Origin of the sequence: Bradyrhizobium sp. HKCCYLRH1034 (genome assembly GCF_051168375.1) — a bacterium.
Classification (GTDB): Bacteria; Pseudomonadota; Alphaproteobacteria; order Rhizobiales; family Xanthobacteraceae; genus Bradyrhizobium.
In genome coordinates this window covers 1-218,794 of the sequence record NZ_JBNPUW010000011.1, presented here as the reverse complement: position 1 = coordinate 218,794, position 218,794 = coordinate 1, and the positions used below count along the sequence as shown (strand labels likewise).

The window sequence follows — 218,794 nt, the reverse complement described above, 5'->3', positions numbered from 1 at the left end:
GACCCCAAAACTGTCAACTATGTCCCCGAACAGGTGTAAGCTATGTCTCCGGGCTGAACACTGCGCTCGCAATGACGTGGTGAGAGCGGGGCGTGCCATGAGCAGATCGACCTGCTGAATCGGACTACACGATCAGCCGGCCCTGTCGCTCCGCGATCCCGATCACCGCTTCTGTCCCCGCATTGAAATCGAGGTGATCCGCCTCGATGCCGTCGGAGAAAATGACGCCGTTCTCGGGCATCAGCGAGCGCAGGCGCAGTGTTTCGGCGCCGTTCAGCCCTCCGCAGACCAGGGATGTCTGTGACGTCTTGCTCGGGAACGGCTCGCGCACGGCAAAGCGCAAGCTCCGGGCGTCCCAGGGCAGGGCGGTGTAGTCGCCGCCCGTCGTGGGGCTGCCGAAGTTGCCGGCGATCGCCAGCGCGCCGGTGACGATGCTCTTGAACCACGCAGTCGAGCCGAGTCCGGTCGCGACGATCAGGCCGCTGGAGGACTGCCGCTCCTGATGCTCGCGGGTCGCGATCTCGTAGCGGGCCGAGACATGCGTGCGCGCGCCGATGAAGAGGTCGTTGACCGCATGGAGCACCTGGCCGTCGGCGAGGCTCGCGCGCGCCATGGTCACCGCCTTGGCCGCGCGCCGGTCGGCAGCAACCTCCGGCAGCAGGCTCGCGAGATCGGCCGGCGCGAACGGCAGCAGCACGCCGTCATGCCGGGCCGCGTCCGGGTTCAGGCCGAGCAGCGGCTGGCCGTCGAGATATTTCATGGTGTTGGCGACGAGCCCGTCGGGGCCGAGCGCCGCGACGATGTCGGCGGGGCCGAAGATGAAGTTCGGCAGGAAGCCGCGGTCGACGATCTGGTAGCGGCCCCAGCGCTCCAGCGTCTGGACGCTGGTCAAGCGCGCGGCCTGGTAGGCCGCGTGCTCGCGTTCGTAGTCGGAGAAGTCGGCGCCGAGATGCTCGACATAGAAGCGGGCCTGGTCCGCGGTGAGGAATCTGGTGATCAGCTCCTCGAGCCGCGTTCTCCTGACAACCAGCACCACCTTGCGGTCATTGCCGGACACGGGCGGCCTCCGCGGGCTTCTGCATCAGGCTGTTCAGGAGCTCCGGCGAGACGTTCAGCTGCCCGATCTTCTCGGCCTTTTCGGCGAGGCCCGAAAACGCCTGCGCGATCAACTGGCCGGGTTGCATGCCGGTGGCGGCGAGCGCCTGGATCACGCGGGTGTCGACGCCCTCGAAGATCTTCATCAGCGCGCCGACGCGATAGGCTTCGGCATCCGCCAAAGTGCGGGTGTTCGCCGCATTCAGCGACACGAAATCCTTCCGCTTGGCCTCCAGCCCGATATCGGCGACCATGCCGGCCTCGCGCAGCTCGTTCTTCTTCGCGGCGACGCTGGCCTCCGCATCCATCTGCGTCTCGCGGATCGAGCGCTTCTTCTGCTCGACCGCGATCTCCGTGTCGAGCTCGCTCTCGCGGATCGCCCGCTCGCGCTCGACGGCGAAATTGCGCCGCGCGAAGATGGCTTCGTCCGCGGTCCTCAGGATCGCCTCGCGCGCCTCGGCCTCCAGCGCCTTGGCGGTCTCCGGCGTCGGCTTCACCGCGCGCACGGCGACGCCAAGGATCTCCAGTCCCAGCGCCTCGATGTCGGCGCGCCGCTTCAATCCGGCCGCAATCGTCTCGGCGATGCGGTCGGAGGCGCGCAGCGCTTCCTTCAGGGTCATGTCCTTGACGGCCTGCTGCGCCAGCACCTCGACCGCGCCGAGCACGCGCTGCGGCAGCTCCTCCGGGTCATCAGACTCGTAGGTCTTGCCGTCGCGCTTGAGCGTGAAGTTGAGCATCGCCGCCGCCTTCCTCGGCTCGCCGATGCGGTAGGTCACCTGGCCCTGGATCGTCAGCGTCTGAAAGTCGCGGGCGATCTGCTGGAAGATGAAGGCGGCGTCGCGGCTGCCGATGGGGATCGCGACCAGGGAAGTGGCGGGCCCGTAATAGAAGGTGGAGAGCCCGGCACCCTCCTCGACCACGCTGCCGGCGCGGTACTTGAGGAGATAGGTGGTGGGTTGGGCCTTGATGAAGCGTAAGCCGAACATGGCGGCCTCCTGACGTTCAATGGATAAGTGTGTCACACCAACTTAGTAAGTTGGACAGTACAACTAAGTATGCTAGTGTCAAGGGACAAATTCGGGGGCGGACGGTATGGCAGCACGGCAGGGGCAGGGCGGCGGAGCGGCTGCGAGGGCGGGCGGACTGGATTTTCCGCGGCCGCTGACCACGGTGGACATCGTCATCTTCGCGATCCGGCTGGGGGCGCTGCACGTGCTGCTGGTGCGGCGCGGCCACGGCGAGGGAGAGCCGTTCCCGGACGCGTTTGCGCTCCCGGGCGGCTTCGTCGATGTCGACAAGGATCGCGATCTCGAAGCCTGCGCGCGGCGCAAGCTTGCCGAGAAGACCGGCGTGATCAGCACCTATCTGGAGCAGCTCGGCAGCTGGGGCAGTGCGCACCGTGATCCGCGCGGCTGGTCGGCGACGCACGCGTATTTTGCGCTGATCCCGGCGTCAGCGGCGGAGGCCGCGCTCGCGGCCGATGCGCAATGGTTTCCGCTCGCGGGCATGAGCGTGAAGCCGAATCTCGCGTTCGATCATGCCGAGATCCTGCAGGCCGCCGTGCAGCGGCTGCGCAACAAGGTCGAGTACACCTCGCTGCCGGCCTATCTGATGCCGGAGGAGTTCACACTGCCCGAGCTGCAGCGGACTTACGAGATCGTGCTCGATCGTCCGCTGGAAAAGAGCGCCTTTCGCACCCGCATGCTCTCGGCCGACCTCATCGAGCCGATCGCCAAGATGCGCAAGGGGCCGAACCGTCCGGCGCAGCTCTATCGGCTGAAGGCGGCGGCGGCGCCGGTGTATTTCGCCAGAACGTTCAACGCGCCGGATTGACGGCGTGGTCGCCTCTTCCAGCCCCGCATGAGCGAAGCAACATGCGGGTCTCACGCGGAGTCTCGGAGAACCCGGATGTCGCTGCGCTCATCCGGGCCAAACGGCTCCATCTCTCGCCGGTCAGGCCGAGAAGTCCACCACCAGCGACTTGCTGGTCGAGCTCGACGAACTCGTGCCGCTGGCGCTGTAGGATGAGGTCTTGCTGTTGTTCGAGCTCTGCAGCGCCTCGAGCAGCTTCTTCAACAGCTCCTCGACCTGGGACGAGGACGATGAAGACGACGAGGAGGAGGTGCTCGACGTGGTGTCGGTGCTGGAGTCATCGCTCGGCGGGGCCGGCGGCGGACCGCCGGCGCCACCTGCGCCGCCCGGACCGCCGGAGAAGGCGTTGGCAAATACGTTCTTCAGCTCGGTCGCCTGGTCCGAGGTCAGCTTGCCGCTGTCGACCTCGCTCTGGATGAGGTCGTCGATCTTCGACTGCATCTCCTTGGGCGACGGCGGCGCGCTGGAGCTCGACGATGACGACGAGCTGCCGCTCTGCAATGCGGAATCGATGTCGTCGAGCGCCGACGACAGCGCAGTCTGGTCGGCGGAGCTGACCTTGCCGGCCGAGACTTCCTTGGTGAGTTCCTGCTTGAGCAGGTCGAGCGGCGAATATCCGCTCATGGAGGATGCAGAGATCGACGTCATGGCGTGCTCCGGGGTGCGACATCAAACCTGCGTCCAGGTGCGACCGGAACGCTTAACAGCTCCTTGTTCCGTGTTTCTGGATGTGTCCCGCCGCAGGCTGCACACAAAACGAAGCAAGAAAGTCAGCATGGCTGCGTAGCCCGGATGAGCGCAGCGACATCCGGGTTCGGCACGAGCGCCGGTGGAGACTCCGGATGTCGCTGCGCGCATCCGGGCGACGGTCCGCGGCAAGGCGGCATGCCGCCAGCGCAATGCTCCGGCGCGGGAAATGGTGTATCCGCGGTGACAGGCGGGGCTCTCGCTCGGGATGTCCGCCACAAGGAATAAAGCTCCCGGAGGAACTCCATGTCGGCCCTGCCGCTTTCTGGCATCAAGATTCTCGATCTGACCCGCGTGCTGGCCGGACCGCTGTCCGCGCAGATGCTGGCCGATCTCGGCGCCGAGGTGATCAAGATCGAGCGGCCCGGCACCGGCGACGATGCGCGCGCGTTCGGTCCGCCCTACCTCAGGGACCCCGATGGCAAGGCCAACAACAACAATTCCTTCTACATCTGCGCCAACCGCAACAAGAAGTCCGTCACGGTCAACATCGCCTCTCCGGAGGGGCAGGAGATCATCCGCGCGCTCGCCAAGGACTGCGACGTGTTCATGGAGAACTACAAGGTCGGCGATCTCAAGCGCTATGGCCTGGACTATGAGGCGATCCGCGCCGTCAATCCCGAGGTGATCTATTGCTCGGTCACCGGCTTCGGCCAGACCGGGCCGTATGCACCGCGGGCGGGCTACGATGCGATCTTCCAGGCCATGGGCGGGCTGATGAGCGTGACCGGCCACATGGACGGCGAACCGGGGGCGGGGCCGATGAAGGTCGGTCCCTCGATCGTCGACTACATGACCGGCATGAACACCTCGATCGGCATCCTCTCCGCGCTGTATCACCGCGACGTCAATGGCGGTGGTGGCCAGCACATCGACGTCTGCCTGTTCGACACCGTGATCGCCTCGCTGTCGCACTACGCCCAGATCTTCCTGATCAACGGCAAGTCGCCGCCGCGCCGCGGCACCTGGGGCAATGGCGGCATGCCGGCCGGCGTGTTCCGCTGCACCGACGGCGAATTGATGCTGGTGGTCGGCAACGACGCGCAGTTCGCGCGCACCTGCGCGGTGTTAGGGGCGCCAGAACTGGCGACCGACCCGAAATTCGTCAGGAACAACGACCGCGTCGTCAACGGCAAGGAGATCATGGCGATCTTTGCCGGCCTGTTCCTGAAGAACTCGGTGGCGCATTGGCTGGAGGAACTGGAGAAGGCGGGCGTGCCGTGCGGGCCGGTCAACGACTTCGCCCACGTGTTCGCCGATCCGCATGTCCGCTCGCGCGGCATGGAGGTGAAGGTCGAACACCCGTTCGAGCCGCATCTGTCCCTGATCCGCAACGCGCTGACCTTCTCCGGTACCCCGATCACCGAGTATCGCGCGCCGCCGCTGCTCGGCGAGCATACGCAGGACGTGCTGTCGGGGCTCGGCTATGATGAAGCGAAGATCGCGGCGCTCAAGCAACAGGGCGTGTTGTAACCGGGGCCAACGCGCCGTAGCTCGGCCGAGCGCAGCGACATCCGGGATCGCCAGGACCGCCGGTGAAGAACCCGGATGCCGCTGCGCTCAATTGGGCTACGGGCGTTACGTTCGCGGCGAGTTCACGGTCTCAATGGACGTGATGATGCCGTCGGTGCTTCACACGAGGCTTGACGGGGGTGGGCGCTTGCGCCGTCGGCGCGCCAAGCTGCTGCCGCGATTCCTGCAGGCGGCGCTGATAGCCGGGTGAATTCATGATGCTGGCGGCGGCGCCGCGGGCCAGCACCGGCTCGCTGGCGGTCACCATCACGAGCGCCGACGTGACGAAGGCGAGCAGCAGGTTCGGTCGGTGCGTCACGAGTGGACTCCGTGGTGGATGGTGGGATCTCGTCGCCCGGATGAGCGCAGCGATATCCGGGGTTCCACAAGCTGCCGCGATGAACCCGGATGTCGCTGCGCTCATCCGGGCTACGGGCTGCGCGCTGCAATCCTGGCCTTCGACTTTGCCGTCTGATCGCGCGTGGTCAAGCCGAGCACGGCGCCGCGCACCACCCGCGCGATCACATCCTCGACATCGTCGAGGTCGCATCGGCCGTCGGAGAGCTTGGTGAGGCGCTCGCTCTCGCGGATGGTGTGATGCGCCATGGCGAGCGCAAAATGCAGGCCCCAGAACAGATCGACCTCGGAGCTGTCGGGCAGGGCGCGCTGCATCGCGCCGGCGAATTTGCGCAAATGGTCGATTTCCTTGGTCTTGATGCGGCGAATTGGCGGCACCGATTCGATCGAGGCGCGGATCATGAACTGCGCCACCGCCGAGCGTTGGTTCTCAGGGCCAAGGCAGCCGCGCAGGATCGGGCCCACGAGGGCGCGCAGGATGTCGGAGATGTCGGCGCGACCGCCGCCCGCATCCTCGGCTTCACGCAATTCGCGCAGGCGCTCGCGGTTGAGCGCGATCGAGCGGGTCACGAACAGTTCGGCGATCAGCTCGTCCTTGGAGCCGAAATGATAGTTCACCGCGGCGAGATTGACGTTCGCCTCCGCCACGATGTCGCGCAAGGTCACGTCGGAGAAGCCGCGTTCGGCATAGAGCCGCTCGGCGGCGATCAGGATCGCAGTCCGGGTCTGGTCGGTCGCCATGCTCGTCCTCCCGAACGATGAAGCGGGGTGGGGAGTTGCGTTTCAAACAATTGTATGAAACTATTGTTTGAGACGGCCGCAATGTCAATCACGGTTCTTCCGTGGGGCGACATTTCGGCGCTGCAGCGACGGTTCGCGCGGTCGTGTCGCGCAAGATCACACTTGCACGGACGCCGTGGGCGGGCCGACACTGCGGCCAAAGTTTCAGAGGAAACACCCAAGGAGAGTCCCATGGACTTCACGATGTCGGCGAAGCAGCAGGAATGGCTGGAGCGCGTGCGCAGCTTCATGACCAAGCATGTCCGCCCGGCGGTGCCGATCTACAAGCAGCAGGACGCCGAGGGCGACCGCTGGAAGGTGATCCCGATCCTGGAGGACCTCAAGGCCAAGGCGAAGGCGGAAGGCCTGTGGAACATGTTCATGCCGCCGTCGCCGCATGAGGACGACGAGTTCCGCGGCGCCGGCCTCACCAATCTCGAATATGCGCTGCTGTCCGAGGAGATGGGCCGCATCTCCTGGGCGTCCGAGGTGTTCAACTGCTCGGCGCCCGACACCGGCAACATGGAAGTGTTCATCCGCTACGGCACCAAGGAGCAGAAGCGCAAATGGTTGCGCCCGCTGATGGACGGCGAGATCCGCTCGGCCTTCCTGATGACGGAGCCGGCCGTGGCCTCGTCGGATGCCACCAACATCGAGACGCGGATCGTGCGTGACGGCGATCATTACGTCATCAACGGCCGCAAATGGTGGTCGTCGGGCGTCGGCGATCCCCGCTGCAAGATTGCGATCCTGATGGGCAAGACCGATCCGTCGGCCGCCAAGCATCAGCAGCAGTCGCAGATCCTGGTGCCGCTCGACACCCCCGGCATCAAGGTCGAGAAGATGCTGCCGGTGTTCGGCTTCGACGACGCGCCGCACGGCCACGCCCAGGTGCTGCTCGAGAACGTCCGCGTTCCTGCGGAAAACATTCTGCTCGGCGAGGGCCGCGGCTTCGAGATCGCGCAGGGCCGTCTCGGTCCGGGCCGCATCCATCACTGCATGCGCACCATCGGCAAGGCCGAGGAGTCGCTGGAGAAGATGGTGCGCCGGCTGATGACGCGCCAGGCCTTCGGCAAGAAGATCATCGAGCATTCGGTGTGGGAGCAGCGCATCGGCGAGGCCCGGACCAACATCGAGATGTGCCGGCTGTTGTGCCTCAAGGCGGCCGACATGATGGACAAGGTCGGCAACAAGACCGCCCAGGGCGAGATCGCGATGATCAAGGTCGCTGCCCCCAACATGGCGCTGAAGATCATCGACGACGCCATCCAGGCGTTCGGCGGCGCCGGCGTGTCGGATGATGCGGGTCTCGCCAAGGACTACGCCAACATCCGCACGCTCCGTCTTGCCGACGGCCCGGACGAGGTGCACAACCGCGCCATTGCCCGGCTCGAGATGAAGAAATACGCCAACGAGCCGCGGCATTGAGCGTCGACTTCTAGGGTGGGCAAAGCGTCCGTCGCCGCGCAGAGCGCGGGGGCGGATGCGTGCCCACCCACTTTCGAGTTCAAGCCAACAGGGTGGGCACGCTTCGCTTTGCCCACCCTACGAATTCTAATGCCGAGCGGTGACTCACCACTTGCGTCATTCCGGGGCGACGCGCAGCGTCGAACCCGGAATCCAGAGATGGGTCCGCCAAGATAGAGATTCCGGGTTCAGCCCTGCGGGCTGCCCCGGAATGACGAACACGTGAGAAGGGAGCCTCGTCGTGGCCGACGGCGTCAAGAAGGACGAAGAATTCTCCGGCACCAAGCCGGTCGAGGAGCGGCATCGTTTCGACGAGGCCAAGCTCGCGGCCTGGATGGCCGAGCATGTCGAAGGCTATCAGGGCCCGCTGACCGTGCTGCAGTTCAAGGGCGGCCAGTCGAACCCGACCTATCGTCTGAACACGCCGGCGCGTTCCTACGTGCTCAGGCGAAAGCCGTTCGGCAAGCTGCTGCCGTCGGCGCACGCAGTCGATCGCGAATTCCGCGTCATCGCCGCGCTCGGCAAGCAGGGCTTTCCGGTCGCCAAGGCCTATGCACTGTGCAACGACGACAGCGTCATCGGCGCTGCCTTCTACATCATGTCGATGGAGGAGGGCCGGGTGTTCTGGGATCCGACCCTGCCGCATGTCGCAGCGCCCGAGCGGCGCGCGATCTTCACCAGCAAGATCGAGACCTTGGCCAGGCTGCACAGTTATGATCCGGCGGCGATCGGCCTCGCCGACTTCGGCAAGCCCGGCAACTACTTTGCTCGCCAGGTCGACCGCTGGACCAAGCAATATCGCGCCTCCGAGACCGAGCATCTGCCGGAAATGGAGAAGCTGATCGAGTGGCTGCCGCGCACCTTGCCGGCGCAGCAGCGCGTCTCGATCGTGCATGGCGACTACCGGCTCGACAACATGATCTTCCACGCGACCGAGCCGCGCGTCATCGCGGTGCTCGACTGGGAGCTGTCGACGCTTGGTGATCCCATGGCGGACTTCACCTATCTGCTGATGCAGTGGATCATGCCGGGCCTCGACGGCGTCGACCTGAAAGCGCTGAACATCCCGACCATGGAAGAGGCGGCGGAGATCTATCGTGGGGTCACCGGCACCGAGCTGCCCGATCTCAACTGGTACTTCGCCTACAATCTGTTCCGGCTCGCCGGCATCCTGCAGGGCATCATCGGCCGCATCCGCGACGGCACCGCCGCCAACGACAAGGCGATCGAGTCGGTCAAGCGCATGGTGCCCATGACCAAGCAGGCCTGGTCCTATGCGCAGAAGGCGGGGGCGGTGTAGTCTCCTGTAGCCCCGGATGAGCGAAGCGACATCCGGGGTCACACGCGCTGCGGCGATGAACCAGGATGTCGTTTCCGCCCATCCGGGCTACGAATTCCGCGCGCCGGCTAGGCCAATCACCGCCCACCGCCGCCGCCGCCACCACCTCCACCGCCGCCACCGGCCGTGGTCATCGCGCCGCTGTAGCGCGGATCGGTCTGCTTCATGTAGATCGGCGAGGTGTCGCGGCTCTGACGGCGCATGGCTTGCTGCACCTGGACCTCGGTGCCGCAGGCTGTCCAGGAGACGAGCTCACAGCCCGGCCACTGGAATTCACGGGCGCTTGCGTTCGTCACCAGCGAGCCAGCCGCCGTGGCGGCCATCAGGGTGAGCAGCGCGAGTTTCGATAGTCTCGACATGTTAACCATCCTTCGTTTCGGCGAGGCCGGAATGGTCCGCTTGCGAGGTTCGACGGCGGCTCGGAGAAGGGGGTTCGAGGACGTGGGCGTAAAAAATCGCCGGTCATTAGGGGGGCATGCTTGAACCCGAGCGTGGCTCATGGCGACGCGATGGTCTTGCCGCCACGCTCCATCGACACGGGTTGGTCCGCGCGGCGCATTGACCTGACTGCCGGGAGCTTGACCACGACGGGCGCGCGCAGCTAGGCACTGTCGTCGCTTGCCATCTCGCAAGAATGTCCCGCGAGCGGAGCTTTGCTGCCATGTCGCCGGTGTCCATTCGCCCGGATCTCGAGGTCGATCCCGCAACCGCCGATGCGATGCTTGCGCGCGCGGAGATCGACGCGCGGGTCGCTTCGGTGTCGCTGTTGCATGGTGGGGAGATCAGTGCCGTGTATGCGCTGGCTCTGCAAGGCAGCCAGCCGTCGCTGGTGCTGAAGATCTATCCTGACAGCATGAGCTGGAAGATGCGCAAGGAGGCGCGCCTGCTCGATCTGGTCCGGAACCGCCTGCCGGTGCCGGCGCCGCGGCTGCGCGCGGCGGACGCCTCGCGCGAGCTGATCGGCCTGGACTACGTGATCATGAGCCGGCTCGACGGCGATCCGCTCGGTCCTCTCGAACAAGCGCTGTCCGCGCCGGAGCGGCGTGAGGCTTTCGAGCAGGTCGGTCGATTGTCGCGTGCCTTTCACGACATCGCGATGGATGCGTTTGGCTACATCGGCGCCGACGGCATCATGTCGGGCCATGCCGACAATCGTAGCTATCTCACCTCTCAGTTCGAACGCAAACTGGGCGAATTCCGCAGCCGCGGCGGGCCGGCTGATCTCGCCGCGCGCATCGCGCGCCAGGTGGCCGACGCGAGTGATCTGTTCGCCGCCTGCGGCGCGCCGGTGCTGTGTCACAATGATCTTCATCCCGGGAACGTGCTTGCGCGCGTCACCGGGGGCCGGGTCGAGCTCACCGGTGTGGTCGATTTCGAGGGCGCGCTGGCCGGCGACCCGCTCAAGGATGTCGCCAAGGCGATCTACTATCTCTCGCCGGAGCAGCGCGAGGCGTTTCTGGGCGGCTATGGTCCGATGAGCCGAACGGAGATCGAGCCGACGCTCGCGATCTATCGTCTGCTGTTCTCGCTGGAGCTGTGGTGCTGGTATCGGCAGTTTGGGGCGGCCGAAAAGCTCGCGCCGCTCATCGAGGACCTCGACCGCCTTGTGAGCGGCTAGAGCATGATCCGGAAAAGTGGAAACCGGTTTTCCGAAAGGATCATGCTCAAACAAAGAGATCCGATCATGATGCGTTTCCTTGGAAACGCATCATGATCCAGGTCCGTTCGGCCAACGCTTGCCCGTCGGGCAAATCGGCATGTGAGCGTGGCGTTGTCGGCCCCGCGCAGGCTGCGGTTATGACTGCAATCATCGTCGCCGATGAAGAAAGTTCGCGAGCGCGGTCAATGTGATGGTCTCGTCCAGTCCGGAAGGCTAAAAGATTTCGCTTTCGCTTTTTCGGAATTTGTGATCTGATGCGCTCATCCCGTCCCACCGAAGGGGCGTTGCGCGCGATCGTCACGACACGCGGGGCGGGGAGCGGTGGCCGCGATCATGTCGCAGCGTGTCCGGAGGGATGCGCGGACGAACGGCATGGCGCGGACGTGAAGTCGCAGCGTGCTGGCACCCCGATGCTGGTGCTACGTCGCGACGGCGCTCGCGCGCCGCGCGGACAATGGTGGCCAGAAAGCCCGGCGCACCAGGCAGACTGCGTATAAGCGTGAAGACCATCGCGCAGGGAAGGCCGGGCGTTGTCCGGCTGCACCTGTGGTACCTGCCGCCTGCATTTTTTACGCAGGCGGGCCGCAGGCGTCAGCCGACGCCTGGCCTTCCCTGCGCCCTTCGATGGAAGGGCGGTGAAATTCAGGATCACTCGCGCGCGGGGGCGTCGCGAGATCGCTCACGCATGTCGATGAGTTCGACAGCGAGCGATTTGTGGGGCGCGATGCCGGCAGTCCCAAGCTCGTCATGCCCGGGCTTGTCCCGCCTGCGCGGCCGAAGCCGCTTCGGCGCGGCGAAGGCCCGGGCATCCACGTCGCTCCTCGCGTGCCGACCGACGTGGATGGCCGGGACAGGCCCGGCCATGACGGATGACAGAGGAGAGGCGATGTCGACACCAGTGCGAGGGGCGACAGCGCTAGATCGGTTTTCCCGCGTACGGCATCGACGCCGTGAGGCCGCCGTCGACCGGGAAAGCCTGGCCGTTGACGTAGGAGGCCTCGTCGCTGGCGAGGAACAGGGCCATGGCGGCGATCTCATGCGGCTGGCCGGCGCGCTTCAGCGGATTGAGCTGGCCGATCTTGCCCTCGGTGCCGCGCTCCTTGGCGCCGTCGAAGATCGGCTTGGTCATGCCGGTCTCGATCAGGCCGGGACACACCGCGTTGATGCGCACGCCAGTGCCGGAGAGGGAGTACGCCGTGGTCTGCACCAGGCTGATGACGCCGGCCTTGCTCGCCGCGTAGGGATGGCCCGAGGCGCCGGATTTCAGGCCCGCGACGGAGGCCGTGCAGACGATGGCGCCGCGCTGCTGCCGCACCATGTGCGGCATCGCGTATTTCACCGCGAGGAACGGGCCGATCAGGTTGATGCGCAGGATCTCCTGCCAGTGCTCGACGGTCTGCTCGGCGATCGGGATCAAGCCGCCGGAGATGCCGGCATTGGCCCAGATCACGTCGAGCTTGCCGTAGGTCGCCACGGCGCGGTCGATGAAGCCCGAGACATCGGCCTCGGAGCCGGCGTCGGCGAGCACGGCTTCGGCAATGCCGCCCTGCTGCTTGACCATCTCGACCGTCTCCTTGACGGCCTCGCTGCGATCGACCGCGATCAGTCGCGCGCCTTCTTTCGTGAACATCAAGGATGCGGCGCGGCCGATGCCGCTGCCGGCGCCGGTGATGATGACGGATTTGCCTTCGAGGCGGCCCATGTTTCCTCCTGCTTCAATTGTGATCAGTTGCGTGCCGCGCAACGGAATTCAAACGCCGTTTCAAACGTGCTGAGATCGCCAAGCGGCTTGAGACGATCTGGGCCTTCACGTACAGCGGGAGACGAGCGGAGGGAAGGGTTTGAGCGATGTCGGCTGATGGAACGAAACCTTCTGTCGTCACCACGCGCTGGTGGTGGGTGCGTCACGCGCCGGTGCGCAGCGACGGCGGCAACATCTACGGCCAGTCGGACATCGCCTGCGATACCTCCGATCGCGAGGTGTTCGAGGCGGTCGCGAAAATCCTGCCGCGCAGCGCGGTGTGGTATGCGAGCAATCTGATGCGTACGCATCAGACGGCGGAGGCGATCTGGGCCGCCGGATTCCCGCGTCCCGCAGCTATGATCAGGGAGGCTGCTTTTGCCGAGCAGCATCTCGGGCAATGGCAGGGCATGAACCGCGCCGCGTTCCTGGCCAGCCGTCCCGCGGGCAGCCACTGGTTCGCCGACATCGATGAGCCGGCGCCGGGCGGCGAGAGCTACATGGATCTGTACACCCGCGTGACAGCGGCGATTGCGCGCATCACGGTTTCGGAAGCCGGCCGCGACGTCGTCGCCGTCGGCCATGGCGGCACCATCAAGGCGGCAGTTGGCCTGGCGCTCGGCGGCCTGGTCGAGAAAGGGCTCGCCTTCGACATCGACAACTGCTCGGTGACCCGGCTCGACCACATCGTGGCCGGCGAGACGAGTACTTGGCGGCTGCCGATGGTCAATCAGCAGCCCTGGATCGCGGACGCCGCGCACCGCGCGATGCACCAGCCGGCCGGGCCGGAGGTGACGACGAGCAAGCTGGCGTGAAACGAGATAGTGAGTTGCTATGCGCGTCGTTCAAAAATCTCGCCCGCCACACGGGCAGTGCACCCTCTTCCCTTGTGGGAGAGGGCGCAGTCACTGGCACCGCGGAAAAGTCTCGTGGACGTCGCCGTGCCAATTTCGAAACCGACAACAGCCAAATAAGTAGGAGGAACTCCCCATGACCCTGTTCGACATGACCGGCAAGGTCGCCGTCATCACCGGATCCACGCGTGGCATCGGGCTCGCCATTGCCGAGCGCATGGCCGAGCACGGCGCCAAGGTGGTGATCTCCTCGCGCAAGGCCGATGTCTGCGACCAGGTGGCGCGCGAGATCAATGACCGCTTCGGTGCAGGCACGGCGGCGGCAGTCGCCGCCAACATCTCCAGCAAGGAGAACCTGCAGAACCTCGTCGACGAGGCCAACCGCATCTACGGCAAGATCGACGTGCTGGTCTGCAACGCGGCGTCGAATCCTTACTACGGGCCGCTCGCCGGCATCTCCGACGATCAGTTCCGCAAGATCCTCGACAACAACATCGTCGCCAACAACTGGCTGATCAGCATGGTCGTGCCGCAGATGATCGCGCGCAAGGACGGCTCGATCATCATCGTGTCGTCGATCGGCGGTCTGAAGGGCTCGACCATCCTCGGTGCCTACGCGATCTCCAAGGCTGCCGACATGCAGCTCGCGCGCAACCTCGCCTGCGAATACGGCCCGCACAATGTGCGCGTGAACTGCATCGCGCCCGGCCTGATCAAGACCGATTTCGCCAAAGCGCTGTGGGACAATCCGGAGAACCTCAAGGCCTCGACCGCGCGCTCGCCGCTGCTCCGCATCGGCATCCCCGACGAGATCGCCGGCGCCGCGGTCTTCCTGGGCTCCGCCGCGGGCAACTTCATGACCGGCCAGACCATGGTGATCGACGGCGGCGCGACGATCAGTTGAGGGGGACATACGGGTGTGGTGCGCGATGATGCCGCCACACTCTCAACTGTCGTCCGCCGGGACGACAGCATTTGCTGCGCGCCGCCCTCATTCCACCGCCGCGTACACCACGTCGCGCACCAGCGTGCGCAGATAGTCGCGCTGCCCAGGGGCCTGCGCCATGAACACGCAGAACAGCTCCTCCTTCGGATCGATCCAGAAGAATGTGCCGGCGATGCCGCTCCAGAAGAAGGTGCCGGGCGAGCCGGGGAAGGGGGCGATGCCGGCCTCGCGGCGCACCGCGAAGCCGAGGCCGAAGCCGTGACCGGGCGACAGCAGCGTGCCCTGCGTCTTCACATGGGGACCGAGATGGTCCGACGCCATCAGCTCCAGCGTCTTGCGGCCGACCAGCCGGGTGCCGTCGAGGCTGCCCTTGCCGAGCAGCATCGCGCAGAACCGGGCGTAGTCCATCGTGGTCGCCACCAACCCGCCGCCGCCGGATTCCATCAGCGGCTGCTCGGTCATCTTGAACAGGTTGACCGCCTCGCCGGTCCACGGGTCCTTGGCGAACGGCTCGGCCAGCCGGCCAGCATTCGCCTCGGCGGTGGAGAAGCCGGTCTCCTTCATGCCGAGCGGCTCGAGGATGCGCTCGGAGAGGAAGGGGCCGAGCGTTTGGCCCGAGACGACCTCGATGATGCGCCCGAGGATGTCGGTCGAGCGGCTATAGTTGAACTCGGCGCCCGGCTGGCAGATCAGCGGCAGGCCGGCGACGATCGTCGCGTGCTCGGCATTGGTGATCTTGCGGCTGCGCACCCGCGATTGCTGGTAGAGCTGGTGCACCGACCCGGTGCCGGTGTGCTCATACGCCAAGCCCGAGGTGTGGCGCAGCAGGTCCTGGACCGTCATCGGCTGGGCGACCGGGACAAGCTCCAGCTTGCCGCCGGTCTCGACGCCCACTTTCTGCTCGCCGAATTCCGGGATGAACTTGGCGACCGGGTCGGACAGCAACAGCTCGCCGTCCTCGACCAGCATCATGATCCCGAGCGAGACGATCGGCTTGGTCATCGAGAAGATGCGGAAGATCGAATCCGGCCGCATCGGCGTGTCGGCGTCGGGCGCTTGCCGGCCGATGGCGTCGAACCAGCCGATCCGGCCGCGGCGGCCGACCAGCAGGGTGGCTCCGGGGATGGTTCCCTTGTCGGCCTCGCGCTTGAACGCATCCGAAGCTCGCTGCAGCCGCGCCTGGGACAGGCCCAGCGCCTCGGGGCGGTCATCCGGCAGCGGCGGCGTCAGCGAGCGGAGCGCGGAAAGGTGCGCGCTGGATGCGGCAGTCGGCGGGGTCATGGGCTCTCCCTGAAGTCCTGTTGTCGGTTTGCATCAAGTCTGGCGCGGAAGTTGTGGTCTGACCAGTCGATTTGCCCCATTGCACCCTTGCATTCGGGGGGAGGTCTATGCTTCAAAGCGCGCGAACCGGCGACACTGTCCCGGCTCGCTAGGAGTGTAGCTCAATTGGTAGAGCACCGGTCTCCAAAACCGGGGGTTGGGAGTTCGAGCCTCTCCACTCCTGCCAGCGAGATCAAGCACTTAAGCCAAAAATGGACGAGACAGGTGAGGTCGGGGCCCGCAGCGCGCGAGCCCCGAATGCATTTCGGCGACCTCTTATTGTTTCACATAAGGGCAGTTGCCGTCCTTCAGCGGCCGGAACACCTGGTCGCCGGGCACCTCCGCCAGCACCTTGTAATAGTCCCACGGGCCCTTCGACTCTTCGGGCTTCTTCACCTCGAACAGGAACATCGAGTGCACCATGCGGCCGTCCTCGCGCAGGATGCCGTTGTCGGTGAAGGCGTCACGCACCGGGGTCTCGCGCATCTTCGCGAGCACCGGCTTGGTGTCGCGGGTGCCGGCGGCCTTGACGGCATTAAGATAGTGCAGGGTGGCGCTGTAGGTCGCGGCCTGGTTCATGGTCGGCATCCGCTTCATGCGCTCGAAGAACTTCTTGCCGAAGGCGCGGGTGCGGTCGTTGAGGTCCCAGTAATAGGCCTCGGTGATGATCAGCCCCTGCGCCAGCTTCAGGCCGAGGCTGTGGATGTCGGAGATGAACATCACGATGCCGGCGAGGTTCTGGCCGCCGGCGACGATGCCGAACTCGGCGGCCTGCTTGATGGTGTTGATGGTGTCGCCACCGCCGTTGGCCATGCCGATGATCTTGGCCTTACTGGCCTGCGCCTGCAGCAGGAAGGACGAGAAGTCCTGGTTGTTGAGAGGATGCCGGGCGCTGCCGACCACCGTGCCGCCGGCGGCGCGCACGACGTCGCCGGTGTCGCGTTCGATCGAATGGCCGAACAGATAATCGGCGGTGATGAAGAACCAGGTATTGCCGCCGTTCTTGACGATCGCGCTGCCGACCGTGTGCGCGTTTCCATAAGTGTCGTAGGTCCAGTGCACGGTGTAGGGCGAGCAGGACTTGCCGGTGATGTCGGAGCTCGCGGCATCCGTCACGATCATCAGCTTCTCGAACTGCTTCGACATCTCCATGCCGGCCAGCGCGGTGGCCGAGGTCGGCATGTCGATCACCATGTCGACGGCCTCGTTCTCGTACCATTTGCGCACGATCGCGGCGGCGATGTCGGCCTTGTTCTGCGGGGCGGCGCTGATGACCTCGATCGGCTTGCCGAACATGCTGCCGCCGAACGCCTCGACCGCGAGCTTGGTCGCCTCGAGATTGCCCTGGCCGCCAATGTCCGAATAGACCGACGAGAAGTCGCCGAGCACGCCGATCTTGAGCGGGGCTTGGGCCTGGGCACAGGCAGGGACGGCGGTGAGGGCGAGAGCGGCAAGACCGAGAGCAGCAAGGCTGACGGCGGCAAGGCGCGTCCGTCCCTTGCGCGGGGCAAAGGTCATGGGTTTCCTCCGGATTGTTCTCGTGCGGACGAGAATGAGCGGGCGCCGCAGGCCCGGCAAGAGCAGGAACCGCTCCACCGCGGGCATTTCGTCGCGGCAACTGCTCAACCTGCCGTGGTGCGGAAATGGCCTGCCGCGACACGAAAAACCGCGTTGTTGCGAGCCTGGCGGGGGCCTGCCACGGGAATGACCGCCGACGCCCGGCATGCCCATATCTTGACCTTTGGCCGGCCGGACAGTAGATATCTTGGCAACCTGCAGCCGGCCCGCGACAAAAGCGGATATCCGGCGCGGCTTTTCACTCCCCGAACAAGCGAGCCCGTGGATTCGGCTCATCTCTCCGACAAGAGGGTGGGCCACGGACGGCTGTTCGGTTTTCCCAGTCAACTCTTCAATCGTCCGATGACGGACGCGGACCCCTGACGATGGCTACCAGCCCGTTCAAATTCCTGCAGGAAGTGCGCTCGGAGACCGCCAAGGTCTCGTGGCCGAGCCGTCGCGAGGTCACCATCACCACGATCATGGTGTTCGTGATGGTGGCGCTGGCCTCGGTGTTCTTCTTCGCCGCCGATCAGATCATCCGTTATCTCATCACCCTCGTGCTGGGCATCCACTGATGGCAACCGCAACGCAAAGCTCCGACAAGCGCTGGTACATCGTCCACGCCTATTCGAACTTCGAGAAGAAGGTCGCGGAATCGATCCGCGAGCAGGCCAAGCAGCGCAATCTCGAGGACCTGTTCGAGCAGGTGCTGGTGCCGATCGAGAAGGTCACCGAGGTGCGCCGCGGCCGCAAGATCGACGCCGAGCGCAAGTTCTTCCCTGGCTACGTGCTGGTGAAGATGAAGCTGACCGACGAGGCGTTCCACCTGATCAAGAACACGCCCAAGGTGACCGGCTTCCTCGGCGCCGAGAACAAGCCGATGCCGATCTCCGAAGGCGAGGCGATGCGCATCCTGAACCAGATGCAGGAAGGCGTGGAGCGGCCGAAATCCTCGGTGTCGTTCGAGATCGGCGAGAACGTCCGCGTCGCCGACGGCCCGTTCGCCTCGTTCTCCGGCGTGGTCGAGGAAATCGACGAGGCCCGCTCGCGCGTCAAGGTCGCGGTGTCGATCTTCGGCCGTGCGACGCCGGTCGAACTGGAATTCAACCAGGTCGAGAAGATCGTCGGTTAAGGGCCGGGCTGCCGGCTCTCTCGGCGTCCCGGGCTTTCCTTTTCGTCCGATCTCGTGTATCGGGCGCGCTTCGCTCCCCGAACGGGGGGCGATTTCGTTCGTGGGAGGCGTGACCGGCTTTGCCAGCCGGGCCAAGCGCGCCGGACCACGGTCCCAAACCTCGCCTGACGGGTTTTGTCGCCCCAAGGCGTTGCGTTCGCATCAGGCAGAATCGCGAACGCATTGGAGAGTCATAATGGCAAAGAAAGTAACCGGTTACCTGAAGCTTCAGGTTCCGGCCGGCGCGGCCAATCCGTCGCCGCCGATCGGTCCGGCGCTCGGTCAGCGCGGTCTCAACATCATGGAGTTCTGCAAGGCGTTCAACGCCCAGACCCAGAAGGAAGAGAAGAACACCCCGATCCCGGTGGTCATCACCATCTATGCGGACCGGTCCTTCACCTTCGAGATGAAGACCCCGCCGATGTCCTACTTCCTCAAGCAGGCCGCCAAGATCCAGTCGGGCTCCAAGGCCCCGGGTCGCGACAAGGCCGGCAAGGTGACCAAGGCGCAGGTGCGCGAGATCGCCGAGAAGAAGATGAAGGACCTGAATTGCGACTCGATCGAGTCGGCCATGAAGATGGTCGAGGGCTCCGCCCGCTCGATGGGTCTGGAAGTTGCGGGGTAAGGCGCCATGGCACTCGGAAAGCGTTTGAAGAAGGCCCGCGAGGGCATCGATCGCACCAAGCTCTACCCGCTTGCTGACGCGATCAAGATGATCAAGGAGCGGGCCGTGTCGAAGTTCGACGAGACCATCGAGGTCTCGATCAACCTCGGCGTCGATCCGCGCCACGCCGACCAGATGGTCCGTGGCGTCGTCACGCTGCCGAACGGCACCGGCCGTACGCTCCGCGTCGGCGTGTTCGCCCGCGGCGCGAAGGCCGAGGAAGCCAAGGCCGCCGGCGCCGACGTGGTCGGCGCGGAGGACCTGGTCGAGAAGGTGCAGAACGGCAATATCGACTTCGACCGCTGTATCGCCACCCCCGACATGATGCCGCTGGTCGGCCGTCTCGGTAAGGTGCTCGGTCCGCGCGGCATGATGCCGAATCCGAAGATCGGCACCGTGACCATGGACGTCACTGGCGCCGTCAAGGGCGCCAAGGGCGGCTCGGTCGAGTTCCGCGTCGAGAAGGCCGGCATCATCCAGGCCGGCGTCGGCAAGGCCTCGTTCGCCGAGGACAAGCTGGTCGAGAACATCAAGGCGCTGGCGGATGCGGTGGTGAAGGCCAAGCCGGCCGGCGCCAAGGGCACCTACGTCCAGCGCGTCGCGGTGTCGTCGACCATGGGCCCGGGCGTCAAGGTCGAGCCGGGCACCTTGCTCGCGTAACACCTTCGGACATCGTCAGCATTCAGTGGGGCGGGATCGGCAATCGATCCCGCCCTTCGCATTTCCGCACCCCAAGTGAGCGGCACGCCCGCTGCAAAATTGCAGCCGGGCCGGCGCAAACACAACGAGGCTCAGCCCCGGGCGCCTTCGGATGTCCGGGCCTCGGATCGCATGCTGGGCCTCGCAGCCGCCAGCAGCTTGCCGATCTCGGGCTTGCAGGCGCCGCAATTGGTCCCGGCCTTCAGACGTTGGCCGACGGCCTCGACGCTCCCTGCGCCGTTCTGGATCGCCGACGAGATCTGGTTACGACCAATGCCGAAACAGGAGCAGATGACCGCACCGATGTCGTCGGCGGCCGCCAATGGCTGGCCCGCGAGCAGGGCGTTGCGGGCGTTCGGTGACAGCCGCTGCTCGGCAAACAGGCCGATCAGCCACGACCGCGATCCCAGCCGCTGGTCGGGCGCGACGAAGACGCAGCCCTGCAGCCGGCCATCCGATACGCCTGCGTAGCGGAACCGGCCGGCGGCCGGGTCGCGATACGCAATCCAATCGATCTCCGTTCCAGCGATCCCAAGCTGTTCGGCGGCCCACTCGCGCCAACTCGCAGGCCGCTGGTCGAAGGCAAGCTCGAGCCGGAAACACGCTCCGACCTTGCCCTGCACCCAGTACTCGCATGGCGGACGGCGGATCTCCTGCCGGCTCAGGATGAAGACGTGCCAGTTCGGCGCATAGGGCTCCGCCTTCACCGGCGTATGCTTGGACTCGGGCTGACCCGACAGCGGATCAGTCGCGGGATTGACCAGCGCGTTGACACGGCCAGCGCCGGCGAACTCCTCGTTCCAATGCATCGGAACGAACACGCAGCCCCGCCGCTGCTCGGTCGAGATCGCGACGCGCGCCACCATCTTGCCCCAGGGGCTCGTAAGCCGCACCAGCGCCTCGTTCTCCAGACCGGCCAGGCGCGCATCCTCCGGGTGGAATTCGGCGCAAGGCTCGAAGACGTGCGCGAGCAGCCGCGCGGATTTTCCCGTCCGCGTCATAGTGTGCCACTGGTCGCGAATGCGCCCGGTGTTCAGGACCAGCGGATAGTCACGGCTGGTGGCGTTCCGCGCCGGTCGCGGCGTGACGGCCACGAAACGGGCTCTGCGATCCCCGGTGAAGAATTGCCGATTCTCGAACATCCGCGCCGTGCCGGTCGGAAAGTCCCGCGTCACGGGCCACTGGATCGGCGCCAGCGCCTCATAGGCGCGGCCGTCGAGCGTGCTCAGGGCCGAGATGTCGAAATCGCGCGTGCCATTGTTCTCGAAGCCGGACAGTGCCGCGTGCTCGCGAAAGATCTCGGCGGCGCTGCCATAGTCGAAACCGGCAAACCCCATCCGCTGCGCGACGTCGCAGATGATGCGCCAATCGGCACGCGCCGAGCCTGGTGCGGGCAGGAACGCCCGCTGCCGTGAGATCCGGCGCTCCGAATTGGTCACGGTGCCGTCCTTCTCGCCCCAGGCGAGCGCGGGCAACAGGACGTCGGCATGCCGGTTGGTGTCGGTGTCGTGCATGCAATCGGACGCCACCACGAACGCGCAGCGATCCAGCGCGGCACGAACCCGATCGGCGTCGGGAAGACTGACCACGGGGTTGGTCGACATGATCCAAACTGCCTTGATGCGGCCATCGGCAATCGCATCGAACATCTCGACCGCCTTCAGCCCCGCTTTTGGCGCGACCACCGGTGACCGCCAGAATCGCTTCACCAGCTCGCGGTGCTCGGCATTCTCGATATCGAGATGCGCGGCGAGCTGGTTGGCCAGGCCGCCCACCTCGCGGCCCCCCATCGCGTTGGGCTGGCCGGTCAGCGAGAACGGTCCCATGCCGGGACGGCCGATACGGCCAGTCAGGAGATGGCAGTTGATGATCGCATTGACCTTGTCGACCCCGCTGCTCGACTGATTGACGCCCTGGGAATAGAGCGTGACAACGCGCTCCGTCTTCGCGAACCATGAAAAGAACAGCTCGACCGCGCCCTCGCTCAGCCCGCAGGCCGCCGCGGTCTCGGCGACTGTCTGCCGGCCGGCGACCTGCAGCGCCGATTCAACGCCGCTGGTGACCTCACTGACAAAGCCGTCGTCCGCATAGCCGCCGCGTGCGAGATAGGCGAGCAGGCCGTTGAACAACACCGCGTCACTTCCGGAACGCAGCGGCAAATGCAGGTCGGCGCCTTCGCAGGTCGCGGTCCTCCGCGGATCGACAACGACGATACGGCAGCCGGGATTGTGCTCCTTGGCCGCCAGCATGCGCTGGTGCAGCACCGGATGGCACCACGCGGCGTTGGAGCCGACCAGGACCAGCAGGCCGGCCTGCTCAAGGTCCTCGTAGCAGCCCGGAACGGTGTCGCTGCCGAACGCGCGCTTGTGGCCCGCGACGCTCGACGCCATGCACAGGCGCGAATTGGTGTCGATGTTCGCGGTCCCGACGAAGCCCTTGGCGAGCTTGTTGACGACGTAATAGTCCTCGGTCAGCAACTGCCCCGAAACATAGAATGCGACGGCATCCGGTCCATGGTCGCGGATGATTTCGGTGAAACGGCTCGCGACGAGGTCGAGCGCCTCATCCCAGCCGGCTGCCCGTCCGTTCACGACCGGCTCGAGCAGACGTCCCCCGAGATCGATCGTTTCCGCCAGCGCCGATCCCTTGCCACACAGCCGGCCGAGATTGGCGGGATGCTGCGGATCGCCTCGGACGCTGATGGTCCCTGAGCCGTCCCGATCGGCGACGACGCCGCAACCGACGCCGCAATAGGGGCATGTCGTCCTGACGCTCATGCGATACCGTTCAGGCCGCGGCCGTCTGCTGCAGGGACAGCCATACCACGCCATCCTCGACTTTCGCGGGATAGGATGGCGTGCAGCCCTGGTCGGGTGCCACGGCCTGTCCGGTCGCGAGCTCGATGACGAAATTGTGCAGCGGGCAGGTCACACGGCGGTTGTGGACGATGCCCTGCGACAAGGGGCCTTGCTTGTGCGGACAGCGATCGTCCAGCGCAAAGACTTCGTCACCATCGGTGCGGAAGACCGCGATGTTGCCGCGCGGCGTGCGCACGACGCGCGAGCCGAGCGGGGGAATGTCGTCGAGCGGGCCGACTTGAAACCAGGTGGTCATGCGAGCTCCAATTCGGCCATCGGCGTAAACTCGTTGCGATCGACGCCGCGACGGGCGCGCGCCGCCCATGGATCGCTCTGCGAGAATTGCTGCGAATAAGCGAAGCGTTCAAACAGCGCCTTGCGGTTCTTGACGTCCTCGACCACCTGCTTGTGGATGTTGTCGAAGCCGACGCGGTCGCACCATTTGTACATCCGTTCCAGGTACCAGCCCTGCTCGCGATAGAGCTGGGTCAGCGCGACGATGATCTCGAGCGCCTCGTCCTCGGTCGCGGTCTTGGTCAGGAATTCCGTGCCCTTGATGTGCAGGCCGGCGGCGCCCGCAAAATGGATCTCGTAGCCTGAATCGACGCAGATCACTCCGACATCTTTGCAGGTCGATTCCGCGCAGTTGCGCGGGCAACCGGAGACGGCGAGCTTCACCTTCGCGGGCGTCCATGATCCCCACATGAACTTCTCGATCTTGATGCCGAGGCCGGTGGAGTCCTGGGTGCCGAAGCGGCACCATTCCGACCCGACGCAGGTCTTCACGGTGCGCAGACCCTTGGCATAGGCGTGGCCGGAGACCATACCCGCGTCGTTGAGATCGGCCCATACCGCCGGCAAATCTTCCTTCTTCACCCCGAGCAGATCGATACGCTGTCCGCCGGTCACCTTGACGGTCGGGATGTTGAACTTGTCGGCGACGTCGGCGATCGCGCGCAATTCGCCGGGCGTGGTCACGCCGCCCCACATCCGCGGCACCACGGAGTAGGTGCCGTCCTTCTGGATGTTGGCGTGAACGCGCTCGTTGATGAAGCGGGATTGCTGGTCGTCGCGATACTCGCCGGGCCAGGTCGCGAGCAGATAGTAGTTCAAGGCGGGCCGGCAGGAATGGCAGCCGTTCGGCGTCTTCCAGTCCATGAATCGCATGACAGCGGGGATCGACTTCAGTTGCTGTTCGATGATGACGCGCCGGACGTCGTCATGGCTGTGGTCGGTGCAGGCGCAGACCGGCTTCACCTTGGGCGCCGCCGAGTAGTCGCCGCCGAGCGTGAACGCCAGCACCTGCTCGACCAGGCCGGTGCACGAGCCGCATGAGGACGACGCCTTGGTATGGGCGCGCACGTCGTCGAGCGTGAACAGCTTCTTTTCGCTGATCGCCTTGACGATCGCGCCCTTGCAGACTCCGTTGCAGCCGCAGATTTCGGCCTCGTCGCTCATGGCGGCAACCGAGTTCTGTCCGCCGTGGCCACCGTCGCCGAGATGCGCCGAGCCGAACACCAGACGTTCGCGCATGTGGGAGACATCGGTGCCGTCGCGCATGTGCTGGAAATACCAGGGCCCGTCGATGGTGTCGCCGTACAGCACGGTGCCCACGATCTTCTTGTCGCGCAGGATGATCCGCTTGTAGACGCCGCGATTGGCATCCTGCAGGACGATCTCCTCCTTGTCGGGTCCCGGCGCGAAGTCGCCGGCCGAGAACAGGTCGATGCCCGTGACTTTCAGCTTGGTCGAGACCACTGATCCGTCATAGGTGGCGAATCCCTTCATTGCCAGATGATTGGCGCAGACCTTCGCCTGGTCGAACAGCGGCGCCACCAGACCATAGGTCTGACGGCGGTGCTGCACGCATTCGCCGACGGCGTAGATGCGACCGTCATAGGTCTGCATCGTATCGGAGACCACGATGCCTCGCTCGCAGTACAGCCCGGCCTTCTTTGCCAGTTCGATATTGGGACGGATGCCCACGGCCATCACCACGAGATCGGCCGCGGCCTCGGTGCCGTCGGTGAAGCGGACGCCGGTGACGTGCGTTTCGCCGAGGATGGCCTGCGTCTGCGCCGGCATCTTGAACTCCAGCCCGCGCTCCTCCAGCGATTTGCGCAGCATGCCGCCGGCGACCGGGTCGAGCTGGCGCTCCATCAGCGTGTCGAGAAGATGCACGACCGTGACCTTCATGCCGCGCTTCATCAGACCATTGGCGGCTTCGAGGCCGAGCAGGCCGCCGCCGATCACGACCGCGTGGCGATGTCGCGTCGAGGCTTCGACCATGTGCTCGACGTCCTTGATGTCGCGGAAGCCGATGACGCCGGGCAGGGCGGCGCCGGGGACCGGAAGAACGATCGGGCTCGAGCCGGTCGCGATCAGCAACCGATCATAAGGATAGCGTTCGCCAGTTTCGGTGACCACCTCGCAGCTCCGGCGGTCGATCATCGTGACCGTCTCGCCCTTGCGCAGGGTGATCTGGTTGTCCTCGTACCACTGCTCCGTGTTCAGCATGATGTCGTCGACGGTCTTCTCGCCCGCGAGCACCGGCGACAGCAGGATGCGGTTGTAGTTGCCGTAGGGCTCGGCGCCGAAGACGCTGATGTCGTAGAGATCAGGCGCCCGTTCCAGCAGTGCCTCCACCGTGCGAATGCCGGCCATGCCGTTGCCGATCACCACCAGTTTCTGCTTGATCGTCTTGTCGAGCATGGTCTGCCTTTCGAATGCCAGCGACATCCAGCGGCGACGCGAACGGGCATCGGCCCATCGGTCGCTGTGGTCATGTTTGAATTTTGGGGGAGGCCCAACTGCGGGCAGAGCTGATCGTCGCCAATGACGGTCGCGAGCCAACTAATTCAAATCTCGTGCCATTCGGGTCGTCGCCGGAAATCGCGGTAATTCAAGGGTTGAGCCGCCGCTTGCGCGCGCCGCTGGCGACACCTGCGCTCAAATAGTAGCCGCGGCAGATCAGATTATGTGCATCCTCGATGGAGGCCCTGCCGTTCGAGTACCGATCGCGTCGGCTTCGGCGGGCGCTCAAAAAGCCATCACTGTGCGCGCGGTGCAGGCGGGCTCTGCGTTCATGTTGAGCATCAGCGATCCGTAGAACTGCGGCTTCGAAGTCCCAAGCGCCGGTACGGGTTGAGAAAAACGTGAATCACCAAAGTTGGTGCGAAACTTGCTGAAAGGCGGGCAGGACCAGGCGTATCTCAACGACGAGACCGCCGCTCAACTCACCCGACAATTTGTCCCCTTTACGCAGCTCCTGCCGAGCCTGCTCGCGCGCGCCTGCGTCACGAGGTTTGAGACCATGAAGCTCGACGACTTCAAGAAGGCCGGTCATTGGCCGACACTGCTGGCTGCTTTCCTCTATTTCGACATCAGCTTCATGGCCTGGGTCGCACTCGGACCGCTGATCGTCTATGTCGCCCGCGACATGAATCTTGCGGTCAACGAAAAGTTCACGCTGGTCGCGATCCCCGTGCTGGCAGGCGCGCTGCTGCGTGTTCCCATGGGCATTCTGGCCGACATCATCGGCGCCAAGCGCACGGGCGTGATCGCGCAGCTGGTGGTCATGACGGCGACCGCCTGCGTTGCCTATTTCGGACTCCCCAGCAAGCTGGCCGTCGAGCTGTTCGGCGTCGTGCTCGGCATCGGCGGCGCCTCGTTCGCCGTCGCGCTGCCTCAGGCCAGCCGCTGGTATCCGCCGCAGTATCAGGGCATCGTGATGGGGATCGCAGGGGCCGGAAACATGGGCGTCGTGCTCGACACGCTGCTCGCGCCGACCATCGCCGAACATTGGGGCTGGCAGGCCGTTTTCGGGGTGCTGCTCATCCCGATGGTCATGGTCCTGATCTACTACATCGTCGCCGCGAAGGATGCGCCCGGTGAACGCAAGCCGGTCTCGCTCAAGGCCTATGGCGGCCTGCTGCGCGATCCCGACAGCCGCTGGTTCATGTTCTTCTACTTCATCACCTTCGGCGGCTTCGTCGGCCTCGCCAACGCCCTGCCGCTGTACTTCTCGGTGCAGTATCATGTCTCCGGAGTGGCGGCCGGATTGCTGGTGGCGCTGATCGTCGCTTTCGGCTCCGGCTTCCGGCCGGTGGGCGGTCTCATTGCGGACCGGATCGGTGGCATCCGGTCGCTCTCGATCCTGTTTGGCATTGTGGTCGCCGCCTATGTCGTGATCGCCTTCATGCCGGAAGGGCCGGCTGCGCCGACCCAGGCGGGCTGGGAGCTCATGAACATGCCACGCATTGCGTGGATTTCGGTGCTGTTGTTCTCGGTCGGCGTGCTCGCGCTCGGGATGGGCAACGGCGCGGTGTTCCAGCTCATTCCGCTGCGCTTCCGCCACGAGATCGGCCTGATGACCGGTCTCGTCGGCTGCGCAGGCGGCATCGGCGGATTCTTCCTCGCCCAGGCGCTCGGCACGGCCAAGGGAATGACCGGCGGATTCGGGGCCGGCTTCCTGTTCTTTGGTTTGCTGGCATTGCTCGGTTTCGTCGGACTTGCCATGGTCAAGGTCCGTTGGCGCACCACGTGGGGCGCCGTTTCCGGCGCGCGCGTCTGACCCGACGCGCCGTCGCTCCATAGGCAAGGTGTTCAGGCGTGGCCGGCGCGCATCGCAATCTTCAGGTTCGCGTCGGCTTCGCTAGCGAGACCGGCAAGCGACCGAACAATGAGGATTACGTCGGCGCCCGCCTTGGCCTGCAGGGGGCGACGGATCGCGATATCGTCGCCGCCGTCGCCGACGGCGTCGGCGGCCACAAGGGTGGGCGCGAGGCGGCGGAGCTCGCCGTCCGCGGCTTCATCGATGCCTATCATTCTCTGCCCGAGACGGCGGGCGTGCGAAGCCGAGCCGCGCGTGCGCTGGAAGCCATCAACAGCTGGATCCATGCGCAGGGCCGCGTCGACCCCGAGTTGCATGGAATGAGCTGCGCCTTCTCCGCGGTGGTGCTGTCGCGGCGAACCTGCCACGTCGTCCACGTCGGGGACACTCGCGTCTACCGCCTGAGCGAAGGGCGCCTCGAGCGTCTGACGACCGACCATGTCGCGGGCCGCGCTGACCTTGCCCACGTCCTCAACCGGGGCATCGGTTTCGAGCAGTTCGCCCGCTTCGACTACACGACGCTCGGCATGCGTCAGCACGACCGGTTTCTGATCTGCAGCGACGGCATCCACGGCATCCTGCCGGATTCGCGCCTTCAGGAGATCCTCGCCGAGCGCACGCCCCCGGACGATTCCGCGCGCGGGATCGTCGCCGCCGCGCTCGCGGCCGGCAGCAATGACAATTCGACGGCGCTGGTGCTCGACGTCGTCGATCTTCCGCCCGCTGACCGCGACGAGCTCACCGGTTCGATCTCGTCCCTGCCGATCGGCGAGCTGCCTTCGCCCGGTGACGTGATCGACGGATTCCGGCTTGGCGAACTCCTGTCCGATGGCCGCTACTCCCGGCTGTTCAAGGCGATCGACGCGGGGCAGGGTGACAGGGAGGTCGTCCTGAAATTTCCGCATCCGCGCGTCGCGAGCGAAGGTTCGTTCCGCCTGGCGTTCATTCGCGAAGCCTGGGTCGCTGCACGTGTGCGCAGCATCTGGATCGGCGAGATCATCGAGCTTCCCGTCGAGCGCCAGACCCGGCTCTATTCGGCAATGCCATTCTACGCGGGGGAGACGCTCGAGCAGCGTCTGAACCGGCCGCCCCGATTGTCGCTTGCGGAGGGCACCGCGATCGCGACCAAGCTCGTGCGCGCGGTGGTGGCGTTGCACCGGGCCGGCATCATCCATCGCGACATCAAGCCGGACAACGTGATCCTGCTCGAGAACGGCGGCTTGCGCCTGATCGATCTCGGGGTCGCGCGCGTGCCGCGGTTCGAGGACTTTCCGGCCGAGGATATTCCGGGGACCCCGAGCTACATGGCGCCGGAGCTGTTCGCCGGTAAGCCGGGTGACGAAGCGTCCGACCTGTTCGCCCTCGGCGTCACCGTCTACCGCATGTTCACGCGCTCTTATCCGTTCGGCGAGATCGAGCCGTTCTCGCGCCCGCGCTTCGGCAAACCGGTGCCGATTTCACGCTACCGGCCGGAACTGCCGGCCTGGCTCGACGCCGTGATCGGAAAGGCGTTGAACGTCGATCCTGCACAGCGTTACGGTGATGCCATCGAATTCGCCCACGAGTTGGAGAACGGTGCGTCATGGGCGGGTCCGGCGATCGCCAAGCGTCGCTCGCTTCACGACCGCAATCCGCTGTTGTTCTGGAGGATGCTCTGCGCGCTTCAATTCATCATCATCATCATTCTGCTGAGCCTGCTGACGCGACACTGAGTGGCGACGTGCGACCGCCCGAATAGGTAATCCCGATGCCCGAGAAGGTCCTGATCTATTCCCGCCTGCCGAAGTCGCTGACCCAGCGCTTCGCCGATCGCTTCGAGCTGCTCGACAGCGGCGGCAAGCCGGCGCACGAGGTGTTTCCGGCGGACGAGGTCGCGCGGATCCGGGCGCTGATCACGGCCGGCGGCACGCCGCTGGGGGCTGCCGACATGGACAGGCTCCCGGCGCTCGGGGCCATCGTCTGCTATGGCACCGGTTACGACGGCGTCGACCTGAAGGCGGCCGCGGCGCGTAACGTCGCCGTCGGCCACAGCCCGGGCGCCAATGCCGCGGCGGTCGCGGACGTCGCTGTGATGCTGATGCTGGCGAGCACGCGGCGGCTGACGGTGGCAGACGCCTATGTCCGCGACGGGGGCTGGGCGTCCGCAAAACCGTCGCCGCTGATGAAGCCGCCGCCGAGCCTCGTCGGCTGCAAGGTCGGCGTCTACGGCATGGGCGAGATCGGCCGCAAGATCGCCGCCCGGGTCGCGGCGTTCGAGACTGAGGTCGGCTATTTCAACCGCACCCGCTACGACGATCTGCCGTATCAGTACCTCCCGAGCCTCGATGCGCTCGCCGAATGGTGCACCGTGCTGATGATCGCGGTCCGTGCCAGCGCCGAGACCACGCACGTCATCAACGCTGAGCTGCTGAAGAAGCTCGGTCCCGACGGCCATGTCGTCAACATCTCGCGCGGTTCCGTCATCGACGAGCGGGCGCTGCTGGCGGCGCTGAAGGACGGCACCATCGCTGGCGCCGGTCTCGACGTGTTCGAGACCGAGCCGCATGCGCCGGATGAGCTGACCACGCTGCCAAACGTGGCGGTGACCCCGCATATCGGTGGCAACGCCAGGGAGTCGCACGTCGCCATGCAGGCCTGCGTGGTCGCCAACCTCGCGGCGTTCTTTGCAGGCGAGACGTTGCCTTATCAGGTGAAGTAGCTGTCTCGCCTTGCGGGACCGCGGTAGCGTAATCGTGAGCGATTTTGCATCGGCTATAGAACGTTCCGTCCCCGCGCAGAAATTTTTCGATGCACTGCACATCTCTGTGAGTTGCGAACCATTATCGAATGCTTCTAACTCTTGCTCTTCGAACGATGGATAGCGAGGGCGGCAATGGCGGCGTTCACATTGAAGATCAACGGGCGCGAGCATCAGGTCGATGTCGATCCCGGAACTCCCTTGCTCTGGGCCATCCGTGACAATGTCGGGCTGACCGGTACGAAGTATGGCTGCGGCGTCGCGCAGTGTGGCGCCTGCACCGTCCATGTCGATGGCCAGACCGTGCGCTCCTGCTCGTTGCCCGTCTCGGCGGTCGGAAAAAGCGAGGTGACCACGATCGAGGGGCTGACCAGCAAGGAAGCCGTCGCCGTGCAGAAGGCCTGGGCGGCGCACGATGTGCCGCAATGCGGCTACTGCCAATCGGGGCAGGTCATGAGCGCTGCTGCGCTGCTCGGTCTTAACCCCAAGCCGACCGATCAGGACATCGACCTGGCAATGAACGGCAACATCTGCCGCTGTGCGACCTATGTCCGCATCCGCGCCGCGATCCATTCCGCGGCCAAGTCGCTGGAGGGTTGACCATGAATGCACATGTGAAGCCCGCTGCCTCAACCGCATTGTCCCGGCGTTCGCTGCTGAAAGCAGGCGCAGGTTTGGTGCTTGCCACGTATCTCGCCCGCAGCGGTGTCGCTTACGCGCAGGATGGCGCCGCGGCCAAGTCCGTCAACATCGCGCCGAACACGTTTCTGGTGATCGGCCAGGACGACACTGTCACCGTTCTCTGCAAGCACATCGAGTTCGGGCAGGGCCCGTTCACCGGCATGGCCACGCTGGTGGCCGAGGAGCTCGATGCCGATTGGTCGCAGATGCGCGCCGATCATGCGCCCTCGAATCCGGTGCTCTACAAAAACCTGCTGTTCGGGGTGCAGGGTACCGGCGGCTCCAGCGCAATCGCCAATTCCTACGAGCAGATGCGCAAGGTCGGCGCCGCCGCGCGCGCGATGCTGGTGGCCGCGGCCGCCGACGAATGGAAGGTCCCGGCCGAGGAGATCACGGTCGAGAAGGGCCTCATCAAGCATCCGTCCGGCAAGCAGAGCGGCTTCGGCGCGCTGGCCGCCAAGGCGATGCAGCAGCCGGTGCCGGCGAACCCGCAGCTCAAGGATCCCTCCGCCTTCAAGCTGATCGGCAAGGAAGGCGCGGTGACCCGGCTCGACAGCGTGGCGAAGTCGAACGGCTCGGCCGAGTACACGCTCGACATCAAGGATCCGGGGACGTTGACCGTTCTGGTGGCGCGCTCGCCGCGGTTCGGCGGCACGGTGGCGTCGTTCGACGCGTCGGCGGCCAAGGCCGTGTCGGGAGTGGTCGACGTCAAGGAGGTGCCGAACGGTGTAGCCGTCTATGCCGAGGGGTTCTGGCCGGCGAAGACGGCACGTGACCTTCTCAAGATCACCTGGGACGACAGCAAGGCGGAGACGCGCGGCACGGCGCAACTGCTGGAGGAGTTTCGCGCCCGTGCGAAGAAGCAGGGCGCCCTGGTGAAGCAGGAGGGCGACGTTGACGCCGAGATCGCCAAGGGCGGCAAGCTGATCGAGACCGAGTTCGTCTTTCCCTATCTGGCCCATGCGCCGATGGAGCCAATCAACGCCTTCATTCACTGGAAGGGCGATACCGCCTCGGCGCGCTATGGCAGCCAGTTTCCGACGCCTGATCACGCCGTGATCGCGCAGGTGCTTGGGCTCGACATCGCCAAAGTCGATCTCAAGACGATTCTCGCCGGCGGCAGCTTCGGCCGGCGGGCGCAGCAGTCGACCCACGTCGCCATGGAGCTGGCGCAGGTCGCCAAGGCGATCGGGCCGGGACGTCCGGTCAAGCTGGTGTGGACCCGTGAGGATGACATGCGCGGCGGCTACTACCGACCATTCAGCCTGCACCGAATGCGCGGTGTGGTCCGCGACGGCAAGATCGTGGCGTGGTCGGATACGATCGTCGGGCAGTCGATCATGAAGGGCTCGCCGTTTGAGGCGATGACCATGAAGAACGGCCTCGATTCGACGGCCTATGAGGGCTCCAACGAGATCCCTTACCAGGTGCCGAATTTCCGCTGCGACCTGCATCAGGTCGATGTCGGCGTGCCCGTGCTGTGGTGGCGCTCGGTCGGCCACACCCATACTGGCTACGCCGTCGAGGCGTTCGTCGATCAGTTGCTCGAAGCCGCCGGCCAGGATCCTGTGGAGGGACGACTGGCGATGATGGCCGACAAGCCGCGTCACGCCGGTGTGCTCAAGGCGGTCGCCGAGCTCGCGGACTGGAAGGGCGCCAAGCTCGAGGCGGGCCGCGCCCGCGGCGTTGCCGTGGTCGAGAGCTTCAACACCTACGTCGCCCAGGTGGTCGAGCTGTCGATGGGGGCCGACGGACCGGTCGTGCACAAGGTGTGGTGCGCTGTCGACTGCGGCGTCGCAGTCAATCCCGACATCATCCGCGCCCAGATGGAGGGCGGCATCGGCTTTGCGCTCGGCCACATCCTCTATGCGCAGCAGCCGCTCGACGAGGGACGACCGGTGTCGGGCAATTTCGACACCTACCGCTCGCTGCGCATCCACGAGATGCCGCAGATCGAGGTTGCGATCGTGCCGTCGACCGAGAAACCCTCGGGAGTCGGCGAGCCCGGCGTGCCGCCGCTGGGACCTGCCGTCGCCAACGCCATGGCCAGGCTGGGTCTGCCGCGCCCGACCCAACTGCCGATCCGGCCGGGAGACACCGCATGAGCCCGTTCAGAACGGCGACGATGGCGCTGCTCGCTGGCAGCCTGGCTGCGGTTGCGATCGTAGCCCTGCCGGCACTGCGGCGCGCCGATGCGGCGCCCGAGGCCACGCACGTCGCCGGCGGGCTCAAGCCGGTGGCGGACTTCGCCAGGATCAAGAGCAAGGACGAGCGCGCCGTGGCGCTGTTCGAAGAGGCCGGCAAGGTGCTGCAGTCGCCGCGATGCATGAACTGCCACCCGGCCGGCGACCGGCCGACCCAGACCGACAGGATGATTCCGCATCAGCCGCTGGTGGTCCGCGGCGAGGCTGGCATGGGTGCGCCCGGCGGGCTCGCCTGCACGACCTGCCACCACGAGGCCAATTTCGACGCGGCGCGCGTGCCCGGTAATCCCAAGTGGCAGCTGGCCCCGATCGAGATGGCTTGGCAGGGCAAGTCGCTCGGCCAGATCTGCGCACAGATCAAGGATCCAAATCGCAACGGCGGCAAGACCATGGCGCAGCTGATTCACCATATGGCTGAGGATGAGCTGGTCGGCTGGGGCTGGAATCCGGGAGCTGGGCGGACCCCGGCCCCGGGAACCCAGAAGCAGTTCGGCGAGCTGATCAAGGCCTGGGCCGACGCCGGAGCGGCCTGTCCGAAGGGCTGAGGCGGGATTGTGCCCCTGCGCGTGCAATGCCCCGTGGCCCTGATGAGCGCTGCCGACATCCGGGGTTTCCGGCAGAGCACGTGAGACCCCGCATGTCGCTATCGCCGACGCGCGTCCCGCGCGCCGGCTGTCGCTCATCCGGGCGACGGGGCTCCCACCCGGCTCCACGGCATGGCCCAACTGGTGCGATTTTTGCTCTTGGGGTCTTGGCAAGTCGCAATGGACTCGTTAAAGAACCGGCTTCCAGGCGGGCCGGCTGTTGCTGGCGCGCCTGTGCGCGCATTCCGAAAGTTGAGAGGAGCCAGCATTCCTTTTGAGGATATCCGTTTGGATTTCTCGGAAGGAAGAAGGATCTTTCTGCTCTCGAATGCCGCAGGGGAGGTCGGTTCGCCGATCACTCCGAATCCTGTCCGAGACTGCAGGCGCCGGCGCGGAAATCCAGTTTCCTCAATGGCTTAATCATCCAGCCTGCATAGACGGGTGAAGACCGGATTTCGGCATGTCCACTGCCTTTGTCGTGGTGGCATGCAGGTTTGGTTCGAACCTCGACACTCCGCGGGCTCTCAGGGCTTTCGGAAGGGCAGGCTATTCATCGCCGTTTTGCCTTTCGTGTCCTCGGGTTCTTCCGTCCGGAGGTCAGGTTTGGTGGGACGGCGGGTGCAACCCGGCGGTCCCGCTTTCGGGCGAAGGCCGCCAACCGGAGAGAGCTTGCTGTGGAACGAGCGGCAAAAAAAGAGGCGGTCGAGCAGCTGCACGAGGTCTTCAAGACCACGGGCGTTGCCGTCGTCGCTCACTATTCCGGCCTCACCGTGGCTCAGATGCAGAACCTGCGCAAGCAGATGAAGCAGGCTGGCGCATCGGTGAAGGTCTCGAAGAACCGTCTCGCCAAAATTGCTCTTGAAGGCACGGACGTCGTCGGCATCGGTCCCCTGTTGAAGGGGCCGACCGTGATCGCAACTTCGAACGATCCTGTCGCGGCGCCCAAGGTTGCCATCGAATTCGCCAAGGCGAACGAAAAGTTCGTCATTCTCGGCGGCTCGATGGGCTCAACCGTCCTGAATGTCGACAGCGTGAAGGCTCTGGCCTCGCTGCCGTCGCTGGACGAACTGCGCGGCAAGCTCGTCGGCCTGATCCAGGCTCCGGCGACCAAGCTGGCCCAGCTCGCCAACGCTCCCGCGGCCAAGGTCGCGCGCGTCATTCAGGCTCATGCCTCAAAGGGCGAAGCGGCCTGACGCCCTTCGCAAACACTCACAACCTGGTTTCGAACCGAACCACACTAAAGGACTACATCAATGGCTGACCTGCAGAAGATCGTCGACGACCTCTCGGCCCTCACCGTTCTCGAGGCTGCTGAGCTCGCGAAGCTCCTGGAAGAGAAGTGGGGCGTGTCCGCCGCGGCCGCCGTGGCCGTCGCCGCTCCGGGCGCTGGTGGCGCCGCTGCCGCTCCGGCGGAAGAGAAGACCGAGTTCACCGTTGTCCTGGCTTCGGCCGGCGACAAGAAGATCGAGGTCATCAAGGAAGTCCGCGCCATCACCGGCCTGGGCCTGAAGGAAGCCAAGGACCTGGTCGAGGGCGCTCCGAAGCCGGTCAAGGAAGGCGTCAACAAGGACGAGGCCGAGAAGATCAAGGCTCAGCTCGAGAAGGCCGGCGCCAAGATCGAGCTCAAGTAATCGCTTCGATTGCGCGAACGAAATCCCCGGGCTGCCATGGGCGGGTCCGGGGCTTTCGACAGATTATGATGACCGGGTGGTAACATCGCCCGGTCATCATGTGGACAAGGAGTTTTGCAGGGGTATTGGGCGCGGCTCGGAATCACTGCAAAAGGCGTGCAACGGAACCGTCCGTTGTGGGCCGAACACGGAAAAGTGTGGAGATTTGGGGGCTTCGCTCTCGAATCTCGATTATTGTCAACCCATATTGGGTCGGCAGCACGAAAAGCCGGTTGATCGGTGGAGTGGCGTCTCCGTCCGTAAGCCGTTGGGAGATAGGCAATTTCGGGCTTTTGCAGTCCGTGACGAGATGGTTGTGACGAGCGGGTGCGTCCTCGCGCCTCGCGCGTCGTTTTGCGTTTTGCTGGTCTGAAGAACAGATCTGGGACATTTCCGTTCCGGCTCTGGGCCTCAGATCCTCGAAATGGATCGAAATTCAACCCGAAGGGGCGGTGGCAGCCGCTGTTTCGGAAGGTTCGCCCCTCCGGGCGACGAAATGAGAGGCCACGATGGCGCAGCAGACATTCACCGGTCGCAAACGCGTTCGCAAGTTCTTTGGACACATCAAGGAAGTCGCGGAGATGCCGAACCTCATCGAGGTTCAGAAGGCGTCCTACGACCAGTTCCTGATGGTGGACGAGCCCACGGGTGGCCGGCCGGATGAGGGCCTGCAGGCGGTGTTCCGCTCGGTATTCCCGATCTCCGACTTCTCCGGCACCTCGATGCTGGAGTTCGTCCGCTACGAGTTCGAGCCGCCGAAATATGACGTCGACGAGTGCCGTCAGCGCGGCATGACCTTCGCTGCGCCGCTCAAGGTGACCTTGCGCCTCATCGTGTTCGATATCGACGAGGAGACCGGTGCCAAGTCGGTCAAGGACATCAAGGAGCAGGACGTGTACATGGGCGACATTCCGCTCATGACCATGAACGGCACCTTCATCGTCAACGGCACTGAGCGCGTCATCGTCTCGCAGATGCACCGTTCGCCGGGCGTGTTCTTCGACCACGACAAGGGCAAGACCCACTCGTCGGGCAAGCTGCTGTTCGCCGCCCGCGTCATCCCGTATCGCGGCTCCTGGCTCGACATCGAGTTCGACGCCAAGGACATCGTGTTCGCGCGCATCGACCGTCGCCGCAAGCTGCCGGTGACCTCGCTGATGTTCGCGCTCGGCCTCGATGGCGAGCAGATTCTGTCGACCTTCTACAAGAAGCTGATCTACAAGCGCATCAAGGAAGGCTGGCGCGTTCCGTTCGACGCCAACCGCTTCCGCGGCTATTCGACCGTCAACGACCTGATCGACGCCGACACCGGCAAGGTCGTGCTCGAGGCCGGCAAGAAGCTCACCGTCCGCGCCGCCCGCCAGCTCCAGGAGAAGGGGCTGAAGGCGCTGCGCATGTCGGACGAGGAGCTGCTCGGCAACTACATCGCCGAGGATCTCGTCAATCCGAAGACCGGCGAGATCTACGCCGAGGCCGGCGAGGAGATCACCGACAAGCTGTTCAAGGTGCTGAACGAGCAGGGCTACAAGGACCTGCCGCTGCTCGACATCGACCACGTCAATGTCGGCCCCTACATCCGCAACACGCTGTCGGCCGACAAGAACATGACGCGTGAGGACGCGCTGTTCGACATCTACCGCGTGATGCGTCCGGGCGAGCCGCCGACGCTCGATTCGGCGCAGGCGATGTTCCAGTCGCTGTTCTTCGATGCCGAGCGCTACGACCTCTCCGCGGTCGGCCGCGTCAAGATGAACATGCGCCTCGAGCTCGATGCGCCGGACACCCAGCGCACTCTGCGCAAGGAAGACATCCTGGCGGTCATCAAGACCCTGGTCGACCTGCGCGACGGCAAGGGCGAGATCGACGACATCGACCATCTCGGCAATCGCCGCGTCCGCTCGGTCGGCGAGCTGATGGAGAACCAGTACCGCATCGGTCTCTTGCGCATGGAGCGCGCCATCAAGGAGCGCATGTCGAGCGTCGACATCGACACCGTGATGCCGCAGGACCTGATCAACGCCAAGCCTGCCGCGGCCGCGGTGCGCGAGTTCTTCGGCTCGTCGCAGCTGTCGCAGTTCATGGACCAGACCAACCCGCTGTCGGAGATCACCCACAAGCGCCGCCTGTCGGCGCTTGGACCGGGCGGTCTGACGCGCGAGCGCGCCGGCTTCGAGGTGCGCGACGTGCATCCGACGCATTACGGCCGCATCTGCCCGATCGAGACGCCGGAAGGTCCGAACATCGGCCTGATCAATTCGCTGGCGACGTTCGCCCGCGTCAACAAGTATGGCTTCGTCGAGACGCCGTACCGCAAGGTCAAGGACGGCCGCGTCACCGACGAGGTAGTGTATCTGTCCGCCATGGAGGAGGGGCGCTACCGCGTCGCGCAGGCCAACGTGCCGCTCGATGCCAAGGGCCGCTTCACCGAGGACCTCGTGGTCTGCCGTCATGCCGGCGAAGTCGTGCCGATGACGCCCGACAAGGTCGACTACATGGACGTGTCGCCGAAGCAGCTGGTTTCGGTTGCCGCGGCCTTGATCCCGTTCCTCGAGAACGACGACGCCAACCGCGCGCTGATGGGCTCGAACATGCAGCGCCAGGCGGTGCCGCTGGTTCGCGCCGAGGCGCCGTTCGTCGGCACCGGCATGGAAGGCGTGGTTGCCCGTGACTCGGGCGCCGCGATCGCGGCGCGCCGCTCGGGCGTGATCGACCAGATCGACGCCACCCGCGTCGTCATCCGCGCCACGGAAGATCTCGATCCGACCAAGTCGGGCGTCGATATCTACCGGCTGATGAAGTACCAGCGCTCGAACCAGTCGACCTGCATCAACCAGCGTCCGCTGGTGAAGGTCGGCGACATCGTCAAGAAGGGCGACATCATCGCTGACGGTCCGTCGACCGATCTCGGCGAGCTCGCGCTCGGCCGCAACGTGCTGGTCGCGTTCATGCCGTGGAACGGCTACAACTTCGAGGACTCCATCCTGCTCTCCGAGCGGATCGTGAAGGAGGACGTCTTCACCTCGATCCACATCGAGGAATTCGAGGTGATGGCCCGCGACACCAAGCTGGGTCCGGAGGAAATCACGCGCGACATTCCGAACGTGTCGGAAGAGGCGCTGAAGAACCTCGACGAAGCCGGCATCGTCTATATCGGCGCGGAGGTGCGCGCCGGCGACATCCTGGTCGGCAAGATCACGCCGAAGGGCGAGAGCCCGATGACGCCGGAAGAAAAGCTCTTGCGCGCCATCTTCGGCGAGAAGGCCTCCGACGTTCGCGACACCTCGCTGCGGGTGCCGCCGGGCGTGCAGGGCACAATCGTCGAGGTCCGCGTCTTCAACCGTCACGGCGTCGACAAGGACGAGCGTGCGCTGGCGATCGAGCGGGAAGAGATCGAGCGTCTGGCCAAGGACCGTGACGACGAGCAGGCGATCCTGGACCGCAACGTCTACAGCCGTCTCGCCGACATGCTGGACGGCCGCCAGGGCATCTCGGGGCCGAAGGGCTTCAAGAAGGATACCAAGATCACGCGTGCGGTGCTCGACGAGTATCCGAAGTCGCAGTGGTGGCTGTTCGCCTCGCCGAACGACAAGCTGATGGCCGAGATCGAGGCCATGCGGAAGCAGTACGACGAGTCGAAGAAGGGGCTGGAACAGCGCTTCCTCGACAAGGTCGAGAAGCTGCAGCGTGGCGACGAGCTGCCGCCCGGCGTGATGAAGATGGTCAAGGTCTTCGTCGCCGTGAAGCGCAAGATCCAGCCGGGCGACAAGATGGCGGGCCGTCACGGCAACAAGGGCGTCGTGTCCAAGATCGTGCCGATCGAGGACATGCCGTTCCTCGAGGACGGCACCCATGCGGACATCGTGCTGAACCCGCTCGGCGTGCCCTCGCGCATGAACGTCGGGCAGATCCTCGAGACCCATCTCGGCTGGGCCTGCGCCGGCCTCGGCAAGCGCATCGCCCAGACGGTCGATGCCTACCTGTCGAAGCAGGACGTCAAGCCGCTGAAGGAGACCTTGAAGCGGATCTACGGCGATGACGAGACCATCAAGTCGCTCAACGACAACGAGTTGATCGAGCTTGGTCACAATCTGAGCCGCGGCGTGCCGATCGCCACGCCGGTGTTCGACGGCGCCAAGGAGGCCGACATCGAGGAGATGTTGAAGCTCGCCGGCCTCGACGCATCCGGTCAGTCGACGGTCTATGACGGCCGCACCGGCGATGCGTTCGATCGCAAGGTGACGGTCGGCTACATCTACATGCTGAAGCTGCACCATCTGGTCGACGACAAGATCCATGCGCGTTCGATCGGCCCGTACTCGTTGGTCACCCAGCAGCCGCTGGGCGGCAAGGCCCAGTTCGGCGGCCAGCGTTTCGGCGAAATGGAGGTGTGGGCGCTCGAAGCCTACGGCGCGGCCTACACGCTGCAGGAGATGCTGACGGTGAAGTCGGACGACGTCGCCGGCCGCACCAAGGTCTACGAGGCGATCGTGCGCGGCGACGACACGTTCGAGGCCGGTATTCCGGAATCGTTCAACGTGCTGGTCAAGGAAATGCGCTCGCTCGGCCTCAACGTCGACCTGCACAACTCCAAGCTCGGACCGGCGCCGACGTCGGAAGCCGCCGAGTAGTTCAAGAGGTCATGCCCGGCCGTCTCGGACGGCCGGGTGCCGGCGCCTTCCCCCGCGGGTCAGGACAAGGCGCCCGTTGAGAGATTTTCGAATTTGCGGCCGACCCCCGATCGGCCCGCGAGGAGAATACGATGAACCAAGAAATTATGAATCTCTTCAATCCGACGACGCCGGCTCAGGTCTTCGACCAGATCCGGATCTCGATTGCGTCTCCGGAGAAGATTCTGTCCTGGTCCTACGGCGAGATCAAGAAGCCGGAAACGATCAACTACCGTACCTTCAAGCCCGAGCGCGACGGCCTGTTCTGCGCCCGCATCTTCGGGCCGATCAAGGACTACGAGTGCCTGTGCGGCAAGTACAAGCGGATGAAGTACAAGGGCATCATCTGCGAGAAGTGCTCGGTCGAGGTGACCCTGTCGCGCGTCCGGCGCGAGCGCATGGGCCATATCGAGCTCGCCGCTCCCGTCGCGCACATCTGGTTCCTGAAGTCGCTGCCCTCGCGCATCGGCCTGCTGCTCGACATGACGCTGAAGGATCTCGAGCGGATTCTGTACTTCGAATATTACGTCGTCCTCGAGCCGGGTCTGACCGCGCTCAAGGACCGTCAGCTGCTGTCCGAGGACGAGTATCTCAAGGCGCAGGACGAATACGGCCAGGACAGCTTCACCGCCATGATCGGCGCCGAGGCCATCCGTGAGCTCTTGCGCGGCCTCGAGCTGGAGAAGCTCGAGCAGACGCTGCGTGCCGAGATGCAGGAGACCGACTCCGACATCAAGCACAAGAAGCTCGCGAAGCGCCTGAAGATCGTCGAGGCGTTCCGCCACTCCGGCAACAAGCCGGAATGGATGATCATGACCGTGGTTCCGGTGATCCCGCCGGACCTCCGCCCGCTGGTGCCGCTCGACGGCGGCCGTTTCGCGACCTCCGACCTCAACGACCTCTATCGCCGCGTCATCAACCGCAACAACCGCCTGAAGCGGCTGATGGAGCTGCGCGCGCCCGACATCATCATCCGCAACGAGAAGCGCATGCTTCAGGAGGCGGTGGATGCGCTGTTCGACAACGGCCGCCGCGGCCGCGTCATCACCGGCGCCAACAAGCGTCCGCTGAAGTCGCTCGCCGACATGCTCAAGGGCAAGCAGGGTCGCTTCCGTCAGAACCTGCTCGGCAAGCGCGTCGACTACTCCGGCCGTTCGGTCATCGTGGTCGGTCCCGAGCTGCGCCTGCACCAGTGCGGCCTGCCGAAGAAGATGGCGCTCGAGCTGTTCAAGCCGTTCATCTATTCGCGGCTCGACGCCAAGGGCCTGTCGACGACGGTCAAGCAGGCCAAGAAGCTGGTCGAGAAGGAGCGTCCGGAGGTCTGGGACATCCTGGACGAGGTCATCCGCGAGCATCCGGTGCTCCTGAACCGCGCGCCGACGCTGCATCGCCTCGGCATCCAGGCGTTCGAGCCGGTGCTGATCGAGGGCAAGGCGATCCAGCTGCATCCGCTGGTCTGCTCGGCCTTCAACGCCGACTTCGACGGCGACCAGATGGCCGTGCACGTTCCGCTGTCGCTCGAAGCGCAGCTGGAAGCGCGCGTCCTGATGATGTCGACCAACAACATCCTGCATCCGGCCAATGGTCAGCCGATCATCGTGCCGTCGCAGGACATCGTGCTCGGCCTCTACTACGTCTCGATCATGCGCGAGGGCATGCCCGGCCAGGGCATGGCGTTCGGCAACATGGCCGAGCTCGAGCATGCGCTGCACGCCAAGGCCATCCATCTCCACAGCAAGATCAAGTACCGCTGGGAGGGGATGGACGAGACCGGCAAGATCGCCAAGCGCTGGATCGAAACCACCGCGGGTCGCGTGATGCTCGGCAATCTCCTGCCGAAGCATCCGCGCGTCACGTTCGAGGTCATCAACAAGCTGATGACCAAGCGCGAAATCTCGGGCGTGATCGATCAGGTCTATCGTCACTGCGGCCAGAAGGAGACGGTGATCTTCTGCGACCGCATCATGGCGCTCGGCTTCTACAACGCCTTCAAGGCGGGCATCTCGTTCGGCAAGGACGACATGGTCGTGCCGGCGGGCAAGTGGAAGATCGTCGACACCACCCGTACGCTGGCGAAGGATTTCGAGCAGCAATACAATGACGGTCTGATCACCCACGGCGAGAAGTACAACAAGGTCGTCGACGCCTGGTCGAAGGCCAGCGAAGAGATCGCCAAGGAGATGATGAAGGAGATCTCCGTCACCAAGAAGACGGCGACGGGGGCGGATGCCGACATCAACTCGATCTACATGATGTCGCATTCCGGTGCCCGCGGTTCGCCGGCCCAGATGCGTCAGCTCGCCGGCATGCGCGGCCTGATGGCCAAGCCGTCGGGTGAGATCATCGAGACGCCGATCATCTCGAACTTCAAGGAAGGTCTCTCGGTTCTCGAGTACTTCAACTCGACCCACGGCGCCCGCAAGGGTCTCGCGGACACCGCGTTGAAGACCGCGAACTCGGGCTACCTGACCCGTCGTCTGGTCGACGTCGCGCAGGACTGCATCATCACGCAGGACGATTGCGGCACCCATCTCGGCATCAAGATGCGCGCCATCGTCGATGCCGGCACGGTCGTGGCCTCGCTCGGCTCGCGCATCCTGGGCCGCGTGCCCTGCGACGACGTGCGCGATCCCGCGACCAACGCGGTGCTGGTCAAGGCCGGCACCTTGATGGAGGAGAGCCACATCGACGCCATCCAGCAGGCTGGCGTGCAGGAGGTGAAGATCCGCTCGGCGCTGACCTGCGAGCTGGTCAACGGCATCTGCAAGATGTGCTACGGCCGCGATCTGGCGCGCGGCACGCCGGTCAACCACGGTGAGGCCGTCGGCGTCATCGCCGCGCAGTCGATCGGTGAGCCCGGCACCCAGCTGACGATGCGCACTTTCCACATCGGTGGTGCGGCGCAGCTGAACGAGCAGTCCTTCGTGGAATCGAACTTCGAAGGCAAGGTGGTCATCAAGAACAAGGCGATCGCCCGCAACAGCGAGGGTCATCTGATCGCGATGGTCCGCAACATGGTCGTGACGATCGTCGACCCCGACGGCACCGAGCGTGCGACGCACCGCATCCAGTACGGCGCGCGCATGCATGTCGACGACGGCGACATGATCAAGCGCGGCCAGCGCATCGCCGAGTGGGACCCTTACACCCGTCCGATCCTCACGGAAGCCGAGGGTACGATCGGGTTCGAGGATCTGACCGAGGGTCTGTCGATCTCGGAAACGCTCGACGAGTCCACCGGTATCGCCAAGCGCGTGGTCATCGACTGGCGTGGAACGCGCGGTGGCGCGGATCTGCGTCCGGCCATCGTGATCAAGGGCAAGGACGGCAAGGTGCTCAAGCTCGCTCGCGGCGGCGATGCCCGCTACATGCTGTCGGTGGACGCGATTCTGTCGGTCGACGTCGGCTCGACGGTGAAGCCGGGCGACATCCTCGCGCGTATCTCGACGGAAAGCGCCAAGACGCGCGACATCACCGGCGGTCTGCCGAGGGTGGCCGAGCTGTTCGAAGCGCGCAAGCCGAAGGATGCCGCGATCATCGCCGAGATCGCCGGCACCATCCGGTTCGGTCGCGACTACAAGAACAAGCGTCGCATCTCGATCGAGCCGGTCGACAAGACCGAGGAGCCGCGCGAGTACCTGATCCCGAAGGGCAAGCACATCCATCTGCAGGATGGCGACATCGTCGAGAAGGGCGACTTCATCGTCGAAGGCAACCCGGCGCCGCACGACATCCTGGCGATCAAGGGCATCGAGGAGCTCGCGGCCTATCTGGTCAACGAGATCCAGGAGGTCTACCGGCTGCAGGGCGTGCTCATCAACGACAAGCACATCGAGGTGATTGTCCGCCAGATGCTGCAGAAGGTGGAGATCACCGACCAGGGCGATACCGACATGATCTCGGGCGAACAGGTCGACAAGATCGAGTTCGACCTGCTCAACGCGAAGGCCGTGGAGGAGGCGAAGAAGCCGGCCACAGGCACTCCGGTTCTGCTCGGCATCACCAAGGCGAGCCTGCAGACCCGGTCGTTCTTCTCGGCGGCCTCGTTCCAGGAGACCACCCGCGTTCTCACCGAGGCGGCGGTCAACGGCAAGATCGATCCACTCGAGGGTCTCAAGGAGAACGTCATCGTAGGACGCCTGATCCCGGCCGGCACCGGCGCCTCGATGGCCCGCATCCGCGAAGTCGCTTTGAAGCGCGACAAGCTGATTCTCGACGAGCGCGAGAAGCAGGCGGCGATCGTGCCGGCGCAGCCCGAGCCTCAGCCGCTCGCGCTGCCGCCGGCGGAGTAAACGGACGGTTGCGGCATGACCCCGACGGTGTCGGGGTCTGCCGTGCGTTCATCGCGTGTAGAAAAGGCCGGCGTTTGCCGGCCTTTTTTTGACATTTTCTTCTCCTGTTGCCGCGCTGCTGCCCCGTTGTTCATCTTCCCTTCAGGGACAGAGGCGCTTTTGGAAGCATCAGATCCGCTGAGCTGATTTCCGTCGATTCCCGTGGCGATGCGCCGATTTGCTCCGGCGCAAATCTTTTGCGGGCCGGTTACGCTATGGCCGATCGAGCCCCGAGGGTGGCAGGACCCCTGTATGGACGACCGGCAACGTCGCTGACAGCCGGAGATGGCGGAACTTCGATGCTTGACCTTGCGATTGTTGGTGGCGGTCCGGGTGGCCTGATGAGCGCCTGGTATCTGAGGCGCAAACTCGGCGATCTCTGCAAGGTGACGATCTACGAGGCATCCGACCGGCTCGGCGGCAAGATCGTGACGCGCAAGTTCGATACCGCACCGGCGATGTATGAGGCTGGTGTCGCGGAAATCTACGACTACTCGATGACCGGCCCTGATCCGCTGCGCGAGCTGATCCAGCATTTCGGGCTGCAGACGATTCCGATGGATGCGCTGCAGGTGCAACTCGACGGCGAGCTGCTCGACGACGTGCCGGGGCTGCGCCGCAAATACGGCCCGAAGACGGCCGCTGCGGTCGAGGCGTTCCGCAAGCGTTGTACCGACGTGATGTCGCCGGTCGAATATTACGAGGGCGTCGGCGCCCACGATAACGAGCACCCCTGGGCCTACAAGACCTGCGAAGAGCTGCTCGACGAGGAGGTCGAGGATCCCACGGCCAAGCGCTTCTTCAAGGTGATGTCGCGCTCCGACCTCGCGACCGAGGCCCACAACACCAACGGCCTCAATGCGCTCAAGAACTTCGTCATGGATATCGACGACTATATCGGCCTGTACTCGATTCAGAACGGCAACGAGCAACTGATCGAGTGCCTGCGCTCCGAGGTCGATGCCGACATCCAGCTCAATCATCGCGTGCTCCGCATCGGCAAGACCGAGGCGGGTCGCTACCGGCTCAACATGATGAACGGCAAGGGGCCGGAGACGCGCGAGTTCGATCTCGTCCTGGTGTGCCTGCCGCATTCCTGGCTGTCGACGGTCGGCTGGGAGGGCGAGAAGCTGCGCCAGTCCATGGTCAAGCACATCGCCTATTTCGATCGTCCCGCGCATTATCTGCGCGTCTCGATCCTGTTCGACGAGCCGTTCTGGGGCGAGAAGATTCCGGGCTCCTGGTTCATGTCGGAGGCGTTCGGCGGCTGCTGCATCTACAACGAGGGCTCGCGCCACGATGTCGGCAAGCACGGCGTGCTCAACTGGCTGATCGCGGGCTCGGATGCGCTCGCCTTCGCCAACCTCTCGGACCAGGAGCTGATCGATGCCGCGCTGAAGTCGCTCCCTGCTGCGCTCGGCGACGCGCGCGCACACTTCATGGAAGGCAAGATCCACCGCTGGCTGTCGTCCGTCAACGCGCTGCCCGGCGGTCTGCCGGTACGCGACGTCATGACCAATCACCGGCCTGAGCCGAAGGAGCACCCCGGCATCGTCGTGGTCGGGGACTACCTGTTCGACTCGACCCTGAACGGGCTGCTCGATTCGTCGGACGCCGCCACCGACATCATCCTGACCGAAATGATGCGGCTGCGCCGCGCCCGCTCGCAGGCCGAAACGCCACTGTCGGACAAGATCGACCGTGACTATTTCGACAATTATCGCGGGCAGGGGCCGTACAGCGAAGCGTGGTCGCAGTTCACCGATCCGGACTATCTGACCAGCCTGATCAAGATCGTTTGGAACCGGGCCGGCAAGGGCAAGGGCTACAAGCTCCTGGTCGCCGGCTCCGCGAGCGGTGAACTGGTGGGAGCGCTCCGTGAGCGCGGCATCGATGCCTGGGGCATCGAGAACAACCGCTACATCCATGGCAAGACGCCGAAGGCGCTGAGGAAATACAACAAGCTCGGCTCGATCACCGATATGCCATTCAAGACCGGTGAGTTCGATTTCGTGTTCGAGACCAGCCTCTGCCATCTCGGCGACAAGCAGGTTGCGCGCGCGATCCGCGAGCTCAACCGCGTCGTCAAGACCGGCCTCGTGTTCGGCTCGATCACCTCGGACATGGCTCCGGCGCTGGTCGACCGCTACGACCTGCTGCGTGGGGTCAAGAAGCTCGGCACCTGGTGGGAGTGGTCGGAGCTGTTCTTCGGCAACGGGTTCGATCTGGCCATGCACCGCCGCGATTGCACCGACGAGGTGTGGGCAGCGACGCTCGCGGCCAACAAGGGGCCCGGTCAGTGGTACGCCGACGCCGACAGCCTGCGCTATTCGTTCTTCGACAAGGTCGAGGACGAAGACTAGGCTCGCGGCACAGCCGCCGGCATTTCGAGGCAGGGCCGCGGGCGTTGACCCGGCATCTCGATGCTGTCTTGCGTCCGCGGCGCTTGTGACCGTGCTGGTTGCGTGACAGGGCCGCGTCTTGGTCGCGGCGGGTGCGGCACCGTATGGCGAGAATGCTGGCGGCAGGCGGACGCAGGTGGTAAAGCCGAGCCGCTTTAATCCGTTACGGTCATACTGGCCGTGCAGGATCGGTTCGTTGAATGGCGCCCAAATCTTCACCGCCGCGAAATCAGACGTCCGCAACGGCAGCTGATCCTGCCGATGATTTGGACAAGCGGGGGCCGGCGGCGGCCGTGCCTGCCGTTCCAAAACCCGGAACAGCGAAGACGTCGGCGACAGAGAAGGCTGACGTCGTCGGCGACGATGGGGACGATGACGAGGAGGACGGTGAAGAGGCCGGCCTCGACCTCGACGATGATGACGACGACGAGGATCTCGTCGTCTACACGGCCCGCGAGGCCGCCGGTGCGCTTGCGACCATCTACGGCTTCGTCTCGCCGCTGCTCGCCAGATACAAGAAGATGCTGGCCTTCGTGTCGATCGGTGTCCTGATCGAGACGCTGTTCAACGTCATCATGCCACTCAGCCTCAAGTTCCTGATCGACGATGCGCTCGGCGAAGAGGATTTCGAGGCGCTCTATCGCATCCTCGGCGTGCTGGCCGCTGCGGGCATCTTCACTTCGATCATCGCCGTGCTCTACGAGCGCTGGGATGCGCGGCTCGCGGCCTGCGTCATCTCGGACGTCCGCACCCGTCTGTTCGATCACGTGCAGAACCTGCCGGCCGCCTATTTCCAGCGCACCAAGCGCGGCGAGATCCTGTCGCGCTTCTCGGTCGACATGTCGGCGTTCGAGAACGTCGTGAAGAGTTTCGCCAACAGCGCTGTGCTGCCGTTCCTCGAGCTGATTGCGGGCATCATTCTGATGCTGTTCCTGAACTGGCAGCTGGCTGCGATCGCGCTGCTGGTGTTTCCGATCACCCTGATCGGCCCGCGTATCCTGACGCCGAAGGCGGTTCAGGCCAATTACGAGCAGAAACTGAACGAAGCGTCGCTGCTCGGCGTGATCCAGGAGAACATCGCGGCGCAAGCCGTCATCAAGGCCTTCAGCCTCCACCGCAAGGTATTCGGCTGGTTCAGCTTCCGCAACGACGCGGCGCGGCGCAAGATGGCCGATGCGATGTTCCTGTCGACCATGGTCGAGCGCACCGTCACGATCTCCGTGCTGCTGCTGCATCTCGTCGTGCTCGCTCTCGGCGCCTATCTCGCCACCAAGGGTCAGATCACGATCGGCACCTTCGTCACCTTCGAGAGCGCATTCTGGGAGGTGTCCTACAACATCGCCCATGTCATGCATTTCGTGCCGGTGTCGATCTCCTCGGCGGCCGCGATCCGGCACATGCAGGAGCTGTTGGACGAGCCGACCCGCGGCGCCGACCGGCCGGGCGCGCCGGATCTGCCCCGCATCAGCCACGACATCACCTTCGAGCGCGTGACCTTCCAGTACGAGGGCAGCGAGACGCCGGTGCTCGACAATCTGAGCCTCAAGCTCGACGTCGGCAAGCGGATCGCGATCGTCGGTCCGTCGGGCTCGGGCAAGAGCACGCTGCTCAACCTGATCCTGCGGCTCTACGTACCCGATGAAGGCCGCGTCACCATCGACGGCGTCGACATCCGCAAGGTGACGCGCGATTCGCTTCGCGGCAGCATGGCCGTGGTGTTCCAGGACAACATGCTGTTCAACATGTCGCTGCGGGAGAACATCCGGCTCGGCAAGGAGGGCGCCACCGACGCGGAGGTGGAGGAGGCGGCCAAGAAGGCCGAGATCCACCGCTACATCATGAGCTTGCCGCAGAAATACGACACCATCGTCGGCGAGCGCGGCGACACGCTGTCCGGTGGACAGCGCCAGCGCATCGCGATCGCCCGCGCCATCATCCGCAACCCGTCCGTGCTGCTGCTCGACGAGGCCACTTCGGCGCTGGACCAGACCACGGAAGCCGCGATCAACCGCACCCTGCTCAAGGTCGCCAAGGGCCGTACCATGATCTGGTCGACCCACCGCCTGACCTCGGTGGTCGAGATGGACGAGATCATCGTCATCTCCGGCGGCCGGGCGATCGAGCGCGGCAGCCACGCCGAGCTCTTGGCGAAGAATGGGACCTATCGCAAGCTCTGGGATGACCAGGGCCATCAGCCGAGCCGGCAGGATCAGGCCGACGACGACAGCGATGACGAGGAGGACGACGACGAGGAGGATGACGACGAGGAGGATGATGACGAGGAATAGACGTTGAGGGGCGCATTGGTCTTCGTCAGCCGCTGCCGAACCCCACGGCCGAGCGAGACGGCAAAGCGCGCCCAGCGTTGCGCCTGCCAATAGGGGCTGGCCCCGATCGAGACCGATCGGAAATTCCATGCCTTCTCGAGCGACCACGCATCGCAGGCCATCTTGACCGGGTCCGCATAGAAGGCCGCGATCTTGGCCTCGCCCATGCCGTCAGTCGCCAGCCAGCGCGGAATGTGGACGTTGCAGAGGCGCTCGACATCGGTGAACACCTTGTCGGAACCGGTGCCGGTGACGGGGCAGGTGGTGCAGAAGGCGTCGCCGACGAGCACGACACCCGGCATGCGGTACCCGCTGTTGATGGTGAGATCGGCGGGCCGGACCCGCACCTCGCCGCTCACGGCGTACTCGCCGGTGATCCGCCGCAGGCCGGGCAGGGCGGCGGCCAGCGTTTCGACCGGGTTGCGGCGGATCGCCCGAAGCCAGGGATCATCGACCTCGCGGTAGGCGAACAGGTTCGCCCGCATGCGCTCGCCGATCGGGAACAGGGTGATGTAGGGCACCCGCGCCATGGCCCGTTCCTGGAAATAGGTCATGGCCGGGAATGGGAAGGCGGAACGGCCGACCGGCGTCAGGTCGAACCCGATCGAGATCGAATGGGCGGGGCTGGTGATCGTGCGGGTGATTCCCAGCATGTGCCGCAGCCCGACGTTCAGCCCGTTGGCGAGCACGACGAGGCGGGCGGAGATCGTCTGCCCGTTGGACAGCACGACCGACTGGCGATCCTCGGTTGGCGTGATCGCTACGGCCTTGGCGACGATTCGCGTCACAGCGCCTGGGATCTGGTCGCGCACCGCCGTCACGAGCGCATCATACGGAATGCCGTATTGCTGCACCTGAGCCCGTTCGAGCACGTAGCCGAATCGGGCGATCCAGTTCTCCGGGGCCAGGGTGGCTTGGGTCAACGCCTTGTCGGCGATCCCGGTGCGACGGAATCGGCCGATCTGCTCGGCACCGGAGATCTTCTCGATTCGAAAGTCGGGCGGGGATACCGCGTGGGGATCGACGAGAATCGCGGGGATGCCGGCCATTCCGAGCATGGCGGCCGTGATCGAGCCGCTCAGGCCGCCGCCAATGATCGCAATGTCGGTATATTCTGTCACCAGGCGCCTCGTCGCGGCGCCATCCTTGTCGGCCAAAGCCGAAAAAAGCCTTATCTTCGATGTTTCTGGACATGTCCCGGGCTGGAGAGGCGCCTGCACTCGCAGGGCTGTGCGGTCTGCAGATACCTCGGACGGCGGGGGCCCTGTCGGGACCGGAAACCGCAGCGGCCAGAAGCGCTTCTTTGCGCGTCCTGCGGCGTCGTTTTGCTTGACTTGGATATTTACCGCTTATAAAAGGCCGGCACTCAACGACAGGCGGTGAGCTTCGCCAGCGTCGGTACGGATCACCCAGACCACCCGAAACAGGGCGGGACGGGCACCACCCTCGACGAATGCCGCTCAAACGCTGTCGATCATAGCTAGGCAATGCCAAAACGATATTAGATCTCTCGAGCTCGTTCTCCTGAGACCAATTTCGGATGCATGACCTCGGTAGGCCGCCCGCCAGCGCAAGCTGACTGGTGGTGATCGCGGTCCTCTGTGGCGTCAAGCGCTTTCCGTTCAGCGATGGACGGTTGGCGCGATTTCGTTTTGCGTGGGTTTTAATCGCGCGAAACGGCCCGGTGAGGCGGGGAACCTCGAACAGAATTTGCGGAAGCCGGTCGCGGTCTCCGTGCGAACGTTGAGAAGGGTGAAGGCCAAGATGCCGACGATCAACCAGCTGATCGCAAATCCGCGCGAAGTGCAGAAGTCGCGCAAGAAGGTGCCGGCGCTGCAGCAGTCGCCGCAGAAGCGTGGCGTTTGCACGCGCGTCTACACCACGACCCCGAAGAAGCCGAACTCGGCGCTTCGTAAGGTCGCCAAGGTGCGCCTGACCAACGGCTTCGAGGTGATCGGCTACATTCCGGGTGAAGGCCATAACCTGCAGGAGCACTCGGTGGTCATGATCCGCGGCGGCCGCGTCAAGGACTTGCCGGGCGTGCGCTATCACATCCTCCGCGGCGTGCTGGATACCCAGGGCGTCAAGAACCGTAAGCAGCGCCGTTCGAAGTATGGCGCGAAGCGTCCGAAGTAAGACGTTCGAGAGAAGCGGGAACAAGATCACATGTCGCGTCGCCATTCAGCCGAAAAGCGTGAAGTGCTTCCGGATCCGAAGTTCGGGAACATCATTGTCACCAAGTTCATGAACTCGGTGATGTACGCCGGCAAGAAGTCGGTCGCCGAAGGTATCGTCTACGGCGCGTTCGGCATCATCGAGGCCAAGACCAAGCAGAGCCCGCTGACGGTGTTCGAGCAGGCCCTCGAAAACGTCATGCCGACCATCGAGGTTCGCTCCCGCCGCGTCGGTGGTGCGACCTATCAGGTGCCGGTCGAAGTTCGTTCGACCCGCCGGCAGGCGCTGGGCATCCGCTGGCTGATCTCGGCCGCGCGCGACCGCAACGAGAAGACGATGACCGAGCGGCTTTCGGCGGAGCTGCTCGACGCCTCGAACAATCGGGGTAACGCCGTGAAGAAGCGTGAAGACGTGCACCGGATGGCGGAAGCCAACCGCGCCTTCTCGCACTATCGCTGGTAACGGCGACCCGAACGGAAATCAGGGAACACACCCATGCCCCGCCAACACGCCATCGAAGACTATCGCAACTTCGGCATCATGGCGCATATCGACGCCGGCAAGACCACGACGACCGAGCGCATCCTCTATTATACCGGCAAGAGCCACAAGATCGGCGAAGTGCACGAAGGTGCCGCGACGATGGACTGGATGGAGCAGGAGCAGGAGCGTGGCATCACGATCACCTCGGCTGCGACCACCGCGTTTTGGAACGGCAAGCGCCTGAACATCATCGACACCCCCGGCCACGTCGACTTCACCATTGAGGTCGAGCGCAGCTTGCGCGTGCTCGACGGCGCCGTGTGCGTGCTCGACTCCAACCAGGGCGTCGAGCCGCAGACCGAGACCGTCTGGCGCCAGGGCGACAAGTACAAGGTTCCGCGCATCGTCTTCGCCAACAAGATGGACAAGACCGGTGCCGACTTCTTCAAGTGCCTGGCCGACATCGTCGATCGCCTGGGTGCGAAGCCTGTTGCGATCCAGCTGCCGATCGGCGCCGAGAACAATTTCAAGGGCTGCATCGATCTCGTGACGATGAAGGCGATCGTCTGGAACGACGAGGCGCTCGGCGCGAAGTTCGACTACGTCGAGATCCCGGCTGATCTCGCCGACCAGGCCAAGGAATATCGCGAGAAGCTGGTGGAGGCCGCCGTCGAGCTCGACGACGACGCGCTCACCGCGTTCCTGGACGGCAAGGAGCCGGACGAGGCGACTCTGAAGCGCCTGATCCGCAAGGCCGTGCTGACCGGCGCGTTCTATCCGGTGCTGTGCGGCTCGGCCTTCAAGAACAAGGGCGTGCAGCCGTTGCTCGACGCCGTCGTCGACTATCTGCCGTCGCCGCTCGACGTGCCTGCGATCAAGGGCACCGACGACAAGGGCAACGAGGTCGTGCGCAAGGCGGACGACAAGGAGCCGCTGGCGCTGCTCGCGTTCAAGATCATGGACGACCCCTTCGTCGGCACGATCACGTTCTGCCGCATCTATTCGGGCATCCTGACCTCGGGCACCGGCGTCGTGAACTCGACCCGCGAGAAGAAGGAGCGCATCGGCCGCATGCTGCTGATGCATGCGAACAACCGCGAGGACATCAAGGAAGCCTATGCCGGCGACATCGTCGCCCTCGCAGGCCTCAAGGAAGCCCGCACCGGTGACACGCTGTGCGATCCGTCCAACCAGGTGATCCTGGAAAAGATGGAATTCCCGGAGCCGGTCATCGAGATTGCGATCGAGCCGAAGTCGAAGGCCGACCAGGAGAAGCTCGGCGTCGCGCTGGCGAAGCTGGCCGCGGAGGATCCGTCCTTCCGCGTGTCGACCGATCACGAGTCGGGCCAGACCATCCTCAAGGGGATGGGCGAGCTCCATCTCGACATCAAGGTCGACATCCTCAAGCGCACCTACAAGGTCGATGCGAACATCGGCGCGCCGCAGGTGGCGTTCCGTGAGCGTATCACCAAGCCGGCCAACGTGGACTACACCCACAAGAAGCAGACCGGTGGTACCGGCCAGTTCGCGGCCGTGAGCCTCGTGGTCGAGCCGAATGAGCCCGGTGGCGGCTACGTGTTCGAGTCCAAGATCGTCGGCGGTGCGGTTCCGAAGGAATACATCCCGGGCGTCGAGAAGGGCATCGAGAGCGTGCTCGGCGCGGGCGTCGTCGCCGGCTTCCCGGTGGTCGACGTCAAGGTGGCGCTGGTCGACGGCAAGTACCACGATGTCGACTCGTCGGCGCTGGCCTTCGAAATCGCCTCTCGTGCGGCTTTCCGCGAGGCGCTGCAGAAGGGCAAGTCGGTTCTGCTCGAGCCGATCATGAAGGTCGAGGTGGTGACCCCGGAAGACTACACCGGCTCGGTCATCGGCGACCTGAACTCGCGTCGTGGCCAGATCCAGGGCCAGGACATGCGCGGCAATGCCAACGTCATCAACGCGATGGTGCCGCTCATGAACATGTTCGGTTACGTGAACAACCTGCGCTCCATGAGCCAGGGGCGCGCGACCTTCACGATGCAGTTCTCGCACTACGCTGAAGCGCCGGCCAACGTGTCGGCCGAAGTCCAGAAGAAGTTTGCCTGATTGTCGTTAGCTCAAGTTAGCGACTGAACGGAGAGTCAAATGGCCAAAGCTAAGTTTGAACGTAACAAGCCCCACTGCAACATCGGCACCATCGGTCACGTCGACCACGGCAAGACCTCGCTGACGGCTGCAATCACCAAGATCCTGGCCGAGACGGGCGGTGCGACGTTCACTGCCTACGACCAGATCGACAAGGCCCCGGAAGAGAAGGCGCGCGGCATCACCATCTCGACCGCGCACGTCGAGTACGAGACCAAGAACCGCCACTACGCCCACGTCGATTGCCCCGGCCACGCCGACTACGTGAAGAACATGATCACCGGCGCTGCCCAGATGGACGGCGCGATCCTGGTCGTGTCGGCCGCTGACGGCCCGATGCCGCAGACCCGTGAGCACATCCTGCTCGCCCGCCAGGTCGGCGTGCCGGCGCTGGTCGTGTTCCTCAACAAGTGCGACATGGTCGACGATCCGGAGCTGCTGGAGCTCGTCGAGCTCGAGGTCCGCGAGCTGCTCTCGAAGTACGAATTCCCGGGCGACAAGATCCCGATCATCAAGGGTTCGGCGCTCGCCGCTCTGGAAGATTCGGACAAGAAGCTCGGCCACGACGCCATCCTCGAGCTGATGCGCAATGTCGACGAGTACATTCCGCAGCCGGAGCGTCCGATCGACCAGCCCTTCCTGATGCCGGTCGAAGACGTGTTCTCGATCTCGGGCCGCGGCACCGTGGTGACCGGCCGTGTCGAGCGCGGCATCATCAAGGTCGGTGAGGAAATCGAGATCGTCGGCATCCGTCCGACCCAGAAGACCACCGTCACTGGCGTTGAAATGTTCCGCAAGCTGCTCGATCAGGGCCAGGCCGGTGACAACATCGGCGCGCTGCTCCGCGGCACCAAGCGCGAGGACGTCGAGCGCGGCCAGGTTCTGTGCAAGCCGGGTTCGGTCAAGCCGCACACCAAGTTCAAGGCTGAGGCCTACATCCTTACCAAGGAAGAGGGTGGCCGTCACACGCCGTTCTTCACCAACTATCGTCCGCAGTTCTACTTCCGCACGACCGACGTGACCGGCGTCGTTCACCTGCCGGAAGGCACCGAGATGGTGATGCCGGGCGACAACATTGCGATGGAAGTGCACCTGATCGTGCCGATCGCGATGGAGGAGAAGCTGCGCTTCGCCATCCGCGAGGGCGGCCGCACCGTCGGCGCCGGCGTCGTCGCCTCGATCATCGAGTAACAACAGCGAATAGGGAATGGCGGGTGGCGAATGGAGATTATCCATTCGCCGTTCGCTACTCGCCACTCACTACTCACAGAAAGATACGGCAATGAACGGCCAAAATATCCGCATCCGTCTCAAGGCGTTTGACCATCGTATCCTCGATACGTCGACGCGCGAGATCGTCAACACGGCGAAACGGACCGGCGCGCAGGTTCGCGGACCCATTCCGCTGCCGACCCGCATCGAGAAGTTCACCGTGAACCGTTCGCCGCACGTCGACAAGAAGAGCCGCGAGCAGTTCGAGATGCGCACTCACAAGCGCCTGCTCGACATCGTCGATCCGACCCCGCAGACCGTCGATGCTCTCATGAAGCTCGATCTGGCCGCCGGCGTCGACGTCGAGATCAAGCTCTAAGTTTTTGGATTCACGTTCGCACCTCACGCGGACATAGAGAAGAACAGGAAGCACGCCGATGCGCTCCGGAGTGATCGCACAAAAGGTCGGGATGACGCGGGTCTTCACGGAGACCGGCGAACATATCCCCGTGACCGTGCTGAAGCTCGGCAATTGCCAGGTGGTCGGTCACCGCACCACCGAGAAGAACGGCTACGTCGCGCTGCAGCTCGGCAGCGGCAGCCGCAAGACGGTCTACATGCCGAAGGCGGAGCGCGGCCAGTTCGCGGTCGCCAAGGTCGAGCCGAAGCGCAAGCTCGCCGAGTTCCGTGTCAGCGAGGATTCGCTGATCCCGGTCGGCGCCGAGATCCAGGCCGACCATTTCGTCGTCGGCCAGTTCGTCGACGTCACCGGCACCTCGGTCGGCAAGGGCTTCGCCGGCGGCATGAAGCGCTGGAACTTCGGCGGTCTGCGCGCCACGCACGGTGTGTCGATCTCGCATCGTTCGATCGGTTCGACCGGTGGCCGTCAGGACCCCGGCAAGACCTGGAAGAACAAGAAGATGCCCGGTCACATGGGCGTCGATCGCATCACCACGCTGAACCTGCGTGTGGTGCAGACGGACGTCGAGCGCGGCCTGATCCTGGTGGAAGGCGCGGTGCCCGGCTCCAAGGGGGGCTGGATCTCGGTGCGCGACGCCGTCAAGAAGCCGCTGCCGAAGGAAGCGCCGAAGCCCGGCAAGTTCAAGGTCGCGGGTGAGCAGGCTGCCGAAGCGCCGGCCGTGCAGGAGGGCGCATAAATGGAACTGAAAGTCACCACGCTCGAGGGCAAGGAAGCCGGCTCCGTCCAGCTGTCCGACGCCATCTTCGGTCTGGAGCCGCGTGCCGACATCATCGCGCGCTGCGTCCAGTGGCAGCTCAACAAGCGTCAGGCCGGCACCCACAAGGCCAAGGGCCGCGCCGAGATCTGGCGCACCGGCAAGAAGATGTACAAGCAGAAGGGCACCGGCGGTGCTCGTCATGGCTCGGCTCGTGTGCCGCAGTTCCGTGGCGGCGGCCGCGCCTTCGGTCCGGTCGTGCGCTCGCATGCGACCGACCTGCCGAAGAAGGTCCGTGCGCTGGCGCTGAAGCATGCGCTGTCGGCCAAGGCCAAAGACGGTGATCTGGTCGTGCTGGAGAACGCCACCCTGGAGGCGGCGAAGACCAAGGCGCTGATCGGTCACTTCTCGGGTCTCGGCCTGACCAACGCCCTGATCATCGACGGCGCCGAGCTGCATACCGGCTTCACCAATGCCGCCCGCAACATTCCGAACATGGACGTGCTGCCGATCCAGGGCATCAACGTCTACGACATCCTGCGCCGTCAGAAGCTCGTGCTGACCAAGGCGGCGATCGATGCGCTGGAGGCGCGCTTCAAATGAAGACCATCGATCCGCGCCACTACGACATCATCATCGCGCCGGTCGTGACCGAGAAGGCGACCTTCGCCTCGGAGCACAACAAGGTTCTGTTCAAGGTGGCCGCCAAGGCGACCAAGCCGCAGATCAAGGAAGCGATCGAGAAGCTGTTCGACGTCAAGGTCAAGAGCGTCAACACGCTCGTCCGCAAGGGCAAGACCAAGGTGTTCCGCGGCAATTTCGGTTCGCAATCGGACAGCAAGCGCGCGATCGTGACCCTCGAAGAGGGCCACCGTATCGACGTGACCACCGGACTGTAAGGCTGAGCTGCCATGGCACTGAAGACATTCAATCCCACGACGCCCGGCCAGCGCCAGCTGGTGATGGTCGATCGTTCGGCCCTCTACAAGGGCAAGCCGGTCAAGGCGCTGACCGAAGGCAAGCAGTCGAGCGGCGGTCGCAACAACACCGGCCGCATCACCGTTCGCTTCCTCGGCGGCGGTCACAAGCAGTCGTACCGCACGGTCGACTTCAAGCGCGACAAGGTCGATGTTCCCGCGACCGTCGAGCGCCTGGAGTATGATCCGAACCGGACCGCCTTCATCGCACTGGTCAAGTATCAGGACGGCGAGCTCGCCTACATCCTGGCGCCGCAGCGCCTGGCGGTCGGCGACACCATCATCGCCGGCAACTATGTCGACGTGAAGCCGGGCAACGTCATGCCGCTGGGCAACATGCCGGTCGGCACGATCGTGCACAACATCGAGGTCAAGATCGGGAAGGGCGGCCAGCTCGCGCGTTCGGCCGGCACCTACGCCCAGATCGTCGGCCGCGACCAGGACTACGTGATCGTCCGCCTGAACTCGGGCGAGCAGCGCCTGGTGCACGGCCGCTGCCGCGGCACCATCGGTGCGGTGTCGAACCCGGACCACATGAACACCTCGATCGGCAAGGCCGGCCGCAAGCGTTGGATGGGCCGCAGGCCTCACAACCGCGGTGTCGCGATGAACCCGATCGACCATCCGCACGGCGGCGGCGAAGGCCGTACCTCGGGCGGTCGTCACCCGGTCACTCCGTGGGGCAAGCCTACCAAGGGCAAGAAGACCCGCACCAACAAGTCGACCGATAAATTCATTCTCTTGAGCCGCCACAAGCGGAAGAAGTAAGGAACGACGGACATGGTTCGTTCAGTCTGGAAAGGCCCGTTCGTCGAGGCGTCGCTGCTCAAGAAGGCAGATGCGGCGCGCGCGTCCGGCCGTCACGACGTCATCAAGATCTGGAGCCGCCGCTCGACCATCCTGCCGCAGTTCGTCGGCCTGACGTTCGGCGTCTACAACGGCCAGAAGCACGTGCCGGTGGCGATCAACGAAGAGATGGTCGGCCACAAGTTCGGCGAGTTCTCGCCGACCCGCACCTTCCACGGCCATTCGGGCGATAAGAAAGCCAAGAAGGCTTGAGGATTAAGCGATGAGCAAACCAAAGCGCGAACGGAGCCTCCCCGAAAACGAGGCCAAGGCTGTGGCCCGGATGCTTCGGGTGAGCCCGCAGAAGCTGAACCTGGTGGCGCAGATGATCCGCGGCCGCAAGGCGTCGGCCGCCCTCGCCGACCTGCAGTTCTCGCGCAAGCGGATTGCGGTCGACGTCAAGAAGTGCCTGGAATCGGCGATCGCCAATGCCGAGAACAATCACGAGCTCGAGGTCGACGATCTCGTCGTCTCGCAGGCTTTCGTCGGCAAGGGAATCGTGATGAAGCGTTTCTCGCCGCGCGGTCGTGGCCGTTCGGGCCGAGTTTTCAAACCGTTTTCGCAGCTGACGATCATTGTGCGTCAGGTCGAGGCGAGCGCTTAAAGCAGGCGCTGGGAGAATACGATGGGTCAAAAGATCAATCCGATCGGTCTGCGTCTCGGCATCAACCGGACCTGGGATTCGCGCTGGTTCGCTGGCAAGGCCGAGTACGGCAAGCTGCTGCATGAAGACGTCAAGATCCGCGAGATCCTGCACAAGGAGCTCAAGCAGGCGGCCGTCGCCCGCATCGTGATCGAGCGTCCGCACAAGAAGTGCCGCGTCACGATCCACTCGGCACGTCCGGGCGTCGTGATCGGCAAGAAGGGCGCGGACATCGACAAGCTGCGCAAGCGCGTCGCCGACATCACCTCGTCGGACGTCGTCATCAACATCGTCGAGATCCGCAAGCCGGAGCTCGATGCGACCCTGGTCGCCGAGTCGATCGCCCAGCAGCTCGAGCGCCGCGTCGCGTTCCGCCGCGCCATGAAGCGCGCCGTGCAGTCGGCGATGCGTCTCGGTGCCGAGGGCATCCGCATCAACTGCTCGGGTCGTCTGGGCGGCGCGGAAATCGCCCGCATGGAGTGGTATCGCGAGGGCCGGGTGCCGCTGCACACGCTGCGCGCCGACATCGACTACGGTGTGGCCACCGCGTTCACCACCTTCGGCACTTGCGGCGTGAAGGTCTGGATCTTCAAGGGCGAGATCCTCGAGCACGATCCGATGGCACAGGACAAGCGGATGAACGAAGGCGGCGGCGAGAGCTCGCAGCCCCGGTCGCGCCGCGACGCGGCCTGATCGATCAGCCGCGACAAGACAGGTTTGAGGGCTCAAAGCCATGATGCAACCAAAGAAGACCAAGTTCCGAAAGGCGCATAAGGGCCGTATTCACGGCGTTGCGTCCTCGGGCGCGACGCTGGCCTTCGGCCAGTTCGGGCTGAAGGCGATGGAGCCGGATCGCGTCACCGCGCGCCAGATCGAGGCCGCCCGTCGTGCCTTGACCCGTCACATGAAGCGCGCCGGCCGCGTCTGGATCCGCGTGTTCCCGGATCTCCCGGTGTCGAAGAAGCCGGCTGAAGTCCGCATGGGCTCCGGCAAGGGCTCGCCTGAATTGTGGGTGGCCCGCGTCAAGCCGGGCCGGGTGATGTTCGAGATCGACGGCGTGAGCAACCAGATCGCGCGCGAGGCGCTGCTGCTGGCGGCCGCCAAGCTGCCGATCAAGACGCGCTTCGTCGAGCGCATTGCGGAGTAATGGTCATGGCCGAGATGAAGATTGCCGACATTCGCGCGATGAGCCCCGATCAGATGGACGATGCGATCGTCAACCTGAAGAAGGAGCGCTTCAACCTGCGCTTCCAGCGTGCCACCGGGCAGCTGGAGAACACCGCGCGGCTGCGTGAGGCGCGCCGCGACATCGCCCGTATCAAGACCATCGCCGCGCAGCAGCGCGCCAAGACGAAGTAAGAGGCTCGACATGCCGAAACGGACCCTTCAGGGCGTCGTCGTCAGCGACAAGCAGGCCAAGACGATCGTTGTGCGCGTCGACCGGCGCTTCACCCACCCGATCTACAAGAAGACCATCCGCCGCTCGAAGAACTACCACGCCCACGACGAGAACAACGAGTTCAAGCCGGGCGACATGGTGTGGATCGAGGAGAGCAAGCCGATCTCGAAGCTCAAGCGCTGGACCGTGGTCCGGGGCGAGCACAAGAAAACCGCCTGAGGCGCGGACCGCGGCCCTCGTCGAAGAGGGCCCGTTTCGCTTTCGGGATCAAACAAGGCGCAGCTTTCCTGCGCAGCAGATGAAGAGGACGAGGTGCATCAATGATTCAGATGCAGACCAACCTCGACGTGGCCGATAATTCCGGCGCACGCCGTGTCATGTGTATCAAGGTGCTGGGCGGCTCGAAGCGCCGCTATGCCACCGTCGGCGACATCATCGTGGTGTCGATCAAGGAAGCCATTCCGCGTGGCAAGGTGAAGAAGGGCGACGTCATGAAGGCCGTCGTGGTGCGCGTCCGCAAGGACATCCGCCGCGCCGACGGCTCGGTGATCCGCTTCGACCGCAACGCGGCCGTCCTGATCAACAACCAGTCGGAGCCGGTCGGCACCCGTATCTTCGGGCCGGTGCCGCGCGAGCTGCGCGCCAAGAACCACATGAAGATCATTTCGCTTGCGCCGGAGGTGCTGTGATGGCTGCCAAGATCCGCAAGGGCGACAAGGTGATCGTCCTGACCGGTCGCGACAAGGGTCGCACCGGCGAGGTGTTCGAGGTGCGTCCCGACGAGGGGACAGCGCTGGTGCGGGGCATCAACCTGGTGAAGCGTCACCAGAAGCAGACCCAGAACCAGGAGGGCGGCATCATCAGCAAGGAGTCGCCGATCCAGCTGTCGAACGTCGCTTATGTCGGCAAGGACGGCAAGCCGACGCGCATCGGATTCAAGATTCAGGCGGACGGCAAGAAGGTCCGCGTTGCCAAGAGCTCGGGAGTTGAGATCGATGGCTGAGACTGCTTACACCCCGCGCCTCCGCACGGAATACGACCGCACGATCAAGAGCCAGCTGACCGAGAAGTTCGGCTACGCCAACGTCATGCAGGTGCCGCGGCTCGACAAGGTCGTGCTGAACATGGGCATCGGCGAGGCCGTGAACGACCGCAAGAAGGCGGAAACCGCCGCGGCCGACCTGTCGCTGATCGCCGGCCAGAAGGCGGTCGTGACCTATTCGCGCGTCGCCATCGCGACCTTCAAGCTGCGCGAGAACCAGCCGATCGGCTGCAAGGTCACCTTGCGCAAGACGAAGATGTACGAGTTCATCGACCGCCTGATCAACGTCGCGCTGCCGCGCGTCCGCGACTTCCGCGGCCTGAACCCGAAGAGCTTCGACGGCCGCGGCAACTATTCGCTCGGCATCAAGGAGCACATCATTTTCCCCGAGATCGACTTCGACAAGGCCGGGGAGAGCTGGGGCATGGACATCACGGTGTGCACCACCGCGACGACCGACGACGAGGCCCGTGCCCTTCTGACCGCATTCAATTTCCCGTTCCGGCAGTGAGCAGCTGACTTCAAGCTTCTCAAACGCGGATACCCAGGAGCCAAGCATGGCAAAGAAGAGTTCAATCGAGAAGAACAACCGGCGCAAGCGGATGGCGAAGAACGCCGCCCCGAAGCGCGCCCGGTTGAAGGCGATCATCGCCGACAAGTCCAAGCCGATGGAGGAGCGCTTTGCCGCGACCCTGAAGCTGGCCGAGATGCCGCGCAATTCGTCGGCGACTCGCATCCGCAACCGGTGCGAGCTGACGGGCCGGCCGCGGTCGAACTACCGCAAGAACAAGCTGAGCCGCATCGCGCTGCGCGAGCTCGGGTCCAAGGGCCTGGTTCCGGGCCTCGTGAAGTCGAGCTGGTAAGGAGGGTCGCACCATGTCAACGCACGATCCCATCAGCGATCTGATCACCCGCATCCGCAACGCGCAGATGCGCTCGAAGTCGAAGGTCTCGACGCCTGGCTCGAAGATGCGCGCCAGCGTGCTTGAGGTGCTGAAGTCCGAAGGCTACATCCGTGGCTATGCCACGCTGGAGCATCCGTCGGGCCGCAGCGAGATCGAGATCGAGCTGAAATATTTTGACGGCGAGCCCGTGATCCGCGAGATCGAGCGCGTCTCCAAGCCCGGCCGCCGCGTCTACACCTCGGTGAAGAACCTGCCGCGTGTGAACAACGGGCTCGGAATTTCTGTTTTGTCGACACCGAAGGGAATCATGGCCGACCACAGCGCGCGTGACGCGAATGTCGGCGGTGAAGTTCTCTTCACGGTGTTCTAAGAAGGATTGAGCCATGTCACGTATTGGCAAGAAGCCTGTGGCGGTGCCGTCCGGAGTGACGGCCTCCGTCGACGGACAGACCGTCAAGATGAAGGGGCCGAAGGGCCAGCTTCAGTTCATCGTTCATGACGACGTGGACGTGAAGTTCGAGAACGGCCAGGTCAAGGTTGCCCCGCGTTCCGAGACCAAGCGCGCCCGGTCGCTGTACGGCACCGCGCGCGCCCAGATCGCCAACCTGGTCGAAGGCGTGACCAAGGGCTTCGAGAAGAAGCTCGAGATCACCGGCGTCGGTTACCGCGCCGCGATGCAGGGCAAGAACCTGCAGCTCGCGCTCGGCTACAGCCACGATGTCGTCTACCAGATCCCGGAGGGCATCACCATCGCGGTGCCGAAGCCGACCGAGATCACGGTCACGGGCATCGACCCGCAGCGCGTCGGCCAGGTGGCCGCTGAAATCCGCGCCTACCGGCCGCCGGAGCCCTATAAGGGCAAGGGCGTGAAGTACGCGGGTGAATTCATCTTCCGCAAGGAAGGCAAGAAGAAGTAACGGAGCCGGACATGTCGAGAGCCAAGGTTACGAATGCCCGGCGCAAGCAGCGCGTGAGGCTGTCGCTGCGCCGCTCCGCCGGCGGCCGTCCGCGTCTGTCGGTGTTCCGCTCGTCGAAGCACATCTACGCTCAGGTCATCGACGATCAGAAGGGCGAGACGCTCGCCTCCGCGTCGTCGATGGAGAAGGAGATGCGCTCGGCCGGCAACACCGGTGCCGACATCGACGCGGCGAAGGCGGTGGGCAAGCTGCTCGCCGAGCGCGCGGTGAAGGCGGGGATCAAGGAAGTCGTGTTCGATCGCGGCGGCTATCTCTATCACGGGCGCGTCAAGGCGCTGGCCGACGCGGCGCGCGAGAGCGGGCTGAGCTTCTAACATCAATGGATATGGGCGTCAGAGCCCCTCAGAAGATTGGATAGCACCATGGCAGGTGAACGGGAACGAGGCGGTCGCGATCGCAAGGAGCGCGAGGAGCGCGACAGCGAGTTCGTCGACAAGCTCGTCCACATCAACCGAGTCGCGAAGGTCGTGAAGGGCGGTAAGCGCTTTGGCTTTGCGGCGCTCGTCGTGATCGGCGATCAGAAGGGCCGGGTCGGGTTCGGCCACGGCAAGGCACGTGAGGTTCCGGAGGCGATCCGCAAGGCGACCGACTCCGCCAAGCGCAACCTGACCCGGGTCGCGCTGCGCGAGGGCCGCACCCTGCACCACGACATCTTCGGTCGTCACGGCGCAGGTCGCGTCTATCTGCGTGCGGCTCCGGCCGGTACCGGCATCATCGCCGGCGGCCCGATGCGCGCCGTGTTCGAGACGCTGGGCATCCAGGACGTGGTGGCGAAGTCGATCGGCTCGTCCAACCCGTACAACATGGTGCGCGCGACCTTCAACGCGCTGAAGCACCAGGATAGTCCGCGCTCGGTCGCCGCGCGCCGCAACATCAAGGTGTCGACCCTGCAGGCCCGCCGCGTCGGTGGCGATGCCGAAGCCGCCGCCGACTAAGGTTGGGCCGACTAACGAACGCGCGCCGTCCACTGGATGGCGCAACTCGGAGTGAACACGATGGCTAGCGCCAAGACGATCAAGATCGAGCAGATCGGCAGCCCGATCCGCCGGCATCACTCGCAGCGCGAGACGCTGATCGGGTTGAAGCTCAACAAGATCGGCCGCGTGACCGAGCTGCCGGATACGCCGGCGGTCCGCGGCATGATCACCAAGGTTCATCATCTCGTCCGCATCGTCGACGAGAAGTAAGGAGAAGGGCGATGAAGCTCAGCGATATCGCCGACAACGCCGGCGCGCGCAAGAAGCGCATGCGCGTCGGCCGCGGCATCGGCTCCGGCAAGGGCAAGACCTCGGGCCGTGGCGGCAAGGGCCAGACGGCGCGCTCCGGCGTGCGCATCAAGGGCTTCGAAGGCGGTCAGATGCCGATGCATCGCCGTCTGCCGAAGCGCGGCTTCAACAACATCTTCGCGCTCGATTTCGTCGAGATCAATCTCGACCGGATCCAGCAGGCGATCGATGCCAAGAAGCTGGACGCCGGCAGCGTGATCAACGCCGAGTCCCTCGTGAAGTCCGGTGCGCTGCGCCGCGCCAAGGACGGCGTGCGCCTGCTCGGCCGCGGCGAGCTCAAGGCCAAGATCAACATCGAGGTGCATGGCGCCTCGAAGTCGGCGATTGCGGCGGTCGAGAAGGCCGGCGGCACCGTCAAGCTCCTGGCGCCAGCCAAGGACGAAGGCGAGGCGGCGTAACATCTGCGTCATTGCCCTGCCGCCGGCGCATGCCGGAGAGGGCAGGGCAATGGACAGAACGCGCCCGCGCACCAGATAATATCCGGCGTCTGCCCAGCCCTGCGAGCCCTCGCGGGGCCCAGTGCGGTGAAGAAGGGCGGCGGGAGAAAGCTAGATATGGCCTCAGCAGCGGAACAACTGGCGGCAAACCTCAATTTCGGCGCGCTTGCGAAGGCCGATGAGCTGAAGAAGCGCATCTGGTTCACCCTCGGCGCGCTGCTGGTCTACCGCCTCGGCACCTACATTCCGCTGCCGGGCATCGACCCGAACATCTGGGACTCGGTGTTCCGCACGCAGGCCGGCGGCATTCTCGGCATGTTCAACATGTTCGCCGGCGGCGGCATCCACCGCATGGCGATCTTCGCGCTGAATATCATGCCGTACATCTCGGCATCGATCATCATTCAGTTGCTCACCACCGTCTCGCCCCAGCTCGAAGCCCTCAAGAAAGAGGGTGAGGCTGGCCGCAAGATGTTGAATCAATACACCCGCTATCTGACGGTGATTCTTGCTGCCGTGCAGTCCTACGGCATCGCCGTCGGCCTCGAAGGCGCGGGCAACGTCGTCGCCGATCCCGGCCTGTTCTTCCGCCTCTCCACCGCGATCACGCTGACCGGCGGCACCATGTTCCTGATGTGGCTCGGTGAGCAGATCACCTCGCGCGGCATCGGCAACGGCATCTCGCTGATCATCCTGTCCGGCATCGTGGCCGAGCTGCCCTCGGCGCTTGCCAACATGCTCGAGCTCGGCCGCCAGGGCGCGCTGTCGACCGGCCTGATCCTGATCGTCATCGTGATGGCCGTCGCCGTGATCGCCTTCATCGTGTTCGTGGAGCGCGCCCAGCGCCGGCTCCTGATCCAGTATCCGAAGCGCCAGGTCGGCAATAAGATGTTCGAGGGCCAGTCCTCGCATCTGCCGCTGAAGCTGAACACCTCGGGCGTGATCCCGCCGATCTTTGCCTCGTCGCTGCTGCTGCTGCCGACCACGGTCGCCAATTTCAACGCCGGCAAGGGACCCGAGTGGTTCCAGTGGATCACGACGCAGCTCGGTCATGGCCGGCCGCTGTTCCTGGTGCTGTATCTGGCGCTGATTCTGTTCTTTGCCTTCTTCTACACCGCGATCGTGTTCAACCCGACCGAGACCGCCGACAACCTGAAGAAGCATGGCGGATTCATCCCCGGCATCAGGCCGGGCGAGCGCACCGCGGAATATATCGATTACGTGCTGTCGCGGATCACCGTGCTCGGCGCCATCTATCTGGCGATCGTGTGTCTGATCCCGGAAATTCTGATTTCCTACGCTTCCGTCCCGTTCTACTTTGGTGGCACTTCGCTTCTGATCGTGGTCAGCGTTACGATGGATACCGTGGCGCAGGTTCAGGGTTATCTGCTCGCCCATCAGTATGAGGGGCTGATCAGGAAGTCGAAGCTGCGGGGGCGCCGCCGCGGATAGCGGCGGATCGCGGCCCGGGAACCACCAAGCCAAGAACAAGGTGTGCGGGAGGGTCGCTCACCGTGTGCCGGGGGGCGAAATTCGATGAGACTCATTCTTCTGGGGCCGCCCGGTTCGGGCAAGGGAACGCAGGCGCAGCGCCTGGTGCAGCAATATGGCATCGTTCAGCTGTCGACCGGCGACATGCTGCGTGCCGCGGTGGCGGCGCAGACGCCGATCGGGCTGAAGGCCAAGGACATCATGGCGGCGGGTGGCCTTGTCCCGGACGAGGTCGTGGTCGGCATCATTGCCGACCGGATCGAGCAGCCGGACGCCGCCAATGGTTTCATCCTCGATGGCTTCCCGCGCACGGTGCCGCAGGCGGAGGCGCTGGATGCGCTGCTGAAGCAGAAGCAGATGAAGCTCGACGCGGTGATCGAACTCCGGGTCAATGAAGGCGTGCTGCTTGAGCGCGTCGAGCGCCGGGCCGCCGAGACCCGCGCGCGCGGCGAGGCTGTGCGGGCCGATGATACGCCGGAGGTCCTGACCAAGCGCCTAGCCAGCTACCGCGACCAGACCGAGCCCCTGATCCACTATTATTCGGACCATCGGATGCTGGCGACCGTCGACGGCATGATGCCGATCGAGCAGGTCACCGAGGAGATCGGACGGATCCTGGCCGCCGTTGGCAAGTCCAGCGGGAGCCGGGCGGCCAAAAAGGCGAACCCGGCCAAGCGCAGTGCCAAGGCTCGGAGCAAGACCGCGCCGGCAAAATCGGCCAAAAAGGCTCCGAGGGCGCCTGCACCGGCGAAAAAGGCCGCAAAGACAGCAAAAAAGGCCGCAAAGACTGCGAAAAAGGGAGCAAAAGCGGCCCCCAAGAAAGCCTCCAAGGCTGCGAAGAAGGCCCCCAAGCCCGCTGCCAAGGCGACCCGGGGAACCCGGAAAACCTCTGCAAAGGCTGCAAAAAAGCGCGCCAAGAGGTGACCGAATCTTGTAGGGGCGGTTGACGACCGCCGTGTGAATCCATTAATAAGCCCGCATCCAAGTCGGATGGTTTTCCAAAGATGCCGGGCCCCACGAATCGAGGGGTGGGCGTCTTGTTCGCGTTTGCGGACACCTGCCCGAGATAGCGAGAACGAAGGCCGGTCCATCCTGGGATCGGTGACAGGAGAGAAGTCCGTGGCCCGTATTGCCGGTGTCAACATCCCGACCAACAAGCGCGTCCTGATCGCGCTCCAGTATATCCATGGCATCGGCCCGAAGATCGCGGGCGAGATCATTGACAAGGTCAAGATCGCCGAGGATCGCCGCGTCAACCAGCTGAGCGACCAGGAAGTCCTGCAGATCCGCGAAATCATCGACCGCGACTATGTTGTCGAGGGCGACCTGCGGCGCGAGACCGGCATCAACATCAAGCGTCTGATGGACCTCGGCTGCTATCGCGGCCTGCGCCATCGTCGTGGCCTGCCGGTGCGCGGCCAGCGCACCCACACCAATGCGCGCACGCGCAAGGGGCCGGCCAAGGCGATCGCCGGCAAGAAGAAGTAATTTGGCGAATTGCTGATAGCGGGTGGCGAGTAGGGGCAATCCCTATTCGCTACTCGCTATTCACCATTCGCCTTTCTGGTGTAGCCGCTGGCACTACGGCGGCGTTGAGATCTCGAGAAAGGTACTTATATGGCCAAGGAAGCCGCACGTGTCCGCCGTCGTGAGCGCAAGAACATCGCCTCCGGCGTCGCCCACGTGAATTCGTCGTTCAACAACACCACCATCACCATCACCGACGCGCAGGGCAACACCATTGCCTGGTCGTCGGCGGGCACGATGGGGTTCAAGGGATCGCGCAAGTCGACCCCGTATGCCGCGCAGGTCGCGGCGGAGGACGTGTCCAAGAAGGCTCAGGAACACGGCATGCGCACCCTCGAGGTCGAGGTTGCCGGCCCGGGTTCCGGCCGTGAATCGGCGCTCCGTGCGCTGCAGGCTGCGGGTTTCACCGTCACCTCGATCCGCGACGTGACGACGATCCCGCACAATGGTTGCCGCCCACGCAAGCGTCGGCGCGTCTAATCTGAAAGAGGCGGACAGCATGTCCGCCTCGTCGTGCTTTTGAGACATTTCGACTGCCGCGATCTGAAGCGCGGTTCTCCAACGCCAGTCAGTCAGATCCCATGACTGGCCCATGGGTGAAACAGTGACGATCCAGAAGAATTGGCAAGAATTGATTCGGCCGAACAAGCTCCAGGTCACGCCGGGCTCCGACGCGACCCGTTTCGCCACCGTGGTTGCCGAGCCGCTGGAGCGCGGTTTCGGGCAGACGCTCGGCAATGCGCTGCGCCGCATCCTGCTGTCGTCGCTGCAGGGCGCCGCCGTGCAGTCGGTGCATATCGACGGCGTGCTGCACGAGTTCTCCTCGATCGCTGGTGTCCGCGAGGACGTCACCGACATCGTGCTGAACATCAAGGACATCGCGATCAAGATGCAGGGCGAAGGCCCGAAGCGGATGGTCGTGAAGAAGCAGGGCCCGGGCGCCGTCACCGCCGGCGATATCCAGACCGTCGGCGACATCGTGGTGCTCAACCCTGACCTGCAGCTCTGCACGCTGGACGAGGGCGCAGAGATCCGCATGGAGTTCACGGTCGCCACCGGCAAGGGCTACGTCGCCGCCGATCGCAACCGCCCCGAGGACGCCCCGATCGGCCTGATCCCGGTCGACAGCCTGTTCTCTCCGGTCCGCAAGGTCTCCTACAAGGTCGAGAACACCCGCGAGGGCCAGATACTCGACTACGACAAGCTGACCATGACGATCGAGACCAACGGCGCGATCACGCCGGAGGACGCGGTGGCCTATGCCGCCCGCATCCTGCAGGACCAGCTCAACGTCTTCGTCAACTTCGAAGAGCCGCGCAAGGAAGTCGCCCAGGAGATCATCCCGGACCTCGCCTTCAACCCAGCCTTCCTCAAGAAGGTGGACGAGCTCGAGCTGTCGGTACGTTCGGCGAACTGCCTGAAGAACGACAACATCGTCTACATCGGCGACCTCGTGCAGAAGTCGGAAGCGGAAATGCTGCGCACCCCGAACTTCGGCCGCAAGTCGCTGAACGAGATCAAGGAAGTGCTGGCCCAGATGGGTCTGCATCTCGGCATGGAAGTGCCGGGCTGGCCGCCGGAGAACATCGACGAGCTGGCCAAGCGCTTCGAGGATCATTACTGAGCATTCGTCATTCCGGGGCGCCTCGAAGAGGCGAACCCGGAATCTCGAGATTCCGGGTTCGATGCTGCGCATCGCCCCGGAATGACGTCCACCACTCGGGCGAACGCAGGCAGCCCACCTGAGCAACATGTCCGACGAACCGTCGCGGCAGATAGAAATGAAGGACTAAGACAATGCGTCACGGCAAGGTTCATCGGAAGCTCAACCGCACCGCCGAGCATCGCAAGGCGATGTTCGCCAACATGTGCGCCGCGCTGATCAAGCACGAGCAGATCGTCACCACGCTGCCGAAGGCCAAGGAGCTGCGGCCGATCGTCGAGAAGCTCGTCACCCTCGGCAAGAAGGGCGGTCTCGCTTTGCGTCGCCAGGCGATCGCCGAGATGCGCGATGTCGACCAGGTCAAGAAGCTGTTCGACGTCCTGGCACCCCGCTACAAGGACCGCAACGGCGGCTACACCCGCATCATCAAGGCCGGCTTCCGCTACGGCGACAACGCCGCGATGGCCGTGATCGAGTTCGTCGATCGCGACGTCGATGCCAAGGGCCAGGATTCCGGCCCGGTGCAGGAGACCTCGGAAGCGGCGTAAGCGCAGCTCCGACCCGACGTTCAAAACGGCGCCTTCGGGCGCCGTTTTCATTTTGAGGTTCTGTAGCCCGGATGAGCGAAGCGACATGTGGGGTCGCCTGCACAGCTCGTGTGACTTTAACAGCATAGACCGGAGCGCCGCGCATGAGCGCCGCAGAACTGCACATCGTCTACGAGGCGGATGAGGACCGCACCGGCAAGATCATAGCGACGGCCAGGGCCGGAGTGTTTGCCGCGCGCGGCGAGGCGTGGTTCGGCTGCGACCTGAATGCCTTCGTGAAGGGTCTGCGCTCCTATCCGCTATCGTGGGACAAGCCGCCGATGATCGAAGGCGGTTACTTCGATGGACAAGGCGGCCTCGCGCAATGCCTCGTCCGGATCGTCATCAGGCCATACGACTTCCGTGGACATTTGCTCGTGCATGCGGATCTGGCTACGCTCGTTCAGAGCACAGCGGATGCCGACGTGCAGAACAGCGCTTCGATCCGCTTCCTGACCGAATATGCACTCGTCGAACGTTTCGCGACCGAGCTGGCGCAGGTCCTGAACGGCAAGCGCGAAGCGGCTATCCTGATAGGGACCACGAGCTGACAACCACGGCGCCTTCGGGCGCCGTCTTATTTCGAGGATCAGCTCTGCGCGCGGCGCGTTGAGTGTCGGCGCGCGACGCCCCACATCCGTTCCTTCAGCACAACGGAGAGCTGCTCATGCACATCGACCTTTCAGGAAAAACTGCGCTCGTCACCGGGTCCACCGCCGGCATCGGCTTCGCGATTGCCAAGGGATTGGCCGCCTCGGGCGCCGAGGTCGTTCTGAACGGCCGGACCACCGACCGTGTCGATGCGGCCGTCGCGAAGCTGAAGCAGGCGGTTCCCGCGGCCAAGCTGCGCGGCGTCGCCGGCGACGTCGCTCAGATCGGCGGCTGCAACGCCATCGTCACCGCGCTGCCCGAGGTCGACATTCTCGTCAACAATGCCGGCATCTTCGAGCCGAAGGAGTTCTTCGACATTCCCGACGAGGACTGGAGCCGCTTCTTCGAGATCAACGTCATGTCCGGCGTGCGCATGGCGCGCGCCTACATGCAGGGCATGCTGAAGCGCAACTGGGGTCGCATCATCTTCATCTCCTCGGAGTCGGCGGTCAACATCCCGACCGAGATGATCCATTACGGCATGACCAAGACCGCGCAGCTCGCGGTCTCCCGCGGCCTTGCCAAACTGACCCGCGGCACCGGCGTCACCGTCAATGCAGTGCTGCCGGGACCGACGATGTCGGAAGGCGTCGAGACCTTCGTCAAGGATCTCGCCCGCCAGAACGGGCAGTCGGAGGAGGAGGCGGCCTCGTCCTTCGTCAAGCAGCACAGGCCGGCCTCGCTGCTGCAGCGCTTCGCCAGCGTCGACGAGATCGCCAACATGGTCGTCTACGCCGCCTCCAAGCAGGCATCCGCCACGAATGGCGCCGCGCTGCGCGCCGAGGGCGGCATCCTCGACACCATCGCCTGAGGCCGGCCATGGCGGCTTACGTCATCTCCGAGGTCGAGGTGCGCGACATCGAGGCGATGGAACGCTATCGCACCCGCGCGGCGCACTCGATCGCGCAATATGGCGGGCGCTATCTGGTCCGCGGCGGGACCTCCGAGACGGTCGAAGGCGGCCCGCCGGCCAAGACCCTCATTATCGTCGAGTTCCCGTCGATGGCCCGGCTGCGAGAATGGTATGCGTCGGCCGAATACGCCGACGCCCTGGGCGAGCGCTGGAAGGCGCTGGACCGCCGGCTGATTTTCGTCGAGGGTGCTGCACCTGCGTAGAGAACGGACTCTGTTGCGCCCATGCTGACCATCACCCCCCGCCGCAGGCGTTGGCTCAAGCTGACCTCGGCGCGGTGGCAGCGGCGGGTGCTGTTCGTGGCCGGCGGCCTGGTGGTGGGCGCGGCGGCGGTGGCGCTGGCGGAGCTCGCCGACCTGGCCCAGCTCGCCTTCAACTGGCTGCTGTCGAAATCACGCTACGCCTCACTGATCGTGACGCCCGCCGGCTTCGCGCTGTCGGTCTATCTGACCCAGCGCTTCTTCCCGAACGCGCAAGGCAGCGGCATCCCGCAGGCCATCGCCGCGCGCCACCTGACGGACACGAGCGCGCGCAGCCCGCTGGTGTCGATCCGCATCGCCATCGGCAAGGTGCTGCTGACCCTGCTCGGGCTGCTGTGCGGCGGCTCGGTCGGCCGCGAGGGGCCGACCGTGCAGGTCGGCGCCTCCATCATGTTCGCGCTCGGCCGGCTGTCGCCGCGGCGGCAGCCGGGCTTGATCCTGGCCGGCGCCGCCGCCGGGGTCGCGGCCGCCTTCAACACGCCGCTGGCCGGCATCGTGTTCGGCATCGAGGAGATGAGCCGTGCCTTCGAGACACGGACCTCGAGCCTCGTCATCGCCACCGTGATCGCCGCTGGCCTGACCTCGCTGGCCCTGATGGGCAACTACGCCTATTTCGGCACGACGCCGATCGCGCTCGGCAAGGGCATCGACTGGCTGGCGGTGCCCGTCTGCGGGGTCTTGGGCGGCGCCGCCGGCGGCCTGTTCAGCCGCATCCTGATCACGATGGCGCGCGGGCTGCCCGGGGCATCCGGCCGGCTCATCAAGCGCCACCCGCTGCCGTTCGCGCTCGCCTGCGGCTTTGCCGTCGCGCTGTGCGGGCTGGCGTCAGGCGATACCATCTACGGCACCGGCTATGCCCAGGTGAAAGGGGCGCTGGAGACCGGCACGCCGCTGCCGGGCGATTTCGGCGTGCTGAAATTCCTCGCCACCACCTTTGCCGCGATCAGCGGCATTCCTGGCGGCATCTTCGCGCCGTCGCTCGCAGTCGGGGCGGGTATCGGCGCCAACGTCGCCAGCCTGTTCCAGCAGTCGCTACTGGCGCCGATCATGCTGCTCGGCATGGTCGCCTATTTCGCCGGCGTCGTGCAGGCGCCGATCACCGCCTTCGTCATCGTCACCGAGATGACCGACAACCACGCCATGGTGGTGCCGCTGATGATGGCCTCGCTGATCGCCTACGGCACCTCGCGTCTGATCTGCGAGGAGGGGCTCTATCACGCTCTCGCCAAGGGCTTCGTCGCCCGAGCTGAGACCAAGGCTGAGGCCGCGCAGGAGTCGAAGCAGGCCACAGCGCCGTCCTGACCAAGCGCTCATCCACCATGTTCGGAGCGCGCCGATAACGGCTGTGGGTTCAATCGCTTGATGGCAGATCCTGAGATCTGCCATCGGCTCGAAAGGGCTGCCGGCGGCCCCGTTGCCGGCGCCGCCGCGCAAGGTTCGTCGGCCTACTTCCTGAACGGATCCGGCCGCATCAGGAGCCGGCCGGAGATCGAGTTCGGCACCTCGTAGGGCGAGCCGATCGACAGCACGTGGCTCAGCGCGATCAGCCGGTTCGGCAGCTTGGCCGGCGGCGGTGTCTGGAACGAATAGGACGTCGGGTTGTGGCACAGGAAGCAGTTCAGCACGTTCTTGATCGGCGTGTTGTCGGCGTTCTGCACGAAGGTCTCGGCGGTGGCGTTGGCGAGATTGACCGAGCCGACCGCGCTGGTCTGGTTGCTGTTCAGGTTGTACGAGTTGGGGAGCATCCAGACGGTGCCGTCGAGGCTGTAGCTCGCGAACGTCGATTGCGGGCCCTTCAGGCCGGAGAGAAAGCCCTGGGCTTGCGCCGTGATCGCGAAGATGTTGCCGACGCCGTTGGGCTGGTTCTCGCCGCCGGTCTGGTTCTCGAGCACGACGTTGGTCACCGGCGTCAGCTTCTGGGTCGCCGGATCGAGCCGCAACTGCGGCCGGTTGGCGCCGGGCAGCGCCGCGATGTTGACCTGCGAGAACGGCGTACCGCCCTTGTAGAGCGTGTAGCTCTTCGGATCCGAGCGGCTTGCCGATGGCGCAAAGGTGTTGTCCGGCGTCTGCGGCGAGTTGTTCTTCAGCTCGAACGTGCCCCACAGGAATTCGGGGTGGTTCTCGGTGTAGCCGACCACGTGCAAGCCGATCAGCGCCACGGTCACCGTGACGAACTTGCCGGGCGTCGGGCGGATCGTGATCAGGCCGGGGGTGACGTTGTTCTCCAGCACCGGCACCTGTGCCTGGGTCGTATAGGCGCCCGCAGGCGGTGCCTGCCCGGGGTCGAGCCGCAGCCACGTCGCCTTGAACACCGCATCGCCCACGGCGAAGGAGGAATCTGCCGGCTGGCTCTGGTAGCCGCCGGTCGCGATCAGGTTCTTGCGCGCCGTGTTGAAATAGCCCTGGTTCATGTGGACCGAGGCGTAGACGGGATAGCCGTTCTGCGCGACCAGCATGTTGCCGTCGGCTTCGACGATGGCGCCGGCACCTTCGGTGAAGCCGGCCGTGCCGTGGAAGACCTGGGCGCGGGCCGCCAGCGTCAGCGGGCGCTGCCGTGGTGCGCCGGCATTCTCGGCGTTGCCGAGCAGCTCGTCGGGCGTCGCCAAGGTCATGAACCGCGGCACGGCGGCGCCGGAGCCCGAGTCCTTCACCAGCGCTGTCGCCCAGACGAACGCCTCCCACGACCATTGATGGAAATTGCAGTCCGGCGTCGGGATGGTCTTGGTGTCGGAGGTGGGGAAGGCGGCGTCCGGCTTGAGATAATTGCCCAGTCCCTCCGACCAGCCGAAGGCCGGGCAGTTCTTCGCCGGCGGCGGCGGAGCAGCGCTGGCGGGGTTGAGAGCGCCGGCAAGGCCGCTCGCGGTGACGGTCGTCGCGAAAGTGAGCATGAGCCACTGAATCGTCTTCATGGCCGGTCTCCATTGATGTGCGCGCTGGGATGGGCCGATGAATCTCGCCGCCATGCGTCGCAAATGATTGTTAAAAATGATTCATTCAAAAGTAGTGCGCGGCAAACATGCACCCAAAGGTGAGATTTGCAAGACCGGCAGCTCACGCAGTCCGCAATTTTTTTCGGACGCCCCTCGCGGCAGCATTCGTCTTCACCGGCCGACACGGGCTGCAGTGTGAGCGCAGGCACGGTTGACACCACGGATCGCGTGCATCCTGGCGGCCGTTCGCTGGAGAAGTGCGGACAATGAGGTCTTCACGCCGGTGGACAGCAACCACAGGAGAGTGAAATGAAGTCCATCATGGCCGCTGCGTTGCTGCTCGCGTTGACGTCGGGCGCAAGCCTTGCGGGCACACCGCTGATCGATGCACGGCAGCACAACCAGTCACATCGCATCTACAATGGCATCGCGAGCGGACGGCTGACCTATCCGGAGGCGCAGCAGCTCGTCCGCGGTCAGATCCACGTCCAGAAGCTGGAAAACAAGGCCAAGGCGGACGGCGTGGTGACGCCGTTCGAGCGTGCCCGCATCAACGTCGCGCAATCCGTGCAGGGCGCGCGCATCTTCTGGAAGAAGCACAATTAGCCGCGCACGGCAGCTCGCTGTGGCAAAGCGCCGCTTCGGCGGCGCTTTGCCACCATGTGATGCGGCGGCCGCGCCGCTCACACCAGCGCGGCTGCGACGCCGGCTAGGGCGCTGAACGTGACCACGACGAGCGGCGGCGCCCGCCAGGCGACCAAGAGGACAAAACCGACCAGCGCGATGCCAAAATCCGCGGCGTTGTGGACGGTGGTCGTCCAGACCGGGTCGTACAGGGCCGCTCCCAGCACACCGACGACCGCAGCGTTGACACCCCGCATCATCGCCTGGGCGCCGGCGCGTTTGCGGAACGAGTCCCAGAACGGTAGCGCGGCGAGCAGGACCAGCATGCCCGGCAGGAAGATGCCGAGGAGACCGAGCGCGGCCCCGACGATCCCATGCGGCTCCGGAGCGACGACGGTGCCGAGATAGGCGGCGAAGGTGAAGAGCGGGCCCGGGACGGCCTGCGCCGCACCGTAGCCGGCGAGAAAGGCGTCGTCGCTCAGCCAGCCAGGTCCGACGAAGGCCTCGCGCAGCAGCGGCAGCACGACATGTCCACCGCCGAACACGAGCGCGCCGGAGCGATAGAAGGCATCGAACAAGGCGACGCCGGTCGATCCCGTCACGCCGCGCAGCAGCGGAAGTCCCGCCAACAGGACAACGAACAGCGCGAGCGCGATCAGCCCCACGCTCCGCGAGACGGGGATCGCGACGTGTCCCGACGGCGCCGCCTCGCCGCGGCAGAGCCAGAGGCCGGCGAGCCCGCCGAGGACGATCGCTCCGATCTGCGCGACCGAGGCCGTACTCGACAGGATCATGAGCGTTGCGGCGACCGCGATCGAGGCGCGCGCACGATCCGGACACAGCGAGCGCGCCATGCCCCAGACCGCCTGCGCGACGATGGCGACCGCGGTCAGCTTCAGCCCGTGCAGCAGGCCGCTGCCGATCGGTCCGCTCAATCGGCCCGCACCGTAGGCGAACAGGACGAGCACGGCGGCCGACTGCAGGGTGAAGCCGGTCCAGGCGGCGAGCGCGCCGAGATAGCCGGCCCGCATCAGCCCGATGGAGAAGCCGACCTGGCTGCTGGCGGGGCCGGGCAGGAACTGGCACAGCCCGACCAGATCGGCATAGGCATGCTCGTCGATCCATTTCCGTCTGACGACGAACTCGTCGCGGAAATAGCCGATATGAGCGACCGGACCGCCGAAGCAGGTCAGGCCGAGCGTGAGGAAGATCCGCAGAACCTCGAGTGGAGATCCGGAGCGGCGGCCGTGATCGGCGGGCGGGTTGGTCGCGGACTTCAGGCTGCTCACCGACGTTCGTTCCAGTCGCGAGGAGGTTCTTATCGGCTTTCGTTAAGGGGAAACGGGACCGTCGGCCAGTCTCAATCGCTCCTGGCCGCTGATCGGACCGCGCGTCGGCTGCCGGCCATCTTATGCTTTCGATCGGCAGGATGGTGGGCACGGCGCCACCGCGATCTCGCGCGCGGGGAGACCGCGCGTGCGCCTTTGCCCACTGTTGGCCTGTTAGTTAGCTCCATCCCTCCAGCACGATCTTGCCGCGGGAGGTGTTGCTCTCGATCAACGCGTGCGCGCGCTTGAGGTTGGCCGCGTTGATGGTGCCGTAATTGTCGCCAAGGGTGGTGCGGATCACGCCCTTGTCGATCAGGTCGGACACGTCGTTGAGCAGATGGTGCTGCGCGATCATGTCGGCTGTCGTGAAAGATGAGCGCGTGAACATCGACTCCCAGTGGATCGAGATCGCCTTGCCCTTGAAGGCGGCGAGCGAGAACTCGGCGGGATCGTCGATCAGGCCGAACTTGCCCTGCGGCGTCATGAAGTCGGCGATCGCCTTGTAGTGCTGCTCGGTGTGGGTGAGGCTGGCGATGAGGCTGACCGGCGGCAGCTTCAGCGCGTCGATCTGCTCTTTCATCGGCTTGCCATGATCGATCACGGCATGGGCGCCGAGCTTCAGGCACCAGTCGCGCGACTCCGGTCGCGTCGCGGTGGCGAGCACGGTCAGCCCGGTGAGCCGGCGCGCGAGCTGAATCAGGATCGAGCCGACGCCGCCGGCCGCGCCGGTGATCAGCAAAGTGCGGTCGTCGAGGCTCCTGCCGGGGATTGCGCCGAGCCTGTCGAACAAGAGCTCCCAGGCCGTGATCGAGGTCAGGGGCAGGGCGGCGGCTTCGGCGAACGACAGGCTCTTCGGTTTGCGGCCGACGATGCGCTCGTCGACCAGATGGAATTCGGCATTGGTGCCCTGGCGCAGGATCGAGCCAGCGTAGAACACCTCGTCACCGGGCTTGAACAGGCTCACGTCCGGGCCGATAGCCTCGACCACGCCAGCGGCGTCATAGCCCAGGATCTTGGTTTCGCCGGCGGGCGGTGCGGCGCGCTTGCGCACCTTGGTGTCGACCGGATTGACCGACACCGCTTTCACGGCGACGCGGATGTCGCGTCCCTTCGGCTCGGGTTTGGCGGTCTCGAGATCGAACAGCGCGCGGTCCTCGGTGATGGGCAGCGACTGCTGGTATCCGACGGCCTTCATGAACAGCCTCCTGGTTGGCTTGGCGATAGGATCTGTTTGTCCTGCTGGCGCCAGTTCAGCAAGTACTGTAAAAATGGGGAACTAGTCCCCGTTTGGATACTATTGGGCCAACACGCCATGAAACGGAAGAATTTCACCCGCCGTCCCGGCTGCGCGGTCGAAGCCACGCTCGATCTGATCGACGGCAAGTGGAAGGGCGTGATCCTCTACCACCTGCAGGGTGGCAGCCAGCGCTTCGGCGAGCTGCGCCGGCTGATGCCCGGCATCACCCAGCGCATGTTGACAAAGCAGCTGCGTGCGCTGGAGGAGGACGGGCTGGTCGTCCGCAAGGTCTATGCCGAGGTGCCGCCGCGCGTCGAATACAGCCTGTCCGAGGTCGGCGAGAGCCTGCGGCCGGTGATCGAGGTTCTCAGAAGCTGGGGCGAGCGGCACCAGGAACGGCTGTCCTGCGCGCCCGTTGCAGAGACCATCAAAACGCCGCATCAGGCCGCCTGAGCTTGGCCGCACCGGCCGTTCCGCTTATATCGAAACCGTCATTTCCCAGGATTGTTCGCATGTCGTTGATTCGCTCCACACTGGTCCTGCTGCTGTCTCTGCTGGCCGCGTCTCCGCTGGCGGCGCAGGACCGGCGCGTGCCGCAGTCCCAGGCCGAGCTGCGGCTGTCGTATGCGCCGATCGTGCAGCGCGTGCAGCCGGCGGTCGTCAACGTCTACGCCGCCAAGGTGGTGCAGAACCGCAATCCCTTTCTCGACGATCCGATCTTCCGCCGCTTCTTCGGTCTGCAGGGCGGGCCGCAGGAGCAGATGCAGCGCTCGCTCGGCTCGGGCGTGATGATCGATGCGTCGGGTCTCGTCGTCACCAACGTGCATGTGATCGAGGGCGCCGACGAGGTGAAGGTTTCGCTCGCCGACAAGCGCGAGTTCGAGGCCGAGATCGTGCTGAAGGACAGCCGTACCGATCTCGCCGTGCTCAAGCTGAAGGGGACCAAGGAGCAGTTTCCGACGCTCGACCTCGCCAATTCCGACGATCTGCTGGTCGGCGACATCGTGCTGGCGATCGGCAATCCGTTCGGCGTCGGCCAGACCGTGACGCACGGCATCGTCTCGGCGCTGGCGCGCACGCAGGTCGGCATCACCGACTATCAGTTCTTCATCCAGACCGATGCCGCGATCAATCCCGGTAATTCGGGCGGTGCGTTGGTCGATATCAACGGCCGTCTGGTCGGCATCAACACCGCGATCTATTCCAAGTCCGGCGGCTCGCAGGGCATCGGCTTTGCCATTCCCGCGAACATGGTGCGCGTCGTCGTGGCCTCGGCCAAGAGCGGCGGCAAGGCGGTCAAGCGCCCCTGGCTCGGCGCGCGGCTGCAGGCGGTGACGCCCGAGATCGCCGAGAGCCTGGGCCTGCGCTCGCCGACCGGCGCGCTGGTCGCCTCGGTGGTCGCGAACAGCCCGGCGGCGAAGGCGGGCATCAAGTCGTCGGACCTGATCGTGTCGATCGACGGCCAGCCCGTCGATGATCCCAACGCGTTCGACTACCGTTTTGCGACCCGTCCGCTCGGCGGCACTGCGCAGATCGAGGTGCAACGCGGCGGCAAGCCGGTGAAGGTCGCGGTCGCGCTGGAGACCGCACCGGACACCGGGCGCAACGAGATGGTCATCAACGGCCGCTCGCCATTCCAGGGCGCGAAGGTCGCCAACATCTCGCCGGCGGTCGCCGACGAGCTGCACCTCGATGCCGACACCGAGGGCGTGGTGGTGCTCGAGCCGGGCGACGGCACCACCGCCGCCAATGTCGGCTTCCAGAAGGGCGACGTCATCATGGCCGTGAACAACCAGAAGATCGCCAAGACCGCCGATCTCGACAAGGCCTCGCGCGAGGCCGCCCGCATCTGGCGCATCACCGTGCTGCGCGGCGGCCAGCAAATCAACGTCACGCTCGGCGGATGAGCCCGAAGCGTCCCCAGCAGGGAGGCCCGAGCCTCTTCGCTGCGGCGGGGATGGAGCAGGATGCGCCACGGCCGCTGCCGGAGCGGCTGCGCCCGCACAAGCTGTCCGACGTCGTCGGGCAGGATCACATCCTCGGGCCCGATGGCGCGCTGACGCGCATGCTGGAGACGCGCACGCTGGGCTCGCTGATCTTCTGGGGCCCGCCCGGCACCGGCAAGACCACCGTGGCGCGGCTGTTGGCCGACGCCACGGAGTTGCATTTCGAGCAGCTCTCGGCGGTGTTCTCCGGCGTCGCCGATTTGAAGAAGGTGTTCGACGCGGCGCGCGCGAGACGCGAGACCGGGCAGGGCACACTGCTGTTCGTCGACGAGGTGCATCGCTTCAATCGCGCCCAGCAGGATTCCTTCCTGCCGGTGATGGAGGACGGCACCGTCGTGCTGGTCGGCGCGACCACGGAGAACCCGTCCTTCGAGCTCAACGCCGCTCTGCTGTCGCGTTCGCGCGTGCTGGTGTTCCACTCGCTCGATGCCGCCGCGATCGAGAAGCTCTACAGCAACGCAGAGGCGGTCGAGGGCCGCAAGCTGCCGCTCGATGACGAGGCGCGCGCCGTGCTGATCCGCATGGCCGACGGCGACGGCCGCGCCGCGCTGACGCTCGCCGAGGAGGTCTGGCGCTCGGCGCGCAAGGACGAGATCTTCAACGCGGTGCAGCTGCAGGACATCCTGCAGCGCCGCGCGCCGATCTACGACAAGTCCGCCGACGGCCACTACAACCTGATCTCGGCCATGCACAAATCGGTGCGCGGCTCGGATCCCGATGCCGCGCTGTACTACTTCGCCCGCATGCTCGACGCCGGCGAGGATCCGCTGTTCCTCGCCCGTCGCATCGTGCGCATGGCCGTGGAGGACATCGGCCTCGCCGATCCGCAGGCGCTGGTGATCGCCAACGCCGCCAAGGACGCCTATGATTTCCTGGGCTCACCCGAAGGCGAGCTCGCGATCGCGCAGGCCGTGATCTATGTGGCGACCGCGCCGAAATCCAACGCCGCCTACAAGGCGTTCGGCGCAGCCAAGCGCGTGGCGAAGGAGGGCGGCTCGCTGCTGCCGCCCAAGCACATCTTGAATGCCCCGACCAAGCTGATGCAGAGCGAAGGCTACGGCACCGGCTATCAGTACGACCACGACACGCCCGACGCGTTTTCGGGACAGGACTACTTTCCCGACGCCCTCGGCCGCCAGCAGTTCTACGATCCCCCGGAGCGCGGCTTCGAGCGCGAGATCAGGAAACGGCTGGATTATTGGGCGAAGCTGCGGAAGGAGCGGGGCGGGTAGGATCGCTGACCTTGCGGCTTGCTCGGTTCACCTCGGCCCGCTTGCTGGGAAACACCGAGCTCTCCTGCGGACGCCTGACTCGGAGACCGCTATGCCAAGTGACCATCAACTACTTCCCGCTCTGTACGAACTCCGCGATCTCCCGCGTCAGTCGGTCGTCCTCGGTATTGATCGCATACACCTCGGACATGTGGCTGTGCTGCGGCAGCATCACCGCGCGGGCGCAGCCGGATGGCCGTTTGCAGGCGGCCTGCTTCAACAGGTCGAACTGCTCGACGAAGCGCGGCGGGTCGAGCTCGGCGGAGACGATCATCAGCGGCAGACTTGAGGCTTGCAGGCCTGATAGCGACGAGCGCTCTTTGAAGCGCGAGGGATCGGTGCCGAAATAGGCCATCTCCTGGTCGCCGAGCGGCGTCGCGGTGAGGTCGTAGACGCCCGAGGCCATGATCGCGCCCGCAAGGCCGCCGCCGGCGACCTTGTGGAATTCGGGATGCGCGACATAGGTCGCGACGTGCACCGCGCCGGCCGAATGGCCCATCAGATAGATGCGCGCGGGATCGCCGCCGTTCTCGGCGGCGTGGGCGACCACCCATTGCACCGCGCTGGCGACGTCCTCGACGCCGGCAGGCCAGGGGAATTTCGGCGCGAGGCGGTAGGTGATGTCGACGCCGACGAAGCCGCTCTTCACCGCCCATAGCATGATGTTGTCGTAGAACGGGCCGTCCGGCGTGGTGCGCTTGTTGCCGCCGATGAAGGCGCCGCCATGCACGAAGATCAGCACGGGCCGGGGCGGGGCCGCGGCATCCGGTGTGAAGACGTCGAGCAGATTGCGTTCGGCCGTGCCGTATCTCACATCGCGCTGCACCTTGACGCCGGTGTAGGGTTCCTTGGCCTGCAGCGGCGCGTAGATCGCGGCGGTCTTCGGCGGGGCGATGACCCGGCCGATCTCGATCAGCTTCCAGGCGATGTCGTCGGGCATCGGGCTCTGCTGCGCCTGCGTGGCGGTCGTCGCCAGCGTGGCTGCCAGGATCGCCAGGCCCAGTCGCGTGAGCGTCATTCGATTCGCTCCGATCAGTATCGATGGCCCAAGGGGCCGACTCACAAGCGGATTTATCGCGATTTCGCCGTGACTGGCAGTGGCTTTTGAGATACGCAACCTGCCATGAGCCGCCGTATCAAGCGAACCCAGACCCGATCCGATCGCCCGACCGATCGCCGCAGCGAGCGGCCGAAGGCGGAGGCGGCCCGCAGCGCAGGCGCCGCGGCCAAGCGTGAGTCTGCGAAGCGTCCCGATGCCGAGCGGCCGCGGCGCGACCGTTTTGCCGGTGACCGCGAGGCGGCACCGCGCGGCGATTTCGGGCGCGGCAAAGCCGAGCGCAGCCGTGCGCCGCGCGCCGAGGGAGAGGATCGCCGCGACAGCTTCGCGCCGCGCAAACAGCCGCCGGCCAAGCGCGCCGGCGGCGGCAAGCCGGCGCGGTTCAGCTCGGAGCATGCCGAGCGCAGGCCTGCGGCGCCGCCGCCGAAGAAGGTCGAGCCGGAGACGCCGCTGCTGCCGACGAAGGTGCAGACCGTGGTGGTCACGGCCGACGAGAACAACATGCGCGTCGACCGCTTCCTCGAGGCGCGCTTCCCCGGTCTGTCGTTCTCCCACATCCAGCGCATCGTCCGCAAAGGCGAGCTGCGCGTCGATGGCAAGCGCGCCGACTCCAAGGACCGCCTGAAGGAAGGCCAGAGCGTCCGCATTCCGCCGCTCAAGTTGGACGCGCCGAAGGAGCGCGCCGGCCTCTCCGAGGGCGAGCGAAAGACGCTGGAGAGCCTCAAGGCGATGACGCTGTATGAGGATGACGACGTGCTCGTCCTCAACAAGCCCGCGGGACTCGCGGTGCAGGGCGGCTCCGGCATGACCCGCCACATCGACCAGATGCTGGAGGTGATGCGCGACGCCAAGGGCCAGAAGCCGCGGCTCGTGCACCGCATCGACCGCGAGACCTCCGGCTGCCTCCTGATCGCCAAGACCCGTTTCGCCGCCACGCATCTGACTGGCGCCTTCCGCAGCCGTTCCGCGCGCAAGATCTACTGGGCGCTGGTGGCGGGCGTGCCCAAGCCCAAGCAGGGCCGCATCTCCACGTATCTTGCCAAGGAGGAGAGCGAGGACGACACCATCATGCGCGTCGCCGCCCATGGCGACGAGGGCGCCAGCCACGCCGTGACCTACTACGCCGTGGTCGAGGCCTCGGCCAACAAGCTCGCCTGGGTGTCCTTGAAGCCGGTGACGGGGCGCACCCATCAGTTGCGCGCGCACATGGCCCATATCGGCCACCCCATCGTCGGCGACCCCAAATATTTCAACATCGAGAACTGGGCGCTGCCCGGCGGCCTGCAGAACCGGCTGCATCTCTTGGCGCGCCGCATCGTCATCCCGCATCCGCGCGGCGGGTTCATCGACGCCACCGCGCCGCTGCCGCCGCACATGCTGCAGTCGTGGAACCTGCTCGGCCTCGAGCATGACCGCTTCGACCCGATCGAGAACGCGCCGGAGGAGTGAGCGGCTCCGGAGCGCTCAACCTCTCTGTTCGACGAGTTGAATGCCCGCGTCCCGCAGCGCGCAGAAGATGTTTTCGATATCCTCGGGCGGCATGTCCCATCCGCACAGCGCGTTCAACTCGTCGAAGGTGATCTCGCCATCCTGCTCGCTCATCGCGATCAGCCGGCGAACGATCTCCGGCATGTTCATGGTCGTCCTCCTCTTTGCAGCCTCTGCTTAAGGGGAGGAGAATCGGTTTCCGCTGCGGCCTTCAGTTCCGGAACTGCTCCAGGAACAGTGTGAGCGAATCGTGCGGGGTTTCGACATCGAGGATGACCCAGCCGTCCGGCCCCTTGACCACGATGAAGTTCATCGTCACGCGGTGGCCCTGGTTGTCGAAGCTGGCGGCGACATAGGTCTTGTCGAACTGCCTGCGCAAAATCGAGATCGCGACCGGGCCGAGCTTCCAGCGCGGGCTCTGCACCAGGAAATCGTAGGGCTCACGCCGCGGCGCCGTCCAGGCCCTGGCGAGGCTCGGATCGAAGAACTGCCGCGCGACCTCGGCCGTCCGCGGCAGCCCGGCGGAGAGCTCCGGCGCGCCCCGGCCGTAATGCGCATAGACGTTGCGCACCAGCGATTCCGGCGTGCGGAAGCCGGCCGCGGCCGGGACGGTGCTGCCGAGCAGGACGAGAGCGGAGAGCAGGGGACGCATCGGCAGCTCGCATTTCGGGCGGACACGGCTTATCTACCGCGAAAACAACGGATCCCGTGTGATCATCCCGCGAGAGGGCTGGAATTCTGATGCGTGAACTGTTTGACGACGTCGTCGGCCGGTCGCCGCTCGATCCGCAGGAATCGGCGCGCCAGGCGATGCGGATGCCGCTGCGCAAGCGCTTCTACAAGGAGGCCGGGACCGCCGCCGCCGAGGGCGGCTTCAACGTGACCCTCGACGGCCGGCCGATCCGCACGCCGTCGGGGCGCGTCGTCATCGTTCCCGCCGGGGAGCTGGCGGCGGCCGTGGCCGCCGAGTGGCAGGCCCAGGGTGAGAACATCGATCCCGCCACGATGCCGCTGACGCGGTTCGCCAACAGCGTCGTGCAGTCGGTGGTCGACCGCACCGATGACGTGCGCGAGGACATTGCCAAATATCTCCAATCGGACCTGTTGTTCTACCGGGCCGGCCATCCTGAGGGGCTGGTCGCGCGCGAGGCCGAGCATTGGGACCCGGTGCTGGACTGGGCCCGCGATAGTCTCGGCGCGCATTTCATCCTGTCCGAAGGCATCATGCATGTGACCCAGCCGGAGGCTGCGGTTCAGGCGGCGCGCGGTGCGCTGCCGACCGGCCCGTGGACGGTGGCGGCGGCGCATATCGTCACCACACTGACCGGCTCGGCGCTGCTGGCGCTGGCGCTGGTTCATGGGGTGCGCGACCCCGGCCAGGTCTGGGCGGCAGCCCATGTCGACGAGGACTGGAACGTCGCGCAATGGGGGGCCGACGAGGAGGCGATGAGCCGCCGCGCCGCCAAGCAGATCGACTACGAGGCCGCCGTCCGCATCCTCCGGGCGGTCGACGCCGCGCTCTGAGGCCGGTTAACGCCGGGTTTAGGGGCAACCGCTAGGCTGTGCGCGTAACCCGAGTACGCGCATGGTCCAGAGTGTCACCCCGTCGCCTTCCGTGAGCGCCGTCCGCGGCGTCGGCAGCTCGCCGGCCGGATCCACGGTGGCGGCAGCAACCACGCTGCAGGCCGGCGCACTGGTCAGCGCCAGGGTGCAGCAGGTGCTCGCCGAGAACCTGGTCCAAGTCGCGATCGGAAACCTGTCGATGGAGCTCGCGAGCGAGCTGCCGCTGCAGGCCGGCCAGACGGTGCAGGTCGCCGTGTCGCAGACCGCGCAAGGGCTGCAACTCGCCATCGTCGGGCAGGGCGGCAGCGCTGCCTCTGGCACCACCGGCACCCCGACGCCAGCCGCCACCGTCGTCGACGTCACCGGCCGGCTGGCGCCGGCGTTGCCTCCGCCGCCGGATCCGCTGACCGGGCTGGAGCGGCTCGCATTGTCGATTGCCAGCGAGGAGGCGGCGACCCGCCAGGGCAGCCAGGGCCAATTGTTCGCCGATCTCCAGGCCGTCGCCGACTCGCCGAACCTTCCACCGGCCTTGCGCGCCGCCGTGGCCCAGGTGCTGGCGCAACAGACCCAGCTATCGCCGGCGCTGACCGCGGAGGATGTGCAGAACGCCGTACAGCATTCCGGCCTGTTCCTGGAATCCTCGCTCGCCAATGGCGCCGCCGGCGCCGGCACGCCCGACCTGAAGGCGGCGCTGATCGTGCTGCGCCAGACGCTGGCGACGGTGCTGCAGACCGCCGAGCCCGGCATGGCGGCGTCGACGCAGCCATCGCCCGGTGGCTCCTACGCCTCGGTGCTGTCCGAGGCCGGCCGCGCCGCCGCCGCGCAGCAACAGAGCGGCGCACCCTCGCTGGTGCCCGACATCGAGATCGAGCTGCCGCCCCAGCCCTGGGCCACGGGAATGGGGCGGCCCGACGCCGCGTCTGCCGGCTTCACCGGCTCGGCGCTGATCGAGGCCCTGACGGGCGCCAAGGCGCAGTCGCTCACGCCCGGCACGGTGCTGGCCGTGCTGCAGGAGGCGCAGCAGCAGATTCCGCGCGCCGCCGGCCTCATTCCCGGACGCAACGCCAGCGGCCGCGCCGATATGGTCGTGCGCACCAACACGCCGCCGCCGCCGTTCCGCGGGGCTGCACCGATGCCGCAGGCCGTGGCGGCGCCGACGCTCGGCCCGGACACGCCGCTGCCGGCGATCGCCCACCGCCTGCTCGACGAGACCGACCAGGCGCTGTCGCGCCAGACCCTGCTGCAGGTCGCCTCGCTGCCGGATCGTCCGGACGCCTCGACCGCGCGCACCGATCCCGCGCCGCCGCGCTGGAACTTCGAGATTCCCTTCGCTACCCCGCAGGGCACGGCCATGGCGCAGTTCGAGATCTCGCGCGACGGCGGCACGCAATCGCCGGACGCCGCCAAGCGCGTCTGGCGGGCGCGCTTCTCGCTTGACGTCGAGCCGGCCGGCCCGGTGCATGCGATGATCAGCTTCAGCGCCGAGCGCACCTCCGTGCGGATGTGGGCCGAGCGTCCGGTCACCGCCGCGCGCTTGCGCGCCGGTCTCTCCGAACTGAGCCAGGCCCTCAGCCGTGCCGAGCTCTCGCCGGGCGATCTCGTGGTGCAGGACGGCGCGCCGCCGGCGACGATGCCGCCCAGGGCCGGCCATTTCCTGGATCGCGCGCTATGAGCATCGAGGTGAAGGCCGCCAACAAGACCCAGCTCGCCGTCGCCTTGCACTATGACAAGGGCCAGGGCGCGCCGCGCGTCGTCGCCAAGGGCAAGGGCACGATCGGCGCCAAGATCATCGAGGTCGCGAAGGCGCACGACATCCCGATCGAGGAGAACGAGGTGCTGGCCGGCGCGCTCTCCAACGTCGAACTCGGCGACGAGATCCCGGAGGAGCTCTACAAGGCCGTCGCCGAGGTGCTGGTGTTCGTGCTCAACCTGTCGCGGCCGATGCGCTGAGCGCGCCGCATTTGTGATCTCCGTCATGCGTCGGTCGTCACCGCCCTGTGATAGGGAGGAGCCGACGACGACGGAGAAATTCGCGATGCCCATGATGAGCCGCCGCCACGTGCTCGCCCTGATGACCGGCGCCAGCCTGCTGCCCGGACGTTCATTCGCGCATGTCGCGCCGCCGCGCAACGAGATCCGCAGCGATCTCGCCAAGCGCTTCACCGACGAAGGCACCAAGGGGACTTTCCTGGCCTACAAGGTCGAGGAATATCTCGTCATCGCCAGCGACACCGATCGCTCCGGCGAGGCAAGGCTGCCGGCCTCGACCTTCAAGATCGCGAACTCGCTGATCGCGCTGGAGACGGGCGTTGTCGAGGATCCCGACAAGGATGTGTTCAAATGGGATGGCGTCACGAGATCGATCGAGGCCTGGAACAAGGATCACACCTTGCGCAGCGCGATCGCGGTCTCCGCCGTGCCGGTCTATCAGGAGATCGCGCGCCGCATCGGCGCTGAGCGGATGCAGAAATATCTCGAGGAGCTCGACTACGGCAATCACGACATCGGCGGCGGCATCGACCAGTTCTGGCTGACAGGCGCGCTTCGCATCGATCCCGTCGAGCAGGTCGATTTCATCGATCGCCTCAGGCGTGGCGCGCTTCAGGTCTCCAAGCGCAGCCAGGATCTGACCCGCGACATCATCCCCGTGACCAAGGTCGGCGATGCCGTCATTCACTTCAAGTCCGGACTGCTCGGCAAGGAGCAGGGGGCGCTCGGCTGGATGGTCGGCTGGGTCGACAAGGGCGATCAGCCGACCGTGTTCGCGCTCAACATGGACTGTCCGGAGCCGCGCCACGTCGAGGCTCGGATGACGCTGGCGCAGGCGTGCCTGAAGGACATCGGCGCGGTGTGAATCGAACTGCCGTCGTGTCGTGGCTGTAGCCCGGATGAGCGCAGCGATATCCGGGACCAGCGAACGTGAGTTCCTCGAAGACCAAGACACTGTCGTCATTGCGTGAAGCGAAGCGACGAAGCAATCCAGAGTCATCGAGGGACTCGGGATCGCTTCGCTTCGCCGCTTCGCGCGCAATGACGCGGAAATGTTGGTGGCCTATCTCCGCGCCAGCTCCAGGTCGACGCCCCTGATCTCCGTGCCCGCCGGGCGGATCGACACGGTCTGCCGGCGTCCCTGCGTCGTCAGCGACAGCCCGGCGGAAAACGTCTGCCCACGCGCCTGGGCTTCGATGCGGTTGCCGACCGCGCGGCCCTCGATCGTGCCGGATGCGTTGTGGCTCGATTCGCTCCATTGCCCCGAGATCTCGCCGCCGCGATAGGCGACGTCGCTGGAGAGGTCGATGTTGTAGCTGTCGCTCGCGCAGCGGATGTTGAGCCGGAGCTGCTCGCCGGCGCCGCCGACGTCATAGGCCGCGCGGCAGCGCAGCCGCTCCTGGTTGCCGTCGGACATGCTGATCACGCCGCCGCCGGTCCAGGAGCCCTCCAGCCCCCGGAACGGCGCGGCAGGCGCCGCATGGGCCGCGCCGCCCAAGGCGAGGGCGGTCAGCAAAGTTGGGATCGCAAGGCGAGAGGCGCGCATCATCGGGCTCCGTTTCATCGTCGAAAAGTGAGCGACAACGCAGCAAGACCCGATGCGTTCGACCTGTCACCTCAAGAATTGATCCAAATCGTTCTATTTTTGCTCACGACAGTTTGAACAGTGCGCGCAGGAAATCCGTCACCGCCTGGCGGGCCGCCTCGGCCGTGGCCGGATTGCCGCCGACATGCGGATCGAACTCGACGCAGGCGTCCTGATAGGTGAAGGGCTGCTGCGTGTCGGCATTGATCAGCATCCCGCCATCGCTCTCCTTGATGCGGCAGTTGCGCACGGTCTGCGCCTTCGGCGCGACGGCGAGCATGTTGGCGCCGAGCAGGCCGAGATCGAAGCCGTGCGGCGAGTCCGGATATTCGGTCAGCGCGACGTCGCGGCCCGCTGCCTTCAGCCGCTCGACATAGGCCTTGCAGGTCCGCACCGGATTGTAGTCGTCCGGTCCGCCGTGAAAGATCCGGATCGGCCGCGCCACGACGTCGGTCTCACCGAGATAGGTCGTCGAGCAGTCCGGATAGAACGGGATGTAGGCGGCAAATTGCAGCCCGGAATTGTTCCAGCGCTTGTGGAAGCGCTGGAGGCTCGCATACAGCGCCGCCTGTCCGCCGCGTGAAAAGCCCATCAGCACGATGCGCTCGGGATCGACGCGCGGATGCTTCGCCAGCACGTCCAGCGCACGATAGATGTCCATGATCAGGTTCAGCCGGCCGAGCTGGGCCTGGTTGGTGCTGGTCGCGGTGATGCCGCGCCCGGTGAAGCCGTCGATCGCGAAGGTCGAGATCCCCATTGCATTGAAGGTGCGGCTCCAGGCTGCGATGTTGGCGCCGACGCCGCCCGAGCCGTGCATCAGCACCACCACCGGCAGCCTGCCGCTGCCCTGCGCCACGCGCATTTCGCCGACGACGGTGACCGGCTTGCCGCCGTCGTCGCCGGAGAGGAACTGCCGGTCGGACAGGGTCAGCGAGGGGATCGGGTACATCTCGACCCGGGCGGGCACGTCCTTGGTGATGCCTTGCGCGCTCGCGCTGCCGCCGAGCCCAGGACCGAGTGCAGCGAGCAGCATCATGACCACCGCCGTTGCTGCCGAACGCCGCGCTGGTCCAGTGGTGGTGCGCGATACGCGTCTGAGACCGAAACAGGCGCGCGCGGCAAGCGCCAACGGCGCGCTACCATGGTGTCGCTCCATGACCGTCCTCCTGGCTCGCCGCTTGTGGCGCGGCTTTGCAACCAAGTAGAACGAGCGATCATGGCGCTGTCAAACCATCCCGTGAGATGCATGGTGGACAACGGATCGAGGGGGCATGTGCGTTGCTCGGGCGGGCAGCCCGGCGGAGAGCGGTATGCTGATCACGCGGCGCTCGTGCGACCGTTTGGCGATCGCGGCCTCTGCGCCCGGTAACGTGATCAGGACGAGACGATCATCGACCGTCAGCGTCGCGTGATCCAAATTGTGGGTGATCCATTATCCTTTCGGTGTCGTTGCGGATTCTTCGTGCCTTTCGGACTCCGCATCAACGCCCGGGAAGCAAAGCGCGACATATCGCCCAGCATCCTTGCAGACTTCTGCGATGATACATGGTGCGCAGTTGTCGCAGTCGCCGCATGTTGCGGAAAAATTCTGGATTGCAGCTATCAGTTCGCCTATGAGGAGCGCACGAACGTTCGCCGGCTCGCGACGGTGGCATACGACGCGCCGAGTTGGTGAGCGACGATCTGGAAGACGGGCGGCGGATCCTCGGCGATCCGATGTCCTCGATAATCGTCCAGCATCCATGCGCGCCGGCGACGTAACAAGATGAACTTCATGCTGAGAGAGCAATTGATCCGTTCGGCCGGCGCGACGATCTGTGCGGTCTCGTTTCTCACGCTTGCAGCGTGCAGCGACCGTGACGGCTCCGGTGCCTCCCAAGCGTCGAGCCCGCCCGAGGTCGGCGTGATCACGGTCGAAGCGGCGCCGGTGACGTTGACCAAGAACCTGCCGGGGCGGATCACGTCGATGCGGATCGCCGAGGTGCGGCCGCGCGTCAGCGGCATCGTGGTCGAGCGCAGCTTCCAGCAGGGCGCGCTCGTCGAGGCAGGCGCCGTGCTATACCGGATCGATCCGGCGCCGTTCCAGGTCGAGCTCGACAAGGCTCGCGCTGCGCTCGCCAAGGCGGAGGCCGTGCTCTATCAGGCCGATCGCCAGGAAGACCGCCTCAAGACCTTGTTGACCGGCCAGGCCACGTCCCAGGCGCAGTACGAGCTCGCGGTTGCCTCCGAGCGCCAGGCCGAGGCCGACGTTGCGGCCCAGAAGGCCGCGGTCGCGCAGGCGCAGCTCAATCTTGATTGGGCGACGGTGCGCGCGCCGATCAGCGGCCGCATCGGCCGTGCGCTGGTCACCGAAGGCGCGCTGGTCAATCCCAACGAGACGACTCATCTCGCCACCATCCAGCAGCTCGATCCGGTCTATGCCGACTTCACCCAGTCGGTTGCCGAGCTGAACGAACTGCGGCGCGATCTCGCGGAAGGGCGGCTGAAGAGCGTTGCGCCCGACGCGGCGCGCGTCCGCCTCGTGTTGGACGACGGCTCAATCTACAAGCATGCAGGGCGCCTGCTGTTCTCCGACGTCAGCGTCGATCCGGGCACCGCCAAGGTGACGTTGCGCGGCGAGTTTCCGAATCCCGAAGGCGAGCTGCTGCCCGGTATGTATGTCCGGGTGCAGATCGAGGAGGCGATCGATACCAACGGCATCGTGGTCCCGGCGCAGGCTGTGCAGCGCACGACGTCGGGCAGCAGCGCCGTCTATGTCGTCAATGACGAAGGCCGCGCCACCCTTCAGCCGGTACGTGCCGGGCGCACGCTCGCCTCCGGCGTCCTGATCGAGGATGGCCTCAAGCCCGGCTGGCGCGTCGTCGTCGACGGCGTCCAGAAGGTGGCGCCCGGTAGTGCCGTCACAGCCGTGCCCTGGAAGGTTTCCGGCTCCGACAAGCCGTCCGCCTCGAACTGACGCAGTCACGGCCCGGAGGTTGTCATGTCGCGCTTCTTCATCGCACGTCCGATCTTTGCCTGGGTCGTGGCGATCTTCATCTGCCTGGCCGGCGTGCTGTCGATTCCGTTCCTGCCCGTCGCGCAGTATCCGATCATCGCGCCGCCCTCGATCTCGATTTCGACCGCCTATCCCGGCGCGTCGACCGAGAACCTGTATTACAGTGTCACGCGCCTGATCGAGGAGGAGTTGAACGGCGCCGCCGGCATCCTGAACTACGAATCGACCAGCGACACCACCGGCGAGGTCGAGATCCTCGCTTCGTTCAAGCCGGGCACCGACATCGACCTCGCCTCCGTCGACGTCCAGAACCGCATCAAGCGCATCGAGCCGCGCCTGCCCGAGGCGGTGCGGCAGCAGGGCATCGTCATTCTCGAGGCGAGCAGCGCCATCCTGCAATTCGTCACCTTGACCTCGACCGACGGCAGTCTCGACGAGATCGGGCTCGGCGACGTCGCGACGCGCTACGTGCTGCCCGAGCTGCGCCGGCTGCCCGGCGTCGGCCGTGCGCGGCTGTTCGCCACCGAGCGCGCGATGCGCATCTGGCTCGATCCCGACAAGCTGCTCGGCCTCGGCCTCACGCCGCAGGACGTCGATCAGGCGATCGCGGCGCAGAACGCGCAGGTCGCCTCCGGCCAGCTCGGCGTGCAGCCGTCGCCGACCCGCCAGCGGGTGCAGAACACCGTGCTGGTAAAGGGCCAGCTCGAGTCGCCGGAGGAGTTCGGCAACATTGTGCTGCGCGCCAACCTGAATGGCTCGGCCGTGCGGCTTGCGGACGTCGCGCGCATCGAGGTCGGCGGTCTCTCCTATGCGTTCTCGTCCTGGCTCAACGGGAAGCCCGCCGCCTCGGTCGCGGTGCAACTGGCGCCGGCCGGCAATGCGCTCGCCACCTCCAAGGCGGTCAAGGCGCGGATGGAGGAGCTTGCCGCGTTCTTTCCCCCGGGCGTGAAGTACGAAGTCTCCTACGACGTGACCCCGGTGATCGCGGCCTCCGTCAAGAAGGTGCTGATGACGCTGGGCGAGGCCGTCGTGCTGGTTTTCCTGGTGATGTTCCTGTTCCTGCAGAACATCCGCTACACGTTGATCCCGACCATCGTGGTGCCGATCGCGCTGCTCGGCACCTGCGGCGTGCTGCTCGCGCTCGGCTTCTCCATCAACGTGCTGACGATGTTCGGCATGGTGCTCGCGATCGGCATCCTCGTGGACGACGCCATCGTCGTGGTCGAGAACGTCGAACGCATCATGGCGGAAGAGGGGCTGCCGCCGCGCGAGGCGACCGACAAGGCGATGGATCAGATCACCGGCGCGGTGATCGGCATCACGCTGGTGCTGATGGCCGTGTTCGTGCCGATGGCCTTCTTCCCGGGCTCGGTCGGCATCATGTATCAGCAGTTCTCCGCCGCCATGGTGGTGTCAATCGGCTTTTCGGCGTTCCTCGCGCTGTCGCTGACGCCCGCGCTGTGCGCGACCCTGCTGAAGCCGATCGAGAAGGGGCACGGCCACGCCGCACGCGGCTTCTTCGGCTGGTTCAACCGCCGCTTTGCCGCGGCGACCAACCGCTACAGCCAGGCGACGCGCTGGATCGTGGCGCGCGCCGGACGCTTCATGATCGTTTATGCACTGATCCTGGCGGGGCTCGGCTATTCGTTCTGGCGCATGCCCGGCGGCTTCCTGCCGGTGGACGACCAGGGCTTCGTCATGGTCGACGTGCTGGCGCCCGCCGATGCCAGCGCCAACCGGACCCTCGACATCTTGCAGGAGGTCAACGAGAAGCTGGTCGCGACGCCCGGCATCGACACGGTGTCGTTCGTCGCCGGCTTCAGCTTCTACGGCCAGGGCGCCAACACCGCGCAGGCCTTCGTGACGCTGAAGGACTGGTCAGAGCGCAACAAGGCCCAGAGCGCGGACGCCCTGATCGCCAAGCTCAATCCGGAGTTCGCGAAAATCCGTGATGCCGAGGTGTCGGTGCTGGCGCCGCCGCCGATCGACAATCTCGGCAACACCTCCGGCTTCAGTTTCCGCCTGCAGGATCGCTCGCAGCGCGGCTATGATGCGCTGATGGCGGCCAAGGATACGCTGTTTGCGGCCGCGGCGAACTCGCCCGTGCTCGGCAAGCTGAGCGTCGAGGGGCTGCCGCCGGCGCCCTCGGTCCGTCTCGAGATCGACCGTGCCAAGGCGGCCGCGCTCGGCGTCACCTTCGCGGCCATCAACGGCGCGCTGTCGACGAGCCTCGGCTCGAGCTACATCAACGACTTCCTCAATCTCGGCCGCATGCAGCGCGTGATCGTGCAAGCCAATGAGGACAAGCGCCTCAAGCCGGAGGACCTGCTGACCTACAGCGTGCGCAACACGGCCGGCGAGATGGTGCCGTTCTCCTCCTTCGCCCGCCTGTCATGGGTGGTCGGGCCGACCCAGGTCGTCGGCTTCGACGGCTACCCGTCGGTCCGCATCACCGGCAATCCCAAGCCGGGCTACACCTCCGGCGACGCGATCGCCGAGATGGAGCGGCTGATGGGCACCTTGCCGAAGGGCTTCGGCTACGCCTGGACCGGCCAGTCGCTGCAGGAGAAGCTTGCGGGATCGCAGGCCGCGTTCCTGCTCGGGCTGTCGATCCTGTTCGTCTTCCTCTGCCTCGCCGCGCTGTACGAGAGCTGGGCGATCCCGTTCGCGGTCATGCTCGCCGTGCCGCTCGGCCTGATCGGCTCGGTCGCCGCGGCCTGGCTGCGCGGCCTGCCGAACGACGTCTATTTCACCGTCGGCGTCATCACCATCATCGGCCTGTCGGCGAAGAACGCGATCCTGATCATCGAGTTCGCCAAGGACCTGCGGGCGCGCGGGATGCCGCTGATCGAGGCCACCGTCACCGCCTGCGAGCTGCGTTTCCGGCCGATCATCATGACGTCGCTGGCCTTCATCCTCGGTGTCGTGCCGCTGGTGATCGCCACGGGGGCGAGTGGCGCGAGCCAGCAGGCGCTGGGCACGGGCGTGCTCGGCGGCATGATCACGGCGACCTTCCTCGCGGTGCTCTGGGTACCGGTGTTCTTCGTCGTGGTGATCCGGTTCTTCACCCGCGACAAGCCGGCCGCGGCGACGCCGAACCGGGAGCTGCCGTCGGCCGCGCACTGATCCGGGGCGTGCAGGGGACGCGCCGTCCGATCAGGCCGCGGCCCGGCCGATCCGGCCGAGATGGGTGAAGCCGAAGCCGTCGGCGTATTTCAAACCGTAGCCGGCGAGGCGGTCGACGCCGACATGGGCAAGCCAGACGGTCGCGATCGCCGTGACCAGCGGTTGTCCGGCCAGGAGTCCGAGGGCGAGCAGGGCGGCGGGCGCCAGCGTGCTGTGGACGGCATTGTAGACGACCGCGCCGACGCGCGGTCCGCCGAGATAGGCCGCGAAGCTGGTGTCCGGGGCCAGAAACAGCGCCGCGAACAGCCACCACGACCCGCCCTGGTGGGCATAGAAGGCGGCTGCGCCGGCGGCCAGCGCCAGCCCTTCGAGCCGCAGCAGCAGGCGCGGGCCGCCATGGACGGCGCCATGGGATGTGCCGGCGGGCTCAGTGACCAGATCCGGTTGAGCGGCCATATCCATGATTCTGCTTCCAATTCCGAACTGTGGGAGGAGGGGTGGCGCGGCCGAAAGCGGCTTTCCGGCTCCGAAATAGCCGTGATAGAAGGCCGCCAACAGTCACGACATCGGGAACGGGCGGGAAGCGCATGAAGGACATCCTGGACACCCTCGAGGAGCGGCGCAAAGGCGCCAAGCTCGGCGGCGGCGAGAAGCGCATCGAGGCGCAGCACGCACGCGGCAAGCTGACGGCGCGGGAGCGCATCGAGCTGCTGCTCGACAAGGGCTCGTTCGAGGAGTTCGACATGTTCGTCGAGCACCGTTCGACCGAGTTCGGCATGGAGAAGACCAAGGTCCCGGGCGATGGCGTCGTCACCGGCTGGGGCACCGTCAACGGCCGCAAGACTTTTGTGTTCGCCAAGGACTTCACCGTGTTCGGCGGCTCTTTGTCCGAGACCCACGCGCTGAAGATCACCAAGCTGCAGGACATGGCGATGAAGGCGAGGGCGCCGATCATCGGCCTCTATGACGCCGGCGGCGCCCGCATCCAGGAGGGCGTCGCGGCGCTCGCGGGCTATTCCTACGTGTTCCGCCGCAACGTGCTGGCGTCCGGCGTGATCCCGCAGATCTCGGTGATCATGGGCCCGTGCGCCGGGGGCGACGTGTATTCGCCGGCGATGACCGACTTCATCTTCATGGTGAAGAACACCAGCTACATGTTCGTGACCGGCCCGGATGTCGTGAAGACCGTCACCAACGAGGTCGTGACCGCGGAGGAGCTCGGCGGCGCCTCGGTGCATGCGACGCGCTCCTCGATCGCCGACGGCGCCTTCGACAACGACGTCGAGACCCTGCTGCAAATGCGGCGCCTCATCGACTTCCTGCCGTCGAACAACTCCGACGGCGTGCCGGAATGGCCGAGCTTCGACGACATCGAGCGCGTCGACATGTCGCTCGACACGCTGATCCCGGACAATCCGAACAAGCCCTACGACATGAAGGAGCTGATCCTGAAGGTCGTCGACGAGGGCGACTTCTTCGAGATCGCGGAAGGCTTCGCCAAGAACATCGTCACCGGCTTCGGCCGCATTGCCGGCCGCACCGTGGGCTTCGTCGCCAACCAGCCGATGGTGCTGGCCGGCGTGCTCGACAGCGACGCCTCGCGCAAGGCCGCGCGCTTCGTCCGCTTCTGCGACGCCTTCAACATCCCGATCGTCACCTTCGTCGACGTGCCGGGCTTCCTGCCGGGCACCGCGCAGGAATATGGCGGCCTGATCAAGCATGGCGCCAAGCTGTTGTTCGCGTACTCGCAATGCACGGTGCCGCTCGTCACCGTGATCACCCGCAAGGCCTATGGCGGCGCCTTCGACGTCATGGCCTCGAAGGAGATCGGCGCCGACATGAACTACGCCTGGCCGACTGCGCAGATTGCGGTGATGGGCGCCAAGGGCGCCGTCGAGATCATCTTCCGCGCCGACATGGCGGATCCGGAGAAGATCGCCGCGCGCACCAAGGAATACGAGGACCGCTTCCTGTCGCCGTTCATCGCTGCCGAGCGCGGATACATCGACGACGTCATCATGCCGCACTCCACCCGCCGCCGCATCGCCCGTGCGCTCGCCATGCTGCGTGACAAGAAGATGGAGATGCCGGCCAAGAAGCACGACAATCTGCCGTTGTGAGCGGCGGTTGAAGAGCAGGGAGGGCGGCGCACCGGCGGGTCGCCGTCGTATTTGACGAAGTCTGGCGGCCGCCGCGCGCTGCCGCTGGATCGGCGCGGCAATCTGCGCCGTTTTCGCCCCTGGCGTTAAGCTTACGGCTTAACTAACCTTTAACGAAGGGTTTGCGGGAACTGGGCCGCTGGCCTAGCCTTTGTCGATCGCTGATGGGTCAGAAGAGTAGGGTCGCGTATCATGGCTGTTAGAACATCGGCATATCGGAATTCCAGAGTTCTGGTCGTCTGCGCGGCCGCCGCCGCGCTGGTGTTCTCCTCCGAGGCCGCGTCGGCCCGGTCTGGCGTTGCCGTGGCTGCGCCCGTGGCCGCCGGTCAGGCGGGGGCAAGCCAAGTCGTCCCGCCGGCGCCTGGCGTGCGGCCCTTCGTCCGTCACCACCACCGCGGCTATCGTTCCTATCTGCCGGCTGCCGGCGCGTTCGCCTATGGCGGCTATGGCGAGCCCGTGCCGCAGCAGATCCCCGAGCACACATCGGCCGATGTGCGCTACACCTATACCTACGACGTCCCGTGGGACTGGGTCCACCGCTTTCCGCCGAACGTCGTGCCGTCGGATCGCCCCTATGTGTCGAGCTGCCCGATGCAGACCGTGACGGTGCCGGGACGCCGCGGCGGCGATCACTCCGTCACGATCACCCGCTGCTACTGACGTTTTGAGCCAGCTCAATGCGACCCGTGTGAACCGGCGCTAGATTTCATCAAATACCGACCGGCCTCGCTCGCGCGAGGTCGCGAGGTGACGAGGCCCGGACTCCTAGGCACTCCGGGCCTCGTTGATTCTGATAGTCTCCCGTCATCGCGCGAGTCGGCGCGGGGGAGGCTCCAATGATCGAGACGACGGCGAGGTCGCGTTTTTTGATCGTGCGCATCTGCATGGCGCTGATGATATCGGCCGCCGCCGCTCAAGCCGCCGGCGCCGATGAGACCGTGACGATCGGCGGCTCCCGCGTCGCCCTGATCAGGCCGGCCTTGGTGCGCGCCAGCGTGATCCTGCTGCCCGGCGGCGACGGCGCCATCAATGTCGGCGATCGCGGCGACATTCACGGCCTGCTCGGCAACCAGCTGGTGCGCACGCGCAACGCCTATGCCGCCCGCGGGCTCGCCGTCATGGTCGCGGACGCCAGCACCGATTTGAAGGCCGCGGTGGACTACATGGCCGCGATCAAGCGGCCGGTGACGGTGATCGGGACCAGCCGCGGCACGTTGCGCGCCGCGGAAGGCATTGCCCGCGGTGCCCGGCCGGATGCGCTGGTGCTGACTTCGGGCTTCCTCAGCTCGGAGTCCGGCAGCTCCTCGAACGTGATGTCGATCCTGGGCTCGCCCTCCGCCTTGCCGCGGACGCTGGTCATTCATCACACCAGCGACGGCTGCAAGTTCACGCTGCCGGCGGGCGTCGATCCATTCATCAGATGGTCGGGCGGCCGCGCGCGGGTGAAGTGGCTGTCGGGCGGCGCGGAGGCGGGGGATCCCTGTCAGGCGCGCGGCCATCACGGCTTCAACGGGCTCGACGGGCAGGTGGTCGGCCTGGCCGCAGGGTTTCGCTGAGCGGCCGATTGCAGGTAGACTCCGCGGCAACACCAACATGGTCCGGAGGAAACTCGATGCCGTCAGCCATCTTCGTCGTTCGCGCGACCCTGCCTGATCCCGCCCGGCGCGATGAGTTCGATCGCTGGTATCGCGACGTTCATCTGCCCGACGCGATCAGGAGTTTTGGCGTGCGCAAGGCGTGGCGGGTCTGGAGCCTCGCTGATCCGGCGGTGCATCAGGCGGTGTATCAGTTCGATGCCATCGACGCGATGGAGCGCGCCGTCGGCGGCGACGAGATGAAGCGCCTGATCGCCGACTTCAATCGCGACTGGCCCGACGTGACGCGGACGCGTGAGAGCTTCGTACTGGCGGACGGATTTCCAGTTGATTCTTGACTTTGGGTGCATTCTCATCGAGCTGCGGTAGCCATCAATTCGCAAGTGGCCACCAAATGCTCGCAATCGGAGATGAATTTTCTTCAGCATCCGCACAATGGCCGACCAGGTGTTCAACAATCTAGCAATTGTCTCGCTCGTACGGCGTCACTTTGGCTGAGGCCAGAAGAGCAGCTAAGCACAATTCAGCCAAGACGAAGAAACGCATTTTGCGCAGTTCGTAAGCAATCGGACAATGCGCACTTGGACAATAGCGTATTTCACCCAACTCGTAAGGCCGGTGCTGGATGCTCTCGGCGCTTTCGGAAATGATGGTCTCACGCGGTCGAGGCCCGCCAGCAAAATCGTCAACCGGTCTATATCTCCTTCAGGATTGCTTCTATTTCGGGTATCAAGTTCCGCCCGGGACAGTCGGTAGGGGCATGAAGTTTGTGGATGGTGACGCTGGACGTTGGAAGATTCCAACGAATTAAGAGCCACTTCAATAGGCCTCGCAATGCTTCTCTTTGCCCTGGGCGTACCACTTCATGTTCGAAGTCACCCTCGACAGCAATCTGAATGTAACCTCTAGGATCGTAGCCCGTATTAGTGTCACCGGCGAACCTTACATCCCGTCCCTCAGCGATGGAGCCCCTTGCGTCGATGTAGAAATGATAAGGTACATCGGGCCAGGATGGTTTTGACTTTGATGGTGAGACTCGACCTGGCGATTGCGAGAATGCCTGCAAGCCGCGCATCTTCGCCTCGATGCTCGTCGAGTTGTTACTGCGAACCCCCGTATGATGTATAATTATGCCAATGACAGTCTGGGCTGTCATTCCACCATTTGCCGGTTTCGCTCCCCATTGTTCGCGCGACACGATCTCCGGCTGCACGCCCTGAACATCGGGGTTTCGGTCAGCAAAGGACCGCTCGGTACCGGTCGCGCTGCAATTCGAAAGGGTTGCAGCGAGGGCGAGTAACAAAACGAGCTGCTTCCCCATGGCCATTCCTTCGGGTCTGAAGTCGAATAGAGCGTATCCGGGTGCTATTAGGAATGCCTGGACAATGGTCAGGGCGGCCCAAGCTGGACGATCGGCACCAAAGTTAGGCGCGCTTCAGCAGCTATTCTTAAAGTATGCTGTTGGATAGCCGCGCTGCTTGTATCCTTGTGCGGCGCTCTGGGCTGTGTCCCTGTTCAGCGGGCCGACTCCGACACAGTACCAGCCGGCGCGGAAGTTAGGATAGTAATTACGAGCATTTGTGTCGATGAGTTGTGCTTGAAGCGCACCGCTGATTCCGCGGGCGACACTCAGATCTTCGGAACAATATGCTATCGCGTAGTAGCCGCACCTGCGGCCCCCTTCTGAGGGCGGGTTCGGCTGCGTAGGGCTGGGTGCTAAAGCTGCGTTGGGCGCCTGAAGAGCAGCGGGTGCCATCGCCGTTGCAGGTCGGGCACTCGAGTTGGCCTTCTCATTTTCAGAGTCGGCCCTTTCAAAGACGGCATTTGCGAAGCAAGGGCTTGAGCCACTCTTCAACTCCCATACCATCTTGGCTTGAGCATTCGTAGTAAGAATGAGGTAGTAACAGGTAAATCCAGCGCCAGCGATCTGATAGTTCGATCCGCTCTCGCCCCTTGAACTCGTGATGGAGGCCTGACCGAGATTGGGTAAGCTAGCTTCGCGCGTCTGACCAATCTTGTTGAAGACGATGTGCGGTCCAGGCGGACTGATCGAAACCCACACGCCATCGAACATTTGTAAGGCATCGTCGGCGAGCGCATTTGTCGAGAAAGCCAATGATACGCTCGTCACCCCGGCAACGAGAAAGACGGGAACGCGCATCGCTCACTGCTCCGCGCTAGGGAGGATCTTTCTTGAAATGCGCAGATGGGAAACACACCGAGGAGCCGCCTTTGAGTTCCCAGGTCATCTCGCTATTGTTTATCTTGCCGACGAAGTATTGACACGAAAAGCCCTCGCCGGAGACTAGGAAGTTCGACCCGTTCTCGCCGTTTGAAACTCGGATGGCCGCCTGTCCTAAGACAGGAAGGCTGGCTTCACGAGAGTTGAGGCCCACCTTGTTGAAGATGAAGTGCGGACCGGGCGGATTGACCGAAACCCAAACGCCGTTGAAAATGTCCAGCGCGTCCGCCCGAGCGTTAGCGGTTGCAAAAACAAGGAGGTACCCAAGAGCTATCAAAAAACAGCGCATTGCGCTTCCCCTTCAGGTTAATATACTAAGGTCAAAAAGCCGTATGCGCGGCATTGCCAAGGCTACAACCACTGCATTAGGATTTCCAGTGTTTTGACGAGGCCCGGACTGAGCACGGAATAAGGGCAGAGGGGGATAGTATGTTGATAGTTAGGGTATGGAAGAGTGATTTCTCTTCGAAGCTTCTGGTGGCCGGCCTCTGCGCAGCCTTTTTCCTGCCTCAAGCCCAAGCGCAAACTCAAGGCCTTCTCGATGGTCGGTTGCTCGGCAACTGGCTCAAGAGTGGATCCGGAGACAATATTCGCTTTCTGTCAAATGGTGATTTGAACATTTCGTTTTCCGGGGCGGCAACCGTTTTCAACGGAGTCGGATCGGTCGAGAGGTGTGCCGATGGCGGCGCGAATATTTGCCTGGTCGGGCCACGCTTTAGGTGTGCCTACCGGTATGCTTTTGCCGGTGAAGGACTAAATCTCTCGTTCCGTACAGGTGGGCCGGACGTGGCCTGTAGAGCCGCGGCAGGCGATTACCGGCGGGTGGAGCCCTAAGCGACTGGGGCTACTTCCGTTCTGAATCGTGTCCATCGAGCAGTCCCGGCGGGGCTTTTGATCCATTGGTCCCGCAAAAACGTCTGCTGACGGTTTGAGTGATTGCTTGCGCTATTTGAGCCTGCATTGTCTCCGTTTGAAGATTGATTTCGTCCGCTCGGTTGACGATCACGCCCGCCTCAAGGAGCAGAGCCGGATAGAAAGCTTCCTTCAGCACGGCTAACCGATCATTCAGATAGATCCCGCGCTGCCGATCAATGAGTTTTCGCCCTTCACCGGGAATCTTCATCGCATGGTGCAACGAAGGCCGCAGTCCTTGCCTGATCAGTTCATCTGCCAAAATCTGGGCAGCCGCTAAGCTTTCGGCAAACTTGGGAGTGAGCTCAGACAGGAAGATCGAAAAGCCGGAAAATTCGTCGCTGTAATGGTTTGCTCGTCCGGCGAAGCTCCATTCATGGATGAATAGCGGCTGAACTGAATCGTGATGAATGGAGATAAATAGAGTTGGAGAATAGCGCTTTGCCTGGGCGACGCGGTTGAGTAGCTGTTCTTGACCTATGCCGTGTACGACCAGCACGCTCACAAGGTATCCCGACCTTGCAAGTTCCAATGAAACCCTGCGAGCGAGTTTGAGGTTGAACTCAAACTCCGGCACGCCGCGCGCGCTAGTCGCTCCGGGTTGCTCAGGCGTGTGGCCGACGTCCAGCATAACCTTCGCGATCGATGTGCAGTGCGGCGCAGACGCTGACTGTGATGCTGCGGTCGGTATCAGAGCGATACTGCTAAGGCTGCTCGCGAGAAGGACAGCTCGAAGGCAAGATAATGCTCGCATGGAGGCCCCGGTCCAAAGCACCGCTTCTAATGCACTTGTCGATGGAGACCGATCCGATCAATCATACGGTTGTGTTCGAGGGAACTGTTAGCAGCCGTCACCACTGCGAAGCCGAGATAAGCAGGCTTTCAACTGGGAAATCCGCCTCGAGTAGGCGCTCGCCAAGCAAGTTATATTCGTAGCACAGGCATTTCGATCGTTGGACAACCAACTCTTCTCGGTTGCAGCCAGTCGTGAAGAGCTGGCTGCGTCACCGTTGCTGCGAGCGTAAGCCTGAGCCGATGTATACAAAGCGTCAAGATTTTGATCGAGCTGAGCTAGGCCGCTGTCTGAACAGACAGTTCGTTCCGCCTCATTCAAGCGCGCGGAGCAGGAGAAGCTCGGAGAGACGGGGGTGCGAGGCGGTGGAGGTGGCGGTAACGGTGTCGGTGCCGGTACCGGTACTGGTACCGGGCTATCGGCTTGCTCGAAAGCAGCTGATTTGAAACAGATGTCCCCACCGCTCTTCAGCTCCCAGACCATTCTTGTCCGCTGGTTGGTGGTGAGTATTAGGTAGAAGCAGGTGAACCCTGGGCCCGAGATTCGGAAATTTGATCCGTCTTCTCCATTGGATGGACCTATCGTGGCTTGGCCTAGTATCGGCAAACTAGCCTCTCTTTGACCCAGGCTGATCGTATTAAACACGACGTGCGGTCCCGGCGGGTTAACTGCCACCCACACGCCGTTGAAAATCTGGGTTGGATCGCCCTGCGCCTGAGCGCCGACGGCTGAGGCTAGGGAGCTCAACAATACCAAGGTAATGGCACGATAAAACACTGCTTGCTCTGAATGTTTCTTCAATTCGGGTGCTCAGTCTAATCCGCTCGCCAGCGGCTGATCAAGCCATACTCGACCTGGACCGCGTACGCTTCTCCCGAGGCCGGATCACTATTGCTGCGCCATGTCCGATCGTTACGTGCTGGTCATCCGAACGCGTAGTTCTCCGCCTATTCAAGCGTTCACTCACAAGCGTCGTCCTGAATCGTAGTCGGCAACATTGAACGTCGGGGCTTGCTGCACGTGGCTATGGCATTGGGGTGTATGGTCGCCGCAAGCGTCGCACTCGTTGCAACCCCGTCGGCCGCTGCACCGCCGTCAGCCGCGCCGCTCGACGATGGCGCCGCGGTGGAGCGCGCGATCGGCGGCGCGAGATGTCGCGGCTGATCGCGGACTTCAATCGCGATCGGCCGGGTGCGATGCGTATGCGCGCGAGGTCGTGCTGGCGCAGACGGTCGACCCATGATCGGTGCCGCCGGTAGAGGCCCTTTCGGATCACGGGGACGACGTGTCGATGGTATCATGTGCGCGCCATTTGGCCGTGATCGACTAAGTTCAGCTCACGTTCAGGTGATCGGTCGAATACTCCCTTCATGCCCTGGCTCGTGCATCATGGAGGCGTGCGATGGAACGACGGAACTTCCTCAAGCTGGCATTGGGGTTCGGCTGCGCGGCGGCGGCCGGCGCCGTGCTCCGCACCACCGATGCAGTCGCTGCGCCGCTCTCGCCATTGCCGCTGAACGAGGCGGCGCCTTCAGCCAGGGATCAGCACGTCGAGCCCGCGGTCGGTTCGCAGGATGAGGCCGACCGGCTCGCGCCGGAGCAGGTTCGCTGGGGGCATCACGGTCATCATCACGGACACCATGGTCACGGCCACCATTGGGGCTGGCGCCGGCGGCATTGGGGTTGGCGGCGCCGTCATTGGGGCTGGCGCCACCATCATCGGCACTGGCACCGCCATTGGCATCGCCGCCACCATTGGTGATCGGCGCAGCCGCATTGCGAGAAAGCGCAGTTTCTGGCGTGTGACCGCAACACGGCAGGGGTCGGCGTGGCGCGATCCCTGTCGCTCATTGTTTGCTTTCACCTGCCGAGGAAGTCCAGCAGCAGCCGGTCGTACGTCTGCGGCGCATCGAGGAAGACGAGGTGGCCGGCATTGGCGACCACCTCGGCGCGCGCATCGCCCATCCGGCTGGCCAGGCCCTTTGCCAGCTCGGCGTTCTGGCCCATCTTCGCTCTCGAGGCCTCGGGCGCGTTGGGCCGTCCCGGCGCGTTGTGATCGTCCGCGCCCATGATGAACAGCGTCGGCTGCGTCAGCAGCGGGATCTCGTGCACCACCGGCTCGCGGTAGATCATCTGATAGGAGCTGACGAAGCTCTTCAGCCAGCGCGAATAGTCGGCGCTTTGCTTCAGGTTGAAGCGTGCATCGATGAACGGCGTGACCTGCTCCGGCGGCAGCTTCAGCGCGTAGTTGGTCTCCAACTGCTTGCGATAGCCGTCCGCCGTCAGCCGGTCCTCACTCTCGATGATCTTTTCCGACGGGATCGGCGGCACGTAGACGCGATAGTCCTCGAGCCCGATCGGCGCGGTCAGCACGAGATGTGCGACGCGGTCGGGATAGGCGCGGGCGATGCGCACGGCCAGCATGCCGCCCATCGAATGCGCGACGATATCCGCCTTGGCGATGCCGAGGTGATCGAGCAGCGTCATGGTGTTGCGCGCCAGCGTGTCGAAATGCAGCTCGCCTGCAGGCTTGGATGATTTGCCGAAGCCGACCTGGTCGGGCACCACGACGCGGAAGCCGGCGTCGGTCAGTGTCTTGATCACGGGCGCCCAGTAGCTCGAGGGGAAGTTGCGGCCGTGCAGCAGCAGGGCAACGCGGCCGTTCGGCTGCGCCGGCGCCACATCCATATAGGCCATGCGCAGCTGCTCGCCGTCATTGACCAGGGGCAGCAGGCCGACCGGATACGGATAGGGGAAACCTTCGAGATTGATGCCATAGGGCTCGCGCGGTGCCTCCGCCGCCGGGGCGACAGTCGGGGCGAGGGCGAGCAGGGCGGCACAGAAGGCGACAGCGAAACGCGACATGAACACTCCACGACGGACGTGACGAGATGGTCGTCAACCGTCACGCCGTGCCCCGCGTTCGCCTTGGCCGCAAGGCACGAGGGCCACGCTGCGATAAAGAGCGCGTGATCGTCAGTCTTCGGCCGGACCGAACAGCGCCGCGAAATGCTTTTCGCCGGCGCGGCTGAAATTGACCACGCGACTGCCTGGGGTGGCATCGCGCGCCGCCCATTTCAGCTCGGTGAAGCGCTTCATCAACGCTGCGCCGAGCGTGCCGGCGAGATGATGCCGCCGCGCGCTCCAGTCGAGGCAGGCCTTGCACACGGGCCGGCGCGGATGCGCCAGCATTTCCGGCGAGATCCGCAAATGCTGCGACAGGAAATGTTTGCCGTCCTCGGTCAGCACGATCTCCTGCTTGCGCCGGCGGACCAGCTTCTGCCGCGTCATGCTGTCGAGCATCTGCACGCCGAGATCGCCGGCGAGATGGTCGTAGCAGATGCGTGCTCGCCGCAGCTCCGGCTCCTTCGGCCCGGTGCGCACCCGCATGTGGCCGGCGCGCGCGGCAAGGCCGGCGAGCTTCTCCAGCACGTCGGCGACATCGGGATCGGCGAGCCGGTAGTAGCGGTGGCGGCCCTGCTTCTCCGGCTCGACCAGGCCGCCGCCTTCGAGCTTGGCAAGATGCGAGCTCGCCGTCTGCGGCGTCACGCCCGCTTCCTGGGCGAGCTCGGTCGCGGTCAGCGCACGGCCCGAGAGCAGCGCAGTCAGCATGTTGGCGCGGGCGGGATCGCCGACCAGCGCCGCCACCATCGCAATGTCCGGACCTGATTTCATACTTCGATGCTAGCCGAAGCATTCTCGCCCGGCAAGCGGATAGTGTCGACGATACAGAACTCACCGGAGGTTGTCATGACCATCACCGTCTTCATCCGCTATCGCATCGATCCGTTCAAGCGCGACGTGTTCGAGGCCTATGCCAGGCGCTGGCTGTCGATCATCCCCCGTTGCGGCGGCGACCTGATCGGCTATTTCATGCCTCATGAAGGCACCAACGACATCGCCTACGGCCTGATTTCATTCGACAGTCTCGCAGCTTACGAGCGCTATCGTACAGCCTTGCGCGGCGATGCTGAGGGCCGGGCGAACTTTGCGCTGGCCGAGGAGCACAAGCTCATTCTGGGCGAAGAGCGAACATTCTTGCGCAACGTCTTGGCGGCGCAATGATCGCGGCTCTATGCTGCCGCAACGCGAGGATGCATGGGAGGATGACATGACGTTGATCAACACGGCGGACAAGCGCGCGGCCTTTCGCAAGCTGCACGAGGCCGGCTGCTTCGTGCTGCCGAACCCGTTCGATGCCGGCACGGCCAAAATGCTGCAACATCTCGGCTTCAACGCGGTCGCCTCGACCAGCGCCGGCTTCGCGTGGTCGATCGGCAAGGCCGACACCGGCACGACGCTCGACGAGATGCTCGCGCATCTGGCGGCGCTGTCCGCGGCGGTCGACATTCCCGTCAACGCCGATTTCGAGGGCGGCTTCGCCGATGCCCCCGAGGGCGTGGCCGCCAACGTCACGCGCGCGGTCGCCACCGGCGTCGCCGGTCTGTCGATCGAGGACTCCACGGGTGACAAGGATGATCCGCTCTACGCGCGCGAACTGGCGGTTACGCGCATCCGCGCCGCACGTCAGGCGATCGATGCAAGCGGTGGGGACGTGCTGCTGACCGGCCGCTGCGAGGCGTTTCTCTGGGGCAAGCCCGACCTCAAGCTCGTGACCGACCGCCTCGCGGCCTATGCCGAGGCCGGCGCGGATTGTCTGTACGCTCCGGGGATCAAGACGGTCGAGGAGATCACGGCTGTCGTCAACGCGGTGGCGCCCAAGCCTGTGAACCTGCTGATCGGCGCGTCGGGTCTGTCATTGAGCCAGGCCGCCGAGCTCGGCGTGCGCCGCATCAGCGTCGGCGGTTCGCTGGCGCGGGTGGCCTGGGCCGGCTTCGTCCGGGCGGCCAAGGAGATGGCCGAGCAGGGCACCTTCACCGAACTGGCCAACGGCTATCCCGGGGGCGAGCTGAACAAGCTCTTCGGTTGAGATCAGGCTGCGCGCCCGTCCTCCCGCAGATACTGATCTCATCTGCCTGTAGAAAAGCCGCGGACTCTGCCGCGGCTTTTCAGTCTGATTCGCTGAAATCGCTTAGTAGCGATCCGTTCCGATGCCGACGCTGACGCCCGGGGCGCGGAAGCCGATGCCGCCGCGGTCTTCGTAGCCGCGCCGCTCGATGTAGCGCTCACGCGGAGCGTACGCGTAGGAATCGCGATCTTCGCCTTGAATGATGACGCGGCGTTCACTGCGCTCGCGCCAACAGCGGCCTTCCTCGTTACAGACCATCCGGACGTTCTGGATGTCTCGTTGCGGGACCGCCGAGGCTGCGGGAGAGATCGGTGCCGCCGAAGCGGCGGTCACGGCCAGCGTGCTTGCCGCGGCTGCGATAGCTATGGAGAGAGCTTTCATTACGTATCTCCTGGGTGAGAGTGTCAATGAGCCAACCGGTTCGCGCTGCTATGGTTCCATGGCGGCCCTCGCACGCGTCGCGTAATTTGTTGGAGGACTCGCCAAAAAACGGCGGCGGGCGATTGCTCACCCGCCGCCCAGGAGTGGGACCGCTGATTGCCGTCCGCGAGATTATTTGACGGCGTTGGGCTTGTCGCTCGGGGCCGCCGGCGGCGGTGTGGTGCGATCTCCCGCGGCGCCGGTCGTCACGCCGGGCGAGGTGTTATCTTTGGTGGTCGAGGCGGATTGCGCGGCCGGCGTGGTGCTCGCCTGATCGTTGCGCATCGACATGTTGTTCAGCCCGTAGAACACGGCGCCGAGCAGGATCGCGATGCCCAGGGCGTACGCTGCGATCCGGCCGGTCGAGGCGGAGCCTTCCCTCAACTCGGGATCGGGCTGCAGCTGGCTGTCCGTCCGCGCCGCGCGCTCGTAGTCGGCGCCGGTCATGTCGGCACCGGGCATGCCGGGCCGCGTCGTCATGTCCGGCCGGTTCATGCCGTCGGGATAGCGTTCGTTCGGGAGCCGTTCGTTGGCCATGATGTCCTCCTTGCGATTGTCACCCGACAACCAGTCGGGCCCCGGCTCTGTTCCGCGAAACCTTACGAAATCCCCAGTCGATCCGTTGCACCGCGCGCTAAGGTGCCTCGCGTGCACTGCGATTCTCCGTCCTTTTGTTGGAGCCTTCGATGTGGAACCTGCCGCCCGGTGACAGCGTGTTGCATCTGTTGACCTGGGTGGCGCTGGCGGCGCAGGCGATGACGGCCGCGCTGGCGGCGGGACGCCGCAGCATGGACTGGATGGGCGTCTGCTTGTTGGGGGCGATCACCGCGCTCGGCGGCGGCACCTTGCGCGACGTGCTGCTCGGCCACTATCCGCTTGCCTGGGTCGAGCAGCCGTCCTTGCTGCTGCTGACCGTGCTGGCGCCGTTCGTGACGATCGCCATGGCGCGCCTGGTTCACAGGCTGACCATGGCGTTCCTCGTTCTCGATGCGGTCGGCCTCGTCGTGTTCACGATGACGGGCTGCGACATCGCCTGGCAGATGAACGTGCCGATCGGCATCGTCATCGTCGCCGGGATGATCACGGGCTGCGCCGGCGGCGTGCTGCGCGACATCCTGTGCAATGACGTGCCATTGCTGTTTCGCGCCGAGCTCTACGCCAGCGTGTCCCTCGTCACGGGCCTGGTCTATGCGACCGGCTTGTCGCTCGGCATCGCCAGCGGATGGTGGACGGCGCTGACCTTCGCGCTCGGACTGTCGTTCCGGCTGCTCGCGATCCGCTACAAATGGAACATGCCGCGCTTCGTATTTGCGGGCGACGATCGGGGCTGAACGAAGGCGATCTTATCGCATCGCACAATTCGTTCGGGCCGGAATCGCGCCGGCCACAACGGTTCAGTCACCATCCGCCGAGCCGCCAAAGCCATGGTGCGCATCATCCCATTTCGCGGCAGTGGCCGTTTTCGACACAAACCGCAAAAGCCGCAGCCGGCTCCCGCCACGAAATTGCGATTTCGGCTGGCTGCCCTGCGCACACGAGATTTGTGATGCGCATTCTTCAAAAGCAGACATAAATGATTGGCAGAACGCGCGCTTCCGCCGGCCGGCGGCAGTCGCGCCCCCCGGTAAAGCACGGCAAGAGGGCGGAATGGGACTCAACGAGAGCGAGATCAATCTCGACCAGAAATACACCGCAAGCTCCGGCCATATCTTCCTGACCGGCATCCAGGCGCTGGTGCGGCTGCCGATGGCCCAGATCCGGCGCGACCGCGCCGCCGGGCTGAATACCGCCGGCTTCATTTCCGGCTATCGCGGCTCGCCGCTCGGCGGCTACGACCAGCAGCTGTTCTCCGCCCGCAAGCATCTCGAGCAGTACAACATCAAGTTCCAGCCCGGCGTGAACGAGGACCTCGCAGCGACCGCGATCTGGGGCTCGCAGCAACTCGCACTGTCGCCCGGCGGCAGGTATGACGGCGTCGTCGGCATCTGGTACGGCAAGGGCCCCGGCGTCGACCGCTGCGGCGACGTGTTTCGCCACGGCAATGCGGCCGGCTCCGCCAAGAACGGCGGCGTGCTCTGTCTCGCCGGCGACGACCACGGCGCCAAATCCTCGACCGTGCCGCATCAGTCCGACCATGCCTTCATCTCGGCGCTGATGCCCTATCTCTATCCGTCCTCGATCCACGAGATGATCGAGATGGGCCTGCTCGGCATCGCGATGTCGCGCTATTCCGGCTGCTGGGTCGGAATGAAGGTGATCACCGAGACGGTGGAGACGACCGCCGAGATCAACCTCAACGACGAGATGACGCCGTTCGTCATCCCCGCCGATTTCGAGATGCCGCCGGGCGGCCTCAATCTGCGCTGGCCGGATGACCGCTTCGAGCAGGACCGGCGGCTGCAGGACTACAAGGGCTTTGCCGCGATCGCCTTTGCCCGCGCCAACAAGGTCAACCGCATCACGATGGACTCACCGAACGCCCGCTACGGCATCATGGCGTCGGGCAAGAGCTACGAGGACATCCGCCAGGCGCTGCGCGAGCTCGGGATCACCGAGGAGGTCGCCGCCAGGATCGGGCTTCGCCTCTACAAGATCGGCATGCCCTGGCCACTGGAGCCGGAAGGCGTGCGGCAGTTCGCGGTCGGCCTCGAGGAGATCTTCATCATCGAGGAGCGTCGCGAGATCGTCGAGAACCAGGTCAAGCAGGAGCTGTTCAACTGGCGCGACGACGTCCGCCCGCGCATCGTCGGCAAGATGGACGACCACGACAAGCGCTTCCTGCCGTTTGCCACCGAGCTCTCCGTCGCCTCGCTCGCGACATCGCTCACCGAGCGTCTTCTCCGCCTCGACCTCAACCCCGAGATCAAGGCGATGCTGCGCGCCAAGGCCGACTGGTTCAACGGCCGCGACGCCTCGCAGATGCAGCTGATCTCGCCGGTGGCACGCACGCCGTATTTCTGCTCGGGCTGCCCGCACAACACCTCGACCAAGGTGCCCGAGGGCAGCCGCGCGCTGGCCGGCATCGGCTGCCACTTCATGTCGCTGTGGATGAACCGCAACACCGAGACCTTCACCCATATGGGCGGCGAGGGCGTGCCGTGGGTCGGCATCGCACCGTTCACCGACGAGAAGCACATCTTCGCCAATCTCGGCGACGGCACCTATTTCCATTCCGGCAGCCTCGCGATCCGCCAGTCGATCGCCTCTAAGGCCAACATCACCTACAAGATCCTCTACAACGACGCGGTCGCGATGACCGGCGGCCAGCGCCATGACGGCGATTTGTCGCCGCAGCAGATCACCTTCCAGCTGCATGCCGAGGGCATCCGCGAGATCTATCTGGTCTCGGAGAATCCAGACGCCTATCCGGCCGACAGCATCGCGCCCGGCGTCAAGCTTGCGCACCGCGACGAGCTCGAAAACGTCATGAAGACGCTGCGCGAGACCAAGGGCGCCTCGGCCATCGTGTTCGTGCAGACCTGCGCCGCCGAGAAGCGCCGCCGCCGCAAGCGCGGCACGATGGAGGATCCGCAGCGCCGCGTCTTCATCAATCCCGCCGTCTGCGAGGGCTGCGGCGACTGCTCGGTGCAGTCGAACTGCATCTCGGTCGAGCCGCTGGAGACCGAGCTCGGCCGCAAGCGCGTCATCAACCAGTCGTCCTGCAACAAGGACTATTCCTGCGTGAAGGGCTTCTGCCCGTCCTTCGTCACCATCGATGGCGGCAAGCCGCGCAGCCGCGCGCCCGCTGAGCTCGGCGACATCGGCGAGATGCCGGAACCGCTGACCAAGCCGTCACTGGAGCGGCCCTACAACGTCGCGGTCGGCGGCGTCGGCGGCACCGGCGTGCTGACGATCGGCGCGCTGCTCGGCATGGCCGCGCACATCGAGGGCAAGGCCTCGATGATCCTCGACATGTCGGGCCTCGCGCAGAAGGGTGGCGCGGTGCTCAGCCATGTCCGCCTCTCCGAGAATACGGCTGACGTGACCTGCTCGCGCATCGTCACGGGGACCGCCGACCTCGTCATCGCCGCCGACGAAGTGGTGGCGGGTGCCAAGGAGACGATCACGCTGTGCGATGCCGAGCGCAGCCATGGTGTCATCAACAGCCATCTGATCCCGACCGCCGATTTCGTGCTCAACCGCGACTTCAATTTCCAGAACCGCAAGGTGACGAGCCTGCTGGAAACGGCGCTGCACAAGGACTCGACCTTCCTCGATTTCACCAAGCCGGCCGAAGCGCTGCTTGGCGACAGCATCGCCACCAACATGATGATGATGGGCTACGCCTACCAGAAGGGCCTGCTGCCGCTGTCGGCCGAGGCGATAGAGAAGGCGATCGCGATCAACGGCGTCGCGGTCAAGATGAACACCGAGGCGTTCCGGCTCGGCCGCCTCGCGGTGGTCAACCCGGAGCGGCTCGCCGACATGATGACCGGCAAGGACGAGGCGGTGCCGCCGAAATCGCTTGAGGCGATGACGCTCGACGAGATCATCGCCCACCGCATGACCTATCTCACGGCCTACCAGAACGGCCGGCTCGCCAAGCGCTACCGCAAGCTGGTCGATCAGGTGCGCGAGGCCGCCGACAAGGGCGGCTACGGCGAGGCGCTGCCGCGCGCGGTCGCGATCAACTACGCCAAGCTGCTGGCCTACAAGGACGAGTACGAGGTGGCGCGGCTGTTCTCGGACGGCACCTTCCAGAGGCAGCTCCACGACGCCTTCGAGGGCGACTACAAGATCTCCTTCAACCTCGCGCCGCCGATCCTCAATTCCGGCCTCGATCCCCAGGGGCGGCCGAAGAAGCGCAGCTTCGGCCCGGGCATGATGAAGCTGTTCCGGCTGCTGGCGAAGCTCAAGGGCCTGCGCGGCACGCCGCTCGACATCTTCGGCTATGCGGCCGAGCGCCGGATGGAGCGCGACCTGATCGCGGGCTATGAGAAGGACGTCGCGACGGTGCTGAACTTGTTGTCGCCGGCCAATGCCGAGATCGCCGTCGAGCTGCTGTCGCTGCCCGACAAGATCCGCGGCTACGGCCCCGTCAAGGAGAAGGCGGTGAATGACGCGAAAGTGCGTTATGCGCAACTCGCCGCCGACCTCGCCAGCCCGCCGCCGGCGCCACGGCAGATGGCGGCGGAGTAGGCACTCCAGGCGACGTGCCGTAGGGTGGGCAAAGGCGCGCGAGCGCCGTGCCCACCATCATGCGATCTGTATACCTCTCGTCATTCCGGGGCGCTCGTGCGCGCCTGCGCGAGCCGGGAATCCATAACCACAGACGGGATCATTGCGCGAGATTTTCGCTTTCGTCGTCGCAGCGGCCCGTCGTGGCTCTGGAACCCGCGCTCAGCTCTCACGTCAAATGGCTCCGCTATTTTGTCGAGCGGTCTGCCCCGGAACGACGCCTGGGAGTGTGTCGTGCGCTCACACCACCGTCATTGCGAGCGTAGCGAAGCAATCTAGCGTCCTTGCCCAACTCTGGATGACTCCCGTTCACCCACTCGTGCGGATGTCGCATAAATCTGCCGTATTCACTACATGTTGCTATATGCATGGAGGCGTCGATAGGGGTGATCCATGCGAGTTCTGGTTTTCTTGTTCGCGGCTATCGCGGCGATATCGACCTCGAGCCACGCCGAGGTCATGTCCTGGCGTGGCGTGGGGCCGGTCGACCTGGGCATGACCGTTGCCGAGGCCGAGCGTGCGTTGAACGCAAAGCTTGGTCCGATGGAGCCGCCGTACACGAAGGAGTGCTATGTCGCCAGTCGCGCCGACGGCAAGGACGAAGCGCTGTCCTACGTGATCGTCGATGGCAGGATTGCCGTGATCTACCTCTTTCTCGACGATGGGCGTCGACCAGATCCGAAGATCGTCGACGCGAACGGAGTTGGAGTGGGGTCGACGGAGGCCGACATCGCGGGTGCCTATGGAGCGACGGAGCGGACATTCGCGCCATACGAGAGCGAGGAGACCGAGGAAGACAAGGCCGAGCGGCTGAAGCAGGGTGTCACGGAGCCGCCACCCGCACCCAATCATTGGGTGATCGCCAAGAGCCCGGATGCCAAGAGAGCGATCATTTTCGAGACCCGGGATGATAAGGTGATCTACTGGAGGACGGGAATCTTGCCGGCGGTCATGTCCTGGGAGGATTGCATATAGTGCCCACGTGAACGAAGCGACACGGGCGGCCAGGGGCGTCAGTTCGCCATCCGCTCCCGGCTCATGCGCAGCGTCACGACCAGGCCTTCGGCGGACCAGTCGAAGGCGATGGTGCCGCCGAGCTGGGCGTTCATGCTGCGATGGATCAGTTTGCTGCCGAAGCCTTCGGTCGTGTCGGCCGACTTCGGCGGCCCGCCGCGCTCGGTCCACATGATCACCACTTCGTCGTCATGCGCGCTGCACGACACGTCCAGCGTGCCGCTCGAAACCGACAGCGAGCCGTATTTCGCCGAGTTGGTCGCGAGCTCGTGGATCACCAGCGCCAATGTCGTGCTCGAGCGTTCTCCGACATTCATCTTGGGCACCGACACACGGATGCGGACGCTGGCGCCTTTCTCATCATAGGGGGCAAGCAGCACCGAGACGAGATCGCCGAGCAGGGCTGCTTGGTTCGTCCCGCCCGGCCGCGGACGTATCAGATCCTGGGCACGGCCCAGCGCGATCAGCCGGCTGGCGAGCTCGTGGGCCATGTCCTCCTTTGTCGCCGCCGTGCGCGACGTCATCTGCGTCAGCGCGGTGGCGATCGTCAGCAGGTTCTTGACCCGATGGCTCATCTCGCCCGCCAGCAGCTCGTTGGCTTCTTCGGCCTGCTTGCGCTGGGTCACGTCGAGGAAGACGCCGAACATCAGCCGCTCGGCGATGTCGGCATCGTCACCTTGGCCGCGGGCGGAAATCCAGCGGATTTCGCCATCCGCGAGAATGCGAAAATCGATCTCATAAGCGCCGACGATCGCCCGTGTCGCTGAAAACGCCGATCTCACCCGTTCGAGATCGGCGGGGTGAATGTTCTGGGAGAGCACCTCGAACGTGATCCTGCTCTTGGTCTTGGGCACCTCCCACAGCTCATAGGCGCGCTCGTCCATCGTGATCGCGTCGGTGTCGACGTTCCACGACCACAGGGCCACGCCGGCAGCTTTGGTGGCAGCGCGCAGATGCTTTTCGTGCCAGATCGGCATGCACGCGTCCTCGGCCGGCATAAGTTCGATCCCCGCTTTCTTCGCCGCTCTGCAGGCTACGGATCCCGCAATCCGGCAGCCGCAGCCATGTTCGCCCTCCGACTACGCCGCCGCTGCGACTTCGTCGATCGAGGACATGACGGCCTCGGTCGCCGTCTGATGCACCATGTGGCCGGCGCCGCGCACGCGGCGAAAGGTGCTCTGGCTGACGTCGTGATGAAGCCGTCTGGACTGGGCGTCGATGTCGATCAGGCGATCCTGATCACCGGCAACGATCACGACCGGCATCTTCAGCTCACCGTACGCTCTCCTGAAGCGGAAAGCATCGGGAATCATCAGCGCGGCCTCCGCGGCGGAGGCGCGGATCTGCGACGGGCGAACCGCCATTTCCTTGGGGAAGCCGGCAAACTTCGCCGGAACCGATCGCGGGCCGAACAGCTTGGCCATCAGCAGCGGCCACATCATCCGGCTGATCAGAGGGGAGATGGTGTAGCGCAGGATATCGCCCAGCAAGGGAATGGCCGGAGCCGATCCGGCCACCACGTCGGACCGGAAGGTCGGATAGTAATAGCCAGAGGCGAGCACCATGCCCTTGACCATGGCCGGATGTTCGAGGGCGAGCGCGACGGCGACGGATGCGCCCCAGGAATGACCCAGGACGAAGGCCTCCGAGACGCCCAGGCGATCGAGCGCGCTCTTGATTAGCCCGGCCTGCGCCGTCGGCGTCCACACGACGTTGCGCGGCCGGTCGCTGTGGCCGAAGCCCGGCCGGTCGAACGCAATGACACGGTAGTTCTGCGCCGCCAGATCGATCAGGCCGCTGGAGGCGAAGTCCTGGATCATGCTGCCGTTGCCGTGCAGCAGCACCAGCGGCACGCCGATGCCGCGCTCGACATAGTGCAGCCGGACGCCGTCGACGTCCATGAACTGGCCGGCGGGAGGATTGGCCCGCTCGGCAGACTTGGCGAGGCGGCGATTGATCAGTGCTGTGACGGCCAGAACGGTCGTGGCCGCCGCTGCCGCCAGAAGAAATGGATGAGTCTTCGCCAGCGACCGGCTGCGATGCGCCAGCGGCTGGAGGGATGGTGTCGAGTTGGTCAGGCGGCTGGGCGTCGACGCCGCGAGCGCGCGCGCTGTGGTCCGGGCTGCGGTCATCATCTGCCCTCATGGAAAGGCGTGCACGACATCCGGAGGATCCGAGAAATGATGCAGCGCAGGGGCAACGGCCGGTCACGCGGTTCGTTCCGTTGTGCCGTCCTGGCGCGCATGGTCGGGGTGTAGGTCGACCTCCGAGCGTTCCGGCCGAGCTCGACCAGCGCAATCGGTCCGGCTTCTGCACCCGGCGGATCGAGGCAGGACTCCCCACAGATGTGCCTTGCGCAAACGGCCCGTCGGGCAGAATCTACTTTACGAAATTCAGAAATTGTGCTTTGATGCGCGCATCCCGCCTCGGCCGGAGGGGCGTTGCGCGCGATCGTCACGACACGCGAGGCGGGGAGCGATGGCCGCACTTGTGCCGCAGCGTGTCTTCGGACGCGCCGACGAACGGCATGGTGCGGACGTGAAGTCGCAGCGTGCTGACACCCCGATGCTGGTGTCCCGCGCAATGCGCAAGCATTGTCGCGAATGGTGGCCAACAAGCCCGGCGCACCAGGCAGACTGCGTATAAGCGTTAAGACCGTCGCGCAGGGAAGGCCGGGCGTTCTCGGCTGCACCTGTGGTACCTGCCGCCTGCATTTTTTTCGCAGGCGGGCCGCAGGCGTCAGCCGACGCCTGGCCTTCCCTGCGCCCTCCGACTTGATGAGGGTGAACGACATCAGCACAGCTCGGGCAGCATCTGCCGCGGGAGCGCTCGCTCATGGGCTATGACGAACCGATCGCGTCAGCTTTCGAGCAGCCACTCCGTCGCGCTGCGCCACAGCGTGTCGCGATGCGCCGCGCGGAAGAAGCCCATATGGCCGATCGCGGACGCCCCGACGTCCTGCGGCGCGATGTCGAGCAGCTCCGGCGTCGTGCCCGTATAACCAGCGCACAGCAGCTCAACCGCGGGCCGCGTGGCCCAGGGATCGTCGGCGAGGCACAGCGCCCGGACGGGACTCTTGAAGTTGGCGTAGTTGGCAAGCGGCAGCGATGCGTCATCGAACAGATAGCGCGGGCTCATGATCCAGCGCACCCATTGCAGGAAGACACCCTTCGGCAGGTCCTCGCCGACGCCACTCCAGCCCGGCGTGTAACCCAGCGCATGAGTCAGCGGGACGCCAACGCCGTTGAGCATCGTCGCCACGCGCCAGCGTTCGCCCGGGGCCATCAGCTTCCAATAGCCGGCCTGCGAGGCGATGAAGAGGGCGCGCGACACCTCGGTGTTGTTGGCGAGCAGGCCGAGCGTCTGGCCGCCGAAGGAGTGGCCGACATAGCGCAGCGGCAGCGCACCGTAGCGCGCACGCATCCAACCGACCGCGCCGGTGATGTCGAGTGCGGCCCAGTCGGTCATCGAGGCCGCAAAGCCCTTCAGGGAGCGGGGACGGCTGCCGCCGATCCCGCGATAGTCGTAGGTCAGAACCGCGCAACCCTGCTGGGCAAGATGAGCAGCGAAGCCGCGATAGATCCGGCGCGGGATCGCCGCCCCGGAATTGATCAGCACGGCATGCGCCGGCGTGCCGCGCGGCATGAACAGGGTGCCCGCGAGCGCAAAGCCATCGACGGCCGGAAGGGTCAGATCCTCGCTCGAAACGCCGTCGGATCCCGTCTCAGCCACGCCTCGTCCTCCCATCACTTGCCCTTCCGCAGCAAAGTCAAATTCGGGTGGCGGTGCAAGCCCTTGTGTCCGCGCCCTAAATTCCAAGTGGCGGCACGGGAGCAGGCTGTGTATAAGGCGCGCGCCGCCGCGCGGGGAATTTGGCGTGCAGTTGCCGAGAGGGAGTAGAGAGCCATGACCGAGCGCTGGAGCCCGGAGAGCTGGCGGTCCAAGCCGGTGCAGCAGGTGCCTGACTATCCCGACCAGAAGGCGCTCGCCGAGGTCGAGGCGCAGCTTGCGACCTTCCCGCCGCTGGTGTTCGCCGGCGAGGCGCGCAACCTGAAGAAGGCGCTGGCGCGGGTGGCGGCGGGCGAGGCATTCCTGTTGCAGGGCGGCGACTGCGCCGAGAGCTTCGCCGAGCACGGCGCCAACAACATCCGCGACTTCTTCCGCGTGCTGCTGCAGATGGCCGTGGTCATGACCTATGCCGGCGCGGTGCCGGTGGTGAAGGTCGGCCGCATCGCCGGCCAGTTCGCCAAGCCACGCTCGTCGCCGACGGAGAAGATCAATGGCGTCGAGCTGCCGAGCTATCGCGGCGACATCGTCAACGACACCGCCTTCACGCCCGAGGCGCGCATCCCCAATCCGCAGCGCCAGCTCGACGCCTACCGGCAGTCGGCGGCGACCTTGAACCTGCTGCGCGCGTTCGCCACCGGCGGCTTCGCCAATCTCGGCAGCGTGCATCAGTGGATGCTCGGCTTCGTCAAGGATTCCCCGCAGTCGCGGCGCTACAAGGAGCTGGCCGACCGCATCTCGGACGCGCTCAACTTCATGCGCGCCTGCGGCCTCGACCTCGAGAGCCATCCGGAGCTGCGCGCCACCGACTTCTACACCAGCCACGAGGCGCTGCTGCTCGGCTATGAGCAGGCCTTCACCCGGGTCGATTCCACCACCGGCGACTGGTACGCGACCTCGGGCCATTTCATCTGGATCGGCGACCGCACCCGCCAGCTCGACCACGGCCATGTCGAATATTTCCGCGGCATCAAGAACCCGATCGGCCTGAAATGCGGCCCGTCGCTGAAGCCGGACGAGCTGCTGAAGCTGATCGACATCCTCAATCCCGACAACGAGCCGGGCCGGCTGACCCTGATCAACCGCTTCGGCGCCGACAAGGTCGGCGATCATCTGCCGGGACTGATCCGCGCGGTGCAGCGGGAAGGGCGCAAGGTGGTGTGGTCGTGCGATCCGATGCACGGCAACACCATCACCTCGACCTCGGGCTACAAGACACGGCCGTTCGATCGCATCGTATCCGAGGTGCGGGCGTTCTTCGCGGTGCATGCCGCGGAGGGCACCCATGCCGGCGGCATCCATCTCGAGATGACCGGCAAGGACGTCACCGAATGCATCGGCGGCGCGCGCGCGATCACCGACGAGGATCTCAACGACCGCTATCACACGGTGTGCGATCCCCGGCTGAACGCCGAGCAGTCGATCGACATGGCGTTCCTGATCGCCGAGCTGCTGAAGCAGCAGCGCGGCGGCAAGACCGCACCGATGCCGGCCGTCGCGGGCTTCTGATGCTGCGTCTGTGGCGCGCGACGGTCAACTCGCGCAACGGCCTGGCCTTCGCGCTCCGCTCCGAGCAGGCGGTGCGCGAGGAGGTGGTCGCGTTCCTGCTGGCGCTGCCGCTGGCCTATGTCGTCGGCGCGACGCCGATGCGCAGCGTCGAGCTGGTCTGCGCGGTGGTGCTGGTGCTGGTCGTCGAGCTGCTCAACACCGCGATCGAGAAGCTCGCCGACCGCCTCACCACCGAGCACGATCTGCAGATCGGCCGGGTCAAGGATCTCGGCTCGGCTGCCGTCGGCGTCGCGCTGCTGATGTCGGGCTGCTTCTGGCTGTTCGCGATCGCCGAGCGGCTCGGGCTGCTTTGAATGAGTTGAGCGATGGCCGCCGACATCTTCAGGATCACGCTGGCCCAGCTCAACCCGACGGTCGGCGACATCGCGGGAAATGCCGCGAAGGCGCGCGAGGCGCGGGCGAGGGCGGCGGCCGACGGCGCCGATCTCGTGGTGCTGCCGGAGCTGTTCCTGGCGGGGCATCCATGCCAGGACCTGGTGCTGAAGCCGGCATTTCAGGCCGCGTGCCGGGCCGCGATCGAGGCTCTCGCGCGCGAGACCGCCGATGGCGGGCCGGCGGTGCTGATCGGCACGCCCTGGATCGACGACGGCAAGCTCTACAATGCCTGCGTGCTGCTCGACACCGGCCGCATCGCCGCGACGCGCTTCAAGGCCAACCTGGCCGATGGTGATCAGAAGCGCGTGTTCATGTGCGGCCCGGCGGCCGGCCCGCTCAGCGTACGGGGCGTCCGCATCGGCGTCGCGATCGGCGAAGACATCTCGCCCGAAGAATCCTCGAACGACGAAAACGTCATCGAGACGCTGGCGGAAACCGGGGCCGAACTCATCGTCGTGCCGAGCCGCTCATGCTACCTGCGCAGCGGCGGCGACCGGCGCCTGTCGGCCGCCGTGGCGCGCGTCACCGAAAGCGATCTGCCGCTCGTCTGGCTCAACCAGGTCGGCGGTCAGGACGGCAAGGTGTTCGACGGCGCATCGTTCGCGCTGAACGCCGATCTCTCGGTGGCCGCGCAGCTTCCGGGCTTCGCCGCTGAGGTCACGACCTTGGCATGGAGCAGGGGAGACGACGGCTGGCAGTGTCGGGGACCGGTCACCACGCCGAGCGAGGGCGACGAGGCGGACTACGCGGCCCGCGTGCTCGGCCTGCGCGACCACGTCGAGAAGCATGGCTTCACCGGGATCGTGCTGGCTCTGACCGGAGGCATCGAATCCGCGCTGTCATTGGCGATGGCCGTCGATGCGCTCGGAGCTGCGAGGGTGCGCGGTGTGGTGCTGTCCGGGCCGGACATGCCGCAGGAATCGCCGGCTATTGCAGTCGCGGCGCGGTTCGGCGTCACCGCCGAGACGTTGCCGATCGCACCGGCAGTGGCAGGCTTCGAAACGGTTCTCCCCGGGCCGCTGGCGGGCGACGCCCGTCACGCTCTCCTGGCGCGCGTGCGCGGCTCGCTGCTGCTGGCCTTGGCGAGCCTCTCCGGTGCGCTCGCGGTCGTGCCTCGCAAGACGTCGGACCGGCATGGCTGCGAGATCGGTGACGCGACTGGCGGTGCCACTCTCGTCGACGGCGTGTCCCAGGCCGAGATCGTTCGTCTCGCAGCGCTGCGCAATCGTTGGAAGCCTGCGAACGCGCTAGGGCCGTCGGTCGAAGTCATGTCGCCCGATCTCGCTGGCCGCGCGTCCTCAGATGCGTTCGAAGGATGACCCGGCGATCTCGCTCAACGCGCGGGAATGAAGGTCGGTCCGACCGTGCGGATCTGCTTGTCGCCACCGGCGCCCGTCGTGGCGTCCGCGGTCGCGGGCGCTGCCGCATCGGCCGGTGCGGCGCCTTTGCGGGCGGCGTTCGCCGGCGGCTTGCCGGTCTGGCGCTGCTGCATCCGCTTGGCGCTCTCCTCGGTAACGATGATGTCGCCCTGCTCGGCGGCTGTGGCCCGGTCGTCGATCGATTTCAGCGCGTCGGCCCAGGTCTGGCCGGGCGCCTTGCAGGAACAGCTCGGGTTGAACTCGGTGCGATACTTGAAGGCGTTCGGCAGCGCGGTGTAGGGCTGGCCGTTGACCGAGACCGCCTGGTTCATGTCCTCGCCGGGATTGCGATAGGTGAACAGCGTCGCGTCGGCGGCGGGGCATTGCGCCTTGCAGGCGCGCTCGTCGTCGGCGAAGCGGCCGGGAACGGTGGCAAACGAGATCGGGAAATAGGCGCCGTCGCAGCTACGCACGCACACGGTCCGGTAGGTGCCCTGCGGCGCCGCGAGATCGGCGCTCGGCGGCGGCAGCGATGCGGCGGGATTGCTGTCGGCACCGCCGCCGAACAGGCTGGTCAGGAAGTTGCCGCCGCCGCCGCCGCGATTGGCGTTAGCGTACTGCTGATATTGCGGGCCGCAATTGTTCTGGCCGAGGGCTGCCAGCACCGAGCGGCGCTGGTTGTCGCGCTCGCCGCCGAACCCGCCGCCACGGAGCCGCTCCAGGCTGCTCATGATCTGGTCCAGGTTGGACCGCATCTGCTGGATCTGGTTGTTCACCGGGGCGCATTCGGCCGAGCGGCCGTTGAAGATCGAGAAGAAGCCCGGGCTGTCGCAGCCCATGCGCTTGGCCTGCATGCTGACGCGGTCGAGCTCGCCTTGCTGCTTGGCGGCAGCATCCTGATAGCGCCGGATCTGGTCCTCACGCGCGGGATCGCCGCCACCGCGATCGATCGAGGCGAGCTGCGCCTCCAGGCGCGGACAGATCGGATTGACGCCGGCCTGCGGTCCGGGCGGGCCCGGCGGCATCTGCGCATAGGAATCGGAGCTGGATTGCGCCAGGGCGTGCGAGCCGGTCAGGGTCAGTCCGAGCAGCGCAGACACGGCCAGCAGGCGCGGAGACAGGGATGCGATCAAGATGCGGTATTCCGGTCCATGGGTGCAGCCGCGGGACTAGCACAGAATTCGGAAAAATCGCGGCAGCGGCGGGCATCCCATAGCCGCTTTGTCGGGCATCGTCACGTCGTTTCCAGGGCGCCGGGGTGGCGGGAACCGCTGTTCCCGGCCGTCTCAGCGCTGGCAGGTGATCGCGACAAAGTCGCTGCAGCCGCCACGGGCGCAGTTTGCGCCGGCTTTCGGCACCGATCCGGTGATTTCATCGGGGTCGACGCGGCGATAGGAGGAGGCCTGTGCAAAATCCCGTGATTGGCAGTACGACCGCGCGGCCGAGGCGCCGCATCGGTCGCCCTTGGCGAGGCACTGGTCGACGCCGTAGCCGTCGGCTTCGTTGGCGATGATGAAGATGCGGCTCTCCGCCGTGGCGGTGGTCGCGGCGGCGAGGAGAACACAGCAGGCGAGCAGCGCCGGGGAGATTCGCATGGTGCACCGGTGGGTGTAGGAGACAACTCATGGTTAGGCCCAAAAGCTTAAAAATGATTAACCATGAGGCGGGGCGCGAGCATTTGGGCAGTGAAAACGGCCGTTTTGCGGCTCTTGACGGAGACAGTCTGCTGCAGCATGGTGAGTTTCATGAACGGTTTCCTCGCCATCTGCTGCATTTGCCGCGAGATTACGCGCTAGCGATTCGCTGGCTGAGGCCGTCTTTTCTCAACAGAGATGATCAGGACGCCCGGCCGGCAGGTCGGAAGTGTGATTCGTGCCGTGGCGGCCCGCTCGCGGGCGGTCGTGCGGCGTAGGACACCCGTTTCGCTTCGTCATGGACTGTCGGTCCGGCGGGGCGGTGAGCACAGGGCATTCGGGGACGGACCATGGACTTGCGTTTGTACGACACCGCGTCGCGGGAGAAGCGCCCCTTCGTGCCGCTCGATCCCAACAATGTCCGCATGTATGTCTGCGGACCGACGGTCTACGACTTCGCCCATATCGGCAATGCGCGGCCCGTGATCGTCTTCGACGTGCTGTTCCGGCTGCTGCGGCATCTCTATGGCAAGGATCACGTCACTTATGTCCGCAACATCACGGACGTCGACGACAAGATCAACGCCCGCGCCGCGCGCGACTTTCCCGGGCTGCCGCTGAACGAGGCGATCCGGAAGGTGACGGAGGTGACGGCCAATCAGTTCCGCAGCGACGCGGCTGCGCTCGGCAGCCTGCCGCCAACCTTCGAGCCACGCGCCACCGAGTTCGTGCTGCCGCGCCCTGATGGCAAGGCGGATATGGTGAGCCTGATCAAGCAACTGATCGCGCGTGGCCACGCCTATGAGGCGGGCGGCGAGGTGTTGTTCGACACCCGGTCGATGCCGGACTACGGCGCGCTGTCGGGCCGCAGGCTCGACGAGCAACTCGCCGGCGCGCGCGTGGCCGTCGATGCGCACAAGAAGAATCCTGCCGACTTCGTGCTGTGGAAGCAGTCGTCGGAGGACGAGCCGGGCTGGGACAGCCCGTGGGGCCGCGGCCGGCCGGGCTGGCACATCGAGTGCTCGGCGATGAGCGCAGCCTATCTCGGCGAGGTCTTCGACATCCATGGCGGCGGACTCGATCTGATCTTCCCGCATCATGAGAACGAGATCGCGCAGTCGCGCTGCGCGCACGGCACGTCGGTGATGGCGAACTACTGGCTGCACAATGAGTTCGTCCAGGTCGAGGGCGCGAAGATGTCGAAGAGCCTCGGCAATTTCGTCACCATCCGCGACCTGCTGGCGGACTGGCCTGGCGAGGTGCTGCGCCTCAACATGCTCAAGATGCATTATCGCTCGCCGGCCGATTGGACCGTCAAGGGCCTGGAGGAGAGCGCGAAGACGCTCGACGACTGGTATCGCGTCGTGGCCGATGCGCCGGGTGAGCAGCCGGGGCCCGAGATCATCGCCGCCCTCGTCGACGACCTCAACACGCCGCTGATGATCGCAGAGCTGCACGCGTTGCGGAGCCGTGCGGCGTCCGGCGGCGAGACGGACCGCGCGGCCTTTGCCGGCTCGCTCCGCTTTGCGGGCTTCCTGTCGGACACCGTCGCGCGATGGGAAGCGCGAAAGCAGCAGGCCAAAGGCGTCGACGCCGCCAAGGTCGAAACCCTGATCGCCGAGCGTACCGCGGCCCGGGCGCGCAAGGACTTCAAGGAGTCCGATCGCCTCCGCGACGCACTCGCCGCGATGGGTATCGTATTGAAGGACGGCAAGGGCGCCGACGGCAAGCCGGTCACGACCTGGGAGATTGCGCGATGAGCAAGCCCGACACCCCGTTTCCGCGGCACTGGCTGTACTACATCCTGCTCAAGCTGGTGCTGATCGCGGGCGCAGTGGCGCTGGTCACGAAACTCTATGGCATGTGGTGACGCATGGGACAGGCTCTCCCGAGGCCCGCGCTGCGGCCGTTTCTTCCCGCTGATGCGCCGGTGCTGGCCGCGATCTTCGTCGCCAGCATCCAGCAATTGACCGGTGATGACTACAGCGAGGAGCAGCAGGAGGCCTGGGCGTCCGCTGCTGAGGATGAGACGGGTTTTGGCAAGAGGCTGGCATCCGAGCTCACCTTGATTGCGACCCTGCAGGGCTCGCCGGTCGGCTTCGCCGCGCTGAAGGGCAACGATCACATCGACATGCTCTATGTCCATCCGAATGCGGCCGGGCAGGGCGTCGGGGCCCTGCTATGCGACGCGCTGGAAAAGTTGGCGGGCGCGCGCGGCACGACCGGTCTGTCGGTCGACGCTAGCGACACGGCGGTCGAATTCTTTCGCAAGCGCGGCTACGTCGCGCAGCAGCGCAATAGCGTCTCCATCAATGGCGAGTGGCTCGCCAACACGACGATGAAGAAGACGCTCGGCTCCGGGGGAGCGCAGGCATGAGCAGGGCAGGCACAAGCAGGGAACGGCTTTATCTGTTCGACACCACCCTGCGTGATGGCGCGCAGACCAACGGTGTCGATTTCACGCTGGCCGACAAGCAGGCCATCGCGCGCATGCTCGACGATCTCGGCATCGACTATGTCGAGGGCGGTTATCCCGGCGCCAACCCGCTCGACACCGAGTTCTTCGCCGCCAAGCCGAAGCTCGGCCACGCCCGCTTCACCGCCTTCGGGATGACGCGCCGGGCGGGACGCTCGGTGTCCAACGATCCGGGCGTGGCGGCGCTGCTGGAGGCCAAGGCGGACGCGATCTGCTTCGTCGCGAAGTCATCCGCCTACCAGGTGCGCGTCGCGCTGGAGACCACCAACGAGGAGAATCTCGCCTCGATCCGCGACAGCGTGACGGCCGCGAAGGCTGCGGGGCGCGAGGTGATGCTCGACTGCGAGCATTTCTTCGACGGCTACAAGGAGAATGCGGAGTTCGCGCTGGCCTGCACCCGCGCGGCCTATGAGGCCGGCGCGCGCTGGGTCGTGCTGTGCGACACCAATGGCGGCACCATGCCGCACGAGATCGAGCTGATCGTCGGCGAGGTCGTGAAGCACGTGCCGGGCGATCACCTCGGCATCCACGCCCATAACGACACCGAGCAGGCGGTGGCGAACTCGCTTGCCGCGGTCCGCGCTGGCGTGCGGCAGATCCAGGGCACCTTGAACGGACTCGGTGAGCGCTGCGGCAATGCCAATCTGTGCTCACTGATCCCGACCTTGAAGCTGAAGACGGAGTTCTCGGATCGGTTCGAGATCGCCGTATCGGACCGGCAGCTCGCCGGCCTGATGAAGGTCTCGCGCACGCTCGACGACATGCTGAACCGTGCGCCGAACCGGCACGCGCCTTATGTCGGCGAGAGCGCCTTCGTCACCAAGACCGGTATTCATGCGTCGGCCGTGCTGAAGGATCCGCAGACCTATGAGCACGTCCTGCCCGAGCGCGTCGGCAATCATCGCAAGGTGCTGGTCTCCGACCAGGCCGGACGATCCAACGTCATCGCGGCGCTGGAGCGCGGCGGCATTCCCTTCAGCAAGAGCGATCCGAAGTTGACGCGCCTCGTCGAGGAGCTGAAGGAGCGCGAGGCCGCGGGCTACGCCTACGAGTCCGCCGACGCCTCGTTCGAGCTGCTGGCGCGGCGTACGCTGGGCTCGGTGCCGGAGTATTTCCGGGTCGAGCAGTTCGACGTCAATGTCGAGCAGCGCTACAACGCGCTCGGTGAACGCGTCACGGTGGCGCTGGCCGTGGTCAAGGTGGACGTCGCTGGCGAGCGGCTGATCTCGGCGGCGGAAGGCAACGGCCCGGTCAATGCGCTCGACGTCGCCTTGCGCAAGGACCTCGGCAAGTACCAGGGCTTCATCGACGGCCTCAAGCTGATCGACTACCGCGTCCGTATCCTCAATGGCGGCACCGAGGCGGTCACGCGCGTGCTGATCGAGAGCGAGGACGAAAAGGGAGAGCGCTGGACCACGGTCGGCGTCTCGCCGAACATCATCGACGCCTCGTTCCAGGCGCTGATGGATTCGGTATTCTACAAGCTGGTGAAGTCCGGCGCGAAGGGGTGAGATGATGCATCCGTCGTTGCGAGCGAAGCGAAGCAATCCAGGCCTGAATGCGCGATTCTGGATTGCTTCGTCGCTTCGCTCTTCGCAATGACCTGGAGAGGCCAGGAGCAAACGCATGATCGACCACGTCTCCGTCGGTGTCAGCGATCTCGTCCGCAGCGCGCGGTTCTATGAGCGTGCGCTGGCGCCGCTCGGGCTGACGCGGCTGATCGAGCGTCCCACGACCATCGGCTTCGGCAAGGCCTATCCGGAATTCTGGATCAATCTACGCCCCGCCATGGCGCGCGTGCCGGCCGACACCGGCTCTCATGTGTGCCTGCGAGCCAGGAGCACGGCGGAGGTCGATGCGCTTCACGCGGCGGCGTTGGAGGCGGGCGGAGTTTCCGACGGTGCGCCAGGACTGCGGCCGCATGATCGCGTGCGCTATTATGCGGCCTTTGTGCTTGATCCCGATGGCAACCGGATCGAGGCGGTCACATTCCCGAGCGAGTAGGGGCTCAGAGCCGTTTGGCGATCTCAGGCGCCATCTCGGTCTCTTCCTTGGCGACGCGGGCGGCGGCCTCGCGCAGGCGCGGCAGGATGTCCTCGACGCGTTCGGCCCTGAGCAGCTCGATCTGGAAGCCGGGGCGGATGAACTCGGTCTCGCGCATGTGCGCGAGCAGCCCGAACAGCGGTTCCCAGAAGCCGTCGATATTGGCCATCAGCACCGGCTTGGCGTGGCGTCCGAGCTGCTTCCAGGTCAGCTGCTCGACGAGCTCCTCGAGCGTGCCGATGCCGCCGGGCAGCGCCACGAACGCGTCGGAGTGCTCGAACATCAGCCGTTTGCGCTCGTGCATGTCGGGCGTGATGATGAGATCCTTGAGCGGCATCATGACTTCCTTCTTCACCAGGAAGTCCGGAATGATTCCGGTGACGTCGCCGCCATGGTCGAGCACGGCCTTGGCAACCGCGCCCATCATGCCGATGGAGCCGCCGCCATAGACGAGCCTGACGCCGTTCTCGGCAAGCGCCTTGCCGAGTGCTTTCGCCGATTCGATGAAGCTGGGATTCGTCCCCGGGCCGGAGCCGCAATAGACGCAAACGGTGCGGATTTCAGTCATTGGAGCGGTGTGACACTGCAGTTGAAAGGCGTCGAGACGAGGGCGGAGGACGTGGATTCGCGGGCTTTCACGGATTGATGCAGGCTGAATGGGTCCATTTGTCCGAAAACAAGTATGCAAATACTGCGCCGCGGCAACGGATTCCGTCGACGTACCGGTGCATCCGGCGCCCGGACACTCTATATGACGCAGGCAACGCCCGGCATCACAACATGCCAAAACACTCGCTGCTCCAGAACGTTTGATGCCGCCCGATTCCTCCTCCGAACCAGCCGCCAACCAGCCTTCGTCCCTCGAGCAGGGAACGCTGGCCGGCACGCTGCGCCACTTGTGGCCCTTCATCTGGCCGCGCGATCGCGCCGACCTGAAGATGCGCGTGCTATGGTCGGTGGTGCTGCTGATCGTGGCCAAGGTCGCGACGCTGGTCCTGCCCTTCACCTTCAAATGGGCGATCGACGCGTTGACCGGCGCCAATACCGCGCCGATCGCGCCCGATAACTGGGCGTTCTGGCTGGTGGCCTCGCCGATCGTCATGACGGCAAGCTACGGCGGGATTCGGGTGCTGATGGCGGTGCTGACGCAGTGGCGCGACGGTATTTTTGCCCGCGTCGCCATGCATGCCGTGCGCAAGCTTGCGACCATCACCTTCGTCCACATGCATGAATTATCGCTGCGCTTTCACCTCGAGCGCAAGACCGGCGGCCTGACCCGCGTGCTCGAGCGCGGCCGCAACGCGATCGAGACCATCGTGCGCATGGTGATCCTGCAGCTGATCCCGACCATCGTCGAGGTCTCGCTGCTGACGGCGGTGCTGCTGTGGCAGTTCGACTGGCGCTACGTTCTGGTCACGCTCACCATGGTCGCGGCCTATCTCTATTACACCTACATTGCGACCGAGTGGCGCATCGAGATCCGGCGCCGCATGAACGACTCGGATACGGATGCCAATACCAAGGCCATCGACTCGCTGCTCAACTACGAGACAGTGAAGTATTTCGGCGCCGAGGCGCGCGAGGCCGAGCGTTATGACCGTTCCATGGAGCGCTACGAGCGGGCCAGCGTGAAGACCTATACCTCGCTCGCGGTGCTCAACGCCGGGCAGGCCGTGATCTTCACGATCGGGCTGACGGTGGCCATGCTGATGTGCGCCCAGGGCGTGCGTCAGGGACGCAACACGGTCGGCGACTTCGTCATGATCAACAGCATGATGATCCAGCTCTACCAGCCGCTGAACTTCATGGGCATGGTCTATCGCGAGATCAAGCAGGCGATCATCGACATCGAGAAGATGTTCGGCGTGCTCACGCGCGATGCCGAGGTGAAGGACGCGGCCGGAGCGACGCCTTTGGTGGTCACCTCTGGCAATGTCCGCTTCGACGATGTCCGCTTCGCCTATGAGCCGGAGCGGCCGATCCTGCAGGGGCTGAGCTTCGAGGTGCCGGCGGGCAAGACGGTCGCGATCGTGGGGCCGTCCGGTGCTGGCAAGTCGACCATCTCGCGGCTGCTGTTTCGGCTCTACGACGTCTCCGGCGGCCGCATCTTGATCGACGGCCAGGACATCCGCGACGTTACCCAGGTGTCGCTGCGCGCCCAGATCGGGATGGTCCCGCAGGATACCGTGCTGTTCAATGACACCATCCGCTACAACATCCGCTACGGACGCTGGGATGCGGACGACGCCGCCGTCGAGGAGGCGGCGAGGCTGGCCCAGATCGACGGTCTGATCCGGATGGCGCCGAAGGGCTACGAGACCCAGGTGGGCGAGCGCGGCCTCAAGCTCTCCGGTGGCGAGAAGCAGCGCGTTGCGATTGCCCGCACCATCCTGAAGGGGCCGCCGATCCTCGTGCTGGACGAGGCGACCTCGGCGCTGGACAGCCATACCGAGCACGAGATCCAGGAGGCGCTCGATGGTGTGTCGCGCAATCGTACCTCGCTCGTGATCGCGCACCGGCTTTCGACCATCGTGGCGGCCGACGAGATCATCGTGCTCGACCGGGGGCGAATTGCCGAGCGCGGCACCCATGCCGAGCTGCTGGCCAAAGGCGGGCTGTATGCCGGCATGTGGAACCGGCAGCGCGAGGCTGAGGAGGCGCGCGAAAAACTGGCGCAGATCGGCGACGATGCGGGGGCGCCGAACCGCAATCCGCCGGATCGGAGCGAGCCGGACGCGGCCGGGCCCGATCGGACCGGACAGGTGGCGAGTGCCGCCGAATGATGCCGCGAACCGCCCTGATCTGAACTCAAGAATGCATTAAGGATTCATTTTGACCTTCGCCGGCCATCGACCTAGTCAAGGCGGCGGTCCGCTCTGAGGTCAGAGCGACAACACTCAACGAAGCAGGCCATGTCGATCAGCAATTCCATCCGCGCTCAGATCCCGCCGATCCACCCGGAAGGTTATCCTTTCATCGGGGGATTTGCCCTCGTCAGCCTGATCCTGTTCTGGATATTCACCCCGCTCGGCTGGATCGGCACGCTGCTCACCGTCTGGTGCGCGCTGTTCTTCCGCGACCCGATCCGGGTCACGCCGCAGCGGGAAGGGCTGGTGGTGGCGCCGGCCGACGGGCGCATCTCCATGATCACGCGCGCCCTGCCGCCGGCCGAGCTCGGCCTCGGCGACCGACCGCTGCTGCGGGTCTCGATCTTCATGAGCGTGTTCAACGTGCATGTGAACCGCAGCCCGGTGGCCGGCCGGATCGAGAAGATCGCCTACCGTCCGGGCGCCTTCATCAATGCCGAGCTCGACAAGGCGAGCGAGGACAACGAGCGCAACTCGCTCGCGATCTCGACGCCGCATGGCCGCATCGGCGTGGTCCAGATCGCAGGCCTCGTGGCGCGCCGGATCGTGTCGTTCGTGCGCGAGGGGCAGACCATTGGGGCTGGCGAGCGCTTCGGCCTGATCCGCTTCGGCTCGCGGCTCGACGTCTATCTCCCCGACGGCACGGACGTTCTGGTCTCGGAGGGGCAGACGGCCATTGCCGGCGAGACGATCCTGGCCGATTTCGACGTCCCCGTGCCCGGCCTGACGTTCCGGAGCCAGTGAACCGTCGCTGCCCGCTGGTGACCCATTAAGGGGACCTTGAGCTGTGTTCAGGCACAAGGTTCCGGCCCAAACCACACGTGGTGTGATCATGAGCTTCGACGTGAACTCTCCCGAACTGCGCCGCCGCCGTTTCCGTCCGATCCCGGTGCGGCTGCTGGTGCCGAACATGATCACCCTGCTGGCGATCTGCGCCGGCCTGACCGCGATCCGGCTGTCGACCGAGGGACGGATGGAGCTCGCGGTTGGCGCCATCGTCTTTGCCGCCTTCCTGGACGGCATCGATGGCCGCATCGCCCGCATGATCAAGGGCCAGTCGAAGTTCGGCGCCGAGCTCGACAGCCTGGCCGATTTCGTCAATTTCGGCGTGGCGCCGGGCCTGATCCTGTATTTCTGGCAGCTCCATGAGCTGCGCGACGGCGGCTGGATCGCCGCCATGATGTACGCCATCAGCGGCGGCCTGCGGCTGGCGCGCTTCAATGCCAGCATCGACGATCCCAACAAGCCGCCCTTCGCCGCCAATTTCTTCACCGGCGTGCCGGCACCGCTCGGCGCCATCACCGTGCTGCTGCCCGTCTATCTGGCGTTCCTGGACCTGCCGAGGCCGCCGGCGCTGGTGACGGCGTTCTACACCCTGCTGATCGCCTTCCTGATGGTGTCGCGGCTGCCGGTGTTCTCCGGCAAGACCACGCGGATGCGTGTCTCGCCCGAACTCGTGCTGCCGGTGTTCGCCTCGGTGGTGTTCTTCGTGGCGCTGCTGGTGGTCTATCCCTGGCACATCCTGTCGGCCGGATCGATCCTCTACATCCTGAGCCTTCCGTTCGGCTGGCGGCTGTATCGGCACCAGGCGGCGCGGCACGCTGCGGTCCTTGGTGCCGCGGCTGCAGCGTCGCACGCCTCGTCTTCATCCACGACGGCTTTTGCGCCGACCGGCGCGCCAGCGGTGGAGCAGGGGCAGCGGCCGCCGGAACGGCTGCACTGAGCGCAGGGCCCAAGACCCGGCGCGCGCTTTGCCGGCTTGGGCGCCTCAGTTATACCGGATGGCCAAGGACGGCCGCGAATGCCGTCCGCATCATCCGGAGAAAACGCCCGTGACAAGCACTGCCGCCGCGCCCCTCGCTGCTTCCGTCCTCGAGGCGCTCGCGCGCTACGATACGCCGACCATCTGCAACGCGATGGAGATCGTGGCGCCCGAGCTGCGCCTGATCGGCTACACGACCAAGCCGCTGGTGTGTCCGTTTCCCGATCTGCCGCCCATGGTCGGCTACGCGCGGACGGCGACGATCCGGTCCGTCGTCAAATCGGGATTGCCGGCGGAGGAGCAGGCGAGGCGACGCACCGACTACTACGAATATGTCGGCACCGGTCATGGTCCCCGCATCGTCGTGATCCAGGATATCGATGGCCCCGACATCGGTTACGGCGCATTCTGGGGCGAGGTACAGAGCAACGTCCACAAGGCGCTCGGCTGCCTCGGCGTGATCACCGATGGATCGATCCGCGACATCCCGCAATGGGCTGCCGGCTTCCAGGCACTGGCGGGCTCGATCGGTCCGTCGCATGCGTGGGTGCATGCCGAGAGCTTCGGCGGCGAGGTCCGCGTCGCCGGGATGACCGTGCGCTCGGACGACCTGATCCACTCCGATCGCCATGGTGCGATCGTCATCCCCGCCGACATCGCGGCGAAGCTTCCCGAGGCGGCCGAGTTGTGCGCGCGCCGTGAAACGCCGATCCTGGAGATCGCGCGGTCTGCGGATTTCTCGCTCGAGAAGCTCAAGGCCGCTTTGAAGCGGTCGGCGGAGATTCATTGAGCGTCGCTTCACTCCGGTCCCAATGGGCGAGCCGTACCGCGCGGCGGTGCGGCCCGCCGGCCTTGCGCTGGGCGCTCGCCGAACTGCGACGCTGCAACCGCATCCGGATGACTACGGGGTGGCGGCTGACCCTCCGCCGAAAATATCGCACACGGTGACGAATTACCCGCAAACAGGCCGGAATTCGCCGAAGGTTAAGCGGCCGTCGCTCGTTGAGAAGATTTTATCCATCAAGCTTTACCTGATGGCTAGCCTGTCCCGATAGGCATGTCGCCCGAGGGCGAAGGACATGCGCAGGCTGATATCGAAATCCGGGCCGTTGTTCGGGCGGCTCGACCGGACCGTCGACAAGATGGTTCGGCTGATCGGACATTTCGGCAGCGCCGCGATCGGCCTCTCGGCGATCGCCCTGGTGTGGGCCGGCATCTTCTACACCATCTCTGAAGAGTATACGCGCACCGAGCAGTCGGCGCTTAAGAACGGCGCCAATCTGGCCCGCGCGTTCGAGGAGCAGATCATCCGCTCGATCCGCGCGGCAGATCAGACCTTGCTCTACGTCCGCGACTCCTATGCCAGGGACCCGCACAACTTCGACATGTCGCTATGGTCGAAGAACAGCCAGTTCCTGTCCGACTTCTCGTTTCAGGTCGTCGTGATCGGCAAGGACGGCATCATGCTGTCCAGCAACATCGATCCGAAGATGCGGGGCCTCGACCTGCGCGACCGCGAGCACTTCCGCGTTCATGCCGACGGCAAGGATGATTTTCTCTTCATCAGCAAGCCGATCTTCGGCCGTGTCTCCAACAAATGGTCGATCCAGTTGACCCGCCGCATCATCATGCCGGACGGTTCGTTCGGCGGCGTCGTGGTGGTCTCGCTCGACCCCGAATATCTGTCGAGCTTCTACAATTCGGTCGATCTCGGCAAGAAGGGCAATGTCACACTGCTCGGTCTCGACGGCATCGTGCGCGCACGGGCCTCTGCGGGTCCAGGGGGCGTCGGATCCTCGCTCGCCGGCAGCCCGGTGATGAGCGCCATTCAGCACAGAAGCAGCGGCTTCTACACCTTCAAAAGTCTGATCGACGGCGTCACGCGCATCTACTCGTTCCAGCGCATCAAGGATCTGCCGCTGGTGGTCATCGTCGGTCAGGCCTCCGAGGAGATCTTCAGCGCCTTCAAGCTCAACCGCGATCGTGATCTGCTGGTCGGAGCGTTGCTGACGGTGGTCATCGGCATCATCACGATCCTGATTGCGCGCTATCAGGCGGGGCTTGCCGCCTCGCGTGATGCCGCCGAGGCAGGTACGCGGGCGCGCTCCGAATTCCTGGCGATGATGAGCCATGAGATACGCACGCCGATGAACGGCGTCATCGGCCTTGCCGATCTCTTGCTGTCGGCGGACCTCGCGCCGGAGCAGCGCAAGATCGCGACCACCTTGCGCGAGTCGGCCGACTATCTGTTGCAGCTGCTCAACGACGTCCTCGATTTCTCCAAGCTCGATGCCGATCGTCTGGAGATCGAGCACATCGAGTTCGACCTGCACCGGTCGGTGACGGCGACCGCCGAGCTGCTGGTGTCCCGCGCCAAGGAAAAGGGTCTGCAGCTGACCACCTCGATCGCGCCGGAAGTGCCGAACTACGTGGTCGGCGATCCCGCGCGATTGCGCCAGGTGCTGTTCAACCTGGTCGGCAATGCGCTCAAATTCACCGAATCGGGCGGCGTCCATATCGATGTCCGTGCCGAGAACCTTGCCGGGCCGCACCTGACGCTGGTGTTCTCGATCGCCGATACCGGCGTCGGCATTCCCGCAGACGCCGTCAGCCGGCTGTTCAAGCAGTTCTCGCAGGTCGACAATTCCATCTCGCGCCGCTTTGGCGGCACCGGCCTGGGGCTCGCAATCTGCAAGCGCCTCGTCACCTGCATGGGCGGCGACATCACGGTGCAGAGCAAGGTGGGGGAGGGAAGCACCTTCACCTTCTCGATCCAGGTCCAGACGCAGCCGGACGTCGAGCAGGTGAGCGCGCCCGAGGCGACCATCGTGCCGGTTGGTGAGACGATCGCCGAGGAACGTCCGGGCAGCCTCGAGCCGCTGAAGATCCTCGTTGCCGAGGACAATCTGACCAATCAGTTCGTCATCAAGAAGCTCCTGGACAAGCTCGGTCACCGCTACGACATCGTCGAGAACGGAACCCAGGCGATCGCGGCCGTGCAGAGGCAGGCCTACGATCTCGTGCTGATGGACATGATGATGCCCGAGATGGACGGGCTGACGGCGACGCGGATGATCCGCTCGCTGCCGCCGCCCGCCCAGGACATCTACATTGTTGCCCTGACGGCCAACGCCACCAGCCAGGATCATCTGGCTTGCACGGACGCCGGCATGAACGACTTCGTGACCAAGCCGGTCACGCGCGATCGACTGAATGCCGCTCTGCTTCGCGCGGCCGCTGCTACACACAAGGAAAGGCTTGTCGCATGACCGACTGGGTGCAATTCGACGAATCCGTCTATCAGATCCTGGTCTCCGAGCTCGGCGAAGAGGATGCACTGGAGGTCCTGCGCACGTTCCTCGACGATACGTCCGGAAAGTTCGGCACGCTTGCGGCCAAGTTCGAGGATCGCCTCGAACTGAGGCGTGAGGCGCATTCGATCAAGAGCTCGTCGGCGACGTTCGGTTTCTCGGCGCTGTCGCGCCTGTCGCGTGAACTCGAGGTGGGATCGGCGACGATGGAGCCGGCGCAGATGCTGGAGATGGTCCACAAGATGCAGCGATCATTCGATCAGTCGGCCGTCTTCGCCGCGGCGAACCTGCTCAAGTCCGGATCCTCAGCCGCTTGAGCGAGTCGGCGTGGTCTGCGGCGCCGCTGTTTACCTTTCATTATGCCTACCGAATTCAGTAACTCGTCCTTAATGGCGGACATCTAGTCTCGTGACATGCGGTCCAGAAGCACCGCGTCGGTCCGGCAGGGTCGTGGTTTGCGTACGCGGGTGGAGTTGACTCATGGATATTATGACGAGTGCGGGGCTCGTGGCTGGCGTGATCGTCATCGCGACGATGATGCTGCTGGGCGGCGATCTCGAGATGTTCGTCAGCGAGCACGCCGCAATCATCATCTTCGGCGGTTCGATCGCAGCCACCATGATTCGCTTCCCGCTGGGCGTTATGCTGCACGGCGTTCCGCTTGGAATGAAGTACGCTTTCACCATGAGCCGCCTGTCGGCCCGCGAGCTCGTCGACGAGCTCGCCCGCATTGCCGAGATCGCGCGCAAGCAGGGCCCGGTCGGCCTGGAAAAGGTCGAGACCGACGAGCCGTTCCTCGCCAAGGGAATCCGCTACGTGGCCGACGGCTACGACCTCGAATTCATCCGCGACAATCTCGAGCGTGACCGCGACAATTTCCTGATGCACCTCGACGAAGGCAGCAAGATCTATCGCGCCATCGGCGACTGCGCCCCGGCGTTCGGCATGGTCGGCACGCTGATCGGCATGGTGCAGATGTTCGCCAACATGACCGACCCCTCGAAGCTCGGCCCGTTCATGGCGACCGCGCTGCTCGCGACCCTGTACGGCGCGTTGGTGTCGAACCTGATCTGTCTGCCGATCGCCGACAAGCTGCATGGCAAGCTGCTGGACGAGGAAACCAACCGGACGCTGATCATCGACGGAATCCTGATGATCCGCGACTCCAAGAGCCCCGCCCTGGTCCGCGAAATGCTCCTGGCCTATCTGCCTGAGAAGCATCGCCACGCCGAAGGCGAGCCCGTGCCGGCCTGATCGGCTGCGGCGGGGCGATCCGGGGTGGGGTAGGCAATGGCCAAGAAGAAGAGGGGCGATGCGCATGGCGGCGGTCACGGCTGGTTCGTGACCTTTGCCGACCTGATGGGACTTCTGGTCAGCTTCTTCGTGATGCTGGTCGCGTTCTCGACCATGGACAACAACAAGCTGAAAGTCGTCGCAGGCTCGATGCGCGACGCCTTCGGCGTGCAGTCCGAGTCGCGCTATTCGGGCATCGTGGAATCCGACGGCCTGCCGACCCGGCCGAAGCTCAAGAACGCCGCCCACATCTCGCCGGAGGAGACCGCGCGCGAGCCCAGCCCCGAGCAGGAGGAGCGCCAGCATACCAATGGCGCCAAGCTGAAGATCGATCGCCAGTTCGCGCTGGCGTCTGCCTCGCTGCGTCAGGCGCTGCAGGACATGCCGGAGATGACCGAGATCTCCAAGCACATCATGTTCGAAGAGACCAAGCAGGGGCTCAACCTGGAGATCGTCGACCAGGACGGGCGGTCGATGTTCGCGGATGGCTCGAAGGTGCCCTTCGACCGCACGCGACGCCTGATCGAGAAGCTGGCCGCACCGCTCAAGGCGACACCGCTTCGGGTCCAGATCACCGGGCACACGGCCGCCGGCTTCGTTCCCGCCCGGAGCGATTATGATGGTTTCGACCTGTCGGCGGACCGCGCCAACGCAGTACGCCAGATCCTGGAGCGGGAAGGGCTGCCGGCGAGCCACATCTACGCGGTCTCCGGCAAGGCGGATAGCCAGCCACTGTTCCCGGACGATCCCTCGCTGGCCGCCAACCGCCGCGTGACGATCACCTTGATGCGGGAAGACCCGCCATTGCCGCCCGATCTGAAGCCGTAGCCGGGACGCTTCGCTTCCCGCATCATATTGCCGCACGGGCGACTGCGAACGGCAACGAGGAGCATCAGCAGGCACTTGATTCGCCTGAGGCAGATCCGACATCTGCCTCAGGGTGCTTGGGCTAAAGGCACTTGCCGCGATGCGGCATGCGACATCTGTGTCAGCCGTGCCGTTTGGTTGCGGGCTGGGAACATAGGTCTGCTTACGGTAGAGACTTGACCTGCGAACGGTCTACGTTCACACGCGCCGGGCCAAACAGGGAAGATGCGTTCCGAGCACATGACGGCCAGCGCGACATCGACCGAAGGACAAGACACCGCGAGCACGTCGGGGTTTTGGGGGCTGACGCTAGGCAGCATCGGCGTGGTGTTCGGAGACATCGGCACCTCGCCCCTCTACGCCTTTCGCGAGGCCGCGCACGGCGCTGCTCAGGGGCACCCGGTGTCGCGGATCATCGTGCTCGGCGTGCTCTCGCTGATCCTCTGGTCGCTGTTCATCGTGGTGACAGCCAAATACGTCCTGCTGCTGCTCCGCGCCGACAATAACGGCGAGGGCGGAACGCTGTCGCTGATGGCGCTCGGACAGCGGGCTTTGGGTCGGCGCAGCCTGTTCCTGATGTCGCTGGGCGTGATCGGCGCTTCGATGTTCATCGGAGACTCGATGATCACGCCGGCGATCTCGGTGTTGTCGGCGGTCGAAGGCCTCAAGCTCGCCGCGCCTGCGCTCGAGCATTATGTCGTGCCGCTGACCGTGTTCATCCTGGTCGTGCTGTTCGCGGTCCAGAGCAAGGGGACGGCGCGCGTCGCCTCCGCCTTCGGCCCGGTCATGGTCACGTGGTTCACCGCCCTCGCCGTGATGGGACTGGTCCACATCCGCGACGACCCCTCGGTGCTCGCGGCCATCAATCCCTATTATGCGGTGCAGTTCCTGCTCTCGCACGGCACGATCGGCCTGGTCACCCTGGGCGCGGTGTTCCTCGCGGTCACCGGCGGCGAGGCGCTCTACGCAGATCTCGGTCATTTCGGCCGCAAGCCGATCCAGTCGGCCTGGCTGTTCTTCGTGCTTCCGGCGCTGCTGATCAACTATTTCGGGCAGGGCGCCCTGGTGCTGTCCGATCCCGCCGCGATCGAGAATTCGTTCTACCGGATGGTGCCTGAACTGTTGCTGCTGCCGCTGGTGGTGCTGGCCACCGCCGCGACTGTCATCGCGAGCCAGGCCGTGATCACGGGCGCCTATTCGCTGGTCAGCCAGGCGGTCCAGCTCGGCCTGCTGCCGCGTTTCGAGGTGCGCTATACGTCGGAGAGCCATGCCGGCCAGATCTATCTGCCGCGGGTCAACCGGCTGTTGCTGATCGGCGTGCTGCTGCTGGTCCTGCTGTTCCGGACCTCGAGCAATCTCGCCTCCGCCTACGGCATCGCAGTGTCCACCACCATGGTCGCCGACGGCATCATGGGCTTCGTGGTGATCTGGAAGCTGTGGAACTTGCGTGCGGCCGTGGCGGCTGCCGTGATCGCTCCCTTCGTCATCGTCGATATGACCTTCTTCAGCGCCAACCTGCTGAAGCTCCTCGAAGGAGCCTGGGTTCCGCTGCTGTTCGGTGCCGCGATGGTCGTGACGATCTGGACCTGGCGTCGTGGTTCGGCGATCTTGGTGCTCAAGACGCGCAAAATCGAGGTTCCGCTGGATGACCTGATCACCAGCCTGGAGAAGAGGCCTCCTCACATCGTCAAGGGCACGGCGGTGTTTCTCACGAGCGATCCGACCTCGGTGCCGACCGCATTGCTGCACAATCTCAAGCACAACAAGGTGCTGCACGAGCACAACGTGATCCTGACCATCGAGACCGCGCAGACGCCGCGGGTCGATGTCTCGGAGCGCGTGCGCATGGAGAAGATCAGCGAGAAGTTTTCCAAGGTGCGGCTGCGCTTCGGATTCATGGAATCCCCGAACGTGCCGCGCGCGCTCGCGGTGGCGCGCAAGCTCGGCTGGCAGTTCGACATCATGTCCACGTCGTTCTTCGTCTCGCGCCGCTCGTTGAAGCCATCGTCCCAGTCGGGCATGCCGACCTGGCAGGACCATCTCTTCATTGGTCTGAGCCGGTCGGCCAACGACGCCACGGACTATTTCCAGATTCCCACGGGCCGGGTCGTCGAGGTGGGTACCCAGGTAACGATTTGATCGGTTGGTCTTCCCTGATGTCTCATGTATGCCTAAATGCATGGCTGAGGCGCATTCCCGACAGGTCCGTCGCAACGCGCTGCCGCTATAAGCCGCGCGCTCTGCCGCGTTGTGCAGTGAAGCATTAACGAGTCCTCGAGGGGGCTACCCCATGACAGTCGACGTCGCAGCTACGCCCGCGGAAGCGCCGGCGACCAACGGGCATGGCAACGCCCATTCCACGGCGAGCTTCGCGGCGCTGACACTGGGAAGCATCGGTGTCGTCTATGGCGACATCGGCACCAGCCCGCTGTACGCGTTGCGCGAAGCGGTCATGGCTGCGAGCAGCAGCGGCGAACCTGCGCCTCACGCCGTGATGGGGGTGATCTCGCTCATCCTGTGGGCTCTCATCGTCGTCGTGACCCTCAAATACGTCGTGATCCTGCTGCGCGCCGACAACCACGGCGAGGGCGGAACGCTGGCGCTGATGGCGCTCGCCCAGCGCGCGGTCACGCGCGGCGCCAGCGTCATCGTTCTGCTCGGTATCGTCAGCGGCGCGCTGTTCTATGGCGACGCGGTGATCACGCCGGCCCTGTCCGTCCTGTCGGCGATCGAGGGCATCAAGCTGGTGACGGCGGCGTTCGATCCCTACGTCGTGCCGCTCACGGTCATCATCCTGGTCATGCTGTTCGCGGTCCAGGTGCGCGGCACGGCCAAGGTGGCGGCGTTCTTCGGCCCGATCATGCTGATCTGGTTCCTGGTGATCGGGATCGCGGCGTTGCCGCCGATCCTGCACCATCCGGAGGTGCTGTGGGCGATCAACCCGCTGCATGCCGTGACCTTCATGCTGCATCACGGGATCATCGGCTTCATCACGCTCGGCGCGGTGTTCCTGGCCGTCACCGGCGCCGAGGCGCTGTATGCCGACCTCGGCCATTTCGGCAAGCGGCCGATCCAGACCGCCTGGCTGTTCATCGTGCTGCCGTCGCTGGCGCTCAACTATCTGGGGCAGGGGGCGCTGGTGATCGCCGACGCGAAGGCGATCGAGAACCCGTTCTTCCTGATGTTCCCGGATTGGGCGCTGATCCCGATGGTCGCGCTCGCCACCATGGCGACCGTCATCGCGAGCCAGGCCGTCATCACCGGTGCCTATTCGCTGACCCGGCAGGCGATCCAGCTCGGCCTGCTGCCGCGCTTCGAGATCCGTCACACCTCCGAGGCGCATTCGGGCCAGATCTACATTCCGCGCATCAACAAGCTGCTGCTGATCTCGGTCATGCTGCTCGTGCTGATGTTCAAGTCGTCCAGCGCGCTGGCCTCGGCCTACGGCATCTCGGTCACCGGCACCATGGTCGTGACGGCCATGATGGGCTTCGTCGTGATCTGGAAGGTCTGGCGGTGGTCGCCGTTCGCGGCCGCCGCGCTGATTGCGCCGTTCCTGTTCCTGGACCTGACCTTCCTGGCGGCGAACCTCCTGAAGGTGTTCGAAGGCGGCTGGGTGCCGCTGGCGCTGGGCGGCTTCGTGATGACGCTGATGTACACGTGGCGGCGCGGCAGCCGGCTCTTGTTCGACAAGTCGCGCAAGCTCGAATTCCCGCTCGCCGATCTCGTGACCATGCTTGAGAAGCGTCCGCCGCAGCGGGTGGCCGGCACGGCCGTGTTCCTGACCAGCGATCCCTTGAGCGCGCCGACCGCGCTGATGCACAGCCTCAAGCACTACAAGGTGCTGCACGAAAAGAACGTGATCCTGACGATCGAGACCGCGCCGACGCCGCGCATCGAGCCGTCCGAACGCGTTCGCCTCGAGCAGATCAGTCCGACGTTTTCCAAGGTGACGTTGCGCTTCGGCTTCATGGAATCGCCCAACGTGCCGCGCGCCCTGGCGATCGCGCGCAAGCTCGGCTGGCAGTTCGACATCATGTCGACCTCGTTCTTCCTGTCGCGCCGTGCACTGAAGCCGGCTGCGCATTCAGGCATGCCGCGCTGGCAGGATCACCTGTTCATCTCGATGAGCCGCTCCGCCAACGATGCGACCGACTATTTCCAGATCCCGAGCGGGCGGGTGGTGGAGGTCGGCACCCAGGTCACGATCTGAGCTCGAGACCCATCCCGTCAGCGTGCCGAAGCGCTTGATTTTCGTAGCGTCTGGGGTGAGTTTGGCGGCCGGATCAGGGCCGATACGGCCCGGCTGAAGGCTTGGAGGATGGGCGTGGCTGTTGTGCACGATTTGACCCCGCAGGACGTGGCCCAGGGGATCGCGGAAGGGCGAATTCTTCTGGTTGACGTGCGCGAGCCGAATGAAGTTTCCGCGGAAGCCTATCCCGACGGCGTCGTCGTCCCGCTGTCGGGCTTCGACCCGAAGCTGATCCCGGCCCCCCAAGGCAAGGACGTCGTGTTCGCCTGCCGCTCCGGCAAGCGCTCGGTGACGGCATCGCTCGCCGCGCAGGCCGCCGGGCTGCCCTACGACAAGCATCTCCAGGGCGGTATGCTCGGCTGGAAGGCGGCCGGCCTGCCGACCAGGACCGGCGGCTGACAGGCGATCATGATCTCGCAGAACAAGGTCTTCGCCGACCTGCCCGTCACCATTTTCGAGCAGATGTCGCAGCTCGCGCGCGACAACGACGCCATCAATCTGGGGCAGGGCTTTCCCGACGATCCGGGTCCGGAGGATATCCGCCGCGCCGCAGCCGACGCGGTCCTCAACGGCTACAATCAGTATCCGTCGATGATGGGCCTGCCGGAGCTGCGCCAGGCCATCGCCGCGCACTACAAGCACTGGCACAAGCTCGATCTCGATCCGATGAGCGAGGTCATGGTCACCTCCGGCGGCACCGAAGCGCTGACGTCGGCGATCCTGTCGGTGGTCGAGCCGGGCGACGAGGTGATCTGCTTTCAGCCGGTCTATGATTCCTATCTGCCGATCATCCGCCAGGCCGGCGGCATTCCGCGCCTCGTCCGCCTCGAGCCGCCGCATTGGCGGCTCTCGGAGGAGATGCTGCGGCAGGCGTTCTCGCCAAAGACCAAGGCGGTGCTGTTCAACAACCCGCTCAACCCGGCCGCGGTGGTCTACCCGCGCGAGGACCTCGAGCTGTTGGCACGCTTCTGCCAGGAGTTCGACGCGGTCGCGATCTGCGACGAGGTGTGGGAGCACGTCGTGTTCGACGGCCGCGCGCACATTCCGCTGATCGCGATTCCCGGGATGCGCGACCGCACCATCAAGGTCGGCTCGGCAGGCAAGATCTTCTCGTTGACGGGCTGGAAGATCGGCTTCGTCTGCGCCGCGCCGCATCTGTTGCGCGTGGCCGCCAAGGTGCATCAATTCCTGACCTTCACGACCGCGCCGAACCTGCAGGTCGCGGTCGCCTACGGCCTCGGCAAGTCGGACGACTATTTCGTCAACATGCGCAGCGAGCTTGCGCGCAGCCGCGACCGGCTCACGGCCGGTCTCGAAAGCCTGGGCTTTCCCGTGCTGAAGGCGCAGGGAACCTACTTCCTGACCGTCGACCTTTCGCCGCTCGGCCTCAACGAGACCGACGAGCAGTTCTGCCGCCGTATCGTCCACGACTACAAGGTGGCCGCCATCCCGGTGTCGGCGTTCTACGAGACGGATGCCGTGACCTCCGTGGTGCGGTTCTGCTTTGCCAAGAAGGACGCAACCCTGGATACGGCGCTGGAGCGCCTGTCGGACGCCATCCACCGGCGCTAGGAGACAAGTGATGACGCGCGGCTGCATGGGTTCGGCTCTGGCGCTGGCCGTCGCGGCGTTGACGCTTTCCGTACCGGCGGGGCGCGCCGAGGAGCGCGTCGTCAACTTCTACAACTGGTCGAACTACATGGCGCCCGGTGTCCTTGACGACTTCACCAAGGAGACCGGCATCAAGGTGGTCTACGACACGTTCGACGCCAACGAGACCCTGGAGACGCGGCTGCTCGCCGGCAAATCCGGCTACGACGTCGTGGTGCCGACCGCGTACTTCCTACAGCGCCAGATCAAGGCAAAAATCTTCCAGCCGCTCGACAAGTCGAAGCTGCCGAATCTCGCCAATGCCTGGCCTGTCGTGACCGAGCGTCTCGCCACCTACGATCCCGGCAATCAGTTCGCCGTCAACTACATGTGGGGCACGACCGGGATCGGCTACAACGTCAAGGCGGTCGAGAAGATCCTGGGTCCCGGCGCGCGGATCGACAGCTGGGACATGGTGTTCAAGCCGGAGAACCTCGCCAAGTTCAAGGATTGCGGAGTCCACATGCTGGATTCCGCCGACGACATCTTTCCGGCGGCGCTGAACTATCTCGGCATCGACCCGAACTCGACCAGGCAGGCCGACCTGGAGAAGGCGGCCGAGGCGGTCGGCAAGGTCGCGCCATCGGTGCGCAAGTTTCATTCGTCGGAATATCTGAGCGCGCTCGCCACCGGCGAGATCTGCCTCGTCGTCGGTTGGTCCGGCGATATCATGCAGGCGAGGAGCCGTGCCGAGGAAGCGAAGAACGGCGCCGAGATCGGCTATGCGATCCCGAAAGAGGGGGCGCAGATGTTCTTCGACAATTTTGCGATTCCCGCCGACGCCCCGCACGTGGCTGAGGCGTATGCGCTGATCAACTACCTCTACCGCCCGGAGGTCGCCGCCAAGAACTCGGACTTCCTGTCCTATGCCAACGGCAACCTGGCCAGCCAGAAGCTGATCGACCCGAAGGTCCTTGGCGACAAGAACATCTATCCGGACGACGCGACCTTGAAGAAGCTGTTCGTCATCACCGCACGTGAGCCGGCGACGCAGCGGATCATCAACCGGCTCTGGACCAAGGTGAAGACGGGCAGGTGATGACTCCCGTCATTCCGGGATGGTGCGCAAGCACCAGACCCGGAATCTCGAGATTCCGGGTTCGATGCTGCGCATCGCCCCGGAATGACGAGACTTGATCGCTTGATTTGATCTGACAAATCGGTTGAGATCGATCACGTCATCCGGTGCATCGCGCAGAGCTTGTTGCCGTCGAGGTCGCGCAGGTAGGCGAGATACAGCTTGCCGGCCGAACCTTCACGAACACCGGGCGGGTTTTCGCAGGTGGTGCCGCCGGCTTCGAGCCCCGCCGCATGCCAGGCGTCGGCCTGTTCGGGCGAGCTGCAGGCGAAGCCGATGGTGCCGCCATTGGCAGGGGTCGCGGGCTGGCCGTTGATCGGCTTCGACACCGAGAAGATGCCGGTCGGTGTGATGTAGAAAATGCGGTGGCCGTCGACCCTGGCGGGGCGCACGCCCAGCGTCCCCAGCAGCTTGTCGTAGAAGGCCTTGGCCTTGTCGAGGTCGTTGGTGCCGATCATCACGTGCGAAAACATTCGCGCTTGTCCTCCCTGGAGCTTCCGAACAGCCGTCGGATACGCGGCCAAGGTAGCGAGCGGCGATGGAAGAGGTAAGAGTTTTCTTCGAATGGCCCGTCAGCGGTAGAAGATGCTGCAGTCCCACTTCCTCGTGGTGGAATTTGCCCGGGCGCCGACTACCGCCAGCGCCGGTGCAGCCAGAGCCATTGCTCGGGATATTCGCGGACCCAACTCTCGACGACGTCGGTGACCGCCTGCGTCGTGCCCTGGATGTCGATCTGACCGTCGGCCGTCCGTACCGGCTTCACTTCCTCCGATACTTCGGCGCGGAAGCGATTGCCGGGAAGGCGGATGATGCGGACGCCGTGCACGGGGCATTCGACCTGGCGTAACAGACGGGCCAGCATCGGATTGGCGCGGGTCTTGCGGCCGAAGAAGGTGACCTCCACGCCGCCGGTCAGGTACTGATCGACCAGCATCGCGACGTGCTGGCCGTTCTTGAGCGCCTGTGCCAGCCGCAGCGGCGCATCGCGGCCGGCCGGGACGAGTGTGCCCATCTTGACCTGCCGTATCTCCTGGATGATGCGGTCGGCGGCGGCGATGTTGGGTCGACGATAAAGGATCGCCGTATCGAGCTTATGGGCGACCGCCGCCAGCGCCGGCATCTCCCAATTGGCGAGATGGCTGGCAAAGATCAGGGCTGGCTTGCCGTCGAGACGGAGCTGATGAAACAGCTCATGGGTGCGCGGCGACAGCTCGATCCGGCTGCGCTCGGGATGCGCCTCGTCGTAATCCCAGATCTTGTCGAGATGGGCGAACTCGGCGCCGACGCGGCCGAGATTGTCCCACACGCCGGCGAGGATTCTCTCGATCTCCTCGGGCGATTTCTCCGGGAAGGCCGCGGTGAGATTGTCGCGACCAATGCGCTGCTCGCGCAGGCGTGGCCCGATCATCTGCGCAATGCGCGCGAAGCGGTCGGCCGTCTTCTGCGGGTCGAAATAGCGCGTGGTCCTGAGCATGCCGACCGTCAGCGCGCCGACGGCGGAAGCCCCGGCCGACTTCACGGCTCGGCGGATCACGAGCTTGGTCCGGAGGGGCAGGAGACTCATCGATGGCAGCGGCGGATCAGGCCGGTTCGCGCGTCAGGATCAGCGAGGCGTTCTGGCCGCCGAAGCCGAACGAATTCGACATCACGGTGGTGACGCGCGCATCGCGGGCCTTGTTGCCGACGACGTCGAACAGGATCGCGGGATCCGGAATGTCGTAGTTGATGGTCGGCGGAATGCGCTGATGCTCGAGCGTCTGCAGCGAGAAGATCGCCTCGACCGCGCCGGCTGCCGAGATGGTGTGGCCGACCATCGACTTGTTCGACGACACTGGAATCTTGCTGGTGTGCTCGCCGAACACGGCGGAGACGCCGACATATTCCATCTTGTCGTTCTCGGGCGTGGCGGTGCCGTGGGCATTGATATGGTCGATCTGCTCAGGGGCCATGCCGGCATCGGCGAGCGCCTTGCGGATGCAGCCGATGATCGGCTTGCCGTCCGGCGAGGAACGGGTGCGGTGGAAGGAGTCGGTCAGCTCGCCGCAGCCAGCGACGACGCCGAGGATCTTGGCGCCGCGCGCCACGGCCGCGTCGTAGCTTTCCAGCACCAGCGCGCCGGCGCCCTCGGCCATCACGAAGCCATCGCGGTTCTTGGAGAACGGCTTGGAGGCGGCCTGCGGCGGGTCGTTCTGGGTCGACAGCGCCGACAGCAGCGAGAAGCGCACGAGCCCTTCCGGATTGACCGAGCCTTCGGTGGCGGCGCATAGCGCGACGTCAGTCTCACCGCGTCGGATGGCTTCGACGCCGAGCTGGATCGCGGTCGCGCCGGAGGCGCAGGCGGTCGACAGCGAGATCGGCGAGCCCTTGGTGCCGAAGGTGTCGGACAGCGAATCGGCGACCGAGCCGAACAGGAAGCGGTGGTGATAGTTGACGAACTTGCCGCCGCCGCAGACCTTCAGCAGGTCGTCATAGGTGAACTGAGTGCCGCCAACCTCGTGCGCGAGCTCCAGACGCTGGGGCCACTCGATCTCGACCGGCGCCACGGCGAGAAACAGCGGGCCCGGAAAATCGCCCTTGCTGCCGATTCCAGCCTGCGCGATGGCTTCCTCGACGGCCATGTGACCGAGCCGCTCGGACAGTCCCGTCGACGTGAACGGAGCCACGGGGACGAAATCGACCGTGCCGGCCATGGTCGTCTTCAAGCCGTCGATCGGAAACCTCGTGATGGTGCGGATTCCGGACTCGCCGGCCACGAGCTTGTTCCAATTATCGGACTTGCCGGCCCCAAGGGAGGTGACGATGCCCATCCCGGTCACGACCACGATGGGGCGTCCAAACTTGTCGCGTACACTCATGATGTCCCCCGTCGTGTCTTCTTAAGGCCGTGCCGCGTTCACTTGACTGCTTCGACCAAGGCCATGCCTTCGCCGCGGTAGTGGCCGGCGCCGACCACCACGATCTGGGCCGGAGCATCCTTCATGTCGGTCTCCACGCCCGAGGCGTCACCCGGCGCGAACAGGGCGCCGCGCGAGATCGAGAGCGCAGCGAGCGCGAGACCGAGCGCGAACTGCGCCTCCATCGAATGGCCGAAGCGGGTCCCGCTCGAGCGCACCGCGAACGCCTTGTGATGGTCGAGGAATGCGCGCTCCTCCGACGTCACCGGCTCGGCGCCGGTCGCGCCGGTGATGATGGCGCCGGGGGCCTGGTGGACATCGAGCGCCGACCACAGACGGTCCAGCGTTCCGGTCACCGCGCCTGCCTCCTTGCGGCGGGCGCGGTCGGCGACGACCTTGCTGAGCCGGGCCAGCGGCTTGGCGCCGCGGGCCTCGGCATGCGGCCTGGATTCCAGCACCAGGAACGCGCCGGCCGATCCGAGCGCGAAGCCCGGATGGTCCTTGCGGGACCAGACCGGCTTGAATTCGTTCTTCAGATTGTAGTCGCCGAACTCGTACAGCACGAGCAGATCCTTGCGCTCGCCATTGTGCGAGCCGCCGACCAGCGCGATGTCGCTCTGGCCGCCGGCGATGCGGGCCAAAGCGATCTTGAACGCGTCGACGCCCGCAACCTCCTCGCCCATGAAGGTGCGCGAGGTGCCGCAGACGCCGTGCGAGATCGCGATGTTGCCGGCGAGCAGGTTGGACAACTGCGCCAGGAACAGGGTCGGGCGCAGGTCGCTCATCAGCCGATCGTTCAGGAAGCCGGGCGTGCAATTGCCCTGGGCTTCCGCGTTGAGGATCGCGGTGTCGACGGAGATGTCGCGCTCACCGCCGCCCGCGGCCACGATCATGTCCATCCGCGACAGGATGTCCTTGTTGCCCTTGAGGCCGGCGGAATCCAGCGCAAGCCCGGCGGCATAGGTGCCGATGCGCTGCCACGCCTCCATCTGGCGCTGCTCCTTCTTCGGGATCTGCGCTTCCAGATTCACCTTGGCCCAGGGATGCACGATGTAGGGCGCGAAACCCTGCTCATCGACGTTGATCTGGCCGGAGTTGAGGGCGTCCCAGTTCGCGTCGAGTCCCTCGCCAAGCGAGGTCGCAAGACCGATACCGGTGATCCAGACTTCGACGGGTTCGGAGGTCACGGTTGTCGTCTCACTCATCGCTGCAGGACCTGTTGCGGAAAGCCGACGCGCTCGGCGACGGCGTCCATGTGTCCGCGCAGCTCCGGATTGGGGAAGGGGACGTGACTGAAAGTGATGGTCGCATTCGAACGCAGTTTGCCGCCGACCTTCACGCGCGCTTCGGTCATGGCGTAACCGGAGCCCTCGTGCAGCACGTTGGCCTCGACGGTCAGCACCTCGCCCGGCGATACGAAGCCGCGCATCTTGGCCTCCTTGACTGCGGCAAGGAACGGCATCCGCTCGAACTTCATCAGCGCGAGCAGCAGCCAGCCCGATGTCTGCGCCATCGATTCGATCAGGAGAACGCCGGGCATGATCGGATAGCCCGGGAAATGTCCTTCGAAGATCGTGCTTTCGGTGGGGACCTTGGCTTCGACGGTGATGGTCTTCTCGTCCAGCCGGAGATCGAGAATGCGGTCGATGAGCAGGAAGTATTCGATCTGCATGGCGGGCGCTCACGCGCCCTTGGCGGCGACCAGCTCGTCGATGCGGGCGCACAGGTTCTTCAGCACGAAATACTGCTCGGTGCTGGCTTTGCCGTCGTTGACTTCCTGCGTCCACTTCTCGAGCGGCAGCTTGATCCCGAAGGCCTTGTCGATCGCAAATGCGATGTCGAGGAAATCGAGGCTGTCGATGCCCAGATCGTCGATGGCATGGCTATCCGGCGTGATCGTGTCGCGCGGGATGTCGCAGGTTTCAGCGATGATCGTGGCGACCTGATCGAATGTTGAGGACATCACTAAGCCTTTGATATTTTGGAGCTAATCCGGTAGGTGGCGACGGGAGGACACCGCGCCCCCGGGGCCGTCTGATGCGAGCCCTTCTACCCCCGTCGCCCGGGAGTCGTGTGCCCGTATATCGGAGCGACGCGGTGAGTTCAATGGAGCCGGACACGGCGGTTGTGGCGGGATTGTGATGCCTCGTCGGCCGCGGCAGCCGCGTCCAGCAGGGGGATCAGGGCGTGTAGGTCTCGGTGATGATGCGGGCGCAGTCGCGCCGTCCGGTCAGCAGGCAGTCCTGGGTCTTGCGCAGGTCGGCAATGCTCATCGCCAGCCAGATGCCGATCGCGGTCAACGCGACCGTGAAGGCGATGGCGGCGATGTTGGCCAGGATGCGGTGACGGAAGTCATCGGGCTCCTCGCGGGGCTGCTCATACCGGGAGAGATCGAGTGTCGGCCGCTCGCCCCGATGCAGCTGAATCGGCGGACTGCCGCCCTCGGTGACGCGCCGCACCGGACTGCTGCGCGGCCGGAACGGCACCACGCGATGCTCCTCCTCCGCTGCAATGGGGCGCTGGGACTTCATGCCTCGACTCCGATGGTCCTTTCTAGCACGCGGGCCCAACCTCTCACAAAGAAACTTTGCCATAATTGAGCTGCATCAGCAAAACATCTCGCTCCTCGGATGCATCCAAGCGGCGGCCGCTCCGCGGGTGATTGGAACCTGCCGCGGCCGGTCCGAACGGCGTCGCAGCTACGGGCAGATGCGCTGGAACGGCTCGGCAGGCGTGGCATAATGCTGATCATCCCCCGGAGCCCAGCCATGGCCAATACCCGCGAGCCGCTGCTTCATCCCGTGCCGATCCTGTCGCTGCGCCCGACGCAGATGACCGTGGGCATGCGCGAGGTGAAGGAGAAACGCGAGCGCTGGCGCGAGCACAAGTCGAAGAAGAAGCAGGCCGAGCTGCTCGGCAAGCACATGATCCCGGTGGTGCTTGGTCCCGATGAGCGGCACTACGTCGTCGACCACCATCACCTCGCCCGCGCGCTCCATGACGAGGGCGTCAAGGACGTGCTGGTCACGGTGATCGGCGACCTCTCGATGGTTGATCGCGAGGCGTTCTGGGGCGTGATGGACAACAAGCGCTGGGTCTATCCTTACGACGCCAAGGGCGAGCGGCGGCATTTCAAGGACCTGCCGAAGTCCGTCGCGAATCTGAAGGACGATCCGTTCCGCAGCCTGGCCGGCGAGCTGCGCCGCGCCGGCGGCTTTGCCAAGGACACGACGCCGTTCAGCGAGTTCCTATGGGCCGACTTCCTGCGCCGCAAGGTCAAGCGCAAGACGGTCGAGACTCATTTCGCCGCTGCCATGGAGCACGCGCTGGCGGCCGCAAAGAGCCACGACGCGGTGTATCTGCCCGGCTGGTGCGGGCCGGCGTCGGACGACTGATCGTCTCACTTGGTCTTCGGCAGCCGCCCCATCAGGTAGAACTCGTCGTTGGGCCGCATGCCCGTGACATTCGCGATCCGGTTCGACAGCGCGAAGAACGCCGCGATCGCGGCGATGTCCCAGATGTCGTCGTCGCCGAAGCCGTGGCCGGCCAGCGCCTTGAAATCGGCATCCCCGACCGTTTGCGCCTCGAGCGCCACCTTCATCGCGAAATCGAGCATCGCCCGCTGCCGTGGCGTGATGTCGGCCTTGCGGTAGTTGATCGCGATCTGGTCGGCGATCAGGGGATTCTTGGCGCGGATGCGCAGGATCGCGCCGTGCGCGATCACGCAATATTGGCACTGGTTGGCGCTCGAGGTCGCGACCACGATCATCTCGCGCTCGGCCTTGGTCAGCCCGCCGTCCTTCTCCATCAGCGCGTCGTGATACGCAAAGAACGCGCGGAACTCGTCCGGCCGGTGCGCAAGTGTCAGGAACACGTTGGGCACGAAGCCGCTCTTCTCCTGCACGCCGAGCAGCCGGCTGCGGATGTCGTCCGGCAGCGCATCGATTGCGGGGACGGGGAAGCGGCTGATGGCGGGCTGGGTCATGGCAACGGGTCCGGCATGCGTGGCAGGGGGCGAACCTTAGTCGATCGCGGCGCAGGCGCAACGGTCCAGCTCGGTCCATCACCCGCCAGTGGCGGAGTGCGCGCAACGCCTCCTCGGCAGCCGTCGTCGATCGGGATTAGAGAGGGGCCGCCGCCGGCTTTAGCGCAGCGGCTTCTTCAGCAGGGAGAAGCGGTCCGGGTCGAGACCCATCGACGGCTGCAGCATTGGCGCGTCCAGCGAGGCGGACAGGCTGCTGCGGTCTCCGAGGTTGCCGGCGCCGCTGTCGCCGCTCGACGCGTCCCGGCTCGAGGTCGCTCCGCGCCAGCGCTCCAGCACGGCACTGACGAAATGCATGTCGTGTCCGGCATTGACCGAGCGGACGGTGGCGATCGTCGCCTCGCTGCGCGGCAATTGATGCAGCGGCACCTCCTTGAAGCGCAGCCGGGTCGGCAGCGCGACGCCTTCGCCGAACGCCAGCACCTCGCGGGTGCCGAGCGAGGGAACGAAGGAGAGCAGGTTGGCGGCGGCATCCGACACCGCCGAACGCAGCAGCGACTGGTCGCGCTCGTTGGCGAGCCGCATCGTGAACAGCGTGTTGCACTGGGAGATGATGGTGGCGTCGAGCTCGGCCGGCCGCTGGGTGATCAGGCCGAGATAGACGCCGTATTTCCGGCCTTCCTTGGCGATGCGCGAGATCGCCTTGCGGGTCGGGCCGAAGCCGATCGAGCGGTCGGCCGAGGCGTAACGGTGCGCTTCCTCGCAGACGAACAGCAGCGGCGAGACGCCGTCGCTCCACAGGCCGAAATCGAACGCCATGCGGCACACGACCGAGACCACGGAATCGACCACCTCGGCCGGGAAGCCGGCGAGCTGCATGACCGTCATCGGCCGGCCGTTGGCCGGCAGGCGGAACAGGTGGCTGATGACCTCGGCCATGGTGTCGCCGCCGACATTGGCGTTGTCGAACATGAAGGCGTAGCGCGGGTCGTTGCGTACCGTCTCGATCCGCGAGATCAGCTTGTGATAGATGATGCGCGAGGAGCGGTTCTCGAGCTTGCCCATGCGCTCGTCGATCAGGTTGATCAGGTCGACGAGGCGGTAGGGCACCGGCGTATCGACGGTGTAGCCGACGGTCTTCGGGTCGATGCGCTTGAGCCCGATGCGGTCCGTGTTCTGGTATTGGGTGTAGATGCCCTTCGCCAGCGGGATCACTTCGGCCAGGATGTCGAGCTCTTCCGGCACGCCCGGTCGGCCGCCGAACAGGACGTCGACGATCTCCTCGAAATTGAACAGCCAAAACGGCAGCTTCAGGTTGCGCGGGTTCAGCACCAGCGCCTTTTCACCAAAGCAGCGGCCATATTCGTTGTGGACGTCGAGCAGGAAGATGCGCAGGTTCGGCCGCGCCTTCAGGATCTCGTTGAGCAGCAACGACACGCCGGTCGATTTGCCGACGCCGGTCGAACCGAGCACGGCGAAGTGCTTCGATAGCATTTCCTCGACATTGACACAGGCGCGCACGGAGGTGTCCTGCTGCAGCGCGCCGATGTCGATGTGGTCACCGGCGGTCGGCGTGTAGATCGTGCGGAGCTCCTCGCTCGTGATCATGTCGACGGCGTCGCCGATGGTCGGGTAGTGGGTGACGCCGCGCTGGAACTTGGGCCGCTCGGCCGGTCCGAGAATCTCGCCGAGCAGGTCTACCGAAGCCGTCGCGACGTATTCGTTGGCACGCGAGAGGTCCTCGCTGGTCACCTCGGTGATGATCGCAATGATCGTGGCGCTCGGGCAGCGAATGCTGATGAAACGGCCGACTGTCGCGCGGATATCGGAGACGTTCATCTGCTGTGTCGACAGAATGCCGACGCGGGCCTGGGAGCCCCGCACCGAGATCACGCGTCCGAAGGATGTCACGGTCATGAAACCTGTGGTGAATTGTTGAATTGACACCTTCTCTGCTGGGACTGGAAAATTTGTTAAGCGGGCAACGTTTGTGACTGCGCCGCCCGCCCAGCCCGGTGGTCGGAGGGTCGCGCGGGGCGTTGCGATCGCACCTCCTCAATGGGACCTAAGGCCTTGCACTGTAAGGATTTCTCCATCCTTTCCTCAAGCGTCGCGCGAACCGTTCGGGTTAACGTCCGGTTCACCATCTCCAAGGCTCTTCCTGAACGGCTCTTCGGCTGTGGAGGCCCCGGCGCCGAAAGAAACCTGGAGGGGCTGCCGCGCCGATCCGAACCTCCAGCCGCTCAGCGATTTGATCGCAATCAATCTGGAACCCGGGCGTGCCGGCTATATTTTTCCCGTCAAGCGCGAGGGAGCGGATGCCGGCCGATCAACGAAATCGGTCGCGCCCATGCCGTTGCGGACCCGATCCTCGCGTGAAGCAGGAGGATGATGTTATGGCTGAACCTACCAAGCTGCCCGTCAACACCGAGAAGGCAGGTGCGCCATCCATGCAGGGGTGGCGGCCGTTCGAGAACCTGCGCCGCGAGATCGATCGCGTGTTCGAGGACTTCCATGGCGGGATCTGGCGCACGCCGTCGCTGTTCGACCAACTGCCGGGCCTGGCCCGCGCACGGTCCTTTGCCGTGGCGCCGGCGGTCGACGTCGCCGAGCACGACAATGCCTATGAGGTCACGGCTGAGCTGCCCGGCCTCGACGAGAAGAACGTCGAGGTGAAGGTTGCGAGCGGCGTGCTCTCGATCAAGGGCGAGAAGCAGGAGGACAAGGAGGAGAAGAAGAAGGACTATTACGTCCGTGAGCGCAGCTTCGGCTCGTTCGAACGCTCCTTCCAGATCCCCGACGGCGTCGACACCGACAAGATCGAGGCCGTGTTCAAGCAGGGCGTGCTCAAGGTCACCCTGCCGAAGAAGCCCGAGGTACAGAAGGCCGCCAAGACCATCGACATCAAGGCGGCGTGACCGCATCTCGTGGCTTTCCGTCCCATGATCATGGGACAGACGATGGATCGGACGCCAAGGAAGGGCCGCGCGTGCGGCCCTTTTTTTCGCGGAGCTGCAGGGGTAATCTGCCTTCCAAGCAAACGGTCGGCGATGCCGGCTGGGGGAACGACCGGAAGGGAGACGAGAGGATGGGCAAGCTCGCACTGGCGGCCAAGATCACGCACGTGCCGTCGATGTATCTCAGCGAGCTGGATGGTCCGGCCAAGGGCAAGCGACAGTCGGCGATCGACGGTCATATCGAGATCGGCCGGCGCTGCCGCGAGGCCGGCGTCGACACCATCGTCGTGTTCGACACCCATTGGCTGGTCAATGCCGGCTACCACATCAATTGCGCGCCGCATTTCGAGGGGCTCTACACCTCGAACGAGCTGCCGCACTTCATCGCCAACATGACCTATGAATACGACGGCAACCCGGAGCTGGGCCACATCCTCGCCGAGGGCGCCAACGCCCATGGCGTTGCCACCATGGCCCACGATGCGACGTCGCTGGCGCTGGAATACGGCACCTTGGTGCCGATGCGCTACATGAACCCCGACCGCCACTTCAAGGTCGTCTCCGTCTCGGCGCTGTGCACCTCGCATTATCTCGCCGACAGCGCCAAGCTCGGCTGGGCGTTCCGCCGCGCGGTCGAGGATCATTACGACGGCACGGTGGCCTTCTTCGCCTCGGGCTCGCTGAGCCATCGCTTTGCCCAGAACGGCACCGCCGACGAGTATCGCGACCGGATGTTCAGCCCGTTCCTGGAGCGGCTCGACCACGAGGTGATCCAGATGTGGGAGCACGGCGAGTGGCCGGATTTCTGCGACATGCTGCCGGAATATGCCAGCAAGGGCCATGGCGAGGGCTTCATGCACGATACGGCCATGCTGCTGGGCGCGCTTGGCTGGAACCACTACGACCGCGGCGTCGAGGTGGTGACGCCGTTCTTCCCGTCATCGGGGACGGGCCAGATCAACGCGGTGTTTCCGGTCTCGCCGATGCCGCAGGCGCTGGACGACGTCGGCCGGCCGCGCGCCGCCGCACTCGCGGGCGGTCGGCTGTAGCGCCTCTCACCAGACCTCCGCATGCCTGAGCATCTCGATGATGTCCTCGGGATTGACCTGACGGCGGTCGCCGTGAGTTCGGCTGGTCGCCGCCATCTGCTCGGTGTTGAATGCTCGGTGTTGAACCGCGGCGTCGGCCGCGCGACCAATGCGGGACGGATCGGAGGCCGGTGACCGTTCAATGCTGACGAGAATTCTGTTGCTGACCGCAATGCTCATCGCGCCGGGCATTGCCACTGCGCAGGCGCCGCATCGCGAAGCCTGCAACGTCGAGGCCGACGTCACCGACCGCGATCCGAATGGCGCCAATGTCCGTGCCGAGCCTGGCGGCAGCATCGTCAAGGTCCTGAAAAATCCGACCAGCGACGGCTGGATCGTCGTGCATCTCGTCGCGCAGCAGGGCGACTGGTTCGAGATCGACCGGGCCATGCTGAACGACGTCGATCAGGGCAGGGAGACCGTGATCTTTCAGGGCAGGGGCTTCCTGCATCGGAGCATCGTCGGCGCCGGCGGCCTGCAGAACGGCGCGGCGATCTACCGCGATCACGCCACGTCGAGCGCGAAGCTCGACCCGCATGCGAGCGGTGACCAGGCGGTCGAGCTGCTCGGCTGCTTCGGCGACTTCGCCAAGATCCGCGTCAAGAAGGGCATCGGCTGGACCCGGCAGCTCTGCACCAACATGGTGACGACCTGCTCGTGACAGCGTGCGCTCGCCGAGCTCCGTAGCGGGCAGCCCGTTGACCACGGCTGCGTTGCAGGTCGTCGCGCCTGCTCAGGCCGCGCGCTGCTGGTGCTGCGACAGCCGCTCGCGCTCGCGCCGGCACTCGGCCGCGAATTGGCGCAGCCGCTCGATCGTCAGCGCGTCGGTGATGCTCCGCTCGAGCCGCTCGGCCCGCTCGATCTGATCGTCGAGGTCCATCAGCTTGGTCATGTCCCGTCTCCCTGGCCAGACAATTTGAAGCAAATTGCATCGTTCCGGCCGGATGAGGATCGTGGTGAATGACGGGTTAATTCCGTGATCGGGCGCACGCTGGCAGGATCGTCCCGGCGAGCCGACGATGGATCGGCCGGACTGCGTCGTCGATGCACCGCAAGCGTTGGCATGGGTCGAACGGCGCACGGGCGCGACGCTGTGCCGGCCGGACGAGATCTGATTCAAGCGCTAGCCGGTCGTCGCTCGTGCGCAATAGTCACGCCAGAACGTCCGGTATCCTTGTTCCACATGCTGCGTGTAGAGCGCGCCGTTTCCGGCGGCTGAATTCAACACCCTGGCGGGCAGCTCGGCACGGAGCGCGGCAAGCTCGCCGGGCCGCGAGCAGAATTTCAGCGCTGTCGCGAGATAGCCTTCGTCGTCATCGGCGACCCACGCGTCGAGGCCGACTGCTTTGACGATCGCGCCGCCCGCCCGTGCCGAGGGGGTGCTGCCGAGCTTGGTGACGACAGGCACGCCCATCTGCAGTGCCTCCCACGTCGAGATGCCGCCATTTTGCGGGAACGGATCGAGTGCGATGTCGATATCGGCGAACGTCGCAAGATGCTCCTCGCGCGACGTCTTTCCGACGCAACGGACGCGTTCCGCGGCGATGCCGTGGGCGACGAAGCGGGCGATCAAGCCGTCGCGCAGCAGGGGATCGTTCATCGCATGGTTCTTGACGACGATCATCGAGCCCGGCGTCGCAGCCATCAGCTTCGACCATAGAGCCAGAGTCGGCTCCGAAAACTTGTCGGCGCGATTGAACGAGCCGAAGGTGACGTGGCCGTTGCGAAGCATCGGCAGCGGCGACGGCGGAATTGGAGGCGGCGGTTCGATCGTGATCAGCGACGGCAGATCGTAGATCTTTTCGGCAAACAGATGCCGGACCGCGGCCGGAATCGTCACCGCATCGGCCAGCAGGTAGTCCATCACGGGCAGTCCGGTGCCGGTGACGCTGCCGATGGCCGAGACCTGGATCGGGGCAGGCTTGCGCGCAAACAGCGTGAGCCGGTGGCCGGCGGAATGTCCCGAGAGGTCGACGAGGATGTCGATCTGGTCGGCCCGGATCTGCTCGGCGAGCTTGTCGTCGGTCAACTGCCAGGCCTCGACCCAGCGATCGACCAGCGAACGGCACAGCTCCGTCTTGACGTCCCTCGTCGGTGAACACGAATAGGCAACGATTTCGAACCTGGCGCGATCGTGATGGCGAAGGATCGGCAGGAAGCCAAGCGCCGCCGAATGCTCGCGGAAATCGGACGACACGTAGCCGACGACAAGGCGCCGGTCCGGATCCAGATTCCGCTCGCCGAGCGGCAGACGCGGCAATCGCGAGCCGATCGCCTCCCACCAGTATCTCCGTTCTGCCTGGAGATGTTCGAGTCCGATGTCGGGCAGGAAATCCAGCGCGAAGATCTTCTTGGTGATCGCGTCCTCGTAGTCCGGGTTGATCGCGAGCGCGCGGTCGTAATCCGCAATCGCCGTGGCGATGTCGCCTTGCATCGCGGAGCAGACCCCGAGCAGGGTCCAGGCGCTTTCCTGCTTCGGGTTCTGCGCCAGCATCTTGTCGATGAGCGAGGTCGCCAGGGCGATGTTGCCGCGGACGAGCGAAACCGTGGCCTTGCCGCGCAGGGCGTCTTCCAGCAGCGGTTCGAGGGCCAATGCCGCGTCAAAATCGGCTTCCGCCTCGTCGAACTTGCCCTGCTCCTGATAGGCTCGTCCGCGCTGGGCGAGGGCGGGGGCCGCAGTCGGATTGATGGCCAGTGCCGACGTCAGCGCGGCCACTGCAGCATCGAAGTTGCGCAGGTTCATGCTGACCAGGCCCTTGCCGAACAGGGCCGTCAGCAGCCGCGGCTGCAGCGCGAGCGCGCGATCGAAGCTCTGGCCGGCGTCTTCGTACCGGCCCGTGAGCAGCAGCGCCATCCCGCGATTGGCGTGGGCGTCGCCATAGCCGGGCTTCAGCGCGATGGCGCGGTCATGCGCAGTGATCGCCTCCTCGAAACGCGACAGGCTCATCAGCGCGTTGCCGAGATTGGTGAGCGCGGTCGGGAAGTTCGGCTGGAGTCCAATGGCGCGTTCGTAGCAGGTGCGAGCCTCGTCGTAGCGGCCGAGCCGGAACAGCGACAGACCGAGATCGGACTGGGCGTCGGCCGAGCGCGGGTCGACCTCGATCGCGCGTGCCAGGACGAGCACGGCCTGGTCGAAACGGCCGCAGTCCCGTTCGGAGACGCCGAGCAGATGCAGGGCGCCGAAATGGTGCGGCAGGTCCTGCAGGATCTGCTGGCACAGGGCCTGAGCCTCCGGATGGTGGCCTTCGCGGTAGGCTTTGACCGCCGCCGGCAACAGCACGTCCGCCTGTTTCTTGGCCCGCTTTTGCAGCCTTGCGTTCTGGAAGGCGCGGGAGCCGACGCTGCTTTGCAAGTGTTTTCCTCCACGGAACCGGTCCATTGCTCGCAATGGTTGTTCCGTTCTCGCCGATTCGCAATGAGCAGACGTTAACGCGCGGGACCGCGTGCCGAAGGGGTGGCGGACGCCGCAATGTGTCCGCGCCTGGGGAAGCGATCTTGCGCCTAGGGCAACCGGCCCGGGGGCTTCTCAGACTAGAAGGATGGGGCCGTCGTGCTTCAGGCCGTCGTGGCAATGATCAAGCTGGCTGGGGAACCTGGATTCGAACCAAGACAAACAGAGTCAGAGTCTGTTGTGCTACCGTTACACCATTCCCCAACGGAATGCCGTGCAGTTTCAAGCGATTGCCGGACTGTCTGGCACCGTTTTGCGCGCCGGCCGGCAAAGCTCGGGCGGCGGCGACGGGTCCTTCTACCCGCATGTATCAGGCTTTGGCAAGCCGCTGGATGACGGATTTCCAACGTGCCCTGCCGCCCGCCGCACCACGGGCCGGCCGGGTCTAGCGCTCGCCTCTCGCGGCCTGCGGCTTTCGCGGTGCGCCGTCCGGGCCGGCGCGCAGCAGCAGGACCAGGCAGGCGCCGAGCCGTTCCGCGATCTCGTCATCGTCGATCGACAGCGGGCCGGGATCGTTGAGGATGGCGTTCACCAGGGTGCCGAGCACGACCTGGACGCCGAACGCGACCGTCTTTCGCGCCTCCGCTGTTCGCGACCGCGTGCGCGAGGCCGCGCCGGCGCGCCGGCCCGCAGGCAGCAGGAGCAGCGCCGCACGCTCCGACAGTGCCTGTGCCAGCTCCTTGAAGCCGCTCCAGTGGTTCGGTCCGGGCTCGCTGCGCACGAGCGCGGCGCGCAGCACGCCCTTGTGACGGCGCATCCACAGCACGGTGCCGCGCACCAGCAGTTGGCATTGCAGGTCGCCCGCGCGGACGGGATCGGGCGGCGGGAGTCTCGAGAGCTGTTTCCGACCGTCCGCCAGGGTGAGCGCGAGCAGGGCGTTGAAGAAGGCCTCCTTGCTGTCGAACCGGCTGTAGAAGGCGCCGACCGTTGCTCCGATATGCGCACAGAGGTCGCTGATCGACAGCTCCGCGAGGCTGCGCGTGCGCAGCAGCTCCGCGCCGGCCGTCAGCAGGGCAAGCGTCGTCTCGCGGCTGCGCTGCTGCCGCGACGGGGTTACGCCGGGCAGGTGCTCCGGCGCGATCCGCTGGGACATGTCGCTGGCTCCATCTGGAATAATAATGATAATTATGATTATGATCCGAGGCAAGCCCGGCCGTGCCACCCGGCCCCCGGGACGTCGCGGATCCCAGAGAAATCACAACGATACAACGCGTACGGGCTGCCAGGCGAAGCCGGGACGCGAGCGAGAGGGAGGACGAGGCATGAGCGAGCCCGCATTCGGCGGTACGATCGGCAGGACCATCGCAGGCTCCAGACCCTGGTGGCCGGCGCCGCAGCAGCCGCCGAAGGGCGCGCCCAACATCCTGGTGGTGCTGTTCGACGATGTCGGCTTCTCCGATTTCGGCTGCTACGGCTCGCGGATCCGCACCCCCGCGATCGACGGGCTGGCCGCGCAGGGCCTGCGCTATTCGGGCTTCCACACCACAGCGATGTGCTCGACCACACGGGCGGCACTCCTCACCGGCCGCAACCATCATTCAGTCGGCGTCGGCTGCCTTGCCAATTTCGACTCGGGCTATCCCGGCTATCGCGGTAAGATCGCGCGCGAGGCGGGGACGCTGGCCGAGATGCTGCGCGCCCATGCCTATCGCAACTACATGGTCGGCAAATGGCACGTCACGCCCTTGACCGAGAGCGGCGCGACCGGGCCGTTCGACGGCTGGCCGCTGGGGCGCGGCTTCGACCGCTTCTATGGCTTTCTCGACGCCGAGACCGATCAATATGCGCCGGAGCTCGTGCTCGACAACACCCATGTCAGCCCGCCCGGCAGCTACGCCGACGGCTATCACCTGACTGCCGACCTGGTCGATCAGGCGATCCGCTTCATCGCCGACCACACGGCCGACCGGCCCGAGCTGCCATGGCTGACCTGGCTCGCGCTCGGCGCCTGCCACGCGCCGCATCAGGCGCCGCACGACATCATCGAGAGCTACGACGCGGTCTTCGCCCATGGCTGGGACGCCGAGCGCGCGCAGCGGCTGGCGCGGCAGAAGGCGATGGGGCTGGTGCCGGAGAGCACGGACCTGCCGCCGCGCAATGATGGCGTGAAGCCCTGGGAGGCTCATTCCGAGGATGAGCGGCGCGTCTTCACCCGGCTGCAATCGGCCTTCGCCGGCATGCTCGATCATGCCGACCAGCATCTGGCCCGGCTGCTCGCCTTTCTCGACAAGACCGGCCAGCGCGACAACACGCTCGTGATCGTCATGTCCGACAATGGCGCCAGCCAGGAGGGCGGGCCGCTCGGCTTCGTCAATGCGATGGGACCGTTCAACTTCAAGCCGGAGCCGATCGCCGAGAAGCTCGCGCGGATCGACGACATCGGCGGGCCGGATACGCACTCGAACTTCCCGCATGGCTGGGCGATGGCATCGAACACGCCGCTGCGCCGCTACAAGCAGAACACCCATGGCGGGGGCATCCGCGATCCCTTCATCGTCTCCTGGCCGCAGCGCATCGCGGCGCGCGGCGAAGTCCGCCACCAGTTCGTCCATGCGTGCGACCTCGTGCCGACCCTGCTCGACCTGATCGGCATCGATGCGCCGGCCACGATCGCGGGTGTGCCGCAGATGCCGCTCGAGGGCGTGAGCTTCGCAGCCTCGATCACCGATCCGGCGGCACCGTCGAAGCAGGTCGCGCAATATTTCGAGATGTTCGGCCATCGCGGCCTCTGGCACGACGGCTGGAAGGCGGTGGCCTTTCACCCGTCGGGCACGCCGTTCGACAACGATAGATGGGAGCTGTTTCATCTCACGCAGGATTTCTCGGAGACGCATGATCTCGCCGCCGCCGAGCCGGAGCGGCTCGCGGCGCTGGTGAAGCTGTGGTGGGAGCAGGCGGAGGCGCACCAGGTGCTGCCGCTCGACGATCGCTTCGGCCCGCGCTTTGCCGAGAACGCGGCGCGTTTCCACGGCGCGCGCACGCGCTTTACGTTCCACGCCGGCATGGGCCATGTGCCGACCGACGTCGCGCCCGACGTGCGCAGCCGCGACTATCTGATCGAGGCCCATGTCGAGATCGATGCAGAGGGCGCATCCGGCGTGCTCATCGCCCATGGCGATGCGACGTCGGGCTACAGCCTCTACGTCAAGGACGGTCATCTCGTCCACGATCTCAACATCGGCGGCCGGCACGAGATCATCAGCTCGACACGCCCGGTGCCGGCGGGATCGCATCGCCTGGGTGTCCGCGTCGAACGTCTCAGGCGGCAGACCGAGCCGGCCAAGGGCGCGCGCACCGGCATGAGCCGGTACGCGTTGCTGATCGACGGCGAGGAGGCCGGCGCGTTGACGACGCAGCTCGCCTTCCACACGCTGATCTCCTGGTCGGGGCTCGACATCGGCCATGACCGCGGCAGCCCGGTGTCGGACTATGCGGCGCCGTTTGCGTTCACCGGACGGCTCTCGCACGTGACCGTGACGATGCAGGACGAACAGAGTCTGGACGGCGAGGGCGTGGCCAACGCCGAGATGGCGCGGCAGTAGGCGACGACAAGCGGCGGACTATTCCGCCGCTTCCTTGACCGGACCTGCGGCCGCGGTCTCGGGCTCGTGGTCGATATGCGTGCGGCCCCAGCGCGCGAAGGCGTTGTTGACCTTGTCGAGATAGAGATAGACCACCGGCGTGGTGAACAGCGTCAGCATCTGGCTGACGATCAGGCCGCCGACCATCGCATAGCCGAGCGGCTGGCGGATCTCCGAGCCGGTGCCGTTGCCGAGCATCAGGGGCACGCCGCCGAGCAGGGCTGCCATCGTCGTCATCATGATCGGACGGAAGCGCAGCAGGGCGGCCTGGCGGATCGACTGCTCGGGCGGCAGATGCTGGTCACGTTCGGCGGCGATGGCGAAGTCGACCATCATGATGCCGTTCTTCTTCACGATGCCGATCAGCAGAATGACGCCGATCAGCGCAATCAGGCTGAAATCGTAGCCGAACGCCATCAGGATCGCGAGCGCGCCGACGCCGGCCGAGGGCAGCGTCGAGAGAATCGTGATCGGGTGGATGTAGCTCTCGTAGAGGATGCCGAGGATCAGATAGACCACGACGAGGGCGGCGAGGATCAAGAGCGGCACGGTCGACAGCGACTGTTGGAACGCCTGCGCAGTGCCCTGAAAGCTCGAGTTCAAGGTTGCCGGCGCGCCGAGCTCGACCATCGCGCGCTGCACCGCATCGGTGGCCTGGCCGAGCGCGACGCCCTGGGCGAGGTTGAAGCTGATCGTGATCGACGGAAACTGACCCTGGTGGCTGATCGACAGCGGCCGCACCGGCACGTTGGTCCAGCTGGCGAAGGTCGAGAGCGGCACCTGGTCGCCGGTGGTCGGCGATTTCACGTAGAGCTTGTTGAGCGTGTCGATATTGCCCTGCAGCTCGGGCAGGATCTCCAGGATCACGCGGTAGGAGTTGAGCTGGGTGAAGTACTGCGCGACCTGGCGCTGGCCGAACGCGTCATACAGCGTGTCGTCGATCAGCTGCGGCGAGATGCCGTACCGCGAGGCGGTGTCGCGGTTGATCGTGAGCTGCACGGTGGTGCCGTCGGCCTGCTGGTCGGTGGCGACGTCGCGCAGCTGCGGCAGCGAGCGCATCTTCTCCAGGATCTTCGGCGCCCACTCGTTGAGCTCGGCGAGATTGGAGTCCTGCAGCGTGAACTCGAACTGGGTTCGGGACGGCCGGCCGCCAAGGCGAACGTCCTGCGCGGCCTGCATGTAGAGCCGGGCTCCCTCGACCTTCTCGAGCTGCGGCCTCAGGCGTGCGATGATCTGCTGCGCCGATGCATCACGCTCGTCACGCGGCTTCAAAGTGATGAACAGATTGCCGGTATTGCCGGCGCGGCCGGAGCCGCCGATCGCCATTGCGACGCTGGCTACGCCCGGATCATCCTGCACGATCTTGGCCAGCGCTTCCTGGCGCGACTGCATCGCCTTGAAGGAGATGTCCTGCGACGCCTCCGACGCGGCGGTGATCAGGCCGTTGTCCTGCTGCGGGAAGAAACCTTTGGGGATCAGCACGAAAAGGTAGATCGACAGGCCGAGCGAGGCGAAGAACACCATCAGCGTGGCGAAGCGCCAACGCAGTGCGATGTCCAATCCCTTCTCGTAGGCCCTGAGCAGCGCCTCGAAGCCGCGCTCGCTCCATTGGTAGAATTTGCCGTGAGCCTGGTGGCCGCCGCGCAGGAAACGCGAGGCCATCATCGGCGTCAACGTCAGCGAGACGAACATCGAGACGAAGATCGTCATCGCCAGCACGACCGCGAATTCGCGGAACAGGCGCCCGATGATGCCGCCCATCAGCAGGAGCGGGATCAGCACGGCGACCAGCGAGATCGAGATCGAGACAATGGTGAAGCCGATCTCCTTGGCCCCCTTGTAGGCGGCAGCCATCGGGGACTCGCCTTCCTCGACATAGCGAGAGATGTTCTCGAGCATGACGATGGCGTCGTCGACGACGAAGCCGACCGCGATCGTCAGCGCCATCAGCGAGAGGTTGTCCAGCGAATAGCCGACCCCCCACATCATCGCGCAGGCGCCGAGCAGGGCGAGCGGCACGGTGATCGTCGGGATCACCGTGGCCCAGAAGCTGCGCAGGAAGATGAAGATGACCATGACCACGAGAAAGATGGTCAGGAGCAGCGTGAACTGGACGTCCTCGACCGCGGCACGGATGGTCGTCGTGCGATCCGACATCAGCTCGACCTTGATGGCCGGCGGGATCGCCGCAACCAGGCGCGGCAGCGTCGCCTTGATCTTGTCGACGGTTTCGATGACGTTGGCGCCAGGCTGCTTGAAGACCACCAGGAACACGCCGCGCTTGCCGTTGGCCCAGGCGGCCTGCTTGGCGTCCTCCGGCCCGGTCACCGCCCGGCCAATGTCACGGACGCGCAACGGACCGCCATTGCGGTAGGCGATGATGACGTCGTTCCAGTCCTTCGACTCGGTGAGCTGGTCATTGGCGTAGATGGTGTAGGCCCGACGCTCGCCGTCGATGTTGCCCTTCGGGCTGTCCACCGTGGTGATCGCGATCTGGCTGCGCACGTCCTCCATCGAGAGGCCCTTGGCGACCAGCTTGGCCGGGTCGATCTGGATACGGATCGACGGCTTCTGCTGGCCGCCGATGATCACCTGGGCAACACCCGAGATCTGGCTGATCTGCTGCGCGAGCTGCGCATCGACGGAGTCGGAGACCGTCGTCAGCGGCAGCGTCTCGGACGTGGCGGACAAGATCAGGATCGGCGCGTCCGCCGGGTTGACCTTGCGGTAGGTCGGCGGCGACGGCAGGGTCTTGGGCAACTGGCCCGAGGCGGCGTTGATGGCGCCCTGGACGTCGTTGGCGGCGCCGTCGATGTTGCGGTTCAGGTCGAACTGGATCGTGACCGATGCGGTGCCCAGGTAACTGGTCGACGTCATCTGGGCGATGCCGGGGATCTGTGCGAATTGCCGCTCCAGCGGCTGGGCGACCGAGGTCGCCATGGTCTCGGGGCTGGCGCCCGGCAGATTGGCGGTCACCTGGATGGTCGGGAAGTCGACCTGCGGCAGCGGTGCGACCGGCAGCAGGGGGTAGGCGACGAGGCCGATGAACAGGATACCTGCCATCAGCAGCGAGGTGCCGATGGGGTATTTGATGAAGGGTGCCGAGATGCCGCCGTTCATTCCTGCCGGACCTTCGCTGGCGCCGGCTCCGAGCTGGCCACCGCGGTGGTCACGATCGAGCCTGGCTGCACTTTGAATTGACCGCCGGTGATCACCTGCTGGCCGGGGGTCAGCCCCTCTTCGACGACGGTACGGCCATCGAGCGAAACGCCGACCTTCACCTTGCGCAGCTCGGCCTTGCTGTCCGGGCTCACCGTGTAGGAATACAGCCCGTTGGTCGAATGCTGGACGGCGTCGTCGGGAACTACCGTGGCATCCTTCAGCGTCCGCACCAGGAGCCGCGTCGAAACCGACTGTCCGGGCCACAGCGCATGGTCCTTGTTGTCGAACACCGCCTTCAGCCGGATCGTTCCACTCGACGTGTCGACCTGGTTGTTCACGACCATCAGCTTGCCCTCGGCGAGCTGCTTCCTGCCGTCGGTGGTGAACGCGATCACCTTCAAGGGAGCGGTCTTCTGCGCCTCGTTGATGTAGGGCAACTGCTCCTCCGGCGCGGTGAAGATCACCGCGATCGGCTCGATCTGCGCGATCGAGACGATGCCGGTCTGGCTCGAGGCGTTGACGATATTGCCGATGTCGACTTGGCGGAGGCCGGCGACCCCGGAGATCGGCGCCTTGACCTGGGTGTAGCTGAGCTGGGTCTGAGCATTGGCGATCGCGGCGTCGTCGGCGGCGATCTGTGCCGTGAGCTGTGCGACGGTGGCGCGCTGGGTGTCCTGCTGCTGCCGGGTCGCGAACTCGCCGAGCTTGGTGGTGCGCTGCAGATCGAGATTGGCGTTGTTGAGATTGGCCTCGTCCTGCGCCCGCTTGGCCTTGGCCTGGTCGAGCGCGGCCTGGAACGGCCTCGGGTCGATCTCGACCAGCAGGTCACCCTCTTTCACAAGCTGGCCTTCGGTGAAGGCGATCTTGTCGATCTGGCCGTCGACGCGGGTGCGGACCTGGACGGTGTTGAAGCCTTGCACGGTCCCCAGGCCGGTGAGGAAGACCGGGAAGTCCGTCTTCTCGACTGGCACGGTCGAGACCCGAACCGCCTGCGGTCGGGCCGATTTCTGCTCAGCGGTCTTCTTCGCTGCCTCGGCGCCCTGATGACGCTGCCAGCCGTAATAGCCGGCGCCGCCGAGAGCCGCGACGAGCAGGATCCAACCGAGGGTTCGTGATGTCTTCATGCTGGCCCACATGCTGAGACGAACAGGATAACCGGTCTTTAAAACCATTCCCAGCATGCCAGATATAGTACGCACGCAATTAATGTGTAAACACACGAGCGCGTGGACAAACCTAAACAATCGGCAAGCTTCGGGGAATCGCAAGGGAGTTCACAGCCATGTCGCTGGATATGAGACGTCAGCTCGTTGCGCAGCTTGTCGAAAGCTCGCGCATCCTGCGCAACTATATTGATCATCGTGCCAAACAGCGCGGCACGACCCGCGCCCAATGGGTGGTGTTGTTTCGGTTGCGCGCGCATGAGGGGATGTCCCAGGTCGATCTCGCAGAAGTGCTGGAACTGCAGCCGATTTCGCTGGTGCGCCTGCTCGACAGGCTGGTGGAGCAGGGGCTGCTGGAGCGCCGGCACGATCCGAGGGATCGCCGCGCGAACCGTCTCCATCTCACCGCCGCGGGACGAAAGCTCGTCGATGATCTCGACGAGCTGCGCGATGCGATCGCCGGCGATGTTCTTCACGACATTCCGGACGAAGCTGTCGCCACCAGCCTGTCGACGCTGAGGGACCTGAAGGATCGGATCAAGACGCTGTCCGATCCGAAAGCCGAGGTGGCGCTCAAATAGCCGAGCCGCGGCGCAGACCGTTCTGATCCCATCTTGAGTTGCATCGTATCATAAAACATCTTGAGTGCGAAAACTGGCGGGGAAGCTTGCCGTTGCCGCAGCGTGGCCTGCGCGAGAGCAAGGCGGTCTGCGGCGATCCTCTGCCGCCATCGTCGGGCAGCGCATCGCGCCGGACCATTCGCCGACCGCGCGGGTCTCTCGTGCGAGCGCCGCCCTCCGACCTATTCTCGCCGTCTTGTCGCGCCCGATGGGAGCTGATTAGAAGCCGATGAGTCCGGCCGCCGTCATGGCGCCGCCGGGCATCGGCAGGATTCAACCGGAGCGAGGCTGCATCGTCCGACGATGCGCCGTGCGACGATAGCGAATGGGGAGCTCACGATGGAAGAACTGAATGGAAAGATGCTCGCGTGCCAGATCCTGGTCACTGGCCTGATCGCACGCGTCGCCAACGAGCAGCGCGATCCGTTGCGCTTCCTGACCGATTTTCGCGATGAGATCAGGGCCGTCGTCAAGGGCGTGCGGATCGCGGGGATCGATGATTCCGATCGCGTTCGCCAGATCGCGGTGCAGACAGTGGACGAGCTGTTCTCGCTGATGAAGCCGCCGAGCCCCGACGAGCCGGCTGGCTCGTCGAACTGACCTGCGCCGGGGGTTACGCCCGGCGCAGTGCTGATTCGACGACAGCGCGAGTCAAATCGCGCTGTTTAGAACGATTTCAAGTTCCGCATGTTGTTAGTTGCGCGTTTTTAGAATTGTTTTGATCTGGAACTATTCAAGGCCAAATTAGGGCTCCTCAAATTGACCCCCTGAAACGCGCCCGATACCAACGACACATCGTCGCACTGCGAATGATCCGCGTAAGCGATGTGGAATGAAGATCTGGGGCGCGTGAAAATAAAATGGGACAGGTGATAGCACCGCGTTCGCTGCGTGGGGTCGCAGCGATGAGGTTCAATGACGGACGCGGAGAGGGGCCCTCCGTCACCAAGGTGTCGGCGGTGGCCGGGCTGATGGCGGTGGCATCGATGTCGTCGGCCGAGGCGCAGCCGGCGTCCGACCTGCCGCCCGTCAACGTCGATGCGCCGATCGCGCGGGCCAAGCCGACGTTCTCCAAGCCGACCGCCGAGCAGGTCCGCGCGCGCAATGCCCTGCGCCGCGCGGCGGCCCGTCAGCAGGCGGCGCAGCAGGCCGCGGTGGCGTTCCCGAACGCAGGCGGACTGTCCGCGCCGGACGCCAACCCCTACGCGGACGCAGCCGAGCCCTACAAGGTCAACCGCGTGCAGGCGTCGGGCAAGTTTCCCGAGCCGCTCCTGAACACGCCGAAGACGATCACCGTGATGAGCAAGGAAGTGCTTGCCGACAAGCACGTCACCGCGCTCAAGGAGATCGGCCGTTCGACCGCCGGCGTCACGCTCGGCTCGGGCGAGGGCGGCAATGCGTTCGGCGACCGCTTCTTCATTCGCGGCTTCGATGCCCGCAACGACGTCTTCATCGACGGCATCCGCGATCCCGCGGTGTCGATCCGCGAGAACTTCTTCACCGAGCAGATCGAGATCCTGCGCGGTCCGGCCTCGTCCTATGCCGGCCGCGGCACCGCCGGCGGTGCCATCAACATCGTCACCAAGCAGGCTGGCGATACGAACTTCAAGCGGATGGATACCGAGTTCGGCACCGACCAGCAGAAGCGCGTCACGCTCGACGTGAACCAGGTGATCTCGCCGACCTTCTCGGTGCGCACCGGCGGCCTGTTCCAGGACTCCAATGTGGCGGGGCGCAACTTCGTCACCGATGACCGCTGGGGCGCCTTCCTCTCGACCAAGTGGACGCCGATCGACGATCTCAAGATCACGACGAACTATGTCCATACCGATCTGTCGGGTTATCCGGATTTCGGCGTGCCCTACTACAAGCAGGGCAACGTCCCCGTGACCTCGGCAGGCATTCCGCGCGGCACTTGGTATGGCTTCCTCAATCGCGACTTCCAGACCGCGCGGCAGGATTTCGGCACTGCCGCAGCCGAGTACAAGGTCAACGAGGCGATCACCCTCAGCAGCAAGTTCCGCGGCGAGCACTCGCTTCTCAACTATATCGGCACGTTGCCGCAGGGCCCCAACACGACCAGCCCGAATCCGCTGCTCTGGACCACGACGGCGAGCGCACAGAGCCGCTACCAGACGGTGGACGTGTGGGCCAACCAGAACGATGCGACGTTCAAGCTCGATACCGGCGGCGTCAAGCACACCGCGGTGCTCGGCACCGAGTTCTCGAACGAGAACATCTCGATCGATCGCTACACCGGACTCTCGTCCGAATTGTTCGGCGGCGGCTCGACCAGCTCGGGCGCGGTTACCGGCGTCAACGTGTACTCGCCGCAATACACCTACATCCCATTCAGCAATACGCCGTCGCTGATCGGCAACCCGACGCGCTACGGCGTCAACACCAACAGCGTCTACGTCATGGACACGGCCAACTGGCAGGACACGGTCATCCTGAACGGTGGGGTGCGCTATGACGGCTACAACATGAGCTCGTCGACCAATTCGCCGAAATACCTCAAGATGAACGCCGACCTGGTCAACTACAATGTCGGCCTGGTCTACAAGCCGATGCCGATCGGCAGCATCTACGCGGCCTATGCGACCTCGGCCAATCCGTTCGGCTCCGAACTCGACGCCACCGGCACCGATTACGGCGGCGTGCCCGCCAACACCGCGGTCCTGCTCGGACCGGAGCGCAACAAGGCGGCCGAGCTCGGCACCAAATGGGAGCTGGTCGACCGCCATCTGCTGGTCTCAGCCGCGCTGTTCCAGACCACCAAGGACAATGCCCGCGAGACCGTCGGCGGCCTGCTCACCTCGGGCGCGGCCTACCGCATCCAGGGCATCGACATCGAGGCGGAAGGCAAGCTCACCGATCGCTGGAGCATCTTCGGCGGCCTGGTGCTGATGCAGTCGAAGGTCACGCAGAGCGGCGTCGCCTCCAACATCGGCCTGCAGCTCGCCAACATCGCGCATCAGTCGTTCAGCATGCTGTCGAAGTACAAGCTCGACAATGGCTGGGAGATCGGCGGGCAGGCGGTCTACCGCTCCAAGGTCTATGGCGGCACCTTCGCGGCCAACACCGGCAACGAGCTGCCGAGCTACTGGCGCTTCGACGCCTTCGTCGAGAAGAAGCTCGACGCGAACTGGACCATGAAGCTCTATGCCCAGAACCTGACCAACAAGCTGTACTACGACACGCTGTATCGGAGCGCGGTGCCGTTCGTCGCCGTGGCCCCGGGGCGCGCCTTTTACATCGTCACCACTGCGAAGTTCTGATCATGCTGATCTGCATCCCGGACGTTCTGTCGAAAGACGAGGTCGCCGACTTCCGCCGCGTCATGGATGAGGCGGATTGGGAGGACGGCCGCTCGACGGCCGGGGCGCAGTCGGCCATGGTCAAGCGCAACGAGCAGTTGCCGCCCGACGGCGAGGCGGCGCGGGTGCTGGGCAAGCGCATCATCACGGCACTGACGAAGAATCCGCGCTTCCTGTCGGCGGCGATCCCGCTGCAGATCTTTCCGCCTCTGTTCAACCGCTACACCGCCTCGCGCGGCGACCATTTCGGCATCCATGTCGACAATGCCGTGCGCGGCGATCCGCTGACCGGCCTGCGCATCCGCACCGATCTGTCGATGACCTTGTTCCTGGCCGAGCCCGACAGCTATGACGGTGGCGAGCTTGTGATCGAGGACACCTACGGCTCGCACGAAGTCAAGTTGCCCGCGGGGCACGCGGTGCTGTATCCGTCATCGAGCCTTCACATGGTCACGCCGGTCACGCGCGGCGCCCGGGTCGCCTCTTTTTTCTGGATGCAGAGCATGATACGGGATGCCCACGTCCGGAGCATGATCTTCGATCTGGACACGGCGATACAGAGCTTGGCGGACCGCCTCGGGAGGGACGATCCCGATGCTGTCAAGCTGACCGGCATCTATCACAATCTGATCCGGCAATGGGCCGAGGTCTAATGGGCCGAGATATGATGACATCGTTCCTCGTTAGGTTTGCAATCGTCCTGTCATGTCTGTCTGTTGCTGCGGGGCTACCTGCACATGCGCAGCAGGAGCCGGCCAGGTCCGCCCCGGCGGTCTCGACCGATCTGTCCGCGCCGGCGCCGGGCACAGCCCAGACGATGGCCCCTCCCGCGTCGGGACAGGTCGCCCCAACGGCTGCCGCCCCGGTGGGCATCGAGACCGGCACCCGCAATGGCAAGTCGGTGACCACCGGGCTGGACGAGCTGTCGCCGTTCGGCATGTTTCTCAAGGCCGACATCGTCGTCAAAGCGGTCATGATCATGCTGGCGCTGGCCTCCGTCGCAAGCTGGACGATCCTGATCGCCAAGAGCCTCGAATTTTCCGTCCTGCGCCGACGGCTGGTCGGCGCGCTGCGCAAGCTGACCGGAGCCAAGTCGCTGGCCGAGGCCCAGCTCGCGCTCGGACAGGGCAAGAACGTCGCGGCAATGCTGCTGCAGGCTGCGGTCACCGAGGCGCGGCTGTCGGCCGGGCTCGGCAGTGACGAGGGCATCAAGGAGCGCGCAGCCTCGAGCTTCACCGAGATCGTCCGCGCCGAAGCGCGCAGGGTCCGCACCGGCATGGGCCTGCTCGCCACCGTCGGCGCGATCTCGCCCTTCGTCGGACTGTTCGGTACCGTCTGGGGCATCATGAACAGCTTCATCGGCATTTCCAGATCGCAGACCACCAACCTCGCGGTGGTCGCGCCGGGCATCGCGGAAGCGCTGCTGGCGACCGCGATCGGTCTGGCCGCGGCGATTCCGGCCGTGATCATCTACAATCACTTCTCGCGGGTCACGAAGGGCTATCTCGAGCTCGTCAACCGCGCCTCCGGCACCACCGGACGATTGCTGTCGCGCGATCTCGATCGCAGCCATACCGGCCTTCACGTCCGGGCGGCGGAGTAGCCGAGGATGGCCGCCTCGCTCTCCGAAGGCGATCTCGACGACGATTTCGACGAGACCCACGACATCAACGTGACGCCGTTCATCGACGTCATCCTGGTGCTGCTGATCATCTTCATGGTGGCCGCGCCGCTCTCGACCGTCGACCTGCCGATCGACCTGCCGTCCTCGAGCGCCACGCCGCAGAAGAAGCCGGACAAGCCGACCTATGTCTCGATCAAGCCGGACCTGTCGCTGGCGATCGGGGAAAATCTGGTCAAGCGCGTCGATCTCGTGCGCGAGCTCGATGCCATGACCGATCAGCCGAAGGACCGGCCGATCTTCCTGCGCGCTGACAAGCTGGTGCCCTATGGCGAGCTGATGGGCGTCCTGGAACTGCTGCGCGCCGGCGGTTACACCAAGATCAAGCTGGTGGCGCTGGAAGCGCCGCCTGCCGCGGCCGTGCAGGTGCCGCCGGCCCAGCCCGCGCAGCCGTGAGGAGCGCCGGCTTGTGATGAGCGACCTCGACATCGGGCACTCCCCCTCGCGCCGTCTCTGGTTTCTGGCGATCATGGGCGCGCTGATCCTGCATGTCGGCGGGGCCGCGCTGGCGCTGACGCATCTGAACGACGACGAGGACGCCGGCGGCCTCGGCGCGGCGGGCGCCGAGGTCATCGACATCGATATGGGCTCGCCGAAGGTCGAGGACGACGAGGTTCCGGTCGGACAGGACTCGGTAGCGCAGACCGCCGCTCCGCAGATGCAGGAGCAGAAGGCCGAGGTCGAGCAGACCGATCTGCAGAAGGATGTGCCGACCACGACCGAGGAGGCCGACCGCGAGGTCACGACCTCTGACGTGAAGAAGCCGACCGAGGAGCAGAAGGTCGCGACGGTCCAGACACAGGCGTCGGAGGCGCAGGAAGCCTCCGAAGACAGCGCGCGCAAGGCCCTGGACGAGAAGGTTCCTGAAGCCGAGAAGACCAAAGCGCCGAATGCCGGTATCGGCAAGGACGTGCAAAGGCTGACGGCCAATTGGGGCCGCAAGATCAGCGCCTATTTCGAACTGCACAAAAAGTATCCATCCGGAAAGAAGGCCGCTGCCCAGCTCAAGCTGGCGCTCGTGCTCAATCGGCTCGGCCGTGTCGTCTCGGTGGACGTCAAGGAAACGTCCGGCGATCCGGAGTTCGATCAGGCCGCCCTCAGCATGGTCCGCCGTTCGGATCCCGTGCCAAAGCCTCCCGCGGGCCTCACCGACGACGAGTTCTCCTTCATCCTGCCGGTCAAGTTCAACCCGCCGAAATGAGCGGGTGGGGTTCGGCTGACCTCACTGCCAATACAGCCTGACTCCGACGTAGACCACGCAGAGCGCGGCGAAGATCAGCGCAACCGGCAGCTTGCGCGGAGCGGTCGTCCCGCTTTGCGCCGCCTTCTTCGGCGGCAGCTTGCGGAAGGCGGTGACATTGCCGGTCACCGGCTCGGCGGCGACCGGCTTGACCTCGGGCGGGGCGCCGCCGCCGCCCATCTCGGCATAATAGGCCTTGTACATCTCGCGGATGGTGGCCTCGGTCGCCTCGTCCTCCGGCATGTCGCCGAGGCGGGCCTTGTAGCTTGCCAGGAAGTCCTGCGCCGCCGGCGGCAGGCCGGAGGCGCCGTTCAGCTTGGCGATCATCTTCCAGGTCGCGAAATCGGCACGGGCGCGGGTGTCGGCGCGGCGTGCGATCATCATGTCAGCGGCTTTGACCAAGAGTGCCTCGGGGCTCGTTCGTTACCATCCCTGACGGGTAGATCTAGACATTACGCGTCAATAGCAGAAGCAGCTGCTTCAGAGAATCGGTCGTGGCGCGGAGCAGCCCCGACACGAGATCAAGATTGAGACCAAATTGGGAACCCGCCAGCGGCAGGAGGATCAGACATCCGATCAGAATCAGCATGCCATACGGCTCGAGCCGGGCAAGCGGCCGCGCCAGCGCCGCCGGCAGCACGCCCACCGCGACCCGGCCGCCATCGAGCGGCGGTATCGGGAGCATGTTGAACACGGCGAGCAGGATGTTGAACGAGAAAATATTCCACAGATTGCTGGCCACCCACCGCGCCGCCTCCGGTGGAACCAGCGGCAGGGCGTGGAACGCCAGTCCGGCCGCCAGCGCCAGCGCGATGTTGGTGGCCGGTCCGGCCAGCGCCACCATCACCATGCCGGCGCGCAGCGGCTTCAGATTGCGAAAATCGACCGGCACCGGCTTGGCGTAGCCGAACAGGAACGGCGAGCCGGACAGCAGCAGCATGCCCGGCAGCAGGACGGTGCCGAACGGATCGATGTGCTTGAGCGGGTTGAAGCTGACGCGACCGAGTCGCAACGCGGTGTCGTCGCCGAACCGCCAGGCGACGAAGGCGTGAGCAGCCTCATGAAAGGTGATGGCGATGATGATCGGCAGGATCCAGACGGAGATGCCGTAGAGCGAGATGTTCAAGGATCGGGGTTCCGGACGCGTTACCGCCTTACATAGGCACGATGGTTCCCCGATGCTACGCGGGATTCTCCGGAAATTGCGGCAGGCCGTCGCTGAGCTGCACCCAATCCATCTTTTCCGAGACCCAGATGTGCTCGGTCGGGGCAAAGGCGTTGCGGTCGTCGAAGCAGGCCAGGGCCACGCCGACAACCGGGCGCGTCCTGCGCCATGAGAACAGCCTGACGCCGCAGCGCGGGCAGAACATGCGATCGAGCGCGTCGGAGGAGGGGAAGCGCGCGGTTTCGCCGGTGATCGTCAGCGCGTCGTGCGCGAACAGCGCGCGGGCGAAGAACGGCGCGCCCGTCGCCCGCTGGCAGTTGCGGCAGTGGCAGACGCGTACGTTGATCGGCTCGCCGGTGCATTGGAAGCGCACCGCGCCGCAGAAGCAGCCGCCGTGGTGGGTCATCAGGCAAGCTCCATGGGTCAGAAATCCGTGTCGTCAGCGAGACGTGTAGGGTGGGCAAAGGCGCGAGGCAGTCATGCCTGTGTTCTCGCAAAATCTCCCGCGCGCTGTGCCCACCGTCCTTATGGGCGAAAGCCGATGGTGGGCACGTCGCCGTCTGCGACGGCGCCTTTGCCCACCCTACACAAGGGACGTACCAAACTAATAAGTCGCGCGGCCGCCGGAAATGTCGAATACGGCGCCGGTCGAGAACGAGCACTCTTCCGAGGCGAGCCACGACACCAGCGCGGCGAGCTCCTCCACCAGCACGAAGCGGCCTTTCGGGATCTTCGACAGCATGAAGTTGATGTGCGCTTCCGTCATCTGGTCGAAGATGGCAGTCTTCGCCGCGGCGGGCGTCACCGCATTGACCGTGATGTTGTGCTGCGCCAGCTCCTTGCCGAGCGACTTTGTCAGCGCGATCAGGCCGGCTTTGGACGCCGAGTAGTGCGCAGCGTTCGGGTTGCCCTCCTTGCCGGCGATCGAGGCGATGTTGACGATGCGGCCATAGCCCTGCTTCAGCATCACCGGCACGATTGCCTTGGCGCAGATGAAGGGACCGTCGAGATTGATGCGCAGCACCTTGCGCCACTCCTCGAGATCGGTCTCCCACACCGTCTTGTTGATGCCGGCGATGCCGGCATTGTTGACCAGGATGTCGATGCTGCCGAACGCGGCCAGCGTCGCGTCACGGGCGCCTTCGACCGCTTTGGTGTCGGTGACGTCGACCTGCAGCGCCAGCACCTCCGGACCGATCGCCTGCGCGGTCTTCTCCGCCAGCGCGATGTCGTGATCCCAGATCGCAACCTTCGCGCCCGACGACTTGAAGCGCTCGGTGATGGCGCGGCCAAAACCTTGCGCGCCGCCGGTGACCACGGCGCAGCGGTTGGTAAGGTCGATGTGGTTCATGATGTTTCCCCGGTCGATCTTTGTTGTCGTCATTCCGGAGCGCGCGCAGCGCGAACCCGGAATCTCGAGATTCCGGGTTCAGCCCTGCGGGCTGCCCCGGAATGACGGAGCAGAACTACAGCGTCCAGCCGCCGTCGATGGTATGCGCGACGCCGGTCGTGAACGCGCTCTCGTCGCTGGCAAGATAGACCGCGAGATGGGCGATCTCCTCCGCCGTGCCGAGCCGGCCCATCGGCTGGCGCGAGATGAACATCTCCAGCCCGTTCGGGCCGGCCGAGGCCGCGCGTCCCAGCATCGAGGGCGTTTCGATCGTGCCCGGGCAGATGCAGTTGCAGCGGATCTTCTTGCCGACGAAATCGGCTGCGACCGAGCGCGTCAGCGCCGCCACGGCTGCCTTGGTCGCACCGTAGACGTAGCGGTTCGGTGCCGCCTTGAACACGCCCGCGGCGGAGGCGATGTTGACGATGGCGCCGCCGCCCTGATCGAGCATCTTCGGCAGGAAGGCGCGGATCGTGCGATGCATCGACTTGACGTTCAGATCGAACGAGAAATCCCAGTCGTCGTCGGAGCAGTCGAGGATTGTGCCGTTATGCACGAAGCCGGCGGCATTGAGCAGGATCTCGACCTTGCCGACCCGCTCGGCCATCGCGTTCACGGCCGCGGTGTTGCGCACGTCGAGCGTCGCGACCTCGGCAATGCCTTCGCTCTTCAGCGTGTTCAGGCCGTTCTCATCGATGTCGGTGGCGAATACGGTGGCGCCTTGACGCGCGAAGGCAATGGCACAGGCGCGGCCGATGCCGGCAGCGGCGGCAGTGACGAAGGCGCGCTTGCCCTTGAGACGGTCGGACATGGAGTCTCCCTTGGGAATTGACTTCTTAGTTATCGTCATTCCGGGACATCGCGAAGCGATGGGCCCGGAATCCATAACCACGATCGGGAGTATGGATTCCGGGCTCGCGCTTCGCGCGCCCCGGAATGACGGCAGTTGGGTCTAGTGATTATGCCTTGCCACACCCACGGTGCCGGCGATGTTGTGATAGCGCGTGGCAAGCTCCATGCAGGCGCCGGTGGCCTGCTGGCCGACGGTGTTGCGATAGAGCTCCTGCCATGGCGTCTGGTTGGCGGGGTGCGGGAAGCCGCCCTTGGCCTTCAGCTCGGCGCGCCGCTTCGCAAGCTCCTCGTCCGAGATCAGGATATTGGCCGAGCCCTTGTTGAGGTCGATGCGCACGCGATCGCCGGTCTTGAGGATTGCGAGCCCGCCATCGGCGGCGGCCTCCGGCGACGCATTGAGAATCGACGGTGAGCCCGAGGTGCCGGACTGCCGGCCGTCGCCAATGCAGGGCAGGGACAGGATGCCGCGCTTGATCAGCGCCGCCGGCGGCTGCATGTTCACGACCTCGGCGCCGCCGGGATAGCCGATCGGACCGGCGCCGCGGATGAACAGCACGCAGTGCTCGTCGATCGCAAGCCGCTCATCATCGATGCGGTCGTGATAGTCCTCAGGCCCCTCGAACACGATGGCGCGGCCCTCGAAGGCGTTCGGGTCCTTCGGATTGCTGAGATAGCGGTCGCGGAACTCCTTGGAGATCACGCTGGTCTTCATGATCGCGGAATCGAACAGGTTGCCGCGCAGCACCAGGAAGCCGGCATCCTTCACCAGCGGCTTGTCGTAGGACCAGATCACGTCGCCGTCGGGCTTCGCTGCCTCGCGGCAATTCTCACCCATGCTGCGGCCGTTGACGGTGATGACGTCCTCGTGGATGCGCTTGTGCCGCATCAACTCGCCGATCACGGCCGGCACGCCGCCGGCGCGATGGAATTCCTCGCCGAGATAGAAGCCGGCCGGCTGCATGTTGACGAGCAGCGGCACGTCGTGGCCGACCTTCTGCCAGTCGTCGATGTCGAGCTCGACGCCGACATGGCGCGCCAGCGCGTTGATATGGATCGGCGCGTTGGTCGAGCCGCCGATCGCGGAGTTGGCGACGATGCAGTTCTCGAACGCCTTGCGTGTCAGGATGTCGGATGGCTTCAGGTCTTCCCACACCATGTCGACGATGCGCGTTCCGGTCTCGTAGGCGATCTGGCCGCGCTCGCGATAGGGCGCGGGGATCGCGGCGCAGCCGGGCAGGGACATGCCGAGCGCCTCGGCCAGCGCATTCATCGTCGATGCCGTGCCCATGGTGTTGCAATGGCCAACCGACGGCGCCGAGGAGGCGACGATCTCCATGAACTCCTCATAGCCGATCTCGCCGGCGGCGAGCCGCTCGCGCGACTTCCACACCACGGTGCCGGAGCCGGTGCGCTGACCCTCGTGCCAGCCGTTCAGCATCGGGCCGCCCGACAGCACGATGGCGGGGATGTTCACGGTCGCCGCGGCCATCAGGCAGGCCGGCGTCGTCTTGTCGCAGCCGGTCGTCAGCACCACGCCGTCGAGCGGATAGCCGAACAGGATTTCGACCAGGCCGAGATAAGCGAGGTTGCGGTCGAGCGCGGCCGTCGGGCGCTTGCCGGTCTCCTGGATCGGATGGGTCGGAAATTCCATCGCGATGCCGCCGGCGGCGCGGATGCCCTCGCGGACGCGGTGCGCCAGCTCGATGTGGTGGCGGTTGCAGGGCGAGAGATCGTTGCCGGTCTGGGCAATGCCGATGATCGGCTTGCCCGACTGCAGCTCAGCCCGGGTCAGGCCGTAATTCAGATAGCGCTCGAGATAGAGCGCGGTCATGCCCGGATTGTGCGGATCGTTGAACCACGCCTGCGAGCGCAGCTTGCGGCTTTTGTCAGCGCCGTTGCCGGCATGCCCGTTCGAGTTCGTCATGTGTTTTCTCCCGCAGTGCAAACGTGGCGAGGCCGGTCCGTCGTCTGCGCGCTATCGGCCCGCTGTCGAAGATCGCCTACGTCTTTCGTTCAAGTCGTCGTTGGTTCGAGTGGTTCTAGTTCATGGCTTTTGGTTGCGCTACCATTTTGTTCCGGAAGCGCGCCCCGACGCGGGCTGCGGACTTGCGGCGGCGCGCTGCAAGGTCGAGCTCTGCCGTTCGATCACCTCGAAGCCGAGATCGACGACGCGCTGCGCCACGGGACGGCCTTCGACGGCGTCCATGATCATCGTCGCCGCACGCCGACCCATCTCGTAGCGATTGGTACGCACGCTGGTGAGCGTCGGAACCGCCGCGGCCATGAATTCCATGTCGTTGAAGCCGACGATCGCGATCTGCTCGGGTACCGCAATGTGCCGGCGCTGGCATTCGAACAGCACGCCGAGCGCGAGATCGTCGTTGGCGCAGAACACGGCGTCGAGATCCGGCGCCTTCATCAGCAGATCGGAGAACAGGCTGCCGCCCATTGTGGTCGAGGTCGGAACAGGCGCCGTGACGATGAGACGCGGGTCGAACAAGCCGGCCTCCTTCATCGCGTTCTGATAGCCCTGCAGCCTGCGCTGCACCCTTGGGTCCATGCGGGCGCCGATGAAGCCGATGCGACGGCAGCCCTGCGCGAGAAGGTGTGAAATGGCTGCAAAACAGGCATCGACGTGCGAAAATCCGATCATCATGTCGATCGGGTTGGCGCCGAGCTCCATGATCTGCACGACGGGACAGTCCGCTGCCTGGATGATCGAGCGGCTCTCCGCCGTCTGGTCGAGACCGGTCACGATCAGGCCGGCCGGCTTCTGCATCAGGAACAACCGCAGCAGGCGCTCCTCCTGCAACACGCTGTAGCGGGTGTTGGCGAGCTGGATGCTGTAGCGGCTGCCTTCGAACGCATCATAGATGCCCCGCAGCACGTCGGAGAACACGTTGTTGGTGAGGGACGGTATCAGCACGCCGATCACTTCGGTGCGCTGCGATGCGAGCGCGCGCGCGGCGAGGTTCGGCACATAGCCGAGCTCCTTGGCGGCACTCTCGATCCTCGTGCGGCGGCCGGCCGAGACCGTGTCGGGATTACGGAAGAAGCGTGACACCGTGATCGGGCTGACGCCCGCCAGTGCCGCAACTTCGGTCAGCCGGACTTTGCCCGGCTCGATGCGTTTCCGTCCCATGCCTCGCTCATAGCATAGGCGGTCTGGTACACAAGCGATATTGACAGCGCTATCACGCGGTTGCTAAGCGAGGCATTGCGGAAGCGAACTGAACTGCGGACAATGTCGGCCGCACTGGCCCTGTTTCGGAGCCGGTCGGAACGACCAGAGCCAACAAGACCATCAAAAACAAGACCACCAAGAACAAGACTGCACGACCAGGACTACAAAACGACAAGCGGCCTGATCAAACGGCCGAGAACAACGGTCAGAATGCCGCCGGCAAGCAGCCAATGCTGTCGGTCTTTGAGGAGGAAATTGATGTCGTCGGTGCAAATTCGCGACGTGCGCAAATCATTCGGCGGATTCGAAGTGCTGCACGGCGTGACGATTCCGATCGAGGATGGCGAGTTCGTCGTGCTGGTCGGGCCGTCCGGCTGCGGCAAGTCGACGCTGCTGCGCATGCTCGCAGGGCTCGAGAACATCACCGCCGGAACCATCTCGATCGGCGAGCGCGTCGTCAACAACGTGCAGCCGAAAGAGCGCGACATCGCGATGGTGTTCCAGAACTACGCGCTCTATCCGCATATGACGGTCGCCGACAACATGGGCTTCTCGCTGAAGCTGCGCGGCGCACGGCCGGAGAACATCAAGAAGGGCGTCGCGCGCGCCGCCGAGATCCTGGCGCTGACGCCGCTGCTCGACCGCTATCCGCGCCAGCTCTCCGGTGGCCAGCGCCAGCGCGTCGCAATGGGCCGCGCCATCGTGCGCGATCCGCAGGTGTTCCTGTTCGACGAGCCGTTGTCGAACCTCGACGCCAAGCTGCGCGTCGCGATGCGCACCGAGATCAAGGAGCTGCATCAGCGTCTCAAGACCACCACCGTCTACGTCACCCACGACCAGATCGAGGCCATGACGATGGCCGACAAGATCGTCGTGATGCATGACGGCATCGTCGAGCAGATGGGCTCGCCGCTCGATCTGTACGACAAGCCGGACAACCAGTTCGTGGCCGGATTCATCGGCTCGCCGGCGATGAACTTCCTCAACGGCCACCTGAAGTCCAATGGGTCGGTCTATGTCGAGACCGAGAACGGCGCCAGGCTGCCGATCCTCGCCGCGCCGGCGGCCTCCGACGGTCGTCCTGTGGTGTACGGCGTGCGGCCCGAGCATCTCGAGCTCGCCAGCGACGGCATCGAAGCCGAGGTCGTCGTGGTCGAGCCGACCGGTTCGGAGACGCAGATCGTCGCCCGGATCGGCACCCAGGACATCATCGCGGTGTTCCGCGATCGCCACGAGGTCAATCCCGGCGAGAAGATCCATTTGCGCCCGCGGGCGTCGGCGGCGCATCTGTTCGACAAGGATAGCGGCCGGAGGATTTGAGCCGGCCGCTCGACGCAACGACAGAACAAACAAAACAAGCAAAATACTCAACGGGAGAAAACTTCAGATGGCTTATTTCCCCACCGATCGACGGTCTCTGCTCAAGGGCGGCGCGACCTTGCTGGCGGCTGCCGCGACCATGTCGGCCGAGGACCTGCTCGGCTACGCCAAGGCCTGGGCGCAGACCTCGCCCTTCAAGCCCGAGCCCGGCGCCAAGATCAACATGATGCGCTGGAAGCGCTTCGTCGAGGCCGAGGACGTGGCCTTCATGAAGATCGTCGACGCCTTCCAGAAGGCCAACAACGTCACCATCAACGTCTCCAACGAATCCTATGACGACGTCCAGCCCAAGGCCTCGGTCGCGGCCAATACGGGGCAGGGGCTCGACATGGTGTGGGGCCTCTACACGCTGCCCTTCCTGTTCTCCAACAAGTGCGTCGACATGACCGACGTCGCCGATTACCTCGGCAAGAAGTGCGGCGGCTGGACCGACTCGGGCAAGGCCTATGGCATGCTCGACGGCAAGTGGATCGGCATTCCCGTGGCGGCCACCGGCGGTCTCATCAACTACCGCGTCTCGGCGGCTGAAAAGGCCGGCTTCAAGGAGTTCCCGAAGGATCTCGCGGGAATGTCCGAGTTCTTCAAGGCCATGAACAAGAACGGCACCCCGGGCGGCATGGCGCTCGGCCATGCCTCGGGCGACGCCAATGGCTGGGTGCACTGGGCGCTGTGGGCGCACGGCGGCAATTTGATCGACAAGGACAACAAGGTCGTCATCAACTCGCCGGAGACCGCCAAGGCGCTCGAATACGTCAAGGGCCTGTACGACAATTTCGTGCCGGGCACCGCGTCGTGGAACGATAGCTCCAACAACAAGGCGTTCCTGGCCGGCCAGCTCTACGCCACCGTCAACGGCATCTCGATCTACGTGACCGCCAAGAAGGAGGCGCCGCAGATCGCCGAGGACATGAACCACGCGCATCTGCCGCCCGGCCTCGACGGCAAGACCCGCGAGATGCATCTGGGCTTCCCGATCCTGGTGTTCAACTTCTCGAAGTATCCGCAGACCTGCAAGGCGTTCACCGCCTTCATGCTGGAGCCGGAGCAGTTCAACCCGTGGATCGAGGCGGCGCAGGGCTACCTGTCGCACTTCCTCAAGGCCTATGACGCCAACCCGATCTGGACCGTCGATCCGAAGAACACGCCGTATCGCGACGTCGCGGCGACCGCGACCACGCCGGCCGGCGTCGGCAAGCTCGGCGAGGCCGCTGCGGCCGCGATCGCCGACTTCGTCCTGGTCGACATGTTCGCGAACTACTGCACGGGCCGCGAGGACGTGAAGACGGCGATGGCGAGCGCCGAGCGCTCCGCCAAGCGCATCTTCCGCTGAGGCGAGGCCGACCGGCGCGCGAGAGCGCCGGTCGCCATCGTCGGAGGGTGGGCAAGGCGCAACGCGCCGTGCCCACCGTCATTGCGAGCGCAGCGACGTGTCCGCCATAGCCCGACGGGCGACGGCGGAAGCAATCCAGGGCCGAACGTTGGACTCTGGATTGCTTCGTCGCTTCGCTCCTCGCAATGACGGAGTAACTCTATCCGTCCCGAACGCCGGTGGGCGCGCGTCGCTCACCCCACGGTTCGAAGGGAGCTGCTGGATAAATGAGTACCATTCAGACCTCGTTGCCACGAGGCGCCGCCGTCGGCGAGCCCTCGGCATGGGTGCGCATCAAGACCAACCGCAACGTGATCGCGCTGTGGTTCATGCTGCCCGCGGCGGCTTTCCTGATCCTGTTCCTGGCCTATCCGCTGGGGCTCGGCGTCTGGATGAGCTTCACCGACGAGAAGATCGGCCGCAGCGGCGTCTTCGTCGGTCTGGAGAACTACGAATGGCTGTGGGACGACTCGATCTTCTGGCTGTCGGTGTTCAACACGCTGCTCTACACGATCGTGGCGAGCGCCATCAAATTCGCCATCGGGCTCTATCTCGCGCTGCTGTTGAACCGGCACATGCCGTTCAAGGCGATGATCCGCGCCATCGTGCTGATCCCCTTCATCGTGCCCACCGTGCTGTCGGCGATCGCGTTCTGGTGGATCTACGATTCCCAATTCTCGATCATCTCCTGGTCGCTGATCAAGCTCGGAATCATCACCCAGAACATCAACTTCCTCGGCGACACCTCCTGGGCGCGCGCCTCCGTCATCATCGCCAACATCTGGCGCGGTGTGCCGTTCGTCGCGATCACCTTGCTCGCCGGCCTGCAGACCGTGTCGCCCTCGCTGTACGAGGCGGCCACGCTCGACGGCGCCACCAGCTGGCAGCGCTTCCGCTTCATCACCTATCCCTTGCTGACGCCGATCATCGCGGTCGTCATGACCTTCTCGGTGCTGTTCACCTTCACCGACTTCCAGCTGATCTGGGCGCTGACCCGCGGCGGCCCGGTCAATGCCACGCATCTGATGGCGACCTTGAGCTATCAGCGCGGCATCATCTCCGGACGGCTCGGCGAGGGCGCCGCGATCGCCACCGCGATGATCCCGTTCCTGATGGCGGCGATCGCGATCTCCTGGTTTGGCATGCAACGGCGCAAATGGCAGCAAGGATCCGACCAATGACCGACACCACGCTGCACGCCAAGGCGCCCACCACGGCCGGCACCGACGAATCCGAGGGCATGAGCTACCTCGAGTCGCTGCCGCGCCGGCTGATCACGCTGTATCTGCCGCTCGGCATCATCCTCGTGGTGCTGCTGTTCCCGTTCTACTGGATGGGGCTGACGTCGATCAAACCGGACGAGCAGCTGATCGACATGGAGAAGTACAATCCGTTCTGGGTGGTGCATCCGACCTTCAAGCACATCTCCAAGCTGCTGTTCGAGACGCAGTATCCGCGCTGGCTGTGGAACACGATGTATGTCGCGGTCGGCGCCACCACGCTGTCGATCTTCGCTTCCGTGCTCGCGGCCTATGCGATCGTGCGGTTGCGCTTCAAGGGCGCCGATACCGTCGGCGTGCTGATCTTCTTCGCCTATCTGGTGCCGCCGTCGATCCTGTTCATCCCGCTGGCCTCGGTGATCCAGGCCTATGGGCTGTTCGACTCGCCGTTGTCCTTGATCCTGGTCTATCCGACGCTGCTCATCCCGTTCTCGACCTGGCTCTTGATGGGCTACTTCAAGACCATCCCGTTCGAGCTCGAGGAATGCGCTTTGATCGACGGCGCCAGCCGCTGGCAGATCCTGGTGAAGATCGTGGTGCCGCTCGCCGTGCCCGGCCTGATCTCGGCCTTCATCTTCTCGTTCACCCTGTGCTGGAACGAGTTCATCTACGCGCTGACCTTCCTGCAGTCGACGCCGAACAAGACCGTGCCGGTCGCGATCGTCAACGAGTTCGTCGACGGCGACATCTACAAATGGGGATCGCTGATGGCCGGCGCCCTGGTCGGCTCGCTGCCGCTGGTCATTCTTTACGCCTTCTTCGTCGAGCATTATGTGTCGGCCATGACCGGCGCGGTGAAGGAGTAGGCGGCTTTGTCCGTGAGCCGGGTCAAGGCGTCGCTTGCTGCTCACGCGGATCTCAACTCCCGTCATTGCGAGGAACGAAGCGACGAAGCAATCCAGAGCCATTCCGATGACTCTGGATTGCTTCCGCCGTCGCCTTTCGGGCTATGGCTGACAAGTCGCTTCGCTCGCAATGACGAACGTTGAGACCACGCCCAATCGTTGCATTTGAAGGAGCATACCCTTGCATATTCTCGTTCTCGGCGCCGCCGGCATGGTCGGGCGCAAGCTGGTCGAGCGTCTCGTCCGCGACGGCCGCCTCGGCGACAAGGCCATCACTCGCATGACGCTGCAGGACATCGTCGCGCCGTCTAAGCCCGACACGTCCATCGCCGTCGACACCATCGCCGGGGACTTCGCCGTCCCAGGCTTTGCGGAGAAGCTCGTCGCCGGCCGTCCCGACGTGATCTTCCACCTCGCCGCGATCGTCTCCGGCGAGGCCGAGCTCGATTTCGACAAGGGCTACCGCATCAATCTCGACGGCACGCGGATGCTGTTCGACGCCGTCAGGCTGATCGGCGACGGCTACAAGCCGCGGCTGGTCTTCACCTCGTCGATCGCGGTGTTCGGCGCGCCGTTCCCCGAGGCCATCGGCGACGAGTTCGTCAATGCGCCGCTGCTCAGCTACGGCACTCAGAAGGCGATCGGTGAGCTCTTGCTGGCTGATTACAGCCGCCGCGGCTTCTTCGACGGCGTCGGCATCCGCTTGCCGACCATCTGCATCCGCCCCGGCGCGCCCAACAAGGCCGCCTCCGGCTTCTTCTCCAACATCCTGCGCGAGCCCTTGGCCGGCAAGGAGGCCGTGCTGCCGGTGTCGGAGGACGTCCGCCACTGGCACGCCACGCCGCGCTCGGCGGTCGGCTTCCTGCTGCATGCCGCAACCATGGACACGGCCAAGATCGGCCCACGCCGGAACCTGACCATGCCCGGCCTGTCGGCGACGGTTGGCGAGCAGATCGCAGCCCTGCGCCGCGTGGCAGGCGACAAGGTGGCGGATCGCATCAAGCGGGAGCCGGATCCCTTCATTGTGGGCATCGTCGCCGGCTGGCCGCGGAATTTCGAGGCCAAGCGGGCTCGCGAACTTGGCTTCACCACCGAGGAAAAGACCTTCGACGACATCATCCGGATTCACATCGAGGATGAGCTCGGTGGCAAGTTCGTGGCCTGAGACGGCCGCCAGCCTCTGGACTCACATGGCGCAAAGCGCCATTTGAGGGGCAGGGAGACATTCGGGAGAGAGAGCATGACCGCCAGCATCGTCGGATGGGCGCATACGCCATTCGGGAAGTTCGACGCCGAGACCGTCGAGAGCCTCGTCGTCAAGGTCGCCAACGAGGCGATCGCCGACGCCGGCATCTCGGCCGGTGACGTCGACGAGATCGTGCTCGGCCATTTCAACGCGGGCTTCTCGCCCCAGGATTTCACCGCCTCGCTGGTGCTGCAGGCCGATCCGGCGCTGCGCTTCAAGCCGGCGACCCGGGTCGAGAACGCCTGCGCGACGGGCTCGGCCGCCGTGCACCAGGGCATCCGCGCCATCGCCGCCGGCGCCGCGAAAATCGTGCTGGTCGTGGGCGTCGAGCAGATGACGCGCACACCGGGCCCGGAGATCGGCAAGAACCTGCTCAAGGCGTCCTACCTGCCGGAGGACGGCGACACCGTCGGCGGCTTCGCCGGCGTGTTCGGCAAGATCGCGCAGGGCTATTTCCAGAAATACGGCGACCAGTCCGACGCGCTGGCGCTGATCGCCGCCAAGAACCACAGGAACGGCGTCGCCAATCCCTATGCTCAGATGCGCAAGGATTTCGGCTTCGAGTTCTGCCGCTCCGAGAGCGAGAAGAACCCTTACGTCGCCGGCCCCCTGAAGCGCACCGACTGCTCGCTGGTGTCCGACGGCGCCGCCGCTCTGGTGCTGACCGACAGCGAGACCGCGAAGTCCTTCGCCAAGGCAGTGAACGTGCGCGCCACCGCGCATGCGCAGGATTTCCTGCCGATGTCCAAGCGCGACATCCTCGCCTTCGAGGGCTGCACCGTGGCCTGGCAGCGCGCGCTGGAGAAAGCCGGCGTCACGCTCTCCGATCTCTCCTTCGTCGAGACCCATGACTGCTTCACGGTCGCCGAACTGATCGAGTACGAGGCGATGGGCCTGACGCCGCGGGGGCAGGGTGCCCGCGCCATCAAGGAGGGCTGGACGCTCAAGGACGGCAAGCTGCCGGTCAATCCGTCCGGCGGCCTCAAGGCCAAGGGCCACCCGATCGGCGCCACCGGCGTCTCCATGCACGTCATGACCGCCATGCAGCTCACCGGCTCCGCGCCCGAGGGCATGCAGCTCCTCAACGCCAAGCTCGGCGGCATCTTCAACATGGGCGGCGCGGCCGTGGCCAACTACGTGTCGATCCTGGAGCCAGCGAAGTAGGCGAGGTCCATCCTCCGTCATTGCGAGCGAAGCGACTTGTCCGCCATAGCCCGAAAGGCGACGGCGGAAGCAATCCGGGGCCGCGCGTGCCGCTCTGGATTGCTTCGTCGCTGCGTTCCTCGCAACGACGGTGATACAGGAGAGCTTCCGCCATGCGGAAGCTCTTTGTCATTGACTGGTCCGATTGCCCATCATGATCATCTCCACCGAACGCCTGACCTTGCGCGAGTGGCGCGATGACGATCGCGCGCCGTTCGCGGCGATGTCCGCCGATCCGGCCGTGATGCAATTCCTCCGCGCGCTGCCAACGCGGCAGGACTCGGACCGGTGGATCGATTTCCAGATCGCCCATCAGGCCGCGCACGGCTTCGGCTTCTGGGTGGTCGAAGACCGCGCCACCGGCACTTTCCTCGGCGCCACCGGCCTGTTCCGCGTCGCCTTCGATGCGCCGTTCACGCCGGCGGTCGAGATCGGCTGGCGGCTGGCGCGCGCGGCCTGGGGGCGGGGGATTGCGACCGAGGCGGCGCGGGCGTCGCTCACGTTCGGCTTCGATGAGCTCGGCCTCCACGAGATCATCGCCTATGCCGCGCCGGCCAATCAGGCGTCACAGAACGTCATGCGCAAGCTCGGCATGATCAGGAACGAGGCGTCGGATTTCGATCATCCGCGAGTCGAGGCGGACAGCCCGTTGCGCCGGCAGGTGATGTACCGGCTTCCGCGCGAGGTGTGGGCCAATGCCTCGTGCTGATCCTTCCTCCCAGTCATTCCGGGGCATTCGCGCGCAAAATGGCGAAGCCATTTTGAAGCAGCGCGAATGAGCCCGGAATCCATAACCACAGGACGAGGTGTGTCGAAGGCAGGCGCCACGAGCATCTCGCGCCCGACGGCCGGTTGTGGCTATGGATTCCGGGCTCGCGCTGCGCGCGCCCCGGAATGACGGAGGGAGGGAAGCCACGCGTGTATCAGCTCCGCCACACCTTTTCCTCGCTGAACCCCAGCTCGGCGAAATCCTTCGCCCGCAAGCTTGAATCATCCGCAGGGAAAAACTCGTCGAGCTGCGGCGGCTTGACGCTGGTGCTCGACAGCATGGCATGCGCCTGGCCGCGGTGATGGATGTCGTGTTGGAACAGGTGCAGCAGCAGCCGGTCGCAGCGCTCGTTCTGCACCCGGCTCTCGCGGTTGATGCGGACGGTGTCGTCGAGCCGCGCCGGCGTGAGCGCCTCGCAGAAAGCAATCAGCCGGCGGTCCATCGCGCCCTGCGCCTTCGCAAGATCTGCGAGGCGCGGGAACGGCACCTCGTTCTGCCACGCCATCGGGCCGAGCCAGCCGCCTTCCAGCGCGTCGATGTAGAACAGGTCGATGATGTAGATGTGGTTCAGCGTCCGCTGCAGGCTGGGGAAAAAGCCGCTGCGCTCGGCGGCGAAATCCTCGGCGCTGAGCTGGCCGCAGGCGGTCAGCAGCCGGTGATTGGCCCAGGCATTGTTGTAGGCGAACGCGCGGAAGGTCTGGACGAGATCGGCGGGCATTGATCAGGGCACCCCGTGATGGCTCGCCGCAGATCATACGGAACTCCGTGCTCCCTTCACCATCCATTTCCGCGGGCCGGAGCGCATCATCCCCATGCGCTTTTGCGGAACTCTGCCGGGATCGGCCAAGCGGCGAATTTCGCCAGCGCCTTCAAGCTGATTTGGCCTGTCCAGTCCCCTGGTCAAAAATATTCATGTTTCGCTTTTCCAGAAAATATGTTTCACTCTCCCCATCCTGCTTCGCCACGAGGGGCGCTTCGCGATCGTCACGAACGTTGAGGCAGGGAGGCGGTGGCCGCGACGTGTCGCAGCGTAGCTTGTCTGCGCGGACGAACGGCATGGCGCGGACGTGAAGTCGCGTGGTCCCGGCATCCCGACGCTGATGCCAAGTTCGCGGGGCATGATGATCCCCAAGGACGACGGTGGCCAAAAGCCGGCGCACCGAGGAGAGCGCGAAATAAGCGTGAAAACCATCGCGCAGGGAAGGCCGGGTCGGTCCGGCTGAACCTGTGGTTCTCTCCCCGTGCTTTCTTTCGCACGGGGGCCACGGGTGCCAGTCGGCACCCGGCCTTCCCTGCGCCCTCTGTTTCGAAGGGGGCGGCTTCGATCAGCACAGCTCGGACAGATCCTGTCGCGAGGCCATCGATGCTTGGGTGCTTGCGAAAAGCAGACCTTGTCTCACTCCGGCATCATCTCGCCGGAGCCGCCGAACTCCGCCGGGAAATCCTTCAGCTTCGGCAGGCCATCCCTGATGGGCAGCACCGTCTCCGCGTAGTTGACGTGCACACCGGGCGTGAACTTCAGCGTCGGAATCGTCGCGGCATAGACGTCGATCATGCCGAGCGGCGGGTGGTCGGTCATCAGATGCCCGCCACACTTGGTGCAGTATTTGCGGTGGCTCATGTCGGTCTTGTGATAGCTGCCGATCGCGTCAGCCCCCTTGGTCACCCGCACGTTCGCAGGCTTCCACAGGGTGAAGGCGTTGACCGGACCGGCCGACCAGGAGCGGCACGACGAACAGTGGCAATAGCCCATCGCCTCCGGCTCGCCATCGGCCTCGATCTCGACCGCGCCGCAGAAGCATTTGCCCTGATAGAGCGTCATGAGTGTTCTCCCTCGTGTTTGTTTTGGATGTTGGACCGGCATGCTGACACACCTGAACGCTGAAATGGAATCCTAGAATGCAGCTCGCGGCGGGGAACATCTGGTGCAGCGCGGCGGTCGTCGTCCGTGATCCGCGACACGGAATGTTGCGGCGGGGGATCTGACGCATGGCCCCATACCCGCGCGGCGGCTTGCTAGGGAACATCAGGTGCCGTTAGCTCTGGCGACAACAAGGATCGAGGGAGCCGACGCCACGATGGGACCGCTTGCGGGCATCAAGGTCATCGACATGACCACCGTGCTGATGGGGCCGTATGCCGCCCAGACGCTCGGCGACTACGGCGCCGATGTCATCAAGGTGGAATCGCCGGAAGGAGACGTCACCCGCAAGATCGGCCCGTGGCATCATCCGGGCATGGGGCCGGTCTATCTCAATACCAACCGCAGCAAGCGCGTGATCTGCCTCGACCTCAAGAAGCCCAGGGGACGCGAGGCCGCGCTGCGGCTCATCAAGGACGCCGACGTCCTGCTCTACAACATCCGGCCGCAGGCGATGGCGCGGCTGAACCTCGGCTATGACGTGGTCTCCGCGCTCAATCCGCGGCTGGTCTATGCCGGTGTGTTCGGCTTCGGCCAGGATGGTCCCTATGCGGCCAAACCGGCCTATGACGACCTGATCCAGGGCGGGGCGGCGCTGTCGCATCTGATGGCGGTCGCCGGTGACGGCACGCCGCGTTATGTGCCCAATGCGCTGGTCGACCGCATCGTCGGCCTGACGGCGGTCGGTGCCATCTGCGCCAGCCTCGTGCACCGTGACCGCACCGGGCGCGGCCAGCGCCTGGACGTGCCGATGTTCGAGACCATGTCGGCCTTCATCATGGGCGACCACATGGGCGGGCTCACCTACCAGCCCCCGCTCGACAAGGGCGGCTATGCGCGGCATTTGTCGCCCGACCGCAGGCCCTACAAGACCGCCGACGGCAATATCTGCGTGATCGTCTACAACGACAAGCAATGGGACGCGTTCTTCACCGCGTCCGGCCGCACCGACCTGCGCGCGGATGACAGGTTCAACAGCTTTGCCCGGCGTGCCGCCAACATCGATTTCGTCTATGCCGAGCTCGCGCGCATCTTCCAGACACGGACCACGGCCGAGTGGACCAGACTGCTGGACGAAGCCGATATCCCGGTCATGCCGATGCACGACCTCGAAGGCCTGCTGAACGATCCGCACCTCGTGGCGACCGATTTCTTTCCCGTGGTCGAACATCCGACCGAAGGTCCGATCCGCAGCACCCGCGTGTCCGCGACCTGGTCCGAGACCAAAGCCGAGCCGCAGCGTCTGGCGGCACGGCCGAACGAGCATGGCGCGGTTATCCTGCACGAGCTTGGTTTCTCGGACGAGGAGATCGCCGCGATGATCCGCGACGGCGTGACGACGCCGGCGCCTGCCAGGGAGTGAGACGATGGATTTCGCGCTCTCCGCCAACCAGGAATCGATCCGCGATGCGGTGGCCAAAATCTGTGCTCGCTTCGACGATGCCTACTGGCTGAAGAAGGACAAGGAGGGCGGTTTTCCCGCCGACTTCCACAGGGCCTTGGCCGAGGCTGGCTGGCTCGGCATCTGCATCCCGGAGGCGTATGGCGGCTCCGGGCTCGGCATTCTCGATGCTGCGATCATGATGCGCACCATCGCCGAATCCGGCGCCGGCATGTCCGGTGCCTCGGCGATCCACATGAACGTGTTCGGGCTCAATCCGGTCGTCGTGTTCGGGACCAAAGAGCAGTGTGCGCGGATGCTGCCGGGCATCGTCGATGGCAGCGAGAAGGCCTGCTTCGCCGTGACCGAGCCGAACACCGGCCTCAACACCACCCAGCTCAAGACGCGTGCCGTGCGCAAGGGCGACCGCTACATCGTCAACGGCCAGAAGGTGTGGATCTCGACCGCGCAGGTCGCCGAGAAGATTCTGCTGCTGGCGCGCACGACGCCGCTGGAGGAGGTGAAGCGCCCGACCCATGGGCTCAGCCTGTTCTACACCGATTTCGACCGCAGCCGGATCAAGGTGCACGAGATCGAGAAGATGGGCCGCAAGCCGGTCGACTCCAATGAGCTGTTCTTCGAGGATGTCGAGATTCCGGTCGAGGATCGCCTGGGCGAGGAGGGGCGCGGCTTCGACTACATCCTGCACGGCATGAATCCGGAGCGTATCCTGATTGCCGCCGAAGCCGTCGGGCTCGGTCATCTCGCACTGTCGCGCGCGTCGGCCTATGCGAAGGTGCGCAACGTGTTCAATCGCCCAATCGGCCAGAACCAGGGCATCCAGCATCCCCTGGCGAAGAACTGGATGGAGCTGGAGGCCGCGTGGCTGATGGTGCTGCAGGCCGGCTGGCAGTACGACCAGGGCCGGCCTTGCGGCCCGGCGGCGAACGCCGCGAAATATCTCGCCGCCGAAGCCGGCTTCCACGCCTGCGAGCAGGCGGTGATGACCCATGGCGGCTTCGGCTATGCGCGCGAGTATCACGTCGAGCGCTATTTGCGGGAATCCCTGATCCCCCGCATCGCCCCGATCAGCCCGCAACTGATCCTCAGCTTCATCGCTGAGAAGGTCCTCGGTTTGCCGAAGTCGTATTGAGATGGGTTCTGACTGAGATGATGAACGCAATCGTGATGGACGCACAATGCCTGCATTCCCGCCCCCCTTGTGGGGGAGGGGCAGGGAGGGGGGTACCCCACGAAGGCTCGTCGTGCGGCCATCCCCACCCCCGACCCCGCCCCACAAGGGGGAGGGGAGCGCAGCGGCGCTCGTGGTGGGGACCATGACCTACATCACCGGCACCGGGCTTACCTCGTTCGGCAGGCATGACGGCCGCTCGTCGCTCGACCTGATGAGCATGGCGGCGCAGCTTGCGCTGGATGATGCCGGGCTGACGCGGCGCGACATCGACGGCATCCTGTGCGGCTATTCCACGGTGTCGCCGCACATCATGCTCGCAACCGTGTTCGCCGAGCACTTCGGCATCACACCCTCTTACGCCCATGCGGTGCAGGTCGGCGGCGCCACCGGGCTCGCGATGGTGATGCTCGCGCATCACCTGGTCGAAGCCGGCGTCGTCAGGCACATGCTCGTGGTCGCCGGAGAGAACCGGCTGACCGGGCAGAGCCGCGATGCGTCGATCCAGGCGCTGGCCCAGGTCGGCCATCCCGATTATGAGCTGCCGCTCGGGCCGACCATCCCTGCCTATTACGGCCTCGTCGCCTCGCGCTACATGCACGAATACGGCGTCACCGAGCATGACCTCGCCGAGTTCGCCGTGCTGATGCGGGCGCATGCGCTCGATCATCCCGGCGCGCAATTCCATGAGCCGATCACCATCGCGGACGTCATGGCATCGAAGCCGGTGGCGCGGCCGCTCAAGCTGCTCGACTGCTGTCCGGTGTCCGACGGCGGCGCCGCCATCGTCGTCAGCCGCGAGCCGACCGGAGCGATTGCGGTGCACGTGCGCGGCTGTGCCCAGGCGCATACGCATCAGCACGTCACGGCGGCGCCGGCCTTGAGCGAGCTTGGTGCCGAAATCGCGATCGCGAAGGCGAAGGCAGCAGCGGGTGTAGACATCAAAGACGTCGACTACGCCGCCGTCTATGACAGTTTCACCATCACGCTCTGCATGCTGCTCGAGGATCTCGGCCTCGCCGGCCGCGGCGAGGCGGCGGCGCGGGTCAGGGCCGGTCATTTCAGCCGCGACGGCGCCGTGCCGCTCAACACCCATGGCGGGCTGCTCAGCTACGGTCATTGCGGCGTCGGCGGCGCCATGGCGCATCTGAGCGAAGCGCATCTGCAGATGACGGGGCGCGCCGGACCTCGCCAAGTCCGCGAAGCAGCGCTGGCGCTGCTGCACGGCGATGGCGGCGTGCTGTCGTCGCATGTCAGCATGTTCTGGGAGCGTGTGCGATGAGCGAATCGTCCGACTGGACCAGGGGGGGTGCAGCGATTCGCTTTCAGCGCTGTGCGTGCTGTGCCCACCTGCAGTATTTCCGCCGCGGCTTCTGCGCGGCCTGCGGCTCGCTTGCGCTCACCGATCACGCGGCGACGGGCGAAGGTACCATCTATGCGGCATCATTGGTCTGTCGTGCCGCGACGCCGGAGACGCGCGCGCATGTGCCCTACAACATCGTGCTGGTGGATATGCGCGAGGGCTTTCGCATCATGGCCCATGGCGACCACGAACTTGCGATCGGCGATCTCGTCATGGCCTGCTTCGTCACCTTCGCAGGCGGCATCGTGCCGTACTTCGGGAAAGTCAAATGAAGATGGGGAACAGAACGACGTCTGAAAAGGTCGACCGCGGGCGGCCGAGGCGGGACGATACGCATGAAAAATTCGTCCCGACCCGGATCGCCGCGCGATTGACACAATACTGTTACGCTACGCCTACTAACTCAAACGCAACTCAACTCGGTCGTTCGCGTGAGCAATCAAGCTCACATTCCTACCTACGGGCGATGAAGAAACTGCGACGCAGAACCTCCAGACAGCCCTTCATCGCCCGTAGAACAGGACGCTGGCGATGACGATCATGGATGTCACCGCCAGCATATGCGCGAGTGCCTCCGACGTTGCCCTCTTAGTGGCTTCCTTCATGCCGTTTCCTCCCTGGACACTGGACACGACTCTCCGTGGCGCAAATACACACGCTACGTCGGCTGGAATTTTACTCGGAACACCCCACTTCGACGTTCGCTTCGCGAGTCCCCACTCGGCGTTCATCGACGGTTCAGAACATCGTCGGGTAATGCGGCGTGAATTGGGCTCGCTTATGGTTGTCCTGCGACCGAGTCCCGGTAACGTTTAGGCGAGCCCGTACAAATACGAGTGATGCGAATTATCGACCGGAAGCTGTTAGTTACTGTGAATTGCAACCTTGAGTATTTGTTTGCTTCGACCGCGTGCGACACGTCGATGACGGACTTCGACGCACTGAAATCAGTCTGCCGCGAGCAGGTTGAGCCGCGCATTGGCGACCGTCAGGCGCTCCGCCAACAGTTGCGCCAGATTGCGCATGATGCGCTCGCCGGCTTTCGGATGGCGCACGCGGAAACGCTCGAAATCCACCAGCGAGATCTCGAAAGCGGTGGCGGAGAAATCCGCGACGACGTCGGCGGAGCGCACGGGCTCCAGCAGTGCCATCTCGCCGAAGCATTGCCCTGCCGTCAGCGTCGCGAGCCGGATGCCGTCGGGCAGGGTGACGTGGACGACGCCGGAGCGCAGGAAGAACAGCGAGGCCGCAGCATCGCCGGCCGCAAGGATGCGTTCGCCCTGCCGATAGTGCCGGATGATCGCCAGTGCCGCGAGCTCATGGCGCTCGTCCGCGGAGAGCCCCGCGAGCAGCGGCTGCTCGGCGAGCTCGGTGGTTTCGAGGAAATCGATGGCGCCGCCATAGCGATAGACGATCTGGTCCTCGGCCCATTCGATCGCGGCGTCGAGCAGGTAGAAGTCGCGGACGTTCCTGATGTCGCCGGTGCGGGCCGCGATTTCCTGCCATTCCGGCGAGCTGCGGCGGATGCCCGACAGCACGACGGTCACGTCGAAGTCGGCGAGCTCGTGAAACAGCTCGGAAAGCAGGCGCACGCCTGCTTGTGTCATCGCGGTGACGCGATGGAGGTCGACGATGACGAATTGCGGTCGCGTGCTCGCCGCAAGCTGGCGCGAGACGTAGTCGACGTTGGAGAGCGACAGCGTACCGACCAGCTCGAGCACGCGCACCGCGTCCGGATGTGCGGCGAGGATGTTGCGCTCCTGCGCGCGGCGGCTGCGCCGCGACGGGCTGGCGCCGATGTCGTAGTCGGCGATGATCGTGGTGCGCGCATCGTCGGAACGGTTGAGCATGTGCAGGCCGTAATGCGCCGACAGCGCCTCGCAGACCTTGATGCCGCGCACGCTGTTGCCGTGACCGTCGAGCCTGGGCGAATAGCTGCCGAGCCCGAGCCGCGCGGGCAGGCTCGCCAGGATGCCGCCGCCGACGCCGCTCTTGGCAGGAATGCCGACACGGTAGATCCACTCGCCGGCGAAGTCATACATGCCCGACGAGGTCATCACCGACAGCGTGCGCGACACCGCATAGGGCGTCACCACCTGCTCGCCGGTGACGGGATTGATGCCGCGATTGGCGAGCGTGGCCGCCATGATCGCGCAGTCGCGCGCGGTGACGAGCACGGCGCATTGCCGGAAGTAGACCGCGAGCACGTCATCGACAGGCTCCCTGATGACCTCCGACGTCCGCAGCAGATAGGCGATCGCGCGGTTGCGATCGCCGGTGGCGGCTTCCGACGCGAACACCGCGTCGTCGACATCGAGCTTGCGGCCGGCGAAGCGGCCGAGCGCGTCGCGGATGGTCTCGAAGGCGTCATTCTGACGTGCCTTGCGGATCAGACCGCTGCACGCGATCGCGCCGGCATTGACCATCGGATTGAACGGGTGGTTCTCCGCATTGAGCCGGATGGAATTGAAGGGATCGCCGGACGGCTCGACGCCGATCACGCGCTCGACCTCGTCGGAGCCGAGCGTATCGAGCGCGAGCGCGAACACGAACGGCTTCGACATCGATTGGATCGTGAACGGCACGCGGCTGTCGCCGACCTCGTAGACGTGGCCGTCCAATGTGGCGAGGCCGATGCCGAAATGCGCCGGGTCGGCCTTGCCGAGCTCGGGGATGTAGTTCGCAACGGTGCCGTCATGATCGGGCCAGAAGTCGGCATGGCAGGCCGACAGGAAGCGCTGCAGCGGCGGCATCGCGGCCGTCGCCCAATGCTGCGGACGTCGGATCGGCCTCGGGTGGGTGGTCATGGCAAGCTCGGCGGGAACAAGGTCTCGCGCCGGTTATGTCGCAGCCGCGACGGCGCAGCCAGCCCACACTTGTCGCAACGCTGGTCAAATGTTGCCGCTGCTCACCGATTGAGCGGGTTTGCGGGCGCGATGACCGTCCCGTGTTGCCATGCGCGAGAGGCGATGCCCATCGAAAGCCGCCGCTACGGTACCGCGCGTTGGAACCGGCGACGATCGTCCCTCCCGCATCCTGCAGCCGATTGCCTGAGGATGCCGAGTCTTGTGCCAACACGCTGAAGAATGGCGGGTTTTGGAGACGGTCTGCTGTTGTGACGGCAAAACGGCTGGGCTAGCTTGTTCAACAAGCGGAATATCATTCCGCATGACGGAATTGGTGGGAAACGCATGGGACGACGGTCTGAGCGATTGAGCAGGGGCAGCATGCTGCCCGGAGATCTCGCCGGCGAGGGCGAGGTCATTCAGGTGGTGTCGCGGGCGTTCGACGTGCTTCGCTGTTTCGAGGGGCACGAGGCGCGGCTCGGCAATCTCGAAATCTCCAACCGCTGCGGCCTGCCGCGGTCGACGGTGTCGCGGCTGACGCACACGCTGACGCGCATGGGCCAGCTGGTCTACCTGCCGCGCGATCAGAAATACCGCATCGGCCCGAGTGCCGTGGCGATGAGCACGTCGATGACCAGAGGCTTGCAGCTGCGCAATCTGATCCGGCAGCGGCTGCAGGACGTCGCGGAGCAGTTGCCCGGCACCGTCGGCTTCGTGATTCCCGATCGCTTCCACCTCGTCTATCTGGAGTTCGGCCGCGCCGCGAATGCGCTCGGCCTGCATGAGACCACGGGCAGCCGCATCTCGATGGCCTCGACCGCGGCCGGTCATGCCTATGTCGCCGCGCTCGAGCCGGAGGTCGGCGACGCCTTGCTGGCCGAGATGGAGCGCGAGATGCCTGACGCGGCCAAGCTGCTGCGGCCGCGCCTCGAGCACAACAGGCAGTTTCTCAAGGAGCACGGCTACGTGGTGGCCTGCGGCTTGTGGAGCCCGCACATCAATGGCGTCGCGCTGCCGCTGTGGTCGCCGCAATACCAGACCTATGTCGTGCTCACGATCGGGCTGTTGTCTGCGATGTACGACGAGCAGCGGCTGCATGACGAGGTCGCCCAGCCGATGCGCGAGCTCGGCCGCAGCATCGCGGCGCTGCTGCAGGGCGCGGAAGCCGACGTCTTCAACAACCGGATGGACAGAAAACCGCTCCAGGTGAACGCGAAGACTAACCACAAGAACAAGACCATCACCGGGGCAGGGGGAACGAATGAGTTGGCAGCCGGAGCTCGAGGAACTGGCCCGGCGCGAGGCCTTCGCGCGGGAGATGGGCGGGCCTGACAAGGTCAAGCGTCAGCACGACCAGGGCCGTCTCACCGTTCGCGAGCGCATCGACGGCGTCGTCGATCCCGGCAGCTTTCACGAGATCGGCGCGGTCGCCGGCCTCGGCGAGTATGACGAGCAGGGCGAGCTCAAGCACGTCACGCCCGCCAATTGCGTGTTCGGGCGTGCCCGCGTCGACGGCCGCACCGTGGTCGTGGTCGGCGACGATTTCACCGTGCGTGGCGGCTCGGCCGATGCCTCAATCGCCGCCAAGCCGTTGATGGCGGAGGAGATGGCGCACGACTTCCGTCTGCCCATCATCCGTATCATCGAGGGCTCCGGCGGCGGCGGTTCGGTCAAGACGATCGAGACCAAAGGCGCGGCCAATCTGCCCGGCGGCATCGGCGGCAATCGCTGGTACCGCTACACGACCGAGAACATGTCGCTGGTCCCGGTGGTCGCGCTCGGCCTCGGCTCGGTCGCGGGGCTTGGCGCAGCGCGGCTCGCGGCGAGCCACTACTCGGTGATGACCAAGCAGTCGGCGATGTTCGTCGCCGGGCCGCCGGTCGTGAAGCGGCTGGGCCAGGACCTCGGCAAGATGGAGCTCGGCGGCGCCGACATCCAGACCAAGGCCGGCGGCGTCGACCACGCGGTCGACACCGAGGCGGAAGCGTTCGCCTGCGCGCGGCGCTTCCTGTCCTATCTGCCGTCGTCGGTCTACGAGCTGCCGCCGACCTTGCCTTGCACCGACGATCCGCAGCGCGTCGACGAGCAGCTCATCAGCGCGGTGCCGCGGGATCGCCGGCGCGTCTACAAGATGCGGCCGATCATCGAGTCCGTCGTCGACAACGGCTCGTTCTTCGAGGTGGCGCAGAACTATGGCCGTCCGATCATCATCGGCCTCGCGCGTCTCGAAGGCCGCGCAGTGATAGTGCTGGCGAGCGATCCCTATCACTTCGGTGGCTCGTGGACGGCGGATGCATGCCAGAAGGTGATCCGCTGGGTCGACTTCGCCGAGACCTTTCATCTGCCGATCGTCTACCTGATGGACTGTCCCGGCTTCATGGTCGGCCTCGAGGCGGAGAAGGCCGCGACCATCCGCCACGGCGTGCGCGCAATGGCGGCGGTCAACCAGTCGACGGTGCCGTGGTGCACGGTGATCGTGCGCAATAATTTCGGCGTCGCTGGCGTCGTGCATCAGCCGGCCGATCGATTCTCCATCCGCTATGCCTGGCCGTCGGCCCATTGGGGCTCGCTGCCGCTCGAGGGCGGCATCGAGGCGGCGTATCGCGCCGAGATCGATGCCGCGCAGGATCCGAAGGCCAAGCTCAAGGAGATCGAGGAGCGGCTGACCAAGCTGCGCTCGCCGTTCCGCTCGGCCGAGAAGTTCTGGGTCGAGGAGATCATCGATCCCCGCAAGACGCGCGCGCTGCTGTGCGAGTTCGCCCGCCTCGCCGAGCCGCTGCGCACGCCCGGGCCGCCCACGGCGATGACGACGCGGCCGTGAGCTTACGCCGCGGCGGGCTTCGCCTGCCGCGCGATCGCCAGCGCCAGAAGCGCCGCGACGATGCAGAGCGCGCCGGCGGTGAAGAACGCCGGCAGGTAGCTCTGGAGCAGCGTGCGCGACAGGCCGGCGCCGAACGCGGCGGTGCCGGCGCCGAGCTGATGTCCGGCGAACACCCAGCCAAACACCAGGTTGGCCCGCTCGGGCCCAAACCGCTGCGCCGTCAGCCGCACCGTCGGCGGCACGGTGGCGATCCAGTCGAGGCCATAGAACATCGCGAACAGCGACAGGCCATAGAACGAGAAGTCGGTGAACGGAAGGAACAGCAGCGAGAGACCACGCAGGCCGTAGTACCAGAACAGCAGCCAGCGATTGTCGTACCGGTCCGACAGCCAGCCCGAGACGATCGTGCCGACGAAATCGAACATGCCCATCGCGGCGAGCAGGCTCGCCGCCTGCACCTGAGGAATTCCGAAGTCGAGGCACATCGGGATGAGATGCACCTGGACAAGGCCGTTGGTCGAGGCGCCGCAAATGAAGAACGTCGCAAACAGCATCCAGAACACCGGCGCCCGCGAGGCGTCGCGGAGGGTGCCGAGGGCGGCGGCGAGGATCGGCGTGGTGACGGGCGAGGGGGCGGCGATCGGGTCGGTGCCGTTGTCGCCATAGGGCCGGAGGCCGAGATCACTCGGGCGATCGCGCATCAGCAGCAGCACGGCGGTGGCGGAAACGCCGAGCATGATGCAGATCAGCCCGAGCGCGACGCGCCAGCCGAGCCGCTCGGTGAGACTCGCGAGCAGCGGCAGGAACACCAGCTGTCCGGTCGCGACGCTGGCCGTGAGAATGCCGACGACGAGGCCGCGCCGCGCGACGAACCAGCGCGTGGCGATGGTCGCGCCGAGCACCAGCGCGGTCATGCCGGTGCCGATGCCGATCACGACGCCCCACAGCAGCACGAGGTGCCACACCTGTGTCATCGCGAGCGACGCCAGCAGCGCCGACACCACGATCAACTGGGCCAGCAGCGTGATGTTGCGCAGGCCGTAGCGGTTGAGCAGGGCGGCGGCGAACGGCGCCATCAGCCCGAACAGCACGAAGCGGATGGAGAGCGCCGAGGAGATCTCCGCGGTGCTCCAGCCGAATTCCTGCTGGAGGGGCACGATGAACACGCCGGGTGCGCCCACCGTGCCGGCGGACACCAGGGCCGTGAAGAACGTCACGGCGACCATCACCCAGCCGTAATGGATGTTGCGCCGTCCAAGGATCGCTGCAAGTTGGTTCGAGATCATGAGGCTCTCAGTACAATGGGGTTGCGCGCCCATTCTGCCAGGGCGCCCAAATGACATAAATGGCTAAGTTCCCTCGTTTCAGGACATCAGGGTCGCTCCACGGCGATCGCAGTCGCCTCGCCGCCGCCGATGCACAGTGCGGCCACGCCGCGCTTCAGCCCGCGCGCTTTCATCGCATGCAGCAGCGTCACGATCAGCCGCGCGCCGGTGGCGCCGATCGGGTGGCCGAGCGCACAGGCGCCGCCGTTGACGTTCAGCCGGTCACGCGGGATGCCAAGGTCGCGCTGCGCGGCCATGGCAACGACGGCGAAGGCCTCGTTGATCTCGAACAGGTCGACATCCTCGACGCGCCAGCCGACCTTGTCGAGCAGTTTCCTGATCGCCGGAATCGGCGCCGTCGTGAACCATTTCGGCTCCTGGCTGTGGGTGGCGTGGCCCTTGATCTCCGCGATGACAGGCAGCCCGTCGCGATCGGCACGCGACCGCGCGGCGAGCACGAGCGCCGCGGCACCATCCGCGTTCGCGGAGGACGCTGCGGGCGTGATCGTGCCGTCCTTGCGGAACGCCGGGATCTTCACCGGATCGACCTTGAGCGGATGCTCGTCGTTGGCGACCAGGCGCGGGCCGGATTTCTCGACGATCGTGATCGGGGCGATCTCGGCCTTGAACGCCCCGCCTTCGACCGCCTTGCGCGCACGCGTCAGCGTCTCGATGGCGTAGGCATCCTGGTCGGCGCGGGTGAACTGATAGGCCTCGGCCGTGGCCTCGCCGAAATCGCCCATCGAGCGTCCGGTCTCATAGGCGTCCTCCAGGCCATCCAGCATCATGTGATCGAGGATCCGATCGTGGCCAGCACGATAGCCGCCGCGCGCCTTGGTCAGCAGATATGGCGCATTGCTCATGCTCTCCATGCCGCCCGACACGACGATCTCGGCGGAGCCCGCCCGAATGACGTCGTGCGCCAGCATCGCGGCCTTCATTCCGGAGCCGCAGACCTTGTTGATGGTGGTGGCGCCGGTGGCGTCGGGCAGGCCGGAACCGCGCGCGGCCTGCCGTGCCGGAGCCTGGCCCTGGCCGGCCGACAGCACGTTGCCCATGAACACCTCCTGGACCGCATCGGGCGAAACGGTGGCGCGTTCGAGCGCGGATCCGATCACGTGCGCGCCGAGCTTGTTCGCACTCAGCGGCGAGAATTCGCCCATGAAACGGCCCAACGGCGTGCGGGCGGCGGACAGGATCACGACGGAATCGGACGAGGCCATGACAAGGCTTTCTGATGAAATATGATAATCATCATATAATAATCTCTCGCAAGAGGAAACCCCGGCGGTCCCTGCTGAACCGTCGTGAAGCTGGCGCGAGGCTGCCGGGATCTGCGAGGCGAGACTTGGAGAAACTTGCTATCGCTTGCGGTCGATGAAATGTTGCATCAGCCGTTTCGGCTCGTCGGTGAGGAACGACCGTCCGAAGGCGCCGATCGATATCTCGATGGACTCCTTCAGCGGCAGCTCCTCCCATTGCCGCAGCAGAGCCTTCTGCGTCCGCAGCGCTTCGGGACCGCAGGCGAGCAGGGATGCCACGGCCTTCTCGACCGCGATGTCGAGTTCTCCCTCGGCGGCGACGGCATCGACGAGGCCCCAGGCGAGAGCGGTCGGCGCGTCGATCGTCTCGGCGGTCATCAGCAGCCAGCGCGTGCGGCCCCAGCCGATGAGACGTGGCAGCAGCGCGGCATGAATGACCGAGGGAATGCCGACACGCACCTCGGGCATGCCGAACTTGGCGTCGTGTCCCGCGACACGGATATCGCAGGCCGCTGCGACCTCCAATCCGCCACCCAGACACCACCCCGGCATCCGCGCAATCACGGGGGCAGGAAAATGTCGCACCGCCTCGCAGAGCCCGGCAAGTCGCGAGATGAAGGTTTCCGCTGAAGCCTGGTCCAGCGTTGCCATCTCCTTGATGTCGGCGCCGCCGATCATGCTCTTCCCGCTTTCGCCGGCCAAAACGAGAACGCGAATGGCGGCGTCGGAGGCGAGCGATCGCAGCCCGGCTTCCACGTCGAGAATCGCTGCCGAACCGAGAATGTTGAGCGCGCCTGCATTGCAGATCGTCAGCCGAACGACGCCTTGGCCGTCACGACTCACGCCGCAGTGGGAATTGAGCATGTCCATGGTCGTCCTCGTCGGGTTCCTGGGCAACAGGGGTGTGCCGGGAATAAATCAGGCCAGCGAAGTTGATTTAGATCAACTCGAATTCATCAAATAGCTGCAGCGAGCAGGACGCAGAGCTGTTATAGTATGACCGCAGACATTCAATGGGACGGCAATGCGTTACTCTCCGGAACACAAGGCGGAAACCCACGCGCGGATCGTGCGCAAGGCATCGGTGCGGCTGCGCGAGCGTGGCGCTCATGGTGTCGGGGTTGCAGACCTGATGAAGGAGGCCGGACTGACTCACGGCGGCTTCTACGCGCATTTCGATTCGCGCGAGGCGTTGGTCGTGGAGGCGTTCGGTTATGCGATCGATCGTTCGATGGAGCATTGGCGCAAGCTGCTGGACCAGTTGCCGCCGCAGAAGCGGCTCTCGGCCATCGTCGACGGCTATCTGTCCGCCGGCCATCGCGACGATGTCGGTCACGGCTGCGCGGTTCCTGCGCTCGGAGCGGAAATCGCCCGCGAGAGCGCCAAGACCCGCAAGGCCTTTGCTGCGAAGCTGGAAGAGTTGATCGACCTGTTCGCCGAGTACATCGTCGACGTACCGGCCAAGACTGCGCGAAAGCGGGCTTCGGCGATGCTCGCGACTCTGGCGGGGACGCTCGTGATGGCGCGACTCATGGGCGGCGGCGAATTGTCAGACGATATCCTGAACTCCGGGCGCGAGGTGGCGCTGGCCGTCGCCAGCGGAGGTGGGCCGGCGGGCAGGGCACCTGTGCGGGCACCCGCAAAAAGGCCCGTGAAGAAGGTGGTAGCCGCGAAGCGCTGATCCGTCGCGCGGCTCGGATGCGGGACGCGGCACGCTGCACGCCGCGGGGTCTGCAGTGATCGTGCCGACCGAGCGAAGGGGCGGCATTTTCGCAGCGCCGATCAGCGCTTAGACCCTTCCCAAACGCCGCAAAGACTGCAAGATGCCGGCCAAATCGGCACTGCTTACCCCTGCGGAGGATACCCCATGCGTTCGATCGGTCATTTCATTGGCGGCAAAGAGGTCAAGGGCACGTCTGGTCGGACGGCCGATGTCTTTGAGCCGATGACCGGCGACGTTCAGGCCAAGGTCGCGCTGGCGTCGCGGGCCGAATTGCGGGCGGCCGTGGAAAATGCCAAGGCGGCCCAGCCGGCCTGGGCTGCCACCAATCCGCAGCGCCGGGCGCGGGTGATGATGAAGTTTCTGGAACTCGCGCAGCGCGACTACGACCAACTCGCCGAGTTGCTCGCCCGCGAGCACGGCAAGACGGTTCCAGATGCCAAGGGCGACATCCAGCGCGGCCTCGAAGTGGTCGAGTTCGCCTGCGGCATCCCGCATTTGATGAAGGGCGAGTACACCGAAGGCGCCGGCCCCGGTATCGACATCTATTCGATGCGCCAGCCGCTCGGTGTCGTTGCCGGCATCACGCCGTTCAATTTCCCGGCGATGATTCCGATGTGGAAATTTGCTCCCGCCATCGCCTGCGGTAACGCCTTCATCCTCAAGCCGTCGGAGCGCGATCCGGGCGTGCCGATGAAGCTCGCCGAGCTGATGATCGAGGCGGGCCTGCCGGCCGGCATCCTCAACGTCGTCAACGGCGACAAGGAGGCCGTCGACGCCATCCTCGAGGATCCGGACATCATGGCGATCGGCTTCGTCGGCTCGTCGCCGATCGCGCAGTACATTTATGAGCGCGCCGCCGCCCACGGCAAGCGCTGCCAGTGTTTCGGCGGCGCCAAGAACCACGCCATCGTGATGCCCGACGCCGATCTCGACCAGGCCGTCGATGCGCTGATCGGCGCCGGCTACGGCTCGGCCGGCGAGCGCTGCATGGCGGTGTCGGTTGCGGTGCCCGTCGGCAAGACCACGGCCGACCGGCTGATGGAGAAGCTGATCCCGCGCGTGGAAAGCCTCAAGATCGGCACGTCAGTCGACCCATCGGCCGATTTCGGCCCGCTGGTCACCCGCGAGGCGGTCGAGCGCGTGAAGAACTACGTCGACATCGGCATCAAGGAGGGGGCGACGCTCGCCGTCGACGGCCGCGGCTTCAAGATGCAGGGCTACGAGAACGGCTTCTACATGGGAGGCTGTCTGTTCGACAACGTCACCAAGGACATGCGGATCTACAAGGAGGAGATCTTCGGGCCGGTGCTGTCGGTCGTTCGTGCCAAGGACTATGCTGAGGCGCTGGCGCTGCCGTCGGAGCATGATTACGGCAACGGTGTCGCGATCTTCACCCGCGACGGCGACGCCGCGCGCGACTTCGCGGCCAAGGTCAATGTCGGCATGGTCGGCATCAACGTGCCGATCCCGGTGCCGATCGCCTACTACACCTTCGGCGGCTGGAAGAAGTCCGGCTTCGGCGATCTCAACCAGCACGGCCCGGATTCGATCCGCTTCTACACCAAGACCAAGACGGTTACCTCGCGCTGGCCGTCCGGCGTCAAGGAAGGCGCGGAATTCTCGATCCCGCTGATGAAGTGATGAGATGAACTGACAACAGTGGGAGCCCGCTAGGGCTCCCACTCCGTCATCGCGAGGAGCGAAGCGGCGAAGCAACCCAGGCTGCCTCCGCGGAAGGACTCTGGATTGCTTCACTTCGCTCGCAATGACGGAGTGTGAAGAGGCGCCACGGCCAACAAACAAGACCAGGAAACGCGGAGAACGGATGCAGTTCGCTCTCGACGAGGATCAGATCGCGGTGCGCGACATGGCGCGCACCTTCGCGGCGGAGAAGATCGCGCCGCATGCGCTGCGCTGGGACGAGGAGAAGCATTTTCCCGTCGATGTGATGCGAGAGGCCGCAAGCCTCGGCATGGGCGGCATCTACATCCGCGACGATGTCGGCGGCTCGGGTCTCAGCCGGCTCGATGCGGCGCTGATCTTCGAGGCGCTGGCGACGGGCTGCCCCACGGTGTCGGCCTTCATCTCGATCCACAACATGGCCTCGTGGATGATCGACACCTTCGGTACCGAGGCCCAACGCCAGGCTTACCTGCCGAAGCTCTGCGCCATGGACCTGATCGCGAGCTATTGCCTCACCGAGCCGGGCGCGGGCTCCGATGCGGCGGCGCTGCGCACGCGCGCGGCGCGCGAGGGCGACGACTACGTGCTCAACGGCCAGAAGCAGTTCATCTCCGGCGCGGGCGCCACGGATATCCTCGTTGCGATGGTTCGCACGGGAGCCGACGGTCCCGGCGGCATCTCGACCCTGGTGATCGATGCCAATACCCCCGGCGTGTCGTTCGGCGCCAATGAGCGCAAGATGGGCTGGAACGCGCAGCCGACCCGCGCGGTGATCTTCGAGAATGCGCGCGTTCCGGTGGCCAACCGGCTCGGCGAGGAGGGCATCGGCTTCAAGATCGCCATGGCCGGGCTCGACGGCGGCCGCCTCAACATTGCCGCGTGCTCGCTCGGCGGCGCGCAGGCGGCGCTCGACAAGACGCTGGCCTATACGAAGGAGCGCAGGGCGTTCGGCAAGCGGCTCGACGAATTCCAGGCGCTGCAGTTTCGCATCGCCGACATGGCGATCGAGCTGGAGGCGGCGCGCACCTTCGTCTGGCGCGCGGCGGCTGCGCTCGACCGCAAGGATGCTGACGCGACCATGTTGTGCGCTATGGCCAAGCGCTTCGGGACCGATGTCGGCTTCGAGGTCGCCAACCAGGCGCTGCAGCTGCATGGCGGCTACGGCTATTTGAGCGAATACGGCATCGAGAAGATCGTGCGTGACCTGCGCGTGCACCAGATCCTCGAAGGCACCAACGAGATCATGCGCCTGATCGTGTCGCGCAAGCTGATCGAGGCGGCGCGATGACCGAGGCTATCGAAGGCGACCTGATCATCCGCCGCGAAGGCTCGGCCGGCATCATCCGGCTGAACCGGCCGAAGGCGATCAACGCGATGACGCTGGAGATGTCGATGGGCATCGACGCCGCGCTGGATCGGTTCGAGGGCGATCCGGCCGTCGCAATTGTCGTGCTCGAAGGCGCGGGCGAGCGTGGACTTTGCGCGGGCGGCGATATCCGCGGGCTCTATGAGAGCTCGAAGACGAATGGCGATCTCGGCAAGGTGTTCTGGCGCCAGGAATACATCATGAACGCGCGCATCGCGGCGTTTCCAAAACCCTATGTCGCCTATATGGACGGGCTGGTGATGGGCGGCGGCGTCGGGCTGTCGGCGCATGGCCGCCACCGCATCGTGACCGAGAAGACGAAGCTCGCAATGCCCGAAGTCGGTCTCGGCTTCTTTCCCGACGTCGGCGGCACCTGGCTCTTGTCGCGCGCGCCCGGCGAACTCGGCGCCTATTTCGGCCTGACCGGGCAGACCATGAACGGGCCCGATGCGATCCATGCGCGCTTTGCCGATGCCGTGGTGCCGACCGAGAAATGGCCGGCGCTGCGCGAGGTCCTGACCAAAGTCAGGCCGGGGACGCTGTCGATCGAGATCGACCGGCTGATCGCAGGCTTCGCGACGTCGGAGACGTCCGGCCCGGTGGCGGCGCAGCAGGCCAAGATCGACGCCTGGTTTGCCCATGACAGCATGCACGACATCTTTGCCGCGCTGAAAGCGGACGGCTCGGAGCTCGCGTTGGCGACGCTGAAGACGCTGCAGGAGAAGTCGCCGCGCGGCATGGTCGTGACGCTCGAGCTGCTGCGATTGGCACGCGGTGCGGCGTCCCTGGAGGAATGCCTGGTGCGCGAGTATCGTGCGGCGCTCGAAGTGTTCCGCAGCGATGATTTCCGCGAGGGCGTGCGTGCGGCGATCATCGACAAGGACCGCAATCCCAGATGGTCGCCGCCTGATGTCGATCAGGTGACACCGGACATGCTGGCGCCATATCTTGCCGAGATTGGCGCCGACGAGCTGACCTTTCCGCAGAGCAGATAACAATCAGGTCGAGGGGAGAGAACGAACCATGGCAACGATCGCATTCATCGGCCTCGGCAACATGGGCGGACCAATGGCCGCCAACCTGGTCAAGGCCGGCCACAAGGTGGTCGCGTTCGATCTGGTCGAGACCTCGCGCGCCCAGGCCAAGGCCGATGGCGCCGAAATCGCCGACAGCGCCGTCGCCGCGGCCAAAAGCGCCGATGCCGTCGTCACCATGCTGCCGGCCGGCAAGCATGTGCAGGCAGTCTGGAACGAGGTCGTGCCGGCGATGTCCAAGGGCGCGCTGATCATCGATTCCTCGACCATCGACGTCGAGAGCGCGCGCGCCGCGCATGCGCTGGCCACAAGGCACGGCATCGCCGCCGTGGACGCGCCGGTGTCCGGGGGCACCGGCGGTGCCAAGGCCGCAACGCTTACCTTCATGTGCGGCGGCGAGGAGAGCGCGTTCGCTGCGGCCAAGCCGATCCTTGAGAAGATGGGCAAGAAGATCGTCCATTGCGGCGGCGCCGGCGCGGGGCAGGCGGCCAAGATCTGCAACAACATGATCCTCGGCATTTCGATGATCGCGGTCAGCGAGGCGTTTGCGCTGGGTGAAAAGCTCGGCCTGTCGCATCAGGCGCTGTTCGACGTCGCCTCGACCTCGTCGGGGCAGTGCTGGTCGCTGACATCCTATTGCCCGGTGCCGGGCCCAGTGCCGGCTTCGCCCGCCAACAACGACTACAAGCCCGGCTTTGCGACCGCGCTGATGCTGAAGGACCTCACGCTGTCGCAGGACGCCGCCAAGGCCGCCGGCGCGGCGACCCCGCTTGGCCAGCACGCGCAGGAGATCTACAAGGCGTTCGAGGCCGCCGGCCATGGCGGCGTCGATTTTTCCGGGATCATTCAGCACGTTCGCAAGCTCGCCGGGACCACCTGATGACGACATTCAAGGACGCACGCGCGTTTCTGCTGGCGCATCGCACCGACTACGATGCGGCCGTGAAGGGTTTCCGCTGGCCCGATGCCGTCCCGTTCAACTGGGCGCTCGACTGGTTCGATGCCGAACTCGCGTCCGATCCGGAGAGCCGCGACCGCACCGCGCTTTGGATCTTCGACGCCGCGCAGGACCGCCAGACCAAGCTGTCGTTTGCGGCGTTGTCGCGCCGCTCCAACCAGGTCGCGAATTTCCTGCGCGCGCAGGGCTTGAAGCGCGGCGACCATCTGCTGCTGCTGCTCGGCAACGTCGTGCCGCTGTGGGAGACGATGTTGGCGGCGATGAAGCTCGGCGTCGTCGTGATCCCTGCGACGACGCTGCTGACCACCGACGAGTTGCGCGATCGTCTGGAGCGCGGCCGCGCCAAGGCCGTGGTCGCGGCGCAGGATCAGGTTGCGAAGTTCGCCGATCTGGGCGCCGATGATCTCGTCCGCATCGTCGTCGGCGCGCCGGCGGCACCTGCCGGCTGGCTGCCGTTCGAGCAGGCGGCCGACGCGGCCGAGGCGTTCACGCCGGATGGACCGACGCAGCCGGATGATCCGATGCTGCTCTATTTCACCTCGGGCACCACGGCCAAGCCGAAGCTGGTGCGGCACAGCCATCGCAGTTATCCGGTCGGCCATCTCTCGACCATGTACTGGCTCGGCCTGCAGCCGGGCGACGTGCACCTCAACATCTCCTCGCCGGGCTGGGCCAAGCATGCCTGGAGCTGCTTCTTCTCGCCCTGGAATGCCGGCGCCACGGTATTCGTGGTCAATCAGCCGCGCTTCGACGCCAAGGGGCTGCTCGCGATCATCAAGCGCTGCGGCGTCACGACGCTGTGCGCGCCACCCACGGTGTGGCGGCTGTTCATCCAGGAGCATCTCGCCGACTTCAAGGTCTCGCTGCGCGAGGCCTGCGGCGCCGGCGAACCGCTCAATCCGGAGGTGATCGATCAGGTGCGTGCCGCCTGGGGGCTGACGATTCGCGACGGCTATGGCCAGACCGAAACCGCGGCGATCGTTGGCAACTCGCCGGGCCAGAAACTGAAGATCGGCTCGATGGGGCGGCCGCTGCCGGGCTATCGCGTCGAGGTCGCCGACATCGACGGCAATCTCTCCGGCGAAGGCGAGATCACGCTGGCGCTCACCGGCGAGCGTCCGGCCGGCCTGATGCAGGGCTATCAGGGCGACGACGGTCAGCTGTCCGGCGCCGATGGCATGCGCTACCGTACCGGCGACGTCGTGTTCCAGGACGATGACGGCTATCTCACCTTCGTCGGCCGCTCCGACGACGTGTTCAAATCGTCCGACTACCGCATCTCGCCGTTCGAGCTGGAAAGCGTGCTGCTGGAGCATGAGGCCGTCGCCGAGGCTGCCGTTGTGCCGTCTCCGGATCCCATCCGTCTTGCTATACCGAAAGCCTATGTGTTGCTGACGGCGGGCGCGGAGCGCTCGCGCGCCACGGCGCTGTCGATCTTCACCCATCTGCAGGCGCGCCTGGCGCCATTCAAGCGCATCCGCCGGCTCGAGCTCGTGAGCGAGCTGCCGAAAACGATCTCCGGAAAAATCCGCCGGGTGCAGCTGCGCAGGCTGGAGCACGAGGACAACCGCACGGACCATCTGCGCGGCACGGAATTCAAGGAAGAGGATTTCCCGGAGTTGAAAACGAGGCCATCCGGGCACGAGGTGTAGGAACGCATGAACAAGATCTGGAAGAAGCCGCCGATTTCGCTCGAAGCCTATCAGGCCATGGTCGGCCAGGAGATCGGCGTGTCGTCATGGCACGTGCTCGATCAGAAGCGCATCGATACCTATGCCGATGTGATCGAGGATCATCAGTTCATTCACGTCGACCCCGAGCAGGCCAAAGCGACGCCGTTCGGCACCACGATCGCGCACGGCTTCCTGACGATGTCGCTGCTGTCGGTCATGTCCTATGAGGTCATGCCGGCGATCGAGGGTACGGCGATGGGCGTGAACTACGGCTTCGACAAGCTGCGCTTCATCTCGCCGGTGAGATCGGGAAAACGCGTGCGCGGCCGCTTCGTCCTTGCCGAAGCCACTCTGCGCAAGCCGAAGGAGCTGCAGTCGCGCACCAACGTCACGGTCGAGATCGAGGGCGAGGACAAGCCCGCGCTCGTCGCCGACTGGATCGGACTGATCTATCTCAGCTAACTCACCTCGTCACAACCCACCCTTCGTCATCGCCGGGCTTGACCCGGCGATCCATCAAGTCCGAGAGTCTTTCGAAGTGGATGGATGCCCGGGTCGAGCCCGGGCATGACGAGCGACAAATAGGAACGACACATGGCAATCAGATTCGACGGGCGCGTCGCCATCGTCACCGGCGCAGGCAATGGTTTGGGGCGCGCGCATGCGCTGGGGCTGGCGAGCCGCGGCGCCAAGGTCGTGGTCAATGATTTCGGCGGCGCGCGCGACGGCACCGGCGGCTCGATGACCGCGGCGGAGACGGTGGTCGAGGAGATCCGCAAGGCCGGCGGCACCGCGATGGCCGACGGCGCCGACGTCTCGAATTTCGAGCAGGTCACCGCGATGGTGGAGCGCGCCAGCAAGGAGTGGGGCAGCGTCGACATCATGTGCGCCAATGCCGGCATTCTGCGCGACAAGTCGTTCGGCAAGATGGAGGTTGCCGATTTCGCCAAGGTGCTCGACGTGCATCTGGTCGGCAGCTTCTACTGCTGTAAGGCGGTGTGGAACGGCATGCGCGAGCGCAACTACGGCCGCATCGTGCTGACGACGTCGTCGTCCGGCCTGTTCGGTAATTTCGGCCAGGCCAACTACGGCGCGGCCAAGACCGGCATGGTCGGCCTGATGAACGTGCTGGCGGAGGAGGGCCGCAAGACCAACATCCGCGTCAACATCATCTCGCCGACGGCTGCGACCCGCATGACCGAGGAGCTGCTGCCGCCGCAGGCGCTGCAGCTGATGAAGCCGGAATCGATCACGCCCGCGGTGGAATATCTGCTCAGCGAGGACGCGCCCACGCGCACCATCATGGGCGCGGGTGCGGGCTCGTTCGCGGTCATCAGGATCCTGGAGAGCGAGGGCATCAACCTGCCGCCGGAGGAGTGGACGCCGGACGCGATCGCCGCGCATTTTGCCGAGATCAGCGACATGTCGAAGGCGCGGGCGCTGCAGGGTGCGTTCGAGCAGACACAGAAATACGTCGGTCAGGCCGCAGCGCGGCTGGGGATCAAGCTGTAAGGCACCATACGCATCGCACCCTCCGCCGTCATGGCCGGGCTTGACCCGGCCATCCACGTGTTTGGCATCGCACGCGCGGAGAAGCGTGGATGGCCGGGTCAAGCCCGGGCATGACGACCTGTTGTGTGGTGACGCCATGGCCCTAAACTCCAGTCATGACCTTATCCAAGCAAGTTGCCGTCATCGGAGCCGGGCCGGCCGGGCTGATGGCGGCCGAGGTGTTGGCTGAGCGCGGTGCCGCCGTCACCGTCTACGACGCGATGCCGTCGGTCGCGCGCAAATTCCTGATGGCAGGGCGCGGCGGCCTCAACCTCACCCATAGCGAAGAGCTGTGCGCCTTCCTGTCGCGCTATCGCGAGGCGGCGGCGTGGCTGGAGCCGGCCATCCGCGCTTTCCCGCCGCAGCGGCTGCGCGACTGGTGCGAGGCGCTCGGCGAGCCCACGTTCATCGGCTCCTCGGGCCGCGTGTTTCCGACCGCGATGAAGGCCTCGCCGCTGCTGCGCGCGTGGCTGCGCCGGCTGGCCACGCAGGGTGTGCGCTTCGAGCTGCGGCATCGCTGGACCGGCTGGGACGAGGCAGGGCGGCTGACATTCGAGACACCGGCAGGACTGCGCGCGATCACGGCCGATGCGACCGTGCTCGCGCTCGGCGGCGCCAGCTGGCCGCGGCTCGGCTCCGACGGGGGCTGGGCATCGCTTCTCGCCGCGAAGGGTGTCGCGATTGCGCCGCTGCGGCCGGCCAATTGCGGCTTCACTGTCGCCTGGTCGGACATCTTCCGCGGCCGCTTCCAAGGCCAGCCGCTCAAAGGCATCGCGCTGTCGTTTGCTGATCGCAGCGTCCGCGGCGAGGCTATCGTCACGCGCGACGGCATTGAAGGCGGCGCGGTCTATGCGCTGTCCGCCGAGTTGCGCGAGGCAATCGCTCTGGAAGGCGCGGCCATTCTTGACGTCGCGCTGCGACCCGATCTTGCGACCGCCGATCTGGTCAAGCGGCTGTCAGCGCCCCGCGGCAAGCAGTCGTTCTCGAATGTCCTGCGCAAGGCGCTGCAACTGTCCCCCGTCGCGATCGGCCTGCTGCAGGAGGCGGCAAAAGCGCAAGGCCTGTCGCTGTCATCGCTGTTGCCGGACCGTCTCGCTGCACTGATCAACGCCGTGCCGATCAAGCTGACGGGCACCGCCGGACTGGCGCGCGCGATCTCCAGCGCCGGCGGCATCGCGCGTGACGAACTCGACGCCGACTTCATGCTCAAACGCCTGCCCGGCGTGTTCGCCGCCGGCGAAATGCTCGACTGGGAAGCCCCGACCGGCGGCTACCTGCTGCAGGCGTCGTTTGCGACCGGGGTCGCCGCGGGGAAGGGCGTGTTGAAGTGGCGCGCGGGGGGAATGGCAGGCAATGTCTGACCAGCTTCCCGAGCCCTGGTCTTGGATGACGGACGATCAGCTCCGCGCCGCGTTCGAAGAAGAACTTGCGCGCGAAGTAGGTCCCAATCATGCGCTGGCTAATCGGTCCCTCAGGATCGCCGCCCGACGCGAGGACTGCGACGACGTTCTTGTAGCGCTCGGGGGAGGCTGCGTGGCTCAAGTCCATTTGACGTGGACACGGCGCCGCGAGCTTGATCCTCGCTGGCCCGAGGCCGTCATCTACGATTCCATGGAAGATTGGCGGAACAGTTGCAGTGAATAGCCGAGCGGGCGGCCACACCGTCGTCATTCCGGGGCGCCCGGAGGGCGAGCCCGGAATCCATAACCACGATCGGGCGTATGGATTCCGGGCTCAGCCGCTAGCGCGGCTGCCCCGGAATGACGCTGCGAGAGAGTTTCGCCCTACCGCAGCTTGCCGCGGGCGGCGACCGGCAGCGTGCCCAGGATCTCCTCGCCGCGGACCATGACGACCTCGTCCATCATGTTGACGACGACGCAGACGTGGTTGGGGATGATGCGCACGACGTCGCCGACATTGGGGCGGGTATTGCTGCGCGACAGATCGAGGAAGCCGTGCTCCTCGGCGAAGCGCGCGATCTTCGCTTCCGGGTGCTCCAGGATCAGTCCGTGGCCGTCGAGGCCGCCGGTATCCGTCGTCAGCGTCTTAGAGCCGGCGTCGAGGATGCCGCGCTCCGGTGCGGCGCGGCTGACGACGGTCGAGTAGATGTGCAGCGCGCAGTCGTCCCAGGTCGCGACACCGGCGGCGACCTGCATGCGGTCGTTGTAGATGTAGGTGCCGGGCCGGTGCTCGGTGGCGCCCTTGAGCTTGCCGAGATTCTTCAGGTTGGGCGAGCCGCCGGTCGAGACGATGGCCGCGTCCAGCCCGTCGGCGCGGACGCCGGCCAGCGCCTCGTCATAGAACCGCTGCGCCTCGTCCCAGCCGGTCTCGGTCGGATACAGCATGAAGCCGGCGAAGCGCAGGCCGTCTGACGCTGCGATCTGGCGCGCGAGCTGGATCGCTTCCGTCGGCGTCTCGACGCCGGCGCGCTTGCGCCCAGTGTCGCATTCGACGACGACCGAGAGCGTGCGGCCGGATTGCTTTGCCGCCTGCGGCAGGCCGGCGATCACGGTCGCGTTGTCGGCGGCAACCGTCATGTCGGCCTTGGCTTGCAGCGATGCGAGGCGTGCCATCTTCTCCTCGCCGATCAGGTTGTAGCTGATCAGGATATTGTCGATGCCGGCACCCGCCATGATCTCAGCCTCGCCGATCTTCTGGCAGGTGATGCCTTGCGCGCCCGCCTCGATCTGCAGCTTCGCGAGCACCGGGCTCTTGTGCGTCTTGATGTGCGGCCGGTTGGCGACGCCCGCGGCCTCGCACTGGGCCTGAATGCGCGCGATGTTGCGCTCGACCCTGTCCATGTCGATGACGGCACAGGGCGTGCCGTACTCCCGGGCGATCCTGGCGGCGAGCGGGGTGGTCATGTCATTTACTCCATGTTGCCGTCATTGCGAGGAGCGAAGCGACGAATCAATCCAGAGTCCGGCTGCAGCCCCGGATTGTTTCACGTCGCTCGCAATGACGAAGTGATTTCGATGAACGTTACGCGCCCTCGATCTCCTCGCGCAGCACTTCGAGCTCGAGCCAGCGGTCCTCGGCGGCGGTGAGCTCGGCTTGTGCAGTGGCGATCGCGAGGGAGGCGGCGTCGAATTTCTTGCGGTCTTTCGCATACAGCGCGGGGTCGGCGAGCACGGCCTGCTGCTTGGCGATCTCGGCTTGCAGCTTGGCGATCGTCTTCGGCAAGGTCTCCAGCGCGTGCTTCTCGTTGAAGGAGAGCTTGCGCTTCGGCGCGCTCGCAGGCGCCGTGGCCGCGTGCTTGGTTTCCTTCTTCTCCTCAGCCGCCTTGGCATGCTGGCGCTTTAGGTCGGCGCCGCGTTGCGCCAGCATGTCGCTGTAGCCGCCGGCGTATTCCTGCCATTTGCCGTTGCCCTCGGGGACGATCACCGAGGTGACCACGCGATCGAGGAAGTCGCGGTCGTGGCTGATCAGGATCACCGTGCCCTCGTAGTCGCCGAGCATGTCCTCGAGCACATCGAGTGTCTCCAGGTCGAGATCGTTGGTCGGCTCGTCCAGCACCAGCAGGTTCGATGGCTTGGCCAGCGCGCGCGCCAGCATCAGCCGGCCGCGCTCGCCGCCGGAGAGCACTTCGAGCGGCGTGCGCATCTGCTCGCGCGAGAACAGGAAGTCCTCCATGTAGCCGACGACGTGCTTCGGCTTGCCGGCCACCATGACGTGATCGCCGCGGCCGCCGGTCAGCGCTTCGGCGAGCGTCGTCCGGGGATCGAGGCTCTCGCGGTGCTGGTCGAGCGTCGCCGTCTCCAGATTGACGCCGAGCCGGATGCTGCCGCTGTCCGGCTCGCTGCCGCCGGTGAGCAGGTTGACCAGCGTGGTCTTGCCGGCGCCGTTCGGGCCGACGATGCCGATGCGGTCGCCGCGCTGGATGCGGATGGAGAAGTTGTCGACGATCTTGCGATCACCAAAGCTCTTCGAAGCGCCCTTCGCTTCGATCACCAGCTTGCCGGACTTGTCGGCCTCGGCCGCGGCGAGGTTGGCGGCGCCCGCCGTGCCGCGATAGTCGCGGCGCTGCTGGCGCAACGCATGCAGGTTGGCGAGCCGCTTGACGTTGCGCTTGCGGCGGCCGGAGACGCCGTAGCGCAGCCAGTGCTCTTCGTTGACGATCTTGCGGTCGAGCTTGTGCTGCTCGCGCTCTTCTTCCGCCAGCACCTCGTCGCGCCACGCCTCGAACGCCGCAAAGCCGCGGTCGATCTGCCTGATCTGGCCGCGGTCGAGCCAGGCGGTCGCGCGCGACAGATTGGTGAGGAAACGGCGATCGTGACTGATCAGCACCAGTGCCGAGCTTCGGCCGTCGAGCTCGTTCTCCAGCCATTCGATCGTGGTCAGGTCGAGATGGTTGGTCGGCTCGTCCAGCAGCAGGATGTCGGGGTTGGGCGCGAGCACGCGCGCCAACGCCGCGCGGCGCGCCTCGCCGCCGGAGACATGCGCCGGATCTTCCTCGCCGGTGAGGCCGAGCTGCTCGACGAGATAGCGCGCCTGATAGTGATCGTCGCCGGGACCGAGCCCGGCCTCGACATAGGACAGCGTGGTGGCATGGCCGGAGAAGTCCGGCTCCTGCGGCAGGTAGCGCACGGTGGCGCCCGGCTGCACGAAGCGCGTGCCGCTGTCGCACTCGACGAGGCCGGCGGCGATCTTGAGCAGCGTCGATTTGCCGGAGCCGTTGCGGCCGATCAGGCAGACGCGTTCGCCCGGCGAGACCGACAGCTCGACGCCCTGCAGCAGGGCGGTGCCGCCGAAGGTCAGGCGGATGTCCTTGAGTTGGATGAGAGGCGGCGCCATGGGTCTAGCCTTGCTGTTGCATCCGCGCGGCGCGCTGGCGCTGCATGCGGCGGATGGTCTGATCGAGGGTGGAGAGGAAGGTGGAGCGGTCGCGCGGCGTGAACGAGCGCGGCCCGCCGGTGACCTCGCCGGACGAGCGCAGATCGGTCATGAGGTTGCGCACGGCGAGCGTCATGCCGATCGACTCCTCGGTGAACGCCTTGCCGTTCGGCGCGATCACCGCGCTGCCGGCCTTGACGCAGCGGCTCGCCAGCGGAATGTCCGCTGTGATGACGACGTCGTCGGCGCCGGCGCGCTCTGCGATCCAGTCGTCCGCGGCATCCATGCCGCTGCCCGCCGCCACGCGCGTGATCAGGGGATCCTCGGGCACGCGGATGAAGCCGCCCGCGACCACGATCACTGGCAGGCCGTGGCGGATCGCGACGCGATAGATCTCGTCCTTCACCGGACAGGCGTCGGCGTCGACATAGATCGTGACAGGGGCGAGCTCGGCGGTTTCGGTCGTCATCTGGCGTTCTGCTGGGGGTGGCCGGTTGGTACCCCATCGCCAGCCAAATTGCGAGCCAAACGCTGGCCTTGCCAGGACCTTTCCGGCCGTTACCATCGCCCGAAAAGGGTCAAAGGGAGGCAAGGATGGCAGACGGAATCGCGACCTATGCGGTCGAGGCGTTCAACACGGCCAAGCAGTCCGAGAACAAGATGCACGATGACAGCGTGGCGCGCCGGTTCGGCTTCGCCGGCGGCCTCGTGCCCGGCGTCGAGGTGCTGGCCTATATGCTGCATCAGCCGGTTGTGCGCTGGGGCCGGGCATTCCTGGAGCGCGGGCTGATCGAGGCGCGGTTCACCAAGCCGGTCTATGACGGCGAGATCGCCGTGGTCAGGGCGGAGGAGGTCGGCGACGGGCTCAGCCTGGAGGTCGCGAGTAAAGGTGAGATCTGCGCCACCGGTTCCGCGTCGCTGCCCGCGTCAGCGCCCGACATCGCTCTGGCCGAATATCGAGAGGTTCCAGCCGCGGCGGTGCGACCGCTCGTCAGTGCGGAGTCATTCGCTGTCGGCAGCTGGCTCGGCACGGCGCCACGCGCGTGGCCAGGGCAGGCGGCCACCGCCTATCTCTCTGAGATTCGCGAGCGCGATCCGATCTATGCAAACGAGCGGTTTGGTCACCCGGGCATGTTGCAGAGGGTGATGAACCGGCTGCTGGTCGACAATGTCGTCCTCGGCCCCTGGATTCACGTCGGCAGCCGAATGCAATTGCTGTCGGCGATTGCAGAAGCCGACGAGATCACGGCGCGTGGCCGGGTGGTCGCGAACTACGAGAAGAAGGGCCACCGCTTCGTCGAGATCGATGCGCTGGTGGTCGCCAATGGCGACCGCCCACTTGCGCATTGCCATCACGTGGCGATCTATCAGCCGCGCGCGCAGGCGGCCGCCTAGCGGACGGACTTGGCAAGAGGCACGCGGCATCCAAAAGACAGCTGTCATGCTCCGCCTGCGCGGACGATGACGGCGAAGTTCTGGGTACGCTGCTTGCCCACACTCCCGTCATTGCGAGCGCAGTGTTCAGCCCGGAGACATAGCTGACGGGTGTTCGGGGAGATGGTTGACACTTCAAAATCGGCTCGATTCGTCAAGCAGAGGGGCGAGCGA

General features: G+C 65.3%; 201 protein-coding genes, 2 tRNA genes and 1 pseudogene. 135 read left to right on the top strand and 69 right to left on the bottom strand.

Features of this window, described 5'->3' with window-relative positions:
* Positions 1 to 124: 124 nt before the first annotated feature.
* Positions 125 to 1,057, bottom strand: a complete 933-nt coding sequence (locus tag ACQR0W_RS25165; protein WP_315714595.1) for a sugar kinase — start codon at positions 1,055 to 1,057, stop codon at positions 125 to 127.
* A complete protein-coding gene (locus tag ACQR0W_RS25160) occupies positions 1,044 to 2,081 on the bottom strand; it encodes an SPFH domain-containing protein (RefSeq protein WP_316171193.1) in 1,038 nt (345 codons plus the stop codon). Before ACQR0W_RS25160 ends, ACQR0W_RS25165 begins: the two co-directional genes overlap by 14 nt.
* A gap of 106 nt (positions 2,082 to 2,187) precedes the next feature.
* On the opposite strand from ACQR0W_RS25160, the gene ACQR0W_RS25155 reads away from it, so the two are divergent.
* Positions 2,188 to 2,928 (top strand): NUDIX hydrolase, encoded by a 741-nt coding sequence (locus tag ACQR0W_RS25155; protein ID WP_316171194.1) that lies wholly within the window; start codon positions 2,188 to 2,190, stop codon positions 2,926 to 2,928.
* A 120-nt stretch (positions 2,929 to 3,048) separates the two neighbouring features.
* On the opposite strand, the gene ACQR0W_RS25150 is transcribed toward ACQR0W_RS25155, so the two are convergent.
* Entirely contained in the window at positions 3,049 to 3,615 is a 567-nt protein-coding gene (locus ACQR0W_RS25150; protein WP_316171195.1) for a hypothetical protein, read from the bottom strand.
* Between the two features lie 345 nt (positions 3,616 to 3,960).
* Between ACQR0W_RS25150 and ACQR0W_RS25145 the strand changes: the two genes are divergently transcribed.
* On the top strand, positions 3,961 to 5,187 hold the full coding sequence (locus ACQR0W_RS25145) for a CaiB/BaiF CoA transferase family protein (protein WP_316171196.1): 1,227 nt from the start codon (positions 3,961 to 3,963) through the stop codon (positions 5,185 to 5,187).
* Positions 5,188 to 5,317: 130 nt separating this feature from the next.
* On the opposite strand, the gene ACQR0W_RS25140 is transcribed toward ACQR0W_RS25145, so the two are convergent.
* Both ACQR0W_RS25140 and ACQR0W_RS25135 read right to left on the bottom strand, forming a co-directional pair.
* Positions 5,318 to 5,545: a hypothetical protein gene (locus ACQR0W_RS25140; protein ID WP_315827321.1), complete on the bottom strand. Its 228-nt coding sequence runs from the start codon at positions 5,543 to 5,545 to the stop codon at positions 5,318 to 5,320.
* 110 nt (positions 5,546 to 5,655) lie between these two features.
* On the bottom strand, positions 5,656 to 6,324 hold the full coding sequence (locus ACQR0W_RS25135; protein WP_316171197.1) for a TetR/AcrR family transcriptional regulator: 669 nt from the start codon (positions 6,322 to 6,324) through the stop codon (positions 5,656 to 5,658).
* A gap of 231 nt (positions 6,325 to 6,555) precedes the next feature.
* Here ACQR0W_RS25135 and ACQR0W_RS25130 point away from each other — a divergent pair, with 231 nt between their 5' ends.
* Positions 6,556 to 7,791: an acyl-CoA dehydrogenase family protein gene (locus ACQR0W_RS25130; RefSeq protein ID WP_315749560.1), complete on the top strand. Its 1,236-nt coding sequence runs from the start codon at positions 6,556 to 6,558 to the stop codon at positions 7,789 to 7,791.
* Between the two features lie 280 nt (positions 7,792 to 8,071).
* Positions 8,072 to 9,130 (top strand): phosphotransferase family protein, encoded by a 1,059-nt coding sequence (locus tag ACQR0W_RS25125; RefSeq protein WP_315714587.1) that lies wholly within the window; start codon positions 8,072 to 8,074, stop codon positions 9,128 to 9,130.
* Between the two features lie 116 nt (positions 9,131 to 9,246).
* Here the strand turns inward: ACQR0W_RS25125 and ACQR0W_RS25120 are convergent, their stop codons facing one another.
* Positions 9,247 to 9,528 (bottom strand): hypothetical protein, encoded by a 282-nt coding sequence (locus tag ACQR0W_RS25120; protein ID WP_315714586.1) that lies wholly within the window; start codon positions 9,526 to 9,528, stop codon positions 9,247 to 9,249.
* A 302-nt stretch (positions 9,529 to 9,830) separates the two neighbouring features.
* Here ACQR0W_RS25120 and ACQR0W_RS25115 point away from each other — a divergent pair, with 302 nt between their 5' ends.
* Positions 9,831 to 10,787: a phosphotransferase family protein gene (locus ACQR0W_RS25115; protein ID WP_315714585.1), complete on the top strand. Its 957-nt coding sequence runs from the start codon at positions 9,831 to 9,833 to the stop codon at positions 10,785 to 10,787.
* A gap of 958 nt (positions 10,788 to 11,745) precedes the next feature.
* Here the strand turns inward: ACQR0W_RS25115 and ACQR0W_RS25110 are convergent.
* Complete coding sequence (locus tag ACQR0W_RS25110) at positions 11,746 to 12,531, bottom strand: SDR family NAD(P)-dependent oxidoreductase (protein WP_315827325.1); 786 nt, start codon at positions 12,529 to 12,531, stop codon at positions 11,746 to 11,748.
* Positions 12,532 to 12,677: 146 nt separating this feature from the next.
* Here ACQR0W_RS25110 and ACQR0W_RS25105 point away from each other — a divergent pair, with 146 nt between their 5' ends.
* Entirely contained in the window at positions 12,678 to 13,385 is a 708-nt protein-coding gene (locus tag ACQR0W_RS25105) for a histidine phosphatase family protein (protein ID WP_316171198.1), read from the top strand.
* A 175-nt stretch (positions 13,386 to 13,560) separates the two neighbouring features.
* Positions 13,561 to 14,328, top strand: coding sequence for an SDR family NAD(P)-dependent oxidoreductase (locus ACQR0W_RS25100; RefSeq protein ID WP_315714582.1), 768 nt, complete (start codon positions 13,561 to 13,563; stop codon positions 14,326 to 14,328).
* An 87-nt stretch (positions 14,329 to 14,415) separates the two neighbouring features.
* Here ACQR0W_RS25100 and ACQR0W_RS25095 read toward each other — a convergent pair whose 3' ends face one another.
* Entirely contained in the window at positions 14,416 to 15,651 is a 1,236-nt protein-coding gene (locus ACQR0W_RS25095; protein ID WP_316171199.1) for a serine hydrolase domain-containing protein, read from the bottom strand.
* Between the two features lie 150 nt (positions 15,652 to 15,801).
* On the opposite strand from ACQR0W_RS25095, the gene ACQR0W_RS25090 reads away from it, so the two are divergent.
* Positions 15,802 to 15,877: transfer RNA gene (locus ACQR0W_RS25090), tRNA-Trp, on the top strand.
* Positions 15,878 to 15,966: 89 nt separating this feature from the next.
* Here ACQR0W_RS25090 and ACQR0W_RS25085 read toward each other — a convergent pair.
* Positions 15,967 to 17,208, bottom strand: coding sequence for an ABC transporter substrate-binding protein (locus tag ACQR0W_RS25085; RefSeq protein ID WP_316171200.1), 1,242 nt, complete (start codon positions 17,206 to 17,208; stop codon positions 15,967 to 15,969).
* 425 nt (positions 17,209 to 17,633) lie between these two features.
* Here ACQR0W_RS25085 and secE point away from each other — a divergent pair, with 425 nt between their 5' ends.
* The 4 genes from secE to rplA all read left to right on the top strand — a co-directional run bounded on the left by secE (position 17,634) and on the right by rplA (position 19,745).
* Positions 17,634 to 17,825, top strand: a complete 192-nt coding sequence (gene secE, locus ACQR0W_RS25080) for a preprotein translocase subunit SecE (protein WP_006611822.1) — start codon at positions 17,634 to 17,636, stop codon at positions 17,823 to 17,825.
* Positions 17,825 to 18,382 (top strand): transcription termination/antitermination protein NusG, encoded by a 558-nt coding sequence (nusG, locus tag ACQR0W_RS25075; RefSeq protein ID WP_284423110.1) that lies wholly within the window; start codon positions 17,825 to 17,827, stop codon positions 18,380 to 18,382. Before secE ends, nusG begins: the two co-directional genes overlap by 1 nt.
* 235 nt (positions 18,383 to 18,617) lie before the next feature.
* Positions 18,618 to 19,046, top strand: a complete 429-nt coding sequence (gene rplK / locus ACQR0W_RS25070; protein WP_012045056.1) for a 50S ribosomal protein L11 — start codon at positions 18,618 to 18,620, stop codon at positions 19,044 to 19,046.
* Between the two features lie 6 nt (positions 19,047 to 19,052).
* Positions 19,053 to 19,745 carry a 50S ribosomal protein L1 gene (gene rplA, locus ACQR0W_RS25065; RefSeq protein WP_315714579.1) on the top strand — a complete coding sequence of 231 codons (693 nt, stop codon included), beginning with the start codon at positions 19,053 to 19,055 and terminating at the stop codon, positions 19,743 to 19,745.
* A 131-nt stretch (positions 19,746 to 19,876) separates the two neighbouring features.
* Here the strand turns inward: rplA and ACQR0W_RS25060 are convergent, their stop codons facing one another.
* From ACQR0W_RS25060 to nirB, 3 genes are read right to left on the bottom strand one after another with little or no spacing between them, the layout of a single operon-like run.
* The gene (locus tag ACQR0W_RS25060) at positions 19,877 to 22,561 is read right to left on the bottom strand and encodes a nitrate reductase (RefSeq protein WP_316171201.1); all 2,685 of its coding nucleotides are present in this window, start codon (positions 22,559 to 22,561) and stop codon (positions 19,877 to 19,879) included.
* A gap of 10 nt (positions 22,562 to 22,571) precedes the next feature.
* Positions 22,572 to 22,898, bottom strand: a complete 327-nt coding sequence (gene nirD, locus ACQR0W_RS25055; protein WP_315749607.1) for a nitrite reductase small subunit NirD — start codon at positions 22,896 to 22,898, stop codon at positions 22,572 to 22,574.
* A complete protein-coding gene (gene nirB, locus ACQR0W_RS25050) occupies positions 22,895 to 25,354 on the bottom strand; it encodes a nitrite reductase large subunit NirB (RefSeq protein ID WP_316171202.1) in 2,460 nt (819 codons plus the stop codon). The genes nirD and nirB overlap by 4 nt, the downstream gene beginning before the upstream one ends.
* A gap of 469 nt (positions 25,355 to 25,823) precedes the next feature.
* Between nirB and ACQR0W_RS25045 the strand changes: the two genes are divergently transcribed.
* The 12 genes from ACQR0W_RS25045 (at position 25,824) to ACQR0W_RS24990 (ending at position 48,818) form a co-directional block, all read left to right on the top strand.
* The gene (locus ACQR0W_RS25045) at positions 25,824 to 27,215 is read left to right on the top strand and encodes a nitrate/nitrite transporter (RefSeq protein WP_316171203.1); all 1,392 of its coding nucleotides are present in this window, start codon (positions 25,824 to 25,826) and stop codon (positions 27,213 to 27,215) included.
* 38 nt (positions 27,216 to 27,253) lie between these two features.
* Positions 27,254 to 28,966: a bifunctional protein-serine/threonine kinase/phosphatase gene (locus tag ACQR0W_RS25040; protein ID WP_315714574.1), complete on the top strand. Its 1,713-nt coding sequence runs from the start codon at positions 27,254 to 27,256 to the stop codon at positions 28,964 to 28,966.
* 35 nt (positions 28,967 to 29,001) lie between these two features.
* Positions 29,002 to 29,952, top strand: coding sequence for a 2-hydroxyacid dehydrogenase (locus tag ACQR0W_RS25035; protein WP_316171204.1), 951 nt, complete (start codon positions 29,002 to 29,004; stop codon positions 29,950 to 29,952).
* A 174-nt stretch (positions 29,953 to 30,126) separates the two neighbouring features.
* Positions 30,127 to 30,591, top strand: coding sequence for a (2Fe-2S)-binding protein (locus ACQR0W_RS25030; RefSeq protein WP_316171205.1), 465 nt, complete (start codon positions 30,127 to 30,129; stop codon positions 30,589 to 30,591).
* 2 nt (positions 30,592 to 30,593) lie between these two features.
* Complete coding sequence (locus ACQR0W_RS25025) at positions 30,594 to 32,777, top strand: xanthine dehydrogenase family protein molybdopterin-binding subunit (protein WP_316171206.1); 2,184 nt, start codon at positions 30,594 to 30,596, stop codon at positions 32,775 to 32,777.
* Positions 32,774 to 33,421: an Isoquinoline 1-oxidoreductase subunit gene (locus ACQR0W_RS25020; RefSeq protein ID WP_315714570.1), complete on the top strand. Its 648-nt coding sequence runs from the start codon at positions 32,774 to 32,776 to the stop codon at positions 33,419 to 33,421. The genes ACQR0W_RS25025 and ACQR0W_RS25020 overlap by 4 nt, the downstream gene beginning before the upstream one ends.
* 713 nt (positions 33,422 to 34,134) lie before the next feature.
* Positions 34,135 to 34,653: a 50S ribosomal protein L10 gene (gene rplJ, locus ACQR0W_RS25015; RefSeq protein WP_008963452.1), complete on the top strand. Its 519-nt coding sequence runs from the start codon at positions 34,135 to 34,137 to the stop codon at positions 34,651 to 34,653.
* A 60-nt stretch (positions 34,654 to 34,713) separates the two neighbouring features.
* Entirely contained in the window at positions 34,714 to 35,091 is a 378-nt protein-coding gene (gene rplL, locus ACQR0W_RS25010; protein WP_172108050.1) for a 50S ribosomal protein L7/L12, read from the top strand.
* Positions 35,092 to 35,639: 548 nt separating this feature from the next.
* Positions 35,640 to 39,758: a DNA-directed RNA polymerase subunit beta gene (gene rpoB, locus ACQR0W_RS25005; RefSeq protein ID WP_315714569.1), complete on the top strand. Its 4,119-nt coding sequence runs from the start codon at positions 35,640 to 35,642 to the stop codon at positions 39,756 to 39,758.
* A gap of 131 nt (positions 39,759 to 39,889) precedes the next feature.
* Positions 39,890 to 44,089, top strand: coding sequence for a DNA-directed RNA polymerase subunit beta' (gene rpoC, locus ACQR0W_RS25000; protein ID WP_315714568.1), 4,200 nt, complete (start codon positions 39,890 to 39,892; stop codon positions 44,087 to 44,089).
* 338 nt (positions 44,090 to 44,427) lie between these two features.
* Entirely contained in the window at positions 44,428 to 46,491 is a 2,064-nt protein-coding gene (locus ACQR0W_RS24995) for an FAD-dependent oxidoreductase (RefSeq protein WP_315714567.1), read from the top strand.
* Between the two features lie 239 nt (positions 46,492 to 46,730).
* Positions 46,731 to 48,818, top strand: coding sequence for an ABC transporter ATP-binding protein (locus ACQR0W_RS24990; RefSeq protein ID WP_315827331.1), 2,088 nt, complete (start codon positions 46,731 to 46,733; stop codon positions 48,816 to 48,818).
* Here ACQR0W_RS24990 and ACQR0W_RS24985 read toward each other — a convergent pair.
* On the bottom strand, positions 48,740 to 49,978 hold the full coding sequence (locus ACQR0W_RS24985; protein ID WP_315827332.1) for an FAD-dependent oxidoreductase: 1,239 nt from the start codon (positions 49,976 to 49,978) through the stop codon (positions 48,740 to 48,742). The genes ACQR0W_RS24990 and ACQR0W_RS24985 overlap by 79 nt on opposite strands.
* Before the next feature lie 643 nt (positions 49,979 to 50,621).
* On the opposite strand from ACQR0W_RS24985, the gene rpsL reads away from it, so the two are divergent.
* The 35 genes from rpsL to ACQR0W_RS24810 all read left to right on the top strand — a co-directional run bounded on the left by rpsL (position 50,622) and on the right by ACQR0W_RS24810 (position 72,932).
* Complete coding sequence (gene rpsL / locus ACQR0W_RS24980; RefSeq protein ID WP_006611834.1) at positions 50,622 to 50,993, top strand: 30S ribosomal protein S12; 372 nt, start codon at positions 50,622 to 50,624, stop codon at positions 50,991 to 50,993.
* Positions 50,994 to 51,023: 30 nt separating this feature from the next.
* Complete coding sequence (rpsG, locus tag ACQR0W_RS24975) at positions 51,024 to 51,494, top strand: 30S ribosomal protein S7 (RefSeq protein WP_006611835.1); 471 nt, start codon at positions 51,024 to 51,026, stop codon at positions 51,492 to 51,494.
* A gap of 33 nt (positions 51,495 to 51,527) precedes the next feature.
* Entirely contained in the window at positions 51,528 to 53,600 is a 2,073-nt protein-coding gene (gene fusA, locus ACQR0W_RS24970; protein WP_315714564.1) for an elongation factor G, read from the top strand.
* Between the two features lie 39 nt (positions 53,601 to 53,639).
* Positions 53,640 to 54,830, top strand: coding sequence for an elongation factor Tu (gene tuf, locus ACQR0W_RS24965; RefSeq protein WP_006611837.1), 1,191 nt, complete (start codon positions 53,640 to 53,642; stop codon positions 54,828 to 54,830).
* A gap of 91 nt (positions 54,831 to 54,921) precedes the next feature.
* On the top strand, positions 54,922 to 55,230 hold the full coding sequence (gene rpsJ / locus ACQR0W_RS24960) for a 30S ribosomal protein S10 (RefSeq protein WP_002712302.1): 309 nt from the start codon (positions 54,922 to 54,924) through the stop codon (positions 55,228 to 55,230).
* A 58-nt stretch (positions 55,231 to 55,288) separates the two neighbouring features.
* Positions 55,289 to 56,008, top strand: coding sequence for a 50S ribosomal protein L3 (gene rplC, locus ACQR0W_RS24955; RefSeq protein ID WP_006611838.1), 720 nt, complete (start codon positions 55,289 to 55,291; stop codon positions 56,006 to 56,008).
* Positions 56,009 to 56,629, top strand: a complete 621-nt coding sequence (gene rplD, locus ACQR0W_RS24950) for a 50S ribosomal protein L4 (RefSeq protein ID WP_315714563.1) — start codon at positions 56,009 to 56,011, stop codon at positions 56,627 to 56,629.
* Entirely contained in the window at positions 56,626 to 56,925 is a 300-nt protein-coding gene (locus ACQR0W_RS24945) for a 50S ribosomal protein L23 (RefSeq protein ID WP_172108066.1), read from the top strand. Before rplD ends, ACQR0W_RS24945 begins: the two co-directional genes overlap by 4 nt.
* A 12-nt stretch (positions 56,926 to 56,937) precedes the next feature.
* The gene (gene rplB / locus ACQR0W_RS24940; RefSeq protein WP_316171207.1) at positions 56,938 to 57,771 is read left to right on the top strand and encodes a 50S ribosomal protein L2; all 834 of its coding nucleotides are present in this window, start codon (positions 56,938 to 56,940) and stop codon (positions 57,769 to 57,771) included.
* A gap of 12 nt (positions 57,772 to 57,783) precedes the next feature.
* Positions 57,784 to 58,062 carry a 30S ribosomal protein S19 gene (gene rpsS / locus ACQR0W_RS24935; protein WP_006611842.1) on the top strand — a complete coding sequence of 93 codons (279 nt, stop codon included), beginning with the start codon at positions 57,784 to 57,786 and terminating at the stop codon, positions 58,060 to 58,062.
* Positions 58,063 to 58,072: 10 nt separating this feature from the next.
* Positions 58,073 to 58,453 carry a 50S ribosomal protein L22 gene (gene rplV / locus ACQR0W_RS24930; protein WP_315714562.1) on the top strand — a complete coding sequence of 127 codons (381 nt, stop codon included), beginning with the start codon at positions 58,073 to 58,075 and terminating at the stop codon, positions 58,451 to 58,453.
* Positions 58,454 to 58,474: 21 nt separating this feature from the next.
* Positions 58,475 to 59,185 (top strand): 30S ribosomal protein S3, encoded by a 711-nt coding sequence (gene rpsC, locus ACQR0W_RS24925; RefSeq protein WP_012045041.1) that lies wholly within the window; start codon positions 58,475 to 58,477, stop codon positions 59,183 to 59,185.
* A 40-nt stretch (positions 59,186 to 59,225) separates the two neighbouring features.
* Entirely contained in the window at positions 59,226 to 59,639 is a 414-nt protein-coding gene (gene rplP, locus ACQR0W_RS24920) for a 50S ribosomal protein L16 (RefSeq protein ID WP_008963467.1), read from the top strand.
* Between the two features lie 5 nt (positions 59,640 to 59,644).
* Positions 59,645 to 59,851, top strand: a complete 207-nt coding sequence (gene rpmC, locus ACQR0W_RS24915; protein ID WP_006611846.1) for a 50S ribosomal protein L29 — start codon at positions 59,645 to 59,647, stop codon at positions 59,849 to 59,851.
* A gap of 10 nt (positions 59,852 to 59,861) precedes the next feature.
* Positions 59,862 to 60,110: a 30S ribosomal protein S17 gene (gene rpsQ, locus ACQR0W_RS24910; RefSeq protein WP_212358258.1), complete on the top strand. Its 249-nt coding sequence runs from the start codon at positions 59,862 to 59,864 to the stop codon at positions 60,108 to 60,110.
* Positions 60,111 to 60,211: 101 nt separating this feature from the next.
* Positions 60,212 to 60,580: a 50S ribosomal protein L14 gene (rplN, locus tag ACQR0W_RS24905; protein WP_006611848.1), complete on the top strand. Its 369-nt coding sequence runs from the start codon at positions 60,212 to 60,214 to the stop codon at positions 60,578 to 60,580.
* Complete coding sequence (gene rplX / locus ACQR0W_RS24900; protein WP_315714561.1) at positions 60,580 to 60,894, top strand: 50S ribosomal protein L24; 315 nt, start codon at positions 60,580 to 60,582, stop codon at positions 60,892 to 60,894. Before rplN ends, rplX begins: the two co-directional genes overlap by 1 nt.
* Positions 60,887 to 61,444, top strand: coding sequence for a 50S ribosomal protein L5 (rplE, locus tag ACQR0W_RS24895; protein WP_172108070.1), 558 nt, complete (start codon positions 60,887 to 60,889; stop codon positions 61,442 to 61,444). The genes rplX and rplE overlap by 8 nt, the downstream gene beginning before the upstream one ends.
* Before the next feature lie 46 nt (positions 61,445 to 61,490).
* The gene (gene rpsN, locus ACQR0W_RS24890; protein ID WP_315714560.1) at positions 61,491 to 61,796 is read left to right on the top strand and encodes a 30S ribosomal protein S14; all 306 of its coding nucleotides are present in this window, start codon (positions 61,491 to 61,493) and stop codon (positions 61,794 to 61,796) included.
* A gap of 13 nt (positions 61,797 to 61,809) precedes the next feature.
* Positions 61,810 to 62,208 carry a 30S ribosomal protein S8 gene (rpsH, locus tag ACQR0W_RS24885; RefSeq protein WP_315714559.1) on the top strand — a complete coding sequence of 133 codons (399 nt, stop codon included), beginning with the start codon at positions 61,810 to 61,812 and terminating at the stop codon, positions 62,206 to 62,208.
* A 13-nt stretch (positions 62,209 to 62,221) separates the two neighbouring features.
* Positions 62,222 to 62,755: a 50S ribosomal protein L6 gene (rplF, locus tag ACQR0W_RS24880; RefSeq protein ID WP_315714558.1), complete on the top strand. Its 534-nt coding sequence runs from the start codon at positions 62,222 to 62,224 to the stop codon at positions 62,753 to 62,755.
* An 11-nt stretch (positions 62,756 to 62,766) separates the two neighbouring features.
* Positions 62,767 to 63,129: a 50S ribosomal protein L18 gene (rplR, locus tag ACQR0W_RS24875; RefSeq protein WP_006611854.1), complete on the top strand. Its 363-nt coding sequence runs from the start codon at positions 62,767 to 62,769 to the stop codon at positions 63,127 to 63,129.
* Positions 63,130 to 63,177: 48 nt separating this feature from the next.
* Entirely contained in the window at positions 63,178 to 63,750 is a 573-nt protein-coding gene (gene rpsE, locus ACQR0W_RS24870) for a 30S ribosomal protein S5 (protein ID WP_006611855.1), read from the top strand.
* Between the two features lie 60 nt (positions 63,751 to 63,810).
* Positions 63,811 to 64,002 (top strand): 50S ribosomal protein L30, encoded by a 192-nt coding sequence (gene rpmD / locus ACQR0W_RS24865; protein WP_006611856.1) that lies wholly within the window; start codon positions 63,811 to 63,813, stop codon positions 64,000 to 64,002.
* Between the two features lie 11 nt (positions 64,003 to 64,013).
* Complete coding sequence (gene rplO / locus ACQR0W_RS24860) at positions 64,014 to 64,499, top strand: 50S ribosomal protein L15 (protein WP_009031841.1); 486 nt, start codon at positions 64,014 to 64,016, stop codon at positions 64,497 to 64,499.
* Between the two features lie 156 nt (positions 64,500 to 64,655).
* On the top strand, positions 64,656 to 65,990 hold the full coding sequence (gene secY / locus ACQR0W_RS24855; RefSeq protein ID WP_315714557.1) for a preprotein translocase subunit SecY: 1,335 nt from the start codon (positions 64,656 to 64,658) through the stop codon (positions 65,988 to 65,990).
* Positions 65,991 to 66,074: 84 nt separating this feature from the next.
* The gene (locus ACQR0W_RS24850; RefSeq protein WP_316171208.1) at positions 66,075 to 66,953 is read left to right on the top strand and encodes an adenylate kinase; all 879 of its coding nucleotides are present in this window, start codon (positions 66,075 to 66,077) and stop codon (positions 66,951 to 66,953) included.
* A 195-nt stretch (positions 66,954 to 67,148) separates the two neighbouring features.
* Entirely contained in the window at positions 67,149 to 67,517 is a 369-nt protein-coding gene (gene rpsM / locus ACQR0W_RS24845) for a 30S ribosomal protein S13 (RefSeq protein WP_315714555.1), read from the top strand.
* Between the two features lie 129 nt (positions 67,518 to 67,646).
* The gene (rpsK, locus tag ACQR0W_RS24840) at positions 67,647 to 68,036 is read left to right on the top strand and encodes a 30S ribosomal protein S11 (RefSeq protein ID WP_006611861.1); all 390 of its coding nucleotides are present in this window, start codon (positions 67,647 to 67,649) and stop codon (positions 68,034 to 68,036) included.
* A 112-nt stretch (positions 68,037 to 68,148) separates the two neighbouring features.
* Positions 68,149 to 69,180 carry a DNA-directed RNA polymerase subunit alpha gene (locus ACQR0W_RS24835; RefSeq protein ID WP_315714554.1) on the top strand — a complete coding sequence of 344 codons (1,032 nt, stop codon included), beginning with the start codon at positions 68,149 to 68,151 and terminating at the stop codon, positions 69,178 to 69,180.
* A 173-nt stretch (positions 69,181 to 69,353) separates the two neighbouring features.
* Complete coding sequence (gene rplQ, locus ACQR0W_RS24830) at positions 69,354 to 69,767, top strand: 50S ribosomal protein L17 (RefSeq protein WP_006611863.1); 414 nt, start codon at positions 69,354 to 69,356, stop codon at positions 69,765 to 69,767.
* A 143-nt stretch (positions 69,768 to 69,910) separates the two neighbouring features.
* Positions 69,911 to 70,357, top strand: a complete 447-nt coding sequence (locus ACQR0W_RS24825; protein WP_315714553.1) for a hypothetical protein — start codon at positions 69,911 to 69,913, stop codon at positions 70,355 to 70,357.
* A gap of 116 nt (positions 70,358 to 70,473) precedes the next feature.
* Positions 70,474 to 71,268: an SDR family NAD(P)-dependent oxidoreductase gene (locus ACQR0W_RS24820; protein ID WP_316171209.1), complete on the top strand. Its 795-nt coding sequence runs from the start codon at positions 70,474 to 70,476 to the stop codon at positions 71,266 to 71,268.
* Between the two features lie 8 nt (positions 71,269 to 71,276).
* The gene (locus ACQR0W_RS24815; RefSeq protein ID WP_315714551.1) at positions 71,277 to 71,573 is read left to right on the top strand and encodes a DUF1330 domain-containing protein; all 297 of its coding nucleotides are present in this window, start codon (positions 71,277 to 71,279) and stop codon (positions 71,571 to 71,573) included.
* Between the two features lie 21 nt (positions 71,574 to 71,594).
* On the top strand, positions 71,595 to 72,932 hold the full coding sequence (locus ACQR0W_RS24810) for a chloride channel protein (RefSeq protein WP_315714550.1): 1,338 nt from the start codon (positions 71,595 to 71,597) through the stop codon (positions 72,930 to 72,932).
* 143 nt (positions 72,933 to 73,075) lie between these two features.
* Here the strand turns inward: ACQR0W_RS24810 and ACQR0W_RS24805 are convergent, their stop codons facing one another.
* Positions 73,076 to 74,539: a hypothetical protein gene (locus ACQR0W_RS24805; RefSeq protein WP_316171210.1), complete on the bottom strand. Its 1,464-nt coding sequence runs from the start codon at positions 74,537 to 74,539 to the stop codon at positions 73,076 to 73,078.
* A 330-nt stretch (positions 74,540 to 74,869) separates the two neighbouring features.
* Between ACQR0W_RS24805 and ACQR0W_RS24800 the strand changes: the two genes are divergently transcribed.
* Entirely contained in the window at positions 74,870 to 75,166 is a 297-nt protein-coding gene (locus ACQR0W_RS24800) for a hypothetical protein (protein WP_315749624.1), read from the top strand.
* 77 nt (positions 75,167 to 75,243) lie between these two features.
* Here the strand turns inward: ACQR0W_RS24800 and chrA are convergent, their stop codons facing one another.
* Together chrA and ACQR0W_RS24790 are read right to left on the bottom strand one after the other, a co-directional pair.
* Entirely contained in the window at positions 75,244 to 76,473 is a 1,230-nt protein-coding gene (gene chrA / locus ACQR0W_RS24795) for a chromate efflux transporter (RefSeq protein ID WP_316171211.1), read from the bottom strand.
* Positions 76,474 to 76,690: 217 nt separating this feature from the next.
* Positions 76,691 to 77,707: a zinc-binding alcohol dehydrogenase family protein gene (locus ACQR0W_RS24790; RefSeq protein WP_316171212.1), complete on the bottom strand. Its 1,017-nt coding sequence runs from the start codon at positions 77,705 to 77,707 to the stop codon at positions 76,691 to 76,693.
* A 117-nt stretch (positions 77,708 to 77,824) separates the two neighbouring features.
* Between ACQR0W_RS24790 and ACQR0W_RS24785 the strand changes: the two genes are divergently transcribed.
* The 3 genes from ACQR0W_RS24785 to ACQR0W_RS24775 are packed head-to-tail and all read left to right on the top strand — an operon-like array spanning position 77,825 to position 80,987.
* Positions 77,825 to 78,202, top strand: a complete 378-nt coding sequence (locus ACQR0W_RS24785; protein ID WP_316171213.1) for a winged helix-turn-helix transcriptional regulator — start codon at positions 77,825 to 77,827, stop codon at positions 78,200 to 78,202.
* A 59-nt stretch (positions 78,203 to 78,261) separates the two neighbouring features.
* Positions 78,262 to 79,656 (top strand): DegQ family serine endoprotease, encoded by a 1,395-nt coding sequence (locus tag ACQR0W_RS24780; protein ID WP_315827340.1) that lies wholly within the window; start codon positions 78,262 to 78,264, stop codon positions 79,654 to 79,656.
* Positions 79,653 to 80,987 carry a replication-associated recombination protein A gene (locus tag ACQR0W_RS24775; RefSeq protein ID WP_316171214.1) on the top strand — a complete coding sequence of 445 codons (1,335 nt, stop codon included), beginning with the start codon at positions 79,653 to 79,655 and terminating at the stop codon, positions 80,985 to 80,987. Before ACQR0W_RS24780 ends, ACQR0W_RS24775 begins: the two co-directional genes overlap by 4 nt.
* A gap of 109 nt (positions 80,988 to 81,096) precedes the next feature.
* Here ACQR0W_RS24775 and ACQR0W_RS24770 read toward each other — a convergent pair whose 3' ends face one another.
* Positions 81,097 to 82,044, bottom strand: coding sequence for an alpha/beta hydrolase (locus tag ACQR0W_RS24770; protein WP_316171215.1), 948 nt, complete (start codon positions 82,042 to 82,044; stop codon positions 81,097 to 81,099).
* 105 nt (positions 82,045 to 82,149) lie between these two features.
* On the opposite strand from ACQR0W_RS24770, the gene ACQR0W_RS24765 reads away from it, so the two are divergent.
* Complete coding sequence (locus ACQR0W_RS24765; protein ID WP_316171216.1) at positions 82,150 to 83,532, top strand: RluA family pseudouridine synthase; 1,383 nt, start codon at positions 82,150 to 82,152, stop codon at positions 83,530 to 83,532.
* A 15-nt stretch (positions 83,533 to 83,547) separates the two neighbouring features.
* On the opposite strand, the gene ACQR0W_RS24760 is transcribed toward ACQR0W_RS24765, so the two are convergent.
* Both ACQR0W_RS24760 and ACQR0W_RS24755 read right to left on the bottom strand, forming a co-directional pair.
* Complete coding sequence (locus ACQR0W_RS24760) at positions 83,548 to 83,721, bottom strand: RNA polymerase sigma factor region1.1 domain-containing protein (RefSeq protein WP_315827344.1); 174 nt, start codon at positions 83,719 to 83,721, stop codon at positions 83,548 to 83,550.
* Positions 83,722 to 83,782: 61 nt separating this feature from the next.
* A complete protein-coding gene (locus ACQR0W_RS24755; protein WP_316171218.1) occupies positions 83,783 to 84,223 on the bottom strand; it encodes a hypothetical protein in 441 nt (146 codons plus the stop codon).
* A gap of 89 nt (positions 84,224 to 84,312) precedes the next feature.
* Here ACQR0W_RS24755 and ACQR0W_RS24750 point away from each other — a divergent pair, with 89 nt between their 5' ends.
* The 4 genes from ACQR0W_RS24750 to blaOXA all read left to right on the top strand — a co-directional run bounded on the left by ACQR0W_RS24750 (position 84,313) and on the right by blaOXA (position 87,988).
* Positions 84,313 to 85,095: an ATP12 family chaperone protein gene (locus ACQR0W_RS24750; protein WP_316171219.1), complete on the top strand. Its 783-nt coding sequence runs from the start codon at positions 84,313 to 84,315 to the stop codon at positions 85,093 to 85,095.
* Between the two features lie 61 nt (positions 85,096 to 85,156).
* The gene (locus ACQR0W_RS24745; protein WP_316171220.1) at positions 85,157 to 86,806 is read left to right on the top strand and encodes a flagellar hook-length control protein FliK; all 1,650 of its coding nucleotides are present in this window, start codon (positions 85,157 to 85,159) and stop codon (positions 86,804 to 86,806) included.
* Positions 86,803 to 87,084 carry an EscU/YscU/HrcU family type III secretion system export apparatus switch protein gene (locus ACQR0W_RS24740; RefSeq protein WP_315714536.1) on the top strand — a complete coding sequence of 94 codons (282 nt, stop codon included), beginning with the start codon at positions 86,803 to 86,805 and terminating at the stop codon, positions 87,082 to 87,084. Before ACQR0W_RS24745 ends, ACQR0W_RS24740 begins: the two co-directional genes overlap by 4 nt.
* An 85-nt stretch (positions 87,085 to 87,169) precedes the next feature.
* Positions 87,170 to 87,988 carry an OXA-1091 family oxacillin-hydrolyzing class D beta-lactamase gene (gene blaOXA / locus ACQR0W_RS24735; protein ID WP_316171221.1) on the top strand — a complete coding sequence of 273 codons (819 nt, stop codon included), beginning with the start codon at positions 87,170 to 87,172 and terminating at the stop codon, positions 87,986 to 87,988.
* A gap of 198 nt (positions 87,989 to 88,186) precedes the next feature.
* On the opposite strand, the gene ACQR0W_RS24730 is transcribed toward blaOXA, so the two are convergent.
* From ACQR0W_RS24730 to ACQR0W_RS24720, 3 genes are all read right to left on the bottom strand, one after another.
* Positions 88,187 to 88,672, bottom strand: coding sequence for a hypothetical protein (locus ACQR0W_RS24730; RefSeq protein ID WP_315714534.1), 486 nt, complete (start codon positions 88,670 to 88,672; stop codon positions 88,187 to 88,189).
* 100 nt (positions 88,673 to 88,772) lie between these two features.
* On the bottom strand, positions 88,773 to 89,744 hold the full coding sequence (locus tag ACQR0W_RS24725) for a dienelactone hydrolase family protein (protein ID WP_316187255.1): 972 nt from the start codon (positions 89,742 to 89,744) through the stop codon (positions 88,773 to 88,775).
* 575 nt (positions 89,745 to 90,319) lie between these two features.
* A complete protein-coding gene (locus ACQR0W_RS24720; RefSeq protein WP_410052580.1) occupies positions 90,320 to 90,484 on the bottom strand; it encodes a hypothetical protein in 165 nt (54 codons plus the stop codon).
* On the opposite strand from ACQR0W_RS24720, the gene ACQR0W_RS24715 reads away from it, so the two are divergent.
* A complete protein-coding gene (locus ACQR0W_RS24715) occupies positions 90,483 to 91,664 on the top strand; it encodes an efflux RND transporter periplasmic adaptor subunit (RefSeq protein ID WP_315749644.1) in 1,182 nt (393 codons plus the stop codon). The two genes, ACQR0W_RS24720 and ACQR0W_RS24715, sit on opposite strands and share 2 nt — an antisense overlap.
* A 24-nt stretch (positions 91,665 to 91,688) precedes the next feature.
* Positions 91,689 to 94,829, top strand: a complete 3,141-nt coding sequence (locus ACQR0W_RS24710; RefSeq protein ID WP_315827350.1) for an efflux RND transporter permease subunit — start codon at positions 91,689 to 91,691, stop codon at positions 94,827 to 94,829.
* 30 nt (positions 94,830 to 94,859) lie between these two features.
* Here the strand turns inward: ACQR0W_RS24710 and ACQR0W_RS24705 are convergent, their stop codons facing one another.
* Positions 94,860 to 95,291 (bottom strand): DUF4260 domain-containing protein, encoded by a 432-nt coding sequence (locus ACQR0W_RS24705; RefSeq protein WP_316187253.1) that lies wholly within the window; start codon positions 95,289 to 95,291, stop codon positions 94,860 to 94,862.
* A gap of 125 nt (positions 95,292 to 95,416) precedes the next feature.
* Between ACQR0W_RS24705 and ACQR0W_RS24700 the strand changes: the two genes are divergently transcribed.
* The 4 genes from ACQR0W_RS24700 (at position 95,417) to ACQR0W_RS24685 (ending at position 98,921) form a co-directional block, all read left to right on the top strand.
* Positions 95,417 to 96,949 carry an acyl-CoA carboxylase subunit beta gene (locus ACQR0W_RS24700; RefSeq protein WP_009027335.1) on the top strand — a complete coding sequence of 511 codons (1,533 nt, stop codon included), beginning with the start codon at positions 95,417 to 95,419 and terminating at the stop codon, positions 96,947 to 96,949.
* Positions 96,950 to 97,180: 231 nt separating this feature from the next.
* Positions 97,181 to 97,648, top strand: a complete 468-nt coding sequence (locus tag ACQR0W_RS24695) for a hypothetical protein (RefSeq protein ID WP_315714530.1) — start codon at positions 97,181 to 97,183, stop codon at positions 97,646 to 97,648.
* Between the two features lie 176 nt (positions 97,649 to 97,824).
* A complete protein-coding gene (locus ACQR0W_RS24690) occupies positions 97,825 to 98,544 on the top strand; it encodes an alpha/beta hydrolase (protein ID WP_316187252.1) in 720 nt (239 codons plus the stop codon).
* 56 nt (positions 98,545 to 98,600) lie between these two features.
* Positions 98,601 to 98,921 carry a hypothetical protein gene (locus tag ACQR0W_RS24685; protein ID WP_316187251.1) on the top strand — a complete coding sequence of 107 codons (321 nt, stop codon included), beginning with the start codon at positions 98,601 to 98,603 and terminating at the stop codon, positions 98,919 to 98,921.
* 356 nt (positions 98,922 to 99,277) lie between these two features.
* On the opposite strand, the gene ACQR0W_RS24680 is transcribed toward ACQR0W_RS24685, so the two are convergent.
* The 4 genes from ACQR0W_RS24680 to ACQR0W_RS24665 all read right to left on the bottom strand — a co-directional run bounded on the left by ACQR0W_RS24680 (position 99,278) and on the right by ACQR0W_RS24665 (position 102,368).
* Positions 99,278 to 99,904, bottom strand: a complete 627-nt coding sequence (locus ACQR0W_RS24680; RefSeq protein ID WP_315749652.1) for a peptidoglycan recognition protein family protein — start codon at positions 99,902 to 99,904, stop codon at positions 99,278 to 99,280.
* A gap of 114 nt (positions 99,905 to 100,018) precedes the next feature.
* On the bottom strand, positions 100,019 to 100,744 hold the full coding sequence (locus ACQR0W_RS24675; RefSeq protein WP_315749654.1) for a hypothetical protein: 726 nt from the start codon (positions 100,742 to 100,744) through the stop codon (positions 100,019 to 100,021).
* A 16-nt stretch (positions 100,745 to 100,760) separates the two neighbouring features.
* Positions 100,761 to 101,114 (bottom strand): hypothetical protein, encoded by a 354-nt coding sequence (locus tag ACQR0W_RS24670; protein ID WP_315749656.1) that lies wholly within the window; start codon positions 101,112 to 101,114, stop codon positions 100,761 to 100,763.
* Between the two features lie 555 nt (positions 101,115 to 101,669).
* Positions 101,670 to 102,368 (bottom strand): N-acetylmuramoyl-L-alanine amidase, encoded by a 699-nt coding sequence (locus tag ACQR0W_RS24665; protein WP_316187250.1) that lies wholly within the window; start codon positions 102,366 to 102,368, stop codon positions 101,670 to 101,672.
* Positions 102,369 to 103,932: 1,564 nt separating this feature from the next.
* On the opposite strand from ACQR0W_RS24665, the gene ACQR0W_RS24660 reads away from it, so the two are divergent.
* A complete protein-coding gene (locus ACQR0W_RS24660; RefSeq protein ID WP_315827356.1) occupies positions 103,933 to 104,292 on the top strand; it encodes a twin-arginine translocation signal domain-containing protein in 360 nt (119 codons plus the stop codon).
* Between the two features lie 98 nt (positions 104,293 to 104,390).
* Here the strand turns inward: ACQR0W_RS24660 and ACQR0W_RS24655 are convergent, their stop codons facing one another.
* Complete coding sequence (locus tag ACQR0W_RS24655; protein WP_315827357.1) at positions 104,391 to 105,395, bottom strand: alpha/beta fold hydrolase; 1,005 nt, start codon at positions 105,393 to 105,395, stop codon at positions 104,391 to 104,393.
* Positions 105,396 to 105,506: 111 nt separating this feature from the next.
* Positions 105,507 to 106,205, bottom strand: a complete 699-nt coding sequence (locus ACQR0W_RS24650) for an ArsR/SmtB family transcription factor (RefSeq protein WP_315749664.1) — start codon at positions 106,203 to 106,205, stop codon at positions 105,507 to 105,509.
* Between the two features lie 75 nt (positions 106,206 to 106,280).
* Between ACQR0W_RS24650 and ACQR0W_RS24645 the strand changes: the two genes are divergently transcribed.
* Both ACQR0W_RS24645 and ACQR0W_RS24640 read left to right on the top strand, forming a co-directional pair.
* Positions 106,281 to 106,595, top strand: a complete 315-nt coding sequence (locus ACQR0W_RS24645; protein WP_315827358.1) for an NIPSNAP family protein — start codon at positions 106,281 to 106,283, stop codon at positions 106,593 to 106,595.
* Positions 106,596 to 106,641: 46 nt separating this feature from the next.
* On the top strand, positions 106,642 to 107,460 hold the full coding sequence (locus tag ACQR0W_RS24640) for an isocitrate lyase/PEP mutase family protein (RefSeq protein WP_315827359.1): 819 nt from the start codon (positions 106,642 to 106,644) through the stop codon (positions 107,458 to 107,460).
* A gap of 102 nt (positions 107,461 to 107,562) precedes the next feature.
* On the opposite strand, the gene ACQR0W_RS24635 is transcribed toward ACQR0W_RS24640, so the two are convergent.
* Entirely contained in the window at positions 107,563 to 107,880 is a 318-nt protein-coding gene (locus ACQR0W_RS24635) for a hypothetical protein (protein WP_315714522.1), read from the bottom strand.
* A gap of 171 nt (positions 107,881 to 108,051) precedes the next feature.
* Positions 108,052 to 108,456, bottom strand: coding sequence for a hypothetical protein (locus tag ACQR0W_RS24630; RefSeq protein ID WP_315749668.1), 405 nt, complete (start codon positions 108,454 to 108,456; stop codon positions 108,052 to 108,054).
* Between the two features lie 149 nt (positions 108,457 to 108,605).
* On the opposite strand from ACQR0W_RS24630, the gene ACQR0W_RS24625 reads away from it, so the two are divergent.
* The 3 genes from ACQR0W_RS24625 (at position 108,606) to ACQR0W_RS24615 (ending at position 114,072) form a co-directional block, all read left to right on the top strand.
* Positions 108,606 to 109,250, top strand: a complete 645-nt coding sequence (locus ACQR0W_RS24625) for a trimeric intracellular cation channel family protein (RefSeq protein ID WP_315749670.1) — start codon at positions 108,606 to 108,608, stop codon at positions 109,248 to 109,250.
* Between the two features lie 316 nt (positions 109,251 to 109,566).
* Entirely contained in the window at positions 109,567 to 113,058 is a 3,492-nt protein-coding gene (locus ACQR0W_RS24620) for an indolepyruvate ferredoxin oxidoreductase family protein (protein ID WP_316171223.1), read from the top strand.
* 432 nt (positions 113,059 to 113,490) lie between these two features.
* Entirely contained in the window at positions 113,491 to 114,072 is a 582-nt protein-coding gene (locus ACQR0W_RS24615) for a hypothetical protein (RefSeq protein ID WP_316164582.1), read from the top strand.
* Positions 114,073 to 114,110: 38 nt separating this feature from the next.
* Here the strand turns inward: ACQR0W_RS24615 and ACQR0W_RS24610 are convergent, their stop codons facing one another.
* The 3 genes from ACQR0W_RS24610 to ACQR0W_RS24600 all read right to left on the bottom strand — a co-directional run bounded on the left by ACQR0W_RS24610 (position 114,111) and on the right by ACQR0W_RS24600 (position 117,843).
* Complete coding sequence (locus ACQR0W_RS24610; protein WP_316164583.1) at positions 114,111 to 115,088, bottom strand: sensor histidine kinase; 978 nt, start codon at positions 115,086 to 115,088, stop codon at positions 114,111 to 114,113.
* Between the two features lie 102 nt (positions 115,089 to 115,190).
* Positions 115,191 to 116,243, bottom strand: coding sequence for an alpha/beta fold hydrolase (locus ACQR0W_RS24605; protein ID WP_316171224.1), 1,053 nt, complete (start codon positions 116,241 to 116,243; stop codon positions 115,191 to 115,193).
* 727 nt (positions 116,244 to 116,970) lie between these two features.
* A complete protein-coding gene (locus ACQR0W_RS24600; protein ID WP_315714516.1) occupies positions 116,971 to 117,843 on the bottom strand; it encodes an alpha/beta hydrolase family protein in 873 nt (290 codons plus the stop codon).
* A 174-nt stretch (positions 117,844 to 118,017) separates the two neighbouring features.
* Here ACQR0W_RS24600 and ACQR0W_RS24595 point away from each other — a divergent pair, with 174 nt between their 5' ends.
* From ACQR0W_RS24595 to ACQR0W_RS24585, 3 genes are read left to right on the top strand one after another with little or no spacing between them, the layout of a single operon-like run.
* Positions 118,018 to 119,406, top strand: coding sequence for a class II 3-deoxy-7-phosphoheptulonate synthase (locus ACQR0W_RS24595; protein ID WP_315714515.1), 1,389 nt, complete (start codon positions 118,018 to 118,020; stop codon positions 119,404 to 119,406).
* Complete coding sequence (locus ACQR0W_RS24590) at positions 119,406 to 119,759, top strand: diacylglycerol kinase (RefSeq protein WP_315749679.1); 354 nt, start codon at positions 119,406 to 119,408, stop codon at positions 119,757 to 119,759. The genes ACQR0W_RS24595 and ACQR0W_RS24590 overlap by 1 nt, the downstream gene beginning before the upstream one ends.
* Positions 119,760 to 119,771: 12 nt before the next feature.
* Positions 119,772 to 121,160 (top strand): nitrilase-related carbon-nitrogen hydrolase, encoded by a 1,389-nt coding sequence (locus ACQR0W_RS24585; RefSeq protein WP_434840837.1) that lies wholly within the window; start codon positions 119,772 to 119,774, stop codon positions 121,158 to 121,160.
* A 14-nt stretch (positions 121,161 to 121,174) separates the two neighbouring features.
* On the opposite strand, the gene ACQR0W_RS24580 is transcribed toward ACQR0W_RS24585, so the two are convergent.
* Both ACQR0W_RS24580 and ACQR0W_RS24575 read right to left on the bottom strand, forming a co-directional pair.
* Positions 121,175 to 122,332 (bottom strand): DUF2865 domain-containing protein, encoded by a 1,158-nt coding sequence (locus ACQR0W_RS24580; RefSeq protein ID WP_316185896.1) that lies wholly within the window; start codon positions 122,330 to 122,332, stop codon positions 121,175 to 121,177.
* A 153-nt stretch (positions 122,333 to 122,485) separates the two neighbouring features.
* The gene (locus ACQR0W_RS24575) at positions 122,486 to 122,794 is read right to left on the bottom strand and encodes a hypothetical protein (protein WP_315714511.1); all 309 of its coding nucleotides are present in this window, start codon (positions 122,792 to 122,794) and stop codon (positions 122,486 to 122,488) included.
* 389 nt (positions 122,795 to 123,183) lie between these two features.
* On the opposite strand from ACQR0W_RS24575, the gene cysS reads away from it, so the two are divergent.
* The 4 genes from cysS to ACQR0W_RS24555 all read left to right on the top strand — a co-directional run bounded on the left by cysS (position 123,184) and on the right by ACQR0W_RS24555 (position 127,313).
* Positions 123,184 to 124,593, top strand: coding sequence for a cysteine--tRNA ligase (gene cysS / locus ACQR0W_RS24570; RefSeq protein WP_434840836.1), 1,410 nt, complete (start codon positions 123,184 to 123,186; stop codon positions 124,591 to 124,593).
* A 113-nt stretch (positions 124,594 to 124,706) separates the two neighbouring features.
* Positions 124,707 to 125,210, top strand: a complete 504-nt coding sequence (locus tag ACQR0W_RS24565; RefSeq protein ID WP_315714508.1) for a GNAT family N-acetyltransferase — start codon at positions 124,707 to 124,709, stop codon at positions 125,208 to 125,210.
* Positions 125,207 to 126,820 carry a citramalate synthase gene (cimA, locus tag ACQR0W_RS24560; protein ID WP_315827367.1) on the top strand — a complete coding sequence of 538 codons (1,614 nt, stop codon included), beginning with the start codon at positions 125,207 to 125,209 and terminating at the stop codon, positions 126,818 to 126,820. The genes ACQR0W_RS24565 and cimA overlap by 4 nt, the downstream gene beginning before the upstream one ends.
* A 115-nt stretch (positions 126,821 to 126,935) precedes the next feature.
* Positions 126,936 to 127,313, top strand: coding sequence for a VOC family protein (locus ACQR0W_RS24555; protein ID WP_315749685.1), 378 nt, complete (start codon positions 126,936 to 126,938; stop codon positions 127,311 to 127,313).
* A 4-nt stretch (positions 127,314 to 127,317) separates the two neighbouring features.
* On the opposite strand, the gene ACQR0W_RS24550 is transcribed toward ACQR0W_RS24555, so the two are convergent.
* The gene (locus tag ACQR0W_RS24550) at positions 127,318 to 127,920 is read right to left on the bottom strand and encodes a TIGR00730 family Rossman fold protein (protein WP_315749687.1); all 603 of its coding nucleotides are present in this window, start codon (positions 127,918 to 127,920) and stop codon (positions 127,318 to 127,320) included.
* A gap of 244 nt (positions 127,921 to 128,164) precedes the next feature.
* On the opposite strand from ACQR0W_RS24550, the gene ACQR0W_RS24545 reads away from it, so the two are divergent.
* From ACQR0W_RS24545 to ACQR0W_RS24485, 13 genes are all read left to right on the top strand, one after another.
* Entirely contained in the window at positions 128,165 to 130,135 is a 1,971-nt protein-coding gene (locus ACQR0W_RS24545) for an ABCB family ABC transporter ATP-binding protein/permease (protein WP_315827368.1), read from the top strand.
* A gap of 93 nt (positions 130,136 to 130,228) precedes the next feature.
* Positions 130,229 to 130,963: a phosphatidylserine decarboxylase gene (locus ACQR0W_RS24540; protein ID WP_315827468.1), complete on the top strand. Its 735-nt coding sequence runs from the start codon at positions 130,229 to 130,231 to the stop codon at positions 130,961 to 130,963.
* 88 nt (positions 130,964 to 131,051) lie between these two features.
* Positions 131,052 to 131,942 carry a CDP-alcohol phosphatidyltransferase family protein gene (locus tag ACQR0W_RS24535; protein WP_315714503.1) on the top strand — a complete coding sequence of 297 codons (891 nt, stop codon included), beginning with the start codon at positions 131,052 to 131,054 and terminating at the stop codon, positions 131,940 to 131,942.
* A gap of 109 nt (positions 131,943 to 132,051) precedes the next feature.
* On the top strand, positions 132,052 to 132,771 hold the full coding sequence (locus ACQR0W_RS24530) for an RraA family protein (protein ID WP_316235086.1): 720 nt from the start codon (positions 132,052 to 132,054) through the stop codon (positions 132,769 to 132,771).
* A gap of 289 nt (positions 132,772 to 133,060) precedes the next feature.
* On the top strand, positions 133,061 to 135,250 hold the full coding sequence (locus ACQR0W_RS24525) for a hybrid sensor histidine kinase/response regulator (protein ID WP_315827371.1): 2,190 nt from the start codon (positions 133,061 to 133,063) through the stop codon (positions 135,248 to 135,250).
* Complete coding sequence (locus tag ACQR0W_RS24520; RefSeq protein ID WP_315749694.1) at positions 135,247 to 135,609, top strand: Hpt domain-containing protein; 363 nt, start codon at positions 135,247 to 135,249, stop codon at positions 135,607 to 135,609. Before ACQR0W_RS24525 ends, ACQR0W_RS24520 begins: the two co-directional genes overlap by 4 nt.
* Before the next feature lie 163 nt (positions 135,610 to 135,772).
* Positions 135,773 to 136,546: a motility protein A gene (locus ACQR0W_RS24515; RefSeq protein WP_315714499.1), complete on the top strand. Its 774-nt coding sequence runs from the start codon at positions 135,773 to 135,775 to the stop codon at positions 136,544 to 136,546.
* A gap of 36 nt (positions 136,547 to 136,582) precedes the next feature.
* The gene (locus tag ACQR0W_RS24510; RefSeq protein ID WP_315714498.1) at positions 136,583 to 137,413 is read left to right on the top strand and encodes a flagellar motor protein MotB; all 831 of its coding nucleotides are present in this window, start codon (positions 136,583 to 136,585) and stop codon (positions 137,411 to 137,413) included.
* A gap of 279 nt (positions 137,414 to 137,692) precedes the next feature.
* A complete protein-coding gene (locus ACQR0W_RS24505; protein WP_315827469.1) occupies positions 137,693 to 139,591 on the top strand; it encodes a potassium transporter Kup in 1,899 nt (632 codons plus the stop codon).
* A 151-nt stretch (positions 139,592 to 139,742) separates the two neighbouring features.
* Positions 139,743 to 141,665: a potassium transporter Kup gene (locus tag ACQR0W_RS24500; RefSeq protein ID WP_315749695.1), complete on the top strand. Its 1,923-nt coding sequence runs from the start codon at positions 139,743 to 139,745 to the stop codon at positions 141,663 to 141,665.
* Positions 141,666 to 141,773: 108 nt separating this feature from the next.
* On the top strand, positions 141,774 to 142,103 hold the full coding sequence (locus ACQR0W_RS24495; RefSeq protein WP_315827372.1) for a rhodanese-like domain-containing protein: 330 nt from the start codon (positions 141,774 to 141,776) through the stop codon (positions 142,101 to 142,103).
* A 9-nt stretch (positions 142,104 to 142,112) separates the two neighbouring features.
* Positions 142,113 to 143,276 carry an aminotransferase gene (locus ACQR0W_RS24490; protein WP_315714495.1) on the top strand — a complete coding sequence of 388 codons (1,164 nt, stop codon included), beginning with the start codon at positions 142,113 to 142,115 and terminating at the stop codon, positions 143,274 to 143,276.
* Positions 143,277 to 143,286: 10 nt separating this feature from the next.
* Positions 143,287 to 144,393 carry a polyamine ABC transporter substrate-binding protein gene (locus tag ACQR0W_RS24485; protein WP_315827373.1) on the top strand — a complete coding sequence of 369 codons (1,107 nt, stop codon included), beginning with the start codon at positions 143,287 to 143,289 and terminating at the stop codon, positions 144,391 to 144,393.
* Positions 144,394 to 144,527: 134 nt separating this feature from the next.
* Here the strand turns inward: ACQR0W_RS24485 and ACQR0W_RS24480 are convergent, their stop codons facing one another.
* The 7 genes from ACQR0W_RS24480 to ACQR0W_RS24450 form a co-directional block, all read right to left on the bottom strand.
* The gene (locus ACQR0W_RS24480) at positions 144,528 to 144,905 is read right to left on the bottom strand and encodes a VOC family protein (protein ID WP_315714493.1); all 378 of its coding nucleotides are present in this window, start codon (positions 144,903 to 144,905) and stop codon (positions 144,528 to 144,530) included.
* Between the two features lie 158 nt (positions 144,906 to 145,063).
* A complete protein-coding gene (locus ACQR0W_RS24475) occupies positions 145,064 to 145,996 on the bottom strand; it encodes a lipid A biosynthesis lauroyl acyltransferase (protein WP_316173961.1) in 933 nt (310 codons plus the stop codon).
* 16 nt (positions 145,997 to 146,012) lie between these two features.
* Complete coding sequence (locus ACQR0W_RS24470) at positions 146,013 to 147,287, bottom strand: beta-ketoacyl-ACP synthase (RefSeq protein WP_409977896.1); 1,275 nt, start codon at positions 147,285 to 147,287, stop codon at positions 146,013 to 146,015.
* A gap of 38 nt (positions 147,288 to 147,325) precedes the next feature.
* Positions 147,326 to 148,531 carry a beta-ketoacyl-ACP synthase gene (locus ACQR0W_RS24465; protein WP_316187245.1) on the bottom strand — a complete coding sequence of 402 codons (1,206 nt, stop codon included), beginning with the start codon at positions 148,529 to 148,531 and terminating at the stop codon, positions 147,326 to 147,328.
* Entirely contained in the window at positions 148,528 to 148,998 is a 471-nt protein-coding gene (locus ACQR0W_RS24460) for a 3-hydroxyacyl-ACP dehydratase FabZ family protein (protein WP_315714490.1), read from the bottom strand. Before ACQR0W_RS24460 ends, ACQR0W_RS24465 begins: the two co-directional genes overlap by 4 nt.
* A gap of 9 nt (positions 148,999 to 149,007) precedes the next feature.
* Positions 149,008 to 149,289 carry an acyl carrier protein gene (locus ACQR0W_RS24455; RefSeq protein WP_006609130.1) on the bottom strand — a complete coding sequence of 94 codons (282 nt, stop codon included), beginning with the start codon at positions 149,287 to 149,289 and terminating at the stop codon, positions 149,008 to 149,010.
* 217 nt (positions 149,290 to 149,506) lie between these two features.
* Entirely contained in the window at positions 149,507 to 149,857 is a 351-nt protein-coding gene (locus ACQR0W_RS24450) for a hypothetical protein (protein ID WP_315714489.1), read from the bottom strand.
* Between the two features lie 237 nt (positions 149,858 to 150,094).
* On the opposite strand from ACQR0W_RS24450, the gene ACQR0W_RS24445 reads away from it, so the two are divergent.
* On the top strand, positions 150,095 to 150,721 hold the full coding sequence (locus ACQR0W_RS24445) for a ParB-like protein (RefSeq protein ID WP_315714488.1): 627 nt from the start codon (positions 150,095 to 150,097) through the stop codon (positions 150,719 to 150,721).
* Positions 150,722 to 150,726: 5 nt separating this feature from the next.
* Here the strand turns inward: ACQR0W_RS24445 and ACQR0W_RS24440 are convergent, their stop codons facing one another.
* Both ACQR0W_RS24440 and ACQR0W_RS24435 read right to left on the bottom strand, forming a co-directional pair.
* Positions 150,727 to 151,311 (bottom strand): peroxidase-related enzyme, encoded by a 585-nt coding sequence (locus ACQR0W_RS24440; RefSeq protein ID WP_316173957.1) that lies wholly within the window; start codon positions 151,309 to 151,311, stop codon positions 150,727 to 150,729.
* 159 nt (positions 151,312 to 151,470) lie between these two features.
* Entirely contained in the window at positions 151,471 to 153,225 is a 1,755-nt protein-coding gene (locus ACQR0W_RS24435; RefSeq protein WP_316187244.1) for an ATP-binding protein, read from the bottom strand.
* 479 nt (positions 153,226 to 153,704) lie between these two features.
* On the opposite strand from ACQR0W_RS24435, the gene ACQR0W_RS24430 reads away from it, so the two are divergent.
* Both ACQR0W_RS24430 and hpaD read left to right on the top strand, forming a co-directional pair.
* Entirely contained in the window at positions 153,705 to 154,226 is a 522-nt protein-coding gene (locus ACQR0W_RS24430; RefSeq protein WP_315714485.1) for an Hsp20/alpha crystallin family protein, read from the top strand.
* 170 nt (positions 154,227 to 154,396) lie between these two features.
* The gene (hpaD, locus tag ACQR0W_RS24425) at positions 154,397 to 155,314 is read left to right on the top strand and encodes a 3,4-dihydroxyphenylacetate 2,3-dioxygenase (protein ID WP_315827378.1); all 918 of its coding nucleotides are present in this window, start codon (positions 154,397 to 154,399) and stop codon (positions 155,312 to 155,314) included.
* Between the two features lie 6 nt (positions 155,315 to 155,320).
* On the opposite strand, the gene ACQR0W_RS24420 is transcribed toward hpaD, so the two are convergent.
* Positions 155,321 to 155,533 carry a hypothetical protein gene (locus ACQR0W_RS24420; protein WP_316187243.1) on the bottom strand — a complete coding sequence of 71 codons (213 nt, stop codon included), beginning with the start codon at positions 155,531 to 155,533 and terminating at the stop codon, positions 155,321 to 155,323.
* Here ACQR0W_RS24420 and ACQR0W_RS24415 point away from each other — a divergent pair.
* Positions 155,514 to 156,014 (top strand): hypothetical protein, encoded by a 501-nt coding sequence (locus ACQR0W_RS24415; RefSeq protein WP_316187242.1) that lies wholly within the window; start codon positions 155,514 to 155,516, stop codon positions 156,012 to 156,014. The genes ACQR0W_RS24420 and ACQR0W_RS24415 overlap by 20 nt on opposite strands.
* A 72-nt stretch (positions 156,015 to 156,086) precedes the next feature.
* Here ACQR0W_RS24415 and ACQR0W_RS24410 read toward each other — a convergent pair whose 3' ends face one another.
* The 4 genes from ACQR0W_RS24410 to ACQR0W_RS24395 all read right to left on the bottom strand — a co-directional run bounded on the left by ACQR0W_RS24410 (position 156,087) and on the right by ACQR0W_RS24395 (position 159,897).
* Positions 156,087 to 156,245, bottom strand: a complete 159-nt coding sequence (locus tag ACQR0W_RS24410; RefSeq protein WP_316187241.1) for a hypothetical protein — start codon at positions 156,243 to 156,245, stop codon at positions 156,087 to 156,089.
* 231 nt (positions 156,246 to 156,476) lie between these two features.
* Positions 156,477 to 158,705 (bottom strand): tetratricopeptide repeat protein, encoded by a 2,229-nt coding sequence (locus ACQR0W_RS24405; RefSeq protein ID WP_316187240.1) that lies wholly within the window; start codon positions 158,703 to 158,705, stop codon positions 156,477 to 156,479.
* Between the two features lie 229 nt (positions 158,706 to 158,934).
* Positions 158,935 to 159,008: transfer RNA gene (locus ACQR0W_RS24400), tRNA-Gln, on the bottom strand.
* Positions 159,009 to 159,189: 181 nt separating this feature from the next.
* A complete protein-coding gene (locus ACQR0W_RS24395) occupies positions 159,190 to 159,897 on the bottom strand; it encodes a TetR/AcrR family transcriptional regulator (RefSeq protein WP_316187239.1) in 708 nt (235 codons plus the stop codon).
* A gap of 169 nt (positions 159,898 to 160,066) precedes the next feature.
* Between ACQR0W_RS24395 and ACQR0W_RS24390 the strand changes: the two genes are divergently transcribed.
* Positions 160,067 to 162,346: an arylsulfatase gene (locus ACQR0W_RS24390; RefSeq protein WP_316187238.1), complete on the top strand. Its 2,280-nt coding sequence runs from the start codon at positions 160,067 to 160,069 to the stop codon at positions 162,344 to 162,346.
* Between the two features lie 18 nt (positions 162,347 to 162,364).
* Here the strand turns inward: ACQR0W_RS24390 and ACQR0W_RS24385 are convergent, their stop codons facing one another.
* On the bottom strand, positions 162,365 to 165,505 hold the full coding sequence (locus ACQR0W_RS24385; RefSeq protein WP_315749712.1) for a multidrug efflux RND transporter permease subunit: 3,141 nt from the start codon (positions 165,503 to 165,505) through the stop codon (positions 162,365 to 162,367).
* Positions 165,502 to 166,683 (bottom strand): efflux RND transporter periplasmic adaptor subunit, encoded by a 1,182-nt coding sequence (locus ACQR0W_RS24380; RefSeq protein WP_410051261.1) that lies wholly within the window; start codon positions 166,681 to 166,683, stop codon positions 165,502 to 165,504. Before ACQR0W_RS24380 ends, ACQR0W_RS24385 begins: the two co-directional genes overlap by 4 nt.
* A 146-nt stretch (positions 166,684 to 166,829) precedes the next feature.
* Between ACQR0W_RS24380 and ACQR0W_RS24375 the strand changes: the two genes are divergently transcribed.
* From ACQR0W_RS24375 to ACQR0W_RS24345, 7 genes are all read left to right on the top strand, one after another.
* A complete protein-coding gene (locus ACQR0W_RS24375; RefSeq protein ID WP_316187236.1) occupies positions 166,830 to 167,291 on the top strand; it encodes a MarR family winged helix-turn-helix transcriptional regulator in 462 nt (153 codons plus the stop codon).
* Between the two features lie 378 nt (positions 167,292 to 167,669).
* Positions 167,670 to 167,930, top strand: a complete 261-nt coding sequence (locus tag ACQR0W_RS24370) for a hypothetical protein (RefSeq protein WP_315749715.1) — start codon at positions 167,670 to 167,672, stop codon at positions 167,928 to 167,930.
* A 260-nt stretch (positions 167,931 to 168,190) separates the two neighbouring features.
* On the top strand, positions 168,191 to 170,611 hold the full coding sequence (locus ACQR0W_RS24365; protein WP_316187235.1) for a TonB-dependent receptor: 2,421 nt from the start codon (positions 168,191 to 168,193) through the stop codon (positions 170,609 to 170,611).
* 2 nt (positions 170,612 to 170,613) lie between these two features.
* The gene (locus ACQR0W_RS24360) at positions 170,614 to 171,303 is read left to right on the top strand and encodes a Fe2+-dependent dioxygenase (protein ID WP_316187234.1); all 690 of its coding nucleotides are present in this window, start codon (positions 170,614 to 170,616) and stop codon (positions 171,301 to 171,303) included.
* Positions 171,304 to 171,314: 11 nt separating this feature from the next.
* Positions 171,315 to 172,253, top strand: coding sequence for a tonB-system energizer ExbB (gene exbB / locus ACQR0W_RS24355; RefSeq protein WP_316187233.1), 939 nt, complete (start codon positions 171,315 to 171,317; stop codon positions 172,251 to 172,253).
* Between the two features lie 6 nt (positions 172,254 to 172,259).
* Positions 172,260 to 172,727 carry a TonB system transport protein ExbD gene (exbD, locus tag ACQR0W_RS24350; RefSeq protein WP_316187232.1) on the top strand — a complete coding sequence of 156 codons (468 nt, stop codon included), beginning with the start codon at positions 172,260 to 172,262 and terminating at the stop codon, positions 172,725 to 172,727.
* 16 nt (positions 172,728 to 172,743) lie between these two features.
* Positions 172,744 to 173,532 (top strand): cell envelope integrity protein TolA, encoded by a 789-nt coding sequence (locus ACQR0W_RS24345; protein ID WP_315714466.1) that lies wholly within the window; start codon positions 172,744 to 172,746, stop codon positions 173,530 to 173,532.
* Between the two features lie 21 nt (positions 173,533 to 173,553).
* Here the strand turns inward: ACQR0W_RS24345 and ACQR0W_RS24340 are convergent, their stop codons facing one another.
* The 7 genes from ACQR0W_RS24340 to ACQR0W_RS24310 all read right to left on the bottom strand — a co-directional run bounded on the left by ACQR0W_RS24340 (position 173,554) and on the right by ACQR0W_RS24310 (position 180,120).
* Positions 173,554 to 173,955, bottom strand: coding sequence for a hypothetical protein (locus tag ACQR0W_RS24340; protein ID WP_315714962.1), 402 nt, complete (start codon positions 173,953 to 173,955; stop codon positions 173,554 to 173,556).
* Positions 173,956 to 174,016: 61 nt separating this feature from the next.
* Positions 174,017 to 174,697 carry a site-2 protease family protein gene (locus tag ACQR0W_RS24335; RefSeq protein ID WP_316187231.1) on the bottom strand — a complete coding sequence of 227 codons (681 nt, stop codon included), beginning with the start codon at positions 174,695 to 174,697 and terminating at the stop codon, positions 174,017 to 174,019.
* Positions 174,698 to 174,752: 55 nt separating this feature from the next.
* Positions 174,753 to 175,142: a GFA family protein gene (locus ACQR0W_RS24330; protein ID WP_315714464.1), complete on the bottom strand. Its 390-nt coding sequence runs from the start codon at positions 175,140 to 175,142 to the stop codon at positions 174,753 to 174,755.
* 198 nt (positions 175,143 to 175,340) lie between these two features.
* Positions 175,341 to 176,087 (bottom strand): SDR family NAD(P)-dependent oxidoreductase, encoded by a 747-nt coding sequence (locus tag ACQR0W_RS24325; RefSeq protein WP_315714463.1) that lies wholly within the window; start codon positions 176,085 to 176,087, stop codon positions 175,341 to 175,343.
* 115 nt (positions 176,088 to 176,202) lie between these two features.
* Positions 176,203 to 176,937 carry an SDR family oxidoreductase gene (locus tag ACQR0W_RS24320; protein ID WP_315714462.1) on the bottom strand — a complete coding sequence of 245 codons (735 nt, stop codon included), beginning with the start codon at positions 176,935 to 176,937 and terminating at the stop codon, positions 176,203 to 176,205.
* Between the two features lie 141 nt (positions 176,938 to 177,078).
* Positions 177,079 to 178,902: an IlvD/Edd family dehydratase gene (locus ACQR0W_RS24315; RefSeq protein ID WP_316172015.1), complete on the bottom strand. Its 1,824-nt coding sequence runs from the start codon at positions 178,900 to 178,902 to the stop codon at positions 177,079 to 177,081.
* Between the two features lie 138 nt (positions 178,903 to 179,040).
* Entirely contained in the window at positions 179,041 to 180,120 is a 1,080-nt protein-coding gene (locus ACQR0W_RS24310; RefSeq protein WP_315827387.1) for a LacI family DNA-binding transcriptional regulator, read from the bottom strand.
* Positions 180,121 to 180,420: 300 nt separating this feature from the next.
* On the opposite strand from ACQR0W_RS24310, the gene ACQR0W_RS24305 reads away from it, so the two are divergent.
* The 7 genes from ACQR0W_RS24305 to ACQR0W_RS24275 all read left to right on the top strand — a co-directional run bounded on the left by ACQR0W_RS24305 (position 180,421) and on the right by ACQR0W_RS24275 (position 188,194).
* Positions 180,421 to 181,482 carry an ABC transporter ATP-binding protein gene (locus tag ACQR0W_RS24305; protein WP_316187230.1) on the top strand — a complete coding sequence of 354 codons (1,062 nt, stop codon included), beginning with the start codon at positions 180,421 to 180,423 and terminating at the stop codon, positions 181,480 to 181,482.
* A 67-nt stretch (positions 181,483 to 181,549) separates the two neighbouring features.
* The gene (locus ACQR0W_RS24300; RefSeq protein ID WP_315749733.1) at positions 181,550 to 182,872 is read left to right on the top strand and encodes an ABC transporter substrate-binding protein; all 1,323 of its coding nucleotides are present in this window, start codon (positions 181,550 to 181,552) and stop codon (positions 182,870 to 182,872) included.
* Between the two features lie 266 nt (positions 182,873 to 183,138).
* Positions 183,139 to 184,092 carry a carbohydrate ABC transporter permease gene (locus ACQR0W_RS24295; protein WP_315749734.1) on the top strand — a complete coding sequence of 318 codons (954 nt, stop codon included), beginning with the start codon at positions 183,139 to 183,141 and terminating at the stop codon, positions 184,090 to 184,092.
* Complete coding sequence (locus ACQR0W_RS24290; RefSeq protein WP_315714455.1) at positions 184,089 to 184,997, top strand: carbohydrate ABC transporter permease; 909 nt, start codon at positions 184,089 to 184,091, stop codon at positions 184,995 to 184,997. Before ACQR0W_RS24295 ends, ACQR0W_RS24290 begins: the two co-directional genes overlap by 4 nt.
* Positions 184,998 to 185,217: 220 nt before the next feature.
* Positions 185,218 to 186,201 carry a D-erythronate dehydrogenase gene (denD, locus tag ACQR0W_RS24285; protein ID WP_315749735.1) on the top strand — a complete coding sequence of 328 codons (984 nt, stop codon included), beginning with the start codon at positions 185,218 to 185,220 and terminating at the stop codon, positions 186,199 to 186,201.
* Positions 186,202 to 186,276: 75 nt separating this feature from the next.
* On the top strand, positions 186,277 to 187,446 hold the full coding sequence (locus tag ACQR0W_RS24280; RefSeq protein WP_316164602.1) for an acetyl-CoA acetyltransferase: 1,170 nt from the start codon (positions 186,277 to 186,279) through the stop codon (positions 187,444 to 187,446).
* A gap of 193 nt (positions 187,447 to 187,639) precedes the next feature.
* A complete protein-coding gene (locus ACQR0W_RS24275) occupies positions 187,640 to 188,194 on the top strand; it encodes a GNAT family N-acetyltransferase (protein ID WP_316164603.1) in 555 nt (184 codons plus the stop codon).
* A 214-nt stretch (positions 188,195 to 188,408) separates the two neighbouring features.
* Here ACQR0W_RS24275 and ACQR0W_RS24270 read toward each other — a convergent pair whose 3' ends face one another.
* Both ACQR0W_RS24270 and ACQR0W_RS24265 read right to left on the bottom strand, forming a co-directional pair.
* Entirely contained in the window at positions 188,409 to 188,972 is a 564-nt protein-coding gene (locus tag ACQR0W_RS24270) for a DinB family protein (RefSeq protein WP_316164604.1), read from the bottom strand.
* A 678-nt stretch (positions 188,973 to 189,650) separates the two neighbouring features.
* The gene (locus ACQR0W_RS24265; RefSeq protein ID WP_315749742.1) at positions 189,651 to 190,076 is read right to left on the bottom strand and encodes a GFA family protein; all 426 of its coding nucleotides are present in this window, start codon (positions 190,074 to 190,076) and stop codon (positions 189,651 to 189,653) included.
* Positions 190,077 to 190,332: 256 nt separating this feature from the next.
* On the opposite strand from ACQR0W_RS24265, the gene ACQR0W_RS24260 reads away from it, so the two are divergent.
* From ACQR0W_RS24260 to ACQR0W_RS24245, 4 genes are all read left to right on the top strand, one after another.
* The gene (locus ACQR0W_RS24260) at positions 190,333 to 191,538 is read left to right on the top strand and encodes a CaiB/BaiF CoA transferase family protein (RefSeq protein ID WP_316172013.1); all 1,206 of its coding nucleotides are present in this window, start codon (positions 190,333 to 190,335) and stop codon (positions 191,536 to 191,538) included.
* 4 nt (positions 191,539 to 191,542) lie between these two features.
* Positions 191,543 to 192,709, top strand: a complete 1,167-nt coding sequence (locus ACQR0W_RS24255) for an acyl-CoA dehydrogenase family protein (protein ID WP_315749745.1) — start codon at positions 191,543 to 191,545, stop codon at positions 192,707 to 192,709.
* Positions 192,710 to 192,893: 184 nt separating this feature from the next.
* Entirely contained in the window at positions 192,894 to 194,030 is a 1,137-nt protein-coding gene (locus ACQR0W_RS24250; RefSeq protein WP_315749747.1) for a thiolase family protein, read from the top strand.
* Complete coding sequence (locus ACQR0W_RS24245) at positions 194,027 to 194,383, top strand: Zn-ribbon domain-containing OB-fold protein (protein ID WP_316172012.1); 357 nt, start codon at positions 194,027 to 194,029, stop codon at positions 194,381 to 194,383. The genes ACQR0W_RS24250 and ACQR0W_RS24245 overlap by 4 nt, the downstream gene beginning before the upstream one ends.
* Positions 194,384 to 195,058: 675 nt before the next feature.
* On the opposite strand, the gene glsA is transcribed toward ACQR0W_RS24245, so the two are convergent.
* Positions 195,059 to 196,918 carry a glutaminase A gene (gene glsA, locus ACQR0W_RS24240; protein ID WP_316172011.1) on the bottom strand — a complete coding sequence of 620 codons (1,860 nt, stop codon included), beginning with the start codon at positions 196,916 to 196,918 and terminating at the stop codon, positions 195,059 to 195,061.
* Between the two features lie 384 nt (positions 196,919 to 197,302).
* Here glsA and ACQR0W_RS24235 point away from each other — a divergent pair, with 384 nt between their 5' ends.
* Both ACQR0W_RS24235 and ACQR0W_RS24230 read left to right on the top strand, forming a co-directional pair.
* Entirely contained in the window at positions 197,303 to 198,289 is a 987-nt protein-coding gene (locus tag ACQR0W_RS24235; RefSeq protein ID WP_316164610.1) for an IclR family transcriptional regulator, read from the top strand.
* Complete coding sequence (locus tag ACQR0W_RS24230; RefSeq protein WP_316172010.1) at positions 198,219 to 199,778, top strand: acyl-CoA carboxylase subunit beta; 1,560 nt, start codon at positions 198,219 to 198,221, stop codon at positions 199,776 to 199,778. The genes ACQR0W_RS24235 and ACQR0W_RS24230 overlap by 71 nt, the downstream gene beginning before the upstream one ends.
* A gap of 2 nt (positions 199,779 to 199,780) precedes the next feature.
* Here the strand turns inward: ACQR0W_RS24230 and ACQR0W_RS24225 are convergent, their stop codons facing one another.
* The 3 genes from ACQR0W_RS24225 to ACQR0W_RS24215 form a co-directional block, all read right to left on the bottom strand.
* Positions 199,781 to 201,064 carry an MFS transporter gene (locus tag ACQR0W_RS24225; RefSeq protein WP_316172009.1) on the bottom strand — a complete coding sequence of 428 codons (1,284 nt, stop codon included), beginning with the start codon at positions 201,062 to 201,064 and terminating at the stop codon, positions 199,781 to 199,783.
* A gap of 86 nt (positions 201,065 to 201,150) precedes the next feature.
* On the bottom strand, positions 201,151 to 202,326 hold the full coding sequence (locus tag ACQR0W_RS24220) for a thiolase family protein (RefSeq protein ID WP_316172008.1): 1,176 nt from the start codon (positions 202,324 to 202,326) through the stop codon (positions 201,151 to 201,153).
* A 138-nt stretch (positions 202,327 to 202,464) separates the two neighbouring features.
* Positions 202,465 to 203,235, bottom strand: coding sequence for an enoyl-CoA hydratase (locus ACQR0W_RS24215; RefSeq protein WP_315714441.1), 771 nt, complete (start codon positions 203,233 to 203,235; stop codon positions 202,465 to 202,467).
* A gap of 154 nt (positions 203,236 to 203,389) precedes the next feature.
* On the opposite strand from ACQR0W_RS24215, the gene ACQR0W_RS24210 reads away from it, so the two are divergent.
* The 9 genes and pseudogenes from ACQR0W_RS24210 to ACQR0W_RS24170 all read left to right on the top strand — a co-directional run bounded on the left by ACQR0W_RS24210 (position 203,390) and on the right by ACQR0W_RS24170 (position 213,714).
* Positions 203,390 to 204,046: a TetR/AcrR family transcriptional regulator gene (locus ACQR0W_RS24210; RefSeq protein WP_316172007.1), complete on the top strand. Its 657-nt coding sequence runs from the start codon at positions 203,390 to 203,392 to the stop codon at positions 204,044 to 204,046.
* 186 nt (positions 204,047 to 204,232) lie between these two features.
* Positions 204,233 to 205,729 (top strand): CoA-acylating methylmalonate-semialdehyde dehydrogenase, encoded by a 1,497-nt coding sequence (locus ACQR0W_RS24205; protein ID WP_316172006.1) that lies wholly within the window; start codon positions 204,233 to 204,235, stop codon positions 205,727 to 205,729.
* Between the two features lie 184 nt (positions 205,730 to 205,913).
* A complete protein-coding gene (locus ACQR0W_RS24200) occupies positions 205,914 to 207,059 on the top strand; it encodes an acyl-CoA dehydrogenase family protein (RefSeq protein WP_316172005.1) in 1,146 nt (381 codons plus the stop codon).
* Complete coding sequence (locus ACQR0W_RS24195; RefSeq protein WP_316172004.1) at positions 207,056 to 208,132, top strand: enoyl-CoA hydratase/isomerase family protein; 1,077 nt, start codon at positions 207,056 to 207,058, stop codon at positions 208,130 to 208,132. Before ACQR0W_RS24200 ends, ACQR0W_RS24195 begins: the two co-directional genes overlap by 4 nt.
* A 10-nt stretch (positions 208,133 to 208,142) precedes the next feature.
* Positions 208,143 to 209,051: pseudogene (mmsB, locus tag ACQR0W_RS24190) on the top strand (3-hydroxyisobutyrate dehydrogenase); the annotation flags it as partial.
* Positions 209,051 to 210,781: an AMP-binding protein gene (locus tag ACQR0W_RS24185; protein ID WP_316172003.1), complete on the top strand. Its 1,731-nt coding sequence runs from the start codon at positions 209,051 to 209,053 to the stop codon at positions 210,779 to 210,781. The pseudogene mmsB and the gene ACQR0W_RS24185, both read left to right, overlap by 1 nt.
* A gap of 6 nt (positions 210,782 to 210,787) precedes the next feature.
* Positions 210,788 to 211,264 carry a MaoC family dehydratase gene (locus tag ACQR0W_RS24180; RefSeq protein ID WP_315827400.1) on the top strand — a complete coding sequence of 159 codons (477 nt, stop codon included), beginning with the start codon at positions 210,788 to 210,790 and terminating at the stop codon, positions 211,262 to 211,264.
* A gap of 132 nt (positions 211,265 to 211,396) precedes the next feature.
* Positions 211,397 to 212,314 carry an SDR family NAD(P)-dependent oxidoreductase gene (locus ACQR0W_RS24175; RefSeq protein ID WP_315714433.1) on the top strand — a complete coding sequence of 306 codons (918 nt, stop codon included), beginning with the start codon at positions 211,397 to 211,399 and terminating at the stop codon, positions 212,312 to 212,314.
* Between the two features lie 155 nt (positions 212,315 to 212,469).
* Positions 212,470 to 213,714 carry an NAD(P)/FAD-dependent oxidoreductase gene (locus tag ACQR0W_RS24170; RefSeq protein ID WP_316172001.1) on the top strand — a complete coding sequence of 415 codons (1,245 nt, stop codon included), beginning with the start codon at positions 212,470 to 212,472 and terminating at the stop codon, positions 213,712 to 213,714.
* Between the two features lie 423 nt (positions 213,715 to 214,137).
* Here the strand turns inward: ACQR0W_RS24170 and ACQR0W_RS24165 are convergent, their stop codons facing one another.
* The 3 genes from ACQR0W_RS24165 to ACQR0W_RS24155 form a co-directional block, all read right to left on the bottom strand.
* Positions 214,138 to 215,217: a D-TA family PLP-dependent enzyme gene (locus tag ACQR0W_RS24165; protein WP_315827403.1), complete on the bottom strand. Its 1,080-nt coding sequence runs from the start codon at positions 215,215 to 215,217 to the stop codon at positions 214,138 to 214,140.
* A 118-nt stretch (positions 215,218 to 215,335) separates the two neighbouring features.
* Entirely contained in the window at positions 215,336 to 217,147 is a 1,812-nt protein-coding gene (locus tag ACQR0W_RS24160) for an ABC-F family ATP-binding cassette domain-containing protein (protein ID WP_316172000.1), read from the bottom strand.
* Between the two features lie 4 nt (positions 217,148 to 217,151).
* Positions 217,152 to 217,655: a YaiI/YqxD family protein gene (locus ACQR0W_RS24155; protein WP_315714429.1), complete on the bottom strand. Its 504-nt coding sequence runs from the start codon at positions 217,653 to 217,655 to the stop codon at positions 217,152 to 217,154.
* 125 nt (positions 217,656 to 217,780) lie between these two features.
* Here ACQR0W_RS24155 and ACQR0W_RS24150 point away from each other — a divergent pair, with 125 nt between their 5' ends.
* Entirely contained in the window at positions 217,781 to 218,581 is an 801-nt protein-coding gene (locus tag ACQR0W_RS24150; protein ID WP_316187229.1) for a hypothetical protein, read from the top strand.
* Positions 218,582 to 218,794: the final 213 nt, after the last annotated feature.

Excerpts from the sequence above, each read along its gene's own strand:
- ACQR0W_RS25160 (WP_316171193.1), bottom strand. The coding sequence starts at position 2,081 with ATGTTCGGCTTACGCTTCATCAAGGCCCAACCCACCACCTATCTCCTC.
- ACQR0W_RS25155 (WP_316171194.1), top strand. The coding sequence starts at position 2,188 with ATGGCAGCACGGCAGGGGCAGGGCGGCGGAGCGGCTGCGAGGGCGGGC.
- ACQR0W_RS25150 (WP_316171195.1), bottom strand. The coding sequence starts at position 3,615 with ATGACGTCGATCTCTGCATCCTCCATGAGCGGATATTCGCCGCTCGAC.
- ACQR0W_RS25145 (WP_316171196.1), top strand. The coding sequence starts at position 3,961 with ATGTCGGCCCTGCCGCTTTCTGGCATCAAGATTCTCGATCTGACCCGC.
- ACQR0W_RS25135 (WP_316171197.1), bottom strand. The coding sequence starts at position 6,324 with ATGGCGACCGACCAGACCCGGACTGCGATCCTGATCGCCGCCGAGCGG.
- ACQR0W_RS25130 (WP_315749560.1), top strand. The coding sequence starts at position 6,556 with ATGGACTTCACGATGTCGGCGAAGCAGCAGGAATGGCTGGAGCGCGTG.
- ACQR0W_RS25120 (WP_315714586.1), bottom strand. The coding sequence starts at position 9,528 with ATGTCGAGACTATCGAAACTCGCGCTGCTCACCCTGATGGCCGCCACG.
- ACQR0W_RS25115 (WP_315714585.1), top strand. The coding sequence starts at position 9,831 with ATGTCGCCGGTGTCCATTCGCCCGGATCTCGAGGTCGATCCCGCAACC.
- ACQR0W_RS25110 (WP_315827325.1), bottom strand. The coding sequence starts at position 12,531 with ATGGGCCGCCTCGAAGGCAAATCCGTCATCATCACCGGCGCCGGCAGC.
- ACQR0W_RS25105 (WP_316171198.1), top strand. The coding sequence starts at position 12,678 with ATGTCGGCTGATGGAACGAAACCTTCTGTCGTCACCACGCGCTGGTGG.
- ACQR0W_RS25100 (WP_315714582.1), top strand. The coding sequence starts at position 13,561 with ATGACCCTGTTCGACATGACCGGCAAGGTCGCCGTCATCACCGGATCC.
- ACQR0W_RS25095 (WP_316171199.1), bottom strand. The coding sequence starts at position 15,651 with ATGACCCCGCCGACTGCCGCATCCAGCGCGCACCTTTCCGCGCTCCGC.
- ACQR0W_RS25085 (WP_316171200.1), bottom strand. The coding sequence starts at position 17,208 with ATGACCTTTGCCCCGCGCAAGGGACGGACGCGCCTTGCCGCCGTCAGC.
- secE (WP_006611822.1), top strand. The coding sequence starts at position 17,634 with ATGGCTACCAGCCCGTTCAAATTCCTGCAGGAAGTGCGCTCGGAGACC.
- nusG (WP_284423110.1), top strand. The coding sequence starts at position 17,825 with ATGGCAACCGCAACGCAAAGCTCCGACAAGCGCTGGTACATCGTCCAC.
- rplK (WP_012045056.1), top strand. The coding sequence starts at position 18,618 with ATGGCAAAGAAAGTAACCGGTTACCTGAAGCTTCAGGTTCCGGCCGGC.
- rplA (WP_315714579.1), top strand. The coding sequence starts at position 19,053 with ATGGCACTCGGAAAGCGTTTGAAGAAGGCCCGCGAGGGCATCGATCGC.
- ACQR0W_RS25060 (WP_316171201.1), bottom strand. The coding sequence starts at position 22,561 with ATGAGCGTCAGGACGACATGCCCCTATTGCGGCGTCGGTTGCGGCGTC.
- nirD (WP_315749607.1), bottom strand. The coding sequence starts at position 22,898 with ATGACCACCTGGTTTCAAGTCGGCCCGCTCGACGACATTCCCCCGCTC.
- nirB (WP_316171202.1), bottom strand. The coding sequence starts at position 25,354 with ATGCTCGACAAGACGATCAAGCAGAAACTGGTGGTGATCGGCAACGGC.
- ACQR0W_RS25035 (WP_316171204.1), top strand. The coding sequence starts at position 29,002 with ATGCCCGAGAAGGTCCTGATCTATTCCCGCCTGCCGAAGTCGCTGACC.
- ACQR0W_RS25030 (WP_316171205.1), top strand. The coding sequence starts at position 30,127 with ATGGCGGCGTTCACATTGAAGATCAACGGGCGCGAGCATCAGGTCGAT.
- ACQR0W_RS25025 (WP_316171206.1), top strand. The coding sequence starts at position 30,594 with ATGAATGCACATGTGAAGCCCGCTGCCTCAACCGCATTGTCCCGGCGT.
- ACQR0W_RS25020 (WP_315714570.1), top strand. The coding sequence starts at position 32,774 with ATGAGCCCGTTCAGAACGGCGACGATGGCGCTGCTCGCTGGCAGCCTG.
- rplL (WP_172108050.1), top strand. The coding sequence starts at position 34,714 with ATGGCTGACCTGCAGAAGATCGTCGACGACCTCTCGGCCCTCACCGTT.
- rpoB (WP_315714569.1), top strand. The coding sequence starts at position 35,640 with ATGGCGCAGCAGACATTCACCGGTCGCAAACGCGTTCGCAAGTTCTTT.
- rpoC (WP_315714568.1), top strand. The coding sequence starts at position 39,890 with ATGAACCAAGAAATTATGAATCTCTTCAATCCGACGACGCCGGCTCAG.
- ACQR0W_RS24995 (WP_315714567.1), top strand. The coding sequence starts at position 44,428 with ATGCTTGACCTTGCGATTGTTGGTGGCGGTCCGGGTGGCCTGATGAGC.
- ACQR0W_RS24990 (WP_315827331.1), top strand. The coding sequence starts at position 46,731 with ATGGCGCCCAAATCTTCACCGCCGCGAAATCAGACGTCCGCAACGGCA.
- rpsL (WP_006611834.1), top strand. The coding sequence starts at position 50,622 with ATGCCGACGATCAACCAGCTGATCGCAAATCCGCGCGAAGTGCAGAAG.
- rpsG (WP_006611835.1), top strand. The coding sequence starts at position 51,024 with ATGTCGCGTCGCCATTCAGCCGAAAAGCGTGAAGTGCTTCCGGATCCG.
- fusA (WP_315714564.1), top strand. The coding sequence starts at position 51,528 with ATGCCCCGCCAACACGCCATCGAAGACTATCGCAACTTCGGCATCATG.
- tuf (WP_006611837.1), top strand. The coding sequence starts at position 53,640 with ATGGCCAAAGCTAAGTTTGAACGTAACAAGCCCCACTGCAACATCGGC.
- rpsJ (WP_002712302.1), top strand. The coding sequence starts at position 54,922 with ATGAACGGCCAAAATATCCGCATCCGTCTCAAGGCGTTTGACCATCGT.
- rplC (WP_006611838.1), top strand. The coding sequence starts at position 55,289 with ATGCGCTCCGGAGTGATCGCACAAAAGGTCGGGATGACGCGGGTCTTC.
- rplD (WP_315714563.1), top strand. The coding sequence starts at position 56,009 with ATGGAACTGAAAGTCACCACGCTCGAGGGCAAGGAAGCCGGCTCCGTC.
- ACQR0W_RS24945 (WP_172108066.1), top strand. The coding sequence starts at position 56,626 with ATGAAGACCATCGATCCGCGCCACTACGACATCATCATCGCGCCGGTC.
- rplB (WP_316171207.1), top strand. The coding sequence starts at position 56,938 with ATGGCACTGAAGACATTCAATCCCACGACGCCCGGCCAGCGCCAGCTG.
- rpsS (WP_006611842.1), top strand. The coding sequence starts at position 57,784 with ATGGTTCGTTCAGTCTGGAAAGGCCCGTTCGTCGAGGCGTCGCTGCTC.
- rplV (WP_315714562.1), top strand. The coding sequence starts at position 58,073 with ATGAGCAAACCAAAGCGCGAACGGAGCCTCCCCGAAAACGAGGCCAAG.
- rpsC (WP_012045041.1), top strand. The coding sequence starts at position 58,475 with ATGGGTCAAAAGATCAATCCGATCGGTCTGCGTCTCGGCATCAACCGG.
- rplP (WP_008963467.1), top strand. The coding sequence starts at position 59,226 with ATGATGCAACCAAAGAAGACCAAGTTCCGAAAGGCGCATAAGGGCCGT.
- rpmC (WP_006611846.1), top strand. The coding sequence starts at position 59,645 with ATGGCCGAGATGAAGATTGCCGACATTCGCGCGATGAGCCCCGATCAG.
- rpsQ (WP_212358258.1), top strand. The coding sequence starts at position 59,862 with ATGCCGAAACGGACCCTTCAGGGCGTCGTCGTCAGCGACAAGCAGGCC.
- rplN (WP_006611848.1), top strand. The coding sequence starts at position 60,212 with ATGATTCAGATGCAGACCAACCTCGACGTGGCCGATAATTCCGGCGCA.
- rplX (WP_315714561.1), top strand. The coding sequence starts at position 60,580 with ATGGCTGCCAAGATCCGCAAGGGCGACAAGGTGATCGTCCTGACCGGT.
- rplE (WP_172108070.1), top strand. The coding sequence starts at position 60,887 with ATGGCTGAGACTGCTTACACCCCGCGCCTCCGCACGGAATACGACCGC.
- rpsN (WP_315714560.1), top strand. The coding sequence starts at position 61,491 with ATGGCAAAGAAGAGTTCAATCGAGAAGAACAACCGGCGCAAGCGGATG.
- rpsH (WP_315714559.1), top strand. The coding sequence starts at position 61,810 with ATGTCAACGCACGATCCCATCAGCGATCTGATCACCCGCATCCGCAAC.
- rplF (WP_315714558.1), top strand. The coding sequence starts at position 62,222 with ATGTCACGTATTGGCAAGAAGCCTGTGGCGGTGCCGTCCGGAGTGACG.
- rplR (WP_006611854.1), top strand. The coding sequence starts at position 62,767 with ATGTCGAGAGCCAAGGTTACGAATGCCCGGCGCAAGCAGCGCGTGAGG.
- rpsE (WP_006611855.1), top strand. The coding sequence starts at position 63,178 with ATGGCAGGTGAACGGGAACGAGGCGGTCGCGATCGCAAGGAGCGCGAG.
- rpmD (WP_006611856.1), top strand. The coding sequence starts at position 63,811 with ATGGCTAGCGCCAAGACGATCAAGATCGAGCAGATCGGCAGCCCGATC.
- rplO (WP_009031841.1), top strand. The coding sequence starts at position 64,014 with ATGAAGCTCAGCGATATCGCCGACAACGCCGGCGCGCGCAAGAAGCGC.
- secY (WP_315714557.1), top strand. The coding sequence starts at position 64,656 with ATGGCCTCAGCAGCGGAACAACTGGCGGCAAACCTCAATTTCGGCGCG.
- ACQR0W_RS24850 (WP_316171208.1), top strand. The coding sequence starts at position 66,075 with ATGAGACTCATTCTTCTGGGGCCGCCCGGTTCGGGCAAGGGAACGCAG.
- rpsK (WP_006611861.1), top strand. The coding sequence starts at position 67,647 with ATGGCCAAGGAAGCCGCACGTGTCCGCCGTCGTGAGCGCAAGAACATC.
- ACQR0W_RS24835 (WP_315714554.1), top strand. The coding sequence starts at position 68,149 with ATGGGTGAAACAGTGACGATCCAGAAGAATTGGCAAGAATTGATTCGG.
- rplQ (WP_006611863.1), top strand. The coding sequence starts at position 69,354 with ATGCGTCACGGCAAGGTTCATCGGAAGCTCAACCGCACCGCCGAGCAT.
- ACQR0W_RS24825 (WP_315714553.1), top strand. The coding sequence starts at position 69,911 with ATGAGCGCCGCAGAACTGCACATCGTCTACGAGGCGGATGAGGACCGC.
- ACQR0W_RS24820 (WP_316171209.1), top strand. The coding sequence starts at position 70,474 with ATGCACATCGACCTTTCAGGAAAAACTGCGCTCGTCACCGGGTCCACC.
- ACQR0W_RS24815 (WP_315714551.1), top strand. The coding sequence starts at position 71,277 with ATGGCGGCTTACGTCATCTCCGAGGTCGAGGTGCGCGACATCGAGGCG.
- ACQR0W_RS24810 (WP_315714550.1), top strand. The coding sequence starts at position 71,595 with ATGCTGACCATCACCCCCCGCCGCAGGCGTTGGCTCAAGCTGACCTCG.
- ACQR0W_RS24805 (WP_316171210.1), bottom strand. The coding sequence starts at position 74,539 with ATGAAGACGATTCAGTGGCTCATGCTCACTTTCGCGACGACCGTCACC.
- ACQR0W_RS24800 (WP_315749624.1), top strand. The coding sequence starts at position 74,870 with ATGAAGTCCATCATGGCCGCTGCGTTGCTGCTCGCGTTGACGTCGGGC.
- ACQR0W_RS24790 (WP_316171212.1), bottom strand. The coding sequence starts at position 77,707 with ATGAAGGCCGTCGGATACCAGCAGTCGCTGCCCATCACCGAGGACCGC.
- ACQR0W_RS24785 (WP_316171213.1), top strand. The coding sequence starts at position 77,825 with ATGAAACGGAAGAATTTCACCCGCCGTCCCGGCTGCGCGGTCGAAGCC.
- ACQR0W_RS24780 (WP_315827340.1), top strand. The coding sequence starts at position 78,262 with ATGTCGTTGATTCGCTCCACACTGGTCCTGCTGCTGTCTCTGCTGGCC.
- ACQR0W_RS24775 (WP_316171214.1), top strand. The coding sequence starts at position 79,653 with ATGAGCCCGAAGCGTCCCCAGCAGGGAGGCCCGAGCCTCTTCGCTGCG.
- ACQR0W_RS24770 (WP_316171215.1), bottom strand. The coding sequence starts at position 82,044 with ATGACGCTCACGCGACTGGGCCTGGCGATCCTGGCAGCCACGCTGGCG.
- ACQR0W_RS24765 (WP_316171216.1), top strand. The coding sequence starts at position 82,150 with ATGAGCCGCCGTATCAAGCGAACCCAGACCCGATCCGATCGCCCGACC.
- ACQR0W_RS24760 (WP_315827344.1), bottom strand. The coding sequence starts at position 83,721 with ATGAACATGCCGGAGATCGTTCGCCGGCTGATCGCGATGAGCGAGCAG.
- ACQR0W_RS24755 (WP_316171218.1), bottom strand. The coding sequence starts at position 84,223 with ATGCGTCCCCTGCTCTCCGCTCTCGTCCTGCTCGGCAGCACCGTCCCG.
- ACQR0W_RS24750 (WP_316171219.1), top strand. The coding sequence starts at position 84,313 with ATGCGTGAACTGTTTGACGACGTCGTCGGCCGGTCGCCGCTCGATCCG.
- ACQR0W_RS24745 (WP_316171220.1), top strand. The coding sequence starts at position 85,157 with ATGGTCCAGAGTGTCACCCCGTCGCCTTCCGTGAGCGCCGTCCGCGGC.
- ACQR0W_RS24740 (WP_315714536.1), top strand. The coding sequence starts at position 86,803 with ATGAGCATCGAGGTGAAGGCCGCCAACAAGACCCAGCTCGCCGTCGCC.
- blaOXA (WP_316171221.1), top strand. The coding sequence starts at position 87,170 with ATGCCCATGATGAGCCGCCGCCACGTGCTCGCCCTGATGACCGGCGCC.
- ACQR0W_RS24730 (WP_315714534.1), bottom strand. The coding sequence starts at position 88,672 with ATGATGCGCGCCTCTCGCCTTGCGATCCCAACTTTGCTGACCGCCCTC.
- ACQR0W_RS24725 (WP_316187255.1), bottom strand. The coding sequence starts at position 89,744 with ATGATGCTGCTCGCTGCACTCGGTCCTGGGCTCGGCGGCAGCGCGAGC.
- ACQR0W_RS24715 (WP_315749644.1), top strand. The coding sequence starts at position 90,483 with ATGCTGAGAGAGCAATTGATCCGTTCGGCCGGCGCGACGATCTGTGCG.
- ACQR0W_RS24720 (WP_410052580.1), bottom strand. The coding sequence starts at position 90,484 with ATGAAGTTCATCTTGTTACGTCGCCGGCGCGCATGGATGCTGGACGAT.
- ACQR0W_RS24710 (WP_315827350.1), top strand. The coding sequence starts at position 91,689 with ATGTCGCGCTTCTTCATCGCACGTCCGATCTTTGCCTGGGTCGTGGCG.
- ACQR0W_RS24705 (WP_316187253.1), bottom strand. The coding sequence starts at position 95,291 with ATGGATATGGCCGCTCAACCGGATCTGGTCACTGAGCCCGCCGGCACA.
- ACQR0W_RS24700 (WP_009027335.1), top strand. The coding sequence starts at position 95,417 with ATGAAGGACATCCTGGACACCCTCGAGGAGCGGCGCAAAGGCGCCAAG.
- ACQR0W_RS24695 (WP_315714530.1), top strand. The coding sequence starts at position 97,181 with ATGGCTGTTAGAACATCGGCATATCGGAATTCCAGAGTTCTGGTCGTC.
- ACQR0W_RS24690 (WP_316187252.1), top strand. The coding sequence starts at position 97,825 with ATGATCGAGACGACGGCGAGGTCGCGTTTTTTGATCGTGCGCATCTGC.
- ACQR0W_RS24685 (WP_316187251.1), top strand. The coding sequence starts at position 98,601 with ATGCCGTCAGCCATCTTCGTCGTTCGCGCGACCCTGCCTGATCCCGCC.
- ACQR0W_RS24680 (WP_315749652.1), bottom strand. The coding sequence starts at position 99,904 with ATGGGGAAGCAGCTCGTTTTGTTACTCGCCCTCGCTGCAACCCTTTCG.
- ACQR0W_RS24675 (WP_315749654.1), bottom strand. The coding sequence starts at position 100,744 with ATGCGCGTTCCCGTCTTTCTCGTTGCCGGGGTGACGAGCGTATCATTG.
- ACQR0W_RS24670 (WP_315749656.1), bottom strand. The coding sequence starts at position 101,114 with ATGCGCTGTTTTTTGATAGCTCTTGGGTACCTCCTTGTTTTTGCAACC.
- ACQR0W_RS24665 (WP_316187250.1), bottom strand. The coding sequence starts at position 102,368 with ATGCTGGACGTCGGCCACACGCCTGAGCAACCCGGAGCGACTAGCGCG.
- ACQR0W_RS24660 (WP_315827356.1), top strand. The coding sequence starts at position 103,933 with ATGGAACGACGGAACTTCCTCAAGCTGGCATTGGGGTTCGGCTGCGCG.
- ACQR0W_RS24655 (WP_315827357.1), bottom strand. The coding sequence starts at position 105,395 with ATGTCGCGTTTCGCTGTCGCCTTCTGTGCCGCCCTGCTCGCCCTCGCC.
- ACQR0W_RS24650 (WP_315749664.1), bottom strand. The coding sequence starts at position 106,205 with ATGAAATCAGGTCCGGACATTGCGATGGTGGCGGCGCTGGTCGGCGAT.
- ACQR0W_RS24645 (WP_315827358.1), top strand. The coding sequence starts at position 106,281 with ATGACCATCACCGTCTTCATCCGCTATCGCATCGATCCGTTCAAGCGC.
- ACQR0W_RS24640 (WP_315827359.1), top strand. The coding sequence starts at position 106,642 with ATGACGTTGATCAACACGGCGGACAAGCGCGCGGCCTTTCGCAAGCTG.
- ACQR0W_RS24635 (WP_315714522.1), bottom strand. The coding sequence starts at position 107,880 with ATGAAAGCTCTCTCCATAGCTATCGCAGCCGCGGCAAGCACGCTGGCC.
- ACQR0W_RS24630 (WP_315749668.1), bottom strand. The coding sequence starts at position 108,456 with ATGGCCAACGAACGGCTCCCGAACGAACGCTATCCCGACGGCATGAAC.
- ACQR0W_RS24625 (WP_315749670.1), top strand. The coding sequence starts at position 108,606 with ATGTGGAACCTGCCGCCCGGTGACAGCGTGTTGCATCTGTTGACCTGG.
- ACQR0W_RS24620 (WP_316171223.1), top strand. The coding sequence starts at position 109,567 with ATGGGACTCAACGAGAGCGAGATCAATCTCGACCAGAAATACACCGCA.
- ACQR0W_RS24615 (WP_316164582.1), top strand. The coding sequence starts at position 113,491 with ATGCGAGTTCTGGTTTTCTTGTTCGCGGCTATCGCGGCGATATCGACC.
- ACQR0W_RS24610 (WP_316164583.1), bottom strand. The coding sequence starts at position 115,088 with ATGCCGATCTGGCACGAAAAGCATCTGCGCGCTGCCACCAAAGCTGCC.
- ACQR0W_RS24605 (WP_316171224.1), bottom strand. The coding sequence starts at position 116,243 with ATGACCGCAGCCCGGACCACAGCGCGCGCGCTCGCGGCGTCGACGCCC.
- ACQR0W_RS24595 (WP_315714515.1), top strand. The coding sequence starts at position 118,018 with ATGACCGAGCGCTGGAGCCCGGAGAGCTGGCGGTCCAAGCCGGTGCAG.
- ACQR0W_RS24590 (WP_315749679.1), top strand. The coding sequence starts at position 119,406 with ATGCTGCGTCTGTGGCGCGCGACGGTCAACTCGCGCAACGGCCTGGCC.
- ACQR0W_RS24585 (WP_434840837.1), top strand. The coding sequence starts at position 119,772 with ATGGCCGCCGACATCTTCAGGATCACGCTGGCCCAGCTCAACCCGACG.
- ACQR0W_RS24575 (WP_315714511.1), bottom strand. The coding sequence starts at position 122,794 with ATGCGAATCTCCCCGGCGCTGCTCGCCTGCTGTGTTCTCCTCGCCGCC.
- cysS (WP_434840836.1), top strand. The coding sequence starts at position 123,184 with ATGGACTTGCGTTTGTACGACACCGCGTCGCGGGAGAAGCGCCCCTTC.
- ACQR0W_RS24565 (WP_315714508.1), top strand. The coding sequence starts at position 124,707 with ATGGGACAGGCTCTCCCGAGGCCCGCGCTGCGGCCGTTTCTTCCCGCT.
- cimA (WP_315827367.1), top strand. The coding sequence starts at position 125,207 with ATGAGCAGGGCAGGCACAAGCAGGGAACGGCTTTATCTGTTCGACACC.
- ACQR0W_RS24555 (WP_315749685.1), top strand. The coding sequence starts at position 126,936 with ATGATCGACCACGTCTCCGTCGGTGTCAGCGATCTCGTCCGCAGCGCG.
- ACQR0W_RS24550 (WP_315749687.1), bottom strand. The coding sequence starts at position 127,920 with ATGACTGAAATCCGCACCGTTTGCGTCTATTGCGGCTCCGGCCCGGGG.
- ACQR0W_RS24545 (WP_315827368.1), top strand. The coding sequence starts at position 128,165 with ATGCCGCCCGATTCCTCCTCCGAACCAGCCGCCAACCAGCCTTCGTCC.
- ACQR0W_RS24535 (WP_315714503.1), top strand. The coding sequence starts at position 131,052 with ATGAGCTTCGACGTGAACTCTCCCGAACTGCGCCGCCGCCGTTTCCGT.
- ACQR0W_RS24525 (WP_315827371.1), top strand. The coding sequence starts at position 133,061 with ATGCGCAGGCTGATATCGAAATCCGGGCCGTTGTTCGGGCGGCTCGAC.
- ACQR0W_RS24520 (WP_315749694.1), top strand. The coding sequence starts at position 135,247 with ATGACCGACTGGGTGCAATTCGACGAATCCGTCTATCAGATCCTGGTC.
- ACQR0W_RS24515 (WP_315714499.1), top strand. The coding sequence starts at position 135,773 with ATGGATATTATGACGAGTGCGGGGCTCGTGGCTGGCGTGATCGTCATC.
- ACQR0W_RS24510 (WP_315714498.1), top strand. The coding sequence starts at position 136,583 with ATGGCCAAGAAGAAGAGGGGCGATGCGCATGGCGGCGGTCACGGCTGG.
- ACQR0W_RS24505 (WP_315827469.1), top strand. The coding sequence starts at position 137,693 with ATGACGGCCAGCGCGACATCGACCGAAGGACAAGACACCGCGAGCACG.
- ACQR0W_RS24500 (WP_315749695.1), top strand. The coding sequence starts at position 139,743 with ATGACAGTCGACGTCGCAGCTACGCCCGCGGAAGCGCCGGCGACCAAC.
- ACQR0W_RS24495 (WP_315827372.1), top strand. The coding sequence starts at position 141,774 with ATGGGCGTGGCTGTTGTGCACGATTTGACCCCGCAGGACGTGGCCCAG.
- ACQR0W_RS24490 (WP_315714495.1), top strand. The coding sequence starts at position 142,113 with ATGATCTCGCAGAACAAGGTCTTCGCCGACCTGCCCGTCACCATTTTC.
- ACQR0W_RS24485 (WP_315827373.1), top strand. The coding sequence starts at position 143,287 with ATGACGCGCGGCTGCATGGGTTCGGCTCTGGCGCTGGCCGTCGCGGCG.
- ACQR0W_RS24480 (WP_315714493.1), bottom strand. The coding sequence starts at position 144,905 with ATGTTTTCGCACGTGATGATCGGCACCAACGACCTCGACAAGGCCAAG.
- ACQR0W_RS24475 (WP_316173961.1), bottom strand. The coding sequence starts at position 145,996 with ATGAGTCTCCTGCCCCTCCGGACCAAGCTCGTGATCCGCCGAGCCGTG.
- ACQR0W_RS24470 (WP_409977896.1), bottom strand. The coding sequence starts at position 147,287 with ATGAGTGTACGCGACAAGTTTGGACGCCCCATCGTGGTCGTGACCGGG.
- ACQR0W_RS24465 (WP_316187245.1), bottom strand. The coding sequence starts at position 148,531 with ATGAGTGAGACGACAACCGTGACCTCCGAACCCGTCGAAGTCTGGATC.
- ACQR0W_RS24460 (WP_315714490.1), bottom strand. The coding sequence starts at position 148,998 with ATGCAGATCGAATACTTCCTGCTCATCGACCGCATTCTCGATCTCCGG.
- ACQR0W_RS24455 (WP_006609130.1), bottom strand. The coding sequence starts at position 149,289 with ATGTCCTCAACATTCGATCAGGTCGCCACGATCATCGCTGAAACCTGC.
- ACQR0W_RS24450 (WP_315714489.1), bottom strand. The coding sequence starts at position 149,857 with ATGAAGTCCCAGCGCCCCATTGCAGCGGAGGAGGAGCATCGCGTGGTG.
- ACQR0W_RS24445 (WP_315714488.1), top strand. The coding sequence starts at position 150,095 with ATGGCCAATACCCGCGAGCCGCTGCTTCATCCCGTGCCGATCCTGTCG.
- ACQR0W_RS24440 (WP_316173957.1), bottom strand. The coding sequence starts at position 151,311 with ATGACCCAGCCCGCCATCAGCCGCTTCCCCGTCCCCGCAATCGATGCG.
- ACQR0W_RS24435 (WP_316187244.1), bottom strand. The coding sequence starts at position 153,225 with ATGACCGTGACATCCTTCGGACGCGTGATCTCGGTGCGGGGCTCCCAG.
- ACQR0W_RS24430 (WP_315714485.1), top strand. The coding sequence starts at position 153,705 with ATGGCTGAACCTACCAAGCTGCCCGTCAACACCGAGAAGGCAGGTGCG.
- hpaD (WP_315827378.1), top strand. The coding sequence starts at position 154,397 with ATGGGCAAGCTCGCACTGGCGGCCAAGATCACGCACGTGCCGTCGATG.
- ACQR0W_RS24420 (WP_316187243.1), bottom strand. The coding sequence starts at position 155,533 with ATGAGCATTGCGGTCAGCAACAGAATTCTCGTCAGCATTGAACGGTCA.
- ACQR0W_RS24410 (WP_316187241.1), bottom strand. The coding sequence starts at position 156,245 with ATGACCAAGCTGATGGACCTCGACGATCAGATCGAGCGGGCCGAGCGG.
- ACQR0W_RS24395 (WP_316187239.1), bottom strand. The coding sequence starts at position 159,897 with ATGTCCCAGCGGATCGCGCCGGAGCACCTGCCCGGCGTAACCCCGTCG.
- ACQR0W_RS24390 (WP_316187238.1), top strand. The coding sequence starts at position 160,067 with ATGAGCGAGCCCGCATTCGGCGGTACGATCGGCAGGACCATCGCAGGC.
- ACQR0W_RS24385 (WP_315749712.1), bottom strand. The coding sequence starts at position 165,505 with ATGAACGGCGGCATCTCGGCACCCTTCATCAAATACCCCATCGGCACC.
- ACQR0W_RS24380 (WP_410051261.1), bottom strand. The coding sequence starts at position 166,683 with ATGTGGGCCAGCATGAAGACATCACGAACCCTCGGTTGGATCCTGCTC.
- ACQR0W_RS24375 (WP_316187236.1), top strand. The coding sequence starts at position 166,830 with ATGTCGCTGGATATGAGACGTCAGCTCGTTGCGCAGCTTGTCGAAAGC.
- ACQR0W_RS24370 (WP_315749715.1), top strand. The coding sequence starts at position 167,670 with ATGGAAGAACTGAATGGAAAGATGCTCGCGTGCCAGATCCTGGTCACT.
- ACQR0W_RS24365 (WP_316187235.1), top strand. The coding sequence starts at position 168,191 with ATGGGACAGGTGATAGCACCGCGTTCGCTGCGTGGGGTCGCAGCGATG.
- ACQR0W_RS24360 (WP_316187234.1), top strand. The coding sequence starts at position 170,614 with ATGCTGATCTGCATCCCGGACGTTCTGTCGAAAGACGAGGTCGCCGAC.
- exbB (WP_316187233.1), top strand. The coding sequence starts at position 171,315 with ATGATGACATCGTTCCTCGTTAGGTTTGCAATCGTCCTGTCATGTCTG.
- exbD (WP_316187232.1), top strand. The coding sequence starts at position 172,260 with ATGGCCGCCTCGCTCTCCGAAGGCGATCTCGACGACGATTTCGACGAG.
- ACQR0W_RS24345 (WP_315714466.1), top strand. The coding sequence starts at position 172,744 with ATGAGCGACCTCGACATCGGGCACTCCCCCTCGCGCCGTCTCTGGTTT.
- ACQR0W_RS24340 (WP_315714962.1), bottom strand. The coding sequence starts at position 173,955 with ATGATGATCGCACGCCGCGCCGACACCCGCGCCCGTGCCGATTTCGCG.
- ACQR0W_RS24330 (WP_315714464.1), bottom strand. The coding sequence starts at position 175,142 with ATGACCCACCACGGCGGCTGCTTCTGCGGCGCGGTGCGCTTCCAATGC.
- ACQR0W_RS24325 (WP_315714463.1), bottom strand. The coding sequence starts at position 176,087 with ATGAACCACATCGACCTTACCAACCGCTGCGCCGTGGTCACCGGCGGC.
- ACQR0W_RS24320 (WP_315714462.1), bottom strand. The coding sequence starts at position 176,937 with ATGTCCGACCGTCTCAAGGGCAAGCGCGCCTTCGTCACTGCCGCCGCT.
- ACQR0W_RS24315 (WP_316172015.1), bottom strand. The coding sequence starts at position 178,902 with ATGACGAACTCGAACGGGCATGCCGGCAACGGCGCTGACAAAAGCCGC.
- ACQR0W_RS24310 (WP_315827387.1), bottom strand. The coding sequence starts at position 180,120 with ATGGGACGGAAACGCATCGAGCCGGGCAAAGTCCGGCTGACCGAAGTT.
- ACQR0W_RS24305 (WP_316187230.1), top strand. The coding sequence starts at position 180,421 with ATGTCGTCGGTGCAAATTCGCGACGTGCGCAAATCATTCGGCGGATTC.
- ACQR0W_RS24300 (WP_315749733.1), top strand. The coding sequence starts at position 181,550 with ATGGCTTATTTCCCCACCGATCGACGGTCTCTGCTCAAGGGCGGCGCG.
- ACQR0W_RS24295 (WP_315749734.1), top strand. The coding sequence starts at position 183,139 with ATGAGTACCATTCAGACCTCGTTGCCACGAGGCGCCGCCGTCGGCGAG.
- ACQR0W_RS24290 (WP_315714455.1), top strand. The coding sequence starts at position 184,089 with ATGACCGACACCACGCTGCACGCCAAGGCGCCCACCACGGCCGGCACC.
- ACQR0W_RS24280 (WP_316164602.1), top strand. The coding sequence starts at position 186,277 with ATGACCGCCAGCATCGTCGGATGGGCGCATACGCCATTCGGGAAGTTC.
- ACQR0W_RS24275 (WP_316164603.1), top strand. The coding sequence starts at position 187,640 with ATGATCATCTCCACCGAACGCCTGACCTTGCGCGAGTGGCGCGATGAC.
- ACQR0W_RS24270 (WP_316164604.1), bottom strand. The coding sequence starts at position 188,972 with ATGCCCGCCGATCTCGTCCAGACCTTCCGCGCGTTCGCCTACAACAAT.
- ACQR0W_RS24265 (WP_315749742.1), bottom strand. The coding sequence starts at position 190,076 with ATGACGCTCTATCAGGGCAAATGCTTCTGCGGCGCGGTCGAGATCGAG.
- ACQR0W_RS24260 (WP_316172013.1), top strand. The coding sequence starts at position 190,333 with ATGGGACCGCTTGCGGGCATCAAGGTCATCGACATGACCACCGTGCTG.
- ACQR0W_RS24255 (WP_315749745.1), top strand. The coding sequence starts at position 191,543 with ATGGATTTCGCGCTCTCCGCCAACCAGGAATCGATCCGCGATGCGGTG.
- ACQR0W_RS24250 (WP_315749747.1), top strand. The coding sequence starts at position 192,894 with ATGACCTACATCACCGGCACCGGGCTTACCTCGTTCGGCAGGCATGAC.
- ACQR0W_RS24245 (WP_316172012.1), top strand. The coding sequence starts at position 194,027 with ATGAGCGAATCGTCCGACTGGACCAGGGGGGGTGCAGCGATTCGCTTT.
- glsA (WP_316172011.1), bottom strand. The coding sequence starts at position 196,918 with ATGACCACCCACCCGAGGCCGATCCGACGTCCGCAGCATTGGGCGACG.
- ACQR0W_RS24235 (WP_316164610.1), top strand. The coding sequence starts at position 197,303 with ATGGGACGACGGTCTGAGCGATTGAGCAGGGGCAGCATGCTGCCCGGA.
- ACQR0W_RS24230 (WP_316172010.1), top strand. The coding sequence starts at position 198,219 with ATGAGTTGGCAGCCGGAGCTCGAGGAACTGGCCCGGCGCGAGGCCTTC.
- ACQR0W_RS24225 (WP_316172009.1), bottom strand. The coding sequence starts at position 201,064 with ATGATCTCGAACCAACTTGCAGCGATCCTTGGACGGCGCAACATCCAT.
- ACQR0W_RS24220 (WP_316172008.1), bottom strand. The coding sequence starts at position 202,326 with ATGGCCTCGTCCGATTCCGTCGTGATCCTGTCCGCCGCCCGCACGCCG.
- ACQR0W_RS24215 (WP_315714441.1), bottom strand. The coding sequence starts at position 203,235 with ATGGACATGCTCAATTCCCACTGCGGCGTGAGTCGTGACGGCCAAGGC.
- ACQR0W_RS24210 (WP_316172007.1), top strand. The coding sequence starts at position 203,390 with ATGCGTTACTCTCCGGAACACAAGGCGGAAACCCACGCGCGGATCGTG.
- ACQR0W_RS24205 (WP_316172006.1), top strand. The coding sequence starts at position 204,233 with ATGCGTTCGATCGGTCATTTCATTGGCGGCAAAGAGGTCAAGGGCACG.
- ACQR0W_RS24200 (WP_316172005.1), top strand. The coding sequence starts at position 205,914 with ATGCAGTTCGCTCTCGACGAGGATCAGATCGCGGTGCGCGACATGGCG.
- ACQR0W_RS24195 (WP_316172004.1), top strand. The coding sequence starts at position 207,056 with ATGACCGAGGCTATCGAAGGCGACCTGATCATCCGCCGCGAAGGCTCG.
- ACQR0W_RS24185 (WP_316172003.1), top strand. The coding sequence starts at position 209,051 with ATGACGACATTCAAGGACGCACGCGCGTTTCTGCTGGCGCATCGCACC.
- ACQR0W_RS24180 (WP_315827400.1), top strand. The coding sequence starts at position 210,788 with ATGAACAAGATCTGGAAGAAGCCGCCGATTTCGCTCGAAGCCTATCAG.
- ACQR0W_RS24175 (WP_315714433.1), top strand. The coding sequence starts at position 211,397 with ATGGCAATCAGATTCGACGGGCGCGTCGCCATCGTCACCGGCGCAGGC.
- ACQR0W_RS24170 (WP_316172001.1), top strand. The coding sequence starts at position 212,470 with ATGACCTTATCCAAGCAAGTTGCCGTCATCGGAGCCGGGCCGGCCGGG.
- ACQR0W_RS24165 (WP_315827403.1), bottom strand. The coding sequence starts at position 215,217 with ATGACCACCCCGCTCGCCGCCAGGATCGCCCGGGAGTACGGCACGCCC.
- ACQR0W_RS24160 (WP_316172000.1), bottom strand. The coding sequence starts at position 217,147 with ATGGCGCCGCCTCTCATCCAACTCAAGGACATCCGCCTGACCTTCGGC.
- ACQR0W_RS24155 (WP_315714429.1), bottom strand. The coding sequence starts at position 217,655 with ATGACGACCGAAACCGCCGAGCTCGCCCCTGTCACGATCTATGTCGAC.
- ACQR0W_RS24150 (WP_316187229.1), top strand. The coding sequence starts at position 217,781 with ATGGCAGACGGAATCGCGACCTATGCGGTCGAGGCGTTCAACACGGCC.